The sequence below is a fragment of the Paenarthrobacter nitroguajacolicus genome (assembly GCF_007786235.1).
Lineage (GTDB): Bacteria > Actinomycetota > Actinomycetes > Actinomycetales > Micrococcaceae > Arthrobacter > Arthrobacter nitroguajacolicus_A.
In genome coordinates this window covers 1-230,686 of sequence record NZ_VNFK01000001.1, presented here as the reverse complement: position 1 = coordinate 230,686, position 230,686 = coordinate 1, and the positions used below count along the sequence as shown (strand labels likewise).

Annotated in this window: 203 protein-coding genes, 2 tRNA genes and 1 riboswitch (1 of these 206 cut by a window edge); of the genes, 114 read left to right on the top strand and 91 right to left on the bottom strand. The window is 63.1% G+C overall.

Features of this window, described 5'->3' with window-relative positions; all coding sequences use genetic code 11:
* Positions 1–191: the 3' end of a serine hydrolase gene (locus tag FQP90_RS01020; protein WP_144647813.1), read on the top strand. 538 nt of this gene lie to the left of the window's left edge; only the last 191 of its 729 coding nucleotides appear in the window; its start codon lies beyond the left edge, outside the window; its stop codon occupies positions 189–191.
* 499 nt (positions 192–690) lie between these two features.
* Here the strand turns inward: FQP90_RS01020 and FQP90_RS01010 are convergent, their stop codons facing one another.
* Genes FQP90_RS01010 through FQP90_RS00995 form a run of 4 tightly spaced genes read right to left on the bottom strand, consistent with a single transcriptional unit; the run spans position 691 to position 5,032 of the window.
* Positions 691–1,416, bottom strand: coding sequence for a hypothetical protein (locus FQP90_RS01010; protein ID WP_144647811.1), 726 nt, complete (start codon positions 1,414–1,416; stop codon positions 691–693).
* Entirely contained in the window at positions 1,409–2,191 is a 783-nt protein-coding gene (locus FQP90_RS01005; RefSeq protein WP_144647809.1) for a hypothetical protein, read from the bottom strand. The genes FQP90_RS01010 and FQP90_RS01005 overlap by 8 nt, the downstream gene beginning before the upstream one ends.
* Complete coding sequence (locus FQP90_RS01000; RefSeq protein WP_144647807.1) at positions 2,191–4,119, bottom strand: hypothetical protein; 1,929 nt, start codon at positions 4,117–4,119, stop codon at positions 2,191–2,193. The genes FQP90_RS01005 and FQP90_RS01000 overlap by 1 nt, the downstream gene beginning before the upstream one ends.
* A complete protein-coding gene (locus FQP90_RS00995; protein ID WP_144647805.1) occupies positions 4,112–5,032 on the bottom strand; it encodes a hypothetical protein in 921 nt (306 codons plus the stop codon). Before FQP90_RS00995 ends, FQP90_RS01000 begins: the two co-directional genes overlap by 8 nt.
* 956 nt (positions 5,033–5,988) lie before the next feature.
* Here FQP90_RS00995 and FQP90_RS00990 point away from each other — a divergent pair.
* On the top strand, positions 5,989–7,350 hold the full coding sequence (locus tag FQP90_RS00990) for an MvaI/BcnI family restriction endonuclease (RefSeq protein WP_167510387.1): 1,362 nt from the start codon (positions 5,989–5,991) through the stop codon (positions 7,348–7,350).
* A gap of 53 nt (positions 7,351–7,403) precedes the next feature.
* Here FQP90_RS00990 and dcm read toward each other — a convergent pair whose 3' ends face one another.
* Positions 7,404–8,648 (bottom strand): DNA (cytosine-5-)-methyltransferase, encoded by a 1,245-nt coding sequence (gene dcm / locus FQP90_RS00985; protein ID WP_144647801.1) that lies wholly within the window; start codon positions 8,646–8,648, stop codon positions 7,404–7,406.
* A gap of 734 nt (positions 8,649–9,382) precedes the next feature.
* On the opposite strand from dcm, the gene FQP90_RS00980 reads away from it, so the two are divergent.
* Together FQP90_RS00980 and FQP90_RS00975 are read left to right on the top strand one after the other, a co-directional pair.
* Positions 9,383–10,774, top strand: coding sequence for an APC family permease (locus tag FQP90_RS00980; protein WP_144647799.1), 1,392 nt, complete (start codon positions 9,383–9,385; stop codon positions 10,772–10,774).
* Between the two features lie 460 nt (positions 10,775–11,234).
* On the top strand, positions 11,235–11,864 hold the full coding sequence (locus tag FQP90_RS00975; RefSeq protein ID WP_144647797.1) for a dihydrofolate reductase family protein: 630 nt from the start codon (positions 11,235–11,237) through the stop codon (positions 11,862–11,864).
* Between the two features lie 5 nt (positions 11,865–11,869).
* Here the strand turns inward: FQP90_RS00975 and FQP90_RS00970 are convergent, their stop codons facing one another.
* Positions 11,870–13,114, bottom strand: coding sequence for a flavin-containing monooxygenase (locus tag FQP90_RS00970; RefSeq protein WP_144647795.1), 1,245 nt, complete (start codon positions 13,112–13,114; stop codon positions 11,870–11,872).
* Between the two features lie 291 nt (positions 13,115–13,405).
* A complete protein-coding gene (locus FQP90_RS00965) occupies positions 13,406–13,750 on the bottom strand; it encodes a hypothetical protein (RefSeq protein WP_144647793.1) in 345 nt (114 codons plus the stop codon).
* 63 nt (positions 13,751–13,813) lie between these two features.
* On the opposite strand from FQP90_RS00965, the gene FQP90_RS00960 reads away from it, so the two are divergent.
* The 4 genes from FQP90_RS00960 to FQP90_RS00945 all read left to right on the top strand — a co-directional run bounded on the left by FQP90_RS00960 (position 13,814) and on the right by FQP90_RS00945 (position 19,197).
* Entirely contained in the window at positions 13,814–14,437 is a 624-nt protein-coding gene (locus FQP90_RS00960) for a hypothetical protein (protein WP_144647791.1), read from the top strand.
* A 257-nt stretch (positions 14,438–14,694) separates the two neighbouring features.
* Positions 14,695–14,898 carry a transcription antiterminator/RNA stability regulator CspE gene (cspE, locus tag FQP90_RS00955; RefSeq protein WP_011773907.1) on the top strand — a complete coding sequence of 68 codons (204 nt, stop codon included), beginning with the start codon at positions 14,695–14,697 and terminating at the stop codon, positions 14,896–14,898.
* Positions 14,899–15,300: 402 nt separating this feature from the next.
* Complete coding sequence (locus FQP90_RS00950; RefSeq protein WP_244296415.1) at positions 15,301–17,859, top strand: helix-turn-helix transcriptional regulator; 2,559 nt, start codon at positions 15,301–15,303, stop codon at positions 17,857–17,859.
* An 81-nt stretch (positions 17,860–17,940) separates the two neighbouring features.
* Entirely contained in the window at positions 17,941–19,197 is a 1,257-nt protein-coding gene (locus tag FQP90_RS00945) for an APC family permease (RefSeq protein ID WP_144647789.1), read from the top strand.
* On the opposite strand, the gene FQP90_RS00940 is transcribed toward FQP90_RS00945, so the two are convergent.
* A complete protein-coding gene (locus FQP90_RS00940) occupies positions 19,163–20,419 on the bottom strand; it encodes an MFS transporter (protein WP_244296413.1) in 1,257 nt (418 codons plus the stop codon). The two genes, FQP90_RS00945 and FQP90_RS00940, sit on opposite strands and share 35 nt — an antisense overlap.
* Positions 20,420–20,774: 355 nt before the next feature.
* Complete coding sequence (locus FQP90_RS00935; RefSeq protein ID WP_144647785.1) at positions 20,775–21,188, bottom strand: hypothetical protein; 414 nt, start codon at positions 21,186–21,188, stop codon at positions 20,775–20,777.
* A gap of 410 nt (positions 21,189–21,598) precedes the next feature.
* On the opposite strand from FQP90_RS00935, the gene FQP90_RS00930 reads away from it, so the two are divergent.
* On the top strand, positions 21,599–21,916 hold the full coding sequence (locus tag FQP90_RS00930) for a hypothetical protein (protein ID WP_144647783.1): 318 nt from the start codon (positions 21,599–21,601) through the stop codon (positions 21,914–21,916).
* A 17-nt stretch (positions 21,917–21,933) separates the two neighbouring features.
* Here the strand turns inward: FQP90_RS00930 and FQP90_RS00925 are convergent, their stop codons facing one another.
* The gene (locus FQP90_RS00925; RefSeq protein ID WP_144647781.1) at positions 21,934–23,316 is read right to left on the bottom strand and encodes a UDP-glucose dehydrogenase family protein; all 1,383 of its coding nucleotides are present in this window, start codon (positions 23,314–23,316) and stop codon (positions 21,934–21,936) included.
* Positions 23,313–24,479 carry a glycosyltransferase family 4 protein gene (locus tag FQP90_RS00920; RefSeq protein ID WP_144647779.1) on the bottom strand — a complete coding sequence of 389 codons (1,167 nt, stop codon included), beginning with the start codon at positions 24,477–24,479 and terminating at the stop codon, positions 23,313–23,315. Before FQP90_RS00920 ends, FQP90_RS00925 begins: the two co-directional genes overlap by 4 nt.
* 158 nt (positions 24,480–24,637) lie before the next feature.
* Between FQP90_RS00920 and FQP90_RS00915 the strand changes: the two genes are divergently transcribed.
* Positions 24,638–26,533 (top strand): FG-GAP-like repeat-containing protein, encoded by a 1,896-nt coding sequence (locus tag FQP90_RS00915; protein ID WP_144647778.1) that lies wholly within the window; start codon positions 24,638–24,640, stop codon positions 26,531–26,533.
* 169 nt (positions 26,534–26,702) lie between these two features.
* On the top strand, positions 26,703–27,308 hold the full coding sequence (locus FQP90_RS00910; RefSeq protein ID WP_144647776.1) for a DUF4352 domain-containing protein: 606 nt from the start codon (positions 26,703–26,705) through the stop codon (positions 27,306–27,308).
* 109 nt (positions 27,309–27,417) lie between these two features.
* Here the strand turns inward: FQP90_RS00910 and FQP90_RS00905 are convergent, their stop codons facing one another.
* The gene (locus FQP90_RS00905) at positions 27,418–27,900 is read right to left on the bottom strand and encodes a MerR family transcriptional regulator (protein WP_306439352.1); all 483 of its coding nucleotides are present in this window, start codon (positions 27,898–27,900) and stop codon (positions 27,418–27,420) included.
* Between the two features lie 140 nt (positions 27,901–28,040).
* Here FQP90_RS00905 and FQP90_RS00900 point away from each other — a divergent pair, with 140 nt between their 5' ends.
* The 5 genes from FQP90_RS00900 (at position 28,041) to FQP90_RS00880 (ending at position 32,282) form a co-directional block, all read left to right on the top strand.
* The gene (locus FQP90_RS00900) at positions 28,041–28,463 is read left to right on the top strand and encodes an Hsp20/alpha crystallin family protein (RefSeq protein WP_144647774.1); all 423 of its coding nucleotides are present in this window, start codon (positions 28,041–28,043) and stop codon (positions 28,461–28,463) included.
* Between the two features lie 226 nt (positions 28,464–28,689).
* The gene (locus FQP90_RS00895) at positions 28,690–29,091 is read left to right on the top strand and encodes a J domain-containing protein (RefSeq protein WP_144647772.1); all 402 of its coding nucleotides are present in this window, start codon (positions 28,690–28,692) and stop codon (positions 29,089–29,091) included.
* Positions 29,088–29,465: a hypothetical protein gene (locus FQP90_RS00890; protein WP_144647769.1), complete on the top strand. Its 378-nt coding sequence runs from the start codon at positions 29,088–29,090 to the stop codon at positions 29,463–29,465. Before FQP90_RS00895 ends, FQP90_RS00890 begins: the two co-directional genes overlap by 4 nt.
* A 146-nt stretch (positions 29,466–29,611) precedes the next feature.
* Positions 29,612–30,649 carry a VOC family protein gene (locus FQP90_RS00885; protein ID WP_144647767.1) on the top strand — a complete coding sequence of 346 codons (1,038 nt, stop codon included), beginning with the start codon at positions 29,612–29,614 and terminating at the stop codon, positions 30,647–30,649.
* Positions 30,650–30,950: 301 nt separating this feature from the next.
* Positions 30,951–32,282 (top strand): cell division protein PerM, encoded by a 1,332-nt coding sequence (locus tag FQP90_RS00880; RefSeq protein WP_144647765.1) that lies wholly within the window; start codon positions 30,951–30,953, stop codon positions 32,280–32,282.
* A 10-nt stretch (positions 32,283–32,292) separates the two neighbouring features.
* Here the strand turns inward: FQP90_RS00880 and FQP90_RS00875 are convergent, their stop codons facing one another.
* A complete protein-coding gene (locus FQP90_RS00875; protein WP_144647763.1) occupies positions 32,293–32,742 on the bottom strand; it encodes a hypothetical protein in 450 nt (149 codons plus the stop codon).
* Between the two features lie 11 nt (positions 32,743–32,753).
* Here FQP90_RS00875 and purN point away from each other — a divergent pair, with 11 nt between their 5' ends.
* A complete protein-coding gene (gene purN / locus FQP90_RS00870; RefSeq protein WP_144647761.1) occupies positions 32,754–33,323 on the top strand; it encodes a phosphoribosylglycinamide formyltransferase in 570 nt (189 codons plus the stop codon).
* A 57-nt stretch (positions 33,324–33,380) separates the two neighbouring features.
* Here the strand turns inward: purN and FQP90_RS00865 are convergent, their stop codons facing one another.
* The 3 genes from FQP90_RS00865 to FQP90_RS00855 form a co-directional block, all read right to left on the bottom strand.
* A complete protein-coding gene (locus FQP90_RS00865) occupies positions 33,381–34,733 on the bottom strand; it encodes an MFS transporter (protein WP_144647759.1) in 1,353 nt (450 codons plus the stop codon).
* Between the two features lie 67 nt (positions 34,734–34,800).
* Positions 34,801–35,760: an N-acetylmuramic acid 6-phosphate etherase gene (gene murQ, locus FQP90_RS00860; protein WP_144647757.1), complete on the bottom strand. Its 960-nt coding sequence runs from the start codon at positions 35,758–35,760 to the stop codon at positions 34,801–34,803.
* Positions 35,735–36,682, bottom strand: a complete 948-nt coding sequence (locus FQP90_RS00855) for an N-acetylglucosamine kinase (protein ID WP_144647755.1) — start codon at positions 36,680–36,682, stop codon at positions 35,735–35,737. The genes murQ and FQP90_RS00855 overlap by 26 nt, the downstream gene beginning before the upstream one ends.
* Before the next feature lie 175 nt (positions 36,683–36,857).
* Here FQP90_RS00855 and FQP90_RS00850 point away from each other — a divergent pair, with 175 nt between their 5' ends.
* Both FQP90_RS00850 and purH read left to right on the top strand, forming a co-directional pair.
* A complete protein-coding gene (locus tag FQP90_RS00850; protein WP_144647753.1) occupies positions 36,858–37,787 on the top strand; it encodes a hypothetical protein in 930 nt (309 codons plus the stop codon).
* Between the two features lie 1,044 nt (positions 37,788–38,831).
* Positions 38,832–40,502 carry a bifunctional phosphoribosylaminoimidazolecarboxamide formyltransferase/IMP cyclohydrolase gene (purH, locus tag FQP90_RS00845; RefSeq protein ID WP_144647751.1) on the top strand — a complete coding sequence of 557 codons (1,671 nt, stop codon included), beginning with the start codon at positions 38,832–38,834 and terminating at the stop codon, positions 40,500–40,502.
* A gap of 131 nt (positions 40,503–40,633) precedes the next feature.
* Here the strand turns inward: purH and FQP90_RS00840 are convergent, their stop codons facing one another.
* Positions 40,634–41,740: a trypsin-like serine peptidase gene (locus FQP90_RS00840; RefSeq protein ID WP_144647749.1), complete on the bottom strand. Its 1,107-nt coding sequence runs from the start codon at positions 41,738–41,740 to the stop codon at positions 40,634–40,636.
* A gap of 57 nt (positions 41,741–41,797) precedes the next feature.
* Positions 41,798–42,475 carry a hypothetical protein gene (locus tag FQP90_RS00835; RefSeq protein ID WP_144647748.1) on the bottom strand — a complete coding sequence of 226 codons (678 nt, stop codon included), beginning with the start codon at positions 42,473–42,475 and terminating at the stop codon, positions 41,798–41,800.
* 268 nt (positions 42,476–42,743) lie between these two features.
* Between FQP90_RS00835 and FQP90_RS00830 the strand changes: the two genes are divergently transcribed.
* Positions 42,744–44,963, top strand: a complete 2,220-nt coding sequence (locus tag FQP90_RS00830) for an NADP-dependent isocitrate dehydrogenase (protein WP_144647746.1) — start codon at positions 42,744–42,746, stop codon at positions 44,961–44,963.
* A 67-nt stretch (positions 44,964–45,030) separates the two neighbouring features.
* Here FQP90_RS00830 and FQP90_RS00825 read toward each other — a convergent pair whose 3' ends face one another.
* The 5 genes from FQP90_RS00825 to FQP90_RS00805 form a co-directional block, all read right to left on the bottom strand.
* Complete coding sequence (locus FQP90_RS00825; RefSeq protein WP_144647744.1) at positions 45,031–46,140, bottom strand: FAD-dependent oxidoreductase; 1,110 nt, start codon at positions 46,138–46,140, stop codon at positions 45,031–45,033.
* Between the two features lie 82 nt (positions 46,141–46,222).
* Positions 46,223–47,077: a phosphonate ABC transporter, permease protein PhnE gene (phnE, locus tag FQP90_RS00820; protein ID WP_144647742.1), complete on the bottom strand. Its 855-nt coding sequence runs from the start codon at positions 47,075–47,077 to the stop codon at positions 46,223–46,225.
* Positions 47,074–47,838 carry a phosphonate ABC transporter ATP-binding protein gene (locus FQP90_RS00815; protein WP_144647741.1) on the bottom strand — a complete coding sequence of 255 codons (765 nt, stop codon included), beginning with the start codon at positions 47,836–47,838 and terminating at the stop codon, positions 47,074–47,076. The genes phnE and FQP90_RS00815 overlap by 4 nt, the downstream gene beginning before the upstream one ends.
* Positions 47,838–48,752, bottom strand: coding sequence for a phosphate/phosphite/phosphonate ABC transporter substrate-binding protein (locus FQP90_RS00810; protein ID WP_144647739.1), 915 nt, complete (start codon positions 48,750–48,752; stop codon positions 47,838–47,840). Before FQP90_RS00810 ends, FQP90_RS00815 begins: the two co-directional genes overlap by 1 nt.
* 42 nt (positions 48,753–48,794) lie before the next feature.
* Positions 48,795–50,048 (bottom strand): TIGR03364 family FAD-dependent oxidoreductase, encoded by a 1,254-nt coding sequence (locus FQP90_RS00805; protein WP_144647737.1) that lies wholly within the window; start codon positions 50,046–50,048, stop codon positions 48,795–48,797.
* Positions 50,049–50,175: 127 nt separating this feature from the next.
* On the opposite strand from FQP90_RS00805, the gene FQP90_RS00800 reads away from it, so the two are divergent.
* The 3 genes from FQP90_RS00800 (at position 50,176) to FQP90_RS00790 (ending at position 52,126) form a co-directional block, all read left to right on the top strand.
* Positions 50,176–50,943, top strand: a complete 768-nt coding sequence (locus FQP90_RS00800) for a GntR family transcriptional regulator (protein WP_144647735.1) — start codon at positions 50,176–50,178, stop codon at positions 50,941–50,943.
* Positions 50,940–51,611 carry a phosphonatase-like hydrolase gene (locus FQP90_RS00795; protein WP_144647733.1) on the top strand — a complete coding sequence of 224 codons (672 nt, stop codon included), beginning with the start codon at positions 50,940–50,942 and terminating at the stop codon, positions 51,609–51,611. Before FQP90_RS00800 ends, FQP90_RS00795 begins: the two co-directional genes overlap by 4 nt.
* Before the next feature lie 74 nt (positions 51,612–51,685).
* Positions 51,686–52,126, top strand: coding sequence for a DoxX family protein (locus FQP90_RS00790; protein WP_144647730.1), 441 nt, complete (start codon positions 51,686–51,688; stop codon positions 52,124–52,126).
* Between the two features lie 15 nt (positions 52,127–52,141).
* Here the strand turns inward: FQP90_RS00790 and FQP90_RS00785 are convergent, their stop codons facing one another.
* On the bottom strand, positions 52,142–53,212 hold the full coding sequence (locus tag FQP90_RS00785) for a Gfo/Idh/MocA family protein (RefSeq protein ID WP_144647728.1): 1,071 nt from the start codon (positions 53,210–53,212) through the stop codon (positions 52,142–52,144).
* 267 nt (positions 53,213–53,479) lie between these two features.
* Here FQP90_RS00785 and FQP90_RS00780 point away from each other — a divergent pair, with 267 nt between their 5' ends.
* Genes FQP90_RS00780 through FQP90_RS00770 form a run of 3 tightly spaced genes read left to right on the top strand, consistent with a single transcriptional unit; the run spans position 53,480 to position 56,486 of the window.
* Positions 53,480–54,574: a biotin/lipoyl-binding protein gene (locus tag FQP90_RS00780; protein ID WP_144647726.1), complete on the top strand. Its 1,095-nt coding sequence runs from the start codon at positions 53,480–53,482 to the stop codon at positions 54,572–54,574.
* 5 nt (positions 54,575–54,579) lie between these two features.
* Entirely contained in the window at positions 54,580–55,308 is a 729-nt protein-coding gene (locus FQP90_RS00775) for an ABC transporter ATP-binding protein (RefSeq protein WP_144647724.1), read from the top strand.
* Positions 55,305–56,486, top strand: coding sequence for an ABC transporter permease (locus tag FQP90_RS00770; protein ID WP_144647723.1), 1,182 nt, complete (start codon positions 55,305–55,307; stop codon positions 56,484–56,486). Before FQP90_RS00775 ends, FQP90_RS00770 begins: the two co-directional genes overlap by 4 nt.
* On the opposite strand, the gene FQP90_RS00765 is transcribed toward FQP90_RS00770, so the two are convergent.
* The 6 genes from FQP90_RS00765 to FQP90_RS00740 all read right to left on the bottom strand — a co-directional run bounded on the left by FQP90_RS00765 (position 56,464) and on the right by FQP90_RS00740 (position 64,216).
* Positions 56,464–57,156 carry an ABC transporter ATP-binding protein gene (locus FQP90_RS00765; protein ID WP_144647720.1) on the bottom strand — a complete coding sequence of 231 codons (693 nt, stop codon included), beginning with the start codon at positions 57,154–57,156 and terminating at the stop codon, positions 56,464–56,466. The two genes, FQP90_RS00770 and FQP90_RS00765, sit on opposite strands and share 23 nt — an antisense overlap.
* Positions 57,157–57,158: 2 nt before the next feature.
* Positions 57,159–58,592 (bottom strand): ABC transporter permease, encoded by a 1,434-nt coding sequence (locus FQP90_RS00760; RefSeq protein WP_144647718.1) that lies wholly within the window; start codon positions 58,590–58,592, stop codon positions 57,159–57,161.
* Positions 58,593–58,874: 282 nt separating this feature from the next.
* Positions 58,875–59,972 carry a substrate-binding domain-containing protein gene (locus tag FQP90_RS00755; protein WP_144647717.1) on the bottom strand — a complete coding sequence of 366 codons (1,098 nt, stop codon included), beginning with the start codon at positions 59,970–59,972 and terminating at the stop codon, positions 58,875–58,877.
* Positions 59,973–60,026: 54 nt separating this feature from the next.
* A complete protein-coding gene (mmsB, locus tag FQP90_RS00750; protein ID WP_144647715.1) occupies positions 60,027–61,295 on the bottom strand; it encodes a multiple monosaccharide ABC transporter permease in 1,269 nt (422 codons plus the stop codon).
* Between the two features lie 44 nt (positions 61,296–61,339).
* Positions 61,340–62,896, bottom strand: a complete 1,557-nt coding sequence (gene mmsA / locus FQP90_RS00745) for a multiple monosaccharide ABC transporter ATP-binding protein (RefSeq protein WP_144647713.1) — start codon at positions 62,894–62,896, stop codon at positions 61,340–61,342.
* Positions 62,897–63,025: 129 nt separating this feature from the next.
* Positions 63,026–64,216 carry an ROK family transcriptional regulator gene (locus tag FQP90_RS00740; RefSeq protein ID WP_144647711.1) on the bottom strand — a complete coding sequence of 397 codons (1,191 nt, stop codon included), beginning with the start codon at positions 64,214–64,216 and terminating at the stop codon, positions 63,026–63,028.
* Positions 64,217–64,522: 306 nt separating this feature from the next.
* Here FQP90_RS00740 and FQP90_RS00735 point away from each other — a divergent pair, with 306 nt between their 5' ends.
* Positions 64,523–65,323 carry a carbon-nitrogen hydrolase family protein gene (locus FQP90_RS00735; RefSeq protein ID WP_144647709.1) on the top strand — a complete coding sequence of 267 codons (801 nt, stop codon included), beginning with the start codon at positions 64,523–64,525 and terminating at the stop codon, positions 65,321–65,323.
* On the opposite strand, the gene FQP90_RS00730 is transcribed toward FQP90_RS00735, so the two are convergent.
* The 7 genes from FQP90_RS00730 to alr form a co-directional block, all read right to left on the bottom strand.
* Positions 65,320–65,847, bottom strand: coding sequence for a hypothetical protein (locus FQP90_RS00730; RefSeq protein ID WP_144647706.1), 528 nt, complete (start codon positions 65,845–65,847; stop codon positions 65,320–65,322). The two genes, FQP90_RS00735 and FQP90_RS00730, sit on opposite strands and share 4 nt — an antisense overlap.
* A 2-nt stretch (positions 65,848–65,849) precedes the next feature.
* Positions 65,850–66,161, bottom strand: coding sequence for a hypothetical protein (locus FQP90_RS00725; RefSeq protein WP_144647704.1), 312 nt, complete (start codon positions 66,159–66,161; stop codon positions 65,850–65,852).
* On the bottom strand, positions 66,145–67,458 hold the full coding sequence (locus FQP90_RS00720) for a hypothetical protein (protein WP_144647702.1): 1,314 nt from the start codon (positions 67,456–67,458) through the stop codon (positions 66,145–66,147). Before FQP90_RS00720 ends, FQP90_RS00725 begins: the two co-directional genes overlap by 17 nt.
* A 114-nt stretch (positions 67,459–67,572) precedes the next feature.
* On the bottom strand, positions 67,573–68,289 hold the full coding sequence (locus FQP90_RS00715; protein ID WP_144647700.1) for an ATP-binding cassette domain-containing protein: 717 nt from the start codon (positions 68,287–68,289) through the stop codon (positions 67,573–67,575).
* Between the two features lie 70 nt (positions 68,290–68,359).
* Complete coding sequence (locus FQP90_RS23200) at positions 68,360–68,509, bottom strand: hypothetical protein (protein ID WP_167510386.1); 150 nt, start codon at positions 68,507–68,509, stop codon at positions 68,360–68,362.
* A gap of 97 nt (positions 68,510–68,606) precedes the next feature.
* Complete coding sequence (locus FQP90_RS00710) at positions 68,607–70,217, bottom strand: PucR family transcriptional regulator (protein WP_144647698.1); 1,611 nt, start codon at positions 70,215–70,217, stop codon at positions 68,607–68,609.
* A complete protein-coding gene (alr, locus tag FQP90_RS00705; protein WP_244296409.1) occupies positions 70,207–71,439 on the bottom strand; it encodes an alanine racemase in 1,233 nt (410 codons plus the stop codon). Before alr ends, FQP90_RS00710 begins: the two co-directional genes overlap by 11 nt.
* A 194-nt stretch (positions 71,440–71,633) precedes the next feature.
* Between alr and FQP90_RS00700 the strand changes: the two genes are divergently transcribed.
* Positions 71,634–73,064, top strand: a complete 1,431-nt coding sequence (locus FQP90_RS00700; protein WP_244296438.1) for an amino acid permease — start codon at positions 71,634–71,636, stop codon at positions 73,062–73,064.
* Complete coding sequence (locus FQP90_RS00695) at positions 73,061–74,761, top strand: flavin monoamine oxidase family protein (RefSeq protein WP_208759900.1); 1,701 nt, start codon at positions 73,061–73,063, stop codon at positions 74,759–74,761. The genes FQP90_RS00700 and FQP90_RS00695 overlap by 4 nt, the downstream gene beginning before the upstream one ends.
* 76 nt (positions 74,762–74,837) lie before the next feature.
* On the opposite strand, the gene FQP90_RS00690 is transcribed toward FQP90_RS00695, so the two are convergent.
* From FQP90_RS00690 to purU, 3 genes are read right to left on the bottom strand one after another with little or no spacing between them, the layout of a single operon-like run.
* Positions 74,838–75,356, bottom strand: coding sequence for a gamma carbonic anhydrase family protein (locus tag FQP90_RS00690; RefSeq protein ID WP_144647694.1), 519 nt, complete (start codon positions 75,354–75,356; stop codon positions 74,838–74,840).
* 9 nt (positions 75,357–75,365) lie between these two features.
* The gene (locus tag FQP90_RS00685; RefSeq protein WP_144647692.1) at positions 75,366–76,025 is read right to left on the bottom strand and encodes a class I SAM-dependent methyltransferase; all 660 of its coding nucleotides are present in this window, start codon (positions 76,023–76,025) and stop codon (positions 75,366–75,368) included.
* Positions 76,026–76,046: 21 nt separating this feature from the next.
* Complete coding sequence (gene purU, locus FQP90_RS00680) at positions 76,047–76,898, bottom strand: formyltetrahydrofolate deformylase (RefSeq protein ID WP_144647690.1); 852 nt, start codon at positions 76,896–76,898, stop codon at positions 76,047–76,049.
* Between the two features lie 35 nt (positions 76,899–76,933).
* Positions 76,934–77,019, top strand: a riboswitch (ZMP/ZTP riboswitch).
* Between the two features lie 116 nt (positions 77,020–77,135).
* Here purU and glyA point away from each other — a divergent pair.
* The 11 genes from glyA to FQP90_RS23195 all read left to right on the top strand — a co-directional run bounded on the left by glyA (position 77,136) and on the right by FQP90_RS23195 (position 86,859).
* A complete protein-coding gene (glyA, locus tag FQP90_RS00675) occupies positions 77,136–78,434 on the top strand; it encodes a serine hydroxymethyltransferase (protein WP_208759899.1) in 1,299 nt (432 codons plus the stop codon).
* Between the two features lie 133 nt (positions 78,435–78,567).
* Complete coding sequence (locus FQP90_RS00670; protein ID WP_144647686.1) at positions 78,568–79,461, top strand: bifunctional methylenetetrahydrofolate dehydrogenase/methenyltetrahydrofolate cyclohydrolase; 894 nt, start codon at positions 78,568–78,570, stop codon at positions 79,459–79,461.
* A 226-nt stretch (positions 79,462–79,687) separates the two neighbouring features.
* Positions 79,688–80,617, top strand: a complete 930-nt coding sequence (locus FQP90_RS00665) for an ABC transporter ATP-binding protein (RefSeq protein ID WP_144647684.1) — start codon at positions 79,688–79,690, stop codon at positions 80,615–80,617.
* Entirely contained in the window at positions 80,610–81,464 is an 855-nt protein-coding gene (locus tag FQP90_RS00660; protein ID WP_208759898.1) for an ABC transporter permease, read from the top strand. The genes FQP90_RS00665 and FQP90_RS00660 overlap by 8 nt, the downstream gene beginning before the upstream one ends.
* A complete protein-coding gene (locus FQP90_RS00655; protein WP_144647683.1) occupies positions 81,461–82,294 on the top strand; it encodes an ABC transporter permease in 834 nt (277 codons plus the stop codon). The genes FQP90_RS00660 and FQP90_RS00655 overlap by 4 nt, the downstream gene beginning before the upstream one ends.
* Positions 82,295–82,434: 140 nt before the next feature.
* Positions 82,435–83,001 (top strand): hypothetical protein, encoded by a 567-nt coding sequence (locus tag FQP90_RS00650; protein WP_144647681.1) that lies wholly within the window; start codon positions 82,435–82,437, stop codon positions 82,999–83,001.
* Between the two features lie 10 nt (positions 83,002–83,011).
* A complete protein-coding gene (locus FQP90_RS00645; protein ID WP_144647679.1) occupies positions 83,012–83,845 on the top strand; it encodes an exodeoxyribonuclease III in 834 nt (277 codons plus the stop codon).
* A 20-nt stretch (positions 83,846–83,865) separates the two neighbouring features.
* Positions 83,866–84,987, top strand: a complete 1,122-nt coding sequence (gene trpS, locus FQP90_RS00640; RefSeq protein WP_144647677.1) for a tryptophan--tRNA ligase — start codon at positions 83,866–83,868, stop codon at positions 84,985–84,987.
* Positions 84,988–84,991: 4 nt separating this feature from the next.
* On the top strand, positions 84,992–85,669 hold the full coding sequence (locus tag FQP90_RS00635) for a 2'-5' RNA ligase family protein (RefSeq protein ID WP_144647676.1): 678 nt from the start codon (positions 84,992–84,994) through the stop codon (positions 85,667–85,669).
* Positions 85,596–86,681, top strand: a complete 1,086-nt coding sequence (locus FQP90_RS00630) for a YihY/virulence factor BrkB family protein (RefSeq protein ID WP_144647674.1) — start codon at positions 85,596–85,598, stop codon at positions 86,679–86,681. Before FQP90_RS00635 ends, FQP90_RS00630 begins: the two co-directional genes overlap by 74 nt.
* A 25-nt stretch (positions 86,682–86,706) precedes the next feature.
* Entirely contained in the window at positions 86,707–86,859 is a 153-nt protein-coding gene (locus FQP90_RS23195) for a hypothetical protein (protein WP_167510385.1), read from the top strand.
* Between the two features lie 21 nt (positions 86,860–86,880).
* On the opposite strand, the gene FQP90_RS00625 is transcribed toward FQP90_RS23195, so the two are convergent.
* Together FQP90_RS00625 and FQP90_RS00620 are read right to left on the bottom strand one after the other, a co-directional pair.
* Positions 86,881–89,118: a hypothetical protein gene (locus tag FQP90_RS00625; RefSeq protein WP_144647672.1), complete on the bottom strand. Its 2,238-nt coding sequence runs from the start codon at positions 89,116–89,118 to the stop codon at positions 86,881–86,883.
* A 97-nt stretch (positions 89,119–89,215) separates the two neighbouring features.
* Positions 89,216–90,154 carry a glycoside hydrolase family 43 protein gene (locus FQP90_RS00620; RefSeq protein WP_144647671.1) on the bottom strand — a complete coding sequence of 313 codons (939 nt, stop codon included), beginning with the start codon at positions 90,152–90,154 and terminating at the stop codon, positions 89,216–89,218.
* 110 nt (positions 90,155–90,264) lie between these two features.
* On the opposite strand from FQP90_RS00620, the gene FQP90_RS00615 reads away from it, so the two are divergent.
* On the top strand, positions 90,265–91,566 hold the full coding sequence (locus tag FQP90_RS00615) for an ABC transporter substrate-binding protein (RefSeq protein WP_144647669.1): 1,302 nt from the start codon (positions 90,265–90,267) through the stop codon (positions 91,564–91,566).
* Positions 91,567–91,569: 3 nt separating this feature from the next.
* Here FQP90_RS00615 and FQP90_RS00610 read toward each other — a convergent pair whose 3' ends face one another.
* The 5 genes from FQP90_RS00610 to sdhC all read right to left on the bottom strand — a co-directional run bounded on the left by FQP90_RS00610 (position 91,570) and on the right by sdhC (position 96,004).
* Positions 91,570–92,346 (bottom strand): alpha/beta hydrolase, encoded by a 777-nt coding sequence (locus tag FQP90_RS00610; RefSeq protein WP_144647667.1) that lies wholly within the window; start codon positions 92,344–92,346, stop codon positions 91,570–91,572.
* A gap of 115 nt (positions 92,347–92,461) precedes the next feature.
* A complete protein-coding gene (locus FQP90_RS00605) occupies positions 92,462–93,244 on the bottom strand; it encodes a succinate dehydrogenase iron-sulfur subunit (RefSeq protein ID WP_144647665.1) in 783 nt (260 codons plus the stop codon).
* The gene (gene sdhA / locus FQP90_RS00600) at positions 93,244–95,043 is read right to left on the bottom strand and encodes a succinate dehydrogenase flavoprotein subunit (RefSeq protein ID WP_144647663.1); all 1,800 of its coding nucleotides are present in this window, start codon (positions 95,041–95,043) and stop codon (positions 93,244–93,246) included. The genes FQP90_RS00605 and sdhA overlap by 1 nt, the downstream gene beginning before the upstream one ends.
* A gap of 100 nt (positions 95,044–95,143) precedes the next feature.
* The gene (locus tag FQP90_RS00595) at positions 95,144–95,620 is read right to left on the bottom strand and encodes a succinate dehydrogenase hydrophobic membrane anchor subunit (protein WP_144647661.1); all 477 of its coding nucleotides are present in this window, start codon (positions 95,618–95,620) and stop codon (positions 95,144–95,146) included.
* A 3-nt stretch (positions 95,621–95,623) separates the two neighbouring features.
* Positions 95,624–96,004, bottom strand: a complete 381-nt coding sequence (sdhC, locus tag FQP90_RS00590) for a succinate dehydrogenase, cytochrome b556 subunit (RefSeq protein WP_089594138.1) — start codon at positions 96,002–96,004, stop codon at positions 95,624–95,626.
* Positions 96,005–96,293: 289 nt separating this feature from the next.
* Between sdhC and FQP90_RS00585 the strand changes: the two genes are divergently transcribed.
* The 24 genes from FQP90_RS00585 to FQP90_RS00470 all read left to right on the top strand — a co-directional run bounded on the left by FQP90_RS00585 (position 96,294) and on the right by FQP90_RS00470 (position 121,082).
* The gene (locus FQP90_RS00585; RefSeq protein WP_434371745.1) at positions 96,294–97,391 is read left to right on the top strand and encodes a mannose-1-phosphate guanylyltransferase; all 1,098 of its coding nucleotides are present in this window, start codon (positions 96,294–96,296) and stop codon (positions 97,389–97,391) included.
* Between the two features lie 110 nt (positions 97,392–97,501).
* Positions 97,502–98,707, top strand: coding sequence for an amidohydrolase (locus FQP90_RS00580; protein ID WP_144647657.1), 1,206 nt, complete (start codon positions 97,502–97,504; stop codon positions 98,705–98,707).
* Between the two features lie 122 nt (positions 98,708–98,829).
* Positions 98,830–99,264: a MarR family winged helix-turn-helix transcriptional regulator gene (locus tag FQP90_RS00575; protein WP_144647655.1), complete on the top strand. Its 435-nt coding sequence runs from the start codon at positions 98,830–98,832 to the stop codon at positions 99,262–99,264.
* 43 nt (positions 99,265–99,307) lie between these two features.
* The gene (locus FQP90_RS00570) at positions 99,308–99,739 is read left to right on the top strand and encodes an organic hydroperoxide resistance protein (protein ID WP_144647653.1); all 432 of its coding nucleotides are present in this window, start codon (positions 99,308–99,310) and stop codon (positions 99,737–99,739) included.
* A complete protein-coding gene (locus FQP90_RS00565; protein ID WP_144647651.1) occupies positions 99,736–100,752 on the top strand; it encodes an NADP-dependent oxidoreductase in 1,017 nt (338 codons plus the stop codon). Before FQP90_RS00570 ends, FQP90_RS00565 begins: the two co-directional genes overlap by 4 nt.
* Before the next feature lie 223 nt (positions 100,753–100,975).
* On the top strand, positions 100,976–102,082 hold the full coding sequence (locus FQP90_RS00560) for a BMP family lipoprotein (protein WP_439898630.1): 1,107 nt from the start codon (positions 100,976–100,978) through the stop codon (positions 102,080–102,082).
* A gap of 134 nt (positions 102,083–102,216) precedes the next feature.
* Positions 102,217–103,734, top strand: coding sequence for an ABC transporter ATP-binding protein (locus FQP90_RS00555; RefSeq protein ID WP_144647647.1), 1,518 nt, complete (start codon positions 102,217–102,219; stop codon positions 103,732–103,734).
* Positions 103,727–105,094, top strand: a complete 1,368-nt coding sequence (locus tag FQP90_RS00550) for an ABC transporter permease (RefSeq protein ID WP_144647645.1) — start codon at positions 103,727–103,729, stop codon at positions 105,092–105,094. Before FQP90_RS00555 ends, FQP90_RS00550 begins: the two co-directional genes overlap by 8 nt.
* Positions 105,091–106,380, top strand: coding sequence for an ABC transporter permease (locus FQP90_RS00545; protein ID WP_144647643.1), 1,290 nt, complete (start codon positions 105,091–105,093; stop codon positions 106,378–106,380). The genes FQP90_RS00550 and FQP90_RS00545 overlap by 4 nt, the downstream gene beginning before the upstream one ends.
* Before the next feature lie 2 nt (positions 106,381–106,382).
* A complete protein-coding gene (locus FQP90_RS00540; RefSeq protein WP_144647641.1) occupies positions 106,383–106,787 on the top strand; it encodes a cytidine deaminase in 405 nt (134 codons plus the stop codon).
* On the top strand, positions 106,784–108,094 hold the full coding sequence (locus tag FQP90_RS00535) for a thymidine phosphorylase (protein WP_144647639.1): 1,311 nt from the start codon (positions 106,784–106,786) through the stop codon (positions 108,092–108,094). The genes FQP90_RS00540 and FQP90_RS00535 overlap by 4 nt, the downstream gene beginning before the upstream one ends.
* Positions 108,095–108,182: 88 nt before the next feature.
* A complete protein-coding gene (locus tag FQP90_RS00530) occupies positions 108,183–108,833 on the top strand; it encodes a DedA family protein (RefSeq protein ID WP_144647637.1) in 651 nt (216 codons plus the stop codon).
* A 193-nt stretch (positions 108,834–109,026) separates the two neighbouring features.
* Positions 109,027–109,713, top strand: coding sequence for a DedA family protein (locus FQP90_RS00525; protein ID WP_144648067.1), 687 nt, complete (start codon positions 109,027–109,029; stop codon positions 109,711–109,713).
* 28 nt (positions 109,714–109,741) lie between these two features.
* Positions 109,742–110,884 carry an adenosine deaminase gene (locus FQP90_RS00520; protein WP_144647635.1) on the top strand — a complete coding sequence of 381 codons (1,143 nt, stop codon included), beginning with the start codon at positions 109,742–109,744 and terminating at the stop codon, positions 110,882–110,884.
* Complete coding sequence (locus FQP90_RS00515; protein ID WP_144647632.1) at positions 110,862–111,560, top strand: MazG nucleotide pyrophosphohydrolase domain-containing protein; 699 nt, start codon at positions 110,862–110,864, stop codon at positions 111,558–111,560. The genes FQP90_RS00520 and FQP90_RS00515 overlap by 23 nt, the downstream gene beginning before the upstream one ends.
* A 116-nt stretch (positions 111,561–111,676) precedes the next feature.
* Positions 111,677–112,957 carry a phosphopyruvate hydratase gene (gene eno / locus FQP90_RS00510; protein WP_144647630.1) on the top strand — a complete coding sequence of 427 codons (1,281 nt, stop codon included), beginning with the start codon at positions 111,677–111,679 and terminating at the stop codon, positions 112,955–112,957.
* Positions 112,958–113,086: 129 nt separating this feature from the next.
* Positions 113,087–113,812 (top strand): FtsB family cell division protein, encoded by a 726-nt coding sequence (locus tag FQP90_RS00505; RefSeq protein WP_144647628.1) that lies wholly within the window; start codon positions 113,087–113,089, stop codon positions 113,810–113,812.
* Between the two features lie 68 nt (positions 113,813–113,880).
* On the top strand, positions 113,881–114,564 hold the full coding sequence (locus tag FQP90_RS00500) for a DUF501 domain-containing protein (protein ID WP_208759897.1): 684 nt from the start codon (positions 113,881–113,883) through the stop codon (positions 114,562–114,564).
* Positions 114,561–115,517 (top strand): Ppx/GppA phosphatase family protein, encoded by a 957-nt coding sequence (locus tag FQP90_RS00495; protein WP_144647624.1) that lies wholly within the window; start codon positions 114,561–114,563, stop codon positions 115,515–115,517. Before FQP90_RS00500 ends, FQP90_RS00495 begins: the two co-directional genes overlap by 4 nt.
* On the top strand, positions 115,514–116,905 hold the full coding sequence (locus tag FQP90_RS00490) for a S8 family serine peptidase (RefSeq protein ID WP_144647622.1): 1,392 nt from the start codon (positions 115,514–115,516) through the stop codon (positions 116,903–116,905). Before FQP90_RS00495 ends, FQP90_RS00490 begins: the two co-directional genes overlap by 4 nt.
* Before the next feature lie 38 nt (positions 116,906–116,943).
* The gene (locus tag FQP90_RS00485; RefSeq protein ID WP_144647620.1) at positions 116,944–118,398 is read left to right on the top strand and encodes an NAD(P)/FAD-dependent oxidoreductase; all 1,455 of its coding nucleotides are present in this window, start codon (positions 116,944–116,946) and stop codon (positions 118,396–118,398) included.
* 89 nt (positions 118,399–118,487) lie between these two features.
* Positions 118,488–119,408, top strand: a complete 921-nt coding sequence (locus FQP90_RS00480) for an N-acetyltransferase (protein WP_144647618.1) — start codon at positions 118,488–118,490, stop codon at positions 119,406–119,408.
* Positions 119,409–119,429: 21 nt separating this feature from the next.
* A tRNA-Leu gene (locus FQP90_RS00475) sits at positions 119,430–119,503 on the top strand.
* A 223-nt stretch (positions 119,504–119,726) separates the two neighbouring features.
* The gene (locus FQP90_RS00470; RefSeq protein ID WP_144647616.1) at positions 119,727–121,082 is read left to right on the top strand and encodes an ABC transporter substrate-binding protein; all 1,356 of its coding nucleotides are present in this window, start codon (positions 119,727–119,729) and stop codon (positions 121,080–121,082) included.
* 89 nt (positions 121,083–121,171) lie between these two features.
* Here the strand turns inward: FQP90_RS00470 and FQP90_RS00465 are convergent, their stop codons facing one another.
* The 5 genes from FQP90_RS00465 to FQP90_RS00445 form a co-directional block, all read right to left on the bottom strand.
* Positions 121,172–122,026 carry an aminoglycoside phosphotransferase family protein gene (locus FQP90_RS00465; RefSeq protein ID WP_144647614.1) on the bottom strand — a complete coding sequence of 285 codons (855 nt, stop codon included), beginning with the start codon at positions 122,024–122,026 and terminating at the stop codon, positions 121,172–121,174.
* Between the two features lie 120 nt (positions 122,027–122,146).
* Positions 122,147–122,917: an ABC transporter ATP-binding protein gene (locus tag FQP90_RS00460; RefSeq protein WP_144647612.1), complete on the bottom strand. Its 771-nt coding sequence runs from the start codon at positions 122,915–122,917 to the stop codon at positions 122,147–122,149.
* Positions 122,914–123,906: an ABC transporter ATP-binding protein gene (locus FQP90_RS00455; RefSeq protein ID WP_144647610.1), complete on the bottom strand. Its 993-nt coding sequence runs from the start codon at positions 123,904–123,906 to the stop codon at positions 122,914–122,916. The genes FQP90_RS00460 and FQP90_RS00455 overlap by 4 nt, the downstream gene beginning before the upstream one ends.
* Entirely contained in the window at positions 123,903–124,871 is a 969-nt protein-coding gene (locus FQP90_RS00450) for a branched-chain amino acid ABC transporter permease (RefSeq protein ID WP_144647608.1), read from the bottom strand. Before FQP90_RS00450 ends, FQP90_RS00455 begins: the two co-directional genes overlap by 4 nt.
* Before the next feature lie 9 nt (positions 124,872–124,880).
* Positions 124,881–126,278 carry a branched-chain amino acid ABC transporter permease gene (locus tag FQP90_RS00445; RefSeq protein WP_144647606.1) on the bottom strand — a complete coding sequence of 466 codons (1,398 nt, stop codon included), beginning with the start codon at positions 126,276–126,278 and terminating at the stop codon, positions 124,881–124,883.
* Positions 126,279–126,632: 354 nt separating this feature from the next.
* Here FQP90_RS00445 and FQP90_RS00440 point away from each other — a divergent pair, with 354 nt between their 5' ends.
* Positions 126,633–127,544, top strand: coding sequence for a Bax inhibitor-1/YccA family protein (locus tag FQP90_RS00440; RefSeq protein WP_144647604.1), 912 nt, complete (start codon positions 126,633–126,635; stop codon positions 127,542–127,544).
* Positions 127,545–127,619: 75 nt separating this feature from the next.
* Here the strand turns inward: FQP90_RS00440 and FQP90_RS00435 are convergent, their stop codons facing one another.
* Genes FQP90_RS00435 through galT form a run of 3 tightly spaced genes read right to left on the bottom strand, consistent with a single transcriptional unit; the run spans position 127,620 to position 131,209 of the window.
* The gene (locus tag FQP90_RS00435; protein ID WP_144647602.1) at positions 127,620–128,858 is read right to left on the bottom strand and encodes an acetyl-CoA C-acetyltransferase; all 1,239 of its coding nucleotides are present in this window, start codon (positions 128,856–128,858) and stop codon (positions 127,620–127,622) included.
* Between the two features lie 42 nt (positions 128,859–128,900).
* Positions 128,901–130,061 carry a galactokinase gene (gene galK, locus FQP90_RS00430; RefSeq protein WP_144647600.1) on the bottom strand — a complete coding sequence of 387 codons (1,161 nt, stop codon included), beginning with the start codon at positions 130,059–130,061 and terminating at the stop codon, positions 128,901–128,903.
* Positions 130,058–131,209 (bottom strand): galactose-1-phosphate uridylyltransferase, encoded by a 1,152-nt coding sequence (gene galT / locus FQP90_RS00425; protein WP_144647598.1) that lies wholly within the window; start codon positions 131,207–131,209, stop codon positions 130,058–130,060. The genes galK and galT overlap by 4 nt, the downstream gene beginning before the upstream one ends.
* A 79-nt stretch (positions 131,210–131,288) precedes the next feature.
* Between galT and FQP90_RS00420 the strand changes: the two genes are divergently transcribed.
* The 4 genes from FQP90_RS00420 to FQP90_RS00405 all read left to right on the top strand — a co-directional run bounded on the left by FQP90_RS00420 (position 131,289) and on the right by FQP90_RS00405 (position 135,462).
* Entirely contained in the window at positions 131,289–132,251 is a 963-nt protein-coding gene (locus tag FQP90_RS00420) for an aldose 1-epimerase family protein (protein ID WP_144647596.1), read from the top strand.
* Between the two features lie 62 nt (positions 132,252–132,313).
* Positions 132,314–133,594: an AI-2E family transporter gene (locus FQP90_RS00415; protein WP_144647594.1), complete on the top strand. Its 1,281-nt coding sequence runs from the start codon at positions 132,314–132,316 to the stop codon at positions 133,592–133,594.
* Between the two features lie 3 nt (positions 133,595–133,597).
* On the top strand, positions 133,598–134,836 hold the full coding sequence (gene ilvA / locus FQP90_RS00410) for a threonine ammonia-lyase (RefSeq protein ID WP_144647592.1): 1,239 nt from the start codon (positions 133,598–133,600) through the stop codon (positions 134,834–134,836).
* Positions 134,837–134,847: 11 nt separating this feature from the next.
* Positions 134,848–135,462: a rhomboid family intramembrane serine protease gene (locus FQP90_RS00405; protein WP_144647589.1), complete on the top strand. Its 615-nt coding sequence runs from the start codon at positions 134,848–134,850 to the stop codon at positions 135,460–135,462.
* A gap of 147 nt (positions 135,463–135,609) precedes the next feature.
* On the opposite strand, the gene greA is transcribed toward FQP90_RS00405, so the two are convergent.
* Both greA and FQP90_RS00395 read right to left on the bottom strand, forming a co-directional pair.
* Positions 135,610–136,104 (bottom strand): transcription elongation factor GreA, encoded by a 495-nt coding sequence (gene greA / locus FQP90_RS00400; RefSeq protein WP_144647587.1) that lies wholly within the window; start codon positions 136,102–136,104, stop codon positions 135,610–135,612.
* Between the two features lie 152 nt (positions 136,105–136,256).
* Positions 136,257–136,715, bottom strand: coding sequence for a DUF4307 domain-containing protein (locus tag FQP90_RS00395; protein ID WP_144647585.1), 459 nt, complete (start codon positions 136,713–136,715; stop codon positions 136,257–136,259).
* 73 nt (positions 136,716–136,788) lie between these two features.
* Here FQP90_RS00395 and mca point away from each other — a divergent pair, with 73 nt between their 5' ends.
* The 3 genes from mca (at position 136,789) to FQP90_RS00380 (ending at position 140,228) form a co-directional block, all read left to right on the top strand.
* On the top strand, positions 136,789–137,694 hold the full coding sequence (gene mca, locus FQP90_RS00390) for a mycothiol conjugate amidase Mca (RefSeq protein ID WP_144647583.1): 906 nt from the start codon (positions 136,789–136,791) through the stop codon (positions 137,692–137,694).
* 106 nt (positions 137,695–137,800) lie between these two features.
* Positions 137,801–138,091, top strand: coding sequence for a hypothetical protein (locus FQP90_RS00385; RefSeq protein WP_144647581.1), 291 nt, complete (start codon positions 137,801–137,803; stop codon positions 138,089–138,091).
* Positions 138,063–140,228, top strand: a complete 2,166-nt coding sequence (locus FQP90_RS00380; RefSeq protein WP_144647579.1) for a thioredoxin domain-containing protein — start codon at positions 138,063–138,065, stop codon at positions 140,226–140,228. The genes FQP90_RS00385 and FQP90_RS00380 overlap by 29 nt, the downstream gene beginning before the upstream one ends.
* Positions 140,229–140,242: 14 nt before the next feature.
* Here FQP90_RS00380 and trhA read toward each other — a convergent pair whose 3' ends face one another.
* Complete coding sequence (trhA, locus tag FQP90_RS00375; RefSeq protein WP_144647577.1) at positions 140,243–140,884, bottom strand: PAQR family membrane homeostasis protein TrhA; 642 nt, start codon at positions 140,882–140,884, stop codon at positions 140,243–140,245.
* A 107-nt stretch (positions 140,885–140,991) separates the two neighbouring features.
* On the opposite strand from trhA, the gene FQP90_RS00370 reads away from it, so the two are divergent.
* Positions 140,992–141,798 (top strand): isoprenyl transferase, encoded by an 807-nt coding sequence (locus FQP90_RS00370; protein WP_144647575.1) that lies wholly within the window; start codon positions 140,992–140,994, stop codon positions 141,796–141,798.
* Between the two features lie 237 nt (positions 141,799–142,035).
* Complete coding sequence (locus FQP90_RS00365) at positions 142,036–143,430, top strand: PhoH family protein (protein ID WP_244296407.1); 1,395 nt, start codon at positions 142,036–142,038, stop codon at positions 143,428–143,430.
* A gap of 104 nt (positions 143,431–143,534) precedes the next feature.
* Here the strand turns inward: FQP90_RS00365 and FQP90_RS00360 are convergent, their stop codons facing one another.
* Together FQP90_RS00360 and FQP90_RS00355 are read right to left on the bottom strand one after the other, a co-directional pair.
* A complete protein-coding gene (locus FQP90_RS00360; protein WP_144647571.1) occupies positions 143,535–144,200 on the bottom strand; it encodes a GNAT family N-acetyltransferase in 666 nt (221 codons plus the stop codon).
* 31 nt (positions 144,201–144,231) lie between these two features.
* The gene (locus tag FQP90_RS00355; RefSeq protein ID WP_244296405.1) at positions 144,232–144,957 is read right to left on the bottom strand and encodes a hypothetical protein; all 726 of its coding nucleotides are present in this window, start codon (positions 144,955–144,957) and stop codon (positions 144,232–144,234) included.
* A 97-nt stretch (positions 144,958–145,054) separates the two neighbouring features.
* On the opposite strand from FQP90_RS00355, the gene FQP90_RS00350 reads away from it, so the two are divergent.
* Positions 145,055–145,600: a prepilin peptidase gene (locus FQP90_RS00350; RefSeq protein ID WP_144647567.1), complete on the top strand. Its 546-nt coding sequence runs from the start codon at positions 145,055–145,057 to the stop codon at positions 145,598–145,600.
* A gap of 65 nt (positions 145,601–145,665) precedes the next feature.
* Entirely contained in the window at positions 145,666–146,142 is a 477-nt protein-coding gene (locus FQP90_RS00345) for an NUDIX hydrolase (RefSeq protein ID WP_144647565.1), read from the top strand.
* Here FQP90_RS00345 and FQP90_RS00340 read toward each other — a convergent pair whose 3' ends face one another.
* The 5 genes from FQP90_RS00340 to FQP90_RS00320 all read right to left on the bottom strand — a co-directional run bounded on the left by FQP90_RS00340 (position 146,143) and on the right by FQP90_RS00320 (position 151,535).
* The gene (locus FQP90_RS00340) at positions 146,143–147,834 is read right to left on the bottom strand and encodes an MDR family MFS transporter (RefSeq protein WP_144647563.1); all 1,692 of its coding nucleotides are present in this window, start codon (positions 147,832–147,834) and stop codon (positions 146,143–146,145) included. It lies immediately after the preceding gene.
* Entirely contained in the window at positions 147,831–148,499 is a 669-nt protein-coding gene (locus FQP90_RS00335; protein ID WP_144647561.1) for a TetR/AcrR family transcriptional regulator, read from the bottom strand. The genes FQP90_RS00340 and FQP90_RS00335 overlap by 4 nt, the downstream gene beginning before the upstream one ends.
* Positions 148,500–148,672: 173 nt before the next feature.
* The gene (locus FQP90_RS00330; protein ID WP_144647559.1) at positions 148,673–150,100 is read right to left on the bottom strand and encodes a class II fumarate hydratase; all 1,428 of its coding nucleotides are present in this window, start codon (positions 150,098–150,100) and stop codon (positions 148,673–148,675) included.
* An 87-nt stretch (positions 150,101–150,187) separates the two neighbouring features.
* Entirely contained in the window at positions 150,188–150,802 is a 615-nt protein-coding gene (locus FQP90_RS00325) for a carbonic anhydrase (RefSeq protein WP_026542810.1), read from the bottom strand.
* A 58-nt stretch (positions 150,803–150,860) separates the two neighbouring features.
* Positions 150,861–151,535 (bottom strand): DUF4245 domain-containing protein, encoded by a 675-nt coding sequence (locus FQP90_RS00320; protein ID WP_244296403.1) that lies wholly within the window; start codon positions 151,533–151,535, stop codon positions 150,861–150,863.
* A gap of 200 nt (positions 151,536–151,735) precedes the next feature.
* On the opposite strand from FQP90_RS00320, the gene glpX reads away from it, so the two are divergent.
* Positions 151,736–152,758, top strand: coding sequence for a class II fructose-bisphosphatase (glpX, locus tag FQP90_RS00315; protein WP_208759896.1), 1,023 nt, complete (start codon positions 151,736–151,738; stop codon positions 152,756–152,758).
* A 167-nt stretch (positions 152,759–152,925) separates the two neighbouring features.
* Here the strand turns inward: glpX and FQP90_RS00310 are convergent, their stop codons facing one another.
* From FQP90_RS00310 to FQP90_RS00290, 5 genes are read right to left on the bottom strand one after another with little or no spacing between them, the layout of a single operon-like run.
* Positions 152,926–153,861, bottom strand: a complete 936-nt coding sequence (locus FQP90_RS00310) for a lipid II:glycine glycyltransferase FemX (RefSeq protein WP_144647555.1) — start codon at positions 153,859–153,861, stop codon at positions 152,926–152,928.
* A gap of 3 nt (positions 153,862–153,864) precedes the next feature.
* Positions 153,865–155,115: a mannose-6-phosphate isomerase, class I gene (gene manA / locus FQP90_RS00305; protein WP_144647553.1), complete on the bottom strand. Its 1,251-nt coding sequence runs from the start codon at positions 155,113–155,115 to the stop codon at positions 153,865–153,867.
* Positions 155,116–155,165: 50 nt separating this feature from the next.
* Positions 155,166–156,782: an LCP family protein gene (locus FQP90_RS00300; protein WP_144648066.1), complete on the bottom strand. Its 1,617-nt coding sequence runs from the start codon at positions 156,780–156,782 to the stop codon at positions 155,166–155,168.
* Positions 156,783–156,802: 20 nt separating this feature from the next.
* Positions 156,803–157,366 (bottom strand): 5-(carboxyamino)imidazole ribonucleotide mutase, encoded by a 564-nt coding sequence (gene purE / locus FQP90_RS00295; RefSeq protein WP_144647551.1) that lies wholly within the window; start codon positions 157,364–157,366, stop codon positions 156,803–156,805.
* The gene (locus FQP90_RS00290; protein ID WP_144647549.1) at positions 157,363–158,550 is read right to left on the bottom strand and encodes a 5-(carboxyamino)imidazole ribonucleotide synthase; all 1,188 of its coding nucleotides are present in this window, start codon (positions 158,548–158,550) and stop codon (positions 157,363–157,365) included. Before FQP90_RS00290 ends, purE begins: the two co-directional genes overlap by 4 nt.
* A 202-nt stretch (positions 158,551–158,752) precedes the next feature.
* Between FQP90_RS00290 and FQP90_RS00285 the strand changes: the two genes are divergently transcribed.
* On the top strand, positions 158,753–159,322 hold the full coding sequence (locus tag FQP90_RS00285; RefSeq protein ID WP_144647547.1) for a GtrA family protein: 570 nt from the start codon (positions 158,753–158,755) through the stop codon (positions 159,320–159,322).
* Between the two features lie 18 nt (positions 159,323–159,340).
* Here FQP90_RS00285 and FQP90_RS00280 read toward each other — a convergent pair whose 3' ends face one another.
* Complete coding sequence (locus FQP90_RS00280; protein WP_144647545.1) at positions 159,341–160,033, bottom strand: TIGR03089 family protein; 693 nt, start codon at positions 160,031–160,033, stop codon at positions 159,341–159,343.
* A gap of 365 nt (positions 160,034–160,398) precedes the next feature.
* Between FQP90_RS00280 and FQP90_RS00275 the strand changes: the two genes are divergently transcribed.
* From FQP90_RS00275 to FQP90_RS00265, 3 genes are read left to right on the top strand one after another with little or no spacing between them, the layout of a single operon-like run.
* On the top strand, positions 160,399–160,944 hold the full coding sequence (locus FQP90_RS00275) for a WhiB family transcriptional regulator (protein ID WP_144647543.1): 546 nt from the start codon (positions 160,399–160,401) through the stop codon (positions 160,942–160,944).
* Between the two features lie 11 nt (positions 160,945–160,955).
* A complete protein-coding gene (locus FQP90_RS00270) occupies positions 160,956–164,342 on the top strand; it encodes a glycosyltransferase family 2 protein (protein WP_144647541.1) in 3,387 nt (1,128 codons plus the stop codon).
* Positions 164,335–165,972, top strand: a complete 1,638-nt coding sequence (locus tag FQP90_RS00265; RefSeq protein WP_144647539.1) for a DUF5719 family protein — start codon at positions 164,335–164,337, stop codon at positions 165,970–165,972. The genes FQP90_RS00270 and FQP90_RS00265 overlap by 8 nt, the downstream gene beginning before the upstream one ends.
* Before the next feature lie 39 nt (positions 165,973–166,011).
* Here the strand turns inward: FQP90_RS00265 and FQP90_RS00260 are convergent, their stop codons facing one another.
* On the bottom strand, positions 166,012–166,530 hold the full coding sequence (locus FQP90_RS00260) for a metallopeptidase family protein (RefSeq protein WP_144647537.1): 519 nt from the start codon (positions 166,528–166,530) through the stop codon (positions 166,012–166,014).
* Positions 166,531–166,683: 153 nt separating this feature from the next.
* Here FQP90_RS00260 and FQP90_RS00255 point away from each other — a divergent pair, with 153 nt between their 5' ends.
* The 5 genes from FQP90_RS00255 to FQP90_RS00230 all read left to right on the top strand — a co-directional run bounded on the left by FQP90_RS00255 (position 166,684) and on the right by FQP90_RS00230 (position 171,308).
* Positions 166,684–167,061, top strand: a complete 378-nt coding sequence (locus FQP90_RS00255) for a DUF3499 domain-containing protein (protein ID WP_208759909.1) — start codon at positions 166,684–166,686, stop codon at positions 167,059–167,061.
* Between the two features lie 143 nt (positions 167,062–167,204).
* Complete coding sequence (locus tag FQP90_RS00250) at positions 167,205–167,423, top strand: Trm112 family protein (RefSeq protein WP_144647533.1); 219 nt, start codon at positions 167,205–167,207, stop codon at positions 167,421–167,423.
* 44 nt (positions 167,424–167,467) lie between these two features.
* Positions 167,468–168,946: an adenosylhomocysteinase gene (gene ahcY / locus FQP90_RS00245; RefSeq protein WP_144647531.1), complete on the top strand. Its 1,479-nt coding sequence runs from the start codon at positions 167,468–167,470 to the stop codon at positions 168,944–168,946.
* Between the two features lie 117 nt (positions 168,947–169,063).
* Positions 169,064–170,284 carry a L,D-transpeptidase gene (locus FQP90_RS00240; RefSeq protein WP_144647529.1) on the top strand — a complete coding sequence of 407 codons (1,221 nt, stop codon included), beginning with the start codon at positions 169,064–169,066 and terminating at the stop codon, positions 170,282–170,284.
* A 187-nt stretch (positions 170,285–170,471) separates the two neighbouring features.
* Entirely contained in the window at positions 170,472–171,308 is an 837-nt protein-coding gene (locus FQP90_RS00230) for a pentapeptide repeat-containing protein (RefSeq protein WP_144647526.1), read from the top strand.
* Between the two features lie 28 nt (positions 171,309–171,336).
* Here the strand turns inward: FQP90_RS00230 and FQP90_RS00225 are convergent, their stop codons facing one another.
* Positions 171,337–172,134 (bottom strand): RDD family protein, encoded by a 798-nt coding sequence (locus tag FQP90_RS00225; protein WP_144647524.1) that lies wholly within the window; start codon positions 172,132–172,134, stop codon positions 171,337–171,339.
* Between the two features lie 107 nt (positions 172,135–172,241).
* Between FQP90_RS00225 and FQP90_RS00220 the strand changes: the two genes are divergently transcribed.
* Complete coding sequence (locus tag FQP90_RS00220; RefSeq protein ID WP_208759895.1) at positions 172,242–173,234, top strand: stage II sporulation protein M; 993 nt, start codon at positions 172,242–172,244, stop codon at positions 173,232–173,234.
* 139 nt (positions 173,235–173,373) lie between these two features.
* Positions 173,374–174,501: a TIGR01906 family membrane protein gene (locus FQP90_RS00215; RefSeq protein ID WP_244296402.1), complete on the top strand. Its 1,128-nt coding sequence runs from the start codon at positions 173,374–173,376 to the stop codon at positions 174,499–174,501.
* Positions 174,502–174,555: 54 nt separating this feature from the next.
* On the opposite strand, the gene FQP90_RS00210 is transcribed toward FQP90_RS00215, so the two are convergent.
* From FQP90_RS00210 to FQP90_RS00190, 6 genes are all read right to left on the bottom strand, one after another.
* Positions 174,556–175,491, bottom strand: a complete 936-nt coding sequence (locus tag FQP90_RS00210; protein WP_144647523.1) for a sporulation-delaying protein SdpB family protein — start codon at positions 175,489–175,491, stop codon at positions 174,556–174,558.
* Positions 175,481–176,101 (bottom strand): SdpA family antimicrobial peptide system protein, encoded by a 621-nt coding sequence (locus FQP90_RS00205; protein ID WP_167510383.1) that lies wholly within the window; start codon positions 176,099–176,101, stop codon positions 175,481–175,483. Before FQP90_RS00205 ends, FQP90_RS00210 begins: the two co-directional genes overlap by 11 nt.
* A 14-nt stretch (positions 176,102–176,115) precedes the next feature.
* Positions 176,116–176,799, bottom strand: a complete 684-nt coding sequence (locus FQP90_RS23190) for a hypothetical protein (protein WP_167510382.1) — start codon at positions 176,797–176,799, stop codon at positions 176,116–176,118.
* Between the two features lie 14 nt (positions 176,800–176,813).
* On the bottom strand, positions 176,814–177,284 hold the full coding sequence (locus FQP90_RS00200; protein WP_144647518.1) for a hypothetical protein: 471 nt from the start codon (positions 177,282–177,284) through the stop codon (positions 176,814–176,816).
* A 156-nt stretch (positions 177,285–177,440) separates the two neighbouring features.
* Positions 177,441–179,273, bottom strand: coding sequence for an AMP-dependent synthetase/ligase (locus tag FQP90_RS00195; RefSeq protein WP_144647516.1), 1,833 nt, complete (start codon positions 179,271–179,273; stop codon positions 177,441–177,443).
* A 33-nt stretch (positions 179,274–179,306) separates the two neighbouring features.
* On the bottom strand, positions 179,307–180,998 hold the full coding sequence (locus FQP90_RS00190; RefSeq protein WP_434371747.1) for a dolichyl-phosphate-mannose--protein mannosyltransferase: 1,692 nt from the start codon (positions 180,996–180,998) through the stop codon (positions 179,307–179,309).
* A 235-nt stretch (positions 180,999–181,233) separates the two neighbouring features.
* Between FQP90_RS00190 and rsmI the strand changes: the two genes are divergently transcribed.
* Complete coding sequence (rsmI, locus tag FQP90_RS00185) at positions 181,234–182,115, top strand: 16S rRNA (cytidine(1402)-2'-O)-methyltransferase (protein WP_144648063.1); 882 nt, start codon at positions 181,234–181,236, stop codon at positions 182,113–182,115.
* Positions 182,116–182,275: 160 nt separating this feature from the next.
* Entirely contained in the window at positions 182,276–183,757 is a 1,482-nt protein-coding gene (locus FQP90_RS00180) for an NAD-dependent succinate-semialdehyde dehydrogenase (protein WP_144647512.1), read from the top strand.
* 105 nt (positions 183,758–183,862) lie between these two features.
* Here the strand turns inward: FQP90_RS00180 and FQP90_RS00175 are convergent, their stop codons facing one another.
* Genes FQP90_RS00175 through FQP90_RS00165 form a run of 3 tightly spaced genes read right to left on the bottom strand, consistent with a single transcriptional unit; the run spans position 183,863 to position 188,903 of the window.
* Positions 183,863–186,361: a transglutaminase TgpA family protein gene (locus tag FQP90_RS00175; protein ID WP_144647510.1), complete on the bottom strand. Its 2,499-nt coding sequence runs from the start codon at positions 186,359–186,361 to the stop codon at positions 183,863–183,865.
* A complete protein-coding gene (locus FQP90_RS00170; RefSeq protein WP_144647508.1) occupies positions 186,358–187,800 on the bottom strand; it encodes a DUF58 domain-containing protein in 1,443 nt (480 codons plus the stop codon). The genes FQP90_RS00175 and FQP90_RS00170 overlap by 4 nt, the downstream gene beginning before the upstream one ends.
* A 14-nt stretch (positions 187,801–187,814) precedes the next feature.
* Positions 187,815–188,903: an AAA family ATPase gene (locus FQP90_RS00165; RefSeq protein WP_144647506.1), complete on the bottom strand. Its 1,089-nt coding sequence runs from the start codon at positions 188,901–188,903 to the stop codon at positions 187,815–187,817.
* Positions 188,904–189,076: 173 nt separating this feature from the next.
* Between FQP90_RS00165 and FQP90_RS00160 the strand changes: the two genes are divergently transcribed.
* The 5 genes from FQP90_RS00160 (at position 189,077) to FQP90_RS00140 (ending at position 195,185) form a co-directional block, all read left to right on the top strand.
* Positions 189,077–189,973 carry a TatD family hydrolase gene (locus tag FQP90_RS00160; RefSeq protein ID WP_144647504.1) on the top strand — a complete coding sequence of 299 codons (897 nt, stop codon included), beginning with the start codon at positions 189,077–189,079 and terminating at the stop codon, positions 189,971–189,973.
* Between the two features lie 291 nt (positions 189,974–190,264).
* Positions 190,265–191,419, top strand: a complete 1,155-nt coding sequence (locus FQP90_RS00155; RefSeq protein ID WP_144647502.1) for a resuscitation-promoting factor — start codon at positions 190,265–190,267, stop codon at positions 191,417–191,419.
* Positions 191,420–191,445: 26 nt separating this feature from the next.
* The gene (gene rsmA, locus FQP90_RS00150) at positions 191,446–192,327 is read left to right on the top strand and encodes a 16S rRNA (adenine(1518)-N(6)/adenine(1519)-N(6))-dimethyltransferase RsmA (RefSeq protein ID WP_144647500.1); all 882 of its coding nucleotides are present in this window, start codon (positions 191,446–191,448) and stop codon (positions 192,325–192,327) included.
* Positions 192,324–193,316: a 4-(cytidine 5'-diphospho)-2-C-methyl-D-erythritol kinase gene (locus tag FQP90_RS00145; protein ID WP_144647498.1), complete on the top strand. Its 993-nt coding sequence runs from the start codon at positions 192,324–192,326 to the stop codon at positions 193,314–193,316. The genes rsmA and FQP90_RS00145 overlap by 4 nt, the downstream gene beginning before the upstream one ends.
* Before the next feature lie 36 nt (positions 193,317–193,352).
* Complete coding sequence (locus FQP90_RS00140; protein ID WP_144647496.1) at positions 193,353–195,185, top strand: ABC-F family ATP-binding cassette domain-containing protein; 1,833 nt, start codon at positions 193,353–193,355, stop codon at positions 195,183–195,185.
* 273 nt (positions 195,186–195,458) lie between these two features.
* Here the strand turns inward: FQP90_RS00140 and FQP90_RS00135 are convergent, their stop codons facing one another.
* Together FQP90_RS00135 and FQP90_RS00130 are read right to left on the bottom strand one after the other, a co-directional pair.
* The gene (locus FQP90_RS00135) at positions 195,459–195,875 is read right to left on the bottom strand and encodes a VOC family protein (RefSeq protein WP_144647494.1); all 417 of its coding nucleotides are present in this window, start codon (positions 195,873–195,875) and stop codon (positions 195,459–195,461) included.
* Positions 195,876–196,068: 193 nt separating this feature from the next.
* A complete protein-coding gene (locus tag FQP90_RS00130) occupies positions 196,069–196,668 on the bottom strand; it encodes a TetR/AcrR family transcriptional regulator (RefSeq protein WP_144648062.1) in 600 nt (199 codons plus the stop codon).
* A 277-nt stretch (positions 196,669–196,945) separates the two neighbouring features.
* On the opposite strand from FQP90_RS00130, the gene FQP90_RS00125 reads away from it, so the two are divergent.
* From FQP90_RS00125 to sufU, 10 genes are all read left to right on the top strand, one after another.
* Positions 196,946–197,017, top strand: a tRNA-Gln gene (locus tag FQP90_RS00125).
* 123 nt (positions 197,018–197,140) lie between these two features.
* Complete coding sequence (gene glmU, locus FQP90_RS00120; RefSeq protein ID WP_144647492.1) at positions 197,141–198,634, top strand: bifunctional UDP-N-acetylglucosamine diphosphorylase/glucosamine-1-phosphate N-acetyltransferase GlmU; 1,494 nt, start codon at positions 197,141–197,143, stop codon at positions 198,632–198,634.
* A gap of 2 nt (positions 198,635–198,636) precedes the next feature.
* Positions 198,637–199,617, top strand: coding sequence for a ribose-phosphate diphosphokinase (locus FQP90_RS00115; protein WP_011774071.1), 981 nt, complete (start codon positions 198,637–198,639; stop codon positions 199,615–199,617).
* Positions 199,618–199,938: 321 nt separating this feature from the next.
* Positions 199,939–200,514: a 50S ribosomal protein L25/general stress protein Ctc gene (locus tag FQP90_RS00110; protein ID WP_144647490.1), complete on the top strand. Its 576-nt coding sequence runs from the start codon at positions 199,939–199,941 to the stop codon at positions 200,512–200,514.
* A 123-nt stretch (positions 200,515–200,637) separates the two neighbouring features.
* Complete coding sequence (gene pth, locus FQP90_RS00105; RefSeq protein ID WP_144647488.1) at positions 200,638–201,222, top strand: aminoacyl-tRNA hydrolase; 585 nt, start codon at positions 200,638–200,640, stop codon at positions 201,220–201,222.
* Between the two features lie 142 nt (positions 201,223–201,364).
* Positions 201,365–204,097, top strand: a complete 2,733-nt coding sequence (locus FQP90_RS00100) for a helix-turn-helix transcriptional regulator (protein WP_244296401.1) — start codon at positions 201,365–201,367, stop codon at positions 204,095–204,097.
* Positions 204,098–204,138: 41 nt separating this feature from the next.
* Positions 204,139–206,799 (top strand): AAA family ATPase, encoded by a 2,661-nt coding sequence (locus FQP90_RS00095; RefSeq protein ID WP_144647484.1) that lies wholly within the window; start codon positions 204,139–204,141, stop codon positions 206,797–206,799.
* A 472-nt stretch (positions 206,800–207,271) separates the two neighbouring features.
* Positions 207,272–209,701 (top strand): ATP-binding protein, encoded by a 2,430-nt coding sequence (locus tag FQP90_RS00090; RefSeq protein WP_144647482.1) that lies wholly within the window; start codon positions 207,272–207,274, stop codon positions 209,699–209,701.
* A 79-nt stretch (positions 209,702–209,780) separates the two neighbouring features.
* The gene (locus tag FQP90_RS00085) at positions 209,781–211,106 is read left to right on the top strand and encodes a cysteine desulfurase (protein ID WP_144647480.1); all 1,326 of its coding nucleotides are present in this window, start codon (positions 209,781–209,783) and stop codon (positions 211,104–211,106) included.
* Between the two features lie 66 nt (positions 211,107–211,172).
* The gene (sufU, locus tag FQP90_RS00080) at positions 211,173–211,625 is read left to right on the top strand and encodes a Fe-S cluster assembly sulfur transfer protein SufU (RefSeq protein ID WP_144647477.1); all 453 of its coding nucleotides are present in this window, start codon (positions 211,173–211,175) and stop codon (positions 211,623–211,625) included.
* 21 nt (positions 211,626–211,646) lie between these two features.
* Here sufU and nhaA read toward each other — a convergent pair whose 3' ends face one another.
* The 4 genes from nhaA to FQP90_RS00060 form a co-directional block, all read right to left on the bottom strand.
* Positions 211,647–212,975, bottom strand: a complete 1,329-nt coding sequence (gene nhaA, locus FQP90_RS00075; protein WP_144647475.1) for a Na+/H+ antiporter NhaA — start codon at positions 212,973–212,975, stop codon at positions 211,647–211,649.
* Between the two features lie 156 nt (positions 212,976–213,131).
* A complete protein-coding gene (locus tag FQP90_RS00070; protein WP_144647473.1) occupies positions 213,132–213,353 on the bottom strand; it encodes an SCO4848 family membrane protein in 222 nt (73 codons plus the stop codon).
* 1 nt (position 213,354) lies between these two features.
* Complete coding sequence (locus tag FQP90_RS00065) at positions 213,355–213,852, bottom strand: DUF2505 domain-containing protein (protein ID WP_144647471.1); 498 nt, start codon at positions 213,850–213,852, stop codon at positions 213,355–213,357.
* A gap of 48 nt (positions 213,853–213,900) precedes the next feature.
* Positions 213,901–215,487 carry an SDR family oxidoreductase gene (locus tag FQP90_RS00060; protein WP_439898629.1) on the bottom strand — a complete coding sequence of 529 codons (1,587 nt, stop codon included), beginning with the start codon at positions 215,485–215,487 and terminating at the stop codon, positions 213,901–213,903.
* Positions 215,488–215,548: 61 nt separating this feature from the next.
* Here FQP90_RS00060 and mfd point away from each other — a divergent pair, with 61 nt between their 5' ends.
* The 7 genes from mfd to FQP90_RS00025 all read left to right on the top strand — a co-directional run bounded on the left by mfd (position 215,549) and on the right by FQP90_RS00025 (position 227,517).
* On the top strand, positions 215,549–219,181 hold the full coding sequence (mfd, locus tag FQP90_RS00055; protein ID WP_144647467.1) for a transcription-repair coupling factor: 3,633 nt from the start codon (positions 215,549–215,551) through the stop codon (positions 219,179–219,181).
* A gap of 4 nt (positions 219,182–219,185) precedes the next feature.
* On the top strand, positions 219,186–219,995 hold the full coding sequence (locus FQP90_RS00050) for a metal-dependent hydrolase (protein ID WP_144647466.1): 810 nt from the start codon (positions 219,186–219,188) through the stop codon (positions 219,993–219,995).
* Between the two features lie 305 nt (positions 219,996–220,300).
* Positions 220,301–221,023 carry a glycosyltransferase gene (locus FQP90_RS00045; RefSeq protein WP_244296399.1) on the top strand — a complete coding sequence of 241 codons (723 nt, stop codon included), beginning with the start codon at positions 220,301–220,303 and terminating at the stop codon, positions 221,021–221,023.
* Positions 221,020–222,459 (top strand): glycosyltransferase family 4 protein, encoded by a 1,440-nt coding sequence (locus tag FQP90_RS00040; RefSeq protein ID WP_144647462.1) that lies wholly within the window; start codon positions 221,020–221,022, stop codon positions 222,457–222,459. Before FQP90_RS00045 ends, FQP90_RS00040 begins: the two co-directional genes overlap by 4 nt.
* A gap of 36 nt (positions 222,460–222,495) precedes the next feature.
* Positions 222,496–225,570 (top strand): oligosaccharide flippase family protein, encoded by a 3,075-nt coding sequence (locus tag FQP90_RS00035; RefSeq protein WP_144647460.1) that lies wholly within the window; start codon positions 222,496–222,498, stop codon positions 225,568–225,570.
* Between the two features lie 41 nt (positions 225,571–225,611).
* On the top strand, positions 225,612–226,718 hold the full coding sequence (locus tag FQP90_RS00030) for a glycosyltransferase family 4 protein (RefSeq protein ID WP_144647458.1): 1,107 nt from the start codon (positions 225,612–225,614) through the stop codon (positions 226,716–226,718).
* 10 nt (positions 226,719–226,728) lie between these two features.
* Positions 226,729–227,517, top strand: coding sequence for a PIG-L deacetylase family protein (locus FQP90_RS00025; RefSeq protein WP_144647456.1), 789 nt, complete (start codon positions 226,729–226,731; stop codon positions 227,515–227,517).
* A gap of 23 nt (positions 227,518–227,540) precedes the next feature.
* Here FQP90_RS00025 and FQP90_RS00020 read toward each other — a convergent pair whose 3' ends face one another.
* The 3 genes from FQP90_RS00020 to deoC all read right to left on the bottom strand — a co-directional run bounded on the left by FQP90_RS00020 (position 227,541) and on the right by deoC (position 229,708).
* Positions 227,541–228,647, bottom strand: a complete 1,107-nt coding sequence (locus tag FQP90_RS00020) for a right-handed parallel beta-helix repeat-containing protein (protein ID WP_144647454.1) — start codon at positions 228,645–228,647, stop codon at positions 227,541–227,543.
* 87 nt (positions 228,648–228,734) lie between these two features.
* Complete coding sequence (locus FQP90_RS00015) at positions 228,735–228,962, bottom strand: hypothetical protein (protein ID WP_144647452.1); 228 nt, start codon at positions 228,960–228,962, stop codon at positions 228,735–228,737.
* Positions 228,963–229,015: 53 nt separating this feature from the next.
* The gene (gene deoC, locus FQP90_RS00010) at positions 229,016–229,708 is read right to left on the bottom strand and encodes a deoxyribose-phosphate aldolase (protein ID WP_144647450.1); all 693 of its coding nucleotides are present in this window, start codon (positions 229,706–229,708) and stop codon (positions 229,016–229,018) included.
* 183 nt (positions 229,709–229,891) lie between these two features.
* Here deoC and FQP90_RS00005 point away from each other — a divergent pair.
* Positions 229,892–230,686: DUF222 domain-containing protein (locus FQP90_RS00005; RefSeq protein ID WP_208759894.1), on the top strand; the 795-nt coding region annotated here is incomplete at its 3' end.

Sequence of the window (230,686 nt, the reverse complement as noted above, 5' to 3'; positions counted from 1 at the left end):
AAGGCGGTTTCGTCGACTTCCGGACCGTCGCGCTCAGTTCCGACGATGGGCGATACCAAGCGTCAATGGCCGTGTCTCCTGCTCCGGAGCCGTCGTTGCGGGCGGGTGAGGACTTGGTGGACGAACGCGATTTGATGAGCAGTCAGATGCTGTCGGCTCTGATGGAGGTGCAGGATCGGTTGTGTGGGTAGGGGGTGGGCGATGGGTGGTGAGCTAGCGAGTATCCGGACGGGCTCCCGGTCTGGGGCTTCGTGATTAGCAGATTGCGGACTTGTGCTTACAGCATCCTTGAAGGGAGAGCGTACTGTGCTCGCCGGGCATCGAGCTCAGTAAGCGATACATGATTCGTTGCTTTGCCCCTGAGGTTCGAGGGCATCACCATAACCAGAGACGCGATCGTGCTGCCCAACAGCGGGCCGAAGTTGGGCATGGGCAAATATTGGTTGATCGCTGGCAACTCCGGCGGGATGTGGCCGTAAAACTCGCCCAATGCCCTGTTCCAGTACAACGTGGTGGGAAACACAGACGCCTCCGCCACCGAGGCTTCTGGACATCGAGTGTCGGGGGTCGACTCGCCCCGTCGAGCCGACCCAGGATACCCATGGAACTGACATCCAGATCGGGGCGCTCCCTGTTCCACTGGTCGAGAATCGTGGCCCCGGCCCAGGTCTGGCCAAGACGGGACTAGTGCTACGCCTTGAACTTGTCGAATTCCTGTGGCAGCAGACCGATGATTTCGGCTGGTGTCATGGCCGAGGTGTCCCAAGTCTGGTCGAATTGGGCCAGCACCTCCGCCAGACGGCGGGGAGATCCACCGCCGCTGCTCCCTGAACCGCGTTTGAGTTGCCGAGTCGCAGGATCCACATAAAGGCCGGTGACTACCCCCATTAGGGTGCGATTGCTGATGATTTCTTGATTTGACGCGATCTGTTCGACGACTTCGCCGGGACTCGTGACGGGCGTTGCCAGAACGGCCCTGGCACTGTTTAGGTCGTCTTGGTGGGCTTTGTAGATTCGATAGGGGCCGGAGAGGTAGTGGCGGTAGTACGTGGTGTACGAACGGGGGTTGAGCACGTAACGCTCGGTGGCGCGGATGGTCCTGGCGCCGGTGCTCACGTCCGACGGTGCCAGGATATCCAGCCACTTGAGCGATAACCACGTCCAAAGGCCGGCGTCGGCCGCCAAGTCGGGGTATTTGCCGGTCAGTGGACCAAGCAACTTGAAAAAGTACTGTCCGGCGTGTTCCCGGTCATCGAACGAGCACACCTCATAGTCGATTCCATCCGACATCAGTACCGTGTTGTGCTCGTTGGTCAGGAGGGCGTCGATGTCAGCAGGTTCGCCTCGCCTCAGCTGGATGAGCAGCTCCCGAGCTGCAATAAGGCCGGGTTCTGTAAAACGTCGCATTTCAGTCATTATCGTCCTCTCCTTCCACCTCGGCTGTGCCATTCAGCAGCGCCAAGGAATTGATTTGGGTGGCAAAGGTGGCCGCCGCCGCTTGCGCCCAGTTGTTGATGATGTCCTCGTTGCTCGGGTCGTCGGCTTCGAGTGCATCCAGCTCGTCGAGATCCACGCCGATGCTCTCGAAGTAGATGAGCCAATGCCTAACTGTTGAATGGGGATCCTGAGAATCGTCGAGGTTCCGGGCAATCCACAGGCATACCTGTCGGAAGAACTCCGGAAGAATAAGCGCCTTGAAGTACGGGGCATTGACGATCCCATCATGGTTCTGCAGATCCTTGTTCACATACAGGATCGGCTGGTCTCCGTCGAGGCCGAATTTCCAGACCAGGTCTCCCAGCTCGTCTCGCTGGAGCTTTAGCAAGGGCTCGGAATTCTGCTCGTCTTCAGTGGCGCCTCTCAGGTGGTCTGCCACTGCGAGAATTTTGCCGTGGGACGAACCTTCCGTTCCAACGACTCGCACTCTCAGCTGGATGGTCTCCATGACGTCAAAGTCAGTGATGTGGAGATTCTGTGGTTTCTCGAGTGCCCCTACCGATCCGCAGGGAATGCGGACTTTGACCGTTTGGCGATATGCCTCCACGGTGACTGCGGCCGAAGGCGGCAGCTCCAGACCGTCCAGATCCAACCTGAGAACGTCCAGCATGATCTTGCCATCGTCTTCGCGGAGGCGGATGTGGACTTTTGACCTGTCGATTTTGAGTCGGCCTGTGAAGTTGATCGTTGCCATTACTTGGAATGCCCCCTTGCTCGGATATGAAGGTCGCGGTTGACGTCGAAACCCATGATGGTCAGTTTGAAGTTTTCGGCATCGTGAACGATTGCTGAGAGCAAGTTTCCTGCCTGCTTTTCAATTTTTCCTCCCATGACCACGGGGGCGAACGCGGCAAGGTCAAAGTCTTCCTTGCGCCATTTGGCCAGGGCATTGCCACGGCGTGTTTCGTACGCGACAGATACTTCGACTCGCTTGAGGTCGCCGCCGCGGCCGTGGTTGGTCGGAAGCACCGTGAAACCGCCCCCGGGCTCGGCTTGGATCCGGGTGAGCGGGACGGCAGAGGACTTCTGGCCGCCCCCGGGAGGCGTGATCCGTTTGCCACCTGACTTTGTTCGTCCAGCAGGACTGCGGCGCTTCTTGGTGGCATCGGGGTCTTCAAGGGGGACTGCGAAGATATCTGCGAAGATAACGCGTTGTTCCTCCAAGGCGGCGTCGAGAACTAGCTGGTAAATCTTATGGGGTGCCGCCTTTACCAATGCGAGCAGATCACTGCCGCGGACATATCGCGCCCTGATCTTGTCGTTGGCTGTCCACGTTGTGTGGGCGGGGTTTTCAGCGTCGCCGAGCATCTTAGTCAGCGCTTCGTCCTCGACAATGCAGATAGCTCGGATCCCAGGCAACGCAGAGCGGGATGCGTCGGAGACGATGATGCCGCCTCGCATGTACAGCGGTTTCTGTCGCAAGGACTCGTTCTGCTGCAAGAGCACGTGAAAGTGGGATTCCACCGAGGTCTCGCCTGAGTCTTCCTTCAGACGGATCTCAATGGGGACAGTGACGTGGACCGGCTGTCCGGTTTCGAGAAGCCGACGGACGTCCCTAGCCATCTCAGCATCTATGGTCGCCGAAGACCATCCCTTGTCAGGCCTTCCGGCCACCATTGCCGTCGTGAAGCGGTTTTCCTCGGGGATGGCGTCCTTAGCCTCCATCAGCTGAATCTCGCTGACAATGCGTACGCGCTCATCTCCGGCGAAGTACTGCTCTGCAAGTGGCAACAGATTGCCGCTCTCGATGTTGACGGTACCGGCACCGCTGGGGTCTTCGACCTCAACAGTGAGGCGCTTTGCCAAGATGGCGCCGAAGTAGGCTCGGATCACGGCACGCAAGAAATCCGTGCCGTTCAAAGCCGCATCAACATAGGGGATCACGATGCTGAGGCCTGTTTCAGTGGTTCGTGAAATGTTCCACCGGGCGATAGTCTCTTTGACCAGCCCATGATCCGTAATCGGCATCTGAACGCCGGGGTCGGGGTTGGCCCACCAGCCGTCAGGGTCGTAGTCTTTTCCATCAAGGCTGTGATTCATCAGCACAGCCTGACCGACTAGCAGTCCGGGGCCCTCTTCCCCTGCACGGTTGGTGTAGGCCAAGAAGGCATTGACGCCACTAGTCTTCGGGAACACATACTTTCCAACACCCCAGCGGCCGAGACTGGAGGATTCCTTCTGTGAGATTCCTTCTGCTCGCATGAAGTAGTAGTAGTTATTGGAGACTCCCTTCGGCACACGTGTGGCAGCCGGATCCCCCGTCAAGCCAATCGTGCCGAAGTCCTCGATGACCACAAAACGGCAAGGGCCCTCTTGAAGGGCCGATACGACCTGCCCGCCGTTTTCGCATTCGTTGATGTGGGGCCAGAAACCCTGAAAATATGGGGCGGCCTCGTCCTTCGTGAGGGCGCCCGCATCACCTGAGACATAGATCCGGATCCGGACCTGCTCGGTGTCGGGGACTTTGGCGTCCAAGGAGTTCTGAATGCTCTCCCTGACTAGGGCATCGGCCGGGAGAAATGACTCTTGGTTGAGGAGCTCGGATTGCAGCGGATCACGTGACTTTGCTTCCGGGTGGTGTTCGACGAACTTCCAGCCCGGGAAGAGTGGGTTACTAGACATTCTTAAGTATTTCCTTTCCGAAATCAGTGAGTTGGTAGCTTCCAGCAACGAGCTTGGGCTCGACCAAGCCCCATTCACGGCAGCGCGCTATGTAGCCTTGGGTTGCCGAAGCTGCGATCGACGTGCTCCAATCGCGCGCGGACTCCATCTTGGCCAGGAGCTCGTCCCGGACTGGCGACGCGGATACCTCGCGGACTGTCGTTTCAAAACCCCACCAATCCTGCGGCGAATGAACTTTCAGATAGTCGAAGAACTCCAGCGCTACGGTCCGTGGGTTCGGCGGCAACGGTGATAGACCCCGGACGATCTTAAGCAGGCTCCAACCGGCAGGAGTCAGAGCTATTTTCGGCTTTGAACTCAGCTCTGAAAAAGCCACTGCGCCCCACTGGGGGAGTGGCCCCGAGACCTTGTATCGGCCTTGATGGGCGGCCTTGCTGGAGATCGAGCCGATGGCAAAGCTTTGAAATCCCGTGTCGGCGGACTGCTTCTTCAGGCTGTTGGTCGGAAGCATCTTCAGGGCAGCTTTCTCATCAGTCCCTACGGTTCCCCGGAAGCCTTCAGCTAGCCGCCACGCCTTTTCCGTCACGTCATCAAGGAAGCCCCTGAAGTCAATGGGTTGTTCCGCCGACATTGCCGCAAGGTGACCGAGTGCCCAGAAGGAAGGCCAGTCTCTGTTGTGCAGGCCCAGCATCGGACTCTTCTCGACAAAGACGGGCTCGCCTTCAGTGGTGAAGACCGATTCCGGACAGTGGATGGTCGACAGCTGCGGACCGTCTGTGGTGCCGACCAAAGAGACAACTTCCGTCTGAATCTTCGGTCCCGTTGAGGGCCTCGGCATGAACGACTTGTCCTGCTCATCTCCGCCTTGAATATCGTGGAGCTCAGCAATGTATGCATGCAGGGCTTCCCGCACGATTTCATCACGGGACTGGAACCCACCCAGACCAGACCGAAGGACCTCATCCATCTCCCTGATCATGTCAGCGCTCAACAGGAAGCGTGCGGGCCTGTAGCTCTTATCCATCATTGACCTTCCGAGTTTCAGGATTCCAAGGGGAGCGTTTCTCCGCCGCCTACACAATATATAGCTATATTTTGCTTATAGTCAATATAAGGCGCCGTATATTCTAGGTAGCAGTGGTATATCGGGACACCTCCCAGCATTCCCTGACAGTCGGGGCCCGGGAGCGCCAGACACGCATAGCCCACGGCGGCTTCACCGGACGGCCGAAACACGGAGTGTCATGGAGCCGCGCCGGCCGGCGGCCGTGCCCCCCCGCGACGACCGCCCCAGTCAAACACCAACAGCCGCGGCCGTCTGCTCGTGCCGAACCAAGCAGGTCCCAGCCGCCGGAATAGAGCAGACACGATGGCTTCGACACGCAAAGTGCCGCTGCCCGCTACCAATTCAAAAAGGCCCTGACCTCGTTGCTCCTGCATCACGCTGCCGCGGCATCACGACACGCTCCCTCAGCGTCGGAGGCCTCCAATCATGCTCATCTACGAAGGGCCACTTATGCCGCAGCCGTCGAGACAGAAAGGAAGCTTGGTCATGTTCAATTAGAAGTGCGCTGGCGATACTAAGCCGCCTCTGGCGCTGGGCGAAGTTCAAATATGGGCTTTCGGCGTAAAGCGGCACCGACACAGCCAGCAACGGAAGGCTCGGGTGTCACGCAGGGGGCAGCTCTATGGCATGAAGAGTAGGCTCAACGACGGCGTCTTAGGACGAGTTCATTACTGTGCGGCAAACTGGAGTGCTGCCGTATAGCGGCTCGGCGACCATCCGCCGAAATACCGCCACTTATTCAAAGCGGGCTCCATTTAGTCACGTTGCGGCGTGGTATGCGAGCGGGCGGTAATCTAGCGGACATGGGGATACCACTTTGGCAGGATGACATCACCGAGGAGTCGGTGCGGCTGATTTTTATGGATTACGGTGTGAACTCCATTCAAATCAAATTTCTGCAGCGCAACCACAACTCCAAAAACCAAGTCTATCTGGCTGGTGATCTGTCCGAGCTGGCCACACTCCCATTGGGTGACATCCGGCCGAGCAGTGGGACCTCGGCAAAGAAGACAGCAGGGGCGCCAATCTATCACGCGCCGATACCGTGGACTTGGATTGGTCCTTTCGGGTCCAGTCCTGCACCCTCGGCCCAGCTCGTCTTCTACCCTCAGTACCCCGAAGTCCGTTTGTCTGGATTTCTGCGGGGTTCGCGTGACGCACCGAACGTCTTGATGTCCCCGACGAGCCGTGGCCAAGAAGCCGGGCGTGTGTTGATCTTCGGCGTGAATACAACTGCTGACAAGATTTTCGGGCTGGTCGTCTCGGGCTTTTCGCCCGCTGCTCAGGCCTTTAGCCGATACAAGGACGACTCGGGGAGAATTACAACCATCCCGGTACGGGAGGAAATCTCAACAGATTCGAGGCTGAACCTTATCCGAGAGCTGGCCCGGATCCATGCCATGGGTTGGTTGGAGGCCTGTGAGCTTCCTGCATCGGGAATACCCAGGCCCTGCCGTGGGCCGCGGTGTGGAGGACACACGCTGGAGGCGCACCTTGGCATTCCTCTAAATGGAGCTCCTGCGCCGGACTTTGGCGAATGGGAGGTAAAGCAGCACGCTGTTACGTCATTTGATCGTCCTGGCGTTGGGACTATCACGTTGTTTACCCCGGAACCAGATTTGGGCGCGTATGCCTTGAATGGGGTCGATTGGTTTGTTCGCACGCACGGCATCATGGGCAACACCCAGATCCGGTATGACTTCACCGGCCGTCACATGGTTACCGGTGCGCCACACCCTAAGACGGGTCTGGAGCTGATTCTCAACGGTTACAGCTCTCGTTATAAAGCGATGACGGCGGACGGGTACGTGGGACTGGTAGACAGTCACGGCGACCTTGTCAGCGGTTGGTCCTTCGCAAAGCTCCTCCAACACTGGCAGGGAAAGCATGCTTTTGCTGCGTATGTGCCGTCTCAGAGTCAGAGTGATTCAGTTCCCCGACTCTACAGATATGGCAACCGTGTGATCTTGGCCGAAGGGACGCGTTTCGGTTTGTTCCTCGAAGCCATGGCTCGCGGGGCTATCGTGTACGACCCTGGCATCAAATCCGAACTGAATGGAAACGGCCGTTGGACGCCGAAAGCTCGCAGCCAGTTCCGCATAGCGACAAAGATGCTTTCGTGCCTCTACGACGAATTCAATGAGGTTGACGTTCTAAGAATTTGAAGTTTGTTGCTTGGGAAGTGTGGGCGGATATTCTCTTCCGCCCACAGGCATTCCTAAGCCGTCTTAGCGATGTCGGTTTCCGCGTTTTTGATTTTCGCGATGTGGGGGGTCATTATTCGAGCCACCTCGTTCATCACCGGCATGACCACACTGTTACCGAACTGTTTGTACGCTTGGGTGTCACTGACCGGAATGCGGTAGTCATCACTGAAACCCATGAGACGGGCGCATTCCCTGGGGGTCAGACGACGCGGGCGCAGGCCGTTTTGGGAGACGAGTATCTCCGATCCGTCCTTGTAGTACCGGGCTGATAGAGTGCGGGTTGTCCCGTCAGGGTGAGCCAAGCCAAATCCAAAACCGTTTCCGGCTGCTTTGTGCTTTTCGGCATAGCCTTGGAGGTAGGACCACAATTTTGGAGTCAGGGTGTACTTAGGCAGCACTTCGCCATTTTCATGGTCAAAGAATCGGTCCCCATCCCATTCCAAGAATGGCTCGGTCCCATCAGTTTTATGCAGAACTGTTCCTAGTTTGGGGCCGTGCAGCGGAAGTTCCAGGTCGTCCCAGGTGAAGTCTGTAGACTCGCGAAAGCCGACAATGATGATACGTTCACGGTTTTGAGGCGTGAAGTGCTTTCCGTTGATGACTCTGTGGTGGACCTCGTAGCCGAGCTCTTCCTCGAGGGTTGCCATGATTACTGAGAAGGTTTTGCCCTTGTCGTGAGACTTCAGGTTCTTTACGTTCTCCAGCATGAAAGCAGCCGGGCGCTTCTCGTCGATGATTCGGGCGACATCAAAAAAGAGAGTCCCTTGAGTAGCGTCTTCGAAGCCATGGGCGCGTCCAAGAGCATTCTTCTTGCTCACGCCAGCAATGGAGAACGGCTGGCATGGGAAGCCGCCTAGCAAGATGTCGTGATCGGGGACCTCAGAGGCAGGGTGAATCTGAATGTCACCCACGAAGGTGTGGTTAGCGTCCTGCTCATCAGGAAAGTTTGCCAAATATGTCTTTTTCGCCCAGTTGTTCCATTCACTTGTAAAGACGCAGCGACCCCCATTTTTTTCAAATCCTTGGCGTATTCCTCCGATACCAGCAAATAGATCGATGAAGGTAAAGTCGGTGGCTGACGTCTGTGACGGCAGTCCCAAGAGTTCCCTGAGGGCGGGAGCTAGCATAGTTGGGCATTGCGTCTCACCGCTTTCCCACCTTGCCACCGTTCGCGGAGTTACGTTTAGTTGCTCGGCGAGCTGGCGCTGCGTGTACCTTGCTCGCGCCGAAATGAGCAGGTCGATTGAGTGTTCCATGGAGTCCTAACTGGGTCATTTACCCGACATTCTGTCTTACATTCTTCCCTTAGGCCAACTGCCGCGCCGAAGCTTCCGAGTGCCCTTGGACTCACTGTTGCATGAGGGTATGACAGCGCGCTTGCTCCCAACGTCCGTGAGGGTGGGCCCACTACTCATCCAAAGACGCGATGAGATCCAAGCATAAATGTCTGACATGACTGCGCGTGGGTCGTCGTGATGCGTATGCCAAGGACGGCTTTCGCGAACGTCGCTGAACGGTGGGCCAACGTTACGCTGCCCGCTGCAGCGGTCCACTGAGGACGTCGCGCCCTGCAGGGGGCTGTGATGGTGCCATTTTCCAATAGGAGTTGTTGGCGAACTCAAGTCGTGAATCTGTGCCTGCACCAGAAATCCTCTGAGCTTGACGGCACCGGCCCGCGGATTAGGGAAGACCAGCACCTTACGAGGGGAGCATTGATGACGACGTCTGGGCCATCTCGGTGGTTCTGTGCATTTCGTTGCGGCTGCGGCACCCAGATGCAGCGTCACATATTGACTGTGACCCGGCTCACCCGTCACAATAAATGAACGCTATTCATTTTGCGTTCACATGGCCTGCGCCCTCCATCCAGATCTCGCCAGCCACCCCCAGCACTTCAGGATCTCGGCCACCCTGTAGATCCAGTCGCAGCTACGAAGTTCTGCAGCGCCGCAGCTTCAAAGCACATCAGCATCACGACCGAGGACCCCAAATGACCCCGACATCCAACACAGACACACCAGCAGGCGAGAAGCCTGTGGGGCCGACATCCGACCAACCAACCGCCCAAGGCTGGCGCCGCGTCCTTGGCGTTCCATCGCTGGTCCTGCTGGGCTTGGTCTACATGGTCCCGCTGACCATCTTCAGCACCTACGGCATCGTCGTCGAGCTGACCGGCGGCCGCCTTTCCGCCGCCTACGCCGTGACCTTGGTAGTCATGCTGTTCACCGCCCGCTCTTATGGCCGGATGTCGCAAGCATTCCCGTTCGGGGGATCCGCGTACACATACGCAACCCGATCCTTCGGAGCCGGACTGGGCTTCATGGCCGGCTGGTCGCTACTCCTCGACTATCTGTTGCTCCCTATGATCAACTACCTGCTCATCGGCATCTATATGGAAGCTGCGTTCCCTGCCATCCCCGCCTGGGTATTCATGATCGTCTCCATCGCGGCGGTGACGGTGCTGAACATTCTCGGCATCACGGCGATCGCCAAGGCAAACTTCGTTGTCGTGGGACTGCAGGGGCTGTTCATAGTGCTGTTCGTCGCCCTGGGACTCTCGTCCATCACCGGCGCGGGCACCGTCAACGTGTGGGCGCCTTTCACCGGCGTCGATGGCGCCGACGGCCTCTCGCCGATCTTCGCAGGCTCCGCCATCCTCTGCCTGTCCTACCTGGGGTTCGACGCCGTGTCCACGTTCGCCGAAGAGACGAAGGACCCCAAGCGAAACCTGCCTCGAGGCATTATGATCACCACCGTCCTGGCCGGCGTGATCTTCCTAGGACTGGCGTACATCAGCCATCTGGTTCTCCCGGTCAGCACGTTTAACGACGTCGACGCTGCCGCGATCGAAGTGATTGGCGCAGCCGGTGGGAACCTGTTGGTCGCCTTCTTCACTGCTGCCTACATCGCAGGCAGCCTCGGGTCGGCCCTGACGTCCCAAGCATCGGTCTCGCGCATCATCCACTCCATGGGTCGCAGCGGCGTCTTCCCAGCTGCCCTCGGCAAGCTGCACGCCCGTTTTGGCACGCCCGTGCTGCCGATCCTTTTGACCTCAGCTGTTTCGCTTCTGGCCTTCGTTTTGGACCTTCTGACCATCTCATCGCTCATCAGCTTCGGCGCCCTGGTTGCGTTCTCCGTGGTAAACCTCGCCGTGATCAAGCACTACTTCATTGATGAGAAGGCCCGCGGAGCCAGGGGAGTCGTTCACAACCTGGTGCTGCCCGCTATTGGGTTCGCGCTGACGGTCTGGTTGTGGACGAGTTTGAGCGGGTTGTCCATCGGCTTCGGTCTGGCATGGGCTGCGGTTGGTTTGGTCTGGCTCGCGTACATGACCCGCGGGTTCCGCCGACCGGCACCTCAGCTGGACCTGAAAGAAGCCTAGAAAGTCGTTGCTTTCCGCGGATCACGTTAGGCTTCTTGCACGACATCGTAGGGGGACGATTCCGAAAATGACTACGGCACGAAAGCTCCGCATTTTGAACAATGCAGCCACAGTCCTGCTGTTAGCTGTTTTGACTCTGCAGTTCACCAAAAAAATCGACGGGGCAGTTCGCCAAAGTGATCGACGGGTTCTGGAGCATGACGCTCCTGGTGCTTGTTGGTGCCCCGACGACGGTGGCTTGGGTGATTCTTGAGCGGCGCCACGGCGCCGAGAAGATGCGGGACTCGGCTTAGCCTGTCGTCTCATCTACCTAGGCCAAGACGGTGGGCCGGTGCCAGCGCAAGATGCTGTCGGCGTCGTCGTATCTTTCCGGTGACCATTGCCTGACAGTCCCTCCTGTGGAACTCTCGACTTGATCCTGTCGCCGGGGTGACGACAGGCAGCAGGGAAGGAACCCGACATGGGACTGATCCACATTGACCTGTTCACCACCCTCGATGGGGTCGCGCAGGCACCGGGCGGGCCGGAAGAGGACACTGCCAACGACTTTGCGTTCGGCGGCTGGCAGGCGCCGCTGATCGACGAGGTTGTCGGCGAGCAGATCGATTCCGGTATGGCTGGGATGGACGCACTGCTATTGGGCCGGCGGACCTATGACATTTTCGCCTCGTACTGGCCGCACCAGAATGGCAAAATCGCGGAGCTGTTCAACCGGATTCCGAAGTACGTGGCCTCGCGTCAGTCGCCGGAGCTTGAGTGGGAAGGATCCACACTCCTAGGCCCGGACACAGAGGCTGAATTGCGGGAGCTCCGCGAGAAGCACCAGAACGTCCACGTCATCGGCAGCCTCGATTTCGTCCAGACTCTTTTCGCTGAGCGCATGTTTGATCAGCTGAATCTATGGGTTTATCCGATCCTTCTGGGTCACGGGAAGAGGGTGTTTGCCGATGGGGTGGTGCCGACGAACCTCAGGCTCGTCGAGCCCGTAGTTGCTTCACCGAAGGGTGCCGTGATGCAACGCTACGCCTTGGTAGAGGGAACTCCCGGCGTGGGGAAAATGGTGGAGATCGATCAGGCGGAAAACCAGTAAGGCTTTCAGCCCCCAGCAACCCGCCCTGCCACATACTCCGCGTCCAGCCCCACGCCTCCAACAATGGAGGAGTAGTGCCGGGTCAGCCACGGCAGCCCCACCACGAACAGACCGGGAATCTCCGTAACTCCCCGCGCGTGCTTCGGGTAGCCCCATTCATCCACCAGCGGCAGGTCCACGAACCCGAAGTCGAGCTTGTAGCCGGACGCCCACAGAACTGAAGTGATGCCCGCCTCCGCAATGCTCACCCGTGCAGGCTCCGCAGGCGGCCAGTCATCCGCCTCCGCAGCCGCCTGCTCCGGAGCATCGATCCCCGCTGCCGCGATGTAGGCGTCAATCGCCTTGCGTGACCGTTGTCCAAAAGCGGACTCGACGGCGGCGAGGCGGTCGGGGAGGTCGTCACTGAAGGTGATGACGCCGTCGTCGACTGATTCAAGGTGACCGTGCAGGTGTATGCCGCGTCGGCCGAGTTCGCGGAGGTGGATACTGTGGCCGCCGTCGGTGCCCGAGAGCAGGGGATTGGGCGCAAACCGCAACGCGGGGGAGGGCAGTGCCTCACGGGTGAGGGCATTGACGCCGTAGTCGGGTCCGTGTTTGCCGGTTTCGAGCATCCAGTAGATGAGGTCCTGGCCGCGGTATCGGCGTGGAGCTTCGGGAACGATGGAGATGGCGAGGTGGACGTCGCGGCCGGCGTCGTGCAGCTCCTCGGCGACCTGCCCGCCCGACTGGCCGGTCCCTACGATCAATACGGCGCCATCGGGCAGCTGCTCCGGATTGCGGTAATCGTGGGTGTGCAGCTGGGTCACGCCGGCGGGGAGCTTGGCGGCCGGGGCAGGAACCTTGGGCACCTGATAGGCGCCCGTCGCCAGGACCACGTTCCGGGCTCGCAGGCTCCCCTGGGAGGAATCGATCAGGAACCCGCCCTCCGGAGAAGCGGACAACCGGGTCACGTCAACGCCCGTGTGGACCGGCGCCGCAACCAGTTCCGCGTATCGCCTGAAAAGGTTCACCGCGGCGTCGCGGGAGATGAAGGCGTCACGGTCGCTGTCGTCGAAGGGCATCCCCGGAAGGTCCAGCGAAAGGTTGGGCGTATTCATGTAGAAGCCGTCCCAACGATCCTGAAAAGCGCCACCCAAAGTGTCGCGCCGCTCCAGGAGCTGATGCTCCACGCCGAACTGCGTGAGCCAATAACTCGTCGTGAGGCCGGCTTGGCCTGCGCCGATGATGACCGTATGCGGGGTCGGTCCCATGAGGTGGAGTTTACGCCTGAGGGCGCCTGTGGGGGATGGGTTCAGCTGTCTGCTGCCTCGAAGAACGCGGCGAGTTCGAGGTCTGTTGGCTCTCGTATTTCCACGGGAGTTATTGCCGGGCTTGGGGGCAGGAAGTCATTTATGGACACTTGGCCCTCGAGGTGAGGGATGGCTTGTAACGCTGCGTCGTCTAGCATGAGCCACTCCTGATCTTGGTGTTGAAGCAACCATATTTCGATGGAGCCTCAACGCTCGGGAGGCAGCGCCTGCTGGAGGTACCCATGGCCACCCTCAGGCTCGGCGGCTTTGCTTCGGATTCCGGCCGCTCCACACTCCGGACTCGAAGAATTCAAGCAGGACCGTCTCGCCGCCATCTGAAATCCGGACCTCCCGCCCCAAAGCAACAAAGAGTGGCCGAAAGCCCTTCATCCGTGCCATGTGGTTAGCAACCTCCAGTGGCCCCCTGTCGTTTGGAGTGAGAGGTTCGCCCGCCAGGAGCCGTGCTACGGCGCCTTCGCAGCCGGCCATCTGCATGATGACCCGGAGCTCAAAATCCCGAAGTACGTGAGGTTCCCAGATGCTCTTCAGTTGTAGAGGACCGATTGTGGTCTCGCTGGCCCGCTGCTCCCTAGTCATGCCCTCACTCCTTGTCGCCTGACGTGTGTCTCCGTTTGAATACGTGAGCCGTCTGGGAGGTTCGTGACGCGCATCCCCGTCATGCCGCCGTCGTTCGCGTCACTCACCTATGGGCAGGCACCTGCCCAGCCGATTGACGACGAAAGGTTGCGTATGGATTTCTGGGCCGATCTAGGAGAGCTCATTGGGGCAGTCGCTGCATGCGTGACCCTGATCTTTGTGGTGAGAGCAACGCGGCACTCAGGCCAAGCGGTGCAGGATGCTCAACGGATGTTGCAGTTGGAAGGTGATCGCGACGAGCGTGCTGTCGCGTTGGAGGAGCGCCGACAGGCATCGCAGCTGGCGTTCTGGCCAGTCAGGGGTGAGGTGGACGGAACCTTCCAATGGGGGATTGAACTGCTGAATTCAAGCGACGCTCCCGTCTTTTCGGTGGAGCTCCGAAGGCCGGAAGGCAAGAGTGGCAACGGAACTCTGATCCCCGAGATTCGAGCGGCTGCCAAGATCCTTCCCCCAGGCCGATATTTCTTTAGTGAACGAAAGCACTGGCCCGTTCACGTCGAACCACAGCGGGTGCTGGAACCGATCCCAGGGAACACGGACTACATGCCATCAGTCCGCTTCAACGACAGCGACGGCAGGGAATGGAGCAGAGGCTCAAGCGGGAGACTGGAGCAACTGGCCGGCTGACGGTCGGCACATTCCGCGTGCTCCGAGAGCCCGGTCTTCACGCTGGATTTAGGCACCGGATGGATAAATGTTTCCCTGCACTAGCTATCTGCTCAGAACTCTGTAGACTTGACGGTGTTGTTGTGTTTGGCATTTGGTAGTTCAGGCAGTCCCCACGGTCCCTCTGGATCGTGACCTTCTGAAGTAACGGTGGAGAACACCCCACACCGGAGACCCGAAAGTCGGGACAATCTCCACCTTCAGTAAGGACTGAAAAAATGGCTACAGGTACCGTGAAATGGTTCAACTCCGAAAAGGGCTTCGGCTTCATCTCTCCTGAAGATGGCAGCCAGGACGTTTTCGCTCACTACTCTGCGATCAACTCCTCGGGCTACCGCTCCCTCGAAGAGAACCAGAAGGTTTCCTTCGACGTCGAGCAGGGCCCCAAGGGTCCCCAGGCAGTAAACATCCAGGCTATCTAGTCTTCGGATAACTAAGAAGCAGGGCCGGTCATTGACCGGCCCTGTTTTTTGTCTGCCCTGACATCGAAGATAGGTTCTATGGCGGCGTGAAGTCATAGAACACATATCCACATAGCGAATTACACCAGTGTAATTCGCTTCCCGTGGCCCCTAGCGTGAAGAGCAAGCAACCACCACGGCAGGGGTCCTGATGAACAACTCGAGCACCTATCCAAACGACGAAGAACAAGCCCTCCACCACCTAGACGACGATCGCCATCACCTACTTTTGCCAAAATCACCACCTAGAAGGCCCAAAAAACGTCTGTGCAAGGCAGTTTTTCCACCTAGTCCCAATTTCTCGAACTAGCCTGCGAAGTGAGCCGCATGTCGGGCATCCAGAGAAACAGAAGGTTGGGTCGAGTGTTCGATTCAGAGGTTCAGCGAATCCTCGACTTCGTTGCAGGGGGCATCGGAGTACGTGTGGTCGGTGCGCCGGGGAGCGGTAAGTCGTCCGTTGTCCGCGCCGTCATGGCCAGTCTTGAGAAGACCGGTGTTGCCGTGCACTTCATCAGCGGCCTCCGTACGCACCGCACCATCCCGTACTCGGCCATCAAAGGCCTCGGGTTGGATATGCGGCCTGGTCGCAGCGGCGTCTTCGACATCGCGGACGTATTCTCGAGCCAGCTGGCCATGTCCGGGAAACACTTGCTGGTAGTTGACGACCTCCACCTCGTCGACAATGAGTCGCTGGCTGTCCTGGAGACCGTGAGGCGGAGGTCCGATTGTCCAATGGTGGCCACGGCCCCCGAAACATGGGCATTCTCAAGAGGTCAGCTTGCCGTCCTCAACAACGGACGTGAAGCCCATCTGCAACTCAATCCGCTGCACTATGAGCAGGTTCACGTCCTCATCGCCCAAGTTCTAGGTGCCCCACCAAATGCGGACACGACGGCCCGCATACTGACCAAGTCGGCCGGCAACCCGCGGCTCATAGTCCGAATCGCAGAGACAGCCTCGCTCAGCAACCTCCTGGTAATGCAGGACAACCACTGGGGCATGGCCACCAACACGTTGTGGAACGAGCACCTGCGAGGCACCCTCGAGGCACTGCTTGCCGAGCTCAACGTCGAAGATTTCACGGCGCTGCAGACGATGGCGATCCTCGGCACAGCCCGGGTGGACGTGCTGCAAAAAGTGATTCCCTCCGACGCACTGGAGAGTCTTGAGCGACGGGGATTTCTTTCCGTTCTGGACGACCACCACAGAGGCTCAGTAGCTGTCATCACGCCACCAGTCATAGCGGACTACTTCCGTGAAAACGAAAAGCTCAGGGACCGGAAGTTACTCCGCAGCAAGATCGCTGGATTGCTTGAGACGGTTCCGCAGATGCCACAAAGGAACAGCACCCCTGCAGATCGCCTCTCCTCAGTGCTGGCCATGCTGCGGCAGGAGAAGGGCGGCGACGACGCCATCAGTGCCCGCCACTTTCACGAGCACAGCGCCGACCGCGAACGCATACGCTTCGAGCGTTGGGAAGCTCACAAATCGGCGGCCAATGCTGCGGCCCTCCTCCGGATCTATTGGGGTGCGCCTGTAGACTTTCGGCGCGCCAGCCGCGTCTGTTCGGAAACGAGAACTTACGACGCCGACCCCAGCGATCTCCTGTTTGTCACCATCACCAAGGCCATGCTTGCGATCAATGCAGGACAGGGACCGGCTGCCGCCGTCGAAATTCTTCAAAGGCTCGCGGACGATAACCCGCAGCTCTCGACGGAAGCCGAAGATGCCATCACCTTCTTGAGTGCTTCCCACGGTCGGGTCCCAACGGACGCGCAAACCTGCCTCGGGGCGCCTGATGAGCGGCCATCCGGGATGAGAAGCCTGGTGCGGGGCCTGCTTGAGCTCTACCGCTTTCGACCGTCCGCGGCGCTCGAAGCCGTTGACGGCGAAGACGAGGATGATGCCTTCCCGCACCTGCGCCCGTTCATCCGAGGATTCGCAATGTTTGCCGAGGGCCGCATCGACGAGTCTCTGGTGTTCGCCTTGGAATGGCGCGCCGAAGCCCGGAAGAACCTCGACCAGTTCGGTGTGGTGACCAGCAGCTACATTGCAGCACACGGATTGCTCTACCGCGGGCACTTCGAAGAGGTGGAATACCTCATGAGCAGCGTCTTCGCGATGGGTCGTCCCGGGTTCGTGGTCGACTCGCTTTACGATGCCATGCTGCGGCTCGCTGGGCTTCGGCATGCGGCGGCCGTTATTCCGCCGGCGTTGTCCATAGCAGCCCAAGCGCGGACGGAAGTACCTGACGTCGGGCCATTGCCAGGCATCGGGAAGGGAGCCTACGAACTCGTCGCCCACAACAGCGCCCAACCTTCTACGTTCGACCGCAAGGCCACGAATCTCATCAGGCGGCAACTGAAGACCGGGTACGTCCTTGAGGCAATGATGACTGCCCTCCTCTGTACGTGCATTTGCCCGAGCCGTACGGTCCTGGACCTTCTGCAAAAGATTCTGCGGGACAGCGGAGTCACGGTTCACGACCAGCTGATTGGCATCGCCAACGCCGTAGTGGAAGGTGACCGTAAGCTGCTTGGCTTGCTCTTGAAGCACTATGAGCCCGGTCCGGACACCTACCAGGTGGGCATGCTGCTCAGGGGTGCCCTCAAACGCCACGTCATCGAGGGCGATGCCGCCGCCGCAGATGCCATGGCACAAGCATCGGCGATGTTCGCTGACAGATTCCCTTCCGCAAACGAGCAGCTCTCCTTCAACTCGTTCAGAACTACGCCACTCACGGATAGAGAAACAGAGGTGGCCGTGATGGCCGGGCATCGCAGCAATGTTGAGATCGCGGAGTATTTGGGCATTAGCACCAGAACGGTTGAGAACCATATTTCCAACGCGCTTCGAAAGACCGGCGCAACGTCTCGCAACGGTCTTTTCCTGCTGGTGGGGAATTCACTTCCGCCCCGCTAAGCCGGGATAGGCTGAAACCACTTCCTTAAGCCGGTCTCGGGAGCGAACTATGAGCCCGGCCCCACAGCTTGAAGGGTTTCCGTGAGTAATTCCCCGGCTTTGGCCCGCAGGCTCGGCACCTTCGATGCCTCCCTTATTGGGCTCGGATCGATGATTGGTGCCGGAGTATTTGCAGCCTTCACGCCAGCCGCTGCCGCCGCGGGCTCGGGGCTGCTTGCCGGTCTTGTGGTGGCGGCCTTCGTGGCCTTCTGCAACGCGACCTCGTCTGCCCAGCTCGCGGCGGCGTACCCAACCTCTGGCGGGACCTATATATACGGTCGCGAAAGGCTCGGATCCTGGCCGGGATTCCTGGCTGGCTGGGGATTCGTCATCGGCAAGACCGCCAGCGCCGCAGCCATGGCCATGACGTTTGCCGCCTATGCCGCCCCGCAAGGCTGGGAGCGCCCGGTGGCGATTGCCGCCGTCGTAATTCTGACCGCTGTGAACTATCACGGGGTAACCCGAACAGCAGGGCTGACGCGCATCCTGGTCCTTGCCGTTCTGGCCGCCTTAGCTATTGCCATTGCAGCCACCTGGGGTGGGTCCGGTCCGGACTTCGGGAACATCGTGGGGGAGGGGCTGCTGGCCCACGGCTGGTACGGCATTCTGCAATCAGCCGGCTTGCTGTTCTTTGCATTCGCTGGCTATGCGCGGATCGCCACCATGGGCGAGGAAGTCCGCGAGCCGCGACGCACCATACCCAGAGCGATCAGCATCGCGCTGGGTATCACCATCATTATCTATGTGGTGATCGCAGTGACCCTGCTGGCCGTTCTGGGCCCCGCGGGGGTGGCGGACAGTCCGACTCCACTTGCCGACGCTGTGAGTGCAGGTTCACTGGCATGGGCCGCGCCAGTGGTTCGCATCGGTGCCGCCGTGGCATCTTTGGGGGCGCTGTTGGCGCTCATTGCAGGGCTGGGAAGGACCAGCCTGGCGATGGCCCGCGAACACGACCTGCCGCATTGGCTCGCTGCGGTGCACCCCAAATACAAGGTCCCACACCACGCTGAACTCACGCTCGGTGTGCTGATCTGCCTGGTCATCGCCGTGGCTGACCTCCGGGGAGCAATTGGCTTCTCGTCGTTCGGTGTACTGCTCTACTACCTGGTGGCCAACATCGCGGCCTTCACTCAACCCGCTGAGGACCGCCGGTATCCCAAGTTCCTGCAGGTGGCAGGTGCGGCTGCGTGCGTGGCGCTCGTCGCGACGCTGCCGCCGCTCTCTGTGGGGCTGGGTGTGTTGATGTTTGCAGTGGGCGGCGTCTTCAGGCTGCTCCGGCTCCGGATGCGCCAGGCTTAGCCAAACGAATCGGCAAGAAACGTCGAATCGCTACGGCCGAAACAACGGCGACCACAGCTGTGGTTAGCCACGGTGACGCTGCCGCCGTCGCCGGTTGGTCCGCCAGTTCGTAAAGCGGTCCCATGAGCGTGTTGCCTACCAACACCATCACGCCACCGCAGCTGGCCAGGAGGCCGTAATACGCGCCGGTTGGCCGCGTGCCAGCGAAGTCCAAGACCAGCCGCATGGCAGTGGGAGTGGCGCACATGTTCCCCAAGCAAAGGCCCGTCACCAGGGCGAGGGACGGCAGCGCTTCAAAGTGCTGGATGGGCGGCAGGGTGGCCAGCACGGCGACGGACGCGAAAGCTGCTGCCTTGAGACTGAGTCCCAAGGTGAGGGCATTGCGCTCGCCAAACCTGCGCATGAGCCGCGCAATGGGCCACTGAAGACTGACGGTCAACAAGGAGGCATAGGCGAACACGAAACCCAGCACACCGGCGTCGAGGCCACTGCGTCGAAGTTCTACAGGAAGGCCGAAATACAACTGGTTGTGGGCCAAGAGACTGACGCTAAAGAAGCAGGCGAAAGCGACGAAGCGCTTGTCCCTCAGGCAGGCCAAGAGCTGATGGTTCTGATCCTCGGCGCCGGGGGCAGCGTGACGGCTCCCGGCTGCCCGAGGTAGGAATCGCCAGAAGACGATGGCCATTGCCGCGAAGATGCAGGAGGCGACGTAGAGGGACACATCGAAACCGAATCCCAGCAGCAGGCTGCCTAAGAGGGGACCGGCCACTGCACCGAATTCACCAACGATCACCAACCAGGCGAAGAGGGTTGGCCGGTGTGGATTCGCTGCTGGTTCCCGCTTGGCTTCCGCGGAGGCAACCAAGCTCTCCAGCGCCGGAGAAAACAAGGCACCGCCAACACCTGTAACAATCGCGCCCGCTAGGAAAAGAGCGAAGTTATCGGCGGCCGCGAGAAGCAGGTAACCGGACACACGAACAAGGCAACCGGCCACCATCGTGTAGCGGGCACCCCAACGATCAGCTATAGCGCCCCCTGCAAGGAACATCCCTTGCTGGGCAAACGTCCTGGCCCCCAAGACGAAGCCGATGGCCACCGCGCTCATGGCGAAGTCATTGGACATCGTGAGGGCGATGAAGGGCACCACTGAGTAGAAGCCGATGTTGAAGATGAGCTGGCTGGAAAGCAGGAGCCGCGCATTCGGCGCGGGGTGGGAAGGCATCCCCTCAGAAGTGACAGGTGTTCCCATGGAGCTTTTCGCGGAGTTCATGACCGGCTTTCATAGAGACATGCTCGGTCGAGATTATCAATAATCGTTCTCGTTAACCCGCGTGACGGCGCAATGGTAAGGCTGGGCACGACTCCACCTGGGGGTAGTTCGGTGGAGCCGTGCCGTAGTGCCTCCTACGCCTGGAGCGGGCGGGGCTCCCGCCGGACACCGGGATACCCGCTCCGGAGGCACATAAGGAGACTATGGTCGGTTTTCGGTCTCTAGGTGGCAGAAGGCTGCGCCTAGGTGGTGAATTCACCACAAATAGGGGCGGCCGGAATCAAAATAGGTGGTGGTTCGGAGGCACCTAGGTGTTCGCGCGGCGTCGAGCATTTTTACGTTCCACCGACTCCATGTAGGCGACGATGCTGGCAACGGTAAGTGCCAGGGAGCAGATGACGGCCAGCAGCGTAGGGGTTTCCTGAAACGGAACCACCAAGAGCGGACTGAGCATCATGGCATTGCCGAAACCCGACGCCGCAAACACAGCCGCTTTGAGAAGCAAACACCTGAGGGGATCTGCGATCAGCACAGCGACAGGTGCCACCACACCGAGGCTTATCGTCAGAACGACGGCGGTGGTCCTTAGGTCCGTAGGGTCAAGGACCACCAGACCTTGGGGTGGCGGCGCCGTTCCAAGGAGGGTGGCGGACACCGCCGAACAAACGGCTACTATGCAGGTGATGATCCGAAGGGCCGTTGGGTAGAAATGCGTGATCACTGGCAAGTCCTTGTCTTAGGTGGTTACCCCCTCCATAGAGGTAGTAGTCCGAACCGAGGACCTATGACGCCGAGCCTTCCACGCGCTTGAATTACATCTCGTGCCGTCATTCGGATCAAGAGTCAGATAACCTGACATCACCCGCAACATCACGCACATCATGGGGAACAATGAACGACCAGAACCTGCCGTCCGCGCCACCGCCGTACCCCTCCCAGCCTCCCCAAGCTCCGCCATACGGTGCAGCCCCTAGTGGGCATCCGCCCTATCAGCAGGGATACGCACAGGTTCATCCCACGTACGGTCAGCCACCCTACCAACAGCCGCTTCAGGGGCAGCCCGCCTACGGGTACAACAGCTACCCAGCCCAGCCGTTCAGACAGAGCGGCCCGCAGTCCTCTGGGTACCGAGTGGCGTCGGGCATCTTGGGCATCGTCTTGGGTGTTTGGCTCTTCTTCTCGTTCCTTGTGGGAGTCTCACTGCAACAACAAGCCGTGCTGCTTCTGACGTTGCTCGCGTGCCTCGGATCGATTGCTGCGGGGATCGTCGTTCTGGTCAAGCACCGGCAACGGGGCCGGGCTGAATCTATCGTTCTCATCTGCGTGGCCGGGGTTGCGTTGCTTTTCTCGTTCGGAACCTTCGCTCAGTTCCTGTTCACCTTGATGTTGAGCACGCCCATCTTCATAGTGATGGGCATCGGGCTGGCACGAGAGTCAAAGGGTTACTAACGCGGCGCCATCGTCCTTTAGGCCCGTGCGTGCTTCTTCCCTGCAACACGCACCGCCGCGTCGCCCTCGCCAGTCACGGAAGCCCCGGTCCCCAACCCGCGGACCGTCCACCCCGCACTCCGCCAGGCCTCAGCGTCCAGGACGTTGCGTGCGTCCAGCACCATCCGGCGTCGTACCAGCGCTCCAACTTCAGAAGGCGACAAAGCAACGTACTCGTCCCACTCCGTCAGCAAAAGCACCAGCTCCGCCCCTTCGAGCGCGCGTTTGGTGGAGGCTTCGAAGCGGATCTGGGGGTAGCGGATCCAGGCGTTGTTGATGGCTTTGGGGTCGGTGACGGTGACGTGGGCGCCCGCGGCGGCGAGTTGCTGGGCGACGTCCAGGGCGGGGGAGTCGCGGATGTCGTCAGTATCGGGCTTGAACGCTGCGCCGAGGATGGTCACCGTGCGGCCGGACAGGAAACCGCGGCACATTTCGCGGGCCACCTCCACGGCGCGGGAGCGCTGGTCCAGGTTCACTGAATCAACCAGGGCCATCCACTCATCCACGGACGGGACGGACAGTTCGCGGGCCTGCGCCCGGAACGACCGGATGTCCTTGGGCAGGCAGCCGCCGCCGAAGCCGAGTCCGGCGTGCAGGTACCGGTTGCCGATGCGCGGATCCAGGCCCATCGCCTCGCTGAGCTCGCTCACGTCGGCGCCCGACGCGTCGCACAGCTCGGCCATCGCGTTGATGAAGCTGACTTTTGTTGCCAGGAACGCGTTCGACGCCGACTTGATGAGTTCCGCCGTCGCGAAGTTGCAGACCAGGCGCGGAATGCCGGCGCAGATCAGCGGCTCGTACACGGCGTCGAGAACAGCAGTGACAGGAGCACCGGCTGCGGCGCCCTTGCCACCCGGGACGCCGTAAACCAGCCGGTCGGGCACCAGAGAATCCTTCACGGCCGTGCCCTGGCGCAGGAACTCGGGGTTCCAGCCGAGCAGCACGTCCGAGCGTCGGGCCAGGACAGCGCGGAGCGTCTCCACCGTACCTACCGGCACCGTGGATTTACCGACGACGGCGGCGCCCTTGGCCAGGTGCGGCAGGAGGGATTTCGTGGCGCCCATCAAGTAGGAGAGATCGGCCGTGTCAGAGGTCTTGGACTGCGGGGTACCCACGCAGAGGAAATGCACCTGCGCATCTGCCGCCTGGGAGAAGTCCGTAGTGAAGACCAACCGGCCCGTGGTGCGGCCGTCCTTGAGGAGCTCATCCAAACCGGGTTCGTGGAAGGGTGCCATCGCCTTGTTGAGCTGTTCAACCTTGGAGGAATCGACGTCTATACCCACCACAGTGTGGCCCATGGACGCGAGCGTTGCAGCATGAACTGCGCCGAGGTAGCCGCAGCCGATCACGGAGATCTTCATGAGAATGGTCCTTTGCTTGAGGTGAGTTCGGTGGGGCCGGTTCCTTCAGGCACACCGGAGATGACTTCGGCGTAGTGGCGGACCAGGTCGGCGCTGAGCACAGGCCACGTCCGTCCCTGGACCGAAGCGGTTGCTGCCGCCGCGAACGCGCGGCGCTTGGCGTCGTCGCCCATCAGGTCCTGCACGTATTCACGGAGTTGGGCGAGGTTCCCGGGCTCGTACAGCCAGCCGGTTCGTGAGTTCTCCACGAGGTCCAGGGGGCCGCCGCGTCCAGTAGCCACCACGGGAACGCCCGATGCCATGGCTTCCTGGATGGTTTGGCAGAAGGTCTCGAACTCGCCGGGATGGACGAAGAGGTCAAAGGAAGCAACGGCCTCAGCCAGCGCATCGCCGCCGAGGAAGCCGGCAAAATGGGCCTCCGGCAGCTGCGCCTCAAGGGCCCCGCGCTGCGGGCCATCGCCCACAATTACCAGCTTCGTGTTGGGCAGATCAGCGAGCACAGCGAGGTCCTCAACCTGCTTCTCCACGGCGAGCCGGCCGACGTAGCCGATGATCCGGTGACCGTCGGGCGCTACAGAGCTGCGCCACGCCGTCGAACGTTTTGCGGGGTTGAAGCGCGCGGTATCCACACCGCGACGCCACATGTCCACGCGCAGGATGCCGCGTCCGCGCAACTGGTTCAGCGCGAACGTGGACGGCACAAGGGTTCGGGTGGCCAGGAGGTGGATGTTGTCCACGCGGTTCCAGGCCCAGTTCTCCAGGAATGGCACGCCATAGCGGGCGGCGTAGCTGGGGACTTCGGTTTGGTAGATCGCCACGGTCGGGATGCCGAGTTGATGGGCGGCCTGCACGGCGCGCCAGCCGAGGACGAACGGGGAAGCGAGGTGCACCACGTCGGGCGAAAAATCGGCAAGGATTCGCTTGACCCGATTCACACCGCCCAACGCCACCCGCACATTCGTGTAACCGGCCAGCGGCACCGAGGGAAGCCGGTGCACATATGCACCCTTCTCGACGCTCGAAACATCAGTGTCCGACGTCGACGGCGCGATCACCATCACCTCATCCCCGCGCTCCTGCAGATGCTCCAGCACCCGCAGTATCGAGTGGGTTACCCCATTCATCAATGGCAGGAATGATTCGGCGACGATTGCGATCCTCACGCCTTCAACGGTGGTCGGGGCGGTTGGCTTTGCGGGTTCGAACGGGTGGCCTGTGGAGGAAGAGTTGGTTAACAGGTGGGGCATAAATTTGTCCGAGCCCACGCGTAGACTTCCTTTATCCGACGCGCTGGGCGTCTAAAGTTCTGGGGGTTTCAAAAATGGGTGCTGTTGTTGATGTTTCGCGCGCGCTTGGGGGAGTAGACGTACGACGACGGCGCCGGGCAGCGGCGCGATCAGTCGCCGTCGGCTTGGGCCTGGCACTGTTGCTGGGAACCGTTGGTTCCCCCGCGTCTCCCGCAATAGCGGACGCTGTGACGGATTTCGTTCCCGTCGGCGAACGGCCGGGATCAATCGCCGTTAACCCGGTGACGAACAAGGCCTATGTGGCCACCTTCGAAGGCGTGTCCGTGATCAACGGTGTGACCGCTTCAGGCACCCTGAACGTCGGCGATATGCCCTGGGACGTTGACGTCAACAGCGTCACCAACAAAATCTACGCAAGCCAGATCGGCGGGACCGTCGCCGTGGTGGACGGGGTCACGGAGACCACGACGGCGACAGTTACCGTTGGCGCTGATCCGTACACCGTGACGGTCAACGAAACGACCAACAAAATCTATGTAGGCGTCAAGGGCGGCGTCACCATTATTGACGGTTCCACCCTCGCCACCTCGTTCGTGCCGCTCGCCGGCGGTGCGCAGGACATCGTGGTGAATCCTGCGACTGGCAAGGCCTACGTATTGTCCAACGGAACCATCAAGGTCATTGGGGCGAGTGGGACCGTAACAGGAAGCATCGCTCCTGGCGGGACTCCCATCCTCGCGCTGGCAGTGAACACCGTGACCAACAAGGTTTACGCTTCGACGCTCGCCAACCCGGCGGCCACCCTGCTGGTGATTGACGGCGCAAGCGACACGATCACAGCAACCCTCCCGTCCTCCACCAAGCTGGGGATCGTCGCCGTCAACACTGCCACCAACCGGATTTACGTGGCTGTGGACGGCGCGTCCGTCGACGGCGGCGTGAAAGTCTTCGACGGTGCAACCCAGACCGAAACCACCATGATCAACGCGACCTCCCGTGTCAACGAAGTCGTGGTGAATTCCACGAACAACAAGATTTACGCTGCTTCCTACGGAGGCGGAACCACCGTTATCGATGGACGGGATAACAGCAGCTACGTCGTCTACACGGGGAACCAGCCTGTTGCTGCCGCCGTCGACACCACCACGGACAGGGTTTACGTGGTCAGTTACGCACGGACCTCCGTGGGTGTCATCGACGCACGGGTGGAACAGCCAGTCAAGAACGACTTCAACGGTGATGGCTTTGCTGACGTCCTGGCTCGGGAATCCTCGGGCGTGCTGTGGCTTTACCCGGGCAACGGTTCAGGCGGTTGGCTGTCCCGGGTCCAGGTTGGTCAGGGTTGGAATGTCATGAATGCACTGGTCGCTCCCGGTGACTTCAACGGTGACGGTAACGCCGATGTCCTTGCCCGTGATGGCGGTGGGCTGCTGTGGCTTTACCCGGGCAACGGTTCAGGTGGTTGGCAGCCGCGTGTTCAGGTTGGTAGCGGCTGGGCCGGCATGACCGCGATTGAATCGATCGGCGACTTCAATGGAGACTCCTTCGTTGACGTTGCGGCCAGGACCGCCTCGGGCGTGTTGTGGATTTACCGCGGCAACGGCTCCGGTGGTTGGCTGTCACCTATCTGGGTGGGGACTGGTTGGAACGGCATGACCGAGATCACCGGCGTGGGCGATTTCAACAGCGACGGCACCCCCGACCTCACTGCCCGCGACTCTTCCGGTGTGCTGTGGCTCTACCCCGGCAACGGGTCCGGCGGCTGGCTCCAGCAGCGCGCGATCGGCCAGGGCTGGAACGTCATGAACTCGCTGGTTGGTCCCGGTGACTTCAACGGCGACGGACGTGCAGACATCCTCGCTCGGAACTCCGCTGGCGAGCTGTGGCTGTACGCGGGCAGCGGCGGAGCAGCGTGGCCTACGGGATCCCGTATCGGCACGGGATGGAACGGGATGACGGCGATTCTCTAAGGTGCGCATGCCACCGATGCATCTTTGCGGCGGCGCCCGGGGTGGGCGCCGCCGCATTCGCGCGGTCTGTCATTCGCCCCTCGTACGACGTGAGATTATCTAGGCATCATTCGCATCATTCGCATCATGCACTAAATGGGGTTCTCCAAAAATGAATACAAAAAGATTGATGTCAGCCCTTGCTGTGATCACCGCGCTGGGGCTGAGCCTTTCCGCGTGCGCCGCAGCAAGCCCCAGTCCGGCGGCCACTGTTTCAGTGGAACCTCTAACGCCCAACACGCCCAGCCCGACGGCCTCGACTGCCAAGTCCCCGCGAGGCAACTTCGTCAAAGAAGTCGGAAGCTCGGCCGGCATTACCAACAAAGACTCAGATCGCATCGTAACTTTCACCGTAAACTCACTTACTCCGGATGCTCCCTGTACTGGGCCATACCCCCAGCCTGTGGTGAATGGGCACGTCGTAATCCTGGATGTTTCCATTGAGACTTTCCCGGAGTTGGCAGACCCTAACGGCGGCTACTCAGAGTTCGACATGAACGCTGGGATGTTCAAGTTCGTCGGCACCAACGGGACCACCTTCAACGGGGATCTCAACACCCAGGGCGCGTACATGTGCTTGGCTGACGAAGAAAGTATCAGCCATAACGGGCGGGGAATAGGTCCTGCAGAAAAGGTAACCGGCAAGATTGCGCTGGACGTGCCCGAGCCCCATGGAACGCTGATCTTTAGGAGTCACCTCACGTCCGGTAGCACCGGTTGGGAATGGACCTTCTAGCAATGAGCGCGGATGGTTTCTGCTGGGAGTCGTTGATGCTGTGACGAGGTAGAACGTGCAATTTCCCGAATACTAAAGCGTGGCTACTCCTCAGGGAGTGGCCACGTTTTTAGTCCATGTTCCTATTCTGTGGCGCCTTCTGTGGCGCCGGAGTTACTCGGTCTCGGCCACCCCGCGCCCGCTTCAGATCCTTCCGCAGCCCACGATTGTCTTCCCGCAGCCCTTCGTTGTCCTCAGCCAACCCACGGTTGTCCTCGCTTAAGCCCCGGTTCTCCGCTTCCAACTCCAGCACCAGCTTCACTCCGGCCAGGTTCAACCCCTCGTCCAGCAACACCCCGATCCTCCGCAAAGTCGCCAGGTTCCGTTCGCTGTAACGGCGGGTTCCGCCGTCGGTCCTCTCGGGAGTGAGCAGCCCTTTCCGCTCGTACAGCCGAAGGTTCTGCTGGCCGGTGCCCACGAGCTCGGCAGCAACCGAAATCGCATAGACACCCAACCCCTCCCGCTCGACAGCCGACGCAGAGCCGCCGTCGCTCGCTGAGGCGCCCTGTTCGCCGTCGTACTCCCCAGCAACAGGGCTCCGTGAACCCGCCATCAAGAACCTCCAAAAATCTTCGAAAACCTACTTGCACCACTCTCTCGCCAGTGCTATAAAAAAATCTATACCAGCCACCACAGATCAGGAAGGCTGGGACAACAACAAATCAGCATCAAGACCAGAGGAGTGAGAACACAATGCTGATGCGCACTGACCCGTTCCGCGAATTCGACAGGCTCGCCCAACAGGTTTTTGGCACAACAGCACGCCCTGCCGGCATGCCCATGGATGCTTGGCAGGAGGGCGAGGAGTTTGTCGTCGCTTTTGATCTGCCCGGTGTGAATCCTGAGACCGTTGACCTTGATGTCGAGCGCAACGTCCTCACGGTGAAGGCAGAGCGCAAGTCGCCCGCTGGCGAGAACACTGAGTTGATCGCCGCCGAACGACCCCAAGGCGTCTTCAGCCGGCAACTGATCCTTGGTGACACCTTGGACACCGAGGGCGTCAAGGCCAGCTACGACGCGGGCGTGCTGACGCTCCGCATCCCCGTCGCCGAGAAGGCAAAGCCACGGCGCATCGAGATCACGTCCAACGGACAACGGCAGGAAATCAACGCATAAACCGTCCGCTCCGCTGGAGGGTCCGCCCGGGGGTGGCCCACCAGCGGAGCGCCGGACCGGGAGCCTCCGATCGGCCGCAGCATCGGAAAGAGGGCGCAGGCTTCGTGCCACGCCACAGCGCTTGTCGCGCAGAGGAATAAGCGGTCCCTGACGTCGTCTCCCGATCGATGGCCCTCGGCTCACGCCGGGGGCCATCCCCAATCCACGGCACCCCAACGGACCAGCAGTGAACAGCCAACCTGACTACTACGCCACCCTCCATGTGCCGCCCGACGCGACAGCCCGCGACATCGCCCGCGCTTATCGCCGCTTGCTGCGGACACGTCACCCTGACACGCGTCAAACGGTGGACGGCGACACCACTGGTGCGTACGACGCCCAGGAACTGCACGCCATCATGCAGGCGTACGTCGTTTTGTCGGACCCAGGAAAGCGGGCGGCTTACGATCGTGCGCGCTCTGGCTTGCCTGCCCTTGCGCCGGGAACGCCGGTGAAGGTCCGTGTCCACGGCCACGAACCGGGCGCCGACAAGCAGGCAGCCACCGGGAAGCAAGCGCCGATTTCGTTCGGGCCACCCCGCTGGGAACCATCACCCGGAACCCTCAGAAACCCAAGGAGTCATTCATGAGTGCCTGGCGTCCATACGACGGCCACATCATCCCCGCCTTCTACGAACGGTTTGAGAAACGCTGGGGTAGGGGGACGGCCCCCTTCCTGGACCCCGAAGTCCACGAACAGCCCATGCCGCGGGCGCAGTGGATCAACCCGGACACGGGGGCGGCAGTCGCCGTCGTCCCCATCTGGACCGACGACCCCGAACACCGTTCCTTCGGAGTCTTCTACCTTCCGCCCGCAGGAGACATTTGGATGCTCCGGCCCGGCCCCACCGCATTCCTGGAACCCGGCGAGGGAGCCAGCAAGCAACAGGTGACGCTCCGCAACGACGCCTTCCGGAAGGCCGTTGACCACGCCAAGGAGTTCATCTACGGGCCGCAGCCCTGAGGGACGTCCTTGAGGGGTGGGGCCTCGAGTGGAGGAGTGCCCCAGAGTCCCGATATCCCGACGTCGGCGAGGTAAATCGCGGACCAATCCTGACCTCGAACGGTCATAGGCTGAAGCCACTGAACCCCGAGGAAGAGGACACAGCCATGACCGCGGCAAACCCGAGTATCAGCACCGTCCCTACCGGCTACTCCAGCGTCAGTCCCTGGCTCATCACACGTGACACCAACGCCCTCTTCGAGTTCATCACCGCAGCATTCGGCGCAGAGGAGATCGACCGCGTCGTCGGGGAGGACGGCACCATCGGGCACGCGGAGGCGCGGATCGGCGACTCGGTAGTCCTCGCTTTCGACAGCCGACCGCACTGGCCTGCAACGCCGTCGTACCTCCGCCTGTACACGCACGACGCCGATGCCGCCTTCAACGCCGCCCTCACCGCGGGTGCCACGGTGGTTTCGGTCCTGGACAACAGTGCCTGGGGCGATCGCGGTGCCAGGATTCAGGACCCGTTGGGGAACGTCTGGTGGATCATGTCGCATATGGAGGACGTCTCCGACGACGAAGCCGCCAACCGTTGGCAAGCACCGGAGTACGCGGCGGGGATGGCGTATGCCATCGACTCGCTTCACCGGCACATGACTGGCCAAGAGGACGCGCCTGTCCCGGGCGAAGTCAAGGCCATGGCCCCGCCGCTACGTGCTGAAGGAGTCAGTGCCGTGCCCGTCGGCTATCGTTCCGTTGAACCGTGGATCATTACGCCCAGCACGCCTGAACTCCTTGAGTTCATCGCCGCCGCGTTCGGCGCCCAGGAAGCGTTCCGAGTGCCCATGGAAGACGGGTCCATCGGCCACGCGGAGGCGAAGATCGGCGATTCCAACGTCCTCGCCTTCGACTCCCGCCCGGACTGGCCTCCGACTCCGGCGTTCCTTCGCGTCTACGTCGACGACGGCGATGCCGCCTTCGCTGCTGCGCTCGCCGCCGGTGCCACGGCAGTGACGAACATGACGGAGATGTTCTGGGGCGAACGGGTGGGCAGGGTCCGGGATCCCTTGGGGAACCTTTGGTGGATCCACTGCCGGGAGGCTGAGCTCACCGAGCAGGAAGCCTACGCTCGGGCGGGTGATCCGAAGTTCGTGGAGGCCATGGAGTACGTGTCGGGCGTCGACTTCTTCGCGAGGGGTTAGCCCCGGAAAGCAAAAAGAAGGCTGGTGCAGCCTAAGGAGAGAATCCCAAGGCGGCTGCACCAGCTGCTAGTACGACTTTCTGCTATGAGTTGTGACACCTATCCATTGGCCGCTCCTAGTTCCCGGCTTCGATTGTTTCCGGGCCTTGCAATGTCAGCTGGGGGCGATCATGGCGTTCTGCATCCGCCCCGTGAGAACACCTCCAATCTTACGGCGACCCAAGGGAAAAAGCGCATGGATTCGCGGTATTTCAGGGGCGCCTGCCGGGGGAGTGGGGCCCACCGTGGCACGATAGATCACGATGAAACTGCGCGCTGATCAGACCGGAAACCGTGGCCTCCCCATGCCCCTTTGGCTGCAGGGCGGTTTGGAAGCGGCGCAGGCAGCCTTCATTTCAGCCATCGTTGTGGTGTTGCCGCTGGTGGGAGTGTGGGCCACGGACGGTTTCCAGGACCGGAACGTGGACTCCCTGGCTCGCCTTGCCGGTCAGGCTTGGTTGCTGATTCACGGCGTCCCGTTGGAACTCGCCCAGGTCAACCTTGGTACGGCTGCCCAGCCGGGCTCGGGCCTGCTGTCCCTGATTCCGTTGGGCCTGACTCTCATCCCGTTCATGTTGGCGTGGCGGGCCGGCCGTCGACTCGCCCGCGCCTCCTATACGGACCAGCTCTGGCAGGCCTTCCTCGGCGCCTTCGTTGTGTACGCCGCGTTCGGCGCAGCCACGGGCTTCGTGTGCCGCACCTCTGAAGTCGTCATTAATCTCTGGTTGGCCATGACCATCCCCCTGATCTCCTTCGGCCTGGGCATGATCGTCGGTGCACGGCGCGAAGCGGGCTCCTGGAGCCGACTGATCGGCGTCGACGCCGTAGCCTGGCTCTCAAAGACCAGCCAACACTCCCGCTGGGCAGGCTCCTACGTTGGCTCGGCGTTGAAAGCCGGCTTTGTGGCCGCGGTGGCAGCTGTTTGCCTGGCCGCAGTGCTGCTGGCAGTGACCATCGTGTGGCATTGGACGGACATCATCGCTGTCTACGAAGGAATCCAGGCGGGCGCTCTGGGCGGTGCAGTGCTCACTATCGCCCAGCTCGGTTTCCTGCCGAACCTGGTTGTTTTCGCGTTGGCGTGGTCCTCCGGGGCGGGCTTCTCGCTCGGCGTCGGATCGACCGCTGGACCGCTTGGTACCGCAGTAGGACCACTCCCGGCAGTTCCCATTCTGGGCAGCCTTCCCGCCGGGCAGCTCGAGTTCGGTGCCATGGCCCTGGCGCTCCCCGTCGTCGCCGGCATCCTTGCGGGCTGGTGGTTCCTGCGAGAAGGAGAGAACCACTTTGACGAGTGGCTCTCCATCAAGATCAAAGCCCGCTGGTTCACCGCCACCGTTTCCACCCTGTTCCTGGGCGCGTTCATCGGCATCGTCGCGGGCCTCCTGGGTGGTGCGTTGGCCTGGATCGCACGCGGTTCGGCCGGTATTGGACGGCTCACGGAAATCGGACCCCACCCGCTGTGGACGGCAGTCTGGCTGGCCGCGGAGGTGGGTATCGGCGTCGTGATTGGCTACGCAGTGGGGCCGTGGCTGGAACGCCGCCAGAAGCTCCGCGAGGCGAACCTCGACGAAGTAGCGTACGACGACGAACACGCCTGAGCGGGTCCGGCTACCGCAGCGGACCAGGCATCGAGTTCTCAAGCTGCGTAAGGCACTGTGTCTTGGCGGATTCCGTCAGAGCGCCCCGCGAGCAGTCCTGGTAGGTGCTGACCTGTTTGAAGAAGAGTACGGACGTCAGGATGAGCAGGCACATTATCGCCGTGACCACCAGGCCGGAGATCGTCCCGAACAACATCAGCCGCGGGTGCTTGTACTTCAGCGTCCGCACCAGAACCACGATTCCCAACACCAAACCGGCAAGCGTCAGGATGGCGCTCAACCACACATAGTTCACGTTCAGGGAGAAGACGAAGAACGCGCCCAAAGCCGTCAAGAGGAAGGCACGGAACAGGATTTGGGTCACGCCAAGGGCGGACTTTTCGGCCTCGGAGCGGGGTTGCTGGCTCGGCTGGGGACCGACGTCGGGATTCATGTTTTCCAGCCTACGCGAGCCGCCCATAAGCTAGTGCAATGCGCATTGTTGTCCTCGTCTCCGGTACCGGTTCCAATCTTCAGGCAGTCATCGACGCCGTGAAGTCGGGTGAGCTGGATGTCGAGATCGCCGCTGTGGGCGCAGACCGTCCCGATACCTATGGCGTGGAGCGCTCTGATGAGGCAGGGATCGAAACCTTCGTGGTCAACTTCAACTCGTTCGAAACCCGCGCGGAGTGGGATTCTGCTTTGCGGGACAAGGTCTTGTCCTACAAGCCGGACGTGGTGGTTTCCTCCGGTTTCATGAGGATCGTCAGCGAGGACTTCATCAACGCTTTCGACGGCAAATACGTCAACACCCACCCTGCGTTGCTCCCGTCCTTCCCGGGCGCCCACGGGGTCCGCGACGCCATGGCGTACGGGGTGAAGGTCACGGGATGCACCGTTCACTGGGCGGACGCTGGGGTGGACACGGGACCCATCATCGCGCAGGAAGCCGTGGCCGTTCTGCCCAACGACTCCGAGGAATCCCTCCACGAACGCATCAAGGTAGTGGAGCGCCGCCTGCTGGTCCAAACCCTCGCAGACCTCGCCGCCGCACCCAAGTAGCTCGCATTTGTGGTTGTTCCCAGGGCTGGGAACAACCACAAATGCCAGTCAGTTGGGTTAGGAGAGTTCGCGCTGCTTGGTCTCCGGGGCGAAGAACGCCATCCACAGCACGGACAGCAGCACCAGGCCACCGGCCATCGCGAACGACTGCGCCAGCCCGAACTCCGGCCAGAAGAATGAGGCAAACACCAGGGGCCCGAAGCCTGCGCCGATGCGGGAGAACGTCGATGCCCAGCCGAAGCCCGATCCACGGAGTTCCGTCGGATACAGCTCGGACACATAGGCGTACAGGACAGGGATGGCCACCTGGACCACGAAGCCGAACACCAGCAGCCAGAACACCGCGGCTGAGGGAATGTCCACCACGAAGGCCACGATCACCAGCGTCAGCGCAGACAACGGACCGGTGACAGCAAGGATCCACTTGCGGCCCACTCGCTCCACCAGCAGCGCTGCGACCACCACGCCCAGAAGTCCGACGGCGGCCATGCTCGCCGTCGTGACAAACGCCTTGTACTCCTCGAAACCAGCACCGATGAGGATCCGGGGCATCCACGTCAGTGACAAGTAGTAGACCAACAGGATGCTGAAGAACAGGGCCCAGGCAGCGGTGGTGATCTTCCAGTTGAACGTCCAGATATTGCGCAACTGCGTCCACGCGCTGCCGGGCGAGAGACGCGGAGCGGCCTGCGGTTCGGGGAGGCTGTATGCCCGGGGCTCGGCACCGGTCGCCTCCACCAAGCCATCGATCACCGCAGCGGCCTCCGCCCGGCGACCCGCCCGAATCAGGAACAGCGGCGACTCCGGAACCGAACGACGAACCCAGAACACCAGCAGCGCCGGCAGCACCATGATGAGCATGGTGAGCCGCCAGTCGCCGAAGGCAGCAACAAGCCCAGCTGAGATGAAACCACACAGCGCTGCACCAATGGGCCACCAGCCGTCCATGGCAGTGAGCACCTTGCCCCGTTGCTTGCGGGGCGTGAACTCACCCACCAAGGCGTAGTCCACGGGGATGCAGCCGCCCAGGCCGAAGCCGGCCATGAAGCGGAAGATGCAGAACCACACAATGTCCGGGGCGAAGGCGCCCATGACCGTGAAGATGCTGAAGATGAGGAGGGTGGCAGTGAACGCCTTCTTGCGCCCGATGGTGTCGGCGATGGTGCCCCACGCGAACGCACCCACGGCCATGCCGATCAGGTTGGCCGTGCCGATCCAAGCGGCGTCAGCGGGCTGCAGGGACCAGTGCTTGGACAGCAGCGGAATGAGGATGCCGTTGAGCGTGACATCCCAGGCGTCGAACATGAATCCGAGCCCGCCGATCAGGAAGATCCTGCCTTGGACCTTCCAACGCCACGGCAGTTCCTGCACAACTTGCTCGCCGCTGGGCACGGCTGTATATGTATTCATTTGCCCTCCTGCATGCAACTTTATGCGCTGGGCACAGTACTCGAAGCCGCCGGTACCGCCGTTCGGGTTACTTCTGGTTCTCGATGGCCCTGCGCAGGAAACCGCCGGCTTCTTCCAGGGCACTCTTGGCCTGGCCGGCATCGATGCCCGTCAGCAGTACCAAAATGGCCGCCTTCACCGAACCTCCAACCGAGTCCAGGGCGGTTGCTGCTTCCTGGGCAGAAACGCCGGTTGCATGCTGCACGGTCCTCTGCGAACGGGCCAGCAGTTTCTCGTTCGTCGCCCGCAGGTCCACCATGAGGTTCCCGTAGGTCTTGCCGAGCTTCACCATCACCAAGGTGCTGATCATGTTGAGGACGAGTTTCTGGGCCGTGCCTGAATTCAGTCTGGTGGAGCCCGCGATGAACTCCGGACCCACCTCAACCTCGATCGCTGCATCCGCCACATGACTCACGGCCGAGCCCTTGTTGCAGGCCAGCGACGCCGTGAACGCACCCCGCTTCCGGGCTTCCTCCAGCGCCCCAATGACGTACGGCGTCCGCCCCGAGGCAGTAATACCCACGACGGCGTCCGCTTCGGTCACGTTGATATCGTGCAGGTCGCGTGCCCCGGCAGTGGCGTTGTCCTCGGCGTACTCCACCGGTTTCTGGATCGCCTGCACACCGCCGGCGATCAGTCCGACGACGAGTCCCGGCGGGGTGCCGAACGTCGGCGGGCACTCACTGGCGTCGAGCACGCCCAGCCGCCCTGCCGTCCCGGCTCCCACATACAACAGGCGGCCACCGCGCTGAAGCCGCTCCGCAACGGCGTCGACGGTTTGAACAATCGCGGGGCTGGCTGCCTGGACGGCGGCGTGTACCCCTGAACTGTGGGCAAGCATGGCCGCGACGAGTTCCTCGGTGCCCAGGATGTCTAAGTTGTCAAGGCCCTCGGCTGTGGCTTCTGTCTGCAGTCCGGCAAGTTCCGTGCGCAGGCCCGCGAGCTTGTCCGCGTCCGTGGGGCTAGTCGGGCCAGTTTGTTCCGTCACGGTGGATGTACCTTTCCTGGATGAGCCCGCGGCGCATCGCAGCGAGGGCAGCACCGTCCAAGCCATCGCCGAGCGGGGCCACCACCTCAATCCCAGCCGAAGCGAGGGACTTCCGCAAGAGCGAGGCAAAGAACTCCGATCCCACCACTCCGCCCAGCATCGCCACCCGCCGCGACGCGCCCTCCCCGCCGGAGGCGAGCTCCACGGTGCGGGTCAGGATGCGGCAGGCCTCGCCGATGATGCCATGCGCGACGGCGTCACCTGACTCCGCTGCCTGCAGAACCAGCGGCGCGAAGCGGGCCATCGCCCGGTAGGGGTTCTCCTGTTCGGCCAACCAGCCCGGAAGGAGTTCCGGCGACTCGACCAGCGCCCCTGCCGCGGCCGACAACGACGTGGCAGGGCCGCCGTCGTGCGCTTCCAGAACTGACTGAAGACCTTGCTGACCGATCCACCGGCCGCTGCCGCGATCACCCAGATACGGTCCCCAGCCGTCGGCCCGGTGCAGGACCCCGGCTTCATCAAAGCGGAAGGCAACGGCGCCGGTGCCCACGATCAACGTCGTGCCGGGTGCGCCCTGGAGAGCGCCGAGCTGGGCTGCTGTGGCATCGGACAGGACGGCTGCGGGGACGCTGAATCGCTGGGACAACATGGTGGCGAGTTCCTGTGACTTCTGGGCGGACGCTTCAACACCGGCCACGGCGGCGCCAATTCCGGTCATGGTGCTGACCGGAAGCCCGGGCGGCAACAAGCTGACCGTCTCAAGGAGGAGGTCGAACGCGAGGGTGGGGCCGTTGTCCACGTGCACTCCGGGGAAGCCGTGCTGGTCGGCGGCGCCCAGCAGCTCGTCACCGCTGCGCAACTCCACGCGGCAGCGGCTCTTCCCTACATCGGCAACAAGAACTACATTGTTGGGCGCTTCCATGGCTCAACCCTATGTTGCGTGCGTGTCGTTGTGGGGCCAGCTTTGCGTGCCATTGTTGGGATATCGGGCGCAAACCGGGCCTCACAACGCCCTGTGGAGGAGGGGTCGCCTCCGCTCTGTGGGTGAATCTGTGGATAACTGAATGTTGGATATCGTTTTTCGGGAGCATGGTTGAATGCGAAATCCGACACCCTTGCCAGCCTCCCTCGATCCCGGTGGCTTCCTCGTGAAAGACGCCTACGCCGCGGGAGTCCCGCGATGGCGCCTTCAGACCGGCGACCTCATCACGCCCAGCAGGGGCATACGAGTGACAAGAACCGGCGAGCCTGACCTTGAGTTGCTGGGCCGGTTGCACTCCTCAGTGACGCCACGTTGCGCCGTGAGCCATGTGACCGCTGCGCTTCTGTGGTCCATTCCGCTGCCCCTTTATCTGGAAGAGGAAGGCCGCAATGGCCTGATCCATGTCACTCGACGCCAGGAGATAGGCCGCGTAAAACGTCGGGGAGTGGTTGGGCATCGGGCTCCACTCCTGGCCAGGGATGTCCGGGTCTTCAAAGGCATCAACCTGACATCTCCGGAATGGACGTGGGTGGATCTCGCGCGACACATGGGGCGGGCTTCCCTCGTTGCCTCCGGCGACTACTTGCTGGCGCGGAAGAATCCGCTCGCTTCCATCGATGCCATCCAGGAAGTCATTGATCGGCGCCCAAAGGTTAAGGGAATCCGGATGGCACGGGAGGTCTTGCCGCTGTTGCGCCCAGGTGTGGACTCACCGCAGGAGTCCCGCTTGCGCGTGATGATCGACGACGCCGGTCTGCCGGAGCCGGCGGTTACCCAACCGATCTTCGACGAGCGTGGAATCTACATATCCACGCCCGACCTGCAGTACAAGGAGTACAAGATCGCTCTCGAATATGAGGGTGATCATCATCGGAGTGACCCGGTGCAATGGGGTAAGGACATTGAACGTGATGATCGGCTCCGAGCCATGGGGTGGATCGTGCTGAGGTTCTCGCAGGTCCAGATGAATGCTGGCTGGGCACATTCCGAACGGAAGATCAGGGATGCCCTGAGTTCGCGCGGGTGGCTGCGACCGCCGTCGTGAATTTGTGGGGCCGGGTGTGCGGCCCAAGTCGGAACAATGGCGTGCGGAGCGGGCCCCGTAACGGGGGTGTCGAGTTTGTGGGGCCGGGTGCGCGTCCCATGTGGGAAGGATGGCGTGCGGAGCGGGCCCCGCAAGAGGGTGCCGAGTGTGTGGGGCCTGGTGTGCGTCCTAAGTCGGATGGATGGCGTGCGGAGCGGGCCCCGCAAGGGGGTGCCGAGTGTGTGGGGCCTGGTGTGTGTCCCATGTGGGAAGGATGGCGTGCGGAGCGGGCCCCGCAAGGGGGTGCCGAGTGTGAGGGGCCTGGTGTGCGTCCCATGTGGGAAGGATGGCGTGCGGAGCGGGCCCCGCAACGGGGTGTCGAATTTGTGGGGCCGGGTATGCGTCCCATGTGGGATGGATGGCGTGCGGAGCGGGCCCCGCAACGGGGTGTCGAATTTGTGGGGCCGGGTATGCGTCCCATGTTGGACGAATGGCGTGCGGAGCGGGCCCCGCAACGGGGGTGCCGAATGTGTGGGGCCTGGTGTGCGTCCCAAGTCGGAACAATTGCGTGTAGAGCGGGCACCGCAACGGGGGTGCCGAATTTGTGGGGCCTGGTGTGCGTCCCAAGTCGGAACAATGGCGCGCGGAGCGGGCCCCGCAAGGGGGTGTCGAATTTGTGGGGCCTGGTGTGCGTCCCATGTGGGATGGATGCGCGCGGAGCGGGCCCCGCAACGGGGTGTCGAATTTGTGGGGCCGGGTGTGCGTCCCAAGTCGGAACAATGGCGTGCGGAGCGGGCCCCGCAACGGGGGTGGCCGAGTTTGTGGGGCCGGGTGTGCGTCCTAAGTCGGATGGATGGCGCGCGGAGCGGGCCCCGCAACGGGGGTGTCGAGTGTGTGGGGCCTGGTGTGCGTCCTAAGTCGGAACGATGGCGCGCGGAGCGGGCCCCGCAACGGGGTGCCGCAATCCAGGAGCGAAGACGCAAAAGCGGGGTGCCAACGAAACACGATAAACTCTCCGTATCCCCACCACCCGCGACATCTACGCGAACTAAGACGGAGACTTTTGTGAGCTTGACGCAGCTTGACCGTGTTCCCATCCGCCGTGCACTGATCTCGGTTTACGACAAGACGGGACTGGAGGAGCTCGCGAAGGGCCTGCACGCAGCAGGCGTCGCCATTGTTTCCACCGGCTCCACCGCCAAGAAGATCGCCGCCGCAGGCATCCCGGTCAAGGAAGTCGAAGAAGTCACCGGCTCCCCGGAAATGCTGGACGGCCGCGTCAAGACCCTGCACCCGCGCGTGCACGGCGGCATCCTGGCCGACCGTCGCGTTCCGGCGCACATGGACACCCTTGCCGGCATGGAGATCGAAACCTTCGACCTCGTGGTGGTGAACCTGTACCCGTTCGTTGAAACCGTGAAATCCGGTGCAGCGCAGGACGACGTCGTCGAGCAGATCGACATCGGAGGCCCCGCCATGGTGCGTTCGGCCGCGAAGAACCACGCCGCCGTCGCCATCGTCACGGACCCGCACTTCTACGGCGCAGTTGTGGACGCCGCAGCCCACGGCGGCTTCGACCTGAACACCCGCCGCCGCCTGGCCGCCAAGGCCTTCGCGCACACGGCCAGCTACGACAACGCTGTAGCCACCTGGACTGCCAGCCAGTTCCTGGACGAAGACGGCGACGGCGTCATCGACTGGCCCGCGTACGCCGGACTTGCCCTGGAGCGTTCCGAGGTCCTCCGCTACGGCGAAAACCCGCACCAGCAGGCCGCGCTCTACGTGGACAAGGCCGCTCCGGCTGGCATCGCCCAGGCTGACCAGCTGCACGGCAAAGCCATGAGCTACAACAACTTCGTCGACGCCGATGCCGCCCTCCGCGCAGCGTTCGACTTCGCTGAGCCCGCAGTCGCGATCATCAAGCACGCCAACCCCTGCGGTGTGGCTGTCGGTTCCGCCGACGCCGCCGATCCCATTGCGGATGCCCACGCCAAGGCCCACGCCTGCGACCCCGTCTCAGCTTTCGGTGGCGTCATCGCCGCGAACCGTACGGTCACCGCCGGAATGGCGCAGACCGTTGCCGGGATCTTCACCGAGGTTGTCATCGCACCGGACTTCGAGCCGGAAGCCGTGGAGATCCTCTCCAAGAAGAAGAACATCCGCCTCCTCGCCCTGCCTGAAGGCTACGGCCGCTACCCGGCCGAAATGCGCCAGGTTTCCGGTGGTGTCCTGGTCCAGATGTCCGACAAGGTTGATGCCGACGGCGACAACCCCGCCAACTGGACCCTCGCAGCCGGCGAAGCCGCGGACGATGCAACCCTCGCGGACCTGGCTTTCGCCTGGACCGCTTGCCGCGCTGCCAAGTCCAACGCCATCCTGATCGCCAACCACGGCGCCGCGGTGGGCATCGGCATGGGCCAGGTCAACCGCCTGGACTCCTGCCGCCTTGCCGTGGAGCGCGCCAACACGCTGGGCGTCACGGTGGAGTCCGACGTCGAAGGTGCCGGCGGTGCGTCCAACGCCGACGCGAGCGACGCACCGGAACGCGCACGCGGCGCGGTTGCAGCCTCCGACGCGTTCTTCCCGTTCGCTGACGGCCTGCAGATCCTGATCGACGCCGGTGTCCGCGCCGTGGTCCAGCCGGGTGGCTCGGTCCGCGACGAGGAAGTCATCGCCGCAGCCAACGCTGCCGGCATCACGATGTACTTCACCGGCGCACGCCACTTCTTCCACTAGTCCCCACCGCCGCCCTAACCTCGCTGCGCTTCGGCCAGGGAACCCGGGCGGCGTGGGCCCACAACGGAAACGGCGGCCGCCCCCGGAAGGGGACGGCCGCCGTCGTCGTTAACAGGGACTTGCTACATCGGTTACGAAGCCGCCGCGGTGTTGTAGGTGGACTGGATTACGGTGCCCCAGTACGGTCCGTACATGCTGGTGGAGTTGCTGCCGTAGCCGTAGCTGTTGACGGAGTTCTGGTAGCCGGTGGAGCTGTTGCCGATGAACCACGGACCGCCCGAGGAACCACCGGTCATGTTGCAGGGGATGCCCTGGCTGTTGAACTGCGGGTTGTAGGGATCGTTGGTAGCGGTGCCCGAGCAGCTCTTGAGCGATTCGCCGTTGAAGGGCGAGCCGGCCGGGTAGCCGAAGGCCTTGTAGCTGAGGCCGCGGGCGGCGTTGAACTGGACTCCGGAGGAACCAACAACATCTGCGAGCCGCTGACCGTTGAGGGTGTTCATGACGGCGAAGGCGGTGTCGTACTGCATGTTGCCGTTGGAGGCCCACTGGGTGGGGGCGTACAGCGCCTTTGCCGTCCACTTCCCGTAGGGTGCTGCGCCGTTGAGGTAGGCCGGAACGAAGACGAAGTTGGTTGCGTAGGCGCCCGGGCCTTCGTTGAGGCAGTGGCCGGCGGTGGAAACGGTGCTCTTGTTCGCCGCGGTAACGGAGTTGCCGGAGCAGACGTAGTTGGAGCCACCCAGGGTGAAGAAGATCTTGCCGATGTGCTTGACCGGTGTTTCGCTCTGGTTGACCTTGCGGTCGATGGTCTTGGAATCGGTTGCGGCCTGCTGGCCGGCGATGCTGCTGATGGCGCCCGGGGCTTCGGCGACCGGGGCTTTGCCGAGGTTGAGGAGCTTGCCGCGATCCAGTGCCTTGGCGGCCAGGATCTCGCCGGACTGCGCGGTCTTCATGCGTTCCGGCGTCCAGTAGTCTGCAGCGCCGGTGTCCGACACTACGTGGCTGCTGACCGCTGCGCCGCTGGTGTCTGCGTCCTTGGAGGGGGCCGCGTTGGCGCTGGTGGTTCCAACCAACGCCAGGATTGCGGCAGCGGACAGACTCAGCAGGCTTGTGGCCAGGGTCTTGGTTTTTGTCACGTTGTTCCTACCTATCGAGGGAGTGAGGCGGCCAGTGATGGCGACCGCCGACTGACGGAATTGAAGGTATCGAACGTATGACAACTTTGTAAAGAGATGTTTCACAGTTTGTGATAATTTGCTGTCACTTCCTTGTTAAGTGACGAGGTTCCTTTGGCGAGCTCAGTGACGGCCCGTGGCAGCGGTCAACCTGAAGGTCACAGCGCCGTATGGCATCCGAACATCAGCTACGTGCAGGCCCTCAGTGGTCTTTGACCGTGACTCTGTCAGGGAGGGGCTTGGGTGTGTCGCCAGGCCATGAACCGTCCCGTGAGAGCAGGGATAGATTGCGCTCGCCCTCGGGATCGTCGGCGCGAGCGGGATAATGATGGTGCTGTGCTGCGAAGGAGCCGAGGGCTGTCCGCCCATCCAGGCTGATCCCACGCCTGCAGTGGTGAGGTCGAAGAACGGCTCCCCGTCAGCGGTTCGGGCGCTGATCTGAATCTGGGTGTTGGGCATGTAGCCCTCGCCTACAGACCAAACGTTCCGGACGATGTAATCGACCAGCAAATCTCCGTAAAGAACGGTGTAACCGGTGTCGATGGCTAACTCTACGGAGTATCCGGTGTTGCCCTTCACATTGGGTGGACCTCCTCCGGCGAAGCCGGTCACCGAGATTCCGGGGACGGCGTCGATTGCCTCGCGGGCTTCGGCAATCGTCTGGCCAGTGTCGGCGTCGTGCGGGATGGTCTCCCGGGGTGTCGGCGCCGGGACAGCGCAAGCGGTCAGCGCGAGGAGAATCCCGGCCGTCGAGACGGTCAGCCAGGCAGCAAAGGAGGCTGGTCGAATGATGCGGGTCATGACTTCACTATGTTCGGTTTCGCTGTGAATGAGATGCTGACGCGCCCGGGACCAGATATTTGCCACGGCAGCCAGCTTGCGGCAACCGGCCCTCCACAACCAGGGTCCGACGGCGGCGGGCAGCAGCGGCTGTCCGGCCGCCGTCGGGCGTTCATCACCATGGCGGGGTAACGAACACGTGATCCCGGACACGAAGGGCCGCCAAAACGGTCTACTCGGGTAAGTTAGAGATGTTGAAATCTGCAGACTTTCAGGGAGAACCCCGCCAATGGCCAAGATTATCTATACCCACACAGACGAAGCGCCGATGCTGGCAACTTACTCATTCCTGCCGATTGTGGAAGCGTATGCCTCGACCGCAGGTGTAGAGGTGGAGACCCGCGATATTTCGCTGGCCGGCCGCATCATCGCCGTCTTCGGCGATTTCCTGACCGAAGAGCAGCGCACGGGCAACGCCCTTGCTGAACTTGGTGAGCTGGCAAAGCAGCCGGAAGCCAACATCATCAAGCTGCCCAACATCAGCGCCTCCGTGCCGCAGCTCAAGGCTGCCATCGCCGAGCTCCAGGCCCAGGGCTTCGCCCTCCCGGACTACCCGGACAACCCTTCCTCGGACACCGAGACGGACATCCGCTCGCGTTACGACAAGATCAAGGGTTCCGCTGTGAACCCGGTGCTGCGTGAAGGCAACTCTGACCGCCGCGCACCCCTGTCGGTAAAGAACTACGCCCGCCAGAACCCGCACTCCATGGGCGCCTGGACCCCCGAGTCCAAGACCAACGTTGCCACCATGGGCGAGAACGACTTCCGCTCCAACGAGAAGTCCGTTGTCCTCGAGGCCGACGATTCCCTGAGCATCCAGCTGGTCCGCGAAGACGGCACCACCAAGGTCCTCAAGAAGGACTTCCCCGTCCTGGCCGGCGAAGTTGTTGACGCGACCGTCCTGCGCGCCGATGCCTTGGACGAGTTCCTCAAGGCACAGGTTGCCCGTGCCAAGGAAGAGGGCATTCTCTTCTCCGCGCACCTGAAGGCCACCATGATGAAGGTCTCCGACCCCATCATCTTCGGCCACGTAGTCAAGGCCTACTTCTCCGAGCTGTTCGACACCTACGGCAAGCAGCTCGCAGCCGCAGGCATCAGCCCGAACAACGGCCTCGCTGCCATCCTTAGCGGCCTGGAAGACCTGCCGGAAGACGTCCGCGAAGGCGTCAAGGCAGCCATCACCAAGGGCCTCGAAGACGGTCCCGCGCTGGCCATGGTGGACTCTGACAAGGGCATCACCAGCCTCCACGTTCCCTCGGACATCATCGTTGACGCTTCCATGCCGGCCATGATCCGCTCCTCCGGCCACATGTGGGGCCCGGACGGCAAGGAAGCCGACACCCTGGCCGTGATCCCGGACAGCTCCTACGCCGGCGTCTACCAGGTTGTGCTGGACGACTGCCGTGCCAACGGCGCGTTCGATCCCACCACCATGGGCACCGTTCCCAACGTGGGCCTCATGGCACAGGCGGCCGAAGAATACGGCAGCCACGACAAGACCTTCGAGATCCAGGCAGCCGGCACCGTCCAGCTGGTGGACAGCAAGGGCAACGTCCTCACCGAGCACCAGGTCTTCCCGGGTGACATCTGGCGCGCTTGCCAGACCAAGGACATCCCCGTCCGCGACTGGGTCAAGCTGGCCGTCACCCGTGCCCGCGCTTCCCAGACCCCGGCCGTTTTCTGGCTGGACAAGGGCCGCGCGCACGACGCCAACCTGATCGCCAAGGTCAACGAGTACCTGAAGGACCACGACACCGAGGGCCTGCAGATCGAGATCCTCTCCCCGGTTGAGGCAACGGCCTTCACCTTGGAGCGCATCCGCAAGGGCGAGGACACCATCTCCGTTACGGGCAACGTGCTCCGCGACTACCTCACGGACCTGTTCCCGATCCTTGAGCTCGGTACCAGTGCAAAGATGCTCTCCATCGTTCCGCTGATCAACGGTGGCGGCCTGTTCGAGACCGGCGCCGGTGGCTCCGCTCCCAAGCACGTCCAGCAGCTGGTCAAGGAAAACCACCTCCGCTGGGACAGCCTGGGCGAGTTCCTTGCCCTGGCCGTGAGCTTTGAGCACCTTGCCACCACCACGGGCAACGCCCGCGCACAGGTCCTTGCCGACACGCTGGACCGCGCAACGGGTACGTTCCTGCTGGAGAACAAGTCCCCGCGCCGCAGCGTCGGCGAGCTGGATAACCGCGGAAGCCACTTCTACCTGGCCACCTACTGGGCCCAGGAACTGGCCAAGCAGACCGAAGACGCCGAGTTGGCCAAGGACTTCGCCGCAATTGCGGAAGCCCTTACCTCCAACGAGGAGACAATCGTCGGCGAGCTCGCCGCAGTCCAGGGTCCCGCCGTCGACCTTGGCGGTTACTACCGTCCGGACGCCGCCAAGGCTGCCGAGATCATGCGCCCGTCGGCTACGTTCAACAAGGTCCTCGCGACCCTGAAGTAACCTCGAGTTTGTGTACAGCTAATGCCCCTAAGACACCGTCTTGGGGGCATTAGCTGTACTAAAACTCCTAGCGCTCGGCGTGGAACCGCCCAGGTGCCACGCCGCCGTCGACGATGTCCTTCAGCACCCGCCCAATAGCCGGCGTGAACTTGAAACCGTGGCCGGAGAAACCAGCGCCCACCACCAGCGGACCGAAGCGGTCCAGCACAAAGTCCTCAGTGGGCGTGGTGGTGTAGGTGCAGCTGATGGGAACCGCGGTGGAGGGGTCGACGCCGGGAAGCCACTCCTCGGCGTACCGCACCAACGCTTCGAGCTGGTGGGGAATGGGCTCGAACGTGCGCTCGTCGGGGTCCATGACGGGGCCGACACCGTGCCAGCCGGCCTTGACGCCCTCGCCGGGGGTGAGCATGCCGTACACGGGGCTGTACCAGTACTCATACAGTTCGTTGTTCGGATCGGGGTCCGGGCTGTGGTTGAAGCTCGGCCACACCAGCGTGTTGTCCGTGGGAGTGAAGTGGGCCGGCTGCTCCTGCGTCACGACCAACGCGGGCAGATCCGTGAGTTTTCCGATGAGCTTGGGGGTCCATGCACCGGCGGTGACCACCACACGATGGGCTGTGTATTCGGTTTCCTCGGTGACCACCACCACTGATTCGCCGCCGGTGACGCGGATGTCGCGGACCGGCGTCGAGTATTTGAAGACCGCGCCGTGAGACTCGGCGGACTTCCGCAGGGCTACCAGGGCATCTGCCGAGCGGATGCGGCCCGATCCCGGGACGAAGAGCACGTCGGTGGCAAAGTTCATGCCCAGCCAGCGGTTGGCGGCTTCGTCGGCGGAGATGAAGTAGCTTTCGATGCCGCGTGCCTCGTGGGCTTCGCGGACTTGTTGCAGCCGCGGGAGGTTGCCGTGGTTGGCCAGTCCCACCATGTCCAGGAGCGGCGCGCCGTGCTCGGCGGCGAGCTCGTCCCAGAGTGTCTTGGACTCTGCCAAGAGGTCCAGGTAATCGGCCTCGACGTAGGCGGTGTTGAAGTTGCGGGTGGCGCCATGGGAGGCGCCGATGTGGTGCCCGGCCTCGAACTGCTCCAACAGAACCACCGATCGGCCGGACCGGGCGAGTTGCCATGCGGCCGCCGATCCCATGGCTCCTCCGCCAACAACTACAACGTCAACCTGCATGCCTGCTCCATCCACAACGTCCGGGACTCAAACCACGGCCCCAATCAGGGCCACCTCCCATTCTGCCCCCGAAGCCTGAAGGTTACGCAGCCAGGCGCCTGCGGATCCACGCAGAGAACTGATCCACCACGATGATCAGCACCAACACGATCAGGATGTGCGTGAGCATGGAGTCGAACTGGAACGACTTGATGGACTGGTTGATCAGGAGCCCGATACCGCCAGCGCCCACCAGGCCCAGGACCAGCGAGGACCGCACGTTGACGTCGAAGCGGTAGAGCAGCAAGCCCACGAATTGCGGGACCACCATGGGCAGCGTGGCATTGGCTACCTGTTGGATCCGGTTGGCGCCCGCTGTTCGCAGTGCTTCCTGCGGCCCGGCGTCGATCTCTTCCATCGATTCCGCCCACAGTTTCCCCATCACGCCCGTGTTGTGGCAGATCAGGGCCAGCACGCCCGCGAATGGACCAAGGCCCACGGCGGTCACGAAGATCAGCGCGAACACGATGTCCGGTACGGCACGGAAGAAGGACAACACGGCACGCGCGGCTTGGTACACCAGCCGGTGCGGGGTGGTGTTCTCCGCGGCAAGCGCTGCCAGGAGCAGGGCAAACGGTACAGACAACGTGGTGCCCAGCAGGCCGATCCACAGGGTCACCAGCGTGGCTTCGAGGCCGGGGCGAATCGTGCGGTCCCAGCTGAGGTCCGGCGGAAAGGCATCGCCGATGAAGGCGGCCATGCCTTTCCAGCCGTCCACCAGCAGTTCGGGTTTGAAGTCCGTCCCTTCGATGGCCACAGCATGCAGTCCGACGACGGCGGCAACCACTGCCGCCGTCGTGATCCACCGCAGGGGCTTCTTCGGGCGGATCAGTGCCACGCGGGCCTTGCTGCTTGAGTCCCGGCGCGCGACGGCTGGGTTCAGGGTATGGGGTGTCATGCTGCGATGTTCCTGTCCGGGGCGTACAACGTGTCGAGGTGATCGGCCGTGATCTCCGTGGAGGGGAGGTCGAAGGTCATGGAGCCTTGGAGCAGCCCGATGGACCTGTCGGCGTAGCGCAGCGCGAGGTCCGGCTGGTGCAGCACCGCGGCTACGGCCAGCCCTTCCGAGTGGGCGAGTTCGCGGAGCAAGGCCATGACTTGCTCGGCGGCGTGCGGGTCCAGTGCGGACACGGGCTCGTCGGCAAGTACGACGTCGGCCCGCTGGCAGAGTGCCCGGGCTACGGCCACGCGCTGCTGCTGTCCGCCGGAGAGGCGGCCGACGCGGTCGAAGGCACGGTCTGCCAGGCCCACGCGGTCCAGGCAATCAAGGGCTTCCTGCTGAACATCGGCAGGGAACAGCATTGGCGTCAGTGAACGGACGGTGGGAATGCGGGCGAGGGCGCCGGCGCACACGTTGTCCAAGGCTGTGCGGCGGGGGATGAGGTGGATCTTTTGGAAGATCATGGCCATCCGTTGCCGGGCCTCCTGCAGATTACGGCCTTGCAACGAGTCCAAGGCGGTTTCCGCGATGCTGATGGTGCCGGCGTCCGGGGCGGTGATACCCATGACGCAGCGGAGGGTGGTGGACTTGCCCGAGCCGTTCGCGCCGAGGAAAGCGACCACTTCGCCTGCGGCGACGGAGAAGTCCACGCCCTTCAGGACGGTCCGGCCACCGAAGGACTTGCGCAATCCTTGGACGGAGAGGAGTGGGTCAGTCACTACAGATCCTTCTCGGTAAGGCCCATGGTCTCGGCGAGCTCGAACAGCGGCGTGTAGTTGTCCTTGGTGACCTCCAGCAGCGGGCCCGGAGGGGTGACGTCCAGGAACTCGCCCACCTTGGCCACATCCGCGGGGTCCAAGCTCAGGAAGGCGTCTTTCACCGCGGCCTTGAACTCAGGTGCGGCATCTCCACGGACGGTAATGGGGTCGTTCGGGATGGGCTCGGAGGTCCACACCTGCCGGAAGTCGTCCTTGGTGAACGTGCCCGCTGCGATGGCTGTGGCCAGCGTCTGGGAGTTGATCTGGGCAGCGTCCACCTTGCCGTTGGTTAGTGCCAGGAGTGCTTCGGGGTGGCCCCCGGTGTAGTCCACGGTGATGTCGGCGTCGGCGATTCCGGCTTTACGGAGGCCGAAGCGCGGCAGCACATCGCCCGACGTGGACCCGACACTGCCCAGTGCCAGCGACTTGCCCTTCAGGTCTCCGATGGCCTGGATGGTGCTGTCCTTGGGAACCCAAATGCCCGCGGTGTACGAGCTGAGTTCCTTCTCGGCGGTGCCGAAGGACACCAGCGGCTCGGCGCCGGCCTTGGCGTCCGCGAACACGTAGCCCAACGGACCGAACTGGCCCAGGTCCAGCTTGCCGTTGCGCATCGCCAGGACCTCGGCAGCGTAGTCCTCAACCACCTGGACGCTGACAGGGCATTCAAGCTTCTTGGCGAGGGCGGCGGCGAGGACGTCGTAGGCGGGCTTCAACTTGGCCGGGTCCTCATAGGGCTCGATGCCGAACTTGATCTCGCCGTTGGGGCAGGTGGCCGAGGTCGCCTCAGGAGAGGATTGGGCTGAGCCGCCACAGGCTGTCAATGCCAGGACGGTGGCCAGGGCAAGCGCGGAACCGGTGAAGAGCGTGGTTTTCATGGGAATCCTTATGCGAAGGGAGGGCGGGGAGAACGGGAAAATTCAGGACAAGCGCGACACGTTGCGGTGTGCCAGGCCGAAGGACAGGGTCATACCGACGCCGGAGGTTACGGACACCACCGTGACGCCTGGCTGGATTTCGCGGACCAGGATGGGCGCGATGGCAGAAGATGCGTAAACACCCTGCCAGCGCTGGATGATCTCCAGGGGCTCGCCGATCCTGCTGGTGATTTCTGTGTTGAGGGTGGTGGTGACGGCTTCATCCAGGAACGGATCGGCCGTCCGGTGGTAGTGGTGCGAGTCGCCCAGGATGATGGTCCCGTCGGGGCGCTGCGTGAACATGACGTTGGCACCGATGTCCAGCAGTTCCGGCTGGTTCTCCAACACCTCGGAACGGAGGGCGGCAGCGGCGGGCATATCCGTGAAGGCCGGGTAACGGAGCATGGAGGTTGCCGTGAGAACGGCCGGTGCAAAGTCGGCGCCAGCCGGTTTGGCTGCCAATGACATCTGCAGCGCGCACCGCTGGATTTGGTGTTCAACGGCCAGGTCAGGGAACAGGTAGTCCACATCGTGGCCGACGCATACGAACACCTGCTTTGCACGCAGCTCGCCGCGCGAGGTCATCACGGTGACACCGTCCGCGGCTTGGCTGAAGCCCAGCGCCGCAGTGTTCCAGTGAAGTTCGACGCCGGACTGCTGGCTTAGCCATTCGGCCAACGTTGCGACCGTGGTCCGGGGGTCGACGCGGAGGTCGTCCCGGAGGAAGGCGCCACCTACGAGCCCGGGCCATCCTGCGCCCGAAGTACCGGCGTCGTCGTGCGTCTCGCCAGCGACTGAAGCCGAAGAACCCAACCGTTCGCGTGTCTCCTTCGGCGTAAGCAGCTCCACCTGGCCAGGCTCGCGGACGGCGGAGAGTTCGCGGAGGACGTTCATCTCGGCTTCGGTGCGGGCGAGCACGACGGCGCCGGCCTCCGAAGCCCAGAAGCCGGCCTGCTCGGCGAACTCGAGCCAATACTTCCGGGAGGTCTGCGCGAGTTCGTACAGTTCGCCGGACTGGGCGGTGATGCAGCAATGACCGAAGTTGCGGACGGAGGCGCCGGCGGCGTGGTGGTCACGGTCAACGATGGTCACGGTCAGGCCGTTGGCAACAGCGTGCGCGGCATGAGCCAGGCCAACAATTCCAGCGCCAACAATCACGACGTCGGTGGGCTGGCTGGCGCCGTTGTTGAAGGGTGTGGGGGAGGTGCTTGGGTTGTTCACACCATTGAGATTGGCTGCTGGATCGAGGGGAATCAAGCCAAAATGGCACTTGTATATACAAGTTAACCTGATTTTAAATTCTGTTCATTTGAGTTAATGCCAAGTTCATCTCCAGCCTTTCAAATCCAGTGTTTCCATCACGCGAGACTTGTATTATCAACTGGTGAGCACTCAGCAGAACGCACCCCTTCACGTCAGGCTTAGCGAAGAATTCATGCGCCGAATCACCAACGGTGACTGGCCTCCGGGTTTCCAGCTGCCCAGCGAGGCCGAGTTGTGCCGCGAGTTCGGAACTTCCCGCGGACCCATCCGCCAAGCTCTTGCGTTCCTCCGTTCCGAGGGCGCAGTGACGGGCGGCCGTGGGCGTCCCCCCATGGTGCGTTCGTCCGTGCCGTCGCAGTCGTTCTCCACGTTCAACTCCTTCACCGAGTGGGCCCGTGGAATCGGCAAGAAGCCCGGCCAACGGACCCTGGAGGTCGCCCGCCGCGAAGCAAGCCCGGAAGCTGCCGAGGCCCTGGGGCTGATGCCGGGAACCACCGTGGTGGAGGTCCTCCGCGTCCGCTACCTGGATGAGGTGCCGGCCATGATTGAACGGACCACGTTCGTCCTGGAGGTGGGCCGGAAACTGTTCGACTTCGATACCGACTCGGGGTCCATCTTCGCGTTCCTCAAGGAGCAAGGGGTTGATCTGCACAGCGCACGCCACACCATTGACGCCGTGGCGGCCAGCGACGAGGACGCCGAACTGCTGGAGCAGCCCGAAGGCATTCCGCTGTTGCGCGAACGCCGCATCACCCGATCCGGCGATGGGCAGCCCCTCGAATATTCAGAGGACCGCTACCTGCCGGCACTGACCAACTTCACCATCGACAACACCGTGGAACGCAGGGCCGCGCTGGTCCGCATCCACACCGAAGGAGCCACCCCATGATCCAGCTTGTTGCCTGCGATATGGCCGGAACCACCATCGACGAACACGGCGACGTCTATGTTGCCCTGGCCCGTTGCGTTGAAGAGACCGGCGTAGCCACCACCCCCGAATCCGTGCAGGAATGGATGGGTGCTGACAAGGTGGAGGCCATCACGGCGCTCATCGAAGCCGGAGGTGGAACTGTGGACCAGGCCACAGTGGCTGCCGCTTTCGTCCGGTTCAAGGAGTTGCTCGTCGAGTTCTACGACGCCAACCCACCTGTGGCGCTGGACGGCGTCGAGGACGCGTTCCGCGAACTCCGCGGCAAGGGAGTCAAGGTGGCACTGACCACGGGCTTCTCGCGCGACGTCGCTGAGCCGCTTTTGGAACGCCTGGGCTGGCGAGTCGACGACGACAGCCTGCTGGACGCCGTCGTGTGTTCCGACGACGTAGCCGCCGGCCGGCCGGCGCCGCACATGATCCATCGCGCCATGGAACTGACCGGGGTGCAGGATGTCCGCGCCGTGCTCGCCGCAGGCGACACCGTGAACGACCTCGCCGCCGCCAACAATGCGGGCGTCACGGCCGTCGGCGTCCTGACCGGGAAGCTGGGCCGCGTCGACCTCGCCGCGCACCCGCACCACCACATTTTGGACGGCGTCAAGGACATCCCGGGGCTGCTGTCCTAGCAAGCGGGGGTGGCTGCGGTCCTTGTGGCACCGTCCGTTTGGCTGGAAGCGCCCGGCATGGAAGATTGGGACGGGTGAAATTCCTTCACCCCTCACCCAAGTCCTCCGCCCGCGGCGTCACCATCCTGCGCGTGGTGTTCGGCGCGCTCCTCATGGTCCATGGCTTCCAGAAGCTCATGGCCGGTCATGCCGCGTTCGCCGCGTCGGTCGCTGCCATGGGTGTGCAGAAGCCCGAGATCGTGGCCTGGCTGGTGATCGCGGGGGAGCTGGGCCTTGGCTTGTTGCTGGTTCTCGGCGCCCTGACCCGCGTGGCCGGGTTCCTTGCGGCGATCATGTTCGCCGGCATCTGGTTCGTAACGGAGGCGGGCAAGCCGCTGCTCACGGACAAGGCAGGAGTGACCGCCGAACTCCTGATCATCTACGCCGCCATCTCCGTGGCGTTCATATTCCTTGGCCCTGGAGCGCTCTCTTTGGACCGAAAGCTCGCACGGCAACCGGCCCGCCAAGGTCGTTAACGCACCCGAGTTAATTCACCGTGCGTCGTTCGGGTAGCGGATGCCCAATTGCGACCTGACGCCATCGAACAGGCGCATGACGTTGACGGAGTCCTCCAGCGGCATGACCGGGCTTTCGGTCAATCCTTGCTGTACGCACCGCGTCACTTCACGAAGTTCGTACGTGTAGCCAATGCCCACCACGTCGAAGCGTTCGTGGCGGGGCTCATCCCAGCCAACACGGATCATCAGTTCGCGCGGGTTGTTCACCGAGCCAACTGTTTGCAGGAAGCCGAGTCCGCCCGCGACGGTGGCGGTCCTGGGTCCGTGGGCCATCAAGGACGACGTCAGCTGCGCCTGCGCGCCATTGGCGTACCCCAGGGTCAGTGCGTTCTGGGTGTCCACGCCGTCCTCGTTGAGCGTGCCGATCGCCGTGACCGACTGCGGGAATCCCAGAGTTCCCAACGGCCACAGCAACGGGTAGACGGTCAGGTCCAGGAGGGCGCCCCCACCGTCGTTGAGTGCCCAGATGCGGGCTGAGGGGTCGTACGGTGCGGGGAAACCGAGGTCGGCGCTCACCCATTGGATCTGTCCGAGCTCCCCGGACGCGGCGATCGCGAAGGCCCGCTGCATGCTCGGCAGGAACCGGCTCCACACGGCCTCCATGAAGAAGACTTTGTTTTCCCGGGCCAGTTTCACCAGTTCGGCGGCTTCACGGGCGTTGATGGTGAGCGCTTTCTCGCACAGGACATGCTTGCCGGCACGGAGGGCAGCCGCGGCGATCTGGAAGTGTTGGGCATGGGGAGTGGCCACATAGACCACATCCACAGCGGGATCGTCGAACAACCGCTGGTAGCCGGGCACGTCGCCGTCGTCGCCGTAGCCCTTGGTGAACCCGGCCGCACTGGCGAACGCGTCCGCGGCAGCCTGGGTCCGGGAGCTCACGGCGTAGAGCTCGGCATCTTCCAGCAAGGACAGGTCCTGCGAAACACTGTTGGCGATGTTGCCTGTAGAAACGACGCCCCACTTCAAACGGCGGCCAGTAGCTGCTCGGGGATCCTGGTTGGTTTGGGAGGACAGCCACGGCTTGGCGATAGGAAGGGTCATGACTGACATCCTCTCATTTCTCGAAAGCGAGTCTTAAGGCTTTGGCAGCGTCGTTTGGAAAGCGGCCGGGGAAGGTGGAAACGGGAGGCGGAAGGCCTTCAGTGGGTCCGCGAAGTGCTTCGATGACGCCCGGCTCGCTCTGGAATCCCGACACAGTAAGCATTCTGTCAAGTCACAGGAATGCCCGGCGCCATGAAATTCCTCGCTTAGGCTTAGGCAATCATCCCTCGCAGAGGTTCTGTGGGGAGTTACCGATATGGAGCAGGGATGGGTACTTTTCGGCGTGTCATTTTGCCGGTTGCCTGGTTGTTGGTGTTTGCGATTATCGCCGTGGCTCTGGTCAAGATCGCTTTTGTGGATGGCCTGGAATCGTCCGCCTCGGAGCCGGCGCCGCTGGCCCAAGTGGACATTCCTGTGGTCCCGGCGACGCGGGCTACCGTCACCAACACCGTTGAAATCAAGGGCACCGTCCAGAGTGACGCCGCCGAACCGGTCCGGAGTACTTCGGCCGGCAAAGTCATCAAGGTCTTCGTAGAGCAAGGTGCCACGGTGGCGAAGGGCGACGCCCTGTTCCAGGTCAAGGCCGAGCGGCCAGTCACCACCACGCAGACGTCCAAGGACGGCACACCAACCGCACCGAAGCCTGTGTACGACTACTTCAACATCGTGGCTCCGAGCGCTGGAACGCTGCAGTCCCTGACTACACTCATCGACCAGCAGGTCACCGTGGGCGAGTCCGTGGGCAAGATCGACCCCGGAACGTACACCGTGGCTGGCTCTGTCACGGCGGCGCAGCAGTACCGCCTGCTCGGCAAACCGGGTCCAGCGGAAATCGCTTTGGTGGGTGGACCGGCTCCGTTCCAGTGCACGGAAGTGACGCTCAAGAACAATGCGTCCGACGACGGCGGTGCCGCCTCGGGTGGTTTGGCCGCCACGGGCGGAGGTGCAGGAATGGGCGTCGGCGCAGCGTCGGCAGGCCCTGCTGGTGGAAGCCAACCCGATGAGGGCGGTTCTCCCACGGGCACGCTTAGCTGCGCAGTCCCTGCTGATCAGGAAGTCTTTGCCGGTCTCGGTGCCACCATGACGGTCAGCGCAGGTGTCGCACCCGATGTGGTCACCGTCCCCCTGACCTCGGTCAAGGGCAGTGTGAAGGACGGAATCGTGTGGATTGCAGGTCCGGGAGGAGCGGGTGCTGCGCCTGAGCAGCGCACGGTCCAGCTGGGACTCAATGACGGAAACGTTGTGGAAGTGACCTCCGGTCTCGCCGAAGGTGAGCAAGTCCTCGAGTTCGTGCCAGGTGCCCCTGCTGCTCCCAACCCCATAATGGGACCGGGCCAGGTCGCCTTCGCTCCGGCGGGTTAGAGCTCATGCAGCAATCTTCCAAGGAAACCCTCGTCAGCCTGCGGTCAGTCACCCGGTCTGTCACGCTGCCGGACGAGCAACAGCTGCATATCCTCCGTGGCATCGACCTTGAGGTCTACAGCGGGGACCATACAGCCATCGTGGGTCGCTCCGGTTGCGGTAAATCCACGCTGCTCAACCTGCTCGGCCTGCTGGATGTCCCAACGTCGGGTGAGCTCGAGTTTCTGGGCCAACCGGCGGACCGGCTGGGCAACAATGCCCGTGCACGCCTACGCGGTTCCACCGTGGGCTTCGTCTTTCAGCAGTTCAACCTGTTGCCCGGCCGCAGTGCGCTGGACAACGTGATCACTCCGCTCTTCTACGCCAAGGGCAAAGAGTTCTGGCGTCGCCGTGAGATTGCCATGGACATGCTGGACCGCGTGGGGCTGGCCGCCCGGGCCAGCACCATGCCCAACATGTTGTCCGGTGGTGAGCAGCAGCGCGTGGCCATCGCCCGGGCTTTGGTCCGCAAGCCCAGGCTTATTCTGGCCGACGAGCCCACCGGTGCACTTGACGTCGAAACCGGCCAGTCCGTGATGGCACTGCTGGACACCGTTGCGACGGAGACCGCAGCAGCCCTGGTCACCATTACGCACGACACCAACGTGGCCGCCCTGGCCAGATCCTGTTACCGGCTGGACTCCGGAGTCCTGACCGCATTGTCGGTACCGCAAGCAGCAGGAGTCAGGGCATGACCGGTTTGGTCTCCACCCTCGTCGAAGCGTGGCAGGAACTCCGCATCAACAAGGTACGCATCCTGTTGGCCCTGCTTGGTGTGGCCTTGTCCGTCGCCGCTCTAACCTCCGTGGTGGGCGTCGGGAATTTGGCCCGCGAGGGCTACAAAGTGCAGTCTGAACGAAACGGCGGCCGCGTGGCAACGTTGTCGTTGAGCGTCAACGGACCAACCACGCCGGACCCGGCCAAACTCGAGAAGGCGTACCAGGGGATCCAGCAGCGCTACGGCATCACCACCTCCACCCACGTCGGTCAGACGCAAGCCGGCTTTCAGTTTCCCCGTGGTGTGACCGCCGTCAGCATGACCATCGTGGACGTTGGCTACGGCATCATCCATCGCGTGCCACTTCAGCAGGGAAGTTGGTTCGCCGCCGATGACGGTCACAGGCTCGCACCCGCCGTCGTGGTTTCCGAGGCCTTCTACAACCAAGCCGGCAGGCCGAACCTCACCACCCATCCAACCGTGAGAATCCCCGGTGACCAGCCGGCCACGGCGGTGATTATCGGCGTCGTCCCTGATGCCTACCCGGACACGCCGCCGTCCGCGTTCATCCTCAGCGAGGGTGCGGCCATGACGGGGATGGAAGCGCAAATGTCCCAGTTCAAGATGTGGGTGGGCGAGGAGCAGGCCGACGCACTCAAAGCAGCGATCACCGCCGACCTCCAAGGCCAGTTCCCCGGCTACTACGCCCAAGCCGACCGCATGGACTACGCGGCCTGGGGCGATCCCTTGGCCCCCGTGCAGTTGGTGGTGGGCGGCGTAGCCGGGTTGGTCCTGTTGCTCGGCGCCGTGGGAATGCTGAACATCTCCATGGTCACCGTGCGCTACAGGGTCCGGGAGATCGGCATCCGTCGCAGCTTCGGAGCAACCTCGGGCCGGATTTTTGTTGGCGTCATGATGGAATCCGTGGTGGCCACCGCAGTAGCCGGTGTGGCCGGTGTCATGCTGGCGGTCGCGGTGGTGAAGCATCCATGGATCGAGTCGAAAGTAGCGCCGGGACTCACCGAGTACCCTGCCTTCCCCATCGATGCCGCCCTGATGGGGTTCGGTGCCGCCGTCCTGGTGGGCGCACTCGCTGGAGCCATTCCGGCGCTCGTGGCGGTGCGCGTCAAGGTCATCGACGCGATCCGGTTCTGACCTCCTCCGTGAGCCTGCCTTGCTGAAGGCGGAAGCAGCGTTCGGTTTTCCGGGCCAGGCTGCGGTCGTGCGTGACCACCAGGATGGTGGTGTTGTGGTCTCGGCTCAGGGAACTCAGCAGTTCGATGATGTGCTCGCCGGTCTGCTCATCCAGGTTTCCGGTGGGCTCATCGGCGAGGATCAACTTGGGCTCGTTGGCCAGCGCCCGGGCAATCGCCACACGCTGCTGCTCTCCACCGGATAACCGGTTGGTCCGCCGTGACTGCTTCTCCGGATCCAGCTGAACCTGCTCCAACAGCTCCTTGGCCCGCTTCAACCTGGCCGCCTTGCGGACACCGGCGAACTCCATGGGCAGCATCACGTTGTCCACGGCGCTGAGGTTGGGGATCAGGTTGAACTGTTGGAACACGAAGCCGATGTCCCGGCGACGGTACTCGGTCAGCTTGCCATCCGGCAGTCCCGCCAGGCTGACGCCATCCACGACGACGTCTCCTGAAGTGGGTTTGTCCAGCGCACCCAAGAGGGACAACAGCGTGCTTTTGCCGCTGCCGCTCTTGCCGACGATTGACGCCAGCGAACCCTTTTCGAGTTCGAAACTCACGCCGTTGACGGGTTTGATGGTCCGGTCACCGGACTTGAACTGACGGACCAGGTCCTTGACTTCAATCACGGCTATTCTCCTCGGAGTACTTCGATGGGACGGATGCGGGCAGTCAGCAACGCAGGGACAAGCGCGCCGATGATGGCCACCGCGAACACCGCGGCGATACCTGCGGCGAGGACGCCGGGGGAGACGCTCGCCGTGACGGAGGTGAGTAGCTGGGAAGCGCCACCGAACGGACCACCTTGGCCGCCGCCGGGCATGCCACCGCCGTTCGGCATGGCCCCTGCGAGCCCCCCACCGCGCTGGGTGGTGGGGGCCGCCGTCGTGCTTGTATTTGAACTGATGAGAGCGGAAGCGATGCCGCCGCTGGCCAATGAAGCGATCACCGCACCCACTACGCTGCCCAGGGCCACCAGAACCAACGACTCGAGTACGAACTGCAGTCCGATGGTCCGGTTCCGGGCGCCGATGGCCTTCAGGACGCCGATTTCGCGACGGCGCTCGCGGACCAGCATCACCATGATGAGCAGGATGATGATTCCGGCCGTGGCGAGGGCGGCGATGAACGCGATCATGGAAATGTTCTTGACGCTGTCGAGGGAGCTGACCGCGGTTTCGAGGTTGCGCTGGCCCTGCGTGACATCGGCCTTGTCCGTGCCAAGCGCCTCCTGGACGGCGGTCTTGGTGCTGTCCACGTTCTCCATGCTGTTGACCGTGACAATCATGGTGGAAAGTTCATCGGGGGTTTCGGCCAGTGCCTGGGCCTCGGGAAGGGTGACATAGACGGCGTTGTTGCCGAACGTGGTGCCGGCGTCGAAGATTCCCGTGACGGTAAACGTCTTGTCCTGAATGGTGAAGGTGGAGCCGACCGTCAGGTTGTTCTTCTCTGCCAGCGAGGTACCTACCAAGGCCTTCGCTTCAGAGGTTGTGTAGTCGCCCAAACCGGTGCCGCTGGTAATCTCCAAGGCCTTGCCGGTGCTGTCCACCTCGGCGCCAATGCCCGTCGCGGTGATCGGGAGCGTGCGTGCGGGTTGGGCTCCGGTGGTGCCGCTCGCGTTGTTGCGGTTGCCCAGCGTACCGGCGTCGACGGCAGCAGTCAGGTTGGTACTGACCGTCGCCTGCTGGCCTCCCGGACCGAAACCGCCGCCAGGGCCCTGCTGGGTGCTGCCGGTTGTTGAATCCGTGGTCCCCGTGGTTGCCGTCTGGAGACGGAGCGCCTTGGTGCCCACCACGGAGGTCACGTTGGCGACCGACGCCGCAGTCTCAGCTTCCGCCGTCGTGAGTGGTTCGCCGCCGCCTTCGAATCCCTGGCCGCCAGCCGGGTTCACCGTCAGCGTGGTTCCCACGGAGGCATTGAGCTCCTGGACTTTGGCACCTACGGCCTGGTTGGCCACCAGCATTGCCAAGGCCAGGCCGATGGCTACGGCCAGCACGGCCACGACCGCCGCCGTTCTGATGTTGTTGCGGAAGGCATTGCCTACGCTTCGGGCAAGGACGCTCACGTTTCTCCTTTGGACCTGCAAGATTGTGTGCCCACAGGACGTGGGTTGCAGATCCAAGACTGCGCAGTGCTGCTGTGCGGCACACCAGCCAAAGCTATGCGTGGGCTGTGAAAGCCTGAGATCACGAATTCTGCTGGATCATTCACTTTCGCTGTTATCCGGAACCCCGAATTCCGGAGTTCTGGCCCGCACCGGGGCTCGATGATCCAGCAGAACCTGAGCAAGCGAAAGCCCCGGCCCGCAAGATGCGGACCGGGGCTTGCTGTATTACTGGGTGATCAGTTACTTGGTGATCGGGCCAAGTACCGGATCGTCAACGTAGGCCGTCTTGACGTTCTCCAGGGTCACGATCTGCGGGGGCAGGAGGTAAGCCGGGACGGTCTTGACGCCGTTGTTGTAGGAGTCCTTGTCGTTGATCTCCAGTTCCTTGCCGGCCTGGAGGTCCTTCACCATGGTGATGGCGTGCTCAACGAGCTTGCGGGTGTCCTTGTTGATGGTGGAGTACTGCTCGCCGGCGATGATCGACTTCACGGACTCAACTTCGGAGTCCTGGCCGGTCACGACGGGGAGCGGCTTGCCGGCGGCCTTGACGGACGTCAGCACTGCACGGGCCAGGGTGTCGTTCGGGGAGAGGACGCCGTCCAGGGAAGCGGTGCCGTAGCTGCCGGTGAGCAGCGTGTCAGCGCGACGCTGGGCGTTTTCTGCCTTCCAACCCTGGGTAACAGCCTGCTCGAACGAAGTCTGGCCGGAGACAACCTTGAGGGTGCCGTCGTCGATCTTCGGCTTCAGGACGCTCATGGCGCCGTCGAAGAAGACCTTCGCGTTGGCATCATCCGGGGAGCCGGCGAAAAGTTCGATGTTGTACGGGCCGGAGGCCTTCTTGGCCTTCATGCCGTCCAGCAGTGCCTGGCCCTGCAGCTCACCAACCTTGAAGTTGTCGTAGGCCACGTAGTAGTCCACGTTCTCGGTGTTGAGGAGCAGACGGTCGTAGGCGATGACGGTGGCGCCGGAGTCCTTGGCCTGCTGGAGCTGTGTGCCGAGCTGCGCACCGTCGATGGCACCGACGATGATGACCTTGGCGCCCTTGGTGACCATGGCGCTGATCTGGTTCTGCTGCTCGGAAACGCCGCCGTTGGCGAACTGTACGTCGGCCTTGAAGCCGGCGCCCGTGAGGCCGTCGTTGAACAGCTTCTCCGCCAGGACCCAGTTTTCACTGGTCTTCTGCGGAAGTGCGACGCCGATCAGCGAGTCCTTGGGGAACGCTTCCCCGCCTGCTGTGCTGCTGCTTGAGCCGCTGTCAGTGCGGCCGCAGGCTGTCAGCGCCAGTGCCGCGATGGCAGCGACTGCTGCTGCCTTTCCTGCTTTACCAAACATTCGCATATCTTGGTTCACTTTCTGTGTGGGTGGGGTGGAGCGAGTCTGTCAGGAAGCGGATTACGCTTCCTTGGAGATGACCTCTTTGGTGGAGGTGGTTTCGTCGGGCTTGATTTCGTTGTTGCGCTGGAAGTTCTTCATCAGCAAGCCCGTGATGGACCGCTTGCCCTGGGACTTGTTGTAGACATCGAAGGCAACGGCTGCCAGGAGCACCAGGCCCTTGATGATCTGGGTGAGGTCGGCGCCTACGCCCAGGAGCTGGAGGCCGTTGTTCAGGACAGCCATGACCAAGCCACCAACGATCGAGCCGATCACGGTACCGACGCCACCGGTAACGGCAGCGCCACCAATGAAGACGGCTGCAATGGCATCCAGTTCCCAACCGACACCATCGAACGGGCCCGAAGCAGTGGAACGGCCCACGAAGATCATGCCTGCCAGGCCAGCCAGGACGGACATGTTCATCATGACCAGGAAGTTGACCTTCTTGGACTGCACGCCGGACAGCTCAGCAGCGTGGCGGTTGCCACCCACGGCGTAGACATGGCGGCCGAGGACGGTCTTGTCGGCGATGAAACCGTAGATGAGGACCAGCACGGCCAGGATCAGGCCTGGGATGGGGAAGGAAGTACCGGGGCGACCGGTGGCGAACAAGTATGTGGCGTAGAGGATGGCACCGCAGATCAGGACCAGTTTGGTGACCTCTACCCACAGCTCGGGGACGTCGGCGCCCAGTGCCTTGTTGGTGGCGCGGGCGCGCAGGGACATGATGATCACGAAAGCCACAGCGATCAGGCCGAGCAGCAGGGTGAGGTTGTTGAAGCCCGTGTCCGGTCCGATTTCCGGCAGGTAGCCGGAGCCCAGGAACTGGAACTCCTTGGGGACGGGGATGGTGTTGGACTTGCCGACGAACTGGTTGAAGCCGCGGAACAAGAGCATGCCGGCCAAGGTCACGATGAAGGCGGGTATGCCCACATAGGCCACCCAGAATCCTTGCCAGGCGCCGATCACTGCCCCCAGGACCAGGCCGAAGAGGACACCTGCCCACCACGGGAAACCCCAGTCCCGCATGGCCAGCGCCACGAAGACGCCCACGAAGGCGGCGACGGAACCTACGGAAAGGTCGATGTGCCCGGCGATGATGACCAGAACCATGCCGATGGCCAGGATCAGGATGTAGGAGTTGCCGTTGAACAGGTTGATCACGTTGCCGGGGGTGAGGGTGCGGCCCTCGGTGAAGATCTGGAAGAAGACGATAAGTGCCACCAGGGCGAAGATCATGCCGAACTGGCGGGTATTGCCACCAAATAGCTTCTTGAGCGCGTTCATTGTTTTGGTCCTTGTGTCAGGAAGGGGCGAGGCTGGGCCAATGGTCAGGCGGTTTTGCGGGCGGAAGTCATGAGCTTCATGAGGCTTTCCTGGCTTGCTTCGTTCTTGTCCAGGACGCCGGTGATGGCGCCTTCAAAGATGGTGTAGATGCGGTCGGACAGGCCCAGGAGCTCCGGGAGTTCCGAGGAAATGACAATCACTCCCTTGCCCTGGTTTGCGAGCCTCTGGATGATGCCGTAGATCTCGTACTTGGCACCAACGTCGATTCCGCGGGTGGGTTCGTCCAGGATCAGGAGGTCGGGATCGGTGAACATCCATTTGGCCAGCACTACTTTTTGCTGGTTGCCGCCGGAGAGCTTGGCTACGCCTTCCTCCACCGACGGGGTCTTGGTCCGCAGCGACTTCCGGTACTCCTCGGCAACGGAGAATTCCTTGCGGGTATCCACCACCGAGTAGTTGCTGATTTTGTTCAGCGCCGCAGAAACAGTGGTGGTCTTGATGTCATCCAGCAGGTTCAATCCCAAAGACTTACGGTCCTCGGTGACGTAGCCCAGGCCGGCGTCGATCGCAGCTTTGACGGACCTGAGGTTGACCTGCTTGCCGTCCTTGTAGACCTGGCCCTTGATGAAGCGACCGTAGGAGTGTCCGAACAACGAACGCGCCAGTTCCGTACGGCCTGCGCCCATCAACCCGGCGAACCCCACGATTTCACCGCGGCGTACGTAGAAGTTGGAGCCTTTGCAGATCAGGCGGTCCTGGATCTGCGGGTGGCCCACTGTCCAGTCCTTGACCTCGAAGAACACTTCGCCGATCTTTGGTTCGTGGTCCGGGAAGCGGGACTCGAGCGTGCGGCCAACCATGCCCTTGATGATGCGGTCCTCGTCCACGCCGTCACGCTTGACGTTCAGCGTCTCGATCGACTTGCCATCACGGATGATGGTGATCTCGTCGGCAATCTGTTCGATCTCGTTGAGCTTGTGGGAAATGATGATCGAGGTGATGCCCTTGCCTTTGAGGCCCAGGATCAGGTCCAGCAGGTGCTGGGAGTCGGACTCGTTCAAGGCCGCAGTTGGCTCGTCCAGGATCAGCAGGCGTACGGACTTGTTCAGCGCCTTGGCGATTTCCACCAGCTGCTGCTTGCCGACGCCGATTTCCTTGATGGGGGTATCGGGATCCTCCCGCAGGCCAACGCGGGCCAGGAGTTCCAGGGAACGCTTGCGGGCTTCTGCCCAGTCAATGACTCCCCACTTGGTGGGTTCATTGCCCAGGAAGATGTTCTCCATGATGGACAGTTCCGGGATCAAGGCCAGTTCCTGGTGGATGATCACGATGCCGGCCGCTTCGCTTGCGCGGATGTCCTTGAATTGCTGCGTCTCGGCCTGGTACACAATGTCGCCCGTGTAGCTGCCATACCCGTAAACGCCGGACAGGACCTTCATGAGCGTTGATTTACCAGCGCCGTTCTCACCACAGATGGCGTGGATTTCGCCGGCCATCACGCGCAGGCTCACATTCGACAAGGCCTTCACGCCTGGGAATTCCTTCGTGATCGAGCGCATCTCCAAGAGGATGGGATCACCTTGCGTGTCGAGGGATGTCATCAGCCCTTACGCCTCCAATGCATGACTTCGTTGTCGGCCCCGCGATGGCGAGGCTGTCTGATGAAAAAGTAAACTGGATCACCTATCTTGTCGTCAAGACTTGAACACAAGATCCAGCTAACGATTTCGTTACCTACCGGTAATACCGGCGTGTTGGAACACCAGGGCGGCCGCTCCAAGGGCCTCTGCGCGTGCTCCCAAGGAGGACATTGCGAGGTGCGTTGTCTCGCCTACCACGGGCACTGCATGCCGTACCAGGCCTCTGCGGATGGGGTCCAGCAGGAGGTCGCCAAGCCCTGCCAGGGGACCACCAACCACGATCACTTCCGGATTGATCAGGTTGGAGACATTTCCCAGCGCGCGGCCCACCGCCAGTCCGGCGTCGTCCACCACGCGCTGGGTGGCGGAGTCGCCTGCAAGGCAGTTCCGGACGATGTCCTGGGGCGTCAGCAGCGTCTCCTGGCCGCGTCCCAACAGCTCGATCATGGTGGTGGTGGACGCTATCGTTTCGAGGCAACCCCTGTTCCCGCAGCGGCAAACGAGTCCGTGTTCATGAATGGTCGCGTGGCCGATTTCGCCCGTGATTCCCACGTTGCCGTAGTAAGGAAAGCCATTAAGGATCAGGCCGGCGCCGATGCCCGAACCGATCTTGAGGAACATCAGGTTGGAGACTCCACTGTGCGGTCCCCACGTCACTTCGGACAAGGCCCCCAGATTGGCGTCGTTGTCTACGAAGACGGGGCAGTTGAGGGCTTCTTCCAGCCGATGGAGGATGTCGATTCCCACCCACTCCGGCAGGATGGCGCCTTGCGCCACGGTGCCGGTTCTGCGGTCGATGGGGCCGGGGATGCCCGCTCCGGCACCCACGACGGCGGTGCGGTCGATGCCGTTCTCCTGGAGCAGCTTTTCCAGCAGCCGAACGGCGGCGGCGATCCCTTCTTCGGCGTGATGGCCCAGCGGCAACTCGATGTAATCCTCGGCAATCACGTGATAGCCCAGCGAAGCGAGGACCACCCGCAGGTGGCGACGTCCGAAGTCGATTCCGACGGCGACCGCACCGTTGCTGTTCAGCCTCACGTTGGTAGCCCGGCGGCCGGAGCTGGTGGTGGGTTCCGTGGACACCAGGCCGGCGTCCTGCATGATCTTCACGATGTTGGAGATCGTGGCAGTGGAAAGCCCGGTCTGCCGGGAGAGCTCAGCCTGGGTGGACGGCCCGCTGAGCAAGCACTCGATGATGCGTTGCTGATTCAGGTGGCGGAGCGCTGACTGCGAGCCGGGTTTTCTGGGGTGGCTCTTCGTTGAGCGCTGCGTAGCGGGCATGACAAGAAGATTGCCCCACAATCGACGTTGTAGTCAAGAAGTGAACACAACGAGTCAACCTTGCCAGAGATAATCCAACGCAAGGACACTCTCTAAGTACCCCCTGTGAGGCCCGCTATGCGCCCTAAGATCCCGGGTTGGCGCGCAGAGTGGGCCCCGCAACGGGAGGGGCGCGTGCAATGCGTCCCGGGTTCGCGGCCCGCAGGTCCAATTGCATCGCCGCATGCAACCGAGCGACGCCTAGGCTTGAACCAAGAAGATTTCCCATGCCCGCCGACGGCAGGGATCAGGTGAAACAAGGTGGTAATGATGCTGCTCGCAATCCTGCAGGCGAACGCCTCCGTCATGGACGTGGACGCCAACCTGCGCACAATCGAGGACGCAGCCCAGCGTGCTTCCAGCGCGGGAGCTGCTCTGCTCCTCACGCCCGAGCTGTTCACGGTTGGCTACGCGCCGCTGCGCCTGCATGCCGAACTGGATCCGGCCACCCTCCCGGATATCCGCGAACGATTGGCCGACATCGCCCGCAGGCACGGCATCGGCCTGGTGTACAGCCTTCCTGCGGTTGCCAGCGACCAGAACGCCTGGCACATCACGGCTACTCTGGTGGACGCGTCCGGCGCCGAGATCCTCAACTACGCCAAGGTTCACCTCTTTGGCCCGGAGGAGCACAAGGCGTTCGTCGGCGCTCAAGAACCTCCCGCCGTCGTGGACTTCAAGGGAATCCGTACTTCGATGCTGATCTGCTACGACGTCGAGTTCCCTGAAGCTGTCCGTGCGGCCGCCACGCGCGGTGCCGAACTCCTCCTGGTGCCAACAGCCCTTTCCGCGGGGTTCGACAACGTACCTCAGGTGCTCATCCGGGCCCGCGCCCTGGAGAGCCAGCTCAACGTTGCGTACGCAAACCACTCGGGCCACGAGGATGTCTACACCTTCCTGGGCGGCAGCGTGGTTGCCGGACCGGACGGATCGTTGCTCGCAGCAGCGGGGGAGGGAGCTGCGTTGTTGTTCGCCGAAGTCGGGACGGAGACAGTACGGGCAGCACGCAAAGAAGTGCCGTACCTGCAGGAGCGCAGGCCGGAACTTTACCGGGAGTGGGCGAACTAAGAGTCCACCTGAAGCAGTTGTACTTGCCCCCGCCACGTTATGAGACCCTTGACCAGGCTTCTGCCGTCGCCGAACAGCGGCAACAAGAATAGGGAGTGCAGGAAGAACCACCAGTGAAATGCGTACTCAGGCAATGCCAAAGCAAGCGGTAGCCCTGAAACACAGGCCGCCAAAGGGCCAGCCAGGGCGATAAGTGCCGCCTGCCAGCCCACGAGGCTTCCCATCGGAATCACGGAGAAACGAAGCAGTGTGCTCGCAAAGACGACGTGGGTAATTCCTGGGGCCAACTTGAGGCCGAGGACGTGGGACGCCTCGTGAATGACGAAGCCGATCAGCAGGCAGGATGCATGGATCAGCAGCCAGAGAGCAGGCGGCAGGATCGCGGGAACGCCCGCGACGGCGCAGGCTACGCAGACAGCGAAGCCGGCAGCCAGCGCAGCAGCAGGAACCCGGACGGACCCCAGCAGGCTTCTGATGGCCAGCGTCATACTGACATCGCCTATGGGAACAGGGTTGAGCTTCACCGCTACTGTGTTTGCAGAAGTTGCTTTTTGCGGAGCTTGAGTTTTTCAAGCATCACAGTGACCGCCAGACAGAACAAGAAACCTATGCCGAAGATGATCGCAATGGGTGTGCCGTCAGCAACCCCAATCTCCATGGCCGTGGCACCGCTGGGCTGCTCGTGGGCCTCGAAGAAGATGGCGCCGAAAAGCCCAAACTTTCTGACACCCGCGTCCATTGTGGAAAACATGGCCATAATGAAGCCTGCGACCACCATGGCCATGGTGATCACAAATGACACGGAAAATGCGATAACAATTCTAAGAAGCCACTTCATGGCGTCGAATCCTTTCCATCCTCTGCATGCCAAGGATGCTGTATGTCACAACCAATATGTTGAGAAATGAATAAACTACTGCACTCATCGCGGGCTCGAGGTTGAATACATTGAGGCCGAGCGCAATAGTCAAAATCACGATGATAGCCAGCACTGCACCAACCAGGACGGTAAACGGGTTCCCCTTCTCGGGTGGGAACGCAATGCCTATCAGGGTGGAGATGAGAATATTGCTGAGGCAGAATCCTGCCACGGGCAAGCATGCAGAAATTTCAATCCCTTGAGCAAGGCTTCCTGCGACGACCGGGACCGCGATTGTCACCCAGAGGATTACTTGCGAGCCAACAATGCTCAGGTAGTGCGTCCATGCGCTGACGTGCAACGTTGAGATGCGTCGCAATGGTTCAGAATTTACGTATGCGTACACGCCCTGAAATGTAATCAGCGCTAAAACGTAGGGCGGAAGAACAATGTGCTGCATCCACGCAAAAAGTGAGAATGCAAAGACGAAGATGACGGCAACAAGAGTCTCGAAGCTGCGGAACAAGACCAGCGTGTAGGCCCCGAGCCTCCATCTTGCAATCTTGGAAGGAAGCAGGATGATGAAGCGGCGAAGGGGGACGTAGGCTCGGGGAGCGGCTGCCACGATGCCTGCAACGATTGCCATGGATGCCGCGACAAAGACCAGAAATGCGAGCCACAGACCGACGTTCTTGTCGAGCATGGAGTACACCAACAGCGGTGAACGGTAGTCACGCCCATCGATGAAGCTCTCCGCAATCACGGCTGTCTGCTCATTTGTGTAGGGAAAAAGAGCTGAAAGACCCAAAGCCAGGACCATCGGCACCAGTAGTCCTCGGAGCCGTGCCAACCTCATCATGAAGAGGCCGCGTTCCAAAAGATAGTAGGCCAGGCTGAGGAGGAGATAGACAGACGCCACGGGAAGCCAAATGGACACCAAAATCTTCGTGATGAAAGCCGGTCCCTCAAGAAGAACGGTCGATATCGAGAATGCACCGAAAACGAAAACAGTCATCACCGCCACCACCGACGCTTCGAACAAGGCGAAAGCCAGCGTTCGCTCCTTGTTGGTGGCAGGAAGGTTGAAGGTCAATTTTAGAAGCTCGTCCGCCTTCATGAACAGGACCCGAATCAGCGTGTAGGCAATGAGAACCCAAAATCCCACCGAAATGTTGGCGATAGCAAGGATGGGTTCGAACAAATCAGTTCCGCCCAGATACTGGCGCATCATCGTGTAGCTGAGCACATTGAACCCCGCAAATCCGATGATCACCACCAGAGTTCCAGCGATTCGCATCGTTCTCGAGGCCAGAAGCCCCCGTCCCAGGACTCTTCGGAGAATGAATGTCCAAAAGAGCCGAAACAACAGGACAATACTCTCGAGCCGCATCTACTCGACTCCCACGGATTGGATGTACTCAGACGCAAGAACCGAGAGATTGCCGTAGTCTTTGTTGACTGACCCTAGGTCTCCTTGGAACACCAGGACACCCTGGATGAGGACAGCAACATCATCGGCTACGTTCTCGAGGACGCCGAAGTCATGGCTGCACAAGAGTACAGAACGCCCATCTTTGGCGAGACTTCGAACATCCTTTTCGAAGATTTTCACTGATTCGATGTCCACTCCGTTGAGTGTCTCATCTATAACAGTCAGGCGACGTTCCAGCATGAATGCGGCAATGAGCTGGAGTTTCTTCCGCATTCCGTGAGAGTAGTCCTCTATGAGGTCGCGGTGACGGCCGCCCATGGAGTAACGGTCAAAGTGACCAACAAGGACCTGCATGTCGAGAGGCTCAGCGTAGAGGCCGTGCATGAATCGGATGTATTCCTCGCCGGTAAGGAACTCCGGCAGGTAGTCATTGCTGGATAGGTAGATTGACGACATTTTGGCGCTTCGGGTGGAGTTTTTTTGTCCGTCGATACGGATGGTGCCACCCTGCGTTTGCAGAAGGTCGAGGATGACCTTTATGAGTGTTGATTTGCCGGATCCGTTGGGACCGATAAGTCCCATGATGGTGTTCTCGGAAATGCTGAGTGAGACGTCATGCAGGACTGGCTTCTGAAAGCTGTACGCATAATCGACGTGGTCGACAGTTAGTGGCATTGGGCTTCGGCTCCATGCTCTGGCTGTGGTGGCATCCCGCGGAAATGCCACCACAGCGGTTATCCGATGACTAGACGCACTCGACCCACACGGAAACGCCCCACTGGCTCCAACTCCAGTTGCCGACGAATCGTCCACGGCCGGACGTCAGGCACCAGATGGCCATGGCGCCCAGAATGCGGCGCCGATGACTTTCGACGCCCAAGAGGAGGCTAGGCACCTTGAGCAGCCACCTAGTTGCTTCTAGCCAAACTAGGTGCCGAAAAAGAGCAAAAATGAGTGGTAGAAAAAGCTTGCACAGACGAAATCGCCTTCATCTAGGTGGTGCCGCCCGTCTCTGCCGGTCCCACCAGCTCGTCCACGTACTGCAACGCGAACCACAGCTCGGCGCGGACCTGGGCCTGGTTGAGGTCCATCTCCAGGAGTTCACCGAGCACCCCGATCTGCCGCCGCACGCTGTTACGGTGCAATCCCAACGCCTTGGCCGAGCTGTCCCAGCTGCCGTTCTCGCTGAGCCACCCCCGCAGGACGGCCAACAGCGGATCCCTCCGATCAACTTCCAAGGACAGGACCGGCGCAAGGAGCCGCCCGGCCAGCATGGTCCCGGCCTCGCGCCCCAGCAGTCCGGCAACGGACCAGGTCACCTCATCAACGCGGGCGCTCTTGCCGGTGGAGAGAACCCGGCTGCGCAGCGAACTGGCGCGTTGGTAGGCGGCTGTGAGCCCCAGGAGTTCGGTCGGTTCGCCGATCACGAGTCGCCAGCCCAGTTTCTCTACATCGGCCAACAGTGAGTCATCTACCTTGAGCCGGGTGATCGCCGTGAAACCGTACTCGGTGATCTCCACCAGCTTGGTGTCGAACAGACGCCGCCATTGGAGCACCTCGCGGACGGGTCCGTCGTCGGCCGCCCCATCTACCCTGACACCCTGCACCACCCGCATCTGCGCCGACCTGGTGGACGACAAACTCTGTGCCAGCAGGTCCTTGAGGCCGTTGACGTGCTTGGTCCCGCCGGTTGCCAAGGAGTCCGGATGCAGCAACACCGCGGTGGCGAGCTGGCTCGGAGCCAGGGATCCACTGGTCCGTTGCCGCACCAACAACTCCAGCAACCCGACGGCCGACTGCACCACATTGTTCTGCGCAGGCGACAATGGCGCATCCGAGCCGAGGATCAGCGCACCGAGGTTCGCATCCTTCGTACTCCTCAGCGGGTGCCCGAACACCAGCGTGGATCCCGGCTGGTCGAAACCGTCCATCTCCACGCGCGGTCCGCTACCGGACAGCAGCCGCTCCAGCATCGGCGCCAGCAAGGAATGTTCGACGCCGGTGCTGCCGCCGGCATTGTGCCTTCGGGCCCGGACCCGCCCGTCCGCCCCCACGAGGACAGCCCACACGGGCACCCGCTGAACCAAAGCTGCGAGTAGCTCGTGTTCCGGCCTGGGGGAGAGGACCGCCCGCATGAGTTGCCGGTTGGTGTCCGCCAGTTGCCGGAACACGCGGGCGTTGTCCGTCTCCAGAAGCTGTGAGAACTCCAGCCCGATCGCGGCGAACGGCAACGACTCCGGCACCTCGAAGAGGGTGAGGTTATGTATGCGGCAAGCGTCGAGCAGGACGTCCGGGACGGCGTCGAAATAAGGCCTGATGCCGAACCCCAGGGCAGCCACCTTCGCGTCAACCAGCCGCCGGACATAGGCATCCACCTTGGCCGCCGAGCCGCCTTCCCCGAGGAAAGGCAGCCCGGCGGTTAAGAGGAACTCGCCCTCCGGCAGGTACGGCGTAGGGTCCTCGAGCTCACTCGGCTCAACCCACCGCAGCAGCGAGGCGCCGCTGCCGCCGTCGTGAAGCATTTTCAACTCCGGCGGCAGCTGCTCCAGGAACTGCTCAAGCGTGACAAAACTCAGGCGGGCGGTGGCGGGCTCAGGCGACATTGCCCTGCCCGGCGGCCGCCGGCTCCTGGTAGTCGGGGCACTGGTAAGCGGTAGTGGCGTAAGCGCGGGGGAGTCGGGGTGCGATCCTGTTGATGATTTCGTCCCCGTGGCTGCCGATCGCTGCGCCCCAGTCGTCGGCGCTCGCGGCCCCGCACGCGGGGTCACCGAACAGCACGGCGGTGTCTCCGACGCCGATTCCCGCGGCATCCGGGCCCAGGTCCACCATGAACTGGTCCATGCAAACCTTGCCGATCACCGGAACTGTGCGGCCCGCGATGTTCACCACAGAGAGGCCGCTGATGCCCTTGGGGATGCCGTCCGCGTATCCGAGCGGGATGAGGCCCAGGTACCGGGGTTCGTAGGTAATGGCCTGGTGTTCGTAGCTCACGCCTGTGCCCGCGGGAACCTTCTTGACCATGACCAGTGGCGCCGTCACGCTGAGTGCTGGGCGCAGGCCGAAGTCCGAAGGGTCCAGGTGATCCGCTGGGGCGAGGCCGTAGATGGCCAGCCCTGCCCGAACCATGTCGAAGTGGAATTCGGGCCGGTCCAGGATATTGGCGGAGCTGGAAACGTGCCGGAGTTCCGGGGTCAGGCCGGCGTCGCGGGCTTCACGGACGGCGTCCTCAAACTCGGCGACGGCGGCCGCGTTGCCGGGGTGGGCGGGGACATCGGCCCAGGCCAGGTGGGTCCAGAGGCCACGAACGCGGAGGGTCCCGTCGATTTCGGCTTGCCGTGCCTGGGCCACAAGTTCGGGCCAATCCTCCTTGCGTGCGCCGCCGCGGCTCAGGCCGCTGTCCAGTTCCAGGTGCACGACGGCGGGTCGACCCAGACGCCCGGCGATGCCTACCAGCACCTCCAGTTGGCCGACGCTTCCGAGGGAAACGTCGATGTCGTTTTCGAGGGCCTCCAGAATGGTGGCACTTGTCTGGGATGCCAGATACAGCCACGAAAGAATGGGCATGGTGATGCCCGCCTTCCGGAGGGAGATGGCTTCGGTGAGCTGGGCCGTTCCCAGCCAATTGGCACCGGCTTCTACAGCAGTACGGGCTACTTCGACCAGCCCGTGACCATAGGCATTGCCCTTCACCACGGCCATGAAGAATGGTGCCTCAGTGTGCTTTTTCAGTGCGGTGATGTTGTCTGAAATCGCGGACAGGTCCACGGTGACCTGTCCCGAAAGGGCTGCCGGAGCGGCCTCTTGATAGTGTGCATTACGTCTCATGGTTGAACACTATAGGTCATTTTGCACCGTGGTGAGAGGTGGCTCACATGCCAGTCTTGTGGAGGGGAAATCGAAACTACTTGGAAGGGACGTCAAGGGTGACTGTGCCTGTGAACACCAATAATCCGGCGGCGGCTAGCGTCACGAGGCCGAGCCTCGGCGCTCAGCTCCTGCGCCGCAAACCCATTGGCCAGATGGTCAGCGAGGCCGGGAGCAGCGAAGGCGGAACACCGCTGGTCCGCAGCTTCGGCGTCCTTCAGCTGACCATGATCAGCGTTGGTGCCACGCTTGGCACCGGCATCCTGGTCATCCTCGGCGAATCCGTGCCGCTGGCCGGTCCGGCCATTTGGATCTCGTTCGTCATCGCCGGACTGGCTGCGCTGCTCTCTGCTGTGTCCTACGCGGAGATGGCCGGGCTGGTCCCGGTGGCAGGCTCCAGCTACTCCTACTCTTACGCCACCATGGGTGAGGGCATGGCCTGGATTTGTGGCTGGTGCCTGGTGCTGGAGTACGCGGTCTCCGTAGCGGCGGTCGCCGTGGGGGCGGGGCAATACGTCAACGAAACGTTGGCAGCCTTCGGGCAGGTCCTTCCCGACGCCGTCAGCCAGCCGCCCGGAGATGGCGGCGTGGTCAACGTCCCTGCGATGATCATCGTGATTCTGGCCATGGTCCTGCTGGTTCGCGGCGCCCGTGAAAGTGCATGGATCAATACCGCGATCGTGGTCATCAAGGTGGGCATTCTGCTCTTCTTCTGCGCAGTAGCCTTCACCGCGTTCAACGCCGGCAACTTCGAGCCCCTGCTTCCCATGGGTGCCGCAGGAGTATCCGCCGCTGCATCCAGCGTCTTCTTCTCCTACATCGGCTTCGACGCCGCGTCCACCGCGGGTGAGGAAGCCAAGAACCCCAAGCGGGATCTTCCCCGGGCCATCATGCTCTCCATGGTGATCGTCACCAGTATCTATGTCTTGGTTGCTGTCGCCGCCATCGGGGCCCGGCCCTGGGGTTGGTTCGACGGAACCGAAGCTGCCCTGGTGCAGATCCTCCACGAGATCACCGGACAGCCGTGGATCGCCCTGGTCTTCTCCGTGGGCGCCGTCCTCGCCATTGCCAGCATCGTACTGACTGTCCTTTACGGCCAGACCCGCATCATGCTCTCCATGTCCCGCGACGGCATGATGCCCAAAGTCTTTGGCCGCGTCTCCCGCCGAACCGGTACCCCCGTTGCCGGGACGCTGATCGTGGGTATCGCCGTCGCCCTTGCCGCGGGCTTGGTCCCACTGGGTGCGCTGGCCGACGCCACCAGCATCGGCACCCTCTTCGCGTTCGCGTTGGTCAACGTTGCCGTCATCTACCTGCGGCGCAACCGGCCCGATCTTGAGCGCAGCTTCCGGGTTCCGCTGTACCCGATCACTCCCATCCTGGGCACGCTGATGTGTGCCTACCTGATGATCAATCTTGGCGCCGACACCTGGATCACCTTCGGAGTGTGGATGCTCGTGGGCATCGCCATCTACTTCGGCTATGGACGCCGGAATTCCAAGGTAGCCGCGCTCAGCGAGCAGGACTACCGTGAACTAACCACCAGGGCCGTGAGCCCGGAACCTGTGAAAGCAGCAAACTCATGACCATCGCCACCGAACTCCCGCTCATCGAGGAACCAGGAGCGCCTGCCGCAGGCGCACCGATCACCATGCTGAACCCGGACTTCCCCTTCAGCTACGACCACTACCTGGCGAATCCGGCCGGGTTGGGCTCAATTCCAGAAGAGAAGTACGGCACCGAAGTGGCCGTCATCGGCGCCGGACTGTCCGGGCTGGTCACTGCCTACGAACTCATGAAGCTCGGCCTCAAGCCGGTCATCTATGAGGCAGACCAAATTGGAGGCCGTCTGAGGACCGCGAGCTTCCCGTCTGCACCCGGTGTTGTGGCCGACCTCGGCGGTATGCGGTTCCCGGTTTCCGGCAAAGCGTTCTACCACTACGTGGACTTGCTCGGCCTGGACACCCAGGACTTTCCCAACCCCATGGCACCGGCAACGTCCAGCACCGTGATTGAACTCGCGGGCAAGAAGCACTACGCCACTACAGCAGACGAGCTGCCGGAGTTCTTCCGCGAAGTCGCCGATGCCTGGAAAGCCGCGGTCAACGACGGCGCCGCCTTCGCCGAGATGCAGGAAGCCATTAAGGCCCGCGACACCAAGCGCATCAAGGACCTGTGGAATGCCCTCCTGCCGGAGCTGGACGAGCAAACCTTCTACGGCTTCATCGCGGCCAGCAAGTCCTTCAAGGAAGCGGGCTTCGCCCACCGCGAGGCGTTCGGCCAGGTTGGCTTCGGCACCGGCGGCTGGGACACCGACTTCCCCAACTCCATCCTCGAGATCCTCCGCGTGGTCTACACTGACGCGGACGACCAGCACCGACTCATCACGGGAGGAGCGCAAAGGCTCCCCGAGGCACTTTGGAACCACGCGCCGTCGGGCCTTAAGTACTGGCCTGAAGGCACCTCCTTGGCGTCGCTGCACTCCGGCTCGCCGCGCGGAGCCGTGGACAACATCCGCCGCGCGGAGAACGGCGACCTCCTGGTCCGCGAGAACTGGGGCCGCGAGGCCACCTACCAAGCCGTAGTGACCACCTGCCAGTCCTGGCTGCTGTCCACGCGCATCCACACCGAGGAAGCGCTGTTCCCGTCGGAACTGTGGACCGCGATCGAGCGCTCGCACTACATGCAGTCATCCAAGACGTTCGTGATGGTGGACCGGCCGTTCTGGAAGGATATCGACCCCGAGACGGGCCGCGAAGTCCTCTCCATGACGCTCACCGACCGCCTCAACCGGGCAACGTATCTGCTCGACGACGGTCCGGACAAGCCCGCTGTCATCCTCCTGTCCTACACGTGGAACGACGACGCCCTGAAGTGGCTGGCCCTGACCGCCGAGGAACGCGTGAAGCTGATGCTCCACTCGCTCCAGCAGATCTATCCCGGCGTGGACATCGCGAGCCACATTGTCGGGCAGCCGATCACCGTGTCCTGGGAAGCGGACCCCAACTTCATGGGAGCTTTCAAAGCCAACCTGCCGGGGCACTATCGCTATCAGCAGCGGCTGTTCACGCACTTCAAGCAGGACCAACTGCCTGAGAGCCAGCGCGGTATCTTCCTTGCGGGGGATGACGTCTCCTTCACCGCCGGTTGGGCCGAAGGCGCCGTGACCACGGGCCTGAACGCTGTGTGGGGAGTGGTGAACCACCTTGGTGGCTCGTCCGTTGCCGGGAACCCGGGTCCGGGTGACCTGCTGGACGAGCTCGGTCCGATCAGCTTGGACTAGGTTCCCCGATGTTGTGAGGCCCGCTCTGCGTCCCAAACCCTCAGGTTAGGACGCAGAGCAGGCCTCGCATTGGGCGTTAAGCGTGCATTTCCCGGTGCGCCGCGGCGAGCCCCTTGTAGTGGGCAGCGTTGTGCTTGACGCCCTCGAACTCTTCGTCCGTCAGTTCGCGGCGGACTTTGGCGGGCACGCCTGCTACCAAGGAGCGCGGGGGAATGACGGTGCCTTCCAACACGACGGCGCCGGCCGCAATGAGTGAGCCCGATCCGATCACCGCGCCGTTGAGGATGGTGGCGCTCATGCCGATGAGGCAGTCGTCCTCCACGGTGCATCCGTGGACCACGGCGCTGTGCCCCACGGAGACGCGCTCGCCGACAGTGCACGGGAAACCGGGGTCGGCGTGGAGAACTACGTTGTCCTGCAGGTTGGAGCCTGCGCCTACGCTGATCGCGGCTGTATCCGCGCGGACGGAGACCCCGTAGAAGGCGCTGGAGTCCTCAGCCAACGTTGCCTTCCCAATAATGGACGCAGTGGGTGCCACGAAGGCGGTTTCATGGATAGCCGGCGTGTCCCCGGCGAAAGTGTAAGAAGGAGCCATGGGCCCAGCCTAGTTGGGTGAAGGGGTGCGGAGCAGCAGGAATTGGTAGTGCTGCACCCAGTTGCCCGCGCCGGGGCCGGACTCCACGCCCACGCCCTCAGGCCACGTGCGGAAGTGCTCGATCAAGCCGTGCTCGCTGAAGATCCTGCACACGGTTTCGTCACTGCGGCGGCTGAAGAAACGCCGAGGTTCGTCCAGGTCCTCCGGGTTCAAGACTTCATCGTCCTCACCTGACCAGAGCCCGACGGCGATTGGCGCACCAGGTGCGGTGACCCGCACAAGTTCGCGGACGACGTCGTGAATTCCGCTGTTGGGGACATGTAACAGCGTGCTCATGGTCCAGGCAGCCGCGAAGACCGAATCGGGAAACGGCAGGTTCCGGCCGTTGGCCACCGAGGCGTCGAGCCCTGCCGAACGCGCCAAGCGAACGCTTTCGGACGACAGGTCAACACCCGTATAGTGCAGCCCCGCACGAACGAACTCCGCGCCCTCAACGCCCGTGCCACACCCGAGTTCCAGCATGGAGTGCCGGTGTTCGGCCTTCAGCAGCCGGACAAACCATTCCCTGCATTCAACCCGGTGCGGGGTCAGTGCCCGGGTGTTCGGGACGGGAGCATGGCGGTCGTAATAGAGGGCGAGGTCGCGCTCGGGATCAGGAAGGCCCTGCATACCCCCAGCTTAGGAGTGGCGCTAGTTGAACACCACGGTCCGGGTGCCATCGAGCAGCACGCGGTGTTCGGCGTGCCATTGCACGGCCTGGGCCAAGGTGCGGCCTTCGACGTCGCGGCCCATCTGGACGAACTGGGCAGCCGTGCGGGCGTGGTCCACGCGGATGACTTCCTGCTCGATGATCGGGCCTTCATCAAGGTCCGCTGTCACATAGTGGGCCGTGGCACCGATGATCTTCACGCCGCGGGCGTGGGCCTGGTGGTATGGCTTGGCACCCTTGAAGGAAGGGAGGAACGAGTGGTGGATGTTGATGGCCTTGCCATTCAACTCCGTGCAGAGATCGTTGGAGAGGACCTGCATGTACCGGGCCAGGACCGTCAGCTCGACGTCGTGCTCGGCGATCAGCTTCAGAAGCTCAGCCTCGGCCTGCGGCTTCGTCTCAGGCGTCACGGGGATGTGGTGGAACGGGATGCCATAGAAGTTGGCCAGTTCCTCCAGGTCGCGGTGGTTGGAGACGATGGCCGGAACCTCGATGGGCAACGTACCGGTACGCTGCTGGAACAAGAGGTCGTTGAGGCAGTGGGCATCCTTGGAACACAGGATGATGGTGCGGACCTTCCGGCCCACGGGGTTGATGTGCCACGTCATGCCGAAGGATTCGGCCACGGGCCGCAGGGCGGCAGCCAGTTCCGCCTGGGTGCTCGACGTCGTTGCCTCCACGCGCATGAAGAAGTTGCCGGTGGTGGGGCTTCCGTATTGTTGCGAATCGGCGATATTGCACCCCGCACCAAGGAGTGCGCCGGCAACAGCGTGCACGATGCCGGGACGGTCGGGGCAGGAGAGGGTCACAACAAAAGCGGTGGAGTCAGTCACACGGACAAGCCTACCGGTGCTGCCTTGTTGTACTGTTAACGGGTCGCAACTGGCGTTGGGTGGACTACCACCAGGGAGCGGCAATCACGAAGACCACGGATCGTACGCCTGGGCCGAGGGTCATGTCTTACCGTCGCACGCACGTGACCGATGCCTCCTGTCATCAAGGGGACGCGGGAATGCTGCTGCCGGTAGCCTGACCTGTAGCACCACCCGTTCCCTAGCCAGGAGATCTCCGTGACTACCACCACTTCAGCGTCTGTCAGCAACCAGTCGCTCGCCGAACTCGATCCCGAGATCGCAGCAGTCCTCGACCAGGAGCTTGGCCGCCAGCGCGGCACCCTGGAAATGATTGCCTCCGAAAACTTCGCCCCCCGCGCTGTGATGGAAGCCCAGGGCTCCGTCCTGACCAACAAGTATGCCGAGGGTTACCCAGGCCGCCGCTACTACGGCGGTTGTGAATACGTCGACGTCGCTGAGCAGCTCGCCATCGACCGGGTCAAGGAACTCTTCGGCGCCGAATACGCCAACGTCCAGCCCCACTCCGGTGCCCAGGCAAACGCTGCAGCACTGTCCGCCATGATCAACCCGGGCGACAAGATCCTCGGCCTGTCCCTGGCCCACGGCGGACACCTGACCCACGGCATGAAGCTCAACTTCTCCGGCAAGCTCTACAACGTGGCTGCTTACCAGGTGGAAGAGGACAACTTCCGCATCGACATGGACAAGCTCCGCGAGCAGGCCATCGCCGAGAAGCCTCAGGTCATCATTGCCGGCTGGTCCGCCTACCCGCGCCACCTCGACTTCGCAGCTTTCCGTTCCATCGCGGACGAAGTCGGTGCGCTCCTGTGGACCGACATGGCGCACTTCGCAGGCCTTGTAGCAGCAGGACTGCACCCGAGCCCGGTGCCGCACTCCGACGTCGTCACCTCCACGGTCCACAAGACCCTGGCAGGGCCGCGTTCCGGCGTGATCCTGGGCAAGCAGGAGTGGGCCAAGAAGCTCAACTCCAGCGTCTTCCCGGGCCAGCAGGGCGGTCCGCTCATGCACGTCATCGCAGCCAAGGCCGTTGCCTTCAAGATCGCCGGCAGCGACGAGTTCAAGGAACGCCAGGAGCGCGTCCTTGAGGGCGCCAAGATCATCGCTGACCGCCTCAACCAGTCCGACGTCGCCGAAGCCGGCGTCTCGGTCCTGACCGGCGGCACCGACGTCCACCTGGTCCTGGTTGACCTGCGCAACTCCCAGTTGGACGGCCAGCAGGCCGAAGACCTCCTGCACTCGGTGGGCATCACCGTGAACCGGAACTCTGTTCCGTTCGACCCCCGCCCGCCGATGGTCACCTCCGGCCTCCGCATCGGTACGCCCGCCCTGGCTACCCGCGGTTTCGGTGCCAACGAGTTCACCGAGGTTGCCGACATCATCGCCACCGCACTCGTAAAGGGCGCCGCCGGCAGCGTTGATGCAGAGGCCCTTCAGGCACGCGTCGACAAGCTCGCCGACAACTTCCCGCTGTACCCGCAGCACGAGCAGTGGTAACCAGCGGTTCCTGCGACAACAAGCGCTGAACACGCATTACCCCGGCACTGAACCGGAGCCAACGGGATCCGCCGCCACACCAACGGCGGCGGGTCCCGTTGGCATGAGCCTCCCAGCAGAAAGAGCAGATGGAATGACACAGTCCACCGCACAGATCCTTGACGGCAAGGCCACCGCCGCTGCCATCAAGGCAGAACTGACCACCCGCGTTTCTGCCCTTGCCGCCAAGGGCATCGTCCCCGGCCTGGGCACCATCCTGGTGGGCTCCGACCCCGGCAGCACCTGGTATGTCGGCGGCAAGCACAAGGACTGCGCAGAGGTGGGCATCCAGTCCATCCGCCGCGACCTCCCCGAGGACATCTCCCAGGAAGACCTCCTTGAGGTTGTCCGCGAGCTCAACGACAACCCGGAATGCACCGGCTACATCGTCCAGCTCCCGCTTCCCAAGCACATCGACCAGGACGTCATCCTGGAGGCCATGGACCCGGACAAGGACGCCGACGGCCTGCACCCCATGAACCTTGGCCGCCTGGTGGCCAACGTGAACGGCGAAATGAAGTCTCCGCTGCCCTGCACGCCCAAGGGCTGTGTGGAGCTGCTGCGCCGCCACGACATCGACCTCAAGGGCAAGCGCGTCCTGGTGGTTGGCCGCGGCGTGACCATCGGCCGTCCCATCGGACTGCTGCTGACCCGCAAGGAAGTCAACGCAACGGTCATCCTGGCCCACACCGGAACCGTGGACCTGCCCGCGGAACTCAAGGAGGCCGACGTCGTGATTGCCGCCGCTGGCGTGCCGCACATGATCAAGGCAGAAGACCTCAAGCCGGGCGCAATCGTGCTCGACGTCGGCGTCAGCCGCGTGGACGACGGCAACGGCAAGGCTGTGGTCACCGGAGATGTGGACCCGGCAGCTGCCGACGTCGCCGCGTGGCTGTCCCCGAACCCGGGCGGCGTAGGCCCGATGACCCGCGCCATGCTGCTCGCCAACGTCGTGGAGAGCGCTGAGCGCCAGGCGGGCATCGCGTAGCCCGTACCGCAGTCCAAGGGTGCGTGCACCCAACCCAACTGGCTGGCATTAGTGGTTGTTTTGAAGGCCCGGAACAACCACTAATGACAGCCAGTTGCGCAAATATCTGCAAGAGCCCTTTCACATATTCCTTGGCGCTACTAGTCTGCTGAGGGTGCACAATGAAGCAACCCGCTCTCCGACACCGTCACCAACACAGACACAATCGTCGCAAGCCAGCCTCGACATGAACCGACCAACCGTCATCAGCGCGCGGAACCTCACCAAGGCCTATGGTGACCTTACCGCCGTGGACAACATCTCCTTCGACGTCCCCGCAGGGGAGTCCTTCGGCCTGCTGGGCCCGAACGGCGCCGGCAAGTCCACCACCATGAAAATGATTGGCGGCGTCTCCCAGCGCACGTCCGGCTCGCTCACCATCATGGGCCTGGACCCTGAATCCCACGGTCCGGAGGTCAGGGCGCACCTGGGCGTCGTGCCGCAGCAGGATAACCTGGACGAAGAACTAAGGGTCCGCGAGAACCTGATTGTCTACGGGCGCTACTTTGGCCTGCCGCTGAGCTACTTGCGGCCCAAGGCGGACGAACTCCTGGAGTTCGCGCAGCTGACGGACAAAGCCAACTCGAAGGTGGACGCCCTCTCCGGCGGCATGAAGCGCCGGCTCACCATCGCCCGCTCGCTTATCAACGAGCCACGGATCCTGCTTCTCGACGAGCCCACCACAGGCCTTGATCCGCAGGCCAGGCACATCCTCTGGGACCGCCTGTTCCGGCTCAAGGAAAGCGGCGTGACCCTCATCCTCACCACGCACTACATGGACGAGGCCGAGCAACTCTGCGACCGGCTCATCGTGGTGGACAAGGGCCGGATCATGGCCGAAGGTTCACCCGCCACCCTCATCCGCGAGCACTCCTCGCGCGAAGTACTGGAACTCAGGTTCGGGTCCGAGCGGAACGCGACCATCGGCGTCGAACTACAAGGCATCGGTGAGCGGCTGGAGACGCTGCCGGACCGCGTACTGATCTACGCGCACGACGGCGAAGCCGCGCTGGAGCAGGTCACTGCCCGCGGGCTGCGTCCCATGACCTCGCTGGTGCGTCGCTCGTCGCTGGAGGACGTGTTCCTGCGGCTGACCGGCAGGAGCCTCGTTGACTGACAATCAAAGCACGACGGCGGAGCACCCGTTGCGGGCCCACGCACCCGCCGTCTCGGCTGCCAGGGCGCGCCGCTGGGGTGCCTTCTTCTATGCGGAGCAGGTGCTTCGCGTCATGCGGAACTACGGCTGGTCCGTGGTCCTGTACAGCGTGGGGCAGCCGGTGGCGTACCTGTTCGCCATGGGAGTTGGGCTCGCCAGTTTGGTGGATGCCAACAGCGAGTCGGCCTTCGGCGGCGTCAGCTACCTGGAGTTCGTGGCGCCGGCCTTGTTGGTATCCGCAGCGGTGATGACGGCATCGGGCGAGTTTTCCTACCCCATCATGGATGGCTTCAAGTGGCGCCGGGTGTTCTATGGCCCGCATGCCTCGCCGTTGATTCCACAGCAGATTGCCAGTGGGCACATCATGGCCAGCACAGTGCGGTTCCTGTTGCAATCGGTGGTCTACTTCGCGGTGGTGGCTATGTTCGGTGCCTCACCGAGTCCGTGGGGTTGGGTATCAGCCATAGTGGCAACGGTGGCCGCCCTGAGCTTTGGCCTGCCCTTGATGGCCTATGCGGCAAGCATCACCCAGGACAAAGGGCAGTTTGCGTTGGTGCAACGGTTTATTGTGATGCCGCTGTTCCTGTTCTCCGGGACGTTCTTCCCGCTGGATTCGCTGCCGATGGCGGTGCGGTGGATCGGCTGGATTTCGCCGGTCTGGCATGGGACCGAGTTAAGCCGAGTCTTCACCTACGGCATGGATCAGGACCCGTTGCTGACCATCACCCACGTGGTGTTCCTGGTGGCGACCGCCACGGTGGGCTGGGTGCTGGTCCGCCGGCAGTTCGTGAAGAGGATGGGCTCATGAGTGTCCTGACAGGTGGCCACAGTGCCACGGACGTCGCCCGCGAGCGGAAGTTTGGTTCACTCTACTCCCGCAACGCGAAGGCTGTTGTGGGCCGTGGGTTGATGGCGGCCAAGAGCAGTACGTGGCTTGTCATGGTGTCCGGGTTCTTCGAGCCCGTGCTGTTCCTGCTGGCCATGGGCGTAGGAATGGGCTCGATTGTGGGCACAGTGCAGGGCCCGGGCGGTGAGGAGATCAGCTACGCGGCGTACATCGCGCCGGCGCTGCTGGCCGTCTCGGCAATGAACGGGGCCATCTACGACTCCACCTGGAACGTCTTCTTCAAGATGAACTTCGCCAAGCTCTACCAAGGAATGCTCTACACCTCCCTGGGACCGCTGGACGTTGCCATCGGCGAGATCTTCCTGGCCCTCCTGCGCGGCCTGCTCTACGCCACTGGTTTCACGGCCGTCATGGGGGTGATGGGGCTGCTCACCAGTTGGTGGGCGATTTTGGTCATTCCGGCGTCGGTGTTGATCGCGTTCGGCTTCGCAAGCTTCGGCATGGGCATCACCAGCTTCATGAAGACCTTCCAGCAGATGGACTGGATCAACTTCTTCCTGCTGCCCATGTTCCTGTTCAGCGCCACGTTCTACCCGCTCAGCGTCTATCCGCAGGTTATCCAGTGGTTTATCCAGGCCATGCCGTTGTGGCACGGTGTGGAGTTGCTGAGGCAGATCAGCGTGGGTTCTTTCAGCCCGGCAACCGCCATCCACGTGGGCTACTACGTGGTGATGATTGCGCTCGGCATCATGCTGACCACTGGAAGGCTGCGCCAACTGTTCCTCAAGTGATGGAGTTTTTGTACACCTCCTGCCCGTAAAAGGGTGTGTTGAGGGCATCAGGTGTACAAAAACTCCCAGGGATTGGGGCTCGTGTTCGCCGTCCGTGGAAGCGGGCACGTGCACCTTTCCGCGTTTGAGAGAATGGCTTCATGCAATCTCTCGGTGACCCGCACCCGTCCACGTCTCCCGCCGGCAAAGGCATGTTCAGGGGCTTCCGCATCGGCGGCCTGGGGATGACCGTCGTCATCATCGCCTTCCTTGTAGCCGTCATCTTTGCTGCCAACCAGAACGACGTCGTGGGCTGGGTCGTCGCTGTCGTGGCTTTCGGATGGCTGGCCCTCGCCACGTTCGTGGTGCTCAGCATTCGCAAGGCCGCGCAGCGGGCCGGAGCAAAGCTGACCGAAGCGCAGGCCGCCTTCGCTTCGGCAGCCGGCCGCGCGCCGTCGTCGAATGTTGCCGACCATGGCGGCACCCGCGTCGTTGCCGAGCGGAGCCAGGCTGATGAAGTCCGCGACCTCAAGTTGGACCACTCGTTCAAGATCGTCCAGGTGCAGGTCCGTGTGGTGGATGAGGAACGCGCCAAGGGTGGTGCTGCGGACCAGGACACCATCAACCGCGCACTGGAAACCATTGCCATTACGGCCACCAACGCCAGGGACATGATCAAGTCCTCGGGCGGCTCGGACGAGCCCGTTGCCGGCACCATCATCGACTAGAGTAGAGCGGGTGAGTACGGCATTGAAGAAGGACTTCCTTCGCATCGCATCAGTCAACGTCAATGGCCTGCGGGCTGCCTACAAGAACGGCATGGCGGAATGGCTGGAGCCCCGCGAGGTGGATATCCTCTGCCTGCAGGAAGTACGGGCGCCTGACGACATCGTCCGGAAGCTGATTGGCGAAGGCTGGCACATCCTTCACACCGAGGCTGAGGCCAAGGGCCGCGCCGGCGTGGCTATTGCTTCGCGCCAAGAGCCCACCGCCACCCGCGTGGGCATTGGTGACGACTACTTCGATACCTCGGGACGCTGGGTGGAAGCCGACTACACCGTACAGACCGCTGCCGGTGAATTCACCACTCTCTCCGTTGTCAGTGCTTACGTGCACTCCGGTGAAGTCGGTACGCCCAAGCAGGACGACAAGTACCGCTTCCTCGACGCCATGAGCGTGCGGCTGCCTGAGCTCGCCAAGCACAGCGACCACGCCTTGGTGGTTGGCGACCTCAACGTCGGACACACGGAACTCGACATCAAGAACTGGAAGGGCAACGTCAAGCGTGCCGGCTTCCTTCCGGAGGAGCGCGCATACTTTGACCGCTTCCTCGGTGAAGAAATCGGATGGAGGGATGTCCACAGGGGCCTGGCAGGTAATGTCGCCGGCCCCTACACCTGGTGGTCCCAGCGCGGTAAGGCCTTTGACACTGACACTGGCTGGCGCATCGACTACCACTTGGCCACTCCGGGCCTCGCAGCAGCCGCTTTCTCGGCTGTTGTGGACCGGGCGCCTTCGTGGGACACCCGCTTCTCCGACCACGCACCGCTGGTAGTCGACTACCGGCTCTAAGCTTCCTAAGGTATTGCTCCATGACTAGTTCCACCACGACCGAAACCGGCACGGCAGCCGCTGTGACCGAACCGAAGCCTGCGACGTCCACCAAACTGGCCGTTGGTGCCAAGCACCGTGTCCTCTCCGGCATGCAGCCTTCCGCCGACTCCCTGCACCTGGGCAACTACCTCGGGGCCTTGGTCAACTGGGTGAGGATGCAGGACGAGTACGACGCCGTTTACTTCATCCCAGACCTGCACGCCATCACCGTTCCCCAGGATCCCGCGGAACTCGCACGGCGTACGCGGGTCACCGCAGCGCAGTACATCGCCGGTGGCGTTGACGTCAACAAGTGCACGCTGTTCGTCCAGTCCCAGGTCCCGGAGCACGCCCAGCTTGCGTGGGTCCTGAACTGCATCACCGGAATGGGCGAAGCCGGCCGTATGACCCAGTTCAAGGACAAAGCGCAAAAGCAGGGTTCGGACCACGCCAGCGTGGGCCTGTTCACCTACCCGATCCTGCAGGCCGCCGACATCCTCCTGTACCAGCCGCACGGTGTACCGGTAGGTGAAGACCAGCGCCAGCACGTGGAACTCAGCCGGGACCTCGCCAACCGCTTCAACAGTCGGTTCGGTGAGACGTTCCAGGTGCCGGAGGCCTTCATCCAGAAGGAATCGGCAAAGATCTACGACCTCCAGAACCCCACTGCCAAGATGTCCAAGTCCGCCGAATCACCGGCCGGCCTGATCAACTTGCTCGATGACCCCAAGACTGTGGCCAAGCGCATCAAGTCCGCTGTCACGGACACCGAGACGGAGATCCGCTACGACCGTGAGAACAAGCCAGGGGTTTCCAACCTGTTGACCATCTACTCGGCCATCAGCGGTACTCCGGTGGAGAAGATCGTGGCTGACTACGAGGGCAAGATGTACGGCCACCTCAAGGTCGACCTCGCGGAACTCGTCTCCGGCCACCTGGCACCCATCCGGGAACGTGCCAACGAACTCCTGGCGGATCCAGCGGAACTCGACCGGCTCCTGGCCCTCGGCGCAGACAAGGCGCGTGAAATCGCGTCGGCCACCCTCGCAGACGTCTACTCCAAGGTTGGCTTCCTGCCGTACCGTGGGGACGCTGCACGCGGCGAACAGGGAGTCCGCTAACCCCATGTGCTCTGCTGGCCAGCTCAACGTCAAGACCGACACCCCTCCGGGTGTCGGTCCGGACGATTCTCGCCAGCCCGCTGTCACCGGCACTGACTGTGGTGCCGGTGACACCATGTGCGTGGGCGTCATCCTGGGTTTCCCGCCGGAGATCGCCCGTGAACTGCAGGAGTGGCGGGCATCGTTCGGTGACCCCATGGCCGAGGTCATCCCCGCCCACATCACCCTGATCACCACCACGCCCACCCAGGACTGGGCCGCCACCCGGGACCATGTCAGGGAGGTTGCGCAGGCCCAGGAGCCGTTCACCATCACCATTTCCGGCACCGGCTCCTTCCGGCCCATCTCGCCCGTGGTCTTCGTTAACGTTGAAGAAGGCTTTGAAGAGTGCGTGCAGTTGCACGAGAAACTGCAAAGCGGTCCACTCGAACGGATGCTTCCTTTCCCGTACCATCCGCACGTCACGGTGGCCCATGACGTGGCACAGGAAAACCTTGACGAGGCCGAAACGGTGCTCAGAGATTACCGGGCCACCTTCCCTGTGGTTAGCATGGGACTTTACGAGCACGACACCAATGGAATTTGGCAGCTACGGGAAGAGCTCGACTTTGGCGGCGATACTGACGAAGAACAGCAAGCGGATACAAGCCGCGCAGGCGGACGCTCCTCCACTTCCAACTGAGCTGGCGAAGCTCAAACTGGAGCTTCTCCGCAAGAGGCAGGACTGGGGGCAGGCCAAGCGTGCCGGCGATGGCCTGCCGAAGAAGGCCGGCGTATTCTTCGCCCTTTTCATGGCCAGACTGAACACCAACAGGGCCATGCGTGCCTTCCAGCACTACACCCGTCAACACGGCCCCCTGCTCAGTGCGGGCATCGGCTTCAACATGTTCTTTTCCGTCACCGGTCTGCTCACCACCGGCTTCGCGATCGCCGGCATCGTACTGGGCGGCAACCCGGCACTGCAGGACGCCGTGATCGAGAGTGTGGCTGCTGCGGCTCCCGGGCTGCTTCAGGTCAATGGCGGCGAAGGGCTGGTGGATCCGCAATCTCTGCTTAACCCGTCAGGACTGGGGTGGACGGCCCTCATCGCGGCGCTGGTGACGGTCTTCGTATCGCTCGGGTGGATCGCCAGTATCCGGGAAGGCCTCCGGGGTGTGATGAACGCTGACCCGTTGGTCCGCAACGCCGTCCTTCAGAAGCTCATCGACGCCGGCACGCTCTTGCTCCTTGGCCTGATCCTGGTGGTCAGCGCCGGCGCCTCCCTGGTTTTCGGAACGGCCGCAGAGTGGGTCTTCGACCTCTTGAAACTGGACGAGGCCGCGGCGGCACCGCTGGCGGCCGTCATCAAGATCGTGGTGCCGCTCCTCTTGAACTGCGCGACGGCGGCAGTACTGTTCCGCATCGCATCCGGCCTCAAGTTCGGGCGCCGCGCGCTCCTTGAAGGGGTGATCCTTGCCGGCGTCGGCACCACGGTGTTGCAGTTCTTCAGCACCGAGCTCCTGGCCCGGGCCGGCGCCAACCCTGTCCTGGCATCCTTTGCCATCATCATCGGCCTGTTGATCTGGTTCAACCTGGTGAGCCAGGTGTACCTCGTGTCGGCATCGTGGTCCGCCATTCGTGAGTCGGATACTGAGGCGGGGGAGACCCCGCGCAAGAGGGTCCTCGGCTCGCGTCGCGCAGCGCCCCGGACCTGACGGTTCTGGCTTACATGGAGGCTCAATGAATAACCAGCTGTGGATCGCTTGCCTCCTTGGAGCCGCCGTGGGCCTCGTAGTGGGCCAGTTGGTCTTCAACTCGCCCTTCCTTGGCATCCTCATCGGCGTCGGACTGGGTGCGCTGGTCGGTGCGGCTGTGGGACCCCGCCGCGGATAACCGGAAGGGTCCCCTGTCTGCCTAAGGCGCCTGCACCAGTCCTTCCCACGCTACGGTCCATTCCGCCGGGAAGCCCGGCGCGTGCCGCTCCGGCCCGTCATCCCAGCCAGCCGCCATCAGGGCGACAGCGGCGAGCAGGCCTCCGTTTCCGGGCAGGTAGAGCGGCAGTGAGTCGGTTTGGCGGTTGTGCCCATTGGCGAGGACCGTGTTCTTACCGGCGCTAAGGAGCAGGGCATCCACGGCCGCTTCCGGGTCCTCAAGGCGGGCGGCCGTCATGGCCATCACGGGGTAGTCCCAACCCCAGGTGCTGTCCCAGTCCCAGTCAGCCAGGACATCGGACAGGGTGGCGCGCATGATGTCCGGATCGATCACATCCGTCTGTGGGAGCACGCCCAAGGCGCACAGCATGGATGGGTGGTCAGTGCGGATAGTGAAGGGCTCGACGTCGATGGCAGCGTACACGCCGTTGATGACGCGCGGATGGACCATGCCGTCTGCCACGGTGGTCCAGTCCTGCACAGGTTCCAGCCCCAGCCGTTCCCGCCACGCCGCGGCTATCCGGAGGCCCCATTGCCAATACGCCAGCTCAAAGGTGGGATTGGTAACCTTGGCCCGGATGGAGCCGTAGCTTTCCTGGGCCGGAATCAGGGGTGGTCCCAGCTCGAAACCGCGCGGCGTCGGATGGGCAAAGCTGGCCATGAAGGCCGCGGATTCGAACACGATCTCCGCGAACTCCTCCAACACGTCCCGGCTGGGATTGGCCCGATACACCAGCTCGGCCAAGTGGATAGGGTGTGGTTGCTGCCAGATCAGGAACGTCCCGATGGGGCTTGGGCTTTCCCGCCCGTCCGGCCCTACCTGCTTGGGCCACCGCACACCCTCGAAGCCTTGGGCCTTGGCCGTCTGGCGCGACACCTCCAGCACCGTGGAGTACCAGCGCAAGGACGGCAGAAGCAGCTCCACCCGGTTCCAGTGGGCAAAGTGCGCCGCGTGCCACCAATGCATCTCCAGATGGAACCGTCCCCGCCATGAATTGCACACAAGCCCCGTCTCCTGCGGTGGCAGCGAGCCGGAGCAATTGATCGCGGTCAGGTACTGGGACAGCACGATCCTCCGCTCCAACTCCTTGGCGCGGGGATCGTCGGTCGCATCAAGCTCGATTGCCCCACCGGAGGACCAGAACCGCGGCCAATGGACCGCTGATGCGACGGCAACACGGCCCGCCGGTGAAAGTTCGACGCCGGTCGTCGCCTCGGCCTCCGCGTTCGCCCCGGGTGTCCCGGCAGTGAGCGTGTTGTTGCCCCGGGCGATGCAGTCACCGTCTCCTGCGGAGATGAACTCGATGGTGAAATCGAGGAGGTCGATGCTGCCGGGCGCATCTGTCAGTGTCGGCTCTATCCGGAGGCGGTGCTGTCCGCTCTGTTCCACCGTCAGGTTCTGCCCGGTGATTCGCACCTGGTAGCTGGAGCTGTCCAACTCGCGGTGGGCTGTCCACTGTGGAGTAAGCCCAGGTTCCGGGTCCGTTGGATTGTCGAGTGTGGTGGTGTGCGTGTCCGGGGTGCTCCAGTCCGCGGCGTCGTGCCACGCTTCGGAACCGTAGGGGAAACTGACGCCCACTGACAGTCCGGCGCCCAGCGCGGGCGACTCGACGCGGAAGCCGAGCTGATCGCGGTGGGGGTGGCACGCCGTCGTAACAGTGACGGGGTGACCCAGCAGGGTGAAGCGGCTGGTCACCGTTCCCGTCCACAAGTCCAGTGTTTGTTCGGTGTCGGAGAGGTCCGCTGCGGTGATGGCCCGCTCTGCGTCGTCGTCGGTCCAGCGGAAACCTATACGCCCCAGGTCCAGCCTGTGGGCGTTGGCCCGGAGCCAGGTCTCAGCCTGGGAAGTGTCGGTCTCGCGATCATTGACGATGTCGCCCACCATGTCCACATAGGGCACAGGGCCACGAGGCGAGTCGTAAAGGACGGTCGAACCAGCGAGGTCGTAAGGCTGCGGTGATGGTACCGAGTGCCAACCCCATTGTGATTGAGTGCCAAGGAGCGTTCCCGGCGGGAGGTCGTCGCGGGCACCGACAGGGTAGGCGTCCGGCAGCGACTGGAGCCCCGTGAGGTCCATGGTGAAGGCGAATTCACCGTTGCCCACGGATACGGGGCTCCGTGGATCGAGGCGGTGCTGCCGAATGTTATGGCGCTGAACGAGTGCTCTGCGGTCGATGGGAGTGGGCGGTGTCGAATTGGGGGTGGTGCTTTGGCTGTGCACTGTGCACGCCCTCCTGATGCTGTCTGCTGTGACTGCGGCTAAAACTGAGAAATCGTTTTCCGAAACGATTCAATCCTGATCTTCGAGAGAGGGCCTGTCAACCCCTCTGAGTGGCGGACGTGGCTCCGGCGCCCGTGCCTGGCGAGGACAAAACGACCGTGTCTTCCAGTTCGTCGAGGGGAAAGAACGCCGCCCGTTCGTTCGGCGTGCTGTTGGGCTGGTGCAGGGTCAGGAACAATCGGTGGTCGAGGGTTCGGCCAATCATCCCGTGCCCACCATTGGCGCTCCAGAGAGCCTCGGTTTCCTGGGCCCAGGGGCCAACGACTGTCCCGGACTCGCTGCGGGCGATTCCCATGGCGTAACCGTCGTCGCCGAAGCTGGACCACAGCATGATGAGCCGGCCGCTGGTGAGCCTGAACAGGTATGGGCCATCGGTGACGTACACCGGGAACTCGCGGTCCTTCACGGATGGGACGTCCAGGGCGCGTGCCCAGGGTGCTTCCGAGGCGTTGAAGAGGAAGACGGGCGCCCCTTCCGCGCTTCGCAGGTCCGATGTGAGGCGCTGAGCCATGACGGCCCCATCATGTACTTGCTTCCATTCATGGCAGAAGACCAACCACGGCATGCCTTCCTGGTCCACGTGCAGAGTTCCATCCAGGCACTGCCAATTGCGTGGAGTGACCGGACCGTCACTCCACGGTTGGTACGGCCCCTCGGGTTGCCCTGATGAGAGAATCTGCGTCCCACGGAGATGGCCGGGGGCTATGAATGTGGCGAACATGAAGTAGCGGCCTTGGTATTCGTGGACTTCGGGCGCCCAATACTGCTCCCGGCTCCAGAAGGTCGGAGATGGGCGGAAGGCAGGGGAGGGGCCCTCCCAGGTGACCAGGTCCTTGCTCCGATAGCTATCGAAGCCCGTGGCGGGCCCGGACCAGATGTTCTTGTCCGTGCTTCCGAACAGCAGGTACTCGTGCGAATCGGGCAGGGTGAGGACGAATGGATCGCGGATTTGGATGTCGGTCAAGGGCGTGGACAAGAGGATCTCCTAGGGAATTCAAATAGTTCATAGCCAAAACTATTGACGCTGGAACGGGTCCTTGATACGTTTCAGGAACCGTTTTCTCAGAGTTGAAAGAAGCTTACCCAATGGCGCGTAAATCTCTCCGTCGCATTCGAAAGTCAGTGGCAGTCCTGGCTACAGTGGGCATGCTGGGCCTCACCGTGGCGTGCTCAAGTCCCTCCTCCAACCAGCCCGAAGACGGCCCGGTGGAAATTCGGTTCTCATGGTGGGGAAACGCCACCCGGGCCGAATTGACCAACAAGGCCATCAAGGAATTTGAAGCGGCCAACCCCAACATCAAGGTCAAGCCCGAGTACGGCGACATCGGGGGCTACTTCGACAAACTCGCTACCCAGGTTGCCGCCAACGACGCTCCCGACGTCATCACCATGGGCGGTGCGTACCCGGCCGAGTATGCCAACCGCGGTGCGCTGCTGGATCTGTCCAAAGTGGAGGGCTCGCTTGATCTTTCCAAGCTGGACCAGGGAGCCCGGGAAAACGGGCAGGTCCAGGGCAAGCAGTACGGCGTGTCCACCGGCGCCAACTCACTCGCCATCGTGGTGAACCCCGCCGTCTTCGAGGCCGCCGGCGTGGCAGTCCCGGATGACAGCAAGTGGTCCTGGGATGATTTCGCCAAGGTAGCCGCAGAGGTGACGGCAAAGAGCCCCAAGGGAACTTATGGCACTGCAACCGTACTGACGCATGACTCGTTGGATGCCTTCGCCCGGCAACGGGGAAAGTCGCTCTACACCCAGGACGGCCAGCTGGGTCTCGACAAGGAAACCGTGCAGGACTACTTCGACTTCTCGGTCAAGCTCAGTGAATCGGGCGCAGCCCCCAGTGCTTCGGAGACCGTGGAGAAGCTCAACGTCAGCACCGAGCAGACGCTCATGGGGATGGGCCAGGCCGGCATGATGCTTACGTGGACCAACTCCCTCTCTGCCCTCAGCAAAGCCTCGGGTGCGGAGCTGAAGCTGCTCAAACTGCCCGGTGAGACACCCACGCCCGGCATCTGGCTCCAGTCCTCGCAGTTCTACACCATCTCAGCCCGCAGCAAGCACACGGATGCAGCTGCAAAGCTGGTGAACTTCCTGGTGAACAATGAGGCCGCAGCCAAGATCATCCAGAGCGACCGTGGCGTGCCCAGCAACTCCGGCATGCGCACGGCCATCCAGGACCTGCTGACACCCCAGGGCAAAGTGGAAGCCGCCTACATCGACCAGATCGGCAAGATGGACTTCGCCCCCACGTTCATCGGCCCCACCGGTTCGACGGCTGTCTCCGAGATTACTGCCCGCGTTAACACCGAGGTCCTGTTCAAGCGGCTGACCCCGGAGAAGGCAGCCGAGCAGTGGCTCAGCGAAAGCAAAGCGGCCATCGGCAAGTAGAGGCTAGCCGGCGTCGCGGATCTCCAGATACGGATCCGCCCACGCGCTGATAATCCGCGCAACCCGTGCTGCCTGGCCCTTGCCCGTGAGCAGATGCTCGCTGCCTTCCAGCGAGATGAAGCTACGGGGGTGCCGGGCAGTACGGAAAATCTCGCTGGCGTTGTCTATCCCCACGGTGTTGTCGGTGGGGGAGTGCATCACCATGAGCGGCTTGTGGAGGGTGCGGATGCAGTCGCGCAGATCAGCGCGCTCCACGTCCTCCACAAAGTGGCGGCGGACCTCCATGGGCCGGCCACCAAGGTCCACCACGGCGCTGCCGTCACGCAGGATGGCATCGATCTCGCTGTCGAACATGTGCTCCACGTGCTTCGGCTCATAGGGTGCACCGATGGTCACGACAGCATTGAGTCCGGGGATGTCGCGGGCTGCGGCCAGCACAGCCGCACCCCCGAACGAATGGCCCACCAGCAAGGAAATGTCCCTGCCCTGCTCCCTCATGAATTCTGCGGCGAGGATGGTGTCGGCAACCTTGACGCTGAACGACCCGGCGGACCATTCCCCGGCCGAACCGCCCAGACCCAGGTTGTCGAAGCGCAGCATCCCCACGCCCTGCTCAGCCAGCCCTTTACAGATGCGGGACGCCGCCGGGCTGTCCTTGCCCAGGGTGAGCCCATGCGAATACAACCCCCATCCTCGGACGGGACCTTCGGGGACATCCACGATGCCCGCCAGCGCATCGCCGGTGCTTCCAGTGAAGCTGATCTTTTCGGAGCGTGACACGCTGGTCTCCTTGCGTTGCGATGTGTGGTTGCGGCAGTTGATTAACGACGACGGCGCCCCTCACCTGAAGAGGTGAGCGGCGCCGTCGACGTGCTGTTCTTCGAGGAACGGCCGGCTAGATCTTGCGGGCCAGGATGGCCTGCTTGACCTCTGCGATTGCCTTGGTTACCTGGATGCCACGAGGGCATGCTTCCGAGCAGTTGAAGGTGGTGCGGCAGCGCCACACGCCCTCTTTGTCGTTGAGGATCTCAAGGCGCATGTCGCCGGCGTCATCACGGGAATCGAAGATGAAGCGGTGTGCGTTGACGATCGCAGCCGGACCAAAGTACTGGCCGTCGGTCCAGAAGACCGGGCAGGACGAGGTGCAGGCAGCGCAGAGGATGCACTTGGTGGTGTCATCAAAGCGCTCACGGTCTTCGACGGACTGCAGGCGTTCCTTGGTGGGCTCGTGGCCCTTGTTGATCAGGAACGGCATGACTTCGCGGAAGGACTGGAAGAACGGTTCCATGTCCACGATCAGGTCCTTCTCCACCGGGAGGCCCTTGATCGGCTCGACGGTGATGGGCTTGGACGTGTCCAGGTCCTTCAGCAGCGTCTTGCAGGCGAGACGGTTGCGGCCGTTGATGCGCATCGCATCGGAACCGCACACGCCGTGGGCGCAGGAGCGGCGGAAGGAAACACTTCCGTCGATTTCCCACTTGACCTTGTGGAGGGCATCCAACACACGGTCCGTGCCGTACATGGTCAGCTTGTAGTCGTCCCAGCGTGCTTCGTCCGAGATCTCGGGGTCGTAGCGGCGTACGCGGAGCGTGATGTGGAAGGTGGGGATTTCACCGTCACCGGCAACACTTGCCGGGAGCTCGATCTTGGAAGCGGGCTCTGCCATTTCGGTCGTCATTAGTACTTACGCTCCATCGGCTCGTAACGGGTGAAGATGACGGGCTTCGTCTCAAGACGGATGCCCGCGACGGATTCCGCCGAGGAGTCGACGGTGACGGAAGTGTCCAGGTAAGCCATGGAGTGCTTCATGAACTTTTCGTCGTTGCGGTCCGGGAAGTCCTCACGGTAGTGGCCACCGCGGGACTCTTCACGGTGCAGGGCACCGACGGTCATGACTTTGGCCATGTCCAACAGGAAGCCCAGCTCCACTGCTTCCAGGAGGTCCAGGTTGAAGCGCTTGCCCTTGTCCTGGACAGTGACGTTCTTGTAGCGCTCTTCGAAGGAGGCGATGTCGCGAAGGACCTGCTCCAGCGATTCCTTGGTACGGAACACCTGCATGTTGGCATCCATGGTGTCCTGCAGTTCCTTGCGGATCTGGGCAACACGCTCGGTGCCGCTACCCGTGAGCAGGCCGTCAAGGATGCCACGCGTCATTGCCTCGGGGTCCTCGGGCAGCTCGACGTAATCGGCCGTCTTGGAGTACTCCGCAGCGGCAATACCCGCACGCTTACCGAACACGTTGATGTCCAGGAGCGAGTTGGTGCCCAAGCGGTTGGAACCGTGAACGGACACACAGGCAACCTCACCGGCTGCGTAGAGGCCAGGCACGATCGTGTCGTTGTCCTGCAGCACTTCGGTGGTGATGTTGGTAGGGATGCCGCCCATGGCGTAGTGCGCCGTCGGGAACACGGGGACCGGATCCGTGAACGGCTCCACACCCAGGTAGGTGCGGGCGAACTCGGTGATGTCCGGAAGCTTGGCCTCGATGTGGGCGGGCTCAAGGTGGGTCAGGTCCAGGAGGACGTAATCCTTGTTCGGGCCACAACCGCGGCCTTCACGCACTTCGTTGGCCATGGCGCGGGCAACGATGTCGCGGGGTGCGAGGTCCTTGATGGTGGGGGCGTAGCGCTCCATGAAGCGCTCACCTTCGGAGTTACGCAGGATGGCGCCCTCACCACGTGCACCCTCGGTGAGGAGGATGCCCAAGCCGGCGAGGCCGGTCGGGTGGAACTGGAAGAACTCCATGTCTTCCAGGGGGATGCCGCGGCGGAACGCGATGCCCATGCCGTCGCCGGTAAGGGTGTGGGCGTTGGACGTGGTCTTGAAGACCTTGCCCGCGCCGCCGGAGGCGAACACCACGGACTTGGCCTGGAACACGTGAAGCTCGCCGGAAGCGAGGTCGTAGGAGACCACACCGGCAACGCGCTTCTGCTTGTACGGGGTACCGTCTTCACGCACTGCGTCTTCTTCGACGATCAGCAGGTCAAGGACGTAGTACTCGTTGTAGAACTCAACGTTGTGCTTGACGCAGTTTTGGTACAGCGTCTGCAGGATCATGTGGCCGGTGCGGTCGGCCGCATAACACGCACGGCGGACCGGGGCCTTGCCGTGGTCACGGGTGTGGCCACCGAAGCGGCGCTGGTCAATCCGGCCCTCGGGCGTGCGGTTGAACGGCAGACCCATCTTTTCCAGGTCCAGCACGGCGTCGATGGCTTCCTTCGCCATGACCTCTGCTGCGTCCTGGTCAACCAGGTAGTCGCCACCCTTGATGGTGTCAAAGGTGTGCCATTCCCAGTTGTCTTCTTCGACGTTGGCCAGTGCTGCACACATTCCACCCTGGGCCGCACCGGTGTGCGAGCGGGTGGGGTAGAGCTTGGTCAGTACCGCTGTGCGTGCGCGCTGACCGGACTCGATCGCGGCGCGCATGCCGGCGCCACCTGCACCGACAATGACGACGTCGTACTTATGGACCTGCATACCAGATGCTCTCTCTTTCAAAAATTCAGATGGTCGGCGGAGGCTGCTCCGCTACGTGAGGCGAGCCGAAGTTAACCGGAACGCCGCTGCGGCAGGGCCGCTACGGGGCCGGGCAGAATCCGCCAGGCAGCTGAACACCGTCGACGACGGGGCACGGGTTGAACGTGAAGATCACCAAGGTGCCAAGGATGATGATGACCAAGGTGGCCGCGTAGAGGACCATCTTGAGCCAGAAGCGAGTGGAATCCTTCTCGGCGTAGTCGTTGATGATGGTGCGGACGCCGTTGGTGCCGTGCAGCATGGCAAGCCACAGCATGGCAAGATCCCAGAACTGCCAGAAGGGATCGGCCCACTTGCCGGCTACGAAGCCGAAGTCAATGGCGTGGATGCCTTCGCCCACCAACAGGTTCACGAAGAGGTGGCCGAAGATCAGCACCACCAGGACGATGCCGGAGAGGCGCATGAAGAGCCAGGCGATCATTTCGAAGTTGCCGCGGCTCGAGCCGGAGCGGTTGTACTTCGGAGCGACCTTCCCGGAGCCAATTTTTCCGCTGCGTGGAGTTTCGATGGTTGTCATGGCTTAGTGGCCTCCCAGCGCGAGGGAAAGGTGGCGGATGGCGAAGCCGGCGAACGTGACCAGCCACAGCGCCAGCACGATCCACAGCATCTGGCGCTGGTACTTCGCGCCCTTCTTCCAGAAATCGATGGCGATCACACGCAGGCCGTTGAAGGCGTGGAAGATGATCGCGGCGACCAGGCCCGTTTCACCCAGGGCCATGAGGGGGTTCTTGTAAGCACCAATAACGGCCGTGTAGGCCTCAGGGGACACGCGCACCAATGAGGTGTCCAGCACATGGACCAACAAGAAGAAAAAGATCACTACACCGGTAATACGGTGTCCAACCCAGGACCACATGCCTTCACGGCCGCGGTACAAGGTGCCAGCTGGTTTTGTCGGCACTGATTAAACCTTCCTGCAACACAGCGGCGCTGGCATGGGATCCACGCGGGGGGAACGCCTGCTGCGAGAGCACTCGTAGCTCACGCCTAAATCTAGGCTTCGCTCACAGCATATTCAATTTAGGGCGGGCTTCTCTGCTTGTTAATTCCATGTTTCCTGCCAGTATTCAGGCGATTTTGGCCAGTCCCTGAGACGAACGCCACATGTGTGGCGTTCTGCGGGGCTTCCGGGTTGCGTCGGATAAAGTGTTGCGGTGAGTACAGAAGACGCGAAATACCCGGAATCGCCAATGAACCGCTTCCATGCGGTTATTCCGGCGGGCGGTGTGGGGACCCGGTTGTGGCCACTCTCGCGTGCCGCTGCGCCCAAGTTCCTCCATGACCTGACCGGTTCCGGCAGCACGTTGTTGAGGGCCACCTACGACCGCCTCGAGCCGCTGGCCGGCGAGAGGGTCCTTGTTGTCACCGGCGAGGCACACCGAGCCGCCGTGTGCCGCCAGCTCCCCGAGGTAGGGGACGACGAGCTGGTGCTCGAAAGCGAGCCAAAGGACTCCGGCGCTGCTATCGGGCTGGCCGCTGCCATCCTGTACCGCCGTGATCCGGACACCATCATGGGTTCCTTCGCTGCGGACCAGGTGATCAGCCCCGACGACCTCTTCCAGGAGACGGTGCGCGAGGCGATCTACACCGCTGCCATGGGAAAGATTGTCACCATCGGCATCAAGCCCACGCATCCCTCCACCGGTTTCGGCTACATCCGATCCGGCGCTGCCCTCCATGTTGAGGGCGCTCCGAATGCGCTGGCCGTGGCGGAGTTCGTCGAGAAGCCCAGCCAGGAAGTCGCCAACAAGTATGTAGAGGCCGGCGATTACGTCTGGAACGCCGGTATGTTCGTCGCTCCCGTTGCCCTCATGCTCAAGCACCTCGAAGCCAACCAGCCGGAGCTGTTCGCGGGCCTGCAGGAAATCGCCGAGGCCTGGGACACTCCGCAGCGCGCCGAAGTGACGGCGCGTGTGTGGCCAACCCTGCCGAAGATTGCCATCGACTACGCCGTCGCCGAGCCCGCAGCGGCAGCCGGCGATGTCGCCGTCGTACCTGGCACCTTCCGTTGGGATGACGTTGGCGACTTTGCCGCCATCGGCCGGCTGAACAATGCAGGCGACGTCGATGAAGTGACGGTACTCGGGGAAGGTGCCCGTGTCTTCGCTGAGAACGCGAGCGGCGTGGTGGTTTCCGATACCAAGCGTGTCATTGCCCTCATCGGCATTAAGGACGTGGTCATCGTGGACACCCCGGACGCACTCCTGGTCACCACCAAGGAACATGCCCAACTCGTGAAAGGCACAGTCGACGCCCTGAAAGCCAGCGGCGATACGGACGTGCTGTAAAGCATTCGCTTATACCGTGAGCCACCTCTTTGGTTGTCCTGCGCCTGAACGCAGCGTAACCAAGAGGTGGCTTTCGTTCTTCGGGGGCCACGCATGGCTAGAGTTGTGACGTGCGCAATTACACGACTGAAACCGAGCCCGCTCCCGTTGTGAGTCCTTGGGTTGATGAACTGCTTCCCGGACTCATCGAATTCCGGCGTGACCTGCATGCGCACCCGGAGCTTTCCTTCAAGGAATTCCGCACCACGGACAAGCTCGTGGAGCGACTGGAGGCAGCCGGACTGAAGCCCCGTCGGCTGGAGGAGACCGGATTGACGGTTGACGTGGGTGAAGGCCCCATTGCCACAGCCCTTCGCGGGGATATCGATGCACTGCCGATCATCGAGGAAACCGGCCTGCCCTTCGCGTCGAAGAACCATGGCGTCACGCATGCGTGCGGGCACGATGTCCACACCACCGCCATGCTGGGTATTGCCTTGACGCTGCAGCGAATGCACAAGAACAATCCGTTGGGCGGCACGGTCCGGATCATCTTCCAGCCTGCCGAGGAAACCATGCCCGGCGGCGCGTTATCCTGCATTGAGCAGGGCGTGCTTGAAGGCGTGCCGAGGATCCTGGCGCTGCACTGCGATCCCCGGATCAACGTTGGCCAGATCGGCACGCGTATCGGCGCCATCACGTCGGCATCGGACACCATCAAGATCGAACTCTCCGGACGCGGTGGCCACACTTCCCGCCCGCACCTGACCGAAGACCTGGTCTTCGCTTTGTCGCAGATCGCCATCAACGTTCCGGCTGTCCTTTCCCGCCGCGTGGATGTCCGCAGCGGTGTGTCCGTGGTCTGGGGCCAGATTTCCGCCGGCTCCGCGCCGAACGCCATTCCCGGATCCGGCTACATGGCCGGCACCATGCGTTGCCTCGACCGCGATGCCTGGCACAGTGCGGGGGAGTTGCTGGACGACGTCGTGAAGCAGGTTGCCGCGCCCTATGGCGTGGATGTCCGTATGGAGCACACCAGGGGAGTTCCTCCGGTGGTGAACTCGGAGCACGAGACGGCTCTGATCGAGGCGTCGGCCCGCGCGGAGCTGGGCGAGAATGCTGTGGTCCTCACCCCGCAGTCCATGGGTGGCGAGGACTTTGCCTGGTTCCTGGCCGATCTGCCCGGTGCCATGATGAGGCTCGGCACGCACACGCCCGGTGGCGAGGAATACGATCTTCACCGCGGCGACTTCATCGTTGACGAGCGCGCGCTCGGTTATGCCATCCGCGTCCTGACCGCAGCCGCCCTCCGCACCATCCGCGACCTCGAGAAATAAACCCACCTGGGGGACAGCACATGTCCTTTTAAGCGCCCTTTGGAGCCTGTGCTGTCCCTTGATGTGGTGACTTTCTCCCGAATGAGTTGTGCACAATTGAATTGTGCACTATCGTTTTAGTCATGAGTGATGCACCCCGCCTCCGCCACCAGGTCTGCTTTGCGCTGTACTCGGCGTCCAAAGCCGCGACGGCGGTCTACCGCCCCGTGCTGGAAGACCTCGGGCTGACCTACCCGCAGTACCTGGTGATGCTGGTCCTGTGGGAGAAGGAACCGCGGAGCGTCCGTGAACTCGGTGCTGAACTGGGCCTTGACTCCGGCACCTTGTCGCCCCTGCTGAAGCGCCTCGAAGGGCTGGGCCTCGTGGAACGCCGCCGTGCGGCCGAGGATGAGCGCCGGGTGGACGTCGTCCTGACGGACGCGGGAACCGCCTTGAGTGCCCGCGCCCAGGCTGTGCCCCAGCGCCTCGCGGACGCCGCAGGCCTGTCTGCCGACGAGATCGAACAGTTGCACGCCACTCTCGGCAAACTCACTGCGGCCCTGAACAGCTCACTCTGACACGATTTCCAAGCCACCCATTCCCAAGAGAAACGGAAACACCATGAAGACTCTCTACACTGCTGAGGCACTTGCCTCCGGCGAAGGCCGCGATGGCAATGCGCGCACCAACGACGGCAAGCTGGACGTTTCGCTCGCCAGCCCCGTGGAACTCGGCGGAAACGGCCAGGGAACCAACCCCGAGCAGCTTTTCGCTGCCGGATACGCCGCCTGCTTCCACTCCGCCTTGCGCCTGGTGGGCCGCAAGGAGCGCGCGGACCTTAGTGATTCGGCTGTTGCCGCGAAGATTCACTTCGGTGCCTTGACGGACAGCGAAGGCTATGGCTTGGCTGCCGAACTCGAAATCGCCCTGCCCGCCCTGGACCGCGACACCGCAGAACAATTGATGGCGAAGGCGCACCAGATCTGCCCCTACTCCAATGCAACGCGCGGCAACATGGCCGTTGACCTCAAGCTCGTGGAGTTCGCAGCATGAGCGCCGCCACCAGCACCACAACCCGCGAAATCCAGCTCGCCTCCCGCCCCGTGGGGCGGCCCGCTCCGGAGAACTTCCGCCTGGCGGAAGCCCAGCTGCCGGAGCTCGCTGAGGGCCAGATCCTGGTCAAGAACCAGTACATGTCCGTGGACCCCTACATGCGCGGCCGCATGAATGACGTCAAGTCGTACTCGGCGCCGTTCCGCCTCGATGCAGCGCTCGACGGCGGTGCGGTAGGTGAGGTGATCGCGTCCCGTTCGGACGCGCACAAGGTGGGTGACGTCGTCGTGCACCAACTGGGGTGGCGCGAACACGCGGTGGTGGACGCAGCAACGACTACCCCCGTGCCGAGCGGCTTGGCTCCTACCTCCGCCTTCCTCGGAGCGCTGGGCATGACCGGCCTGACGGCCTATGCCGGCCTGCTGAAGGTGGCCGAGTTCAAGGAAGGCGACGTTGTCTTTGTGTCCGGAGCGGCCGGCGCAGTTGGATCCATGGTGGGCCAGATCGCCAAGGCCATGGGTGCCGGCAAGGTCATCGGCAGCGCCGGTTCTCCCGAGAAGGTGGCACGGTTGCTGGAACTCGGTTTTGACGCCGCGTTCAACTACAACGATGCACCAGTGCTGGACCAGCTCCGTGCAGCAGCGGGGGAGCGCGGCATCGACGTCTACTTCGACAACGTCGGCGGCGAGCACCTCGAAGCTGCGCTGGCTACGCTGACCGTTGGTGGCCGGGTGGCCATGTGCGGCGCCATCGCCCAATACAACTCCACTGAGCCTCCCGTTGCGCCCAGGAACCTGGCAGTGGCCATCGGCAAGCAGCTGACGTTGCGCGGTTTCCTGGTGGGCGGCCAGCGGCAGCACGCCGCTGAGTTCGCACAGAAGATGGCGGGATGGCTGGCTGATGGGTCCGTTAGCTATGACGAAACCATCGTCGACGGACTCGAGAACGCACCGCAGGCATTCATCGATTTGCTGGACGGCGCGAACACCGGAAAGATGCTCGTTCGCCTGTGACTTGCGCACCCGGCTACTGCTTGGTAACAAAAGGTCAACAATCTGACCTGGAGTGCGGATATGTGCTATCCGGGTGTGTTCCAGGCCACTAGTGTTGGTTTCATCAATGCGCCTCGGCGCAGCTGCGAGCATCAGTGAAAACAGAATTTCTGCCTCAGGTATAGGAAACGGACACTCATTGACCATCCGTCGTAGCGCCAATCACTTTCTTCCTGGAGGAAAATTGAAGAAACCACTGCGTGCCACCCTGAAGCGCGGTTCAATGGCCGGTGTTGCAACTGTCGGCGCAGCAGCGCTCCTGCTGACCGGCTGCGGCCAGGCTCCCGACGCCGGATCCGGTGCCGCCACCAAGAGCGACTTCCTCGGATGCATCGTTTCCGACTCCGGCGGATTCGACGACCAGTCGTTCAACCAGTCCTCGTTCGAGGGCCTCAAAAAGGCGGAAACGGACCTCGGGATCCAAGTTCGGTCTGCTGAGTCAAAGGCCAACAGCGACTTTGAGACCAACCTCAACGGCATGATCTCGGCTGGCTGCAACTTGACGGTTACCGTTGGCTTCCTCCTGGGTGACGCCACCAAGGCTGCTGCGGAGAAGAACACCGACAAGCACTTCGCCATCATCGACTTCGCCTACGATGCTCCCATCGCCAACGTGAAGCCCGTTGTCTACGACACGGCACAGGCTGCCTACCTGGCTGGCTACGCCGCTGCTGCGACCACCAAGACCGGCAAGGTTGGCACCTTCGGCGGCATCAAGCTGCCCACCGTGACCATCTTCATGGACGGCTTCTATGACGGAGTCCAGGCCTACAACAAGGCCAAGGGCAAGTCCGTTCAGGTTGTGGGCTGGGACAAGGCAGCGCAGGATGGCTCCTTCACCGGTGACTTCGAGAAGCAGGACACCGGCAAGCAGATCACCAAGAACCTGCTGGACCAGGGTGCGGACATCGTGATGCCCGTTGCCGGTCCCGTGGGCAAGGGTGCGGGCGCTGCGCTGAAGGAAGCCAAGGCTGCCGGCAGCGACGTCAAGCTGATCTGGGTTGACTCCGACGGCTACCTCACAGCTCCCGAGTACAAGGACCTCATGCTGACCTCCGTGGTCAAGCAGATGGGCGAGGCCGTTGAGGCTGTTGTGAAGGACGACAAGGACGGCAAGTTCAGCAATGAAGCCTACGTTGGCACGCTCGCCAACGACGGTGTTGCCATCGCCCCGTTCCACGACCTCGATTCGGCAGTTTCTGCCGAAACGAAGTCCGAACTCGACGCCCTGAAGGCAGACATCGTGTCCGGCAAGCTGGTTGTCGAGTCGGCGGCGAGCCCCAAGAAGTAAACAATTCCCTGGACGCGCCGCCAGTACCGAGTCCCGGTACTGGCGGCGCGTTTTTGCCCTGACTAGGCTGAACCCAAGGCTCGTGGCTTTGGAGCAGTTCAGCTGTCCTTCGGACTCACAGAACGGTGGGAGTTGTGAAACTCGAATTGAAGGGGATCTCGAAAGCCTTCGGGACCTTCTACGCCAACCAAGACATCGACCTCGTGGTCGAATCCGGCCAGATCCATTGCCTCCTGGGCGAAAATGGGGCCGGCAAATCAACCCTTATGAACGTGCTTTATGGGCTGTACGAGCCCACGGCCGGGCAAATCCTGGTCGATGACAAGCCCGTCACCTTCCGCGGACCCGGCGATGCCATGGCAGCGGGCATCGGCATGGTGCACCAGCACTTCATGCTGGTGCCGGTTTTCACAGTGGCTGAAAATGTTGCACTGGGTGCTGAACCAACATCCTTCGGCGGCGTCCTCAGCATCGAAGAAACCCGGAAGAAGATCCGGGAGATTTCCAAGAAGTATGGCTTCGACGTCGATCCCGACGCCTTGGTGGAGGACCTCCCCGTTGGCGTCCAGCAGCGTGTCGAAATCATCAAAGCATTGGTTCGCGAAGCCAAAGTGCTCATCCTGGACGAACCCACTGCCGTGTTGACGCCACAGGAGACCGATGAACTCCTGGACATCATGCGGCAACTCCGGGCTGGCGGGACGTCCATTGTCTTCATCTCGCACAAACTCCGCGAAGTGAAGGCAGTCTCCGACGTCATCACCGTGATCCGCCGGGGCAAAGTGGTGGGGGATGCACCTCCCACCGCATCCGCCACGGAGCTTGCCTCCATGATGGTGGGCCGCCCCGTGAGCCTCAGCCTGAACAAGGCACCCGCGCAGCCAAAGGAAACCACGTTCGTGGTGGAAAACCTCACTGTCCGGGCAGCCAATGGCACCAACGTGGTGGATGGAATCAGCTTTGACATCGCACAAGGCGAGATCCTCGCCGTCGCCGGTGTCCAAGGCAACGGCCAAACAGAACTGACGGAAGCCATCCTCGGTGTGCAGGAGCACGTGACCGGTTCCGTGACGCTTGACGGCAAGCAGCTCCTGGGCCTGCCGGTCAAGGACGTCCTGCGCTCCGGCGTCGGCTTTGTCCCCGAAGACCGAACCGTGGACGGGCTCGTCGGCCCGTTCTCCGTGGCCGAGAACCTGGTGCTGGACCTTTACGACCAAGCACCCTTCGCGAGCGGCATCGGCATGAAGCCCGCCAAGGTCACGGAAAACGCCAAGGCCAAGATCGAAGAATTCGATATCCGGACTCCTTCTGCGGGGTCGGCCGCAGGAACGCTCTCCGGCGGCAACCAGCAAAAAGTGGTCATGGCCCGGGAACTGTCCCGGCCCCTGCGGCTGTTCATTGCGAGTCAGCCAACGCGCGGCGTGGACGTTGGATCCATCGAGTTCCTGCATAAGCGCATCGTTGCGGAGCGCGACGTCGGAACGCCGGTCATGATCGTGTCCACTGAGCTCGATGAAGTCATTGAACTCGCAGACCGGATTGCCGTGCTTTACAAGGGCAAGCTCGTGGGCATCGTTCCCGCCGGTACGCCCCGCGACACCCTTGGCTTGATGATGGCCGGCGTCGGCCCGGAAGGAGGCTCCGATGACTGAGAACAACCAGTCACAAGGGTCCGGTAAACACCAGTCCAAGGACCAAACCCCCGAAGTCCCTGCGTCGGAGGTCCGCGCCGCGGATGTTTCGCTGGACACTGCCGGCGGAATGCTGGAGCCCTCCATCGTTCCCGTTTCCTCGCAGAGCGGAGACACCGGTCACCAGCAGGGCAGCCTCGTCCGCAGGATCGTCATGGGCAACGGTTTCGTGTCCGTCCTGGCCGTCATTGTGGCGCTGTTCTTGGGTGGCCTCCTGATCGCCAGCACGGACGCCCAGGTCGCCAAGACCGCCGGTTACTTGTTCGCACGGCCCACGGACTTCCTGAGCGCCTTGTGGTCCGCCATGACCGAGAGCTACGTGGCCCTTTTCCAAGGTGCCGTGTTCAATACCCGCCAGGGCTTCCAGCCCTTGCTTGAGACCATGACGGTGGCAACGCCCCTGATTTGCGCGGGCCTGGGCGTAGCTTTGGCGTTCCGCGCCGGCTTGTTCAACATCGGCGCCCAAGGGCAGATCATCATCAGTGCCACGTTGGCGGCCTATGTCGGGTTCGCCTGGCACCTGCCCTTCGGGCTGCACCTGCTCGTAGTGATCATCATGGGTGTTCTTGGTGGTGCTGCCTGGGGCGCAATCGTGGGTATCCTCAAGGCCCGCACCGGTGCCCATGAGGTGATCGTGACCATCATGCTGAACTACGTGGCGCTGTTCCTGTTGGACTTCCTGCTGAACACGGCCGCGTTCCGTCGGCCGGGGGACAACAGCCCTATTTCGCCGCGCTTGGATGAGACGGCCACCTATCCCGTCCTCATTCCGGGATCGAGGCTCCACCTCGGTTTCCTGGTGGCAGTCGCACTGACCTTCGGGGTGTGGTGGATGCTGAACCGCTCCACTATCGGTTTCGAATTCCGGGCAGTCGGCGCCAACCCGGTCGCCGCCCGCACCGCCGGCATCAATGTTCCCCGCGCCACCATCCTGGTGATGGCTCTGGCCGGTGCCCTCGCAGCCTTCGGTGGTGTGGCCCAAGTAGCCGGTACCGAAAAGGTGCTGACCGGCGGAGTCGCGGCACAGATCGGCTTCGATGCCATCACTGTTGCCCTCCTGGGCCGGAGCACTCCGTGGGGCACGTTCTTCGCCGGCCTGCTGTTTGGCGCTTTCCGTGCGGGAGCGGTACAGATGCAGATCCAAACGGGCACGCCCATCGACATCGTCCTGGTGGTTCAGTCGCTGATCGTCCTGTTCATCGCTGCACCTCCGCTCATCCGGTCGATTTTCCGGCTTGAGCCCAAGAAGAAGGACAAGAACAAGACACCGAAGGCGGCCCCGAAAGCTGCCCTTGCCAACGCCTCCGGAGGTGCCAAGTGAGTGCGACATCCACCGCTCCCAAGTCGGGATCAACGGCCCTGCCAGCGTTTCGTCCTTCCATGAAGGTCCCGTTGTCGCTGGGCATCCTGGCGCTCATTGCCCTGGTCTTTTTTGGCTTCCTGGGACCAGACCAGACCGCTGAGATGAAGATCAGCGATGCCGGCGACGCCGTGGCTGTTCCCGCCCTCATGATTCCGGGGCAGGTGGGCGGCGTGGTGCTGGGCATCCTGCTGCTGGCCATGGCTGCCTACTCGATCTACCTCTGGACCCAAGGGGAGCGGTCGCCCAAGTGGTTGCCCATCGCTTTTGCCGTGGTGTTCGTGTTCGCTTTGCTCGTTTGGATCGTGGCAGGTGCCCGGCAGCCCTCGATCTCGCTGGCCGGCCTCGTCGCCGGTTCGGTCACGCTGGCCGTGCCACTGGTCTTCGGCTCGCTCTCGGGCGTGCTGTGTGAGCGTGTGGGCGTGGTCAACATCGCCATCGAAGGCCAGCTCCTGGGCGGCGCGTTCACCGCAGCCCTGGTGGCCACCATGACGGGCAGTCCCTACATCGGCCTGATTGCGGCAGCCGCTGCCGGCGCCGCCGTGTCCATGGTCCTGGCAGTGTTCAGCATCAAGTACCTGGTCAACCAGATTATTGTGGGCGTTGTCCTGAACGTGCTGGTGTCCGGTATCACGGGCTTCCTGTACGGCACCCTCATGGTTCCCAACAAAGAGCAGTTCAACACCCCGGGCCGCCTGGACATCCTGCCGATCCCGCTGCTCTCGGACATCCCCATCATCGGGCCCATCCTGTTCGAGCAGTCCATTGCCGGCTACCTCATGTACATTGCCGTCGCTGTGGTGTGGTTTGGCCTGTTCAAGACCCGCTGGGGCCTGCGCGTCCGGGCTGTTGGCGAGCACCCGCAGGCTGCCGACACTCTGGGCATCAACGTCAACGCAACCCGTTTCTGGAACGTCACCCTGGGTGGAGCCATCGCGGGAATCGGTGGAGCTGTGTTCACCCTGGTGACCATCGACTCCTTCACCAAGGACATCTCCGGTGGCCGTGGCTTCATCGCCCTGGCTGCCCTGATCTTTGGCCGATGGAACCCGATCGGTGCCTTCCTGGCGTCGCTGCTGTTCGGCTTTGCCTACAACCTGCAGTCGATCCTGGGAATCATCGGTACCCCGGTGCCCAGCCAGTTCATGGCCATGCTGCCGTACCTGGTGACCATCTTCGCCGTCGCCGGTTTGGTGGGTAAGTCGCGGCCACCGGCCGCAAGCGGCATTCCGTACGTGAAGGGTTGACGATGCCAACTCCTCACGTCGATTGGCGTGCTTTGGAAGAAGCTGCAGTTCAGGCCATGGAACGGGCCTATGCGCCGTATTCCAAGTTCCCGGTGGGGGCTGCGGCCCTCACCGAGGATGGGCGCATCGTCAGCGGCTGCAACGTGGAGAACGCCAGCTACGGGCTGACGCTCTGCGCGGAATGTGCGCTGGTGGGCCAGCTCCACATGACCGGCGGTGGCCGGATCGCCGCGTTCTATTGCGTGGACGGCCAAGGCAACATCCTTATGCCGTGCGGGCGCTGCCGCCAGCTCTTGTACGAGTTCAGGGCACCCGGGATGCAGCTGATGACAACGCAGGGAATCAAGTCCATGGACCAGGTACTGCCCGATGCCTTCGGTCCCGAAAACCTGGAGGAAACCACGTGACCAGCACTGAAGCATTCGACGCCGTCCAGATCATTTCCATCAAGCGGGACAAGGGCACTCTTTCTCCCGAGCAGATCGACTGGACCATCGATGCCTACACCCGCGGCGTCATCGCCGAGGAGCAGATGGCGGCGTTGAACATGGCCATCCTGCTCAACGGCATGGACAGAAGCGAGATCTCGCGCTGGACGTCGGCGATGATCGCCTCGGGCGAGCGGATGGACTTTTCGTCCCTGACAACGCCCGACGGCGGCCGGAAGGCTACCAGCGACAAGCACTCCACCGGTGGGGTGGGGGATAAGATCACGCTGCCGCTGGCACCTCTCGTGGCCGTCTTCGGCGTCGCCGTTCCGCAGCTCTCTGGCCGCGGCCTGGGCCACACGGGCGGAACTTTGGACAAGCTCGAGGCCATTCCCGGGTGGCGCGCCAACCTGAGCAACGACGAAATCATGGCACAGCTCCAGGATGTGGGGGCAGTTATTTGCGCCGCCGGATCCGGGCTGGCGCCTGCTGACAAGAAGCTGTACGCCTTACGCGACGTCACCGGAACCGTGGAGGCCATCCCACTCATCGCTTCCTCGATCATGAGCAAGAAGATCGCGGAGGGCACCGGGTCGCTGGTGCTGGACGTCAAGGTCGGCTCGGGTGCCTTCATGAAGGACGAAGCGCGGGCACGGGAGCTTGCCGAGACCATGGTGGCCCTGGGCAAGGACGCCGGCGTGCACACCGTCGCCCTGATCACGGACATGTCCACGCCGCTGGGCTTGACCGCTGGAAATGCGATCGAGGTTGAGGAATCGGTGGAGGTCCTTTCCGGCGGCGGTCCCGAAGACGTGGTCGAGCTGACCGTCCGGCTGGCCGAAGAGATGCTGGCTGGTGCCGGTATCCACGACGCCGATCCCGCAGCGGCGCTCAAGGACGGCCGCGCCATGGATGTGTGGAACCGCATGATCGAAGCCCAGGGTGGAGATCCGCGGGCCGCACTGCCGGTGGCCAAGGAATCCGAGGTTGTCTATGCTCCCGCGGAAGGTGTCTTGGTGGAGCTGGATGCGCTGTCCGTTGGCGTTGCCGCCTGGCGCCTGGGCGCTGGGCGGGCGCGCAAGGAGGACCAGGTCCAGGCTGGAGCCGGAGTCCGTCTCCACGCGAAGCCCGGTGCGCTGGTGCGTGCCGGCGAACCGTTGATGACCCTCCTGACGGACACTCCGGAGAAGTTCCCGCGGGCCAAGGAAGCACTCCAGGACGCGGTGGTGATTGCGCCTGAGGGTTCACGCCCGGCGCGTCAGCTCATCATCGACCGCATCGCCTAGGCTTAAGTGTTCCGGGTTGTCCGCGCTGGACAACCCGGAACATTAGTCATCCGGCGCCTGTGGGGGAGCCGGCTACCGTAAGGAAACCGTGCAGGGCATCAACGATTTCATCCTCGCCGCGGCGGAGCAGCCGTGGGTGTTGTTCCTGGTGCTCGCTTGCTGCGTAATCGATGGCTTCTTTCCACCCATCCCGAGTGAATCGGTGGTGGTGGGGCTGAGCGCAGTATCCGGAAGCAGCGGTTCGCCCAACGTCTGGCTGCTGGGCCTGATGGCGGCCCTCGGAGCTTTTTCCGGGGACAACATCGCCTACATTATTGGCAACCGGATCGGTATCCAACGGTGGCGTTGGATGCGCACCCAACGGATGCAGGGCGCCTTCCGCTGGGCCGGCAAGGAACTTCGACGTCGCTCGGCTTCGCTCATCATGGTGGCCCGTTTCATCCCCATTGGCAGGGTGGCCGTTAACCTGACAGCGGGTGCCACTCACTTCAATCACCGCAAATTCGTAGCCCTCACGGCGATGTCCGCCATCCTGTGGGCTTCGTACTCAGTGGTGCTCGGATACTTCTTCGGGGTCTGGTTCGAGCACAACCATTTGCTGGGGGCAGTCATAGCCATCGTCGTGGCCGTGATCCTGGGGATCATCATCGACCGCATCATCAGCAAGGTCCGAGGATCGGTGCCGTTGGATGGGAAGAACATTCCCGAACAGGATGCTCCGCCTCCACCCACGGTATGACGAGGACTACCCTCCAAGATCAGCCCGGCGGTTGACGATGAAACCGCCCCTTCACCTATAGCGTTAAACGCGTGATCCCAAGGCTGGGACGTAGCGAACGACGTCCCGGCCATGGGACACTAAGAGCGACTTCCGTCACACTGTCAAGTCATCTTCGTCTAGGAGCTACCGCCGCGTGGAGTTTTTGAACCAAATGCTCGAGCATGCAGCCGGGCAGCCATGGATATATCCGGTACTCCTGGTCTTCTTCTTCATTGACGGATTTGCCACCATTCTTCCCAGCGAAACAGCCATTGTTGGCCTCTCGGCGCTGTCACTTCACAGCGGAGAACCCAACCTCTGGATCCTGGGCGCAACGGCCTTGGTGGGTGCCATGGCAGGCGACAACATGGCCTACATGCTGGGCCGGAAGATTGGCCTGACGCGCTGGAAGTGGATGCGCCGCCCCAAGGTCCAAAAGATGTTCGCCTGGGCCCAGTATGAGTTGGACAAGCGCGGCGCGGTGCTCATCTTTACCGCCCGCTACATTCCCTGGGGCCGCGTTGCGGTGAACTACGTCGCCGGACAGACCGGTTTCCGTCACCGGACGTTCTTCTGGCTCGACGCCTTCGCCTGCATCACATGGGTGGGCTACTCCATCGGCATCGGCCTCCTCGCTGGCCAATGGGTGCACCACAACCCGCTCCTCGGTGTTGGCATCGCTGTGGCCTTCGCTGTCGTCCTTGGCATCGTGGTGGACCACGCACTTCGTTGGTGGCACAAGTACCTGGAGAAAAAGGACCACGCCAAGGAAGCTGCCGCGGCTGCGGCGACTCCCACGACGATGGACACGGCCGAAAAGGCCGTTGCCGGCGTCGACGGTTCCAAGCCTGCTGGCTAAGCACCTGCCGTCCCCCTAGAGTTGGTACGTGACTGAGCCCATACTTGACGCTGCCCCTGCCCTCGACTTCGATCTGAAGAGCCTTCCCAAGGTTTCCCTCCACGACCATCTGGACGGAGGACTCCGCCCCGCTACCATCATCGAACTGGCTGATGCCGTTGGCCACACGCTCCCGTCCACCGATCCCGTGGCCTTGGGTGAATGGTTCCGCGAGTCCGCCGATTCCGGTTCGCTGGTCCGCTACCTTGAGACCTTTGACCACACCATCGCTGTCATGCAGACCAAGGAAGGCCTGTTCAGGGTCGCCAAGGAGTTCGTGGAAGACCTCGCCGAGGACGGCGTCGTATACGGCGAAGTCCGCTGGGCACCCGAGCAGCACCTGCAGAAGGGCCTCACCTTGGACGAGGTGGTAGAGGCAGTCCAGACGGGCCTCGAAGCCGGCGTAGACGCTGCCGAAGAGCGCGGCCAGCAGATCCAGGTGGGTCAGCTCATCACCGCCATGCGGCATGCTGACCGCGGTCAGGAGATTGCGGAGCTCGCCGTCCGCCACCGGGCCAATGGTGCCGTTGGTTTCGACATCGCAGGCGCCGAAGATGGATTCCTGCCCTCCCGCTTCAAAGATGCTTTCACGTACCTGGCCGAGAACAACTTCCCGGCCACGGTCCACGCAGGTGAGGCCGCTGGCCTGGACAGCATCCAGTCGGCACTGGTTGATGGCCGCGCCCTGCGCCTTGGCCACGGTGTGCGGATCGCCGAGGACATCACGGTGGAGTTTGAAGACAACTCGGACGACGACGGCGAGGACACCATCGGCATGGTGACCATCGGCAGCGTGGCTGCCTGGGTGCGGGACCGCGGAATCGCCCTGGAGATCTGCCCGTCGTCCAACCTGCAGACCGGTGCCATTTCCGGCTTTGGCGAAGGCATCGAAAGCCACCCGGTGGACATGCTCTTCCAGCTCGGCTTCAACGTGACCATCAACACGGACAACCGCCTCATGAGTGGTGTCACCCTGACGGATGAGTTCGAGCTCCTGGTGGAGACCTTCGATTACGACCTCGATGATCTGCTGGAACTGACGCTCAACGCCGCCGAGGCTGCCTTCCTGCCGCTCGACGAGCGTGAAGCGCTGGTGGAGTACATCAACGATGCCTACGCCAACCTCGGCTGACAATTCCGGACCGCCAGGGCTGGAGCTGCTGGAACTGCTGGGGACGATCGCCACGCTGCGTGAGCACTGCCCCTGGATGGGCGCGCTGACGCATGAGTCTCTGGTGGAGTACTTGATCGAGGAAGCCTACGAAGTGGTGGACTCAATCGAGGCGGGTGCTGTTGACGATGAGCTTCGCGGCGAGCTGGGTGATGTGCTGCTTCAGGTAGTGCTTCACGCCCGGCTCGCCGAGGAGCGCGGCAGTTTTGACTTCGAAGACGTCGCCCGGGAAATCAACGCCAAGATGGTCCGGCGAAACCGGCACATCTTTAAGGCGGACGGGTCCCTGCAAGAGAGTTTCCCGGCGAGTGTCGAGGAGATCATCCTCAAGTGGGACGCCGCCAAACGTGCGGAGAAGCCTGAGCGCAAAGATCCCTTCGAGGGCATCCCGCCGCACCTTCCGGCGTTGGCAGCGGCGCAGAAATCCCTGGACCGGGCAGCCCGCGCGGGTCTGCCGGTTGCCGCCAAAAGCCGCTCGACCGACGTCGCACTTCCTGTCATCCCGGCCTCGGAAGAGGCGCTCGGCGAGTTGCTGCTGGCCGTCGTCGCCGGCGCCCGGGAGCAAGGCCTCGACGCCGAACGGGCCCTCCGTGCCGCCGTTCGATCGTTTCAGAGCGGCACGGCCCAGCCTTCATGACGTGAGTCTTTGGAAGCTGTTCCGTAACCTGAGCCACTCTGGACTACGCTAGTAGCGACGAGGACGTTGAGAATTTCCCTCCTCATTCCTGTAATTTGCCCATAAGGAGCACATCCATGGCGCTTATCGATGCCATCCACGCACGCGAGATCCTTGATTCCCGCGGAAACCCGACCGTAGAAGTTGAGGTTCTGCTCTCCGACGGCCAGATCGGCCGCGCAGCAGTTCCGTCCGGTGCTTCCACCGGCGAGCACGAAGCTGTCGAACTCCGCGACGGTGACAAGGGCCGTTACCTCGGTAAAGGTGTCCAGAAGGCCGTAGACGCCGTCATCGACGAGATCTCCCCGGCCCTCATTGGCTTCGACGCCACTGACCAGCGCAGCATCGACCAGGCCATGATCGACCTCGACGGCACCCCCAACAAGGGCAAGCTTGGCGCCAACGCCATCCTCGGTGTTTCCCTGGCCGTGGCCAACGCCGCAGCAGCTTCGGCCGACCTGCCGCTGTACAAGTACCTCGGCGGCCCGAACGCCCACGTGCTTCCGGTTCCCCTGATGAACATCCTCAACGGTGGCTCGCACGCTGACTCCGATGTGGACATCCAGGAGTTCATGATCGCCCCGATCGGCGCCGAGACTTTCTCCGAAGGCCTGCGCTGGGGTGTTGAGGTTTACCACAACCTCAAGGCTGTCCTGCAGGAAAAGGGCCTCTCCACGGGCCTCGGCGACGAGGGCGGCTTCGCCCCCAACCTGCCGTCCAACCGCGCAGCACTGGATCTCATCCAGGAAGCCATCAAGAACGCCGGCTACACCCCGGGAACGGACATCGCCCTGGCCCTGGACGTCGCATCTTCCGAGTTCTACAAGGACGGTGCCTACCAGTTCGAAGGCAAGGCACTGTCTGCCACCGAGATGAGCGCCTACTACGCTGAGCTCGTTGCCGACTACCCGCTGGTTTCCATCGAGGACCCGCTGGACGAGAATGACTGGGAAGGCTGGAAGACCCTTACCGACACCATCGGTGACAAGGTCCAGCTGGTGGGCGACGACCTCTTCGTCACCAACCCGGTCCGCCTGCAGCAGGGCATCGACTCTGCCACGGCCAACTCGCTGCTGGTCAAGGTCAACCAGATCGGCTCCCTGACCGAAACCCTGGACGCCGTATCCCTGGCCCAGCGCTCCGGCTACACCACCATCACCTCGCACCGCTCCGGCGAAACCGAGGACACCACGATTGCTGACATCGCCGTTGCCACCAACGCCGGCCAGATCAAGACCGGTGCCCCGGCCCGCTCCGAGCGCGTCGCGAAGTACAACCAGCTGCTGCGCATCGAAGAAGAACTCGACGACGCCGCACGCTACGCCGGCCGCAGCGCGTTCCCGCGTTTCAAGGGCTAGCATTCCGCGAAAACAGCTGACCGGTGGCTATGGTGGAAAGACCATAGCCACCGGTTCTGTTTAACGCTGGCAGGTCAGAACAGCAAGCGCAGCAACCGCCAGGCAAGCACCGGGCATTACAGGAGTGTCATGGCCACCCGTCGTCCAAAGGTACCCAGGGCCGATGCCCTTGGCGGCAAGTCCACAGCATCCCGCCCGTCGGGCGCCGGCGCGGGGTCCGCCGGTACAGCTTCCGGCAGTGAAGGCGCCGACGTCATCAAGGGCGAGTTTGGCGCCACCCGCACTGCCGCGAAGTCTTCGACGCCGGCAACTGCGGCCCCGGCGCGGGCCGGCAGCAGCAAGACTTCCAGCAGCAAGACTTCCACCAGCAAGACGGTGGGAGCTAAGACCCCGCCGGTGAAGGCGGCGGAAAAGGCTTCGGATAAGCCTGGGTCCGACGCCAAGGACGAACGCGATCTTGATCCCGTACCGGCCAAGGCTTTCTCCGGACGGATGCTGGCACTGGCCGTCGTGATGATTGCCATCACCATCATGCTGGCTCCCACGGTGAAGATCTTCCTCGAAAAGCGCGCCGAAATCTCCGCGCTGGAAGCCGAAATCGCGGGCAAGAAAGCGGAGCAAACGGAGCTCAACAAACAGCTCTCCCGGTGGCAGGACCCCAACTACGTGAAACAGCAGGCCCGCGACCGCATTAACATGGTTATGCCGGGTGAAACGGGTTACTGGGTGTTTGGGGGAGAAGAAGCCGCCGGCACTCCGGGTGGCCGCACCGGCTCCGGATCGTCGGCCAACCCGGAGAATCTGCCCTGGGTGGATGCTCTCTGGGAGTCAATCAGACGATCGGCAACTGACTAGACGCGGTGCCCACCGCCGTCGTGTCCGCATGGGACACGGCAATAAGGGCAGGAAGGTTGGCAGCGCAAGTGGAAGAGAACACGGCAGCCGTGCCGCAGGAATCCCGCCAGCCATCAGCACATGATCTAGAGGTCCTGAGCCGCCAACTCGGCCGGCCGGTCCGTGATGTGGTGGAGATCCCCGCGCGGTGCATATGCGGTAATCCGCTGGTCGCGGCCACTGCGCCCCGGCTCAGCAACGGAACACCGTTTCCCACAACGTTCTATCTGACTCACCCTGTCATCACCTCCGCTGTCTCGCGGTTGGAAGCCGGCGGGCTCATGAACCGGATGAACGACCACCTGACCGCCGACCCCGAGCTCGCCAGTGCCTACGAAAGTGCCCACGAGGCCTACCTTCAGGCACGCAACCAAATCGCCGAGCGCTCAGGCACCGGCGCCGTTCCCGAAATCGATGGGATCTCCGCAGGCGGCATGCCCACCCGTGTGAAGTGCCTGCATGTCCTGGTGGGGCACTCGTTGGCCGCAGGCCCGGGCGTGAATCCGCTCGGCGACGAGGCACTGGCTGCCATCACCGAGTGGTGGACCAAGGACCGTTGTTACTGCGACGGTGCGTGGGACACTGCCGGGGAGGCCCCTTCCCGTGACCTGAGCCGCCATGGCCCGCAAGGACTCCCGGATATCGTTGGCCGTCCGGCACCGGTGCGGAAATCGAAGACTGAACCCCAAAGCGAACAGGAAGGCACCGCATGAGCCGCGTGGCTGCCATTGACTGCGGAACCAACTCCATTCGCCTCCTCATCGCCGACGCTTCCCCCAACGGAGCATCGGGTCCGTTGACCGACGTGGTGCGTGAAATGCGCGTGGTGCGGCTCGGCCAAGGCGTTGACGCGACCGGTGAGCTTGCTCCTGAGGCCTTGGCGCGCACCTTCGCAGCCACGCGCGACTATGCGGAGCTCATCAAGGAACACGGCGCCGAGCGGGTACGTTTCGCTGCCACCTCCGCCACCCGGGATGCCAGCAACCGCCAGGTCTTCGTGGATGGGATCCGGGACTTGCTGGGGGTGGAGCCCGAGGTCATTTCCGGTGACGAGGAAGCCGCACTTTCCTTTGCCGGCGCCAGCAGCGTCCTGCCCGCCACGGGGGAGGACGCCATCCTGGTGGTGGACCTCGGTGGTGGCAGCACAGAATTCGTCCTGGGCGATTCCAACGGTGTCATTGCTGCGCGCTCTGTGGACGTTGGCTGCGTCCGGCTCACCGAACGTCACCTTCGCAGCGATCCGCCCACAGCCGCGCAAATCGCCGCTGCAGAGGCCGACGTCGACGCCGCCCTGGATCTCGCGGCGCAGACGGTGCCGCTTGACCGCGCCACAGCCGTTGTTGGCGTGGCTGGTTCCATCACCACCATCACGGCGCACGCCCTGGGCCTGAGCGAATACCAGCCGGAGCGGATCCATGCGGCCTCCCTGGACCTCCAAACCATCAGCGACGCCTGCACCAACTTGTTGGAAATGACACGGGACGAACGCGCTGCGCTTCCTTACATGCACCCGGGCCGGGTGGACGTTATCGGCGCAGGAGCCTTGGTATGGCGCCGGATCCTGGCACGACTGGCCGTGGTCAGCGACGGGGCCATCAGCACCGCAGTCTCCAGCGAACACGACATCCTGGACGGCATCGCGCTGAGTATCCGGGGAGCCGAATGACGATGCGACACCGCCGCACCCTCTCCGCCGCGCTGGCCACCACGTTGGCCGGCGGGGCGCTGGCGGGTGCGCTGTTGACGGCTCCTGCCGCCAACGCGGACGCGTGGCGTGACAAAGAGTTCTGGCTGAAGGACTCAGGAGTCACCAACGCCTGGCAGGTTTCCAAGGGCGCTGGAGTCAAGGTCGCCATCATCGACAGCGGCATTGACGGAAACCACCCGGACCTCAAGGGCGTTGTGGTCGGCGGAACCGACGTTTCCGGGGCGGGGGCTCCCAACGGGCAGAAGAGCATCGGCGCCAAGACCGAGCACGGGACCTTGGTGGCCACCATGCTGGCTGGCCGCGGACACACCACACCCACCGCCTCAGCCTCTCCGTCGGCTTCGGCGCCACCGCCCGCGCCGCCAACCACACCTCCCGCCGGGGGACCGGACGGAATCGTTGGTGTTGCGCCCGAAGCGGAGATCCTGGCCGTTTCAACCTGGCTGGGGTCCCCGAACCCGGGCGGCAAGACCGATCAGGAACAAATCCCCGATGCCGTGCGCTGGGCAGTGGACAACGGTGCCAAGGTCATCAATATCTCGCTGGGCAGTACGTCGCCGGACTGGCCACAGAGTTGGGACGCGGCGTTCCTGTATGCCGAGCAAAAGGACGTGGTGATTGTTGCCGCCGCGGGCAACCGTGTGGGCGGCAACATCCAGGTGGGCGCCCCGGCCACCATTCCCGGTGTCCTCACGGTAGCCGGCCTTGACGGCGAAGGGCGTGCCAGCGTTGACTCCTCGTCCCAGGGCATCAGCATTGGGGTGGCGGCACCGGCAGAGAAGCTGGTGGGCGGCATTCCCGGCGGAAGCTATGCCGAGTGGGCAGGAACATCTGGAGCTGCGCCCATCGTTTCAGGTGTGGCAGCCCTCATCCGATCCAAATGGCCGGAGATGAGTGCCAACCAGGTCATCAACCGAATCGTCAGCACTGCCAAGGACGCTGGCGCTCCGGGCAAGGACCCGCTGTACGGCTACGGCATCCTTAACGCCGAGGCTGCGCTCAAAGACGACGTGCCCGCTGCCAGCAGCAATCCCTTGGGTTCCATCGCCGACTGGATCCGGGTTCATCGCCGGGGAGACTTCAGCGAGCCTTCGCAGGCACCGGTCGCAAGTCCCACCAGCGCCGCGCCCACCCTGGCGGACCCGACCGTTCCTGCAGCAAAGACGCCCGCCACCATGGACGATGCCCTGCCTGCCGCCGTCGTTCTTGGTTTTGGAGGCCTGTTTCTTGCGCTGGTGACCGGCGCGGCGATCCAGTTGCGGAGGGTCTCCAAGACCCCGGGGCCGGTAGTGGATGAGGCGGAGACCGGGGTGCTGGAGACGGTTGATCCGCCCGCCAAGACGTAGTTAGTGAAGATTTTCACAAAGTACTGTAGTCTGGTCTCATGGCAACCACCCCAGAGCTCATTGACCGTCCCCGGGTTCTCGTCGTCGGCGGCGGCTACGTCGGCCTGTACGTAGCACTCAAACTGCAGAAGAAGATCGCGAACGCAGGCGGCATCGTCACCGTCGTTGATCCACTGCCGTACATGACTTACCAGCCCTTCCTGCCGGAAGTAGCTGGTGGCAACATCGAGGCACGCCACGCCGTCGTCTCCCACCGTCAGCACCTCAAGCAGACTGAGCTCATCCAGGGCCGCGTCACCAGCATCGACCACGCCAACCGGACCGCGGTCATCGCTCCGTCCGATGGCGGCGAAAACTTCGAAATCCCGTACTTCGACGTCGTCATTGCGGCAGGTGCCATCACCCGTACGTTCCCCATCAAGGGCCTCGCGGACAAGGGCATCGGCCTGAAGACCATCGAGGAAGCCGTTGCACTGCGCAACAAGGTGCTGGAGCGCATCGAAGCCGCTTCCACCATGACGGACCCCGCAGAGCGCGCCAAGGCACTGACCTTCGTGGTTGTCGGCGGCGGTTTTGCCGGCATCGAGTGCCTCACCGAAATGGAAGACCTTGCCCGCGCCGCCGTGCGGAACAACCCGCGCATCCGCCAGGAAGAAGTCCGCTTCATCCTGGTCGAAGCCATGGGCCGCATCATGCCCGAGGTCACGGCCTCGCAGGCCGAGTGGGTCGTGGAGCACCTCCGCAGCCGCGGCATTGAAGTTCTCCTCAACACCTCCTTGGACAGCGCCGAGGGCAACCTCAAGCTGATCAACCTCCCGGACAAGACTCCCGCCCAGGAAGTTGAAGCCGACACCCTGGTATGGGCTGCCGGTGTGCAGGCCAACCCGATGATCCGTTCCACCGACTTCCCGTTGGAACCGCGTGGCCGCGTTCGCGTCCTCCCGGACCTGCGTATCGCAGGCGACGAAGGCATCGTGGAGAACGCCTGGGCAGCCGGCGACATCGCCGCTGTTCCGGACCTCACGGGCAAGGGTCTGCCGGACGGTACCTGCGTCCCCAACGCCCAGCACGCACTGCGCCAGGCCAAGAAGCTCGCCAAGAACCTGTGGGCTTCCCGCTGGGACAAGCCGCTGCACGACTACAAGCACAAGAACCTCGGTGCTGTTGCCGGCTTCGGCGAGTGGAAGGGTGTTGCCAACATCAACCTGCTCGGCCGCATCGGCCTCAAGGGCGGCCTCGCCTGGCTGGCACACCGTGGTTACCACGGCATGGCCATGCCCACGGTTGAGCGCAAGTTCCGCGTGATCTTCGGCTGGATCCTGGCCTTCTTCGCAGGCCGCGACACCACGCAGCTGATGGATCTCGACAACCCGCGGGGTGCCTTCGTGGCTGCAGCGACGCCGGCCCCCAAGCCCGCCGCTGCTCCGGCGCCGGTGGAAGCCAAGCCTGTAGCGGAAGAAGTCAAGACGCCGGTTACGGCCGACGCCAAGTAGTTTCCGCCCGACGGCGGTCGCTCCCTTAGGGGGAGTGGCCGCCGTCGGCGTTTAAGCGGTTGCGCTGCCCACGCCCCTAGACTGTTTCCATGTCCGGCGAAACCGACCTGAAGACCCTCGTGGAATCCCTGCACCCTGTAGTCCGGGAAGGCGCTTACGTCTACGCTCTCTGGCCGCACGGCCGCCCGCTGGAGGGCGCAATAGAGGCTGCCGTCCGCGAAGCGGAAGGCCTCACAGTTGTCCTCCACCGGGACGAAGCCGACAGGCTGGGCCTTAGCTACGATTTCGTGGCTTCCTGGATTACGCTGCAGGTCCACTCGGCACTGGAAGCCGTGGGACTGACGGCTGCAGTCAGCGCCGCTTTGACGCACGCGGGAATCAGCTGCAACGTCCTGGCAGGTTTCCACCACGACCACCTCCTGGTGCCTTCCGCCGACGCCGATCGGGCCGTGGAGGTGTTGCGGCTCCTCGCGCGCGGTGTGGTCCTGCGTTCGGAGCGACCGGAGGACCGGCCCGAGATCCTGGAATTGACGGCCCGGGCGTTCTCTGTCTCTCCGGTGACGGGGGAGCCGGTTGAGGGCACACCGATTGAGGTGGGCCTGCTGCGGGAGCTCTTTGAGTGCAGCGAGTACATTCCGGACTTCAGCATCGTGGCCGAAATGGGCGGCGAGATTGTGGGTCACGCCATCAGCACCCGGGGCTGGATCGATGACTTGGAGCTTATTGCGCTGGGCCCCATCGGCGTGCTGCCGCCTTTCCAGCGGCGTGGCGTTGGTTCGGCGCTGATGCGTGAGACGGCGGCCCGTGCCACCGCCGCGGGGGAGCCAGGGATCGCGCTCCTCGGCAGCCCGCTCTATTATCCGCGCTTCGGTTATGTGCCGGCCACGACTGTGGGCGTACAACCACCGGAGGAGGTGTGGGGCGATCACTTCCAGCTGCTGACCCTGCCGGAGTGGCCCGACGGCGTCCGCGGCACCTTCCGCTACGCCGAACCCTTCAACCGGCTATAGCTGGGATACCATGGTCCGGGCGCCCCAGTAGCCCAATTGGCAGAGGCATCGGACTTAAAATCCGCGTGTTGTGGGTTCGAGTCCCACCTGGGGCACTGGCGGAAGGTGAGAGCTCTTTCTCCCTTCCGCCGGGCTGTTCTCTCCTTCATTGTCTTTTCCCAGCAACCTCGTAGATTCCCCACAGGCAACGAGTGTTATAGGGATGTGACCTGAATCACTTATGTTCGCCGATCAATTGCATTAGTTTGAGTCTTAATCAGGAACACCTGAGTAATCGCATCAAAGGCAGTTCGCACCTTTCGATCGAGGAGACAACGAATGTTTGATCTTTCCCCAGCGGCGCCCCGAGCCGCCAAGCTAACAGCGCTTGGCATTGGGGTCGCTCTCTTGGCCACAGCTTGTGGTGGGTCTTCGACGCCTACCCAGACTGGGTCTTCATCCGCCGCCGCGGCAGGCATTTCCTGCCCGGCACCGAGCGGCGGGGCGGGGGCCGGCAACAGCCAGGCTGCCACCAACACGGGACCTGTACCTCCCTCGACCACTACCACGGCTACGCCGCTTAAGCTTGGATCGCTCCTGCCGACAACGGGGTCGCTGGCGTTCCTCGGCCCACCTGAAATCGCCGGCGTCAACCTCGGCATCAAGGAAGTCAACGATGCTGGTGGCGTCCTGGGCGCCCCTGTCTCTGTAGTCCACCGCGACTCCGGCGACACCAAGACGGACATCGCCACCCAGTCCACCACGGCACTCCTTGGCCAAGGCGTGAGCGCAGTTATTGGTGCAGCTTCCTCCGGTGTTTCCAAGACGGTCATCAACCAGATCACCGGCGCTGGCGTTATCCACTTCTCGCCCGCAAACACCTCGCCTGACTTCACCACGTGGGACGACAAGGGCCTCTACTGGCGTACTGCGCCGTCCGACGTCCTGCAGGGCAAGGTCCTCGGTAACTACATGGCCACCTGTGGTGCCCAGACCGTCGGCATGATCGTCCTGAACGATGCCTACGGAACCGGCCTCCAGAAGAACGTCAAGGAAGCCTTCGAGGCAGCCGGTGGCAAGGTTGTTGCTGAAGAACTCTTCAATGAGGGCGATTCTCAGTTCAGCAGCCAGGTGGACAAGGTCCTTGCAGCAAAGCCTGACGCCATCGCATTGATCACCTTCGACCAGGCAAAGAGCATCGTGCCACTGATCACCGGCAAGGGCATCAAGCCCACGCAGTTGTTCATGGTTGACGGTAACACCTCGGACTACAGCAAGGACTTCCAGGCAGGCACCATGAAGGGCGCGCAGGGAACCATTCCCGGTACGTTCGCCAAGGACGCCTTCAAGCAGAAGCTCCTCGCCATCGATCCCGCCCTGAAGGATTACAGCTACGCAGGCGAGTCCTACGACGCCGTCAACCTGATCTCGCTGGCCTCTGAGGCCGCCAAGAGCACCAAGGGTACGGACATCGCAGCCAAGCTGAAGGAAGTCTCTGAAGGCGGCGAGAAGTGCACTGACTTCCCGTCCTGTGTCACCCTGCTCCGCGAGGGCAAGGACATTGACTACGACGGCCAGTCCGGTCCGGTAACGTTCTCCGATGCTGGTGACCCCACCGAGGCGTACATCGGTATCTACGAATACCAGGATGACAACACCTACAAGCCGGTCCGCGAAGAGTTCGGCAAGCTCTAAGCCGAACGCCAGCTAGGCCGAAACCACTAAACAGGTCCCCTTCCTCACCAGGAAGGGGACCTGTTCTGCGTTAAGGCCTCGGCCGTTGCTTAACCACAGGGAGGGAAGCCCCGAAGAACCCTTTCCACCATCTCAACGCCCTGCTGTTCAAAAGAGGCGTCTCCCACCTGGTGGGCCCAGACCACTGTGCCCACAGACTGGTTGAGGTTCTCCAAAGTCCAGAGCTGCCGGTCCTGTTCCGTGACGATCATCTTGCCCAATCCCTCATGGAATGCCGTCCGCAGTGCGGGTTGTGACAGGAACTGCTGATGGCTGAGCCGCACCAGGTCGTGGACCCATGGCCGTACCTCGGCACGGCCGAAGTCAATGACCTTGATGTGGCCGGCGTCCTGCAGCCAATTCCTGTGCTGGTAATCGCCGTGGGTCGTCACCAGTTCGACGGGGCCAAGGTCAACGGAGGCCAAGGTGTCCCGGAGGCGGCTTTGCGTCTCGCCGGGCAGGAGTCCCTGGGCGGTGTCAATCAGGAAGCCCGTCTTCACCGTCAAAGCACGAACGTATCCCCGCGATGTTCCTGCCGACTGATGCAAAGCGGCCAGGATAGCGCCGGCCTCACGGTAGGTTGCAGGGTCTGTCTCGGCATCCGTTCCGGCAACGAGTTTCCCGGGAAGGTAGGTGGTGACCAGGATCCCTGCCTCTGGCGCGGCGTGCCTGAGCGTGGGGACACGGCCTTCAAGCCCAGACAGGCCTCGTGCATGTGCTGCAATCTCCCGGCGGATGTGGTGGCTGGTGGTGCTGGCTTTGACGATGTAATGGCGACCGTCGTGACCGGCGACCTGCAGGACCGTAGTGTCCTGCAGCGGCCAGGAATGGTCCTGTATCACCGCGTAAATGCCCAACCACGAAGTCAGCAGCTCATGCTGCTGTTCTGTGATGCTTCCAGTCATCAGTCCAGCTTGCCATCGGTGCCCCGTGGCGGCCGCCACAGGGCCCTCTGGCGAGTCCTTAACGAAGGAGGGCTCCGGGAGGTGATCCCGGAGCCCTCCTGCGCAGGTGGGGCTGCGCGCCTAGACCTCGTCGGCCAGCGTACCCAAGTAGAGCTGGATGACCTTGGGGTCCTTCATAAGCTCACGGCCAGTACCCGTGTACGCATCCTTGCCTTGGTCAAGGACATAGCCGCGGTCGCAGATCTGCAGGCAGCGGCGGGCATTCTGTTCCACCATGATCACGGAGACGCCTGCGCGGTTGATCTCGTGCACGCGGAGGAAGGTCTCGTCCTGTTTGACGGGGGAGAGGCCTGCCGATGGCTCATCGAGCAGCAGTACGGCCGGGTCCATCATGAGGGCCCTGCCCATGGCCACCATCTGACGTTCGCCGCCGGAGAGGGAACCCGCTCGCTGTGCACGCCGCTTGCCCAGTTCCGGAAATAGGCTGGTCACAAAGTCGAACCGCTCGGAGAAGTCCTTGGGCCGCTGGAACATACCCATTTGGAGGTTCTCTTCGATGGTCAGCGTGGCGAACACGTTGTTGGTCTGCGGGACGAAGCCGACGCCCTGGGTGACCAGCTTGTTGGCCTTCAAACCGGTGAGGTCCTGGCCTCGGACCACTACCGTGCCGGAGTGGACCTTCACGAGGCCGAACATGGCCTTCAGGAGCGTGGATTTTCCGGCGCCGTTGGGGCCGATAATGCCGATCAACTCGCCCTTGCGGGCCTCGATACTGCAGCCATTGAGGATGTTGACGCCTGGGATATAGCCAGCCACCAAGTTGGTGACTTTGACGACGGAATCGCCAGCGGGGGCGGCTGCCGAGGCGGGCATTGCGCTGGTGCTGCTCATCGACCGTCCTCCTTCTTGGGTTCTTCGATCTCGGACAGGATGCCTGCGTCTTCGGTTCCGACCACTGACTCCTCGTCGGCCTCAAGTTCTGCTTCGAGTTCCTTGATGCCTTCAGCGTCGCCAAGGTCTACGTCGTGGTGGGCGCCAAGGTAGGCGTCGATGACGGCGGGGTTCTTCATGACTTCACCGGGAGGTCCTTCGGCCACTACCTTGCCCTCTGCCATGACCACCACCCAGTCGGCAATATGGCGCACCATGTTCATGTCGTGCTCCACGAAGAGCACAGTCATGCCCTCAGCCTTGAGGTTCTTGATGTGGTCCAGGAGCGACTGGGTCAGGGCGGGGTTCACGCCGGCCATGGGCTCATCGAGCATCACCAGCTTGGGCCGCACCATCAGGGACCGTGCCATTTCCAGGAGCTTGCGCTGGCCGCCTGAGAGGGACGCGGCGTAGTCGTCCTTCTTGGCGTCAAGCTTGAACTTCTCCAACAGCACGTTGGCCTGGGCGGTGATCTCCTTCTCGCGACTTCCCCACATGCCTTTGAACAGGGCCTTGGAGAGCCGTTCCCCGGGCTGGTCAGCCGCGCCGAGCCGCATGTTTTCCATGACCGTCAGCTTGCCCATGACCTTTGTCAGCTGGAAGGTGCGGACCATGCCCATGCGTGCCACTTTGTAGGAGGAAACGCCTGCCAGGCTGTTGCCTTCGAACTGCCATTTGCCCGAGTTGGGGGTGTCGAATCCGGTGAGCAGGTTGAACAAGGTGGTCTTGCCGGCACCGTTGGGACCGATCAACGCGGTGATCTTGTGCCGTGGGATCTCGAGGTACTCGACATCCACGGCGTTGATCCCGCCGAAGGACCGTGTGACGTCCTCCGCCACGACGATCGGATCGCGCTTCTTGCAGCCCGGGGTGTTTTCCCCGACGGCGATGGGCCGCGAATCGGTCATGTAGTCAATATTTTCGGTATTGCGTTCGTTGGTCTCACTCATGCGAAAGCAAGCTCCTTCTTATTGCCGAAGACGCCTTGCGGGCGGAAGATCATCAGGAGCATCAGTGCGACGCCTACCAGGATGTAGCGCAGCTGGCCGGCCTGGACCGTGGTTAGCCAGGTGACAACCCCTGATTCGATGAGGCCGTAGAGCAGGCTCTGTGTCAGGGAGAGAACCACCCAGAAGATCATTGCTCCGATGACGGGCCCCAGGACTGTAGCCATGCCACCCAGCAGGAGGCAGGTCCAGAGGAAGAAGGTCAGTTCAGTGCCGTAGTTGGACGGCTGGACAGCGCCGCGGGGGAGCGTGAAGATCATCCCCGCCAAGGCGCCCAGGACGCCACCGATGATCAGTGCCTGCATCTTGTACGCGTAGACGTTCTTGCCCAATGAGCGGACTGCGTTCTCGTCTTCGCGGATGCCCTTCAGGACGCGGCCCCAGGGGCTGCGCATCAGCAGCCATACCAGCACGCAGCAGACGATCACCAAGCCCCAACCGACGACCCGGATGAAGAAGTCGCGGTTGTTCATGCCCATGTAGGACCCCTCCGGGAAGGGGTTCATTGAGTAGAAGGTGCCTTCAAATGCTGCAAGGCCATTAGCCGAGCCGGTAACGCTGGTGAGCTGGTTGGTGGTCACCACATAGCGGACAATTTCGGCCGCTGCGATGGTGACGATTGCCAGGTAGTCCGCCCGAAGCCGGAGAGTAGGAATACCGAGGATAAAGGCGAAGATCACCGAACACAGCACGGCGATGAGCAAGGCGAGGAAGAACGGGGCGTCGAAGCTCAACGTGGAGATTGCGAAGCCGTAGGCACCAACTGCCATGAAGCCCGCTTGACCGAAGTTCAGCAGGCCTGAGTAGCCGAAGTGAACCGCAAGGCCCAAGGCGGCAAGCGCGTAGGCCGCCGTCGTTGGACTGAACAATTCGCCAAGGGCGCTGGAAAGAATAAATCCGAAGTCCATGGCCCGCTCCTAACCCACACGCTCACGCCGGCCGAGGATACCCTGCGGTCGGAACAGAAGGACAACAATCATGATGAACAGGGCACCGACATACTTGAGGTCGGCGGGAAGGCCGAACACGGTAGTCAGTTCCACGAAGATGCCGACGACGATCGAACCGATCAGGGCACCGAAGACAGTGCCCAGACCACCGAGGGTGACACCGGCGAAGATGAGAAGCAGGATCTGCGAACCCATGTCGAAGGTAACTCCTGGCCGGTAGTACGCCCACAGGATGCCACCGAGGGAGGCGAGGACGCCGCCCACGATCCAGACAATGCGGATGACGGAATCGACGTCGATGCCGGACGCGGCCGCCAGTGCGGGGTTGTCCGCAACTGCGCGGGTTGCCTTGCCAAGACGGGTCTTCAGCAGGACGATGCCGATCAAGGCAATCACCACCGCGCTGATGATCAGTGACCAAAGGTTGTTCGGCGAGATGGAAACCGGCCCGATCTGGATCTCGGCGCTTTGTGCGCCAGGCAGTTGCTGGGTTGCGCCGCCGAAGAAGAACTGGATGACGTATCGGATGGCCAATGCGAGGCCGATGCTGACGATCATCATCGGGACAAGGCCGGAGCCACGTTTCCTCAAGGGGCGCCATAGTCCTGCGTCCTGGACGTATCCGAAGACACCGCCGCCAACCAGCGCAAGCAGGATGGCCAGCCAGAAGGGCAGGCCGAAACCGTTGAACATGAAGACGAGGACGGCTCCCAGCGTCACCATCTCGCCGTGGGCGAAGTTGGTGAGGCCTGTGGTGCCGAAGATCAGGGAGAGGCCCACTGAGGCGAGGGCGAGCAAGAGGCCGAAGCTCAAGCCTGCTACGAGGCGGTTGAGGAGGTTCTGGCCAAAGTCCTGTTGCTGGACCACGATGCCTTCTCCGAAGGCGAAGATCACCGACAAATTGGACGTCTGGCTGAACGTGACATCGCGGGGATTGTCCTGGCCTTCAGCCAGTGCGATGCCCTCCGGCAAGGTGGAGGTGTCCAGCTCAATGGTGTAGGTGCCCTGGACGGGAACGCCAATAGTCCAGGCGCCGTTGGCTCCGGAGGTGGCTTCACCTTCGAATCCGTTGCCTGATGCTTTGATCTTGACGCCGGGTATGGGGGCCCGGGCATCATCGCGGAGGAATCCGCTGATGTTGTTCTGGAAAGTAGTTGGTGATGGCGAAGGCGAGGGGGTGGTTGCCTGTGCCGAGGGGGCGGCGATCAACAGAGTGGCGATGAGGGCTGCGAATAGTGCCCCCACAACTCTCTGCAGTCCCTTGGACCGTCTGATGGACGGGTCGCGCAGTGTGCTTCTCAAAATGGAAACCTCCACAGTGGGGGTGGTCCCGGCTGCGCCCTTGCAGCCGGTGCGAACGGTCATGGGGCTTGTGAACAGTCCTTGCCTAGCTGCCTCGATTGTGATCTAAGTCACCCATGTGTGGCCTATGTTACCGCTCGGTGGACTGAATGAATGCCCAGTTCGGGGGTGCAAAGATCGCGATCAGGTAACAACTGTGAAGCTGCATGCAACCAGTGATGTAGCACCGCTTAAGTAAACCTTTGTTGTTTGAGGGTGTTACTAAACGTTCGGGTGGGTGCCCGTACCGGACAATCTTCCATTTTCTTGTCACGGTTGCGTTTCGTCTGGGTGAACAAGGGAACTTTCCCTGCCGCGGGCGCGTGGTAATTGGTACCGTGAATTATCACTTAGCCCTTTTTCAGGAGGACACCCGCAATGGCACTTGGCGGAAACCCAGTCTTCAACGGAAAGAATTTCCGTGGAGCAAAGCAGGCCCCGCCTGTACCGCAAAATCCGTACGGCCAGCAGTTTAACCAAGCACCCGGCCGGGCACCCGGACAGGTGATGGACGGCCACGCGGCCTGGTCGGCACAGCAGCAGAACATGACCAATGAGCAGCTGCAGCAGATGTACAACCAGCCGGCTGCCGGCCCGGCTGACACCGGACGCATGACGTATGACGACGTGATCATGAAGACCGTCGCCTGCCTCGTGGTGCTGATCATCGGCGCCGGCGTCACGCTGTTCGTGGCCCCCGCGCTCTCCACCATGCTGATGATCGTCGGTGCCTTGGGCGGATTCGTCCTGGCCTTGGTCAACACGTTCAAGAAGCAGCCGTCCCCGGCCCTGATCCTCGCCTACGCTGGCCTCGAAGGCCTGTTCCTTGGTGGCCTTACCCGCATCCTCGACGGAATGTACCCGGGCGTCGGCCTTCAAGCCGTCATCGGCACGTTGGCAGTCTTCGGCGTCACCCTGGTGCTCTTCAAGAGCGGCAAGGTCCGCGCCACTCCCAAGATGGTGCGCTTCTTCATGATCGCAACCATCGGTTACGCGGTCTTCGCGCTGATCAACCTGGTAATGATGTGGACCGGCGCGGTGCAGGAGCCCTTCGGCCTGCGCACGAGCATCACGATTGCAGGCATCCCGCTGGGCGTCTTCATCGGCATCCTGGCCATCGGCTTGGCGGCTTTCTCGCTGATCATGGACTTCACCAGCATCGAAGAAGGCGTTCGCGCCGGCGCCCCGGAGCGTTACTCCTGGGTTGCAGCATTCGGCCTGACGGTCACCCTGGTGTGGCTGTACGTCGAAATCATCCGCCTGCTGGCAATATTGCGAGGCGACGACTAACTCCCTCGGAGTACGTCCACGCAGAACTGCCCCCGAAGATACTTCGGGGGCAGTTGTGCGTCCCGAGCCTTTGAACTAGCTCAAGCGCTCAAACACCACGGCCATGCCCTGACCGCCACCAACGCATAGTGTTGCCAGGCCCAGCGTTCCGTCGCGTTCCTTCAAGCCGTTCAGCAATGTGCTGGTCATGCGTGCGCCCGTCATGCCGAACGGGTGCCCCAACGCAATCGCACCGCCGTGGACATTGAGTTTGGCGGGGTCGATGCCCAGTTCCCGTGCACTCGCCACAACCTGGACAGCAAACGCTTCGTTGAGCTCCACCAGATCGATGTCGGACATGGTGAGCCCGGCCATAGCCAAAGCCCGACGAGAGGACTCCACCGGCCCCATTCCCATGAGCTCCGGGGAGAGAGCGCTGACACCGGTAGACACCACGCGAGCCAGAGGTTCCAGTCCAAGTTCTTGTGCTCGAGTGTCGCTCATGACTACTACGGCGGCGGCGCCATCGTTGAGTGGGCAGGCATTGCCGGCGGTGACCGTGCCATCGGGACGGAAAACCGGCTGCAGCGCCGACACTGCCTCCAAGGTCACCCCCGGCCGGGGAGAGTCGTCCCGGTCCACGACGCTGCCGTCCCTGCGGGTGTACGGTGTGATGTCGCGGGAGTAAAACCCGGCGGCTATTGCGGCCTCGGCGCGGTTCTGGCTCAGTACGCCCCACTCGTCCTGCTCGGCCTTGCCGATGCCGTAACTGGTGGCAACGTTCTCCGCAGTTTGGCCCATGGAGATGTAGATGTCCGGCAGCCGGCCGCCCAGGCGCGGATCGGTCCACGGAATATTGGACGCCGCGCGGGCTGCCGTGCGTTGCGCTGCTGCCTCGAAGAGCGGGTTGTGGTTTGCGGTATCGGTTTCGCCGGCCCCGGCCCAATTCTGGTACCGGGACACACTTTCCACCCCAGCGGCGACAATCGCGTGAGCTTCGCCGGCTTTGATGGCGTGGAAGGCCATCCGCAGGGTTTGCAGGCTCGAGGCGCAGAAACGGTTGATGGTCGCTGCGGGCACCCGATCCAGCCCAGCGAGGACAGCCACCACGCGGGCCATGTTGGATCCGGCTTCGCCGCTGGGTTCCGCGCAGCCCAGGAGGATGTCGTCCAGACCTCGACCATCGTCGGCGCCGGGATCGAAGCCGGGGATCTTGGTGAGGGCAGCCTGCACCATGGCCGTGGCGAGGTCGTCCGGGCGCTCGTCCTTCAGGGAACCCTTGAAGGCCCGCCCAATGGGGCTTCTGGCAGTGGAAACAATGACAGCCTCAGTCATGGCCCCAGCTTACGCCCGGCATCAGGACGGACGCCGAGGAAGTCAGGCCAGGCGCAGGGCGCCGGCCGCCGGGGTCACGGTGAAGATGTCCGGTGTAGTGAAGCCCGCCTCCGCGAAGGAACGCACGACGGCGTCACGCACCTGCTGCTCCTGGCCCACCGGCGTCAGGGCGATGGCTGAGCCGCCAAAGCCGCCACCGGTCATGCGGGCGCCGATGGCACCGTTCGCCCGGGAAGTATCCACGGCCAGATCCAGCTCGGCGCAGGAGATCTCAAAGTCGTCGCGCATGGAGACATGGCTGGCATCCAGCAAAGCACCGATGCTGGCGGGACCATTGCTGCTCAACAGTTCCACCGTCTGAAGCACGCGGTCGTTTTCAGTGACCACGTGGCGGACCCGCCGAAGCGTGGTCTCGTCCAACAGGCCGGAAGCCTCCTCCAAAACCTCGATGCCGACGTCGCGCAGCGCTTTGACGCCGAGGATCTCGGCACCCAACTCGCAGGACGCGCGGCGGGAGGCGTATCCTCCGTCAGCGTGAGAATGCGACACCTTGGTATCGATGACCAGCAGCACCAAGCCCGAGGCTTCGGCGTCGAAGGGGACAAGCTCCACATGCTGGTCACGGCAGTCCAGGAAAACTGCATGACCCTTGGCGCCGCGCAAGGACGCCGACTGATCCATGATTCCGGTGGGCGCACCAACGAAGACGTTCTCCGCACGCTGAGTTGCCAGCACCAGGTCTTCGGCCGCGAAACCGGCGCCGGTCAAGTCGTTGAGGGCCGAGATGACGGCGCACTCGATCGCGTGGGAGGACGAGAGGCCTGCACCCGAAGGAACATCGGAATCGAGCAGGAGGTCAAAGCCGGGAACGTCTATGCCGCGTTCCTTCAACGCCCAGGCAACCCCGAGTGGGTAGCGGGACCAACCTTCCCCGGAGCCGGGTTCCAGGCCTTCGAGGTCGGTTTCCACCAGACCGTGCCCGCCGAAGGTGGACAGCATGCGCACGGCGGAGTCGTCGCGGACCCGCAAAGCTACCTTCGCCGTCTTGTCGATGGCGAAAGGCAGCACAAAGCCTTCGTTGTAATCCGTGTGCTCGCCGATCAGGTTGACGCGTCCCGGCGCCTGCCAGACGCCGTCGGGAGCTGCGTCGAACGTTTCCTGGAAGCGGGCGGCCAGGACGCTGGTGTCAGTGGTGGTGGTCATGCTCGGGTGCCTTCCAGGGTCTTGTTGGCCGCCGGTACTGCGGCGACGCTGCGCAGACGCTCAGCCACGGCTTCCGGTGTGGTGTCGTTGATGAACGCTCCCATGGCGGCCTCTGAGCCGGCCAAGTACTTGAGCTTATCCGCCGCCCGGCGAGGCGAGGTGAGCTGCAGGTGCAGTTGGCCCGCAGGACGAAGGGAAGGGTCCAGTGGTGCCTGGTGCCATGCCGAGATGTACGGCATGGGGGTTGGGTACAAAGAGTCCAGGCGCTTCAGGAGGTCCAGGTAGACAGAGGAGAGCTCGTCGCGCTCCTCACCCGTGAGCGCGGCGAGGTCAGGCACGCTGCGATGCGGTACCAGGTGGATTTCCAAGGGCCAGCGCGCTGCGAAGGGAACATAGGCGCTGAAGTGCTTGGCCTCCAGGACCATGCGGCTGCCGTCTTCGCGTTCGGCGTTGAGGAGTGAAGCCGCGAGCGTTTCCTTCGCGTCGACGTCGTCGTAGTACTTGCGGGCCACGGCGCCGAGCTGTGCGGCGCGGGGCGTTACATAGGGGTAGGCATAAATCTGGCCGTGCGGGTGGTGCAACGTAACACCAATGTCCGCGCCGCGGTTTTCGAAGGGGAAAACCTGCTTGATGCCGGGCAGGGCGCTGAGCGCCTCGGTCCGCTGGGCCCAGGCTTCAATGACGGTACGGGCCCGCGTTTCGCCCAGTTCGGCGAAGGAGCCCGTGTGCTGCGGAGTGAAGGCTACGACCTCGCAGCGGCCGAATGCGGGACCGATGGTGCCGTGGCCGCTATGCCCTGGCGCGGGGAGCGGAGGAATGTCGCCCATGGCCGCTCCCAATGACGGGAAGCGGTTCTCGAAGACCACCACGTCGTAATCCGAAGCCGGGATTTCGGAGGGGTTGGCAGGTGTCGTGGGGCAAATGGGGCATTGGTCCGCCGGGGGGAGGTGCGTCCGGGACTGGCGGTGGGCGGCAACGGCAACCCAATCACCGGAAAGGGCGTCGTACCGGACCTCCCCTGGCTCTCCGCGGGCTGGGAGCTCACGGTGGTCCACCAGTGATTCCGGTGTGCGCGCCGGAGTTCCGGGGTCGTCGAAGTAGATCAGCTCTCGGCTGTCCGCAAGGCGGGTGCTGGTGATACGAGTCATAAAGCCATCATCCCACAAGTGACCAAAAGCGCATAGTTTCTAACAAAAACAAACATTGTTTTCCGGTATGTGGGTGCTCATGAAGTACGGTAATGCCATGCCTGCCTCCCCATCATTCGCTGCTGATCAATCCGAGACCCGCCGGTTCGCCACCGGCCGCCAATTTGAGCTTCGCAGGGATGATGCGCTCGCCGTTATCACCGAACTAGCGGCCGGCCTGCGGCTCTACTCGCGTGCTGGTGTCCAGCTGACGGAAAGCTTCGGCGATGACGACATATCGCCCGGCGCCACCGGCATCACCCTGGCGCCGTGGGCCAACAGGGTGGAGGACGGGATCTGGTACCTCGACGGCAAAAAACAGCAGTTGGACATCACCGAGGCCTCGCGCAACAACGCCAGTCATGGACTCCTGCGGAATGCCGGGTACACGCTGGTGGACGAATCCGAGTTCTCCGTGACGCTCGAGGCCACCATCTTCCCCCAACACGGCTACCCGTTCCTGCTGCGTCACCGCGTCAGGTACGAACTGGATCAAGCGCTGGACCTCCGCGTCTCGCAGACACTGGTCAACGACTCCCAGGGCGCCGCACCCTTCGTCTTGGGCGCCCACCCCTACTTGCGCATCGGCGACGTAGCTCCCGAGGACTTGGTCCTGACGGTGCGGGCAAGCACACGTCTGGTGGCCGATGACCGTTTGATTCCACGCAGCACCGCTGCTGTGGCGGGGGACTACGACTTTTCAGCCGGCGCCGCGGTGGGCAGCCTGCTGGTGGATGTCGCCCTGACGGACCTCTCGTTCGACGGCGGTGTGGCCCGCCAGACGCTGACAGCACCCGATGGACGCAGCGTCAGCCTGGTACAGGACGAGAACTGCCAGTATGTCCATGTCTTCGTCACTGACACGTTCCCGGGCCGCTCCAAGGCAGTAGCCATCGAACCGATGACTGGCCCGGCCAACGCATTCAACAGTGGCGATGGCCTCCGCTGGCTGGCACCCGGCGAGGCCTTCACCATGAACTGGGGCATCACCGCATCCCTGTAGCCCCACGCGGCTGAAGTGAGAGCCGGTTTCCCATACGGCGCGGGCTACGGAATTATGGGTTCATGACGCCAACACCGGACGCCAAAACACGTTCAGACCGCCAAATTGCCGAGGACATCCCCTACGGGGTTCGTATTGCCGCCGCGTGGTCATGGCGGGCGGGCCTGATCCTGCTCATGATCGGCGCGCTTGTATGGCTGCTGGGCAAGGTCAGCTTCCTCATCATTCCAGTGATGGTGGCTGCCCTCCTGGCGGGACTGCTGTACCCGGTGGTGGCTTGGCTGCGCAACCGAAAGGTTCCCAATGGCGCCTCCGTAGCCATTACGGTGATCGGCTTCATCGGCGTGATCGCCGGTGCGCTGGCCTTGGTGGGCAGGCAGCTGGTCTCGGGCTTCGGGGAGCTCTGGCAAGAGGCGCTGGCCGGGATCCAGCAGATTCAGACCTGGCTGGCCGACGGGCCGCTCCACCTGACCGCGGACCAGATCGACCAATACATTGCGGACGGCGCCAATGCCCTCCAGAACAACAGCAGCAGCATCCTCAGCGGCGCCCTGTCCTTTGGCAGCACTGCCGGGCACTTCGCTGCGGGCCTGGTCCTTGCCCTGTTCATCCTCATCTTCTTCCTTCTGGAGGGAAGCCGGATTTGGGCATTCCTGGTCCGCCTCCTGCCCAAGACTGCGCGCAGGGCCACCGATGGTGCAGGTCGTCGTGGATGGACATCAATGGTCAGCTACGTGCGGATCCAAATGTTCGTTGCGTTCGTCGATGCTGTGGGCATTGGTGTCGGCGCTGCCATCATCCAAGTTCCCCTCGCGCTTCCGCTGGCCGTCCTGGTCTTCATCGGCTCGTTCATCCCCGTGGTGGGCGCACTCGTCACAGGCGCCATTGCGGTTCTCTTGGCCCTGGTTGCCAACGGACCGGTCAACGCCCTGATCATGCTGGCCATCGTCCTCTTGGTCCAGCAGCTTGAAAGCCACATCCTGCAGCCCCTGGTGATGGGCAAAGCCGTGGCACTGCACCCGGTGGCCGTGATCCTGTCTGTAGCTGCGGGCTCCTACCTGGCCGGCATCCCCGGTGCGCTGTTCGCGGTGCCATTGCTCGCCGTAGTAAACACGGCAGTTCGCTACATTGCCGGCCGGACGTGGGAACATGATGAAGGATTGGGTGGTGCGGTGCTCCAGCCGGCAGCTGGCTCGGCGGAGCCCAGTGGAGATGCGAACTTCAAGGAAGTCCACCTCCCACGGCCCGAATCCCGCCTTGGCAAAGGCACTACCAGCAAGAACAAGGCTTCGGGGAGCACCTCTGTTGAGGGCCCGGATGCCGACACCAATAAAGGAGAATAGTCAGTGAATACCCTCGAAACCCTGCCCGTCACGCTGGACGATGTCCTCAAGGCGCAGGAGCTGCTCGAGGGCATTATTACCAAGACTCCGGTGGAGTCGTCCCGTGCGCTGGGCAGCCTCGTGGGCGGCAACGTCTTTTTCAAATGTGAGAACCTGCAGCGCGCAGGGTCATTCAAGGTCCGCGGCGCCTATGTGCGGATGGCTCGGCTGACGGAGGACGAGAAAAAGCGCGGAGTAGTGGCGGCATCGGCCGGCAATCACGCCCAAGGCGTGGCAGTGGCTGCCAAAAGCCTGGGCATCAATGCGCGCATCTACATGCCACTCGGCGTGGCGCTCCCCAAGTTGGCAGCCACGCGCAGCCACGGCGCTGAAGTGATCCTCCATGGCCACAACGTGGATGAAGCATTGGCGGAGGCCCAGCGGTATGCCAACGAAACCGGCGCCGTCTTTGTGCACCCCTTTGACAATGTGGACGTCGTTGCCGGGCAGGGCACCATTGGACTTGAAATCCTGGACCAGATCCCCAACGTCGACACCATCCTCATGGGCGTCGGTGGAGGTGGTCTGCTGGCCGGTGTAGCCGTGGCCATCAAGGCCAAGGCCAAGGAACTCGGCCGCGAAATCCGGGTCATTGGAGTCCAGGCAGAAAACGCCGCCGCCTATCCGCCATCCCTGGCAGCAGATGCGTTGGTGCCGCTGAAGAAGGTCACCACCATGGCTGACGGCATCGCGGTTGGACGGCCTGGGCAGTTGCCCTTCAGCATCATCCGTGAGCTCGTGGACGATGTTGTGACAGTCAGCGAAGACTCGCTCGCGCGCGCACTGATCTTCCTCCTCGAGCGGGCCAAGATGGTGGTGGAGCCCGCTGGCGCCGTGGGAGTAGCCGCGCTGATGGATGGCAAGATCGAAAACCCGGGGAACACCGCCGTCGTGCTGTCCGGCGGCAACATCGATCCCATGCTCATGCTGAAAGTCATCCAGCGCGGCCTCTCCGCCGCAGGCCGTTTCATGACCGTGCGCATGATGCTGGACGACCGCCCAGGTTCGCTGGCTACCATTGCACGCATCATCGCTGAAAACGACGCCAACGTCACCGGCTTGGACCACACCCGCCTGGGTGGTTCCATCAGCATGGGCGACGTCTCCATCACCATCAACTTGGAAACAAAGGGCCACGAACACGGCGAACAAGTCCTCGGTGCACTGCGGGCCGAGGGCTTCCAGCCCATCGTGGTGCACTGACGGGAGGGCACATGGTGCTTGGAACGCCTGACGATTCAAAGGCCGAGGCCAGGGAATCGCTGGCCGGGCGGGCTAAGGGCGGCCTGCTGTTCATGGGCGGCTTCGTCATCCTGCTTTACGTCATCGAGTTCCTGAATACCCTCATGCGGCACGGTCTGAACTTCACGTTCGGCCTGCGCCCCCGCAGCATGGACGGCGTCCTGGATATCCTGACGTTTCCGCTGCTGCACGCGAATTTCAACCATCTGCTCTCCAACACGTTGCCGCTGGTCATCTTCGGCTTCCTGGCGTTCATGTCCGGCTTCAGGGTGTTCATCACGGCGTTGGCGTTCAGTTGGCTGGGCTCCGGGCTCGCGGTGTGGCTTATTGGCGGGGGAGGTGTGACGGTGGGCGCTTCCGGACTGGTGTTTGGCTTCTTCGCGTTCCTGCTGGTGCGGGGCTTCTTCAACCGTAACTGGTGGCAGATCCTGCTCTCGGTTGTCCTCTTCATGGCCTACGGCAGCATCCTCTTTGGAGTGCTGCCAACGGTGATGGGGTACGTCTCCTGGCAGGCGCACTTGGGTGGGGCTGTCGGCGGGGTCCTTGCTGCCCTCCTGCTCCGGCCAAAGCCCGCCATCACCACCTGACCCAAGTGCGGGACGGCACGTGTCCCAACGAGCCTTCGTAGCGACCTTTGCTGTCCCCCGGTTGGGTGAGCCGGGCACGAAAAAACGCCGGCCCCCTCCACGAAGGAAGGGGCCGGCGTCGTGTATTTCAGGCCGGTAAGCCGCTGTTTAGGCGACGTAGGGCTTGGCGGAGACGATCTCCACCGGAATTTCCTTGCCGTTGGGGGCGACGTAGCTCAGCTTGTCGCCTTCCTTGTGGCCGATAATGGCGGCACCCAGGGGGGACTTCTCGCTGAAGACGTCGAGATCGGAGTCTCCGGCAATTTCGCGGGAGCCGAGCAGGAACTTCTCTTCGTCGCCGGCGATGCGGGCAACAACAAGCATGCCGGGCTCGACGATTCCGTCATCGGCCGGTGCTTCGCCTACCTGGGCATCGCGAAGGAGTGCCGTGAGCTGGCGGATGCGGGCCTCGATCTTGCCCTGCTCTTCCTTGGCTGCGTGGTAGCCGCCGTTCTCCTTGAGGTCGCCTTCCTGGCGGGCAGCTTCGATCTTCTGGACGATTTCCGCCCGGCCAGCGCCGGAAAGGTGGTCCAGCTCAGCCTTCAAGCGGTCGAAAGCTTCCTGGGTGAGCCAAGCCGCAGTGGCGCTGTTGGTGGTAGACACGGATTTCTCCTCTAGATCTGACAATGCAAAAGACCCCGCCGAGGTGGCCACTCGTAAAACTCAGTAACCAACTTAACGGGGTGAAGGTTTCATCCATTGTAGTAAATCCTTTGGACGAACCCAAACCGGTTGAGTCGTGGGTCACACGATTGTTATTTACCGCTGTCCACAATCCAGCAGCTGTCCACCACGCCGGACACGGCCGGCGATTCGGTTCGCAGGACGGTTCGCTGGGCAGTAGTGCTTCCCCCGTCGGCGCTTTCCTCGGGTTGGTTGGGACCGATCTCCACAACTTTCCAGCCCACCACCGCGAACTTGGAGTCCATGGCTTTGATGGCACATTTGGCGGTGGCTCCGGGGTATTTGGTGACTTGGTAGTCCACCTCCGCCTGGGTGCCATCCACCGTGCTGTATCCAATGTCCTTGAAGGTAACAGGGGCCTGGGCCGAGGATGTTGCCACCCAAGCTGCGAACGCAATCCCGACTACCAGTGCTGCCATGACGATGTTCCGCTTGGTTTTGCGGGTCATGGCGCGCTTTTGACCGCCGTAGCGATTGGCTAGGCTGGTGCTTGCCGGTACTTGGGTGGCCGATAGGTCCTCTGAAGTCACCCATCCAGTTTAGTGCCGATCCCGGCGCCCCATCACCGCCCCAGAGCTCGAACCATGAAAGAGGAGCCGTCACGTGACAGCGTCCAGCAGTTCCGACCAGCAGCTGCGGCTGCTCGCCGTCCACGCCCACCCGGACGATGAGTCCAGCAAGGGTGCAGCAACCATGGCGATGTACGCCGCTGCGGGAGTGGACGTCATGGTCGCCACATGCACGGATGGATCCCGCGGCGACATCCAGAACCCAGCCATGGAGGATGCCCCGCATCCCAAGCGGGACATGGCAGGAGCACGGCGACGTGAGATGGCGAATGCGGCTGCGGTCCTCGGAATCCAGCAACGTTGGCTCGGGTTCGTGGACTCGGGCCTGCCGGAGGGTGATCCCCTTCCGCCGCTGCCGCCGGGTTGCTTCGCGCTGCAGCCGTTGGAGCGCGCCACTGCGCCCCTGGTTCGGCTGGTTCGCAGCTTCAAGCCACACGTGATTCTCAGCTATGACGAGAATGGTGGCTACCCGCACCCGGACCACATCATGGCCCATAAGGTGGCAGTGGAAGCGTTCGAGGCCGCAGGCGATGCCGACCGATACCCCGGCATGGGTGACCCATGGGCACCAAGCAAGCTCTACTACGACCGTGCCTTCAGCCCTGAGCGCTTCCGGGCGCTGCATTTCGCCCTCGAAGAAGCAGGGTTGCAGTCTCCCTACGCCGAGCGCCTGGCAGCGTGGCTTGAAGCTGATGCAGAGGGCCACACCCCGGTTCCTCCGGGGCACCAGACCACAACACAGGTTGATTGCGGCGACTTCTTCGAGGCCCGCGACGATGCACTGAGGGCACACCGCACACAGATCGATCCCCTCGGGTTCTTCTTCGCGGTCTCGCCCGAGCTGCAGCGAACGGCGTGGCCGTGGGAGGACTACACGCTGGTCCAGTCACGGGTTCCTTCCGAGCTGCCGGAAAAGGACCTCTTCGCGGGGATAAGATAGGAACGCCCGTAGTTTCTATCGCTCGTAGAAATCGCCGGGTGGCCTGCCAGCATGCCGGCCACGCGCTGCCAGCCGGCACGCATCATCTCCCACAGAAGGTTTGAACGTGCACCACTTGATTCTCGCCCTGACCGTCACTCCGTCGCCCAACCCCACGGGCACGCTGCGGCCTGGCCTGTCCGAGGATCAGGTGACGCCGGGCACCTGGGGCTTCGTCCTCACCGCCTTCATCGTGATCCTCACAACCTTCTTGATCGTGGACATGGTCCGCCGTATTCGCCGAGTCCGCTACCGGGCTCAGGTTGAGGAAGCGCGCCTGGCCGCGGAGGCGGGCGAACCTGCCGAGGCAGGCAGCTCAGTAGACGAGAATGGCGATGCCGGTTCCGGAACCCGCTGAGCACGGCGTCACCAGCTGGCCCGGGGCAAGCAACACCCTGGGGTCGGAACCTTCTGCCTATTTGCGGCAGCACGCGGACAATCCCGTCTTTTGGCGTCCCTTCGGTGATGAGGCCTTTGCTTTCGCCGCGGAGCGTGACGTTCCTGTTTTCCTCTCCATCGGCTACGCGGCGTGCCACTGGTGCCACGTCATGGCGCACGAGTCCTTCGAAGACCAAGAGACGGCCGACTACCTGAATGCGCACTTCGTGCCGGTCAAGGTGGACCGCGAAGAACGCCCGGACGTGGATTCGGTGTACATGGCGGCGACGCAAGCCATCAGCGGTGAGGGCGGCTGGCCGATGTCCGTCTTCCTGACGCCGGACGGCCTGGCCTTCCACGCAGGCACCTACTTTCCACCCGTTCCGCTGCCCGGCAGGCCGTCGTTCCGCAACATCCTCGAAGCTGTCCATGAGGCCTGGGTGGAGCGCCGCGACGGGGTGGAACAGAATGCCAGGGGACTGGCGGCCAACATGGCCGACGCCCAGCTGTCCGGGGCGGTGCGGCTCGACGGTCCGCCGGAGGTCCTGGACGCCGCGCTGCTTCCGGACGCCCTGATGCTTCTTGCCCGCTCTGAAGACCCCGACGCCGGTGGTTTCGGGGACGCTCCCAAGTTTCCGCCGTCGGCGGTTCTTGAGTTCCTCATCCGGCACGCCGCGGTGCCGTCGGATACGGCCGATGCCGCACGCGACATGGCAGGCCGCGCGTTGGCGGGCATGGCCCGCTCGGCTCTGCGTGACCAGCTCGACGGCGGGTTTGCCCGCTACTCCGTGACGGCCGACTGGTCCGTGCCCCATTTCGAGAAGATGTTGTATGACAATGCGCAGTTGCTGCGGGTGTATTCGCATTGGGTACGGCTTGGGGGCAACGAGGTCTTCCCTGCCTTCGAGGCGGCCGCTGTCGCGTCGAGGTGTGCCGATTGGATGCTGGAGTCCTTGACGCTGCCCGACGGCGGGCTGGCATCCTCCCTCGACGCCGACACCGTGGTGGACGGTGTGCATCACGAGGGCGCCACCTATCTGTGGACTCCGGGATCGCTGCGTGATGCCCTTGGTCCGGGTGACGCCGAAGCGGTGGCTCGCATGATGAACGTAGGTGCCAAGGGGACGGTGTCCCACCTTGGATCGCCATTGCATCCCGCCCGTGAGTTGTCCGACGCCGAAGGCAGGCTCTGGGAGCGCGTCCGGCCTGAACTGCTAGCCGCGCGCAACCAGCGGAACCAGCCCGCCAGGGACCACAAAGTGGTGGCCGGATGGAACGGGCTCGCCGTGTCCGCCCTCGCTGAGGCCGGGGCCATACTGGATCGTCCGGACCTGGTTACGGCCGCAGAAACCGTGGCCGGGTACCTCGCAGTCGTTCACTGGGACAGCGGTTCGCGGTTGTTGGTGCGGGTTTCGCACGATGCCCGGGCACGAGGCATTGGCGGTCTCCTGGAGGACTATGCGTTCTGCGCCGACGGTTTCCTGGCGCTGTATGCCGTGACGGGAACCAAACGTTGGTATTACCTTGCCGAGGAACTCATCGAAGCCGCGTGTTCGCGTTTCGTCGAGAACGGACACCTCGCCGACTCGACGGGGGAGTCCGCGCAAGTGTTCAACGCCCAGGGCCAGCACGCGGCTCTGGACCCCTTCGACAATGCGACACCCAGCGGCGCCGCCGGATTCGCCGGAGCCCTCTTGTCATACGCTGCCTATTCCGGCTCGCACGAACACCGACTCATGGCGGGCAACATCCTTGGTTTGCTCCCGCCTCTGGCCACACGCGCTCCGCGCGTCGCCGGGTGGCTTTTGGCCACCGCTCAAGCGGGCTTGGCTGGGCCGGTGGAGGCCGCCGTCGCAGGACCCGATTCGCCCTTGCGGCGCGAACTGCACCGTGCGCTGTTGATGTCGCCCAGTCCCGGGCTGGTAGTTGCGTTGCAGTCGGACGACGACGGCGGGTCCCCGGCCGATGTGGACGAGGTGCCGCTCCTGCTCCACAGGTCGGGCGCGCCTGACGGCTCACCGCAGGTCTACTTATGCCGCGACATGGTGTGCGAGAGGCCTCTTGGCGAGGTTTCCCAGGTACAGTCCCGCTTGGTCGGAATGGCTTCGGGAGGCTGAGCCGTCCTCCGGGGCTAGCTCAGCACCGCCATCATGATCGCCACGAAGTGCGCCGCGAAGGCCAGCACCGTGAAAGCGTGAAAGAGCTCGTGGAAGCCGAAGTGCTGCACGCTGAAGTTTGGCTTCTTGATGGCATAGAACACGGCGCCGGTGATGTACAGGGCGCCCCCGACACAAATGAGGATCGCTGCGGGTGCGTTGGCGGCGAAGAACTGCGGCAGGTAGAACAATGCCCCGCAACCCAGGGCGATGTAGACAGGAACATACAGCCAGCGCGGAGCGTGGGTCCATAGGATCCGGAACAGGACGCCGACGATCGCCCCGGACCAAACAAGCCACAGCAGGGTGACAGACTCGGAGCGTTCCAACAGTGACCACGCCAAGGGCGTATAGCTTCCGGCGATCACCAGCATGATGTTGGTGTGGTCCAGCCGCTTGAGGACCATTCGGACCTTCGGCGACCAGTTGCCGCGGTGGTAGACGGCGCTCACGCCGAACAACAACACGCCCGTCAGTGCGTAGATGGCGGAGGTGATTCTGCGGTCGGTGGTGGGGGCAACAGTCACCAGGACGATTCCCGCCGCGAGTGCGAAAGGCGCTGCGACGGCGTGGATCCATCCCCGCCAGAGGGGCTTGGTTTCGAGGAGCTCAGCCATGGTTCAAGAATAACTTACGTTCCGGTAAGTTACCGTCGAGTAACAACGGGTGAATGGATTTTGACCGGCGACTGCACCGGCTCGGCAGCTCGGGAAGGTAGCCTTGGATGTGCGTCGTCGTCGTACAAGTAAGGAAGTCAGGTGAGAGTCCGGTGGAGCTGCCCGGTTTCCTCTATGGCTTTTATGAGCGAAAACTCCTGCGCTCCCTCAAGCAGGACCAGATCCCGCGGCACATCGGCGTCATGGTGGACGGCAACCGTCGCTGGGCACGGCAGTTCAACGCGCCCACCAGCCAGGGTCACCAGGCCGGCGCGGACAAGATTCACGAGTTCCTGGGCTGGTGCCAGGAGCTCGGTGTCAAAGTAGTGACGCTCTACATGCTCTCCACGGACAACATGAACCGCTCCGGAGAAGAGCTGGACTTGCTGATGGGCATCATCGCCAACACCATGGACCGTCTGGACGAAGACGCGGACGTGTCAGTCCATGCCATGGGTGCCCCTGAACTCCTCCCGGACTACCTGGCCGAGCGACTCAACAAACTGACCGCACGTACCCCTGTCCACGAAAAAATCCACGTCAACGTTGCGGTGGGCTATGGCGGCCGCCGTGAAATCGTTGACGCCGTGCGGGAACTCCTCCACGATGCCGTCGCCAAGGGACGAAACATGTCCGACGTCGCAGATGAACTTTCGGTGGACGACATCTCCCGGTTCCTCTACACCCGCGGCCAGCCGGATCCGGACCTCGTCATCCGCACCTCAGGCGAGCAGCGGCTCTCAGGCTTCCTGATGTGGCAGAGCGCCTACAGCGAGTTCTACTTCTGTGAAGCCCTCTGGCCTGCCTTCCGCAAGGTCGATTTCCTCCGGGCGCTCAGGGATTATGCCGGGCGCCAGCGCCGCTACGGATCCTAGCTTCGGCGCGGTTCACCGAAAATTAACGAGCCCGACATGCGACTTGCCGACGACGGATTGCGGAAATGAATGTGTCGGGGATTACGTTAATCCCATCAGCAGGCAAAACCGCCCGCTGATCGGGGAGGCCAGTATATGGAGCGGAACATCGCACCAGTTACATGGGAGGCCACGCCCGGCCTTCCGGCCGAGCCGCTTCACCATTAGGCCGGGCGACCGCCCGGGGCTGGAGTCGATGTGGCTATTTCTGAGCAACTGCCCGCTATGGTTTCCGACGGGGAAAGTGCAGCTACCTCTCGCACCAAGCGGGTCTCACAAAAAGCGCGGACAGCAACGTCCGCCACAGGCCGCAGCTATGTGATCGATACATCCGTCCTGCTATCCGATCCCCACGCGCTGCTGCGCTTCGCCGAGCACGAAGTCATCGTCCCCATCGTGGTCATCAGTGAATTGGAAGGAAAACGCCACGATCCCGAACTGGGCTACTTCGCCCGGAAGGCACTGCGACTCCTCGACGATCTGCGGATCGAACACGGCGGATTGGACCACGCCATCCCCATCGGAAAAGATGGCGGGCTCCTTCGTGTGGAAATGAACCACATCTCCCCGGATGTGCTTCCCGCAGGATTCCGTGGCGGCGACAACGACAGCCGCATCCTGGCAGTCGCCAAGAACCTGGCCAACGAAGGCCACAACGTCACCGTGGTCTCCAAGGACCTGCCTATGCGCGTCAAAGCCTCCGCCATGGGCCTCCAGGCCGACGAGTACCGCAACGAACTCGTCAAAGACTCCGGCTGGACCGGAATGGCCGAAGTGGAAGCCAACGACGACGAGATCACCAGCCTCTACGGCCACGAACCGGTCTTCATCCCGGCAGCCGCCGAACTGCCCGTCAACACCGGGCTGGTCCTCCTGTCCAACCGAGGCTCCGCCCTGGGCCGGGTTGGCGCCGACAAGCAAGTCCGCCTGGTCAAAGGCGACCGTGACGTGTTCGGACTTCATGGCCGCTCGGCTGAACAGCGGCTCGCCATCGACATGCTCATGGACCCTTCCGTGGGCATCGTCTCCATCGGTGGTCGGGCGGGCACGGGAAAGTCCGCGCTTGCCCTCTGTGCGGGCTTGGAAGCCGTCTTGGAACGCCGGGAACACCGCAAGGTACTTGTGTTCCGACCCCTGTACGCCGTGGGCGGCCAGGAGCTCGGCTACCTTCCCGGATCCGAATCCGAAAAAATGAACCCTTGGGCGCAGGCAGTGTTCGACACCCTCGGCGCACTGGTGAGCCAAGAGGTTGTGGAAGAGGTCATGGACCGGGGCATGCTGGAAGTCCTGCCATTGACGCACATCCGCGGGCGTTCGTTGCACGATGCATTCGTCATTGTGGACGAGGCCCAGTCGCTCGAGAAGAACGTCCTCCTCACCGTCATGAGCCGCATCGGGCAGAACTCCAAGATCGTCCTCACCCACGATGTCGCCCAGCGGGACAACCTCCGGGTGGGGCGGCACGACGGCGTGGCGGCGGTGGTGGAGACGCTCAAGGGACACCCGCTGTTCGGGCACATCACGCTGACCCGGTCCGAGCGGTCGCCGATTGCTGCTCTGGTTACTGAGTTGCTCGAAGGGGCTGAAATCTAACCCCATCGACGCGTTGCCCACCTGCGGCGAAGGCCAGACATCCTCTGCGTGCTAGCTCGTTCCTCGCTTTTGACGCACGCTGCCGGATGCCTGGCCTTCGCCTTTCAGTCACCCGCCGGAAGTTGTTCGCTTCCGAGATATGAGTAAAAGGCTTCGTGGCCTTGGACCTTAAGGGTCCAGTCGGGGCGTTTGAAGGTGGTGGGGGTGAGGCGGACTCTTTGGACTTCCTGGACCGTGTCGCCCCAGCCGTCGCGGAAGATGCCATTGAGTTCGTAGCCCAGGCTGGCGGAGACGCCCAGCGACTTCCGGTTCCAGACGGCGGCGTCGGATTCGGCCACTTCGGCGCCAAGGTAGTCGAAGGCGTAGCTGACGACGGCGGCACGCATCTCTTTGCCGAAGCCCTGGCCTTGCGCGGACCGCTTGAGCCAGGAACCCGTGCCTACTGTTTTGAGCGTCGCGAAGTTCTTGGCACCGATGTCCTGGACGCCGAGGAATTCTTCGTGGTGCCAAACGGCCAAGAGGAGCGTCCAGGAGTCCGGCGTGAAATTGGCACGGCAACGCCAGTACCACTGGGCCATGTTGGGTGCGAGTTCATCATCCGGCAGTTCGGCCCACGGCATGCTGAAGGGGCTCTTGCCGGGTTCGTGGATGCCGGAGCGGGCGGCAGCCACGGCGGAGGGGATGTCTTCGTCGAAAACAGGACGGATGGTCAGCCTCGGGGTGGTGAGGGTTAGTCCGAACGGGGGCCATATTTCTGCCAGCGATGTCATCGCCGTAGCTTAGCCCGAATGTGGCCGTTGCTCAGGCAGCGGGCCCTATGTCCCAGGAGATGTGCCGCCGGACGTCCGTGAGGTTCATGGACTCTGCCAGGAAAAGGTCGTCCAGCATGTACTCGTCGACCGCAAGGATCTTCAACCAGTGGCCCTTGCCGGAGGTGTCCCCGTCGAGGCTCTGGCTGGCAACGCACACCCCGGTGCCGGCGTCGATCCGTATCAAAGTCCTGCCGGGGTGGGCCAAAGGCTCGGCCGGATCGGAGGGTTCATAGGTCCTGCTGGGGGTCACCACGGTTTCCAGGGCCGGCCGGCCCTCGTGGTCCACCTCCCGCGGCTCCTCCAGGAAGACCCGGTTGGTATCCGGGAATTCGAGGGGAACGGGTGCGTTGCCCGCCAGCTCCACGGGATCGAGTGCGGCGGCGAGCCGGCCGTTACCAAAGGAGGGCTCACCGTAGGCGGCCTCCGGTCGCCGGCGGACCAATCCGGCGTCGTCATAAACGGGGGTGACCAGATGGGCGGGAAGCAACCACGAACGGCGTGTGGCGGACACGTACAGATCGTCCCGGGAGTCGTTGATACCGGTGGTGCTATGCAGTAACTGGCCATCCGGTGTCTCCAGGCGAAGCGCGCCCGGGCGCCGCAGCCAGGCACGGACCATGGTGGCGCCGGTCCCGGGCCGCTCCAGGTACTCGAAGCGGAGGCTTGTCCATTTCCACGGTGAAGAACGGCAAAGGTTCCTGAATGTGGAGGACATGTCGAAACCTGATCCAGCTGCACTGTAGCGCCCCATATCCACAGTTTACCTAGGCGTTCAAGCAGGGCTCTCAGCGAAACCGGGATAGCATCCGAGGGTGATCCGACGACTCTCCGAACTCTGGGATGCCAGCCCACTGGGCTTCTGGCTCGTGGTGGCCGCGGCCCTCTACTTCGTGGTGATGGCTGTCCGGCTCACGGTGATCGACGTCCGGAGCCACCTGTTGCCGAACCGCATTGTGTTCCCGTCGTACGCAGTGGCCGGGGTGCTCCTGGTGGCTGCGGCCGTAGTGGCGTTCTTAGCTGACGCGGGACCGGACGCCGGCGGCGTGTTGTTCGGGGTGCCGGGTCTTGGACCAATCGCCGGAGGCGCTGTCCTTTGGCTGTTCTACTTCCTGTTGCGAGTCATCCACCCGCCCGGCATGGGCTTCGGCGACGTCAAACTCGCTGGTGTGTTGGGCCTGTACCTGGGCTACTTGGGGTGGAGCCATGTGTTCGCAGGGACATTCGCTGCTTTCATCCTGGGCGGCCTGTGGAGCTTGGTCATCCTGGTGTCGCGCCGTGGCACTCTGAGCTCGGCCATTCCCTTTGGGCCGTTCATGCTGGCCGGAGCTGCCGCCGCAATGGTGCTGCTGCCCGCTTGAGGCTAGCCTGTCAGCAAGGCTGCAAGCGCGGCAGGATCGATCATTCTTGTGAGGAACGCTGAACCATGGGTGCACCGGATTTTGTGCTCAAACTGCGGGAAAAGATTGGCAATGAGCCGCTGTGGCTGCCTGCCGTGCGGGGAGTGGTCTTCGATGATGACGGCAGGGTGCTGCTGGGCCAACGTGCCGACAACGGCCATTGGGCGCTCATCACCGGAATGCTGGAGCCCGGGGAGCATCCTGCGCCTGGGCTGGTGCGGGAAATCTTCGAAGAAACCGCGGTGGTGGCCGAGACAGAGCGCATCATCGGCGTCGGAGTTGTTGGGCCTGTGACCTTCCCCAATGGCGACGTCTGCGACTTCCTGGACATCACCTTCCGTTGCCGCTATGTGTCGGGTGAAGCCCGGGTCAATGACGACGAATCACTCGACGTGGGATGGTTCGCATTGGACGACCTCCCGGACATGAGCGCCGGCAACCTTGAGGCAATCAGGCTCGCCACGGAGCCCGAAGGCCCCGTGGCGTACCAGTTGGAAGACTAGCTACTGACGTCCCGCGGAGGCCGTGGGACGGTCCTTATCGAGCTCGTCCGAGGCTGACGCGTCGGCTTCCAGGTGCTCGGTCTCAAGACGCTCGGCTTCACGCCTTTCGGCCTCAAGCCTGTCCGCTTCCTCGCCGCCCACAGCTTCGCCTCGAGCCACCATGCCGGCGGTGTCGGAGAGTGGGATCTGCTTCAGGGTGATGGCCAGGATCAACGCGATGGCGATGAAGGGGACCAGATACCAGAACACCGGTGCCAGGGAGTTGGCGTAGGCGTTCACGATGGCGTCCCGCAGCTGTTCAGGCAGCTGTGCCAGGGCTTGGGGGTCAAGCGTGCTGGTGGACTGCGAAGCCTGCTCAGCCGAAGCGCCGGCGCCGGTGAAGGCCTCGGTCAGCGATTCGGCCAGGCGGTTGGTGAAGATCGCACCGAACACGGCGACACCCAGCGATGCACCTACCTCACGGAAGTAGTTGTTGGTGCTGGTCGCCGTACCGATCTGGTCAGCCGGAACAGAGTTCTGCACCACCAGGACGATCACCTGCATGATGAGGCCCAGGCCAGCGCCGAAGATGAAGAGCTGCACACAGATGACCCAGATAGGCGTTGCGGCCGTGAGCGTGGTCAGCCAGAGCATCGCGGCGATGGTCAACGCCGCACCCAGGATCGGGAACATCTTGTACTTGCCGGTCTTGGAAATGCGGATACCCGAGTAGATGGACGTACCCATCAGGCCCACCATCATCGGAAGCATCAACAGTCCGGATTCCGCTGCGGAAGTCCCGGAGGACATCTGCAGGAACGTAGGAACGAAGGCGATGGCAGCGAACATGCCCAAGCCCAGCGTGAAGCCGATGGCTGTTGCATTGATGAAGATCGGGTTCTTGAACAGGCTCAGCGGAATGATGGGGTCCTCGGCACGCCGTTCAACCATCACGAAGGCGAATGCTGCCAGGACCATGCCGGCACCAAAGGCCCAGGTGAGGGGCGAATCCCAGCCCTCGTCCTTCTTGCCGCCGAAGTCGGTGAAGAAGATGAGGCAGGTGGTAGCCGCGGAGAGGAAGACGACACCCAGAATGTCGATCTTCTTTTCGGCCTTCTTATTGGGAAGCGTCAGGGTGAACCACGCGGTAATAAAGGCCGCGATGCCAATGGGGATGTTGATGTAGAAGGCCCATTCCCAGGTGAGGTGGTCCACGAAGAACCCACCCAGCAGCGGTCCGGCTACGGCAGAGAGCCCGAAGATGGCGCCCAACGGGCCCATGTACTTGCCGCGTTCCTTGGCGGGAACAATGTCCGCGATGATGGCCTGCGAGAGGATCATCAGGCCGCCGCCGCCCAGACCCTGGATGGCGCGGAAGATCACGAAGCCCCAGAAATCGGTGGCGAAAGCGCAGCCCACCGAAGCGAGGGTAAACAGGGCGATGGCAACCAGGAACAAGTTGCGCCGGCCCAGGATGTCACCGAACTTGCCGTAGATGGGCATCACGATGGTGGTGGCAAGGAGGTAGGCCGTGGTGATCCAGGCCTGGTGCTCTACGCCGCCCAGTTTGCCCACAATGGTGGGCATGGCGGTGGAGACGATGGTCTGGTCGAGGCTGGACAGGAGCATGCCTGCGATCAGCGCCGAGAAGATGATCCAGATCCGTTTCTGGGTCAGCAGCAGTGGTTCTGCCGCCTTCGAGAGTGTACTCATGCGGGGTCCTTCGGTGTCTGTGCAGGAGAGGTGTCCAGCGGTTGCGATAAGAGTTTCCGCGCTGCGGCAAGGTTCTGGTCCAGGAGCTCGCGGTAAGGCCGCGTGTTGTCCTCCGAGAAGAACTGATGGGATGTCTTCTTGGAAACAGCGCCGAACACGGCTGAGGCCATGATGATCTCCGGATGTCCGGGGGAGAGGCCCTCACGGGCGGCGATCAGTTCCATGAACTGCCGCTCCCTGGCCTCGCCTTCAAGGGTCATGCGGCCCAGGAGCTGGGGCTCGGCCTTGATGGCAGCAATCAGTTGCTGGATCTCGGTACGGCTGATGGTGGAACGCTCCACGATGTCCACGGTGAGGTGGTACAGGGCAGCGAGCAACGTGGCGGAGATGCCGTCTGGCAGCCGTTCAGGATCCCGGTTGAAGTTATCCAGCGAATCCTGGGGCAGGTCATCGGAGAATGCTCCGATGACTGCGTCTTCCTTGGAGTGGAAGTAGTTGAAGAAGGTCCGGCGGGAGATGCCCGCCTCTTCGCACACCTCTTCCACGGTGTAGCCATTCAGGCCGCGTTCGGCGGTCAGGGTTCGTGCGACTGCCGTGATGGCCAGCCGCGTGGCGGCGCGCTTGCGCTCGCGGAGGCCGCCGTCGATATTTGCACTATTACTCACAAAGTAAAGTTTTGCACTTTTAGCCGTAGGGTGCAAAATCTGGCTCGGAGGTTTTGTACACCTGATGCCGCTAAGGAGGTTTCTTGAGGGCACCTGCTGTACAAAAACTCCCGGGTACGACGACGGCCGGTACCTTCCGCGGGAAGGTACCGGCCGTCGTCGTGCTTTGAGTATTAGGCCTTGTGGGCCGGGGACGTCATGGTGGTGACGTCCAGGGCCTTGTCGAGTTCGGCCTCGGTGACCTTGCCTTCGCCCTCACCGACGAAGCCGAGCTTCTCGGTGGCCTGGCGGATGGTCAGGCCTTCCTTGACAGCGATCTTGGCGATCTTGGCGGCATTCTCGTAACCGATGAACTTGTTCAGGGGCGTCACGATGGACGGGGAAGCCTCGGCCAGGAAGCGGGCGCGCTCCACGTTGGCGGTGATGCCGTCAATCATCTTGTCGGCCATGACGCGGCTGGTGTTGGCCAGCAAGCGGATGGATTCGAGAAGGTTGGCGGCCATAACGGGGATGCCGACGTTGAGTTCGAACGCACCGTTGGTGCCGGACCAGGCAATGGCGGTGTCGTTGCCGATGACCTGGGCGCAGACCATGATGGACGCTTCACAGATGACCGGGTTGACCTTACCCGGCATGATCGAGGAGCCCGGCTGAAGGTCGGGGATGGCGATCTCGCCGAGACCCGTGTTGGGGCCGGAGCCCATCCAGCGGAGGTCGTTGTTGATCTTCATGAAGGAGATCGCAATGTTGCGGAGCTGGCTGGAGCCTTCGATCAGGCCGTCGCGGTTAGCCTGTGCCTCGAAGTGGTCGCGAGCCTCGGTCAGTGGCAGGCCGGTGTCCGCTGCGAGCAGTTCGATGACGCGCTCCGGGAAGCCGGCAGGGGTGTTGATGCCGGTGCCGACGGCGGTGCCGCCCAGGGGAACTTCGGCAACGCGGGGGAGGGCGGCGTTGATGCGTTCGATGCCGTAACGGACCTGTGCTGCGTAACCACCGAACTCCTGGCCAAGCATGACCGGGGTGGCATCCATGAGGTGCGTGCGGCCGGACTTGACGACGTCCTTGAACTCCACGGCCTTGCGGTCCAGGGAAGCTGCCAGGTACTCAAGGGCCGGGATCAGGTCGTTGATCAGGGCGGAGGTAGCCGCAACGTGCACGGACGTCGGGAAGACGTCGTTGGAGGACTGTGAGGCGTTGACGTGGTCGTTCGGGTGGACAACCTTGTCGCTCCCGGCAGCCGCGAGGGCGCGCGAGGCGAGCTCGGCGATGACCTCGTTGGTGTTCATGTTGGAGGACGTACCCGAGCCGGTCTGGAAGACGTCAATCGGGAAGTCGCCGTCGTACTTTCCGGTGGCAACCTCATCGGCAGCGGCGGCGATAGCCTCGGCGAGCTCGCCATCGAGCACCCCCAGTTCGGCGTTCGCCAGTGCAGCAGCCTTCTTCACGCGGGCCAGGGCCTCAATGTGGGTGCGCTCAAGCGTCTTGCCGGAGATCGGGAAGTTCTCCACAGCACGCTGCGTCTGGGCGCGGTACAGGGCGTTCACGGGGACGCGAACTTCGCCCATCGTGTCATGTTCAATACGGAACTCAGTGGTGGAAGTCATGGGGCTAGCTTAGGGCGATTGGTCGCCTCACAGAAAACCCGAAGGGGAGTGCTACGTGCTCCGGCTCAGGGGCCGGAGCGCGACCTCCTAGAGCTTGCCGATCCCGGAAACGAGGGCCGCGCGGCCCTCATCGAGCTTGTAGGACAGGCCGATCACAGCAACGCGGCCGTCGTCGATCGCGTCGGAAATCACACGTGAGCTGTCAGCCAGGCGGGCAGCGGTTTGCTTCACGTGCTCCACCACCATGTCGTTGACATCGTCCTGGTTATTGCGCCTGGCCGTCAGGACGGACGGTGTAATGCGCTCGACGAGGTCGCGGATGAAGCCCGGAGGCATTTCACCCGTTTCCACTGCTGCCTTGGTGGCCTTCACGGCACCGCAGCTGTCGTGGCCCAGAATGACGATCAGCGGAACGCGGAGTTCGCTGATGCTGTATTCGAGGGAGCCGAGAACGGCGTCATCGATGACCTGGCCCGCGGTACGGACCACGAAGGCGTCGCCGAGGCCGAGGTCGAAGATGATTTCTGCAGCAAGCCGCGAATCCGAGCAGCCGAAGATCACGGCAAACGGATTCTGGTTCTCAATGAGGGAGGATCGTCGCGAAGCATCCTGGTTGGGGTGCAGGGATTCGCCGGAAACAAAACGTTCGTTGCCCTCGCGGAGACGGCGCCACGCCAGGGCTGGAGTCAGGTAAGTAGGCACGAGCCTTACTTTACGATGCGGACGGGCCAGTCCGTGAAACTGTTGCGCCGCTATGCCGTTAAGCGGACGGGGTGGCGGACGCTGACGGTGCGGCGCCCTCGTCAGCAGACGTCACGACGGCGGCGGCGAGCTTTGCGAACTCATCCAAGCTTGCGGTGCCGCTCAGGATGAGCGTGGTACCGCGGTATTCCAGCACCATGCTGCGCTTTTCCTTGCCTGAGTCACGCAGCTCCCAGTCCTGGCCCCCCGCATTGCGTGTGCCGGTAACTGGAAGGTTCCCGGTCTGCTGCAGAACCCAGGTGGGGTTGGCTTGGCTGGTCTGGGTGAGGCCAATGAAGGCTTCCTTGGGAGTCAGGAAACCAATCTCCCAGGTGGGCACGCCGGATCCGGTACCTGAGTCCCATCGGGCATAGTTCGGAGTGAATGTGTCGCCGGTATCAGGGGTGACGGGTGTGAATCCCGCCACACCTTCGGCGTTCCTGGCGGCGGAAGACACATCGACTGCCGGCCTGAACCCCTCACCCTTGGGGGCTGGGTTCATCAAGACGATGGGAAGGAAAGCCAACACGCAAACCAGCAAGGCAATGACCATGCCGATGACGGATGCGTTGGCCCGCTTGGCGGCTTTCGCCGCAATGACGGGCTTGTAGGGGGCCTCCGGGGCACTGGTTTGGTGGGCCGCGGCAGCATCCGGTTGGTGGCCGGCGGCGGGCTTGTCCTGCGTTTCACTCACCCTTCCATGATCCCTTATCGCGGCAGGGAACACACATCGGCCAACCTCGCCGCCGGTATGGCGGCCCGTGGTCATTCAACGACTCGCAGTGGACGCGGCGACTATGATCGTTGGTAGAGGAACCACGGGTTGCCACGTGCAACCATGTCCGGTCCCGTGAATCGTCACTCGAAGAAGAGGTTCAAGTGTCTCCTGCACCAATGACCCAGCAGTATTCCACGATTTCGCCGTCGCTCGCCGTCGGCATCGACGAACCCGACCGCAACCTTGCGCTTGAACTCGTCCGTGTCACCGAAGCCGCGGCAATTGCCGGTGGCCACTGGGTAGGTTTCGGCGACAAGAACAAGGCAGACGGCGCCGCCGTCGACGCCATGCGTTCGTTCCTTCACACTGTCCACTTCAATGGCGTCGTGGTGATTGGTGAAGGCGAAAAAGATGAAGCCCCCATGCTGTTCAACGGCGAGCAGGTTGGTGACGGCACCGGTCCCGAGTGCGACGTCGCCGTCGATCCCATCGACGGAACCCGCCTGACCGCACTCGGTATCAACAACGCCCTCGCCGTGCTTGCAGTCGCTGAGCGCGGCTCCATGTTCGACCCCTCAGCTGTCTTCTACATGGAGAAGCTCGTCACCGGCCCCGAAGCCGCGGACATGGTGGACCTTCGCCTGCCCGTCAAGCAGAACCTGCACCTCATTGCCAAGGCCAAGGGCGTCAAGGTCAACCAGCTCAACGTCATGATCCTTGATCGCGATCGCCACCGTCCCCTCGTGGAAGAAATCCGCGAAGCCGGTGCCCGCACCAAATTCATCATGGACGGCGACGTCGCCGGCGCCATTGCGGCGGCCCGGTCCGGCACCGGAGTTGACGCCCTCATGGGTATCGGCGGCACGCCCGAAGGCATCGTTGCAGCCTGCGCCATCAAGTCGCTTGGTGGCGTCATCCAGGGCCGTCTGTGGCCGACGTCGGACGAAGAGAAGCAGAAGGCCATCGACGCCGGACACGACCTCGACCGCGTCCTCTCCACCAACGACCTCGTCACCTCCGACAACTGCTACTTCGCAGCAACGGGCATTACCGACGGCGACCTCCTCCACGGCGTGCGCTACCAGAAGGACCGGGTCCTTACCCAGTCCATCGTGATGCGCTCGAAGTCCGGCACCGTTCGCTTCGTTGACGCTGAGCACCACGCATCCAAGTGGGAGACGTACGCGCGCAAGCCGTAACCTCCGCAGCTCACAGAAGGACGGCGAGCATCGCTCGGCGGCTATCTCCTCGTACCTCGTCGATTTGATGCCGCTGTCGCGATACCCGTCGTCCTTCTCTGTGTCCGGCCGGCTTCCGCTTCGCGCTGTTGTGGGGTGTGCCGGGCGCGGGTGGAGCGGGGAAAGGCTTAGCGGAGTTTGTCGCGGAGCTTCCTGGCCAGCTGGTAGGCGCCGTAGCGGAGTTTGTTGACCGGGAGGTCCCAGGTGCCGGGGTAGGAGACTTCGCGGCCTCCGAAGGACTTCTTGAACGCCGTGAATCCTGCCCATTTGTGGTCAGGCTGGTCCTCCGGAGCGACGCCCCACAGGTCCACGTGCTTGAGGCCTTTTTCCTTGGCATCGGCCATCAAAGTCACCAAGAGCGGAATGCCCGCACTGAGCTTGCGGTGGGTATCATCCAGCGCGGCATGGGCGTACACGCGGGTATCGGCGGAATCGTAGGCGAAGGCAGCCGCGATCGGTTCGCCCTCAAGCTCAGCGATGAACAGTGATCCTGCGCCGGAGGGGAGCAGCGACGCAGCTACCTTGGTCAGGTATTCGTCGCTTTGTGGCTTGAAGCCGTTGCGGGCCGCAGTCAGATGCAGGAAGTGCAGGAGCACCGAGATATCGGCGGGATCCTGTGAAGCCCGGAAGGTCACGCCCTTCTTGTGGATGTTCCTGTAGAGGTTTCGGTTGGTCGGCTTCATTCCGGCGAGGACATCCTTGAAGTCCCCGTCCAGATCCACAATCCAGCTCAGCTCCGGCTGCTGGTTGACCGGCGCAGGCCGTAAGCCGCGCGCGCGAAGGAGGGGACCGGCGTCGGCCGCTGTGAATCCTGCCGCAGCGGGCTCCATCCGGACGAAGACCGCACGCTCCTCCTTGGCCAAGGCCACCAAAGCCGCAGTGGCGGCGTCGAACGCTTCCACGGAGTCCGCCACCGGCCCGTAGGGGGCGTAGATGACCTTGCCGGCCGGATTCTTCTCCTCGGTGGCCAGGAAGCTCCAGCCCGGGCCCGCCTTCTGGTGGACACGACGGCCCAGGGAACGCTGGACATCGGCCCACGCAGGGGTCTGCAGGAAGAACTCCATGGATCAGTTCCCCAAGCCGGTGGTCACTGCGAAGGCGATGCTGGTGTCAGTGGCACCCTGGACAGGATGGACGTTCACGGGAGCCTCGGCGTCCGGGATGAAAGCTGCGGCGCCGCGCTTGAGCAGGAGGTCGCTCTTGGGGGAGTCGAGCATGACCGCACCGGACACCACCACGACGACGGCTGGCCCGGTTTGTGCCAACGGAACCGGCTCGGCGCCCGGGCCAAGTTCGATGCGCTGGAGTTGGAATTCCCTGAACGGCGGGCGGTACAGTTCCTGGCCGAACTCCGTCCCGCTCGCCTCGACGCGGGGGACCCCAAGTGCTTCAAAGCGGACAGTCTTCAGTAGCTCGGGCACGTCGACGTGCTTGGGTGTAAGCCCACCGCGGAGAACGTTGTCAGAGGAAGCCATGACTTCCACGCCCAGCCCGTGGAGGTAGGCGTGGATGTTGCCGGCAGGCAGGTACACAACGTCGCCGGGTTCCAAGGACAGGTGGTTGAGGAGCAGGGAGATGAGGACGCCCGGGTCGCCGGGGAAGGCTTCGTTGATATCCAGCATGGCCGTGAGCGCTTCGCGGTGCGGTTCCAGTGGAGCGCCGGCAGACAGAACGGCCACAATCTCGGCGATGGCATCGGAAACCTCGCCACCCCCCTGGATCAGCCGGCTGAAGGCAGCCCTCAGCGCTACAGGCTGATCGGCCTGGCCCAGATCGGAGATGATGTCCTTGACGACGGCGGGGACATCGACCGCCGCGGAATCGAGGACGTGCGCCAGATGCTCGAAGATGCTGCGGGACGCCGACGGAGAACGGAAGCCGCACAAGGCCTTGAACGGCGTGAGGGCGAAGATCATCTCCGGCTTGTGGTTGTCGTCCCGGTAATTGCGTTCGGGGGCGTCTGCGGGAAGTCCCGCTGCGTTCTCCCGGGCAAAGCCATCCCGTGCCTGGTCAAGGCTGGGGTGGACTTGCAGCGACAGGGGCTGCTCGGCTGCCAGCAGCTTGGTGAGGAAGGGCAACCGCGGCCCGAATTCAGCAAGGCTGTCGGAACCGAGGAAATGCAAGGGATCGGACTCGATCAGGGCGTCGAGAGGCTGCGTGACACCGTTGGGATGAACGGCTGTGGAAGGAGAGTCCGGGTGCGCCCCGATCCACATTTCCGCTTCAGGCCCGCCCGAGGCCGGCCGCCCCAGCAACCCGGCAATCGCCGTCGTCGAACCCCACGCGTAGGGTCGCAAAACATTCTCAATCTGGTACACGAAAGAAAGTCCTTATCGTTGCGCTGAACGGGATGGGCCGGAAAGGCAGTTTACAGCGGTGCGCACTGTCCATTGGTGGCCACGAGGTCACGGATGCCTTGCTCGTCACCCTGGGCCTTGAGGCCATTCAGCAGTTCGACGGTGATCGGTGTGCCGTCCGGCGTGGTGGTGACCGGCGTGAAATCGGCAGAGGGCGAGGGCAGGTTGCTCGCGGGGACGGCCCCGGCAGCCGGACCAGCGGCCATGACGGCACCGGCGGCGGCTCCGTCGTAGGAGACGACGGCGTCACTTGCCTTGGGCGTGTTGGACGACGCCAGGACTTCCTGGACCTTGGAGTGGATCAGGTCGAAGTCCGGAACTGTGGAGAAGGAGGCATCAAAGTCCGGCGGGCCGATGGTGAGGCGCTTGACGGGCTGGTTCTTGGACTTCAATGCCAGATCAACAAAGCTGCCCAGTTGGTTGGAAGAAATATTGGAATCCACCACCTTGGTGCCGGCGTTCGCGATGTCCTCGAACTTGGTCAGGAGGGTGGCTGGGTCCAGTTGCTTGAGCATGGCCTGCTGGACGCACTGCTGGCGCGCAATGCGGGCGTAGTCGTCCACGAACTCGCGGGAACGGCCATACCAAAGGGCATGGAAGCCATCCAAGTGCTGGTCGCCTGCGGCGATCCAGCCGTCAGGCATACCGTGGATGCCGTTGGCCTCGTCAGTGACGGGACCGCTGATGGGCACCCAGCCGCCGGCCTTGATCCGGATGCCACCCATGGCGTCGATGAGCTTGGCGAATCCATCCATGTCCACCAGGACATATGCCTGGACGGTGATGCCCAACGTGCCGGACACCGCTTCCAACGTGGCTTGGGCGCCGGGATCGGCAACACCCGGGTACAGGTCCTGGTAGTTGTTGGTGACTTCGGTGTTCACGGCGTTGATGAGGCATTCGTCGCCGCAGTTGTAACCCTCGGGGTAGACCTCGCGCATCGGCGAGCCCTCGCTGAACTGGGCATTCTGAAGATTGCGGGGGACGGAGATGATGGCGCTTTCACCGGTTTTCGCATCGACGCTGATGACCGACAAGCTGTCCGGGCGGCGGCCCGTCCTGTCATCTCCGGCGTCGCCACCCATCATGAGGAAGTTGTAGCGCCCGTCCACAGGATCGATGGCCGGACCGGCGTTGAAGATGCTGCCGATCGCGTTGCGGCTCACGTTGAGGACGTAGGCGATGTACCCCAGGGATCCGCTGGCCAGGACGGTGGAGACCGCCACCACCACGGCAATGATGGGCCGCATGCCGGGTGCCAGGAGTGCTGGCCGGATGATCCGCAGGGTGTTCAGGAACAGGTAAGCCCAGCCCAAAGCCAGGGCCACCAGGACCACGATGATGACCAGGGAACCCACAGGGTGGGTGAAAATGCTCAGCAGCATGGTCCGGTTCAGCAACGCAATGAGCAGAGTGACCAGCACCAACGCCCACACCGTGAGCGTGACGCGCAGCGCCACCCTGCCAAGTTTGCGGTCTCCGGCCACGATTTGGGCACTGCCGGGGATGAAGAGGGTGAGGAGGACCAGCACAAAGGCGCGTTTGGTCCGCACCGGAGCGCTGGCCCCGGACGGATAGCGGACGGGATCAGTCAGGGCGGAACCGGGCTGAGTCTGGGTCTTGTGCATGGTGGTCAACCGCTGCCTTCCTAGCGGGAGCTCCGCGCTGAAGCGTTGGCAGGGGAGAAGACTTCCTCCACTTTGTGGCGCAGGTTTTCGCCCTTCTTGGTGGCCACGTCGTTCAGCTCCTGCGCAAAGGCGAGGAGGTCGTCGCGGAGCTTCGCGGCAAGTTCGTCGGTTCCCGATGCCAGCATCCGGACGGCGAGGAGTCCTGCATTGCGGGCGCCTGCGATCGACACCGTGGCGACCGGGACGCCAGCGGGCATCTGGACGATCGACAGCAAGGAATCCATGCCGTCCAGCGTCTTCAGGGGAACCGGAACACCGATCACCGGGAGCGGCGTCACCGACGCCAGCATGCCGGGGAGGTGGGCTGCACCTCCGGCGCCGGCGATGATGACCCGCAGGCCGCGTTCGTGGGCGGTCTGGCCATAGCGGATCATCTCCGTGGGCATGCGGTGCGCGGAAACAACGTCGGCCTCGAACGGGATGCCAAACTCGGCCAAAGCGTCGGCAGCGGCCTCCATGACCGGCCAATCCGAATCCGAACCCATCACGAGCCCTACGAGCGGGGCTGTTGATTCTGGCGTCATGCGGTCTCCTCAAGGGTGGTCTGCTCCGGCTTGCGGCCGTCACGGATGATGTTGGCCACAACAGTGGCGCGCTGGCGCACGGAGTCAACGTCGGAAACCGAGCTCCCAACGAGGTTTACGTGCCCGATTTTCCGACCGGGCCGGACGGACTTGCCGTAGGAGTGAACTTTCGCGGCCGGCTCGTAGGCCAAGGCCAAGGGGAAGGCCTTGAAAAGATCCTGGTTGTCTCCGCCCAGGAAGTTCTTCATGACCGTCACCGGGGCCAATGCATCGGTAGCGCCCAGAGGAAGGTCCAGGACCGCGCGCAGGTGCTGCTCGAATTGGCTCGTGATGGAGCCGTCCTGAGTCCAGTGACCGGTGTTATGCGGGCGCATGGCGAGCTCGTTGATGAGGAAGCCCGCTCCCACTCCGGGGGTTTCGAACAGCTCGGCGGCCATGACGCCCGTGACGCCCAGCTCATTGGCGATGCGAAGCGCGGCTTCTTCCGCGGCAGCAGCCACTTCCACAGGAATGTTCTGTGCAGGTGCAATGACTTCGTCGCACACACCATCCACCTGGATGGTGTGGACAACGGGCCAGGCTCGGGATTCGCCGCTGGGGGTGCGGGCAACCAAGGCCGAGAGTTCGCGGCTGAACTCCACCTTCGCCTCAGCCAACAGCGGGCTCATCGCCTGGAACCAGTCCTCGGTTTCCAAGGCATCGTCCGCGGAATCGACGATCCTCACGCCTTTGCCGTCGTAGCCACCGCGAGGCGTCTTCAGAACAACGGGCCAGCCAATCTGGTCGCCAAAAGCGACGAGCTCGTCGACAGTGTGTACTGCGGACCACTCCGGGTTGGGGAGACCGAGGCGGTCGATCGCAGCCCGCATGACCAACTTGTCCTGCGCATTTACCAAGGCATCGGGTCCAGGCTGGACGTTGACGCCGGCATCCAACAGCGCCTGCAGGTGTCCGGTGGGGACGTGCTCATGGTCGAACGTCAGCACGTCCAGGCCTTTGGAAAATTCAAGGAGGGCGTCCAGGTCCTTGTAATCGCCGATCGGGGCAGTGGCCACCGCGGCCACGGCCGAAACGTCCTCACCCTCAGCCAAAACGCGGAGTTCGAAGCCCAAGGCGGTAGCGGGCGGAGCCATCATTCGTGCGAGTTGGCCGCCGCCAACAACGCCAATTACTGGAAAAGTCACAATGTTCAGCCTACCGAACCGGCGGCACGTTGACTGATTTGCCGCTCTTTCGGTGCCGTCTTATAGGATCTGAAGATGCCCGATAACGGCTGAACCGGTCGCAGTATCGGCGTTCTCACAGCCTTCTACGGGGCAACGCTTGGAAATCGGCGCTAAAATGGGTTTGGCCCATCGGCCCATTTTTCAACGGCCATGGAGGGTCATGATCACCACACTTGCAGATCGCATCCGCGGACTCGCGTCGCTTTTCTGGCGTGAGGTAGCCAAATTCGGCGCCGTCGGCGGTGTCGCCTTTGTTATTGACTCGGCTGTCTTCATCTGGCTCTTCTCGGGCCCTATGCATGGCAGCGAGGTCTGGGCGAAGGCTCTTGCGACGATCGTGGCAAGTGTGTTCTCGTGGGTGGCCAACCGCTTCTGGACATTCCGCCACCGCAAGCAGGCCAACGTGGTTCGTGAAGCAGTGTTGTTCGGCGTGATGAACGTCATCGGGCTCCTGATTGCCTCGGGCTGTGTTTGGTTCGCGAAGTACATCCTTGAACTCAATGACAAGCCGTCGCTCTTCATCGCTGGAAGCGTCGTCGGCCTCATCCTGGGCACCATCTTCCGCTTCTTCGCTTACCGCTTCTGGGTCTTCAATGAAGAACTGGATGCCGAGCCGGCCTACTCCCACGACCACGAGATCCTGGAAGTGCACCACAAGCACAAGACTGTCGCGGAAGCCGCTTCCGCCAACCCGGCAACCGGCGAGGTCCCGTCCATCAAGAACGTCTGATCTCCGTGGCTTCCGGCGCTAGGGTCGGCTGACGCGCTCGTTCTCCAGGAGATGCTCGGTGACCTCAAGGTCCGGATGTACCAGCACCACCGAACCGTCTCCTTTCCATGCTCCCAAGGATGCGGACAGGCAGGATTCCAATCCGTCGGCAGCGCGCACCAGCAGCCTGACGCCGGGTTCCTGGGCTGAGGCAAAGCCTTCAATGAGGGCTTCATGGGAGAGTGCCGAGGCGCCCCTCACAGCCGGCAGTTCCGCCTCTGGTTCGTTATGGGCCATGAAGACGTCGCCATGGGAGCGGACTTCGGCCGCATAATCCACGACGCCGGATGGCAGCTCACCCGGCCAGCGCATCGCAAGTGCCGCGAGGGGTACGGCGACCACCGCGTCAAAGCCGGCCCCGGCGCCGTCGGGCTTGTCCGTGACCAGAAGGTCCGCGGGGGTTTCGTCGAAGACGACCTCCATCCCAAGCTGCCACGCCGCCAAAGCCCACACGAAGGACTTCCAGTGCGCGGGAAGGTCCAGTCGTACGGCCATCCCCGGCTCGGCGTCCAGCTCGTCCTGCAGCAGGTTGCTGGTTTTGGCCACCCAGTTGTCCAGCACCCGCCCTGAGAGTTCCACGCGTTCGGAGTCGGGGCCGTACCAAGTCAGTCGTGGTGACGTTGAATGTCCTGACCTCAAGGCGGTCATCAGGGTCGCTGCCGGGATGCTCATGGCTCAATCTTGCCACGGGGCCCCTGCCTGGTCGCGGTGGAATGTGAATTGGCCCACACTGCCGTTACTCCATACGGTGGACGTCGTGGGGCGGGTTTGCGAATTCCGCGGAAATTCAATGAAAGTTCATGTAAATCGATGCGTGACTACCGGTTGCCGCGGGCGCTGGCGGGGGCACGTCCAAAAATGATGGGCGTGGCGCGTCCCACTTTTCTACAGTTTCTTGATTATTATCCCGGCGCGGCTTGACTGGTGGGTAGTTACACGCGTGTAATTAGTAATCAACGCCGCTGCACAGATGACCGGAACGCCACCGGGAATCGGAAATTCATCCAAGCAGCAGCTGCAAACTCAGGAGGGACGCCATGGGGCAAGCGTTGCGTATCCAGGAAGATGCAGTCGTCGCAGAACATGCGTCGGTGAAATACCGTTCGCGGGAAGTACCGGGGGACTGGTACGTAGACCCAGCGGATCCGGAAGCGGCAGACCGCTACAACCAGAATGTGCAGGAGTCTTTGGAGGATCAGGCAACTGCCCTCCTGGCGGCACACGAAGCATTGATCGGCGACCTGCCTGCCGGGCCGGACGACGACGTGGACGACCCTCCCATGGAGCTGCGCCGTCCGCTTGAAAATCCGGGGCAGTCCGTATGGATCGGCCTTCCCAGCCAGGGGGACTTCGATGACGAAGGTGAACTCGGTTGGCAGACGGACGCGCTGTGCGCGCAGACGGACCCGGAAGCATTCTTCCCTGAAAAGGGTGGATCAACGCGGGACGCCAAGAAGGTCTGCGGGGCGTGCAACGTGCGTTCGCAGTGCTTGGAGTACGCCCTCGCCAATGACGAGCGGTTCGGTATTTGGGGCGGACTCTCTGAGCGGGAACGTCGTCGGCTAAGGAAGCGAGCGGTCTAATTCTCAAGGAAGTGCACGTTACCGCCGTCGTGGTTTCCCACGACGGCGGCAACTATCTCCCCAGGACATTGGCGGCATTGTCGGACCAGACGCGTTCGGCAGATGCCGCCATTGGCATTGATACAGGTTCCACGGACACCTCATTGGACTTGCTCCGCGAGGCCTTTGGCCAGGGCAATGTCACCACCTTCCACCACGCGAAGTCCGGCTTCGGTGCAGCTGTGCAAGCAGGCCTGCAGGAACTGGCTCCGGCCAGGGCGGCGATTGACGACACCGCCAAGGAAGGCAGTAACGCCCGGGAAGCCGACTCCGTCAGGTGGATCTGGCTCCTGCATGATGACGCAGCTCCGGCGCCCGACGCGTTGGCGGAGCTTCTTCATGCCGTTGAACGTGCCCCTTCGGTTACCGTGGCCGGCTGCAAGCAGCTCGGGTGGAACAACAAACGGCATTTGGTGGACGTGGGGCTCTCGACCAGCCGCTGGGCCGAGCGCTTGACGTTGATTGACGCCGACGAAGTGGACCAGGGCCAATACGATGCCCGCACAGACACTTTCGCCGTGAATTCTGCCGGCATGTTGATTCGCCGGGACGTGTGGGAACAGCTGCAGGGCTTCGACCCCGCGCTGCCCGGCAGCGGCGATGACGTCGACTTCTGCTGGCGCAACTGGCTTTCAGGCAATCGCGTGGTGGTTGTCCCTAGCGCGAAGATGTTCCACGTGGAGCACCGACCCCACGGTCTGGGCACCTCCTCGGCCGCGCGCAAAGCCCAGATCCATATGCGGCTCAAGCACACACCCTGGTGGAATGTTCCGTTTCAAGCCGTTGGTGCTCTGTTCGGGGCCGTAGTTCGCTTGTTGCTGAGCATCCTGGTCAAGGAACCGGGCTACGGCTTCTCCCAATTCACATCCACCGTCGCTGCGTTGGCCCGCCCCCGGGCCATAGCGAAGGGCCGCCGGGTTGCCGCCAGGACGCGTCGTGTCCACCGGTCCGTGGTTCGTGGCCTGCAAACGCCCACCCGTGAGGTCCGCGCCAACAGGCGGTCCCTGTTGGAGGCAATCCGCCCCAGTGACGAAACCCCGGCTGTTTCGGACCTGCTGGCGCCCGAACCCAGCGGCGATGCTGCTGACGACTTCGCGGCGCTGGCCACCAACGAACGTGGCTGGGTAGGAACCGGCGCTGTTGCGGCAGCCTTGGTAGCCCTCGCCGCAGCACTTGTGGGCTTGCTGGGCCTGCTTCGCTCCGGCACTGTGGCCGGCGGGGGGCTCCTTCCTTTGTCCACATCACCCGGTGACATTTGGTCCAACGCTTCGACCTGGTGGATTTCCCTCGGCGCAGGACTTCCCGGGCATGGCGACCCCTTCGGCTACGTCCTCTGGCTGTTGTCGCTCTTCGGTGGCGGCGACGGCAATGCGGCCACGGCATGGCTCCTGATCCTGGCCATGCCCCTGTCCGGCATAGGGGCATGGTTCGCCGCCGGTGCCCTGACCACCAAGCGACGCTTCCGTACCGTAGCCGCCTTGGCATGGGCCGGCGCGCCTGCACTCCTTATCTCCATCAACGAAGGCCGCGTCGGTGCCTTGGTGGCACACATGATGATGCCGCTGCTTCTTCTGGCCCTGTTGCGTGCCTCCGGATCCGCCATAGGGCAGGGGCATTCGCTTGCCGGCACGGCATTGAGCAGGCGGCCCACGCCCATTACGGGCAAGCCGGGCATCAATGGAACACCGTCGTGGACGGCCGCCGCTGCTGCCGGCCTGGCGATGGCCGTTGTCACAGCCTCTGCACCATCGTTGCTGGGCCCAATCGCCGTTGCCGTGATTCTCGCCGCGGTTGTCCTGGGACAACGGGGTAAAACACTGTGGTGGTCGCTTTTGCCCACTGTTGCCTTGTTCCTACCTTTCGGGCTCTCCGTACTCGACAGGCCGCGCTCGTTGCTCGCCGACCCGGGACTGCCACTCACCTTTGAGGCGGCGCCGTTGTGGCAGCAGCTTCTCGGTCAGCCGTTGGCGTTCGACATCGACGGCGGCATCACCGGTCTGCCGTTCTTTGGCCCTGGCGCTGTGCCCTGGGCTTTGTTGCTGGCTCTGCTGGTCAGCGCTCCAGTCCTGATCCTCGCCATAACGGCCTTGTTCCTCCCCGGGAGGCGCACCGCACTGGCCAGGGTCTTCTGGCTGGCCGCGTTGGCCACCCTGGCGAGTGGCTGGTTGGTGGGGCATGTGGCCACAGGGGTCAACAACAACGTGATTGTTGGACCGTTTACCGGCCCGGCCGTCTCGGCAGCAGGCATGGTGCTGCTCGGTGCTGCCGTCATCGGTGCCGACAAGCTATTTGCCGCGCCGCGAAGGACCCCGGATTCCGCCCGTCGGAAGCTACCGGTCCGGCATGCCGCGTCTGTAGTGGTCATGACGCTCCTTCTCGGAGGCCCGCTGGCAGGCATGGGTGCCTGGGCAGTCCAGAATGTCCTCCAGCCCTCACCGGCGCCGGGGGCGACCACAGCGCCAAGGGCTACCGAGCCGGCGTCGAGCCTGGGCTCCGAACGCCAGGTCTGGCCGGTGGATTACGGCACCCTGCCAGCCACCGCCGTCGACCGCGGACAGGGCCCCGAGCGCACGCGGACGCTGGTCATCACCAGTGGCGAGCAGGGGGCCTTCACGTCGTCCCTGATGCGGGGCGCCGGTACTACTTTGGACAGCCTGTCCACCATCGCCTCCGCCAGGACCATCATCGGTGCCCCTGGGCGCGAGGAAATCGCCGACGATGACGCTGCCACCGCGTCCCTCCGCAGGGCCGTGGCCACCATCGTGGCAAGCACAGGGGTTGACCCCCGTGCCGACCTGGAACAGCTGGGTGCCGGCTTCGTGGTCCTCAAGGCCGCGGATAGCGCAGCCCAGCTGACTGCCAGCAGGATCGACGCCGTCCCGGGGCTCGTTGCTGTCGGCCAGACCGACGCCGGATGGCTGTGGCGCGTCACGCCGAGGAACCAGCCTGCGGCAACTGCCGCGGATACGACGCACCGTGTGCGGATTGTGGACTCCCAAGGCGCGATGGTGGGTTCGCTGCCCTCCGAGGAGGTCTCCGTGGACGCTGCCGTGCCCGCAGGCGACGATGGCCGCAAGGTGGTCCTGGCCGAGCGGTCCGATCCAGGGTGGGCCGCGTGGGTGGATGGCCGCCAGCTGAAAGCCACCACTTCCGGATGGTCGCAGGCCTTCGAACTCCCAGCCAGTGGAGGCGACCTGGAGATCCGCTACACCAACCCCTGGGCCCTGTGGGTCGGGATCCTGCAGGCCGTGGTGATCGGATTGACGGTCCTGTTGGCCGTTCCGATGCCCGCACGCCGCACGCGCACCGGCATGTCGAGGGACGAAGTCTCCCTCCGTAAGGAGTACAGCAGTGTCTGAGGACCAGAAGCAGCCGCTCGACGCGAAAACGTCCCGCAGCGCCAGCAAAGGCTCCCGGAGCTCCAACAGGGGCGTTATCACGGGGGTCCTCTCCGCCGTGGCAATCCTGGCGGCAGGTGGAGGCGCTGTTGCCGCTGCGTCGATGGTGCCCGAGCCCTCCGGCGGAATAACCATGGACCTACGGCAAGCGGACGTCCCAGCGGGCCGTGCCTTGGGTGTTTGCCCGGAACCGGCGAGGCTGGTGAACGGGACCGTTGTGGGAACTGATGCCGACTTCAGCCCTGTGTCCACAACTGCAGCCAGCGCCCTCAACGCCGTGGTGCTGAGCAACCCGGCGGGTACAGTTCCCGGAAGCAAGGTGACCTCGCTGGGCGGCGATGCGGTGGAAGAAATAGCGAAGGCTCCCACCGGCACCCCCACCCCAACGGCAGGACCACCCGTGCTGGCCGCCGGAGTGGCCTCCGTGAGTCCGGTGACGTCGCCAACAGTGGTGACGTCCGATCCTGTGGGGAACGAACAGGCGTCCCTGGCGGCCAACCTCAGTTACTCCGCCACCGACGGCGACCTCCGCGGACTGGCCTCTGCCCAGTGCCAGCCATCGGGAAATGACGCATGGCTGGTGGGAGCAAACACATCAGTTGGCCGTACCGCCGTGCTGAACCTGAGTAACGCCTCCGAAACTCCAGCCACAGTCAACCTTGAGCTCTTTGGCAGCCAGGGCCAGATTCAGGCGCCCGGTGCACGCGGCCTGTTGGTGGCTCCTGGAACCACCCGATCCGTGAACCTGGCAGGGCTTGCCCCCGGTGAGACACAACTGGCCGTCCACGTGCGCAGCACCGGCGGCCCGGTGGCCGGAACCATCCAACAGAGCGTGCTGCGCGGCCTCGCTCCCGGCGGCGTTGAGTACTTGTCACCCGGTGCCGGGCCGTCCAACCAGCAGGTGATGTCCGGCGTCGATATCCAGGACCCGGCGGCCACCAAGGCACTTGCCGGCAAGTCCGGCTTCTCGGACGCTGTACCAGCCCTCCAAATCGCCGTCCCTGGATCCACCGATGCTGTGGTGCAGGTCAGTCTTTACGGCTCCAATGGTGAACGCAAAATTCCCAACGGGGGAGTGGTGACAGTCAAGGGCGGAACGGTGGCCACCATGAACCTCGATGGCATTCCGGCAGGCAGCTATACGGTCAAGGCCACATCCGACGTGTCGTTCGTGGCATCAACCCGCGTAACCCGTGGAGCCAAGGCTGAGGAGGCAACCGACTTTGCCTGGTCACCGGCCTCGGCCCGCCTCGGCAGCCAACACCTCGTGGCGGTTCCCCGGGACGGCCTAAGGTTCCTGAGCTTCGGCGTACCCGAAGGCCGCGGCACGGTCACCTACGCTCCTGTGACGGCTGATGGGAAAGTCGGCAAAGCCGTGGACGTCGATATGTCCGGAGGGACCACATCCATGATTGAACTTCCGGCAAAATCCGGGGACGCGCTCATAGCGGGCTACGTGGTGTCCGCATCTGGTGATCCGGTGTATGGCGCGCTTGTCCTCGGCAAGGAGGGCCGGGCCGATGTCTCGGTCGTGGCAATCCAGGACGCGGCCGCAGGCCTCGAGAAAGTTCCGGTGTCGGTGGGCTACTAATCCACTGGGGCGGACCGCCCGAGTGGGTTGCCGCCGTCGTTATTGATATCGACGGCGGTACACCGGGTCCAGGGTCTCCGGCGGTACGCCGAGCATTTCGGCGGTGTACTCCACCACGACGTCGTGGACAAGATCCTGCAGTTCCTCGCGAGTCGCGGACCCTTGTTCCACCACCCGACGATAAACCGTGATCATGGGGGCCTCGCCACGGCCGCCTGGTGTGTAAGAGCCCATGGGGGCGGCGTTCCCGGCAGCGACGAGTTGCTCCAAGTTGGGCGGAATTTCATCCACGGCAAAGAGGACGCCATCCAACTGCTTGCCCCACATGTCCTGGAGCCGCTCCGCAGAGTCCAGCACCATGTCGTCGAAGCGCTCTGAGCGTGTCCGGAAGCCGGGAAGATTAGGGAGCATCAGTTCTCCGCGCAGTCCGCGTCCGTGCCGATTGCGCCGGCGCCGACGAAAGCCCCGCACGCTCGAATCGGCATGTTGCTCCACCTGATCGCCATCGGCGTCAGTCCACCGGATGGTGAACCCGGGAACATGTGGCTGTGACTGCATATATCGACTTTAGTCGCGAGGAACCGCCAGCGCGACATCTCTGCCGGTACCGCGCCGCGGATGTTGCTGCAGCCGTTGACGCCGCATGTTGTTGGTGGGCCACGGACGCCCAATGCACGAAGTAGGTGCCAAGTGGCGCTAATCTGGGATGTTGTGGGTGCTATTCGTCAGTGTTCAAGGTCAGCCTGCCGCCAGTCTGCGGTGGCCACTTTGACGTACGTGTACGCAGAGTCAACCGCAGTCCTCGGTCCGCTCGCCACGTATGCGGAACCCCATGCCTACGACCTTTGTTCGCAACATGCGGAAAGCCTGACGGTTCCGCGGGGCTGGGAAGTCCTTCGCCTGGCGATGCCCACTACTCCGCCCGAGCCCGGGCCGGATGACCTGCTGGCACTTGCCAATGCCGTCCGTGAGGCAGCCTCCGCTGCGCCGGAGACACCTGCCCGGCACAGCCATGCTCAGATGGAGCCGCCCGCCGGCGTCGAGGGAACCCGCCGCGGCCACTTGCGAATCCTCCGCGAACCGTCGTAGCCAGCCCGTCCGGGAGGCTGCGTTCGGCAGCGGGACGCAAATCGTCGCGGTGATCCAAACGGGATGATGGTGCGCGGTAGGCTGGAATCTGCAGATAAATCCGCCAGCGGCGCCACGCCGGCGCCACCCAGGGAGCATCATTCATGCCAAAGGTCAGTCCTGAACTGTTGTCCATCCTGCGCTGCCCCGTGACGGGTTCACCGCTGGTCCAGGAGGGCGAGGAGCTGGTCTCCACCGCTGCCACTGCGGACGGTGAAAAGCTCCGCTACACGATCGAGGACGGCATTCCGCTGCTCCTGCCTCCGGAACTGCTGGCGGCGGCCAATGCCGCCACCTCCGGCCAGCACGATTCCAAGGCCTAAACACTTCTGTTTCCCAAACTCGCACGGTACTCCTAAGGATTTCCATGACTTTTGACTTCAAAGTGGCCGACATCACCCTTGCGGAGGCAGGCCGCCACCAGATCCGTCTCGCCGAACACGAAATGCCGGGCCTCATGTCGCTCCGGGCAGAGTTCGGCGCCTCGCAGCCGTTGAAGGGCGCGCGGATCGCCGGTTCGCTCCACATGACCGTGCAAACAGCCGTCCTCATCGAAACCCTCACCGCGCTGGGCGCGGAGGTTCGCTGGGCATCCTGCAACATCTTCTCCACCCAGGACGAAGCCGCTGCCGCCGTCGTCGTCGGGAAGGGCACGCCGGAAGACCCGCAGGGTGTGCCGGTCTTCGCCTGGAAGGGCGAAACCCTGGAGGAATATTGGTGGACTGCGGAGCAGATCCTCACCTGGCCCGGCGCCGACGCCAACCCGGAGTTGGGTCCCAACATGATTCTCGACGACGGCGGAGACGCCACGCTGCTGCTGCACAAGGGCGTCGAGTTCGAAGCCGCTGGTGCCGTTCCGGCCGCCACTGAGGAAGATCCCGAGGAGTACGTCCTTATCCTGGACCTCCTCCGCAGGACCCTCGCCGCAGATCCGCAGAAGTGGACGCGACTGGCTGCCCGCATTGAGGGCGTCACGGAGGAAACCACCACGGGTGTCCACCGCCTGTACCAGCTCGCTGAGCAAGGCAAGCTGCTGTTCCCGGCCATCAATGTCAACGACTCCGTTACCAAGAGCAAGTTCGACAACAAGTACGGCATCCGCCATTCCCTGCCGGACGGCATCAACAGGGCCACCGACGTCCTCATGGGCGGCAAGGTCGCCGTCGTCTGTGGTTATGGCGACGTTGGCAAGGGCGCCGCAGAGGCGTTGCGGGGCCAGGGCTCCCGAGTGATCGTCACCGAGATCGACCCCATCTGTGCCCTGCAGGCCGCGATGGACGGTTACCAGGTGGCGAAGCTCGAATCAGTGCTGGCGCAAGGTGACATCTTCATCACCACCACGGGCAATAAGGACGTCATCATGGCCGAGCACATGCTCGGGATGAAAAACAAGGCGATTGTGGGCAACATCGGGCACTTCGACAACGAGATCGACATCGCAGGGCTCGCGAAGATCCCCGGCGTCCAGAAGGTGGAAATCAAGCCGCAGGTCCACGAATGGGTCTTTGACGCCGGCACGGATTCCGAGCGGTCCATCATCGTGCTGTCCGAAGGCCGTTTGCTGAACCTTGGCAATGCCACGGGACACCCGTCGTTTGTGATGAGCAACTCGTTCGCCAACCAGACCATCGCTCAGATCGAGCTCTGGACCAAGAAGGACCAGCCGGCAGGTGAGCGCGAGTACCAGAAACAGGTCTACGTTCTTCCCAAGATATTGGACGAGAAAGTGGCTCGCCTGCACCTGGACGCCCTCGGCGTCGAGCTGACGGAACTGAGCAAGGACCAGGCCGACTATCTGGACCTGGATGTGGCAGGCCCCTACAAGCCGGAGCACTACCGCTACTAGCAGCCCCGCGAAACCCAAAACGATGGCGAAAGGCCGGACGCGCGAGAAGCGTGGCCGGCCTTTCGGCTAGAATTGGGTGTTCAGTATTGCTTGCCGGGGGACAGGAAGACGGGAACCATGACGGAAGTCGCCAAACGGAAAACGGGCAAGATCCTTGCCATCATAGGGATCTGTGCCGCCATTGCCGTGGGCGGAATCGGAGTGGCCACGGTGCCGGGACTCCTCGCCGGCTCCACACAGGGTGCAACGGAAAACCCGTCACCGGCTCCCACCGTGGAGGCGAAGCCCGTGGAGCTGGGCATCACCCCCCTGGACGGTGCAGTGGAATGGAACCCGGTGGTGGGTCCTCAAATCAAAGCGGTCAACGGCAAAGTCAAGGACGTCGTGCTGACTCCCGTTGGCGGAGGCACGCCCGTTCAAGGCAAGACCAGCCCTGATGGCAGCACGTGGACCACGCTGGAAGTCCTGAAGTTCAAGACCCAGTACAACTACTCCTTCACCGTGGTGGATACCGCGGGGAAGGAAACCAAGAAGACCCAGACCTTCACTACAGTTTCTGCCGCCTACGAGGCCGACGCTTCCATTTACCCGCGCAACGGCACCACAGCAGGCTCCGGCCAACCGATCGAGATCAACTTCAGTGAGCCGGTAGTGGACAAGGCCGCCATGGAGAAGCGCGTCGCCATTACCGTGTCTTCCGGCCAGCCGGTGGCCTGGCACTGGTACTCGGACAAGAAGGTCCGGATCCGCCCTGAGGCGTTCTGGGCTTCCGGAACCACCGTCACCGTCGACATGAAGCTCCTCGGCGTCAACTTTGGCAACAACATGATCGGCAACGCGGACGTGGTCTCCACCTTCACCACCGGTCCCCAGCGCGTGGCTGTGGTGGACGACAACACCAAGACCATGAACGTGTACTCCGATGGCCAACTGGTGCACACTGCGCCTGTGTCACTCGGCGGCGAAGACTGGCTTTCGCCGACGGGCTACGCAGTGATCATGGAGCAGGAACGGCATTCCAACTTCAACGCCGGGACCATTGGGCTCAAGCCTGGCGACAAAGGATATTACCCGCCCCTGGTGGTTGAGTACGCCAACCGTTTGACGTGGTCCGGCGTGTACGTGCATCAGGCCCTTGAAGCTGCCTGGAGTTCCATTGGCGTGGCCAACGTTTCCCACGGCTGCGTAGGCCTGCTGCCGAAGGACGCCGCCTGGTTCTTCAACAACATGAAAACCGGCGACGTTGTCCAGATCCTGAACACAGGCGCCCCTCCCGTAGAACCTTTGGAGGGCTTCGGGGATTGGAACATCCCCTGGGCGAGCTACGCCCAGCGGTAGTCCTGCTGTTAAGATCGTTGCAGTGATTATTTCCTGCGCGCTTTGACCCAAACCCTGTGTGCTGACCCTGCGTTGGCCCTCCATTTTGTGCTGCCATCTTTGGTGATTCCGGGTGTCCCGATGGGGAACCCGCTGACGGGTTCCCCGGTTCCTTCCACCGGACCCTCTTTCATCACCTGGAGCACGCATGACCATTTCACCCACCCTTCGCCCGGACTGCGGCAACTGTTTTGCCCTTTGCTCCACCGCCCTCGGATTCGCCCGCTCGGTTGACTTCGCGATCGACAAACCGGCAGCCACGCCCTGCCCGAACATGGCCGAGGACTTTTCCTGCGCCATCCACCAAAGCCTGAGGCCCCGTGGTTTTCGAGGCTGCACGGACTTTGACTGCTTCGGCGCGGGCCAAGTGGTGTCCCAACACACCTTCGAAGGAACCAGCTGGACTCAGGACCCCTCGACCAAGTCCTCGATGTTCGCCGTGTTCAAGGTGGTGAGGCAACTCCACGAGATGCTCTGGTATTTGGTCGAAGCCCAGCAACGCACCTTCGATCCTGATCTCGCAGTGGCCGCGGGGCACCTGTCCGATCACATAGCAGCCACCGCCCAAGGTGACGCCTCCGCAATTCTGGGTGCCGACGTCGAAACCTTGCACAGCGAGGTCCGGCACCTCCTGATGGAGGTCAGCGAAGAACTGCGAGCCTCCTATGGAGCCGAGGACCAGCAGACTCCCGACGGCGGCCCCCGGGACGGCGAATTGAGTGGCGCCGACCTCATGGGTGCCGACCTTGCGAACCGCCGACTGTGCGGAGTCGACCTCCGCGGTGCCTACTTGATCGGAGCGCGGCTGAGGGGCAGCGACCTTACCGCGGCGGACCTCCTGGGCGCCGACCTCCGAGGAGCACAACTCCACGGTGCGGACCTTTCAAGGGCCCTCTATTTGACCAATTCCCAAGTCAACTCCGCCGAAGGCGACCCCAACACACTCCTGCCCCCGCGTATAGCGAGGCCGTCTCATTGGACGTAGAACGGAGAGGTTGGTGCGAGGTTCAGGCCTAGGTAAACGGCAACTTCCGCAACCGTTCGCCGACGGTCGCGTTCCTCTGCTCCGCCTGCCGCAGGCGGGCGAGTTCGCGGTTGCGTCGTTCCCCGAGGACGGCACCGATGTAGTCCTCGGGGATGGTCCACGCCGGCGGGGGAGGGGCCACGTACCGGGCGAGTTCCGATGCCAGGGAAGCAGCCATGTTGACGCGCGACGCCGGCGCCATGAGATAGGCCTGCTGCACGAAGGTTCCTGCCCGGCGGGCGGTGGCGTCCGGGACCCTGCCGATGTCTGCCATAGCCACCCATGATTGCAGATAGTGGGGTGCCACCGGCATGATGCGGGGCTTTGACGGTACGCGTTGGCGGAGTGAATAGGTGCCGGCAACGATGTCGCCGAGGCGTTTGGACTTGTCGTTGAACAGCGCTACGCCGATCGCCAGGCCGCCGAAGGTCATGTAGATCTCCAAGAAACCGATGAGTCCGCGGATGACGGCATGCCGGAAGCGGATGGAACCGCCGTCGTCGCGCACAATGCGCAATCCTGTGGCGAGCTTGCCCAGGGACCGTCCGCGGGTGAGTGTCTCGACGGTGACGGGAACGATGACGACGGAGAAAACGATGCTGCTGAGGACGAGGGCCTGGATGGCGGAATCGTCAAGGTCGCGGGAGGCGGCGCTGATCAGGATGATGAGGAGGACGGCGAGGAGAACCTGGGAGATGACGTCGAGGATGAGCCCCAGTGCCCGGGCCGCAAAAGACGCGGGGCGCAGCTCAAGGACCACTGCCTCGCCTGTGATGATCGAACTCATGCCAGCCCCCATGCTTCGCAAACTCCGCGGGCGTTCGGCGGGCCCGCACCAACGAGTCTAGCGGCGGTTCAGGCCCCGCGGGTGGAGACAAGCGCTAGGGTGGTGGCGTGGACATCGATGCCTTCTCGGCCGTACATGGGGACAAATGGTCGCGGCTGCACTTCCTGGCGCACAAGCGCCGACTCACGGGAGCCGAGGCGGACGAACTGCTGCGCCTGTACCAAGCGGTGTCCGGTCATTTGTCCTTGATCCGTTCGGTGGCTCCGGAAAGTGGGATGTCGGCCTCCCTGTCCGCGGCGTTGGCCCAGGCCCGGACCAGGTTCACCGGGGCACGTTCGAACTTCATGGAGGATTTGGCGCGGTTCTTCGTCATTTCCCTGCCAGCCGCTTTTTATCGCATCCGATGGCTAACCCTGTGGTGTGGGCTGGCTTTCGTCGTGGTGGCTGGAGCGTATGCCCTGTGGATCGGTACCTCACCGGAGGCGCTACGGGCGGTGGCCAGCGAAGCCAAAGTGCAGCAGTACGTGGAGGAAGACTTCATTGACTACTACTCGGAGAATCCTGCGGCCTCGTTCGCTGGTGCCGTATGGACCAACAACGCCTGGATTTCTGCCCAAGCCGTGGCGTTCGGCATCACCGGATTCTGGGTACCGTTCATCCTCTTCATGAACGCGCAGAGCTTGGGGCTGGCAGCAGGTCTGTTCCTTGCCACAGGGAAGATGGATGTTTTCTTCAGCTACATCCTCCCTCACGGCCTGATGGAGCTCACCGCCGTGTTTATTGCCTGCGCGGCGGGGCTGAAGATTTTTTGGGCCATGGTTCGGCCTGGTCCGCGAACCCGGCTGCAGGCGGTGGCTGATGAAGGGCGTTCCCTGATCACGGTTGCCTTGGGGCTGGTGCTGGTCCTGCTCATCTCGGGGATTGTGGAAGGCTTCGTGACACCCAGCCAGCTACCCGTGTGGGCCAAGATCACGATAGGTGCTTTGGTGTTGGCCGCTTACTGGGCCTATACATTGATTCTCGGTGGCAGGGCGGCCCGCGCCGGAGTCACTGGGGACCTGGATGCCAACGACGCCGGATACCGCAGCATCGCGGCCTAGAGCTTACAGTTGCGTTTCGATCTGGTCGCAGCCGGGGTGGCACCGCGTGTCTGCGTAAAGCCGGGCGGTAGGCTCGAATGCAGACAAGAGAGCCGGCAGCAAGCAATCGCCGGTGGATGCCTACGGAAGTGAACCCGCTGTGAGCGACAAGAGCCCAAAACCACAAGAACCGGACACGGATCTCCACGAGGACCCCAACGAACCGGCCTTCGACTGGATGAAGCCTAAGACGTCCAGCGGTACTTCTGCGGCTACGCCTGCCACTAGCGCTACGCCTGCCACGGGCCAGCCGGAAAGCCGCGCCGACCGGAAGGCCGCCGAAGCAGCCGACGTCGAGGCCGAGCCGCCACTGTTCGCTGACACACTCGCAGGCGCTTCGGCAGACAAGCAGCCCTCACACTATTCGGAACCCCTGCCGACGTCGGCGCTTCAGGTCCGTCCGCCCGAAGACGAAGTAGCCCGCCGCAATGCAGAACGCGAGCAAGCAGCCAAGGTAAAACCGATCGGTCCCCGGATCTTCCAGGTAATGTTGGCCGTTTTCTACCCGGTGATCCTCTTGGTGCTGGCCGTTCGTGCGGTGACCAGTCCGCTGTTCCTTTGGGTGGAATACAACCGTCCGGGTTTCCCCGGCGACGGTTACGGTTTCAATACCGATGACCGCATGACCTACGGTTCCTACGCTGTGGACTACCTGAGCAACTGGGCAGGTCCCCGATACCTGGGCGGCTTGGTCAATCAGGACGGGGCCAAGCTGTTCAAAGACAGCGAAGTCTCGCACATGGCCGACGTCAAGCTCGTCATTCTGTCGTCATTCGGCGCCGGGCTGCTGCTCATCATCCTCAGCATCATCGCCATCATGTACCTGCGTAAGCGGAGCAACGGCGGAGTACGTCGCGGTCTTTTTGCCGGCTCCATCGTGACGCTGTTGATCATCATTGGCCTCGCCGTCCTGGCAGTACTGAGCTGGCAGCAGTTCTTCACCGAGTTCCACCGGATCTTCTTCGCCAACGGCACCTGGACGTTCTCACTGGAGGACACTCTCATCCGACTCTTCCCGGGGCAATTCTGGGTTGATGCGGGCATCGTGATCGGCGCCCTGGTGTTCCTCGCAGCGACTGTGACGTTCATCCTCACCTGGCCCACGCGGAAGCGCCGGGGGCTGGCGTCCCAGCAGGAGCCCGAGCAGGCTGAAACGTCCGCGAAGCAAGCCGACGAGGAGCCCGAAGCGGCTGACATCCGCCAAGAGGCGACCGAATCCCGCCGTTAGGACACGGCCGAAAGGACACGAAGCCGCGTATCTCGGCCTGTGTCCGTTCCGGGGTTACTGAGCCATCGCGAAGGCCATTTTGATCCTGAAGTGGCGAAGGCCGAATCCTGCAGAGTAGACGGGGGACTTGGCCGGGATAGTGAGCAAGGACAAGGCCGCCAGCATGGCGACTTGAAAGCTCCAGATCCCCAGGAACAGCGCGATGCCCGTGTGGAGCGAAACGCCAAGGGCAAACCAGAGCAGCCGGTACCTGACAGGCGTCAGCAACGTCACTGCCAGGAGCAGCTCGATCAGGAGTGCACCCCACGACATGGCGAGGGATATCACCGGGTTATCCGTCAGCAGGGCAAAGGCATCCTTGAGGGCTCCGGAAGGGCCGAAGAAACCCGAGCCGATGTAGTAGAGGGCCGAGCCCTCGGCCCACTCGGTCTGAAACATCTTTCCGGTCATGGAGTAGAAGTACAACACCGAGACTTGGATTTTCAGGGCGGCCAGGGAAACAACAGCAATGCCGGCCCGGTGTTGCAGGCACCAGGATCCCGCCCTGGCCCGCGACCAGTGGTTCAGTCGTGGATCCGTGAAGCAGATCGGAACCAACAGCAGTGCCAGGTTTGACGTAATCTGGTCCCCGCCGTCCGGGATTGAGATACCCGTTGCCACGCTGAAGGCCACCCACGCATGCAGGACCCCCGTGAGCTGGGGCAAGACCCCGGAAATCACCAGCAACAGGATGACCACGCCGAGTGCCTTGGCGAGGCCGAGCTGCTCATGCGGAATGACACAGAACAGGCCGAACGATTCAACTCCGCGGCAGAGTGGATAGTTGCCTACGCCAAGAACTGGCCGGAATAGTGCGTCGTTGCTCGTGAAAATCAACGTCAGCAGGGTGCCTACAGCCAGAACGCTCCGCATCATGCCCATGAAGGGCGACCAGACCACAGACAGCGTGATTCGCGGAATCTCCACGATGGTTGAGAGCTTATTGGCCATTGCAGTCCACACGCAGCTTGATGACCTTGTCTGCCTTTTCCCTCATTGGCGTTTGGTGCCTGAATGACCAGGGCACGGGGGTGGTCTGCACGAGTACGACATCACCGCAAAGCGTGGGGGAGGTAACGGTATTGGTAACGACAGACGAGGGTGTGTCATGCACGAGTTCCGCGCATTCCTGTAGGACCGGGCTGGAGCAATCCATCCAATTCCCGGCCCCGGACCCACCGGATACCAAGGCGACCTCAACGCCTTGGGCGCGGCCTTCCCGGCTGACACCAAAGAGGTTCTCCACCCGGGTAGTTGGAAGTTTGCTCAGCGACGTAAAGGAGCCGTTGGCATCTTCGCGGTACGGAGCAACGGAAGGATCGCGGGGCGACTTGGAAAAGAAGGCCCACCCTTGAGGCATGGCTGACACGGCGTTTGGTTTCACTTGGTCAAAGTAGGGCAGCGTCAGGATCGTTGAAGGAATTGACGACAAAATGGAGTACGTCCCAAGGACCAGGAGGCCAACTACGGGGGCCAGCACATGAAGGGGGCTTACTTGCGGTCCCTTTGAGGGTGTCCATCCAGCAGCGGGGACACCCTCAACGGTGTGTACGGAGGTCATGTATGGGGCCGGGATCAATCCTGCGACAGGGCCGCTGTGAACTGGGAGATGCTGTTCTCGCTCTCCAGTTGTGAACCCGCGGTGCCCGCGGAGGGCCAGAAGGCCACTTTGGCGTACACCACCACGACGGCGGCAGCGGCAACAGAGACGTTGACGCCCACTGCGTAGTTGACGGCCGCGGCGACATCCCATACTGCTGCGGCCCAAATGAAGACAGGGACGGCCGCCAAGGGGTTTGCGGTGTCTGACTTTGCCAGTGCCGTAACCTGCTGCGGTTCAGACTTCAGGAGGTCCGTCATGATCTTCTGAACTTGCTTGAATTTCGCATCAACCCGCAGCACATCGCCACTGGTGAGGGCTGCGTGGAGGGTGGCGAAGAATTGAGGACTCTTGGCTTCGATGGCAGACACCACCGCGTCTGCTGCCTGGACTTGTCCCTCTTGGTTGGCTGCGGACTGCGCGAATTCTTCGTAGGAACCATCGTTCAGCTTTTCCCGGACTTCAGCTACCTGTGGTCCGACGCCAAAGTAGATTGCCTTGAAAAGCCCTTTGCCTTCGGACGTGGCATCCTTTACTACATGCCGCGTGACGGCGTGGGTTTGCGGGGGTGCTGCCGAGGCGACTCCGCTTGAGCCCAAGGCGATGGCCGCGGTCAGTGCCACAGCTCCTACTGACAGGGGCCAGGTTCGTTTCGACAATTGGTTCTCCTCTTTTAGTGGTTTGCTTCGGTCAGAACACGAATGAGCTGTTCAGGGCGGTCCGTGCTGGCGATGACGGTCTTACCGCTTTTCATCTCGATATTGATCTCGGGACCGCCGACGAGGTACCCGACCATGCCGGGCCCCATGTATCGGAATCCGTACCCACTGGGACCGGCCGCGTTGTCCGTGGTCAACGTCGCGATTTCATCCCTGGGCAATGTCCGTTTGAAGATGTCGCAGAAGGCGATCACGACGTTCTGCGAGTCGACCTTGACGGTGACAGTCATGAAGGCGATGAATGAACCAGCTGCGGTGGTGACCAGCGGTGCGAAGAGCACTTCCGGTGTGTTGTTCAGGACGATCAGCACGAACAGCACCGGGCCCAGCGCAACCATCGTGAAACCCGCAATTCGCGGTATCAAGGCAGCCCGGACACGCGAGTAGTAGAGCGCCGGTGTCGGTATGCCTGATGGTGTTGCCATGAGTTCCCCTTTGAACGTGTGGTTCGTGAGGAAAACGCTACGTGGACAACAACGGCACCTAGGCAGGGACCGGCCTATCTAGGTGGTGATTATGGCCGAATTAGGTGCTGGATAGGTAGCACTAGGTGGTGATTAGAGGCAGCCTAGGTGGAGGGACTACTTCTCGAAAAGTTTTTCCACAACTGAAGAGAAATCGCCAACCACAGCTGCCCGCTTGAGCTTGAGCGACGGCGTCAGGTGTCCGGATTCGACGCTGAGCTCCGCCGTGATGAAGGCAAACTTCTTGATCGACTCAGCTGCGGAGACGAGCTTGTTGGCCTCATCCACGGCCGACTGGACGGCCGCCCTCACCCGGTCGTCGCCAGCGGCTTCCTTGAGGGTCAGGTCGCCGTACTTGTTCTGCTCGCACCAATCGGCCAAGCCGTCGGGATCGAGGCTCACCAGTGCCGCGACGAAGGGGCGGCCATCGCCCACCACTACTGCCTGACCCACCAAGGGGTGTTCGCGCAGCTTCTCTTCCAACGGACCAGGAGCCACATTCTTGCCCCCGGCTGTCACCAAGAGGTCCTTCTTCCGGCCTGTGATGGTCAGGAAGCCGTCGGCGTCGAGTTCGCCCAGGTCGCCGGTGCGGAAGAACCCGTCCACGAAGGCGGCCTCATTAGCTGCGTCATTGTGGTGATATCCCTTGAAGACGCCGATGCCCTTGACCAGGACCTCGCCATCCTGAGCAACCCGGATGGTGGTTCCGGGGAGGGGAATGCCAACAGTGCCGATGCGGGACATGCTGGGCGTATTGACGGTGCAGGGCGCCGTGGTTTCCGTCAGGCCATAGCCCTCCAGCACGGGGACACCGGCGCCGTGGAAGAAGTGGTTGTCCCGCAGGCTGAGGGGGCTGGCCCCGGAAACCGTGTAGCCCACATTACCGCCGAACACCTCCCGCACCTTGGGATACAGGAGCTTGTTGAACGCGGTGTGCTTGAGTCCCAACAACCAACCCGGACCGGTCCCTTGGCCACGCGCGGCGAGATCCACCGCCGTCGAATATTCCACAGCGGTTGCGGAGGCCGCCGAGAAGAGCGCGGACTTCCCGCTCATGGCCGCTTTGTGGTCGGCTCCTGCGTAGACCTTCTCGAAGATGCGGGGGACCGCCAGAAGGAACGTGGGCTTGAACGAGCCCAGGTCCGCCATCAGTCCGCTGGCGCCCGCACTGTGACCGAGTGTGATGCCTGCGGTGAGGCAAACAACCTGGACCGCCCTGGCAAGGACATGGGCCAGTGGCAGGAACATCAGCGTGCGTGCGCCCTGCTGCATGAGCAGTTCGGGGAGGAACGGGATAACGTTGCGGGCTACGAGGACAAAGTTGCCATGGGTGATTTCGCAGCCCTTGGGCTTGCCAGTGGTTCCAGACGTGTAGACGATCGAGGCGACGTCAGCCAGGTTCGCAGCGCTGCGTTGCCGCTCCAGTTCGGCGTCCATAATGCCGATTCCGACGGCGGAGACGCTGGTCAGGTTGGGGGCGTCGCCATCGTGTTCCATCCGGACAATGGTCACGGGGTCGTCGCCAAGTTCCGTGGACTGGTCCACCAAGGTATGGACCAGACCGGCCTTCGCAGCGTCCTCCACGAAGATGCGCCTGGCTCCGGAATCGGCCAGGATCCACTCAATCTGGCTCGCGGACGACGTCTCATAGATGGGTACGGTGACACCGCCGGCCATCCAGATGGCGAAATCGACCAGCGTCCATTCGAAGCTTGAACGGGAGAGTACCGCCACCGGATCGCCGGGGTTGAGGCCGCCGGCGATCAGGCCCTTGGCCAAGGCGGTGACGTCGGCAAGGAACCTGGCTGCGGAAACGTTAAGCCAACCGTTGGCCGTCTTGTGGGCATAGAGGATGCCGAACGGATCCTTGGCGCAGCGTTCCAGGAGGAGGTCCGTCACGTTGGTGTTCGGGTCGGCCTCGACCAGAAGCTCCGTGCTTGCTTCCCTCACAACTCGCTCACTTCCTGTACGGCTCTTTTGTTCCTAGATCCACGATGGCATCCACATTCTCATCCGCCACTCCTGGTAGCTGATCACTTCAGCCGTCAGCACCGGATAGAAGAAGGCCGTTGCCAGGACGGCCAGCACCAGGACAAGGCCCACGACGTAGAGACCGGACCGCCTCCGCCACGGTGGATCGCTGCTGCGGCCGAGCACCAACCCCAACACGTAGGTCAGGCCAAGCACCAGGAACGGCTCGAAGGACACCGCGTAAAAGATAAACATGGTGCGTTCCGGGTACATGAACCAAGGAAGATAACCCGCGGCTACTCCGGCCAGAATCGCACCGGCGCGCCAGTCCCTGCGGCCTGCCCACCAGAACAGCAGGATGACCAAAGCGATGGTCCCGCCCCACCACACCACTGGATTTCCCACGGGAAGGATGGCCGAGGAACAGGTCTCTACGACACAGCCGGCGGCGCCCTCTTTGGGGGACTGGTAATAGAACGACGTGGGACGGCCCATGAGCAGCCAGGTCCACGGGCTGGATTCGTAGGGGTGGTCCGAGCTGAGGCCCTGATGGAACTTGTACGCCTCAAGGTGGTAATGCGCCAGGGACCGTACCGAGTTGGGCAGCCAGTCCCAGCCCGGCGCTGGGTTGGTGGCCGCCCATTGACGGTAGTAAGCGTCCTTTGAGAGGAACCAGCCTGTCCAGGTGGCGACGTACGTAACAGCCGCAACCGGAATGATGGTCACGAAGGCGGGCAAGCCGTCCTTGATGATGGCCGCGCTGAACCAACTACGGATGCCGGCTACCCGGCGCGCGCTGATGTCCCACAGGACCGTCATGAGGCCGAAGGCGGCCACGAAGAACAACGCTGACCACTTGGTGCCTACAGCCAGGCCAAGGCAGAGGCCTGCCACGAGTCGCCACCATCGCATTCCAAGCCACGGTCCGGCCACCAGTTGGGTGGGTGAGGGGCGGCCTCCCGGGGAAGCAGCCGCTTGAGCGGCGAGCCTGGAAGCAAGACGACGGCGGCCGTCGTCGCGGTCCAACAACAGGGCGCCGAAAGCGGCGAGGATCCACAACGCAAGGAAGACGTCCAACAAGGACGTCCTCGACAACACCAGATGGTGCCCGTCGATGGCGAGCAGCACGCCCGCCACGACACCGAGCGTATGCGAGCGGAACAGTTTCAGGGCAATGAGGGACACCAGGAAGACGGTGAGCGTGCCCGCCAACGCAGCACCGAAGCGCCAGCCGAAGGGATTGTCCCCGCCAAACAGCCACATCCCGAACGCGATCATCCACTTGCCCACGGGAGGGTGGACTACATACTCCGGAGTGTTGAGGAGGACATCCGGGTTGCCGGCATTGAAGGAGTCGTTGGCCTTGGCGGGCCAGCTGCGTTCGTAGCCGCTCACCAGATAGGAGTAGGCGTCCTTGACGTAATACGTTTCATCGAACACGAGGCTGTGCGGAGCTTCGAGCCGGAAGAACCGGAGAATTCCCCCCAGGATTGCCGTGATGGTGGGGATCAACCAGAACCACAAGCGCAACGATGCCGGGTAGTCGCGCCAGCTCTGGATCCCGCCGATCAGGCGGGTCCTCAGCGCTTCGGCGGTGAAGGCCTCGGCCGGCCGGGCGATCCAACTGTGGCGTTCCAAACCCCGGCCCGGCAGCAGTCCGGAGGCACCTTCATTGCCTGAGTTCCGTCGCGCAAGAGGCCCCATGCCGCTTTTCGGGTCCACGCCCGTCTGCCGGGCGCTGGCATCCGCTGCGTCTACGGCCTCAGCAGGTGCGGGAGACGCCGGAGGATTGCCGGAAGCGGCGGCAGAAACGGGCGACGGGTTCACCCGCCCATGCTACCTGCCGATCCTTGCTGCAGCGTTGAACCCCGCGCGGCATTAGGCTTGGCAGGTGGACGAACAACGCAACACCCAGGACGAGACCTCCTTCAGCGATGACATGGAAGAGGCGACTCCTGCAGGAAGTCCCGATTCCGCCGCCACCACCGGAGTCGGCAGGATCGTGCTGGCGGCCACCCCCATCGGTAACGTGGGCGACGCATCCTCGCGTCTGGTGGAACTGCTGGCGACATCCGACATCGTGGCTGCAGAAGACACCCGCCGGTTGCACCGGCTCGTCACGGCGCTTGGTGTTGAGGTCTCCGGCCGCGTCATCAGCTATCACGAACATAATGAAGTAGCCAAGACCGGTGAACTCCTGGACTATGTACGCGCCGGCAAGACCATCCTCATGGTCAGCGATGCGGGAATGCCTGCGGTCTCGGATCCGGGGTTTCGCCTGGTGGAGGGGGCAGTGGCGGCCGGACTGACGGTGACCGCCGTACCCGGCCCGTCCGCAGTCTTGACGGCCCTGGCTCTCTCCGGGTTGCCGACGGACCGTTTTTGTTTTGAAGGGTTCCTGCCGCGCAAATCGGGGGATCGGAACTCACGCCTCGCCGATCTAGCCGGCGAACGCCGCACCATGGTGTTCTTCGAGGCGCCACATCGGCTCGAAGTGATGCTGCGTGCCCTGCATGAGCGCTTCGGTGCCGACCGCCGCGTAGCGGTCTGCCGCGAACTGACCAAGACCTATGAGGAAGTCATCCGCGGTACCCTGCGGGAACTTTTGGAGTGGGCTGAAAACAATGAAGTCCGCGGCGAGATTGCCGTGGTGGTGGGTGGTGCGCCTGAACAGGCACCCGGCAAGCCGGAAGACCATGTGGCGGCGGTGAACGAACTCATTTCGCAAGGCATCCGGTTGAAGGAAGCCGTGGCAGCAGTGGCCGACGACGCCCGTGTCAGCAAGCGGGAGCTGTACTCCGCCGTCCTGGCGGCACGCTGACGGAGGCTGTGCAGGTGCACAAATTGGCGATCACTTGGCAGTGCGTGAAGGCGTAGACACTGCTTCTCGCGGGGCAGTACCGTGGCAGTAATTCAAGCCACTTCCGGCAACGAACCCCAGTGGTGCAATTCTCCAAAGCACCCAAGACGAAGGAGTCGCCATGACTGTCACGGTTGAACGCGAAAGCGAACTGCTGGCTTCCGTCCCCACCGGCCTGCTGATCAACGGTCAGTGGCGCCCGGCCGGATCCGGAAAGACCTTTGATGTTGAGGACCCTGCCACGGGCAAGGTCCTGCTCAGCATCTCCGACGCTGGCGCTGAAGACGGCGCCGCCGCCCTCGACGCCGCCGCTGCCGCCCAGGCTGACTGGGCCCGCACCGCGCCGCGCGAACGTGGCGAAATTCTGCGCCGCGCCTTCGAGCTCGTCACCGAACGCGCCGAAGACTTCGCACTGCTCATGACCCTCGAAATGGGCAAGCCCCTCGCCGAAGCCCGCGGTGAGGTCACCTACGGTGCCGAGTTCCTGCGCTGGTTCTCGGAGGAAGCCGTCCGCGTGTCCGGCCGCTACTCCGCAGCTCCGGACGGCAAGAACCGCCTCCTCGTCCAGAAGAAGCCGGTGGGTCCCTGCCTGCTGATCACCCCGTGGAACTTCCCGCTCGCCATGGCCACCCGCAAGGTAGCCCCCGCCGTCGCCGCTGGTTGCACCATGGTGCTCAAGCCCGCCAACCTGACCCCGCTGACCAGCCTGCTGTTCGCTCAGGTCATGCAGGAAGCCGGCCTCCCCGCTGGTGTCCTGAACGTCATCCAGACCTCCACCGCCGGTGCCGTCACGGGCCCGCTGATCAAGGACGACCGGCTCCGCAAGATCTCCTTCACCGGCTCCACCCCGGTGGGCCAGGCACTGATCCGCGAAGCCGCGGACAAGGTCCTGCGCACCTCCATGGAACTCGGTGGAAACGCCCCGTTCGTCGTCTTCGAAGACGCCGACCTGGACAAGGCCGTTGAAGGCGCCATCGCCGCGAAGATGCGCAACATGGGCGAGGCCTGCACCGCAGCGAACCGCTTCATCGTGCACGAATCCATCGCGGATTCCTTCGCGGAGAAGTTCGCCGCCAAGATCGGTTCCCTCACCACGGCCCGCGGTACCGAGGCAGAATCCAAGGTGGGACCGTTGATCGACGGCAAGGCCCGCGACGGCGTTCACGCCCTGGTCACTGAAGCCGTGGAAGGCGGCGCGACCGCCGTCACCGGTGGTGCGCACGTGGATGGCCCCGGCTACTTCTACCAGCCCACCGTGCTGAAGAACGTCGCCGCCGACGCCCGCATCCTGCAGGAAGAAATCTTCGGACCGGTAGCGCCGATCATCACCTTCTCCACCGAAGACGACGCCGTTCGCCTGGCGAACAACACCGAATACGGCCTGGTTGCCTACGTCTTCACCAAGGACCTCAACCGCGGCCTGCGTATCAGCGAACGCCTCGAGACCGGCATGCTGGGCCTCAACGCAGGCGTCATCTCCAATGCCGCCGCACCGTTCGGTGGCGTCAAGCAGTCCGGCCTGGGCCGCGAAGGCGGCTCGGAAGGCATCGAAGAGTACCTGTACACCCAGTACGTAGGTATCGCGGACCCGTACGCCGACTAGGCTGCGCAGGCTCCAGTCCGCCGCTCTCGCAACAAGAACGGCAGACAAACGCAAGGGCCCGGCTCCGGAACCACAAGTTCCGGAGCCGGGCCCTTCGCTGTCCCCTTAGCGGCGTAGCGGCAGCAACCCTCGGAGCGCCCGCCACCATCGGGCCACTGCCCGTCCTGCTGTTCTTGCCAATGTTCCAACCGCCCGGAAAGGCGCACCGAGGGCATGGACCCAACGCTGCATCATCGACGGCGGCAACCAGTCCGCACGGAAGCGCACCAGCCAGCGTGCATTATTCCGCAATGCTTCGCGGACGACGGCGATGCGGGCCGCCGCTGCCGGTGCCACCGCTGCTTGGCGACCATAGCGTTGCCGTTCGAAGTCCGAGGTGAGGGAGGCAACCGCGGCGTGAGCGGCGTCGTCGATTCCTCCTATGTCTCCCAAGGCGGTGCTTGAGCGGAGCCTGGCGGAGAAGTGCCGCGGGGTCTCGCTGGGCGCGGACGGTACGCCGTAGTCGGTGGCCAGGTCCTGCAACTCCGCCCACGCCAGCTCCGGGGCAGGATCCGTGAAACCGGGGGCTCCGGGCTCGGCTTCATCCGGCGGTTTCCGGTTCAGGCGGCGCCGCCGCAGGACCGTCCTGCTGAGCCTTGGGGACCAAAGGAATCCAACGAGGAGCAACACCCCGGCTGCCGTGGCACCTATCGCGGGGAGCGGGTTCACGCTGGCGGAACCGGCGGCTGGCGTCTCGACTCCCGGGATCGGTACAGGAGCAGTTGCGGGCGGCGCCGGAGTGGTCAGGACCTCTTTCTCATCCGCGTTGGTGCTCAGGTTGCCGGCTACGGAGCTTTCCGTGGCGTATTCGGGAACAACGCCCCGTGAAGGCGTGGGCTCAAAGGGAACCCAACCGAGGCCTTCAAAGTACAGCTCAGGCCACGCGTGCGCATCACGTGCGTCTACCTCGTACTCCGGGAACGAACCCTGGCCCACCAAGGCAACCGACTCGCCGGTGAGGCGACCTGGGGCATAGCCCACGGCGATTCGGCTGGGGATGCCTTCGGCCCTTGCCATGACGGCCATGGCGGAGGAGAAGTGAACGCAGTAACCGCTCTTCACTGCCAGGAAGTCAGCCAGGACGGAGAGGCCATTGCCGTCGTAGCCATTCTGCACGGGCGCCTGCAGGGAGTAGGTGAACTCGGCAGAACGCAGGTATTTCTGGATCGCCAGGGCCTTGGCGTAGTTGCTGCCCGCCGAGGCCGTCACTGTGTCGGCTGTCTGACGGACGATGTCCGGCAAGCTGCCGGGAATCCTCAGGAAGTCCTCCGAGATGCCGCTGGGGGCGGTCGTGGCTTGAGACAACGCCTGCGCCGTGACCTTGGGAGCGGCAGAGAAGACCACGTACCGCTGGGCACGGGTGGTGGTCTCCGTGCTCATGATGCTCAAGGTGGCCGGATCCCAGGTCCAGCGTCCGTTGAGGCCGTTCACCGATGCTGGCGCGAACGGAGCCGGGAGGTACGGGCTGGTGAACAGCCCCGCATTGACGGACGTGACGGCATTGACCACTTCACCCTGGACGGCGTACCCCGTCTCGATCCTGTCGGCACCTACGCGCCGCTCTGCCGCACGGTCGTCAGGGGCCCAGGTTTCGCCGTCGAAGTGGTCAATGGTCACGGACCTCAAATACACGGGCGCGCTGGAGCTCGTGGCGTAGGTGATGCGGCCTGACCCTGTGGGACTGCGGAGGCTGTTGCCCAACGTGATCATGGGGTTGAGCCCGTTGGAAGTGCCCCACGGACTCAACCGGGAACCTTGCGGGAAGGTTCCGGTCTCGAAGCCTGGAATCGCCAAAGGGGCGACCATGGTCAAGGCCAATGCCAGTCCGCCGGTTACCACCGATCGCCGGAACTGGCCGGCGCCCCGCCCGGAGCCGGACTGCAGCCGTGCGTCCGGCGCGAACCAATGGCTGCAGCCGAGAATGAGGAGGTAGCCCACGGCCGCGCCAATGAACCCGGCCATTCCGACGCTCTGGGGTTTGATGGTGGCCGGAACCACCATGACGGCAAGGAGTCCAATGCCGCTTGCTGCCGGCATCGCCAGGGGGACGGCCAAAGCGTCGATCAAGATCACCAGTAGGCCCAGGCAGGCGCACATCACGAAGACGATCCCTGCGTTCGGTGCCACCGGGGCGCTCTCGGACACGACTGTTTCTGCCGCCCGCTTGATCAGGCGGCCGACGGCGGTAAAGGTCCCCGTGGTGGGGATGAAGCCCGCCAGGCTGTCCTGGCGGGCGAAGATGAAGCTAAGCACACCCGCGAGAGTGGCAAAGGACCCCAGGGTGGCAAGGAGCGGTTGGGCGCGGAGGGCCCTGAGGATGGCCAGCGCCAGCGACACCGCAACCACCGTGGTGATCAGTGGCATGAACCATGCCCAGCCCCTGAGGACGCCGTTCAGGGACAACGCGGCGCCCAGCACCGCCAATGCGATGGATCCCGCCATGACCCATGGGTAGGGCCCTGGTCCTGGCGCTTGCGGGCGCCGGGGACTCCCGGATTGGTTCCGTGCGGCGCCACCGGCCGCAGCGGTTGCTTCGGGCGTGCCCCGGTGGGATGTAGCGGTCATCGTGGCACCGCCGCTCCGCGCCGTACGTCCATCGCAGCTCCTGCCGCGGCCACGATGCCACCCTCATCGAATGCCGACCAAGCCGCCGTCAAGTGGGTTTTGGACGTCACTGCGGCCACCCGCCAGCCCGCGATGCGGAGGATCTCCAGCACATCATCGTTATTTCGTGAAGCGTCCGTCACCACCAAGGCGAAAGCGTTGGCGCCATAGGCTGCCGCGGGCGCCAAGGCCCTGGCTTCGGCGAGCGTCATGTTTCCCACCAGCGCCAGGAGGGGACCTCGCAAACGGTGAGCCGAGAGCTTATCCATGAGGTGGTCGTCAAAAGCTGAGTCGGCAGTGTCCCCTTGCGCGCCGGGGTCCCGGTGCTCGCCGCCATGTTGCTCGGACCGGTGATGTTCAGCCCTTGCGTGCCGGGGGCCGCTGAGCTCTATGGCGGCCAGTCCTTCTGCGATGGCCTGCAAGCCACCCGCACCGGAGAACTCCTCCGTGTCCGGCTCCGGTGCAGAACGCGACCGGAGGAACGCAGGGTTGCCAAAGGCGTCAAGGACCCGGAGAGAGTAATTCCATTCCGCCAAGTGGGCAGTGACGGACATGGCGGCCGTGACAATCCACTCGAAATTGGGACTGGTCACCAGGTCCGAGTCTTCGTCGTGGCTGCCGAACACTGACCCCGCTCCGGCAGCGAAGGCGGTAAAACGTTGGTCCAGTATGAGGGTGGCTTCCGGCGTGGTCACCGATTCTTCCTGGCGCACCATGAGTTGCCCGTGACGCGCCGTGGCCGCCCAATGTACGCGGCGCATGGGATCTCCGTGCCGGTATTCGCGGGTCATGATGTCGTCATCACTGGGGTTCGCGCGGATGCGCGTTGCCGTCACACCGTCGTTGCCGCGCGCTCCCGCCAGGCCCGTGACGGGAAGTTCGACGGCGGCCGGCGTCACGGTGAGGATGTCGCCGTCGTCGATTGAATGCCGGCGCAGCGACAAACCGAAGGGATCACTGAACTCCGCAGTCACCGGACCAATCCGGAACTGTCCCCGCTTCCCCGAGCGCAAATGGTACTCGTAGCGGCTGGTGCCGCCGGAGGCGGATCGCGCCGGGAAACGGAAAGCGGGTGGCTCGCCAAAACGGGGAGGCAATTGCTCCTCCATGATCACGTGTCCCGTGGAATACGAAGACCGCGCAACGGCCAAGCGGACAGTGGTGGTACTTGCCGTTTCCACCGTGGATGGATTGAACTCCCGGTACACCTGGAATTTTGGTTTGAGTACGCGGACACCGGCCAGGGAGACCAGTGGCAGGAGGAGCAACAGCACAGCCAGCGTCAGGAGGTCGCGCCGGCCCATGACATAGGCACACCCCAGGGAAAGCGCCCCGGCCGCCAGCAGTCCCCAGCCACGGTTGGTGAACAAGTGCTTGGGAAGCCGATCCACGAGTGCCATTAGCTGCCTGCCTCCTAAACGGCGTGCCTGTCCCTGCGCCACGCACCGGGCGGTTCCTGGGCAACCGGCAGGGAGGCAAGGATGCCCCGAAGGATGCTCTGCGGAGTATCGCCCGAGCTTGCTGCTTTGCGGTCCAGGATGATGCGGTGGGCGAGCACCGATTCGGCCACGTCCACCACATCATCCGGGAGGACGAAATCACGGCCATCCAGTGCGGCTGTGGCCTTGGCCGCCCGCAACAACTGCAGCAAGGACCGGGGACTTGCGCCCAGGCGGAGCCGTGCGCTGTCGCGGGTGGCACGGCCGATGGCCACCGTGTACTCCTTGATGGCAGTGGACACATATACCTGCTGGACCGTGGAGACCATTGCAGCAACGTCGCTGGCCGTGACCACCGGAGTCACCTTGACCAGTGGCGAGGACGCCTGGTGCGTCTCCAGCATCTCGATCTCGGCGTCCTTGTCCGGGTAGCCCATGGAAATTCTCGCCATGAAACGGTCGCGCTGGGCCTCGGGCAACGGATACGTGCCCTCCATTTCAATGGGGTTCTGGGTCGCTACAACCATGAACGGCAACCCCAGTTGGTACGAATGTCCATCCACCGTGACCTGGTGTTCCTCCATGCATTCAAGGAGGGCGGACTGGGTCTTGGCCGAAGCCCGATTGATTTCATCGCCGATCACGATGTTCGCAAACACTGCTCCGGGGCGGAACTCGAACTGCCGGGAGGACTGGTTGTAGATGGACACACCGGTCACATCGGAGGGCAGCAGGTCCGGGGTGAACTGGATGCGGGAGACCGTACAGTCCACCGTCCTTGCCAGGGTCTTGGCCAGAAGGGTCTTTCCAACGCCGGGAACGTCCTCCAGCAGAAGATGGCCTTGGGCGAGCAGGACGGTGAGCGCGAGCTTGGCAGCCTCCGCTTTCCCGTCGATGACCTTGTTGATGGAACCGAGGATGCGCTCGCTGGCATCATGGAACCGTTCCGCGTCCATAACCTGCGGCTTGTGCCCGTTGAGTCCGGCGCCATCCCGTGGCAGCGCGGTGTAAGCCTCGCCCTGGAGAGGGGAGGGTTCAACGGTGACTTGTCGCTTGGACTCCATGAAATGCCCTTCAGCCGTGGCCACGGTGGCAACAAAACTCCCGGTGTTGGCCGCCTGTCCGTTCCAGACTACCCAGCAATTGGCCGTAGCTGACATAGTGCTCCGGGGAATTTATGTGCCAAGTGGAATTTATCGCGGCCGGGGGAGGACCACGGTCCGAATAAAGTGGAAGCATGTGCAATTCCCTCGCCCCTGCTCCGTACCGTGCGTCATCAGGCGCAACAGAAGAAACAGATTCCCGCAGGGAATACCCGCCGGCACCTGAGCCACTGCCCGTGCCGGTGATGGATAACCACACCCACCTGGACTTCCGGCACGGCCTGCTGGAGGTCTCCGTTCGGGATGCGATGGACTCGGCGGAGGCCGTGGGCGTGCAAGGGGCCGTGCAGGTGGGCTGCGACCTCGAATCCTCCCGTTTCACCGTGCAGGCCGTGGACGCTGATCCGCGACTCCTTGGCGCCGTGGCGATCCACCCCAACGACGCGCCGGTTTACGCAGGCCGCGGGGAGCTGGAATCGGCGCTCGCTGAGATCGAAGAACTGGCAGCCCACCCGCGTATCCGCGCCATTGGCGAAACCGGGTTGGACTTCTTCCGTACCCACGGCGACGGCCTGGTGCATCAGCGCTACTCCTTCCGTCGCCACATTGACATCGCCAAGCGGCTGGGGCTGACCTTGCAGATCCACGACCGTGACGCTCACGACGACGTGGTCCAGGTCCTGCGGGAAGAGGGAGCGCCCGAGCGCGTCGTTTTTCATTGCTTCTCCGGGGATGAGGAACTGGCCCGGATCTGCAACCGGAATGGTTGGTACATGTCCTTCGCTGGGACCATGACCTTCAAGAACGCGGGAAATCTTCGCGGAGCACTGGCCATCGCCGAGCCTGCCAGGGTCCTGGTGGAAACCGATTCGCCATTCCTGACGCCGCACCCATACCGTGGCCGGCCGAACGCGAGCTACATGGTTCCCTACACGGTTCGATCCATGGCGGAAGTGACAGGAGATGACCTTTCCGAACTCTGTTCACGACTGGCTGACAACACGCTGCAGGCCTACGGATCCTGGGGCTAGAGAGGCTTTGACGGTTCCCCGGCCGTCCTTGGCGTGGATACCGGGTATGCAGAAATCTTGGTTGGTTTATAACGGATCGGTTACTGTGTTAAACAAGTAGCCGGGGTCGGGGAAGGCCTGCGGACAACTGGTTCGGTTAATTCCGGACCCATCAGTTGAATGTATTTTGGCGGCGCAGATGCCGGCAGCAAGAGTGGGACCAGGCTTTACGGCCTGGCCCCTCAGTTTTGCGGCTGGCATTACCTTTGTGCTTTTCCCCGTGCCCGGATGGTCTGAGAGTTATGGGCAATCGTGATCAAGTTCTTCACAACGGATGGCAAGTTCAGCTTCCTCAAGGTTGGTGCCCAGTTGCTGGTTGTCGCAGCGCTGGTGGTGGGTGTTGTCGCCTTTGTGGGCAACAACAAGACAGTCACCCTCAACGTTGATGGCAAGGTGAGCTCCGTCCAGACCTTTGGCGGCACCGTTGACCAAGTGGTCAAGGCAGCCAAAGTGGAACTGAAGGACTCCGACCGCATTTCGCCCGCCCTCGACGCCCGCGTTGAAAACGGCTCCGTGGTGAACATCAACCTTGCCAAGGCCGTGTCCATCGAGTTGGACGGCGCCCGGAAGACCGTCAACACGACTGCCCCTGACGTAGCCGGCCTGGTGAGTGAACTCGGCGTCGCCAGTTCCTCCGAAGTTTCCCAGCCGAAGGAAGCTTCGCTGGAAGTGACCGGTTCCTTCGTCTCCATCTCCACGCCCAAGACCATCAGCGTGGTGGCCGACGGCAAGGACACCAGCACCACCACGACGGCGGCCGATGTCGCCACCGTCCTCAAGGACGCAGGCATCACCGTGGGCGCCAATGACCGCATCTCCCAGCCCGGGAACGCTCCCGTCATCCAGGACATGGTGATCAAGGTCTCCCGCGTGGACACCAGCAAGACCGCCGAGGCCACTGAAGAAGTGCCGTTCGAAAGCGTCAAGACCGAAACCGCCGAACTCTTCAAGGGCGAAGAGAAGGTAACCCAAAAGGGTGTAGCCGGGTCCTTGGTCAAGAGCTTCAAGCTGGTCCTCGTTGACGGACGCGAAGCTTCCCGCACGCTGGTCTCCAGCAACGTGACCACCAAGCCGGTAGCCGAAAAGGTCAGCGTCGGCACCAAGGCACGCCCCGCAGCTACGCCCACCAAGGCAGCTGCAGCGGCCAGCAGCGGCCCCACGGGCGCCCCGAACGAAGCCATGTGGGACAGGATCGCCCAGTGCGAATCGGGTGGAAACTGGTCCATCAACACGGGTAACGGGTACTACGGTGGGCTGCAATTCTCCAGCCCCACCTGGCTCGCCAACGGTGGCGGAGCGTACGCTCCCAACGCCAGCCTCGCCTCCAAAGCACAGCAGATCGATATCGCCAACCGCCTCTACGCCAAGAACGGCCTCCGCGACTGGGGCTGCGCGCACGCAGCCTGACCCCGCACAGGCGATACGATACCTAGGTGACTGAACCGAATTCCGAACCCGCCGCCGTCGCGCCTTTGCTGGGCGCCACAGACATCCGACGGCTTGCCGAGGAAATCGGTGTACGCCCCACGAAGACCTTGGGGCAGAACTTTGTGATTGACGGCAACACGATCCGCAGGATCGTGGCGGCTGCCAATATCGACGCCGGCGAAACCGTCCTGGAGGTCGGTCCGGGGCTGGGTTCCTTGACGCTCGGTTTGCTGGACGCAGCCAAAACCGTGGTGGCGGTGGAGATCGACCCCGTGCTGGCCGAAAAGCTGCCCGAAACCGTGCGTACTTGGCGGCCCGAGGCGGAAGACAACTTCCACCTGGTCCTGTCGGACGCCATGAAGGTGACGGAATTGCCTGTGCCTCCCACTGCGTTGGTGGCCAACCTGCCCTACAACGTGGCCGTTCCGGTGGTCCTGCACCTCTTGCAGCATTTCCCCAGCCTCCAGCATGGCCTGGTCATGGTGCAGGATGAGGTGGCCGACCGCCTTGCTGCAACTCCTGGTTCCAAGATCTACGGCGTGCCGTCGGTTAAGGCGGCTTGGTACGGACACATGCGCAAGGCAGGTGTCATTGGCATGAACGTTTTCTGGCCGGCACCGAAGATCCACTCGGGGCTCGTGGCGTTCACCCGCCACGATCCGCCCGAAACCCACGCCACCCGCGAGCAGGTTTTTGCCGTTATCGATGCCGCCTTCGCCCAGCGTCGGAAAACCCTTCGGGCCGCACTGGCCGGTTGGGCCGGAAGCGCTGCAGAGGCCGAGCGGTGCCTTGTTGCTGCAGGCGTCGACCCGACGGCGCGCGGCGAGGTCCTGGACATCTCTGCCTACGTCAAGATCGCCGAAGCCCGCCACCCCGTGGACGCATGAACCCGGGCACCCGCAAGCCAAGCAGCCTCCCCTTCGTGGGGGAGCGCTTTCATGCCCGGACGGTCCGGGTCAAAGCTCCCGGGAAGGTCAACGTCTCCCTGAGCGTCGGGCCGCTCCGGCCTGACGGTTACCACTCGGTGGCCAGCGTCTACCTTGCCGTTTCCCTGTACGAGGAAGTGGCGGCCACCAGCACCGAGGCTGAAGGAATTACCGTCAGCATCAGCCCCGACAGCACGCTGGACCTGGACGGCGTCGACATCCCGTTGGACGAGCGCAACCTCGCCTACAAGGCCGCAGCCATCATGGCGGAGATGTCCGAGAAACCAACCGGGGTGCACCTCGAAATCACCAAGCGCGTGCCGGTGTCCGGCGGCATGGGCGGGGGCTCGGCAGACGCCGCAGCAACCCTGCTTGCCTGCGATGCCCTGTGGAACAGTGGTCTGTCCCGCGAAGAATTAGCTCATCTGGCAGCCGAGCTGGGTGCCGACGTGCCGTTCTCGCTCCTGGGTGGCACCGCCGTCGGGCTTGGCGTGGGTGACAAACTGTCGCCCGCCTTGGCCAAGGCGCAAACGGATTGGGTCCTTGTCTTCGCAGACTACGGACTCTCGACACCCGACGTCTTCCGCACCCTTGATGGACTCCGTGATTCCGAAGGCGTGGAAATTCCCGAGCCCGTGGACGTGGATCCCACCATCCTCCAGGCACTACGCAACGGCGATCCAGAGACTCTGAGCCGGGTGCTCATCAATGACCTCCAGCGCGCTTCCATCACCTTGGCGCCGCAACTCCGTGACACCATCGGACTTGGCGAAGCGCGGGGCGCCCTGGCCGGCATGGTGTCCGGCTCCGGTCCAACCATCGCGCTGCTGGCCAGGGATTCCGTGGCTGCCAGCGTTCTTGCAGATGAGTTGACGCACCGTGGCCACACAGCCCTGGCGGTGCACGGCCCGGTGCCGGGCGCCCGGATCATCTCCGATACCCTCCTTTAGTACCTCCCGCATTCCAGCCTGAGAAAGTAGTACCCATTGGCCCACCTGCTTGGCGGCGAAAACCTCACCGTTTCGTTCGCGACCCGCACTGTCCTCGACGGCGTTACCCTCGGCTTGGAGGATGGCGACCGCATCGGCATGGTGGGCCGCAATGGCGACGGTAAGTCGACCCTCATGCGCCTCCTGGCCCTCCGGTCCACCCCGGATTCGGGCCGCGTCACCAAACGTGGTGACGTCAACGTCGGCTACTTGGACCAAGGCGACGTACTCGACGGCGACCTGACCGTTGGCGCTGCGATTGTGGGCGACCGCGCGGATCACGAATGGGCGGCCAACGCCAAGATCCGCGAAGTCATGGGTGGCCTTGTGGGCGACGTCGATTGGCACGCCAACGTCCATGCTCTCTCCGGCGGACAGAAACGCCGCGTTGCGCTGGCCAAGCTCCTCATCGAAGACCACGACGTCATCATGCTGGACGAACCCACCAACCACCTCGACGTCGAAGGCGTCGCCTGGCTGGCCCGGCACCTGAAGACACGCTGGCGCGCCAACCAGGGCGCGTTCCTGGTGGTCACCCACGACCGCTGGTTCCTCGATGAAGTCTGCAATTACACCTGGGAAGTCCACGACGCCATGGTGGACATGTTCGACGGCGGATACGCCGCCTACGTCCTGGCGCGCGCCGAGCGGGACCGCATGGCCGCCGTCGTCGAAGGTAAACGCCAGCAGCTGGTCAAAAAGGAACTTGCCTGGCTGAGGCGCGGCGCGCCTGCCCGTACCGCCAAGCCGAAATTCCGCATCGAAGCCGCCAACGACCTCATCGCAGACGTGCCGGATCCTCGTGACTCGGTAGCGCTCAGCAAGATGGCCACGGCCCGGTTGGGCAAGGACGTGCTGGACCTAGAAAACGTGACGTTGGACTTCCAAGGCGGCGAGGACGGCCAAAAGCTGTTCAACAACATCACTCTGCGACTTGCCCCGGGCGAACGACTCGGGCTGGTCGGCGTCAACGGAGCCGGCAAGTCCACCCTCCTGAAACTGCTCAACGGTGAGATCCAGCCGACCTCCGGCAAGGTAAAGCGCGGCAAGACCGTGGTCACCGCCGTGCTCACGCAGGACGTCAAAGAGCTGGACGACGTCTCGGATTTGCGCGTAATCGAAGTCATCGAGCGCGAAAAGCGGTCCTTCAGCGTGGGCGGGAAGGAATTCACCGCCGGACAGCTGGTGGAACAGCTCGGCTTCACCAAGGAAAAGCAGTGGACCCCCGTCAGCGACCTCTCCGGTGGTGAGCGACGCCGACTCCAGCTCTTGCGCCTGCTGGTGGGGGAGCCCAACGTGCTCATGCTCGACGAACCCACCAATGACCTGGATACCGACACCCTTGCCGCCGTCGAAGACGTCCTGGACGGATGGCCCGGGACGCTCGTGGTGGTCAGCCACGACCGCTACCTCCTGGAACGCGTCACAGACAACCAGATGGCTTTGCTCGGCGATGGCAAACTCCGTGGCCTGCCCGGGGGTGTGGACCAGTACCTCGAACTGCGTGAAGCCGCCTTGGCGTCGGGCGCTGTTGGTGGGGGATCCGGTGCGCCGACTTCTGCCAGCGGCTCTTCTTCGCCCGCTGCCGCTCCGTCCGGTGCCAGTGAAGCCGAGAAGCGCGAAGCCCGCAAGGACCTCAACAGGATCGATCGTCAGCTTGGCAAGATCGCGCAGCAGGAGGAGAAACTCCACACGCAGATGGCAGCGAAGTCCGAATCCGGTGACTTCGATGCCCTGGCTGAGCTCAACGCCAAGCTGCAGGAGTTGCTGGAGGAGAAAGAGGGCCTCGAGCTCGAATGGCTGGAGGCCGCCGAAATCCTCGGCGAGTAGGGTAGGGGCTGCCAGCGCCGCTCCGCGACCCCCGGTTCCCGACGCTCTCTCACGTCCCGTCGGTTTTTGGGGGTCGCTCTCTCACGTCCCGTCGGTTTTTGGGGGTCGCTCTCTCACGTCCCGTCGGTTTTTGGGGGTCGCTCTCTCACGTCCCGTCGGTTTTTGGGGGTCGCTCTCTCACGTCCCGTCGGTTTTTGGGGGTCGCTCTCTCACATCCCTTCGGTTTTTGGGGGTCGCTCTCTCACGTCCCGTCGGTTTTTGGGGGTCCCTCTCTCACATCCCTTCGGTTGACGACGCCGGCTCGTAGCCGATGAGCCAACGCAATCCGTGGCGATCGACTACTTGGCCGTCTGACGCACCCCATGGCTTCGGCTCAAGCGGGTCCAGAATTCGACCGTCGACTGCGAGCTTGTCGAACCATTCGTGGAGGACTGCGGGTTCGGCTGCTCCCAGCAACGAGAGCATGGCGCCTTCGATCTTGACGGCCTCTTCGCCATCCGCGGCATCCGATCCACCCAAGGAGACGATTCCGCTGAGGACTCCATGGGCGATGGCCTCGGGAGGCCCATCGGTACGTCCGAAGTCCCGGTACGAATGCAGTGAAAGTTCGCCTCCGAAGACTTCTGCGTAAAAGCCAAGAGCATCGCGAGCTGTGCCGGGAAAACTGATGTAGATCTGGGGCGCCGTCATGAGCAAAGCATACAAACTGACCGGTGCGTTAGGGATGTGAGCGAGCGTTGGGTGGGTGCGTTAGGGATGTGAGCGAGCGTTGGGTGGGTGCGTTAGGGATGTGAGCGAGCGTTGGGTGGGTGGGGGTGGGATGTGAGCGAGCGTTGGGTGGGTGCGTTAGGGATGTGAGCGAGCGTTGGTTGTCACCCGGGGATTAGCTGTCGGAGCGGAGTTCGGGCTCCTTTTGCAACCCGGTCAGCCCGTTCCACGCCAGATTCACCAGGTGGGCGGCAACGGCCCTCTTGTCCGGCTGGCGGCTGTCGAGCCACCATTGGCCTGTCATCGCCACCATTCCGACGAGCATCTGTGCGTACATGGCACCGTCTGCAGCGCTGAAGCCCCGGCGCGCGAACTCGTCGGAGAGCAGGTGTTCCACCCGGGCAGTGACGTGCGAGAGCAGCGTCGAGAAGGCGCCTTCGGGCTGTGAGGGCGGGGCGTCCCGCATGAGGATCCGGAAGCCATCGGTCCGGTCTTCGATGTAGCCGAGGAGTGCCAAGGCGGCGCGTTCAACCAGGACGCGGGGCTTGGCCTCGGTGCTGAGTGCCTCGGTGATGGAGTCCAGGAGGATCCGGAATTCGGTCTCCACGACCTGCCGGTACAGCCCTTCCTTGGAGCCGAAGTGTTCATAGATCACAGGCTTGGAAACCCCGGCAGCGGCGGCGATTTCCTCGATGGTGGTGCCATCCAAACCCCGCGCTGCAAAGAGTGCACGGCCAATGCCGATGAGCTGTGATTTTCGTTGCTGCCCGGTCATCCTGACTCGAGCTGCCGGAGCCGTGGGAGCGTGCTCGACGGGGTTGATGATGGCCGCCGTGCGGAGGAATTCAGTGCGCTTGCTCACATGACCATCATGCCCCAGGTGGCCGCAGGAGCGGGTGTTGGATGGGGGCTGTGGTGCGTCGGGGGACTGGTTGCGGGTGGTCAAGTCGCGAAGCACGCAATGGTCATGGCAAACTAGATTCTTGTGTGTGCATCCCGGTGACCCGGGAAACCTTCAGGCCCTGCCGTCTGGGGGTGTGAATCATGCACGGTCCGCTCTGGTGTAATGGCAGCACCCCGGCCTTTGGAGCCGTGGAGTATAGGTTCGAATCCTATGGGCGGAACGGTCGGAAAATGCGCTCCACTCTGTACCTGGCAACGGTTGAAACGGTCCCTGGGTCCATTGATGGATGGCAGTATTCCGAAGCCGGGTTACCCGGGACATACCGAGCAAGGAGAGCCAGTACGTGAGCCCCGAATCCACCGGTCCCGCAGCGGTCATTGTTTTGGCTGCAGGCGCTGGAACGCGCATGAAGTCCCGGACCCCCAAGATTCTCCACGAAATCGGCGGACGCTCCATGGTGGGCCACGCTCTCCTCGCAGCCCGGTCCATCAATCCGTTGAAGCTGGCTCTGGTTGTCCGCCACGAGCGCGACCGGGTGGCCGAGCATGTCACGGCCCTGGACCCGGAAGCACTGATCGTTGACCAGGACGAGGTCCCCGGCACCGGGCGTGCGGTCCAGGTCGCCCTCAACGCGTTGGACGCCGGCGCGGAACTTTCCGGCACCGTGGTTGTTACGTACGGCGATGTCCCGCTGCTGACGGGCGATCTGCTCCTCGAGCTCGTCACCACCCACGAGGCTGAGGGCAACGCCGTCACGGTGCTCACCGCCGTCCTGGATGACGCCACCGGATATGGCCGGATTCTCCGCGCCGAAGACGGCACCGTCACGGGCATCCGCGAGCACAAGGACGCGAGCGAGGCTGAGCGAACCATCCGCGAGGTCAACTCCGGCATTTACGCCTTCGACGCTGCGGTGCTCCGGACCGCGCTGGCGAAGGTGACCACCGATAACGCCCAGGGTGAGATGTACCTGACGGACGTCCTCGGATTGGCGCGCGACGCTGCCGGCCGGGTTGCCGCCGTCGTGACTGAAGACCGCTGGCAGGTTGAAGGCGCCAACGACCGCATCCAGTTGTCGGCCCTCGGCGCCGAACACAACCGGCGCATCATCGAATCCTGGATGCGTGCCGGTGTGACCGTGGTGGACCCTTCCACCACCTGGATCGACTCCACCGTCACCCTTGACGAAGATGTCCGTTTGCTGCCCAACACCCAACTGCACGGTTCAACCACGGTGGCGCGCGACGCCGTCGTGGGTCCGGACACCACGCTGACCGACGTCAACGTGGGCGAGGGCGCCAAGGTGACCCGCACCCACGGTTCCGGTTCCACGATTGGTGCCAAGGCGAGCGTCGGCCCCTTCACGTACCTCCGCCCGGGCACTGTGCTGGGCGAGACCGGCAAGATCGGCGCGTTCTACGAGACCAAGAACGTCACCATCGGCCGCGGTTCCAAGCTCTCCCACCTGGGCTATGCCGGTGACGCCGAAATCGGTGAGGACACCAATATTGGTTGCGGCAACATCACAGCGAACTACGACGGCGAGAAGAAGCACCGTACGGTGATCGGCTCAGGCGTCCGCACCGGTTCCAACACGGTCTTCGTGGCTCCCGTCACCGTGGGCGACGGCGCTTACAGCGGTGCCGGGGCCGTCATCCGCAAGGATGTTCCCGCAGGTGCCCTCGCCCTCAGCCTGGCCGCGCAGCGGAACGTCGAAAGTTGGGTTACGGCCAACCGCCCGGGCACCGCTTCGGCGAAGCTGGCCGAGGCCGCACAGGAACTGGCCTCCGCCTCCACATCCTCACAATCCCCGGCAACCACAGAAGAGGGCAAATAGGCATGAGCGAAATTACCGCACACGGAGAGAAGAAGTTGATTCTCGCCGCCGGACGGGCGCATCCGGAGCTGGCGCAGGAAATCGCGAAGGAGCTGGAGACCGAGCTCCTGCCCATCGACGCCTACGACTTCGCCAATGGGGAAATCTATGTCCGTTCGGCCGAGAGCGTGCGAGGCACCGATGCCTTCGTCATCCAAGCCCACCCGGCCCCGCTGAATAACTGGCTCATGGAGCAGTTGATCATGATCGACTCGCTCAAGCGCGCCTCTGCCAAGAGGATCACGGTTGTTTCCCCGTTCTACCCGTACTCCCGCCAGGACAAGAAGGGCCGTGGCCGCGAGCCGATCTCCGCCCGCCTCGTCGCGGACCTCTACAAGACGGCCGGCGCGGACCGCATCATGTCCGTGGACCTCCACACCTCGCAGATCCAGGGCTTCTTCGATGGCCCGGTTGACCACTTGATGGCTATCCCGCTGCTGGCCGACTACATCCGCACCAAGGTTGAAGCCGACAACATCACGGTGGTTTCCCCTGACACCGGACGTGTCCGGGTTGCCGAGCAGTGGGCTGAGCGCCTGGGCGGTGCCCCGCTGGCGTTCGTGCACAAGAGCCGCGACCTCACCGTGCCCAACCAGGCTGTCTCCAAGACGGTCGTGGGCCAGGTTGAAGGCCGCACGTGTGTTCTGATCGACGACATGATCGATACCGGTGGAACCATCTCCGGCGCCGTCCAGGTGCTGAAGAACGCTGGTGCCAAGGACGTCATCATTGCCTGCACGCACGCCGTCTTCTCCGATCCCGCAGCCCAGCGCCTCGCCGATTCGGGTGCCCGCGAAGTTGTGGTCACCAATACCCTGCCGATCCCGGCCGAGAAGCGCTTCCCGTCACTGACGGTGTTGTCGATCGCGCCGCTGATCGCCCGCGCCATCCGTGAAGTGTTCGACGACGGTTCGGTCACCAGCTTGTTCGACGGCAAAGCTTAGCCTCGGACTACTGAAGCGGAACGGGCCATCCGTCGCCTCCGGGCGTGCGGGTGGCCCGTTTTTTCATGCCCGTTTTCAGAAAGCGGACGTTCCGCTGCTAAACTCTTGGGGATACCTTGGCGAGGGAGAGCACATCCGGTCCGCATCAGTGGACCAGGGTTGCGGGTCTCCGTTATCGACTGGGTCTGCATCTCCTTCAACACAGGCGGAACGGTTGCTTAGCGGCCGCCCTCAGCCGGGCGTAGAAGGTCTCCAGACCTCCGCCCTTGCTGATAGACCAGCCCGGACTTCTCCGGGTGCCACAGTAATCAAGGAGTACACATGTCTGAGCAGAAGCTCACCGCAGAACTGCGCACCGAATTCGGCAAGGGTTTCGCCCGTCGCGCACGCATGGCCGGCCAGATCCCGGCTGTCATCTACGGCCACGGCGCAGAGCCGATCCACATCAACCTGCCGGGCCGCGCCACCACGCTGGCAGTTCGCGTTTCCAACGCCCTGCTCGCCATTGACGTCGACGGCGAGCAGCACCTGACGCTCGTCAAGGACATCCAGCGCGATCCCGTAAAGCAGATCATCGAGCACGTTGACCTCCAGACCGTGAAGGCCGGCGAGAAGGTTACCGTCGACATCGCCATCCACGTTTCCGGTGAAGTTGCTCCGGGTGCTGTTGCCAGCCTCGAAGCCACCACGGTTTCCCTCGAAGCCGAGGCAACCCACGTGCCCACCGCCGTCGAGGTCAACATCGAAGGCCGCAAGGCCGGCGAGAGCATCCACGCTTCCGACCTCGAGCTGCCGAAGGGTTCCACCCTGCTCACCGAAGGCGACACCCTGGTTGTCCGCATCGCTGAAGAGGCCGGCGCTGAAGAAGAAGAGACCACGGAAGCAGCTGCCGAGTAATCTTTTGATTGCTTGAGGCTGACGCCGTTGAGTGGCCGGGTCCCTTTCTGGGTCCCGGCCACTTTCCTTTGCCCCAGCCTCAAAGTCCCCGTTGGATCAACGAAGCCTCCCTAGGATGAGACCATGACTGACAGCTGGCTGATCGTCGGCCTTGGCAACCCCGGCAATGAATACAGCAACAACCGCCACAATGTGGGCCAGATGGTGCTGGATGAGTTGGCCTCCCGCATGGGCGGCAAATTCAAGGTCCATAAAGCACGCGCCCAAGTGGTGGAGGGCCGCCTGGGCATTGGGGGTCCCCGTGTGGTGCTGGCCAAGCCCATGACGTACATGAACGTCTCGGGTGGTCCCGTTGCAGGCCTGTGCAAGTTCTTCGATATTGCCCCGGATCACGTGATCGCTGTCCACGACGAGATCGACATCCCATTTAACACAGTCAAGCTAAAAATCGGCGGCGGCGAAGGCGGGCACAACGGCCTGCGGGACATCTCCAAAGCACTTGCCACCAAGGATTACCTGCGCGTTCGGGTGGGAGTCGGACGGCCTCCGGGACGCATGGAGACCGCGGACTACGTCCTCCGGGATTTCGCTGCAGCGGAGAAGAAGGAGCTGCCCTTCCTCCTGGATGAGGCGGCCGACGCCGTGGAACTGTTGATGGCACAGGGCCTGCTGGCCGCGCAGCAGAAACACCACCCCGCCAAAGCTTGAGCAAATCTTGAGGAAAGCCTGATCAAAGCCTGACGGTCCCGAGGACCCTAAGGCCTACAAAGTGTGGGCGCCCGACGGTAGTGTGCATGGTACGCAGGGTAAGCGGTGGGGGACTGTCGCGGATGTGTAGCTAAGGATGCAGATGTCGGCGGAGTTGCTAAACAGGAGCGGTGGAGGCGCAGCGAGGGCTGCGGCTCCTGATCTTGTGGGCGGCCCAACAGATCGGCAAACGTGGTCGCTTCTGGCCCGGAGCCATGATCTGTCCAAAGCGGGCAAGTACCTGGAGTCGCCGGAGTCCTACGGAGTAGTCCTTACCGGCGAACGGGGGATCGGCAAATCCGGCTTGGCGCGTGCCGTGGTGTCGTCGCTTGGTCCCAAAGTGCACAGCCTGCAACTGCGCAATACTGTAGCCGGTGGTCAAACCCCCTACGGATGCCTTGGGTTCCTGTTGGCCCGCTTGCCGTCCGAGGCAGTCAGTTCGCCCACCAACATCCTGCACGCCGTCACCAGTCTGATCAGGACTGAAGCCGCGGGCCGGGAGACGGTGTTCATCGTAGACAACGCCGGCGGCATGGACCCCATGAGCACCGGCGTACTGTTGAACCTCATGGCCACAGGCACCGCGAAGGTGGTAGCTACTGTCCAGCGTGCCAGCGACCTCCCCGCCGATTTCCACCGGCTGGTCCTTGAAGGGGAACTCGGCGAGGTCCACCTTAATACCCTCAGCGAGGAACAGACCAAGCAAGTACTTGGCTCGGTCCTCGGCCACTACGTCTCGTCAACGCTGGTGGGTTCACTGCACTCGGCCGTCGGCGGCAACCCCATGCTCCTGCACGCTCTTCTTGAGGAGCTGAGGCATTCGGGCAACCTGGTCCTGAACGACTCCGTCTGGACACTTCGGGACCGGATCAAACTTGAGGGCGCCACGGTGGTGGAGGACTTCGTCCGTTCCCGTTTGGCGCGGGAGCCGCAGGCCAACAGGACCGTCGTCGAAATCCTGGCGTGCGCGCAGCGGGCCACCCTCACGGAGCTCGCGGCCATCTTTGGCACCGAGGTTCTGGTGGACATGGAAGAATCGGCGCTGCTCACCGTTGATCGGTGCGGGGATCACTGGGTCTCGCTCCGGGACCCCTACGTTGGGGAGGTAGTCCGGGGCTGGCTGAGCACCCGCCGCATGCGGGAATTACGGCTGATGCTGCACGGACCCGATGAGCCGGAGTTGGATGCCCTGGCTCCGCAGGACCTGCTGAGCTATGCAGCATGGATGCATGCCTCGGAGGACGAGCCCACGCCGTCGCCTGCCCATGCACTCGCGGCCGGTCGTGCGGCGTTGGATGACTATGACCCCACTTTCGCCATTCAGTGCACGCAGTCCCTGGATCAGAAAGACGGCGAATGGGTACCCGGGCAGCGCCTGAAGGCCGCCGCCTACCTCATGCTTGACTTGCCGCTGCACGCCGCGCAGGCGTTGGACGAGGTGTCCGAGCCGCAGATGGCCTCCTTGGACCCGATGGAGTTCGCCGAAGTCACTGCGGCAAAATGCCAGGCCATGACGTGGATAGACGGCCGGTCGGCCATGGTGCCGGGAGTGATCTCCGACGGACTGGAGGTGCTCGACGCCATGGACGGGGCCCACCCGGCAGAGACGATGACCAAGGCACGCAATCGTCTCCTTCTTTGCAGCTATGAGTACAACACCTACATGGGCGAGTACGCCTCCATGATCGACGCCTTGGAAGAGGAAGTGACCAAGGACCCGACCGAGGACCGCGAGCACTGGCTCAGGTCCTCTTTCTTCCTGATGGAGGCCCGCTGCATTTTGGGCAGGGAGCTTGAGGCGCAACAGCTTGCGCGGACAGTTTCGCGGCACTTGGGGGATGCGGACCGGCCGGCGCAGATGGAGGAAGCCTTCGCCAGGCATGCTTTCCTGGTCCTGTTGTTGTCGGGACAATGGCGGAAATGCATCGAACTCATGCGCCGTACGCCCTCGAGGTCATCACGCTTGCAGTACCGGGGCGCGCTGACTGAACTGGGTATAGGGCTGGCCTACGCCTACGCCGGCAAACCAGCCAGCGCACTTGAACCCCTGCGGTCGGCCGTTGCGCAGCTCGAATTGCGTCCGGCCATGAACATGAACAAGGTTGCCTACGCCGCTACCGCCTTCGCCTACGCCCAATTGGGCAATGCCGTTGAGGCAGGCCGGTATCTGGACCTCTACCGGACCTGCAGGGGAGTGGGTACGTATTTCTCCGAATCCGTTGCCGAGTTCTGTGCTGAGATGGCCGGACGGTGGATGGGCGATCGGGAAGTGAAGCAGCGACTCATGGTCCGGGTCCGCAGCGACATGGACAAGCAGCGTTTCACCACCGCGGGGATTTGCCTCTTCGGGGCCACCGTGGAAGGGACGGATGAGGAATACCGGCTGCTGGAAGAGATCGCCGGCCATCGCCAAGGGCAACTCGCCGAGATTTCAGGCAACCTCGCGCGCGGCGCACGGAACAAGAGCTCCCGGTCTCTGCTGGCCGCCGCTGATGCTGCAGCGGCCCTGGACCTGCTGGTGGTTGAAGCCAGGTGCGTGGCAATGGCACTGGACTTTGCCCGGGACGCCGGCGAGACCACGGCGGCCAGGACAGCCCAGCTCAGGCTGGAGCGGCTGGAGCATTCGGTCTCGGCGTTGCCCATCCAACCACGCAGCGATGCGCCGGTATTGACCGAGCGGGAACGCCAAATTGCTAAACTCGCGGGGAAGGGTGTCAGCAATCGTGAAATCGCGATGGATATTGGGGTGTCTGTGCGAACTGTGGAGGGCCATCTGTACCAGGTGTTCACCAAGCTGGGTGTTTCGTCTCGAGGCGAGCTCAATGGGCTCCTATGAGGCTGTACCCGCTACATCCGTAAAGCCGGCGCGGGTTGCCCATGCGGGCTGAGCACCTTGTAGGCCGGGATGCCGAACTGGACCTGGCCACGGAGATACTGCGACAGGAAGGCGCGGGGGCCGTTCTCCTGTTGGCGGACCCCGGCATCGGCAAAACTGCATTGGCGGCCGAAATTGCTGCCCGCCTGGCAGGAGAGATGGTGGTGATGCGGGTCCATGGCAGCCCCGCTTTGTCCACTGTGCCCTATGGGGTGTTGGCGCCCTATTTGTTGGACCTCCCTGTGGAGCAAGCGACGTCGCCTGTTGCCATCCTCCGGGAGTTCTGGTCCCAATTCGAGAAGCGGCGGGGCGGGGAAGGTGCGCGCCTGCTGTTGATCGTGGACGACGCCCACGATCTCGATGAAGGCAGCACCCAGATCCTGGCGGAGCTGGTGACGGCTGGCTGGGCGCGGCTGGTGGCCACCAGCAGGCCGAGGCCCGGCCTGCCCCCGGCCTTGCTTCAGCTGTGGTACGACGGACTGGCGGAGCGGTTGGAGCTCCACCCGCTGGACAAGGAAACTGTCACCGAGCTCGCGGAGAAGACCCTTGGCGGGACGGTAATGGCCAGCGTCGCCGACGTCCTGCATTCTGTGTCCGAGGGAAATCCCTTGCTGCTTCGTTGCCTTCTGGACGACTCGAGGGCGGACGGGAACCTGGTCCGTCGTAACGGAGTGTGGTTCTTGACCCGAGCCTTGTCCGGCAGCGGCGAAGGTTTGGCGGAAGTAGTGCGGAACAGGGTCCTCCGGACCAGTGAGGCTGAGCGGGAGGCGTTGTACGTCATTGCCTTATCCGAGCCCGTTCCTGCAGCCGTGCTGGACACGCAGGTAGGCAGGGACACGGTACGGGCATTGATGGACAGCCGGCTGGTGCTCTCTACCAACGGACCGGGCAGTCCCCTCAAAATGTGGCACCCCATGTACAGCGAAGCTCTACGCCAAATTGTTTCGCCTGCCCGGAGCCTGCAGATCCGCCAACGCATGGTGGCGCATTTGCTTGCAGAGCCGCCAACAGCTGAGGGACTCCTCCGAAGGGTGAGCTGGGCACTGGACTGCGGTGCCGACGTCGACGATGAACAACTGCTGCAGGCAGCGTTCCTGGCCGCCAAGCTGCTCCAGAATCCCTTGGCGATGGCCGCCGCCGGCAAGGTCCGCTCGGACGCACTGCGGCCCCGCGCCCGCGCCGTCATGGCCATGGTCAAGTACAACGACGGCGACTTCCGCAGTGCAGTGCGGCTGCTCGAGGAAGACTCCGTGTTCCTGGACGCCGACCCGTCCGGCCCAGTAGGAGCGGGCTTGTTATGGGCGGCTGCGCGGTCGGCTTTAGGGGACTCGTCGGCGGACATAGCAGCCGATGCCCAGGCGGCAGCGTCTGCCTTGATTGGCAGCCGACCCACGACTGACCCCTTTGTCCGTCTTGTCAGCAGACACGCCCGGGCCATCGGGCTGCACGCCCTGGCCCACGAGGGCCATTATGACGATCTCCGCAAGGGCCTGGAACGGTTTGCGGAGGGCTCCGGTACTGATGACTCGGACAACGTCATGAGCCGCGTCTTCCTGCTGGCCATGCAGTGCGAGCTCCAGACAGTCGAGGGCCAGGCCGTGCAAGCGCTCGAAGCAGGCCGGGAAGCCTTGGCCCTGCTGGATGAGACCGGCAACGACCTCCTGTATTTTCCGGATTTCGTGCTGGTCCGTTACGCGCTGGCCGCCTTGGAGTCGGGCGACTGGGTAGCCGCCGGTGACGCACTGGACCGGTATGCTGCCAGCTCGGCCATGGGACTTATCGTCTTTGGCGGTGACATCGAGACGCTGCGAGGCTTGTCGCTGTTGCGGCAGGGGCGCCTGGAGCAGGCCACTGCCTTGCTGACGCCTGCCGTCGAGGCGCTCAGCGTCAAGGACCCGCAACGGCTTCGACGCTTGGGCAACTCCCTGGCGTTCTACGCCGCGGCCAAGTCCGGCGCCCTGGACCTGGCTCAGCGTCTTGCCGGCGAGCAGGACGTGGATGCAGCCGGGGGAGCCTACATCGACGCCCTCGCGGAGCTCTATACGCTGGCGGGCAAGGAGCTCCTGGATAAAGGGGCAGGTTTGCCGAAGCTTCGGGACCTCCCGGAATCCGTCCCCGTGCATGCCTTGCCGGGTGTGTTGCTCCAGAACTTGGTCCTTCGGGCGGAGCTTGGAGACCTGGAGTCCATGGAGTCCATCAAGGAAACGGCATCGTCCATGGCCGGAGCCTGGGCAGCGGGCTGGCAGTCGCTGGCTGCGGCACAGTTGGGCGGCGCGGGCCAAGGCTTCGTGAACGCGGGCAACCTGTTGGCTGCTGCCGGAATGCCTGGTCCCGCAGCGGTCGCCTTCGACAAGGCTGCCGTCACGTTCGACGCCGAAGGCAAGCGCCCGGAGGCCCGGCAGGCTGCGGTTCTCCGGGATGTCAGTGAGGCAAGCCTGGGCGACGCCTTGGTCCATGACCCACAGGCGGACGCCGATCGATCCGTGGCGCTAACCCGACGCGAACAGGACATCGTGGCGTTGGCGGTGTCAGGACTGACCGACCGGCAAATCGCCGAGAAGCTCATGGTCTCGGTGCGCACCGTGGAAGGCCACTTGTACCGCAGCTACGCAAAGCTGGGTATCCGCCGGCGTGAAGATCTCGGAGCCGCTGTCCGTCATTGACGGTGCCGGCTTTTGAGTACCTGCAACACCTCCTTGGGCCACTTGTTCCCGGAATCCTGCGGGATTTAACCATTCACTGGAGTAATGCGCGGGTGTTACGCCACCAAACCAAGTAGTGCCCCGTCCGGGGACTGAGTACAACAAAGTATCGGGGCCCCAAAAGCCACCAACTATTCGAGTACCAACTACTGATGTACGCCGTTCGCCACCCCGGCAGTATTGATCTTGGAAGAACGGTTCAGCCCCAAGCATCCCCGGGATTCCGAAAGTCGCATCATCCGCATCGGTGGTCTCTTTGAGCCGATGCACCGGCCACCGCAAGGTGGTTCGGCCCTGGACGAAGCCGGCGGCGACAGAGTCTTCTGAGACCGAGACTCTCCCCCCAGCCGCCGCCGGCTTCTAGGCCAGGGACCCCGCGAATCGCGGAAATCCAAACTTCCCGGACCAAGGGACTGCTGCTATTGGAGTGTGCATGTTGCCGGATCCCTGGCTGGACGAAGACACCGTCACAGTCGGGCTGAGGCCATCACCGTTCCCGGACCGGACGCAGTTGCTGGAGATTATCCTTTCCGCAGTACCGTCACCCACCACCAGCGGCATCGTAGTGGCAGGAGACAGAGGATCCGGAAAGAGCCACCTGTTGCTGTCCGTCAAAGCCGGTCTTCCCGACACCATGGATGTCCGCTCGTTCGCCGGGACGCCGGAACTCAAGGAAATCCGTTACGGTGCCTTGGGCGCGGTTTCCGATCCCGACGGCGATGGGACAATGCCGCCGGGACTTCACGTCCTCCGCGCCCTGACCAGTACCTTGGGCGAAGCCGGATACCGTTACGTACCAGTTCCGGGACGACGCCGGAACAAGCGCACCGCGCAACAGGCGCGGCCCCCGCTGGTCCTGTTGGTGGACGACATCCACAACCTGGATCCGGAATCGTTGGCAATCCTGCTCCAGCTCATTCCCGGCTTCGGGGCAACGCTGGTGGCCACCGCCGACAGCCACCAACCCCTCCCTCAGGACCTCTACCAGCTCTGGGAGGATGGTTTCCTGGAGCAGTACCTGCTTCCACCGTTCACGTTCAGCGAGGCACACGCCTTGTGTGAGGCCCTGCTTGGAGGGAAGGTCCAACGGCGCACCAGCAGCCTCTTCGCAGCCATGAGCGGCTTCAACGTGGGGTTGCTGTGCCTCGCCCTCGACGACGCCCGCGGCGCCCGGCTCCTGGTACAGCGGGACGGCTTCTGGACCATCGATGTCAGGGCACACTGTGATTGGCCCGGCGTGGTTTCGCAGGTCAGGGCCGACAACGCCTCCAGACCACCGGAAGAACGCCAGGCACTAGAACTCATCGCGCTCGCAGAGCCTGTGTCCCTTGAGGTGGTGGAGCGCCACTTTGGCCAGCGGGCCGTTGAGCAGCTTCTGGCCAACCACCACATCAGGTTGCTGGCCGGCCGGACACCGCTGGTCCGCACGAGTTCCTGGCTGCGGGGGGAAGCCACCCGTCTCTCCGTACCGCAAGCCACCAGTCGTGCCCTGCGACTGGGAGTCGAAGGGCCGGTGCTCACCCGCGAAACAGCGCCCGCGATGCTGCGATGGGTGACGTGGACACTCGACTCCGGCCTGACCCTCTCCGATGAGCTTCTCCTGGCCGTGGCGCCCGCTGCCGACAGGCCATCAACCGCCGACCTGGCCATGAGGGCTGCCGCAGCGGTGACGGAGCCGGGCCGCCGGGACGAGGCCAGGTTGCTTAAGGCCAGGGCGTTGGTGGCCGAAGGCCAACTCCGAGAAGCTGCTCCGGAACTGAGGGAATTGGCAACCGCCGGCAAGTCCCCGGATGTGCAAGCCGACGCCGCGCACCGCCTCCTGGCGTTGGGGCTCCTGGGCGCGGCTCCACTTGGCGCCACCGCCGGCGGGAATCCTGCCGACCCGTCGTCCATGCTGGTCCTGGATGTCATGGAGGCCGAACATCTGTTGGTCTCCGGTGCCGCTCCCGAGGCGTTGCAGAGGTCCTCGGCGGCGATGTCGGCGATCGGTGCAGACCCCGCCCTGGAGATGTTCCGGCCCGGGGCGCTGTTGCGACACGTCGTGTGCCTGCGGAACAACCTGCAATGGACCCAGGTTGATTCGCTGTTGGAGTGTCCTGCGGCGTACGCCCTGCCCCTGCACATGGCTGTGTGTTTGGATGTCGCCCGTGGATACGCCCAGCTGAGCCAAGGACTTCCGCGGGCAGCACGCGGAACGCTGGAACCCGCACTGGCAGAACTGTCCGACGCCGGCCTGCCGCCGGTATTCTCGCTGGCTGCGGCCATGCTGGCCTACTCAGAAGCGCTGTGCGGCAACGCAGTGCAAGCCATGGAGAGGGTCCAGCAGAGCCTGGCGGCTACGGCCCTCGTATACCCGGCTCCGGATCCGGCGGAACTGCTGCCCCAGCTCAGCGCCCTGTACATCGCAGCGGCCCAGGACCAAGCGTCCGGTAAGCCGTACCACCTGATCGAGCTGGCAGATCGCTTCCATGCACAGGGCGGCACGCTGATGGAGGCTGAGGCATTGTCCCTCCTGACGCTCAACCAAAGCAGCGCCGCCGTCGACGATCTTGTGATCCTGCGCCGTCTTGCGGGCCTGGCGACAGGCATCCACGGTGCACGTGGCGCATCGTTGGCGGCCTTTGCGTCAGCCGTGCGCGACAACGAGCCGAAGTCGCTGGAGGCGGCAGGACGGAGCTTGTCAGCAGACCGGCAGTTCGCCCATGCGGCCCTGTGTTTTTCAAGGGCGGCCACTGGGTATGAGGTAAGGACCCGCAGTGCAGCGAGTCGTCGGGCAGCGTTGCTTGTTGAGCGGCTGCGCAATGCTTTAGACAGCGAGGTGGTTCCGCCGCTGGGATGGGTGCCGGGGAAGGCTGGCAGTTGACGTGCTGTACGGCACACCGCCCGTTGGGGCCCTCCGTGGGATAATTAGGAGTCCCTGAAGGATTTCCAAGGAGCGCCCCTTGACTGCCGTATCAACTCCCGCCTCACTGCAACAGTCCGTGTATGCCATGGACAACGCGGAGGTGTTGCGGATCCGGAACGATTTCCCGGTGCTGGACCAGCTGGTCAATGGCAAACCCTTGATCTACCTCGACTCCGGCGCCACGTCGCAGAACCCGCTCAGTGTTATCGAAGCCGAGCAGGAGTTCTACGAGCAACGCAACGCCGCCGTGCATCGCGGTGCCCACCACCTGGCCGTGGAAGCCACGGAAGTCTTCGAGGACGCGCGCCAAACCGTAGCTGACTTCGTGGGTGCGCAGTACGAGGAAACCGTCTGGACCTCCAACGCCACCGAGGGCCTCAACCTGATCAGTTACGCACTCTCCAACGCGGCACTGTGGGCCGCGCAAGGAAGGGGAAGTTCCGCGCTGAACGCGCTGGCTATTGGTCCCGGCGACGAGATCGTGGTCACGGAGATGGAACACCATGCCAACCTGATCCCTTGGCAGGAACTCGCCTTCCGGACAGGTGCCACACTCAAGTACATCCCCATCACGGACGACGGCTCCCTGCGGCTCGACGCCGCAGCGGACATCGTGGGGGAGCGGACCAAACTCCTGGCTTTCACGCACGCATCGAACGTTCTGGGCACCATCAACCCCGTGGCTGAACTTGTGGCCCTTGCCCGCCGTGTGGGCGCCCTGGTGGTTCTGGACGCCTGCCAGTCGGTTCCGCATATGGCCGTCAACGTCAAGGAACTGGATGTCGACTTCGCTGTGTTCTCAGGGCACAAGATGCTGGCGCCAACGGGGGTCGGCGTGCTGTACGGCAAGCAGGAGCTCCTGGATGTCTTGCCTCCGTTCCTGACGGGCGGTTCCATGATCACTACCGTCACCATGGAGAGGGCTGAGTACCTGCCCGCGCCACAGCGCTTTGAAGCCGGAACGCAGCGCATTTCGCAGGCCGTGGCCTTGGCAACGGCTGTGAACTACCTGGCGGAGACCGGCATCGACCGCATCCACGCCTGGGAAGCCACGCTGGGACAGCGACTGGTGAAGGGTCTGGAGAGCATCGACGGCATCCGCGTTGTCGGTCCCGCAGCCGGGTCCGAACGGATCGGCCTGGCGGCGTTCGACGTTGCCGGTGTCCACGCCCACGACGTCGGGCAGTTCCTCGACGACCGTGGCATCGCCGTTCGCGTTGGGCACCACTGTGCCCAACCGCTTCACCGCCGCCTGGGGCTTACGGCAACCACCCGGGCCAGCACGTATCTCTACAACACGACGGACGACGTCGATGCTTTCCTTGACGCCGTCTCCGGCGTGCGGGCCTACTTCCAGGCCTGATATCAGGCACCTTTTGGCCGGACAGCCGGCCACCGACGAATTTTCTCAGAACGGGCACCAAGCATCATGAGTCTTGACCAGCTGTACCAGCAGATCATCCTGGACCACTCCAAGCAGCGGCACGGCAGCGGGCTCGCTGAAACTGCTGCTCCCGCAGGGGCGGCCACCGGCCAATCACACCAGCTGAACCCGGTTTGTGGGGACGAAGTCACTCTGCGGCTGGCTGTGTCGGACGGAACTGTCCAGCAGATCAGCTGGGACGGTGCCGGCTGCTCCATCTCGATGGCCTCGGCCTCAGTGCTCAGCGAGCTGGGTGAGGGAATGTCCGTGGAAGAACTGCACTCCGTGATCGACAACTTCCGCGAGGTTCTCCGATCACGGGGAAAGGTCCAGGCCGACCCGGAAATCCTCGGTGACGCCGCAGCGTTCGAGGGAGTGGCCCGTTATGCGGCCCGCGTCAAGTGCGCCATGATTTCATGGGTGGCCGCCGAAGACGCTCTCAACCAGGCAACCGCCTAGGCGCTTCGAAGCACCCCAGGATCAGCTGCGGGCAAAGACGTCAGGCACGCCGTCGCCGTCGTCGTCCCGTTCTTCGTCTGCCTGCACCTGGCGGTACCGCCGGTTACGGGCCTTGAGTACGACGGCGGCCAGCAGCGCCGAGATCAGGGAACCTGCCAGGATGGCCACTTTGGCGTGATCGTTATGCCCGGAGCCGGCGCCGAAACTCAGCTCGCCGATCAGCAGCGAGACGGTGAAGCCGATGCCGGCCAGGAGGGCCAGCCCGAAGAGGTCGATCCAGGCAATACCGGAATCCAAGCTGGCGCGCGTGGTTTTGGTGACCAGGAACGTGGTGCCGAAGACGCCCACGGCTTTGCCCACCACCAACGCCGCCACAATGCCCAGCGCCACCGGATCCCGCAGAGCAGCGCCCATCCCATCGAATCCGCCCAGGGCAACTCCCGCGGAGAAGAATGCAAAGACGGGAACGGCAAACCCTGCCGAGAACGGGCGCAGGCGGTGCTCAAAGTGCTCAGCCAGACCCTCAGCCGGTTCACCCCTCTTACCGCTGGCGAAGACCGGCACGGCGAAGCCCAGCAGGACCCCGGCTACGGTGGCGTGGATCCCGGAGGCGTGGACAAAGCCCCACGTCGCCAGGGCCAGCGGCACCAGGAGGTACCAGCTGCGGACCCGCTTCTGGACAAGGAACGTGAAGAGGGCCAGCGGAACGAGCGCGGCCAGCAGCATGAGCGGCTGGAGCCCCGTGGAGTAGAAGAAGGCGATGATGCCGATGGCGATGAGGTCGTCCACCACGGCAAGGGTCAGGAGGAACGTACGGAGCGCGGCGGGGAGGTGGGTGTTGATGACGGCAAGCACGGCCAGGGCGAAGGCAATGTCCGTGGCCGTGGGGATGGCCCAGCCCTTGAGGGTTTCGGGTGACCCTAGGTTGAAGAGGACGAAGATGAGTGCCGGCACCACCACGCCGCCGATGGCCGCGGCCACGGGGACAACGGCCCGGGCTGGTTTGCGAAGCTCGCCTGCCACGAATTCCCGTTTGAGCTCAAGCCCAGCGAGGAAGAAGAACACCGCCAGCAAGCCGTCTGAGGCCCAATGGCCAAGGCTGAGCTCAAGGTGCCAAGGTTCATAGCCGATTTTGACGTCGCGGAGGGCGAAGTAGCCGTCGGCCGCGGGGGAGTTGGCCCAGATGAGGGCCACCACCGTCGCTGCGAGGAGAAGTGCGCCGCCGACGGTTTCCGTACGAAGGATCGACAGGATTCGCTTGTACTCCGGGTAACTGGAGCGGGTGAAGACCTTGCTGGAGGGCGTTTTGGCGGAGGGTGTTTTGGGCGAACCGGGAGGCAGCTGGGCCACGGAGGGCTCCTAACAGTGAGTGGTCATGGGCGGGTACAGCAAATACACGCCGACCAGACTTCCCGGCACACCACTGTCCATCTTACCCAAGTAGCTGGCAGTAGTGGTTGTTCTGAGGCCTCAGAACAACCACTACTGCCAGCTACTTGGGTGAACTTAGGCGACGAGGCCCGCGATCCCGATGGCCGCCGTCGCGAGTCCCAGCACCATGGAAATGGTGACCAGCACGACGTGGACCGTGAGGAACTTGGTGGCCTTGCCTGCTGCATCGCGGGCGCGGGGATCCTTCATGACGCGCTTGAGGAACTGCGGCCAGACAACCAAGGACCACACGCCGGCAACGATCAGGACAACCGCCAGGATTCCGGGGATCTGCATATTAGTGGCTTTCGAGCCAGGCCTGCGCCTGCTGCGACTGGATGTTCAGTGCCTTGCCGACCATGGGCTCCGCTGCGTCGGCGATCTTGCCGCCGAGGAACGGAACTGAGGAAGACACCGTGCCTTCGAGTTCGATCCGGGTGCTGGCGCCGTCGGCCACGAGACGCTGGACAGCGGTCACGTCCAGCGGAGCGCCCGAAATCTTGAGGGCAATGTTGCTGGAGCGGGAGCCATCAGCGGCAGGGGCTTCCCACTGCTCCTTCTGGGTCACCGTCAGGGTTTCGCCGACGAACTTGCGGGCAATATCCGGCAGGCGGGTGGTGGGCAGCGTACGAACGGTGGTGGTGCTGAAGGCACCGGCGGTGTCGCCGTCGATCGTGAACGATTCCAGGGAGCCGCCCACCAGTTCGCTCGTGTGACGCAGGAATTCCTCGTCGACAAATACGGCCGCAACGCGGTCGACGCTGTGCGGCAGGGTGGTGGATGCACTCAGGGCCATGGGTCCTCCGTGGATGGTGGTGATGAAGCTGTTTTAGCTCCCAACATCCTACGGGTTGTCCGTGGCCACCCCCGAACCCTGCCGTTGCTCCGCCTCCTGGAGCGCCATGGCGGCTGCCGAAATGTTCCGGGCCATCGACGGGAAGATCACCCCATGGAACGGGTAGACGCCCAGCCAGTAAAGCCTTCCTGCCAAGCCTCGGGGGAAAAAGATGGCGCGCTGCTTGTACAGGCTGCCGCCGCCGTCGGGCTCTACCGCCAACTCAAGCCAGGCGCCGCCGGGGGCCCGCATTTCCGCCCGCAGGCGCAGCAGGTGTCCGCGGTCAATGGCTTCAACCCGCCACCAATCCACCACTTCGCCGGTGTTCAGCGTCTTGGGGTGCCTGCGGCCGCGCAGCAGCCCGGCGCCGCCCTGCAGTTTGTCCAGCCAGCCGCGCACCCGCCACGCCAAAGGCAGCGAGTACCAGCCGTTCTTGCCGCCGATGCCCTCGATGATGGTCCACACATGCTCCGGCTTGGCCTCGCTGTGGAAGGTCCTCTCGTCGAGGAACACCTTGTAGCCGGCCCAGTCGGGGTCGCTCGGAAGGGGATCGGCGTCGACGCCGGCGGTCGCCCAGGTGGTCTCCACCTGCCCATCCCTTTCCTTGCCAAGCGCCAGGGCGACGGCTCGCCGGTAAGGCGTCAGGCCGCCGTCGGGCTGCTGAAAGTAGCGGTCGACGTCGTGCTCCCGCGACACCGCGTCGTGCTGCAGTGACTGCACCAACGGCAGGGACATGGACAGGGGAATGGGAGTCACCAGAGCCACCCATAAACCGGCGAGCTTGGGAGCCGGCACAGGAAGTGCGATGACCAACCGCCGGGGCAGACCACGCTCCACGGCATACTCGTTCATCATGTCCTTGTACTTCAGAACATCGCGCGAACCGATATCAAAGGAGCGGTTCAACTTCTCGGGGAGCGCGGCGGCCGCAACGAGGTAGTGCAGGACGTCGCGGACAGCGATGGCCTCGATCCTGTTATTAACCCAGCTGGGCGCCGGCATCACGGGAAGGGTGTCTGCGAGGTGCCGGATCATCTCAAAGGAAGCAGACCCGGACCCGATCACCACGCCGGCCTGGAAGACTATCGAGTCCACGGGGGATTCAAGGAACACCCGGCCCACGGTCTCTCGTGAACGCATGTGCGTGGAAAGCTCAGTGTCTTCCGGGTGCAGGCCGCCCAGATAGACGATCCTGTCCACACCCGCCTCTGTCGCGGCCTCGGCCACGAGCCGGGCCATGGCTTCTTCCTTGGCCTCGAAGCCACTGCCCGAGGCCATGGAGTGCACCAGGTAATACAGGACGTCCACGTCGTTCAGCGCCTGGGTGAGGCTGCCGGCGTCGGACAGGCTGTTCTCGACGATCTCAACATCATCATGCCAGGGAACATCGGCAATCTTCTGCGGAGTGCGGACCAAGACCTTGACCTTGTGCCCGGCTTCGAGGAGCCGGGGGACCAAACGGCCACCGATGTAACCGGTGGCGCCGGTGACCAGCACTGTCCTGGTGTCCTGCGTGGTGTTGGAATGCGTGGCTTCCGAAGGCTGCAAAGGAACTCCTGTGGCTGGGGGTAGAGGTAGGCTGGAATGACCCGGCATTCATCTGAATTTCCGGGCATTTGTGTTGCCTGCCCTTGGACCCACCCTAGGAGTTTCTGCCATGAGCCTCAACGGTCTGCGCCGCGCACTGGCGGAGGACAAGACTTTCGCGCGCGTTCGTACGGAGGCGCAGCGGTCCTTCAGCGACCGGAACGCCGACTACCAGATCAGCGCCCCCACAGGGATGCGTGCGGTGTTGCTCGCCGAAATGGCAGATGCCTTGGCTGGCGCCGGCGCCGATGGCGCGGGAGCGCCGGTAGTCCTGGCCGTCACCGCCACCGGCCGCGAAGCCGAAGACCTCACCGCGGCGCTCTGCTCCTACCTGCCCTCCGATTCGGTGGCCACCTTCCCCAGTTGGGAAACCCTCCCGCACGAGCGCCTCTCGCCGCGTTCGGACACGGTGGGCCGCCGCCTTTCCGTCCTGCGGCGCCTGACCCACCCGGAAACCTCGACGGCGGCCCCGTTGCGCGTGGTGGTGGCCCCGGTTCGCGCTGTGGTCCAGCCCATTGTGGCCGGCTTGGGCGACCTTGTTCCGGTGACGCTGCAGGTGGGCCAGGAACGCTCCTTCACCGAGGTTGTCCGTGCCCTGTCCGACGCCGCCTACGCGCGCGTTGATATGGTGACCCACCGCGGCGAATTCGCGGTCCGCGGCGGCATCCTCGATGTCTTCCCGCCTACCGAGGACCACCCCATCCGGGTGGAATTCTTCGGCGACGAGGTAGACCAGATGCGCTGGTTCGCCGTCGCAGACCAGCGCTCGCTGTCCGCCCCCGGCGTTCACCACCCCACAGAACTGCATGCCCCTCCGTGCCGGGAAATCCTGATCACTCCCTCGGTGATGTCGCGTGCCTCGAAGCTGAAGGCCGACATGCCTGCCGCGGCCGACATGCTGGAGAAAATCGCCGGCGGCATTGCTGTTGAAGGCATGGAATCCCTGGCCCCGGTCCTGGTGGATGCAATGGTCCCGTTCGTGGACCAGCTCCCGGCCGGTTCGCTGTCCGTGGTCATCGAACCGGAGAAGGTGCGCACCCGCGCGCACGACCTCGCCGCCACCAACGAAGAGTTCCTTGAGGCTGCTTGGTCAACAGCGTCCGACGGCGGCGCGGCGCCCCTCGATTTGTCGTCACAGGCCTCCACGGACTTGCACGCCGCCAGTTTCCGTTCCCTGACCGACACCCGCTCGGCAGCGCTGGAACACGGCGTGTCCTGGTGGTCCATCACCTCGCTCGCAACCGACGAGGACCTGGTCCTGGACATCGATGTCCTCAACATGCGTGCCCGCGAACCACGTGGCTACCAGGGTGACGTTGCCGAAATGCTGGAATTCATTGGCTCACGCGTCCGCGAGCAGTGGCGTGTGGTGGTGGTGACCGACGGTCCAGGGCCAGCGCAGCGCTTAGCCGAGCTGTTCCACGACGCAGACATTCCTTGTTCCCGCGTGGAATCGCTCGATAAGGAACCCCAACCAGGCATCATCGAGGTGACCACCGCCGCCGTCGGGCGTGGTTTTGTCCTGGACGGCCTCAAGCTGGGCTTGTTGACCGAAGCCGATCTGCTGGGTCGTGCCACCGCGAGTTCCACCAAGGACATGCGGCGCATGCCGTCCAAACGGCGGAACGCCGTGGACCCACTGCAACTGCACGCAGGCGACTTCGTGGTGCACGAACAGCATGGCATCGGCCGGTTCGTGGAGCTGATCCAGCGCAAGGTGGCCGGTACGTCGTCGTCGGACGCCGGTTTGCGCGAGTACCTGGTACTGGAGTACGCGGCGTCCAAACGCGGCGCTCCTGGGGACCGGCTTTTCGTACCGACCGACCAACTGGACCAGGTGACCCGCTACGTCGGTGGAGATACCCCCGCCCTCAGCAAGATGGGCGGCGCGGACTGGGCCAGCACCAAGTCCAAAGCACGCAAGGCCGTCAAGGAAATCGCCGGGGAGCTGATCCGGCTCTATTCCGCCCGCATGGCATCCCGTGGCCACGCCTTCGCACCCGACACCCCGTGGCAGCGCGAGCTCGAAGAAGCATTCCCCTATGTGGAAACGCCGGACCAGTTGACGACCATCAACGAGGTCAAGGCCGACATGGAGCGTGAAATCCCCATGGACCGGCTGGTATCCGGCGACGTGGGCTACGGCAAGACCGAAATCGCGGTCCGGGCTGCCTTCAAAGCTGTCCAGGACGGAAAACAAGTAGCAGTCCTGGTGCCCACAACCCTCCTTGCGCAGCAGCACTACGAGACGTTCACCGAGCGCTTCTCCGGGTTCCCCCTGCGTGTCAAGCCGCTTTCAAGGTTCCAGAGCAGCAAGGAAGCCAAGGAAACGGCCGAAGGCGTCAAAAGCGGCGCCGTCGATGTGGTGATCGGTACGCACCGGCTTTTGTCCAAGGACTTCGAGTTCAAAGACCTCGGCCTGGTGATCGTGGATGAGGAACAGCGCTTTGGCGTGGAACACAAGGAAGCGCTCAAGAAGATGCGCACCAACGTGGATGTCCTGGCGATGAGTGCTACGCCGATCCCACGAACCTTGGAAATGTCCCTCACCGGAATTCGGGAAACATCCACGCTGGCCACCCCTCCGGAGGAACGCCACCCGGTGCTGACCTATGTAGGTCCGTACACCAACAAGCAGACCTCGGCGGCGATCCGCCGTGAGCTCATGCGCGAGGGGCAGGTGTTCTTTGTTCACAACCGGGTGTCCTCAATTGAACGTATTGCCGCGCAGATCCGTGAACTGGTCCCCGAAGCCCGGGTGGAAGTGGCGCACGGCCAAATGTCCGAGAGCCGCCTGGAGAAGATCATCGTGGACTTCTGGGAGAAACGCTTCGACGTGCTAGTCTGCACCACCATCATTGAGACAGGCTTGGACATCTCCAACGCCAACACGTTGATTGTGGACGGGGCCGACAAGTATGGATTGTCGCAGCTGCACCAGCTCCGAGGCCGAGTAGGCCGTGGCCGTGAGCGCGCCTACGCCTACTTCCTCTACCCCTCGGAAAAGCCGCTGGGCGAGGTGGCACTGGAACGCCTCAAGGCGGTGGCAGCGCACAACGAGCTCGGCGCCGGCATGCAGCTGGCCATGAAGGACCTCGAAATCCGGGGTGCAGGAAACCTGCTGGGCGGAGAGCAGTCCGGTCACATCCAAGGTGTCGGGTTCGACCTCTACATCCGTTTGGTGGGCGAGGCTGTAGCCGAGTATCGCGGCGAAGCCGAAGAAAAAGCCGCGGAGATGAAGATCGAACTGCCGGTCAACGCGCACCTGCCGCACGACTACGTCCCCGGGGAGAGGTTGCGTCTGGAGGCCTACCGCAAGCTGGCTGCCGCCGTTACCTACGAAGCCATCGACGAAGTCCTCGCAGAACTGGTGGACCGCTACGGGGAGCCACCGCTGCCCGCCCAGAACCTCATAGCCGTGGCGCGCTTCCGGGTGGGTGCCCGCGAAGCCGGCCTGTCCGACGTCGCGCTCCAAGGCAACTTCATCCGCTTCTCGCCCGCGCAACTGCCCGAATCCAAAACCATGCGCCTGAACCGCATGTACCCGGGTTCGCAGGTTAAGCCAGCGCTGGATGCCGTGTTGATCCCCAAGCCCAAGACGGCCCGGATCGGCGGACGCGACCTCCAGGACGCCGAGATCCTGCAGTGGGCGAACAACGTCATCGAAGCGATTTTCGCTGAAGTCCCCGTAAAGGCGGGCTAACCGAATGATGGGAGGACACCACGCCGCGTCCGGAGCCGCGGCGTGGATAGCTATTGCCTCGACCGGCCCCTACGCCCTGGGCTGGTACCCGCTGGATTCCACGGGAATCCTGATCGGAGCCATGGCGACGGCGGGCACCGCCTTGGTTTGCGACTGGGACCACCGCCACAGCACCATTGCCAATTCCCTGCCGCCGCTGTCCAACGTGATTGCCGTGGGGATCGAGAAAGCAAGCGGAGGGCACCGGCAAGGGACGCACTCGCTGCTCGGGGCCTCGGCATTCGTGGTGCTCGCAGCCATGGCTGCACAATTCCAAATGGTGACGCCCGTGGGGAAACTGTCTGTGGGCGCAGGGCTGTTGTGCATGTTCATGATCAACCTGGCTGCCAAGGCGTTGAACCTTTTCCCAAAGTCCGGCTGGATTACCAACTGGCTCTTCGCAGTGGTAATGGCCGGCCTGGTGACCTGGTTCGCGCCGGATCAGTGGGGATGGTTGCCGCTGTCCATGCTCACTGGAGTGGTGGTTCACATCGTGGGGGACATGATCACCGTAGGCGGAGTGCCGCTTTTGTGGCCCATCGTCATAAAGCCCCCCAAATTCCTTCGCAAATCCTTCATCAGTGGCATTTGGCGGGCAAACGGCGCCTTTTCCATTCCGCTCCTGGGTCGCGCCGGTTCGCGGCGCGAATGGTTGGTCCTTATTCCTGTCAGTGGATATGCCATGGTGGGCATGGGTGTTGCCGCATGGACGTTGGCCCAGCAGCATTGGCCCGGTGTTTTGGCGGCTCTTGGGGGCGTGGTGCAGTTGCCGTGACGCCACGGCAGGCATAGTATTTGACACAGCAAAGTGCGGATCATGTAACGCGATTGGAATAATTCCAGCGGAACAATACAAGTAGTGCTCCGCTGGGAAAACTGCGTACATTCCCACGGAACCAAGAGACCGTGGCCAACTTTTCGAGTATCGACTACTCGTGCCCTTTGTTCGGAACCACACATAGCTTGGACCTCGACGTCAAATTCTTTGACTAAACGGAGGTTCAGATGGATCTGCTCCACCCGCACAGTATTCATACCGGCATCAGGGGGAGTTTTCAGGCACGGCGACATACTGAGTCAATGCGGCGAACGCAGGTTGATCTCGAAGTCGTCATTCCCGCCTACAACGAAGCTGCAAGAATTCCCAGCACACTTGTCCAGACGGCCGATTTCCTTGCACAACAGCCATGGTCGTCACGCATTGTGGTGGTGGATAACTGCAGTGCGGACGAGACCGGGGCCGTAGTCCGCCAAATTTCCCGCAACAAGGGAACCGCTGTTCCGATTTCCGTAGTGGGCTGCTCCCTCCGCGGCAAAGGAGCCGCGGTCCGCCGGGGGTTGCTGAGCGGTTCCTCGAAGTACACAGGCTTTTTCGACGCCGACCTCGCCACACCGCTGAACACCCTGGTGGCGGCCATGGAGCATCTGGAGCAGGGGGCCTCGGCCGTTATTGCCTCGCGCCACGCTCCCGGTTCCACTTTCGTCCAGCCGCAACAACTGGGCCGCCGCGTAGGCGGAACGGCCTTCCGTGTGCTGACGAAATCTAAAGTCAAGGGCATTTTCGATACACAATGCGGTTTCAAATTCTTCGAACGCGACGCCCTCACGGCGGCCATGGTGCAGTGCCGGGCTACGGGCTTTGCCTTCGACGTTGAGCTCCTGCAGCGGCTGCAACACGGCGGTGCCAGGATCATTGAACTCCCGGTTGCCTGGACAGACGGAGCGGCATCGACCTTTCGGCCATTCAAGGACGGAATTTCCAGTTTTGCCTCAGTACTCCAACTCCAAAAGGCGATGCAATGACGGAATCTTTTGTGCCCGGGAACATGCCCGCCCAACTGGCGGGCAAACGGATCCTGGTGCTGAATTGGCGTGACATCAAGCATTCCCAAGCCGGCGGGGCCGAACAGTACATGCACGAAATATCACGCCGCTGGATAGAAAATGGTGCCGAAGTTACATGGTTCACCGGGCGCGAAGAACATCAAGCCGCTGAAGGTGTGGTGGACGGCATTCGGATCATCCGGTCCGGTGGTCCTTTGGCCCTCTACGGCCAGGCCGCCCTTAAGCTGCTGCAGACCCGGAACTGGTTTGACGGGGTGATCGATTGCCAAAATGGGATTCCCTTTTTTGCGCCCCTTTTCCTTCCACGGCAAATGCCGATCATCCAGTTGATCCACCATGTACACCAGGATCAATTCCGCACCAGGTTTTCGGCGCCAATGGCAGCTGTGGGGCGATTTCTTGAAGGCACGGGAGCAAAGGCCGTTTATGGCAACCGGGCCATAGCTGCAGTCTCTCCCTCCACCCGGTTCGAACTTCGCAAGCTGGGTTTCTCCGGTCCCATCCATGTGGTGCCCAACGGAACCATCGAGGTTCCCCACACCGTCGGTCCCCGCGACCCGGAGCCCACCGTCGTCGTCGTCAGCCGTTTGGTGCCGCACAAGCGGCTGGACCTATTGTTGGGCCAGTTCGCTGTAGCTGCCCGCAGCGTCCCCAAACTGCGCCTGGAGATCGTCGGGGACGGCCCGGAACGCCGTCGGCTGCAGCAGCTTGCCATGGACTTAGGGCTCGACGACATCGTGACATTCCACGGATACCAGCCCGACGAGGTTCGCAACAGCCTCTTGAACCGGGCGTGGTTGACGGTCTCCACCTCAGCGTCAGAAGGTTGGGGCTGTTCCGTGATCGAGGCCGCCGCGTGGGGCGTCCCATGCCTGGCCCTTCGGGTCCCGGGTATCCGCGACTCAGTGGTTGATGGCAGCACGGGGTGGCTGGTGGACACCGCCAAGGACTTCGGGACGGCCATGGTGGACGCCCTGAAGACCCTGTCCCGGCAGGACGTGGCACGTGACATTTCTGCGCAATGCCAGGAGTGGGCCCGGTGCTTCACCTGGGACCGCAGCGCAGCCCTCCTTGCGGGGGTCCTCCTTGAGGAGGAAGCCCTCAGGCGCGGCGGTGACGCAAAGGGCATTGCCCGTTCCGACATGTCCACCCTGGTTCACTTCGATTTGCCGGCCGGTGCCAATTTGCAGGCCATCCTGCGGCCAACGGACGAGGTAGCCGAAGACCAAGGGCGTGTGTCGGTGCTGATGAAGGGAAGGGACGAATTCGAAGCCTTCGCTGTCATGAGGCGCATCGGAGTCGTATCGGCAGAGCTGCGGGCCGTGGGTCGCAGCACGCTCCTGGCCGGACCCGGCAGCACGTTCACGCCCGTCGACGCTGTCGATGGACTGTAGCCGCGATTCGGTCGTGGGCGAACACAAGGGGGAACCATGAGCAACACTGTGCGTGAACGCGGGGCAGATTCCAGCGTGGAAGTGAGGGCAGCGGAAGTATCCTCTGAGGCTGGGGGAAAGGTCGCAGAGAACAGCGGCTTCCTGTCCGTGGCCGCCGGGTTGGTAGGCGTGGTCAGCTACGCTTGCTCGTTGCTGATGGCCAACATGCTGGGAACCGCGGACTACACACAGTTCGCGGCCGCGGCGATGCTCCTGGGAGTGGTCGGCATTGTGGCCTCCGCGCTTGTTCCCCTTCCGTTGTCGCATTTCGTGGCCGTCCACCCTGCAGGTTCGGACGGGCGGAGGGATGGAATGGCCTTCTCGGCGTTTGTCTCCTGCCTCGCAGGCATCGCTGCCGCAGCAGTAACCGCGGCCCTGACAATGGCTTTCGCGACGCCGGCCTTGGCCGCCGCCGCAGCGCTGGGCGCGCTGGCTATCTTCCTGGTGGCGGCGCCGTCGGGCTGGCTGCAGGGTGAGCTGCGCTTCAAGTGGTATGCCCTGACAACCATGGGGGAAGTCATCCTTCGGCTGGCTTTCAGCCTCCTGGTGGTCCTTGTCGCGTGGGGCGCAGTGGGGGCGATCCTCGGGTTCGCTCTCGGAGCGCTCGCGCTGGTGGTGGTGCCCTGGTCCTTCTATCGGGATCTACAGTGGCGCCCACATGTTCTGCGGCAAAGGTGGCGGTGGGCCGAGACCGGCGACATCGCCTCAGTCCTGTGCGTGGTCTCAGTCCTCGTGGGCGTTGACGTCGTTATGGTGGCGTTCCTGGACGAAGGGCCCGCCGCGGCAGGCTTCCAGGCCTTGGCCACCATCGCCAAAGGCCCGGTGTACGTAGCTGCGGGGACTGCCTTGGTGGCGTTTCCTTTGCTCCGCCGCCCGGGAGTCAACGTCCGTGCGGTGCTTGGTGCCGCGTTCGCTTCGTTCAGCCAGTTGGCGGTGGTGGCCTTCGCCATCATTGCTACGGCACCCCATGCCTTGGCTGGCGTGATCATTCCTGAGAAGTATCACGGCTCCCTTGAATTGCTGCCGTGGCTTGCGGCCGCCGGATTGGGCTACGCCGTGCTGACGGTCCTTACCACCATCCTGCTCGCCCTGCGGGCGTACCGCCGCTGCCAACTCGGCTTGGCCTGCGCCTGCCTTCTGGTGGTTGCCGGGCTGTGGACAGGATGGCAAGTGAACGCCGTGAGTGGCCTGGCCATCGGATCAGCCGTCGGTGCCGTGGCCGCCGCGACAGTATTGGCCTTCATTTCCTGGCCGGTCCTCTCCGCCGTTGGCCCCGCCAAGGGCGCCGGACGCTCCATGGCCGGTGCAGGCATCCTGCTGTTGGCCATGGCAGTGGCCAGCCAACTCCAACCCATCGTGTGGCTCGCCTTCGCTACGATCGCCGGCCTCGCAGTGCTGGCCCACCAGCGCGGCTTGCTGCCGCGAACGCTGGGTTGGGGGACCTTCCGACGGCGGTTCGAGGCACCTTCCCGGGGTGCCGGACGGCGTTCGAAGGTCCAGGAGCCTCCCTCCAACCTGCTGGTGGCAGCCTTGGTTCGAGTGGTGTCCAGCTCCGCGGCGGCCTTCGTTGCGGTGTCGGCGGCGGCATTCGGTGTCCGGGCTTTCGGCTTGGAGCGCGGTTTCGAATTATGGGTGGATGAGCTGCTGTATGTCCGCCTGGGGGAGTCGCTCACCACGGGCCAGGTGCCCACGTTGCCCGATGGGCCGTTCTTCCTGCACCCACCCGGCTTCTTCCTGCTGGAAGCCGGCACCATCAAGCTCTTTGGCATCTCGGGCGACATCGTCGAGGTGGTGTTGCAGCTCCGCTGGCTCAACGCCGCGCTTGGAGCCATCACTGTTGGCTTGGGATTCCTGTTGGTCAGGAAACTGGCAAGCACGACGGCGGCATGGCTCACCGCTCTGGTCCTCGCCTTTGAGCCCTTTATCCTGCGCAATAACAGCCACGCCTTCCTGGAGACGTCAGCCATGGCTTTCGTGCTCGCCGGCTTCCTCGTCCTGTTGGGTACCCGCCAGGTCCTGATGCGTACCCTGCCGCCGAAGCGAAGGTTGCCTGTTATCCTGCGGCTCGTGGCGGCTGGGCTTCTGTTGGGCTATGCCGTCGTGTGCAAGGACTTCTTCGTCATCTGCACGGTTGGTCCGGTTGCAGTGGCCGTGATTTGGAAGAGGACGCTGCCGTGGCGGCAGGCCGCCGTCGTGCTTCTTGCGTCGGCAGTGCCGTACGCGACGTACTTGGCCGTAGCGGCATCCCAAGCGCATCTCCCGGATTGGATCGAGGCGAAGACCAGCGGCCTGCTGCGTGCGTCGGGCCTGGAAAAGAGCACCGGCTTCACGGCGGAAGGGTCACCCAATATCGTCACCCGGCTGATCGAACAGAGCAGCCACTTCGGTACCAGCTACCTTCTGCTGGCCTTGTGTCCGCTGGCCGGTGCCCTTCTTTGCTTCAGCCATCGCGCGGATCGGCGACTGATCGGTCTGGCTGGCCTCGCCTTGGGTGCCGCAGGTGCTTACAGTGCCGCGTTTGGCACCTTCGAAGAACAATACGGCTACGGCGTGATGATTGCCGGGGTGTTGTGCTCCGTGCTGGTGGTGGTGGAACTGCGGGAGAGATTCGCCAGGGGTCGCACGTTCCTGCTCGTCGCCAGCCTCTGCTTTGTGGTGTTGACCGTGATCCTCGGAGCCCGGACGGCGCTCGCAGTGGACAACGGCTTTGTCCAGGCCAAGGACTGGGTGAAGACCACCCTCCCGGCGGATGCACGGATCAGTGTCACCAACAGCACGGGTGAATTCGCCTTCGCCGATGACCCACGATTCGGCGTATGGCCGTCGGCGCCCCTGATGCAGGAGGCCGGGGCCAATTACATCCTGACGCAATCGCACCCCACCAGTCAGGGGTACGGTTACGCTAACCCTGACATGCTCACCTGGCTAAAGGAGCATGCGATACCTGTTTTCAGTGCGGAGGGGCCCACCAACGGCTCCACAACTGTCTGGTTTGTGCCACCAGCCGAACTCAGCGTGGGGGCGGCCAACGGAACGGGCAGTCCCTCCAAAACGTACGAGACGGAACGGTAGGGCCAGTGAGGATATTGCATCTGGGGTTTGAGGATCCCCGCATGCCCGGAGCGGGCGGGGGATCGGTCAGGACCCACGAAATAAACCGACGCCTGGCAGCCAACGGTTTCGACGTGACAGTGCTGACCACACGGTACCCGGGTTGGCAGGAACGGATCCAGGACGGTGTCCACTACGTGCCGATCGGTTGGGGAGCAGGGACCAACCGGTGGGTGAGGCTCGCCGGGTACGTGGTCCGGTTGCCGTTCGAGGTGCGCAAGCGCCGAGGCGCCGCCGACTTGGTGGTGGAAGACTTCTTCGCCCCGTTCTCCACCATGGCAGCCCCGCTGTGGACCAGGAAACCCACCATCGGCGTGGTTCAGTGGCTGCACGCCCGCGACAAGGCCAGGCAGTATAAACTCCCGCTCCACTGGGTGGAACGGTTCGGAGTCCGGCGTCATCGGCGGACCATCGCCGTGTCCGAGGGAATCAAGGATCAACTGACGGCCATAAACCCCGGCATCCATGTGGACGTCATCGGCAACGGCGTTGACCCCGAGGCCTGGAAACCGGCGCCCCGGCTTGGCCGGAACGTTCTTTGCCTCGGCAGGCTGGAGTTCACCGGCAAGGGACTGGATTTGCTGCTTGCGGCCTGGGCGGAATGCCACCACCGGATTGACGGCAAACTGTTGATTGCAGGGATAGGGCCGGATGAGGCGCGCTTGCGGTCAGCCATTGAGGCCGCCGGGCTCTCCGACTCGGTGAGCCTCCTGGGATGGCTTTCGGGCGAGGCAAAGTTCCAAGCACTGAGCGAGGCAAGGCTGGCGGTGGTTCCCTCGCGGCAGGAAACCTTCGGCCTCGTAGCCATCGAGGCCCTGGCTGTGGGGACGCCAGTGATCGCTTTCGACATCCCCTGTCTGCGCGAGATTGTGCCACCCGGTGCGGGATGGCTGGTTGAAGCGTTCGACGTCGGCCACCTCGCCAACGCGCTCGCGGAGCACTACTCAGGGGTCGGGCTTGGTGCTGGCGAACAGGGTCGAGCGTTTGCCGCCGGATACAACTGGGACCGGTTGGCGGCGTTGCAGGGTGCGGCTTACAGCGCAGCGCTTTCCGAGATCGGTGGGGGCCACCGCGAAACCGCAGTATCCAGCACGCACACAGGAAGGTGATGACACGCTGATGCAGTCCAGACTTGATCGTTCCCTGGCCGGAGATGCGCCATGGCTGTTCCTCTCACCGCACCTCGACGACGCCGTACTTTCCTGCGGCGCACTGATCGAGGCACAGGCCCAAGGGCGCGAGGTGATCGTGGCAACGCTCTTCACGGAAGCTTCGCCAGGACCCCACACACGGGCAGCGACCTCATTCCTCCGCCAGTGCTCGGGCGCCGATGCAGGCAGCTTGTTCGCGGCCCGCCAGGAGGAGGACAACTCCGTGTTGGACCAGATGGGTGTCCAATCCCTCCATCTCGGGCAGGTAGACGCGCTGTTTCGCAGGCGGCGGCCACCCAAGCTGGGAAGCTCGGCGTGGGCCAGGTTGCTGCCCGAGATGACCCACCGCTATCCCACCTACAGGTTCGACATCGCCCTGGGTCGCATCGCCCGTGGGGACCAAGTACTCATCCGGCAACTCCGCACTGACGTGGCTGCGTTGATGGGACTGACGGGGGCGGAGCTGCTGTTCTGCCCTGTGGGTGTGGGTAAGCACGTGGACCACTTGATCACCCGTGAAGCGGGCATGGCCCATCCGGAAAACCTGGTGCTCTACTCCGACTTCCCGTACGACCTGGTGTCTCAACCCGACCAGGCGCGGTTGGCGCGGTTGGGCTATGTCCCATTGAGCTGGGATCAGGGCCTCGAGTCCAAGACTGCCAGAATTCGGCAGTATGGCACCCAGGCGGACGCGCTCTTCCCAACAGGCGACATTCCGGTGAAGGCAGAAACCTATTTCGTCCCCGCTTTTCAGTAGCAGTCGGGCTTCAGCGGCGGGAGCTAGCAGCCTTCCCGGTTATTTGAGACGACGTTGCCCGGAGCCTCGCCGAGCTTCATAGCCCCGCTCTGGCAGACGACGTTGTCCGTCACCGTGATGTTCTTCAGGTCGCCTTGGAAATCCAGCCACGGTCCCGGAGTATCGGTGACGGAGTTGTTCTTCACCACGATGTCGTGAACGGCAGCGTTGCCGTCGTAGTACCCGATTTTCACGCCGTTGGGGGAGCCCCAGAAGCGGTTGGCCTCCACCGAGATGTTGCGGATTTCATGCTTTCCCACCGCCAGCTGCATCGCCGAACCGTGAGATCCGCCGCGGACCTTGTTGTTCTTGTAGGTCACGTCATAGACCGGAGCGCCGATGGTTTGAGCCACGAGGCCGTCGTCGCCGTCGTCTCCTTGGCGTTGGTCAACAGTGTTGCCTTCCACTATGCCGCCGTGTGAGTCGGTGATGTGGATGCCGTCCAATTGGTCGTACTTTCCGCTGCTGGTCACCAAAGTGTCATTGTTGCGGATGCAGAAGTTACTGCTGGCGACCACCGCGATGGAGTAGGTGAAGGGGTTCCGCGTTCGGACATCCTCTACCAAGGCATTGGTGGTGTGGCGGACGTCGATCAGGTATTCGGTGAGGCGCCCAGGAGTGTTGCCGTCCAGCTCCTCACCGCTTTGGTCCGCCGTCAAGTGGGAGATGGTGACATTCTGAGCGCCGTTGGTGGTAATCAGCGGGTGGCCACCGAAGGGGCCCTTGGTCTCCAGGAACTCTGGGCCGGCCTTCAGCACGGTGGCTGCTCCGGTTCCCTTGAGGGCAACGTTGCTCTTGAGCACCAAAGGCCGGCCAAGAGTGAAAGTTCCTGCGGGCAGCTGGACGATACCCCCACCGTCTTTGGAGGCTGAATCGATGAGCTGCTGGAGTGATTTTGACGTGTCCTCCGGGTCCAGGTACTGCTGGGTGGTGAACTCCTTGACCTGTGTGGCCTGGCTCCCGGGAGCCCTGCAATAGTCCGTGGCCACCGGCGTCTCCGCACCCGGATTCGCGGCTACCACAGCAACCCCCAGCCCGGCAGCAGCGAGGGCAAGGACCAGGACCGCAACTTTTGGGCCGGCAGACTTCATGGCACCACCCTATCCTCAGGGGGTTTCCGGCAGGTTAAAGAGGAATGGCCCGGGCAGCAGCCCGGGCCATTCCGAAACAAAGGAGGTTTAGCTTTCGCCAGCGGAATCGGAGCGACCAAGAATGGTCTGCGGGATCCAGAACGCGAGGGCGAAGAGGCCAAGGCACACAGCCATGGGCCACGGGTTGTCCAAGCTCAGGAAGGACAGCGAGTAGATGGCGCCCAGGAAGAGCACAATCATGACCAGGAACAGGACAATGCTTGTAACGAGGTTGTTTTCCCGTTCAATGGGGGCACTTGAAGCGTTCTTGGACATTCATTCCTCCTCGGCCCCGCAGGGCTCAAAATTCTTGGGCTGTTGCGGAAGCCTTAGTAGGCAGATGAACCCTGTTCACCTTTGACGATCGCAATTCCGGAACTCGCGCCGATACGTGTTGCACCAGCAGCAATCATAGCCTGTGCGTCGGCCAGGGAGCGCACTCCGCCGGAGGCCTTGACGCCGAGGTCGGGGCCGACGGTCCTGCGCATCAGGGCAACGTCTTCAACCGTGGCGCCGCCACCGTTGAATCCCGTGGACGTTTTGACGAAATCTGCTCCGGCTTCCACGGCGGCTTCACAGGCTATGACTTTCTGCTCATCCGTCAGCATGGAGGTCTCAATGATGACCTTCAGGATGGCCTCGCCTGCGTGGACTGTCTCGGCCACGGCCCTGATGTCGTCCACCAGCGCACCTTTGTCGCCTGCGCGGCCGGCGGCCATGTTGATCACCATGTCGATCTCGTCGGCGCCATCCAGTACGGCACCACGGGCTTCGAAGGCCTTGACGTCGCTGGGCGTGGCTCCGAGTGGGAAACCGATCACCGAGCAGGTCAGCACTCCCGAACCCTTGAGTGCCTTGGTGACCGTCTTGACCCAGACGGGATTCACGCACACCGACTTGAACTTGTACTCGACAGCCTCGGCACAGACCTTGAGGACATCAGCCTCGCTGGCTTCCGGCTTCAGCAGCGTGTGGTCGATGTAGGAGGCGATGTTTGCAGGGGCGACGGCTTCGTTGCTCATGGGATCCTTCCGTGCAGGGCGTGGCCGGCCCGGTGGCCGCAGGGTTGTCACTGCCCGTCAAAGGACCATCTTGCCACATGCTCTTCGGGTCAGCCGGGGTTGTCCACATAGGCCAAGTAGGGCCTGATGGCGGCTGTTGCTGGCTGGAAGAGTCTGGGTATGGATCGGAATCGGGAAAGGCCAATGGCTACGTCGGCAGTGTCGGAGCGGGGAGCTTCGGTGGACGAAGTCCTAGCCGCGCTGCGCTCCGTTCCCCTGGGTGTGGGCAGTGGTGAGTTGGTGGATCAGGTCCGGGGGTTGGAGGAGTTGAAGTCTGCCATCACTGGGTTGCAGGCCCGGGCTGCGGTGGCTTTTGACTTTGCCCGGCGCGGGGAGCAGGAAGCCACCGGTGTCCCCGCGGCCGAGCGGGGTCAGGGGGTGGGGGCTCAGCTGGCGTTGGCGCGGCGGGAGTCCCCGAACAAGGGTTCCCGTCTGTTGGGGTTGGCGAAGGCGTTGGTGTCGGAGATGCCCCGCACCATGGCGGCCCTGGAATCAGGACAGCTCAATGAGTGGCGGGCCACGCTGCTGGTGAAAGAGACGGCGTGTTTGTCCGTCGAGGACCGGTCCGCGGTGGATGAGGAACTCGCCGCCGATGCCGGGACGTTTGAGGGTGCCGGGGACAAAGCCATCATCGCCGCGGCGAAGGCCGCGGCGTGCCGGCGGGATCCGCGCTCGGTGGCCCAGCGCGCCGCCCACGCCGCGACCGAGCGGACCGTGAGCCTGCGCCCGGCCCCGGATACCATGACCTACCTGACCGCGTTGCTCCCCGCCGCCCAGGGAGTGGCAGCCTACGCCGCCCTGACCCGGGCCGCTGATACTGCCCGTTCCGGTGGTGATTCGCGGGCTGGTGGTGATTCGAGGTCCCGTGGTGATTCGAGGTCCCGGGGCCAGGTCATGGCCGACACCCTCGTCGAACGGATCACCGGTAAGAGTGGCGGG

What these genes read in the sequence shown, in the direction of transcription:
- FQP90_RS01010 (WP_144647811.1), bottom strand. Translation starts at nt 1,416, where the DNA reads ATGACTGAAATGCGACGTTTTACAGAACCCGGCCTTATTGCAGCTCGG.
- FQP90_RS01005 (WP_144647809.1), bottom strand. Translation starts at nt 2,191, where the DNA reads ATGGCAACGATCAACTTCACAGGCCGACTCAAAATCGACAGGTCAAAA.
- FQP90_RS01000 (WP_144647807.1), bottom strand. Translation starts at nt 4,119, where the DNA reads ATGTCTAGTAACCCACTCTTCCCGGGCTGGAAGTTCGTCGAACACCAC.
- FQP90_RS00990 (WP_167510387.1), top strand. Translation starts at nt 5,989, where the DNA reads ATGGGGATACCACTTTGGCAGGATGACATCACCGAGGAGTCGGTGCGG.
- dcm (WP_144647801.1), bottom strand. Translation starts at nt 8,648, where the DNA reads ATGGAACACTCAATCGACCTGCTCATTTCGGCGCGAGCAAGGTACACG.
- FQP90_RS00980 (WP_144647799.1), top strand. Translation starts at nt 9,383, where the DNA reads ATGACCCCGACATCCAACACAGACACACCAGCAGGCGAGAAGCCTGTG.
- FQP90_RS00975 (WP_144647797.1), top strand. Translation starts at nt 11,235, where the DNA reads ATGGGACTGATCCACATTGACCTGTTCACCACCCTCGATGGGGTCGCG.
- FQP90_RS00970 (WP_144647795.1), bottom strand. Translation starts at nt 13,114, where the DNA reads ATGGGACCGACCCCGCATACGGTCATCATCGGCGCAGGCCAAGCCGGC.
- FQP90_RS00965 (WP_144647793.1), bottom strand. Translation starts at nt 13,750, where the DNA reads ATGACTAGGGAGCAGCGGGCCAGCGAGACCACAATCGGTCCTCTACAA.
- cspE (WP_011773907.1), top strand. Translation starts at nt 14,695, where the DNA reads ATGGCTACAGGTACCGTGAAATGGTTCAACTCCGAAAAGGGCTTCGGC.
- FQP90_RS00940 (WP_244296413.1), bottom strand. Translation starts at nt 20,419, where the DNA reads ATGCCTTCCCACCCCGCGCCGAATGCGCGGCTCCTGCTTTCCAGCCAG.
- FQP90_RS00925 (WP_144647781.1), bottom strand. Translation starts at nt 23,316, where the DNA reads ATGAAGATCTCCGTGATCGGCTGCGGCTACCTCGGCGCAGTTCATGCT.
- FQP90_RS00915 (WP_144647778.1), top strand. Translation starts at nt 24,638, where the DNA reads ATGGGTGCTGTTGTTGATGTTTCGCGCGCGCTTGGGGGAGTAGACGTA.
- FQP90_RS00910 (WP_144647776.1), top strand. Translation starts at nt 26,703, where the DNA reads ATGTCAGCCCTTGCTGTGATCACCGCGCTGGGGCTGAGCCTTTCCGCG.
- FQP90_RS00905 (WP_306439352.1), bottom strand. Translation starts at nt 27,900, where the DNA reads ATGGCGGGTTCACGGAGCCCTGTTGCTGGGGAGTACGACGGCGAACAG.
- FQP90_RS00900 (WP_144647774.1), top strand. Translation starts at nt 28,041, where the DNA reads ATGCTGATGCGCACTGACCCGTTCCGCGAATTCGACAGGCTCGCCCAA.
- FQP90_RS00890 (WP_144647769.1), top strand. Translation starts at nt 29,088, where the DNA reads ATGAGTGCCTGGCGTCCATACGACGGCCACATCATCCCCGCCTTCTAC.
- FQP90_RS00885 (WP_144647767.1), top strand. Translation starts at nt 29,612, where the DNA reads ATGACCGCGGCAAACCCGAGTATCAGCACCGTCCCTACCGGCTACTCC.
- FQP90_RS00880 (WP_144647765.1), top strand. Translation starts at nt 30,951, where the DNA reads ATGAAACTGCGCGCTGATCAGACCGGAAACCGTGGCCTCCCCATGCCC.
- FQP90_RS00875 (WP_144647763.1), bottom strand. Translation starts at nt 32,742, where the DNA reads ATGGGCGGCTCGCGTAGGCTGGAAAACATGAATCCCGACGTCGGTCCC.
- purN (WP_144647761.1), top strand. Translation starts at nt 32,754, where the DNA reads ATGCGCATTGTTGTCCTCGTCTCCGGTACCGGTTCCAATCTTCAGGCA.
- FQP90_RS00865 (WP_144647759.1), bottom strand. Translation starts at nt 34,733, where the DNA reads ATGAATACATATACAGCCGTGCCCAGCGGCGAGCAAGTTGTGCAGGAA.
- FQP90_RS00855 (WP_144647755.1), bottom strand. Translation starts at nt 36,682, where the DNA reads ATGGAAGCGCCCAACAATGTAGTTCTTGTTGCCGATGTAGGGAAGAGC.
- FQP90_RS00850 (WP_144647753.1), top strand. Translation starts at nt 36,858, where the DNA reads ATGCGAAATCCGACACCCTTGCCAGCCTCCCTCGATCCCGGTGGCTTC.
- FQP90_RS00835 (WP_144647748.1), bottom strand. Translation starts at nt 42,475, where the DNA reads ATGACCCGCATCATTCGACCAGCCTCCTTTGCTGCCTGGCTGACCGTC.
- FQP90_RS00830 (WP_144647746.1), top strand. Translation starts at nt 42,744, where the DNA reads ATGGCCAAGATTATCTATACCCACACAGACGAAGCGCCGATGCTGGCA.
- FQP90_RS00825 (WP_144647744.1), bottom strand. Translation starts at nt 46,140, where the DNA reads ATGCAGGTTGACGTTGTAGTTGTTGGCGGAGGAGCCATGGGATCGGCG.
- phnE (WP_144647742.1), bottom strand. Translation starts at nt 47,077, where the DNA reads ATGACACCCCATACCCTGAACCCAGCCGTCGCGCGCCGGGACTCAAGC.
- FQP90_RS00810 (WP_144647739.1), bottom strand. Translation starts at nt 48,752, where the DNA reads ATGAAAACCACGCTCTTCACCGGTTCCGCGCTTGCCCTGGCCACCGTC.
- FQP90_RS00795 (WP_144647733.1), top strand. Translation starts at nt 50,940, where the DNA reads ATGATCCAGCTTGTTGCCTGCGATATGGCCGGAACCACCATCGACGAA.
- FQP90_RS00785 (WP_144647728.1), bottom strand. Translation starts at nt 53,212, where the DNA reads ATGACCCTTCCTATCGCCAAGCCGTGGCTGTCCTCCCAAACCAACCAG.
- FQP90_RS00780 (WP_144647726.1), top strand. Translation starts at nt 53,480, where the DNA reads ATGGGTACTTTTCGGCGTGTCATTTTGCCGGTTGCCTGGTTGTTGGTG.
- FQP90_RS00775 (WP_144647724.1), top strand. Translation starts at nt 54,580, where the DNA reads ATGCAGCAATCTTCCAAGGAAACCCTCGTCAGCCTGCGGTCAGTCACC.
- FQP90_RS00770 (WP_144647723.1), top strand. Translation starts at nt 55,305, where the DNA reads ATGACCGGTTTGGTCTCCACCCTCGTCGAAGCGTGGCAGGAACTCCGC.
- FQP90_RS00755 (WP_144647717.1), bottom strand. Translation starts at nt 59,972, where the DNA reads ATGCGAATGTTTGGTAAAGCAGGAAAGGCAGCAGCAGTCGCTGCCATC.
- mmsB (WP_144647715.1), bottom strand. Translation starts at nt 61,295, where the DNA reads ATGAACGCGCTCAAGAAGCTATTTGGTGGCAATACCCGCCAGTTCGGC.
- mmsA (WP_144647713.1), bottom strand. Translation starts at nt 62,896, where the DNA reads ATGACATCCCTCGACACGCAAGGTGATCCCATCCTCTTGGAGATGCGC.
- FQP90_RS00740 (WP_144647711.1), bottom strand. Translation starts at nt 64,216, where the DNA reads ATGCCCGCTACGCAGCGCTCAACGAAGAGCCACCCCAGAAAACCCGGC.
- FQP90_RS00735 (WP_144647709.1), top strand. Translation starts at nt 64,523, where the DNA reads ATGATGCTGCTCGCAATCCTGCAGGCGAACGCCTCCGTCATGGACGTG.
- FQP90_RS00725 (WP_144647704.1), bottom strand. Translation starts at nt 66,161, where the DNA reads ATGAAGTGGCTTCTTAGAATTGTTATCGCATTTTCCGTGTCATTTGTG.
- FQP90_RS00715 (WP_144647700.1), bottom strand. Translation starts at nt 68,289, where the DNA reads ATGCCACTAACTGTCGACCACGTCGATTATGCGTACAGCTTTCAGAAG.
- FQP90_RS00710 (WP_144647698.1), bottom strand. Translation starts at nt 70,217, where the DNA reads ATGTCGCCTGAGCCCGCCACCGCCCGCCTGAGTTTTGTCACGCTTGAG.
- alr (WP_244296409.1), bottom strand. Translation starts at nt 71,439, where the DNA reads ATGAGACGTAATGCACACTATCAAGAGGCCGCTCCGGCAGCCCTTTCG.
- FQP90_RS00700 (WP_244296438.1), top strand. Translation starts at nt 71,634, where the DNA reads ATGGTCAGCGAGGCCGGGAGCAGCGAAGGCGGAACACCGCTGGTCCGC.
- FQP90_RS00695 (WP_208759900.1), top strand. Translation starts at nt 73,061, where the DNA reads ATGACCATCGCCACCGAACTCCCGCTCATCGAGGAACCAGGAGCGCCT.
- FQP90_RS00690 (WP_144647694.1), bottom strand. Translation starts at nt 75,356, where the DNA reads ATGGCTCCTTCTTACACTTTCGCCGGGGACACGCCGGCTATCCATGAA.
- FQP90_RS00685 (WP_144647692.1), bottom strand. Translation starts at nt 76,025, where the DNA reads ATGCAGGGCCTTCCTGATCCCGAGCGCGACCTCGCCCTCTATTACGAC.
- FQP90_RS00670 (WP_144647686.1), top strand. Translation starts at nt 78,568, where the DNA reads ATGACACAGTCCACCGCACAGATCCTTGACGGCAAGGCCACCGCCGCT.
- FQP90_RS00665 (WP_144647684.1), top strand. Translation starts at nt 79,688, where the DNA reads ATGAACCGACCAACCGTCATCAGCGCGCGGAACCTCACCAAGGCCTAT.
- FQP90_RS00655 (WP_144647683.1), top strand. Translation starts at nt 81,461, where the DNA reads ATGAGTGTCCTGACAGGTGGCCACAGTGCCACGGACGTCGCCCGCGAG.
- FQP90_RS00650 (WP_144647681.1), top strand. Translation starts at nt 82,435, where the DNA reads ATGCAATCTCTCGGTGACCCGCACCCGTCCACGTCTCCCGCCGGCAAA.
- trpS (WP_144647677.1), top strand. Translation starts at nt 83,866, where the DNA reads ATGACTAGTTCCACCACGACCGAAACCGGCACGGCAGCCGCTGTGACC.
- FQP90_RS00635 (WP_144647676.1), top strand. Translation starts at nt 84,992, where the DNA reads ATGTGCTCTGCTGGCCAGCTCAACGTCAAGACCGACACCCCTCCGGGT.
- FQP90_RS23195 (WP_167510385.1), top strand. Translation starts at nt 86,707, where the DNA reads ATGAATAACCAGCTGTGGATCGCTTGCCTCCTTGGAGCCGCCGTGGGC.
- FQP90_RS00615 (WP_144647669.1), top strand. Translation starts at nt 90,265, where the DNA reads ATGGCGCGTAAATCTCTCCGTCGCATTCGAAAGTCAGTGGCAGTCCTG.
- FQP90_RS00605 (WP_144647665.1), bottom strand. Translation starts at nt 93,244, where the DNA reads ATGACGACCGAAATGGCAGAGCCCGCTTCCAAGATCGAGCTCCCGGCA.
- sdhA (WP_144647663.1), bottom strand. Translation starts at nt 95,043, where the DNA reads ATGCAGGTCCATAAGTACGACGTCGTCATTGTCGGTGCAGGTGGCGCC.
- FQP90_RS00595 (WP_144647661.1), bottom strand. Translation starts at nt 95,620, where the DNA reads ATGACAACCATCGAAACTCCACGCAGCGGAAAAATTGGCTCCGGGAAG.
- FQP90_RS00585 (WP_434371745.1), top strand. Translation starts at nt 96,294, where the DNA reads ATGAACCGCTTCCATGCGGTTATTCCGGCGGGCGGTGTGGGGACCCGG.
- FQP90_RS00575 (WP_144647655.1), top strand. Translation starts at nt 98,830, where the DNA reads ATGAGTGATGCACCCCGCCTCCGCCACCAGGTCTGCTTTGCGCTGTAC.
- FQP90_RS00570 (WP_144647653.1), top strand. Translation starts at nt 99,308, where the DNA reads ATGAAGACTCTCTACACTGCTGAGGCACTTGCCTCCGGCGAAGGCCGC.
- FQP90_RS00565 (WP_144647651.1), top strand. Translation starts at nt 99,736, where the DNA reads ATGAGCGCCGCCACCAGCACCACAACCCGCGAAATCCAGCTCGCCTCC.
- FQP90_RS00550 (WP_144647645.1), top strand. Translation starts at nt 103,727, where the DNA reads ATGACTGAGAACAACCAGTCACAAGGGTCCGGTAAACACCAGTCCAAG.
- FQP90_RS00540 (WP_144647641.1), top strand. Translation starts at nt 106,383, where the DNA reads ATGCCAACTCCTCACGTCGATTGGCGTGCTTTGGAAGAAGCTGCAGTT.
- FQP90_RS00525 (WP_144648067.1), top strand. Translation starts at nt 109,027, where the DNA reads ATGCTCGAGCATGCAGCCGGGCAGCCATGGATATATCCGGTACTCCTG.
- FQP90_RS00515 (WP_144647632.1), top strand. Translation starts at nt 110,862, where the DNA reads ATGCCTACGCCAACCTCGGCTGACAATTCCGGACCGCCAGGGCTGGAG.
- eno (WP_144647630.1), top strand. Translation starts at nt 111,677, where the DNA reads ATGGCGCTTATCGATGCCATCCACGCACGCGAGATCCTTGATTCCCGC.
- FQP90_RS00505 (WP_144647628.1), top strand. Translation starts at nt 113,087, where the DNA reads ATGGCCACCCGTCGTCCAAAGGTACCCAGGGCCGATGCCCTTGGCGGC.
- FQP90_RS00495 (WP_144647624.1), top strand. Translation starts at nt 114,561, where the DNA reads ATGAGCCGCGTGGCTGCCATTGACTGCGGAACCAACTCCATTCGCCTC.
- FQP90_RS00490 (WP_144647622.1), top strand. Translation starts at nt 115,514, where the DNA reads ATGACGATGCGACACCGCCGCACCCTCTCCGCCGCGCTGGCCACCACG.
- FQP90_RS00485 (WP_144647620.1), top strand. Translation starts at nt 116,944, where the DNA reads ATGGCAACCACCCCAGAGCTCATTGACCGTCCCCGGGTTCTCGTCGTC.
- FQP90_RS00480 (WP_144647618.1), top strand. Translation starts at nt 118,488, where the DNA reads ATGTCCGGCGAAACCGACCTGAAGACCCTCGTGGAATCCCTGCACCCT.
- FQP90_RS00470 (WP_144647616.1), top strand. Translation starts at nt 119,727, where the DNA reads ATGTTTGATCTTTCCCCAGCGGCGCCCCGAGCCGCCAAGCTAACAGCG.
- FQP90_RS00465 (WP_144647614.1), bottom strand. Translation starts at nt 122,026, where the DNA reads ATGACTGGAAGCATCACAGAACAGCAGCATGAGCTGCTGACTTCGTGG.
- FQP90_RS00460 (WP_144647612.1), bottom strand. Translation starts at nt 122,917, where the DNA reads ATGAGCAGCACCAGCGCAATGCCCGCCTCGGCAGCCGCCCCCGCTGGC.
- FQP90_RS00455 (WP_144647610.1), bottom strand. Translation starts at nt 123,906, where the DNA reads ATGAGTGAGACCAACGAACGCAATACCGAAAATATTGACTACATGACC.
- FQP90_RS00450 (WP_144647608.1), bottom strand. Translation starts at nt 124,871, where the DNA reads ATGGACTTCGGATTTATTCTTTCCAGCGCCCTTGGCGAATTGTTCAGT.
- FQP90_RS00445 (WP_144647606.1), bottom strand. Translation starts at nt 126,278, where the DNA reads ATGACCGTTCGCACCGGCTGCAAGGGCGCAGCCGGGACCACCCCCACT.
- FQP90_RS00440 (WP_144647604.1), top strand. Translation starts at nt 126,633, where the DNA reads ATGGCACTTGGCGGAAACCCAGTCTTCAACGGAAAGAATTTCCGTGGA.
- FQP90_RS00435 (WP_144647602.1), bottom strand. Translation starts at nt 128,858, where the DNA reads ATGACTGAGGCTGTCATTGTTTCCACTGCCAGAAGCCCCATTGGGCGG.
- galK (WP_144647600.1), bottom strand. Translation starts at nt 130,061, where the DNA reads ATGACCACCACCACTGACACCAGCGTCCTGGCCGCCCGCTTCCAGGAA.
- galT (WP_144647598.1), bottom strand. Translation starts at nt 131,209, where the DNA reads ATGACTCGTATCACCAGCACCCGCCTTGCGGACAGCCGAGAGCTGATC.
- FQP90_RS00420 (WP_144647596.1), top strand. Translation starts at nt 131,289, where the DNA reads ATGAAGTACGGTAATGCCATGCCTGCCTCCCCATCATTCGCTGCTGAT.
- FQP90_RS00415 (WP_144647594.1), top strand. Translation starts at nt 132,314, where the DNA reads ATGACGCCAACACCGGACGCCAAAACACGTTCAGACCGCCAAATTGCC.
- FQP90_RS00405 (WP_144647589.1), top strand. Translation starts at nt 134,848, where the DNA reads ATGGTGCTTGGAACGCCTGACGATTCAAAGGCCGAGGCCAGGGAATCG.
- FQP90_RS00380 (WP_144647579.1), top strand. Translation starts at nt 138,063, where the DNA reads ATGGCGATGCCGGTTCCGGAACCCGCTGAGCACGGCGTCACCAGCTGG.
- trhA (WP_144647577.1), bottom strand. Translation starts at nt 140,884, where the DNA reads ATGGCTGAGCTCCTCGAAACCAAGCCCCTCTGGCGGGGATGGATCCAC.
- FQP90_RS00370 (WP_144647575.1), top strand. Translation starts at nt 140,992, where the DNA reads ATGTGCGTCGTCGTCGTACAAGTAAGGAAGTCAGGTGAGAGTCCGGTG.
- FQP90_RS00360 (WP_144647571.1), bottom strand. Translation starts at nt 144,200, where the DNA reads ATGACATCGCTGGCAGAAATATGGCCCCCGTTCGGACTAACCCTCACC.
- FQP90_RS00355 (WP_244296405.1), bottom strand. Translation starts at nt 144,957, where the DNA reads ATGTCCTCCACATTCAGGAACCTTTGCCGTTCTTCACCGTGGAAATGG.
- FQP90_RS00345 (WP_144647565.1), top strand. Translation starts at nt 145,666, where the DNA reads ATGGGTGCACCGGATTTTGTGCTCAAACTGCGGGAAAAGATTGGCAAT.
- FQP90_RS00340 (WP_144647563.1), bottom strand. Translation starts at nt 147,834, where the DNA reads ATGAGTACACTCTCGAAGGCGGCAGAACCACTGCTGCTGACCCAGAAA.
- FQP90_RS00330 (WP_144647559.1), bottom strand. Translation starts at nt 150,100, where the DNA reads ATGACTTCCACCACTGAGTTCCGTATTGAACATGACACGATGGGCGAA.
- glpX (WP_208759896.1), top strand. Translation starts at nt 151,736, where the DNA reads ATGACCCAGCAGTATTCCACGATTTCGCCGTCGCTCGCCGTCGGCATC.
- FQP90_RS00310 (WP_144647555.1), bottom strand. Translation starts at nt 153,861, where the DNA reads ATGGAGTTCTTCCTGCAGACCCCTGCGTGGGCCGATGTCCAGCGTTCC.
- FQP90_RS00300 (WP_144648066.1), bottom strand. Translation starts at nt 156,782, where the DNA reads ATGCACAAGACCCAGACTCAGCCCGGTTCCGCCCTGACTGATCCCGTC.
- purE (WP_144647551.1), bottom strand. Translation starts at nt 157,366, where the DNA reads ATGACGCCAGAATCAACAGCCCCGCTCGTAGGGCTCGTGATGGGTTCG.
- FQP90_RS00285 (WP_144647547.1), top strand. Translation starts at nt 158,753, where the DNA reads ATGATCACCACACTTGCAGATCGCATCCGCGGACTCGCGTCGCTTTTC.
- FQP90_RS00280 (WP_144647545.1), bottom strand. Translation starts at nt 160,033, where the DNA reads ATGAGCATCCCGGCAGCGACCCTGATGACCGCCTTGAGGTCAGGACAT.
- FQP90_RS00275 (WP_144647543.1), top strand. Translation starts at nt 160,399, where the DNA reads ATGGGGCAAGCGTTGCGTATCCAGGAAGATGCAGTCGTCGCAGAACAT.
- FQP90_RS00260 (WP_144647537.1), bottom strand. Translation starts at nt 166,530, where the DNA reads ATGCAGTCACAGCCACATGTTCCCGGGTTCACCATCCGGTGGACTGAC.
- FQP90_RS00250 (WP_144647533.1), top strand. Translation starts at nt 167,205, where the DNA reads ATGCCAAAGGTCAGTCCTGAACTGTTGTCCATCCTGCGCTGCCCCGTG.
- ahcY (WP_144647531.1), top strand. Translation starts at nt 167,468, where the DNA reads ATGACTTTTGACTTCAAAGTGGCCGACATCACCCTTGCGGAGGCAGGC.
- FQP90_RS00240 (WP_144647529.1), top strand. Translation starts at nt 169,064, where the DNA reads ATGACGGAAGTCGCCAAACGGAAAACGGGCAAGATCCTTGCCATCATA.
- FQP90_RS00230 (WP_144647526.1), top strand. Translation starts at nt 170,472, where the DNA reads ATGACCATTTCACCCACCCTTCGCCCGGACTGCGGCAACTGTTTTGCC.
- FQP90_RS00225 (WP_144647524.1), bottom strand. Translation starts at nt 172,134, where the DNA reads ATGAGTTCGATCATCACAGGCGAGGCAGTGGTCCTTGAGCTGCGCCCC.
- FQP90_RS00210 (WP_144647523.1), bottom strand. Translation starts at nt 175,491, where the DNA reads ATGGCCAATAAGCTCTCAACCATCGTGGAGATTCCGCGAATCACGCTG.
- FQP90_RS00205 (WP_167510383.1), bottom strand. Translation starts at nt 176,101, where the DNA reads ATGACCTCCGTACACACCGTTGAGGGTGTCCCCGCTGCTGGATGGACA.
- FQP90_RS00200 (WP_144647518.1), bottom strand. Translation starts at nt 177,284, where the DNA reads ATGGCAACACCATCAGGCATACCGACACCGGCGCTCTACTACTCGCGT.
- FQP90_RS00190 (WP_434371747.1), bottom strand. Translation starts at nt 180,998, where the DNA reads ATGGGGCCTCTTGCGCGACGGAACTCAGGCAATGAAGGTGCCTCCGGA.
- rsmI (WP_144648063.1), top strand. Translation starts at nt 181,234, where the DNA reads ATGGAAGAGGCGACTCCTGCAGGAAGTCCCGATTCCGCCGCCACCACC.
- FQP90_RS00180 (WP_144647512.1), top strand. Translation starts at nt 182,276, where the DNA reads ATGACTGTCACGGTTGAACGCGAAAGCGAACTGCTGGCTTCCGTCCCC.
- FQP90_RS00175 (WP_144647510.1), bottom strand. Translation starts at nt 186,361, where the DNA reads ATGACCGCTACATCCCACCGGGGCACGCCCGAAGCAACCGCTGCGGCC.
- FQP90_RS00170 (WP_144647508.1), bottom strand. Translation starts at nt 187,800, where the DNA reads ATGGCACTCGTGGATCGGCTTCCCAAGCACTTGTTCACCAACCGTGGC.
- FQP90_RS00165 (WP_144647506.1), bottom strand. Translation starts at nt 188,903, where the DNA reads ATGGAGTCCAAGCGACAAGTCACCGTTGAACCCTCCCCTCTCCAGGGC.
- FQP90_RS00160 (WP_144647504.1), top strand. Translation starts at nt 189,077, where the DNA reads ATGTGCAATTCCCTCGCCCCTGCTCCGTACCGTGCGTCATCAGGCGCA.
- FQP90_RS00145 (WP_144647498.1), top strand. Translation starts at nt 192,324, where the DNA reads ATGAACCCGGGCACCCGCAAGCCAAGCAGCCTCCCCTTCGTGGGGGAG.
- FQP90_RS00135 (WP_144647494.1), bottom strand. Translation starts at nt 195,875, where the DNA reads ATGACGGCGCCCCAGATCTACATCAGTTTTCCCGGCACAGCTCGCGAT.
- FQP90_RS00130 (WP_144648062.1), bottom strand. Translation starts at nt 196,668, where the DNA reads ATGACCGGGCAGCAACGAAAATCACAGCTCATCGGCATTGGCCGTGCA.
- FQP90_RS00115 (WP_011774071.1), top strand. Translation starts at nt 198,637, where the DNA reads ATGAGCGAAATTACCGCACACGGAGAGAAGAAGTTGATTCTCGCCGCC.
- FQP90_RS00110 (WP_144647490.1), top strand. Translation starts at nt 199,939, where the DNA reads ATGTCTGAGCAGAAGCTCACCGCAGAACTGCGCACCGAATTCGGCAAG.
- pth (WP_144647488.1), top strand. Translation starts at nt 200,638, where the DNA reads ATGACTGACAGCTGGCTGATCGTCGGCCTTGGCAACCCCGGCAATGAA.
- FQP90_RS00100 (WP_244296401.1), top strand. Translation starts at nt 201,365, where the DNA reads ATGTCGGCGGAGTTGCTAAACAGGAGCGGTGGAGGCGCAGCGAGGGCT.
- FQP90_RS00095 (WP_144647484.1), top strand. Translation starts at nt 204,139, where the DNA reads ATGCGGGCTGAGCACCTTGTAGGCCGGGATGCCGAACTGGACCTGGCC.
- FQP90_RS00090 (WP_144647482.1), top strand. Translation starts at nt 207,272, where the DNA reads ATGTTGCCGGATCCCTGGCTGGACGAAGACACCGTCACAGTCGGGCTG.
- sufU (WP_144647477.1), top strand. Translation starts at nt 211,173, where the DNA reads ATGAGTCTTGACCAGCTGTACCAGCAGATCATCCTGGACCACTCCAAG.
- FQP90_RS00070 (WP_144647473.1), bottom strand. Translation starts at nt 213,353, where the DNA reads ATGCAGATCCCCGGAATCCTGGCGGTTGTCCTGATCGTTGCCGGCGTG.
- FQP90_RS00065 (WP_144647471.1), bottom strand. Translation starts at nt 213,852, where the DNA reads ATGGCCCTGAGTGCATCCACCACCCTGCCGCACAGCGTCGACCGCGTT.
- FQP90_RS00060 (WP_439898629.1), bottom strand. Translation starts at nt 215,487, where the DNA reads ATGCCGGGTCATTCCAGCCTACCTCTACCCCCAGCCACAGGAGTTCCT.
- mfd (WP_144647467.1), top strand. Translation starts at nt 215,549, where the DNA reads ATGAGCCTCAACGGTCTGCGCCGCGCACTGGCGGAGGACAAGACTTTC.
- FQP90_RS00050 (WP_144647466.1), top strand. Translation starts at nt 219,186, where the DNA reads ATGATGGGAGGACACCACGCCGCGTCCGGAGCCGCGGCGTGGATAGCT.
- FQP90_RS00045 (WP_244296399.1), top strand. Translation starts at nt 220,301, where the DNA reads ATGCGGCGAACGCAGGTTGATCTCGAAGTCGTCATTCCCGCCTACAAC.
- FQP90_RS00040 (WP_144647462.1), top strand. Translation starts at nt 221,020, where the DNA reads ATGACGGAATCTTTTGTGCCCGGGAACATGCCCGCCCAACTGGCGGGC.
- FQP90_RS00035 (WP_144647460.1), top strand. Translation starts at nt 222,496, where the DNA reads ATGAGCAACACTGTGCGTGAACGCGGGGCAGATTCCAGCGTGGAAGTG.
- FQP90_RS00030 (WP_144647458.1), top strand. Translation starts at nt 225,612, where the DNA reads ATGCCCGGAGCGGGCGGGGGATCGGTCAGGACCCACGAAATAAACCGA.
- FQP90_RS00025 (WP_144647456.1), top strand. Translation starts at nt 226,729, where the DNA reads ATGCAGTCCAGACTTGATCGTTCCCTGGCCGGAGATGCGCCATGGCTG.
- FQP90_RS00020 (WP_144647454.1), bottom strand. Translation starts at nt 228,647, where the DNA reads ATGAAGTCTGCCGGCCCAAAAGTTGCGGTCCTGGTCCTTGCCCTCGCT.
- FQP90_RS00015 (WP_144647452.1), bottom strand. Translation starts at nt 228,962, where the DNA reads ATGTCCAAGAACGCTTCAAGTGCCCCCATTGAACGGGAAAACAACCTC.
- deoC (WP_144647450.1), bottom strand. Translation starts at nt 229,708, where the DNA reads ATGAGCAACGAAGCCGTCGCCCCTGCAAACATCGCCTCCTACATCGAC.